Raw genomic sequence first — 164,762 nt, 5'->3', positions numbered from 1 at the left:
GTGGTGTCCACCTCCAAAGTGGACACTTCATGCCAAAACACGCTCAATGGAAAAAGGTGCAGAGAAATTCGCGCTTTCTCTCAAGTCAAGTTGAGCCACTACTCGACCAGATTGGCGGTCCGATCGGACAGTTTACTGCTGACGGCGCCTATGACGGAAAACCGACTTACGACGCAGTCATCGATCACAGCGCTGCCGCCGCAATCGTCATTCCGCCTCGTGCCAACGCGGTCGAATCATTCGACGATAGACCTCCCGGCCAAAGCGACCAGCATAATCGCCGCAATCGGCAGAGACGGCCGGATGAAATGGCAGGTCTCCAACGGTTATGGCAAACGCTCGCTGGTCGAGACCGCCATAGGGCGATAAAAGTCCACCATCGGGTGGCTTTGCGGGCCCGGTCGCTTCCCGTTCAGCAGACCGAAGTCGCCATCGGCTGCGCCGTCCTCAACCGCATGCTTGCCTGCGCACGCCCGAAATCCGCCCGCCGCAAGGCGGCCACGGCATAGTCTGCCGCTTCAAAGATCGACATCCGCTCAAGTCCGGACCCATGCACCAACGCCCCTGCGGAGGCCAATCAAAGCCGAGCATGCGAACCAGGACGCGCATGGTCGCGGTTAATAGTTATCTTTTGCGTTCAGGGAGCCACGGCGCCTGGGTCGGCTGATGAACACCGTCCGTTCGCGCATGTGAGGTCGAACTAATTGGCGGCGAAGGGGAGGCAGGCTCATCATCCAACAGTCGCCAGATTTCCGCTGGCTCGAATGCCATCATTGGTGGGGAGGCGGGTTCATCATCCAACAGCTGCCGGGGCTCCTCCTCGTGCGGCAAGCGCCTCATCAGCCGGTCTTGCAGCGCCTGCCGATCGGCGACGAGGTTGTCGAGGTGCAGCGGCTCGTGGTCCGGCCGCTGCCCGTCCACCAGTCGTTGAACCAGCGCCCGCGTGCCGTCCACCACAAAGACGCCGCAATCATAACGGTTCGGCTGTCTGGCCATGCGGGCTGGCGCCAAGGTGGCGTTCAGCAGCCCTGCGAGCTGTCTTGCAGGCGCGTCGTTGTATCCCTCTCGCTGGAGGGAGTCGTAGTGATAGGCGACCGGCCTTTCCCGGTTGCTGCGATCAACCAGCAGCAGCGACCAATGGGTGCCGAGGCTATGCTCAGTGGCATTGTTCACGGGCAGGAACAGGAAATCGGCTGTGTCGTTGCCATCCTGATCATAGACAATGCGGTGCAATGCGCATTCCCTATCGATTTCGCTGAAACCGCGCAAGCGCAGGGGACCATTGGCTATGAGGGGATCCACCAACTGCGTCTGGCCGGCGAGCCTCGGATCGATCCCCCGCAGCCGCTCCTCCAGCAAATCGTAATCCCTCTGGATATGGTCGGTGCTCAGCCACTCGTCGGCGCCAAGCACCGACCCCACGGGGACATTGGAAGAGGCTGTCGGATGCGACGCCCCGATCTGGGCATCGGAGGAGGTGGTGGTTGGCCTCGTCAGATCAACCACTGGAAGACCGCGGTAGGTTTCTGGCAGCCTAGCGGTTGCTGGCGAGACGGGTTGGGTAGTTCTTGCCAGTGGCGCTGCCGCTGGCGCAGCTTCACTCATCGGCGAAAGTTGCCCGCGATGGATGAGCTGAACGTCATCGGGCCCTCCCGGCCTGAAGACGGCGGCGGACCCTGTCCCTTGCATCATGGGCTGCCACTCCGTCTCGCGGAGCATCTGCCGCCGCTCCAACTCCTCGCTCAACCACGCCATAGCTTCGTCGTCCGAGGAGGCCGGCAGCGGAGAAAGCGCCAGCGGCGAGCCGGGCTGTCGAGCGCCCTGGTGATGACCCGGTACTGGCCCGGGCGGATTGGGATTAACCGCTGCCTCAAAATCGCCGTAGGCGTCTGAGCGAGCCCTGACATAGTGCACTGGCGCTGCTTCCGACGCTGGCCACATACTCCAATCAATGTTGAGCGGCATCTGCAGCGACCAGGTTGACGTGGACCTGGCAGGTTCCTGCCGTCCAGCTTGGATTATGTCCTGCGCCAGCTCAGGGGGAACCTCGGACCATGGTGGGCCGTCTTCAACCATCAGATCCTGATCGTAACCTTCCGGCCGGACCAATGGCCAAGTAGCAGGTCCCTGCTGCGCAGCGGCGTCCCCGACGGCCGTCGCGACCGCATGCGGCGCCGCGGCGTCTTCGTACCCGCTCCCCTGCATCATCGGCCGTGCCTCCCATGGAGATGCACCCAGTTGATGGGTGGGGCCCGGCGTCAGCAGGCGACCGCCTGAATTAGCGATCCCGTTCAGCGGCGGCTCTGCAGCAAGGCCTTGCGGAACGTCCAGGGTCCTCTGCCTCTTCGCTGGCCTCAACCCAGCTGTGTCATGCTCATCGTCGATGAAGGCCTCCTCGCTTGGCAGGAGGTTGCTCCAGGCAGGTGCACCCATCAGCTCGTTCCGGGACCGCTGGTGATTGGACTCTCCGGGATTCGGTGCCTGGTCATGGCGCGCGGCGGGCTCTAGAAATGACGACGGGCCAGGTGCGTCCATCAGCCCCAAACGCATATCCTGATCGTGCGCTTTCGCAGGAAGCTCTTTTGCCAAACTGCCAGCCCGGTGCGACGCGCTGTGCTGCGCAGCGGCGTCGCCGACCCGCCTCCGCTCCATCGGTGCCGCGTTTTCGGAGTTGATGAGCGTCACGTTCTGGGGGGGAGGATTCAGCTTAGCGCGGCCTGCGATCGGCACGACGCCCGTCGACCGCAAGGTCCGGAGATGACCTATTGCCGTAAGGAGTCTCGCGGGATCGCCCTTTCCGATGAACTCGAGCACCTCACCGCCATCGCTCAGCGACTTGCTGTCGATCCGAGCAACAATGCTCGATTTGTTGTTTGCGAAGAGCCAACCACCAAACCGGCGAAGAATACTAACATTGTTCTTGACGGTGAGTTCGGCGGCACCTCCATTGATGAGAGCCTCCTCAAGGCCCAAAATAAGGGAAGCATCCTGGGGATAGAGTGGCTGCTGTTTCCGAGGCTGCTGGATCCTGCGAAGCCGAGTTAATTGAGCCGGCCGCAGCGCTGAGGACGACGGGCCTTGTTCGTCCATCAGCCCCAAAAGCACATCCTGATTGTGGGCAGCCGCAGCAAGCTCCTTTGGCCAAGCGCCAGCTTCCTGCGACGCGCTGTGCTGCGCAATCGCCTCGCCGATCCGCCTCGGGTCCATCAGTGCCGCGTCCTCGGGATCAGGAACGGGGGGAATATGGCGCTCGAGCTCCATCGCTTTAGCGCCGGCGTCCGATTTTCGCAGATAATTCAGTGCGGAACCGATCCTTGGATCACCACCGGCGTCCTTCCTATAGCTCTTGACATCTCCATTCAACGCCTTGCCGGAAAGCCGACCAGCAATGCCCTTCTTATTGTTTTGACGCAGGTAGTCACTGAAGCTCCTGAGAGCAGTTGCATTCCTTTTGCCGGTCTGTATCGCTGCTTTGTCTCTGTACTCTTTGATGAGAGCGGCGATGAGAGCCGCGTCCTCCGGATGCGGAGTCAACTCAGCGCGGCCTGCGATCGGCGCGATTCCGCCCGTCGACTGCGAGGTCCGGAGATGATTTATTGCCGGAAGGAGTGTCTTGGGATTACGCTTTCCGATGAACTCGCGCGCATCCTCGGTCAGCGACCCGTGGTCGAGCCGATCCTTAATGGGATCTTTGTTGTTTGCGAAGAGCCAGCGGCCAAAGCTGAGAAGAGAACCTACATAGTCGTTGGCGGTGTGCTCGGAGGCGTTGCCCTTGATGAGGGCTTCCCTGAGGCCCGAAATAAGCGGAGCATCCTGGGGATAAAGAGGCTGGTTCCTTCGAAGCCGAGCTGACTGAGCCGGCTGCGGCCCCGAAGACGACGGGCCCTGTTCGTCCCTCAGCCCCAAACGCACATCCTCATCGTGGGCTGCCGCAGCAAGCCAACTGCCAGCTTCCTGCGACGCGCTGTGCTGCGCAATCGCCTCGCCGACCCGCCTCGGCTCCATCAGTGCCGCGTCCTCGGGATCAGGAACGAGGGGAATGTGGCGCTCGCGCTCCATCGCTTTAACGCCGGCCTCCGATTTTCGGAGATGATCCAGTGCGGCATCGATGATCCGATCACCATCGGCGTCCTCCTTATAGCCCTTGACATCTCCATCCAACGCCCCGCCGAAAAGCCGACCAGCAATGCCTTTCTTGTTGTTTTGACGCAGGTAGTCACTGAAGCTCCTAAGAGCAGTCGCATTCCTTTTGCCGGTCTGTATCGCTGCTTCGTCTCTGTACTTCCTGATGAGAGCCGCGTCCTCCGGATAAGGAGTCAACTCAGCGCGGCCTGGGATCGGCACGATTCCGCCCGTCGACTGCGCGGTCCGGAGATGACCTATCCCCGTAAGGAGTCTCGCGGGATCGCCCTTTCCGATGAACTCGCGCGCATCATCGGTCAGCGACCCGTGGTCGAGCCGATCCTCAATGGGATCTTTGTTGTTTGCGAAGACCCAGCGGCCAAAGCTGAGAAGAGAACGTACAGTATTCTTGGCGGTGTGCTTGGAGGCGTTGCCCTTGAGTAGGGCGTCCTTAAGCCCAAAAACAAGCGGAGCATCCTGAGGATAAAGAGGCTGGTTCCGAAGCCGAGTTGACTGAGCCGGCCGCAGCGCTGAGGACGACGGGCCCTGTTCGTCCATCAGCTCCAAAGGCACATCCTGATCGTGGGCTGCCGCAGCAAGCCAACTGCCAGCTTCCTGCGACGCGCTGTGCTGCGCAATCGCCTCGCCGATCCGCCTCGGGTCCATCAGTGCCGCGTCCTCGGGATCAGGAACGAGGGGAATATGGCGCTCGAGATTCATCGCTTTAACGCCGGCGTCCGATTTTCGAAGATGAGCCAGTGCGGAACTGATGGTCTGATCACCGGCGTCCTCCTTATAGCCCTTGACATCTCCATCCAAGGCCCCGCCGAAAAGCCGACCAGCAATGCCCTTCTTGTTGTTTTGACGCAGGTAGTCACTGAAGCTCCTAAGAGCAGTTGCATGCCTCCTGCCGCTATGTGTCGGGGTTTGGTTTCTATACTCTTCGATGAGAGCCGCGTCCTGAAGATACGGAGTCAACTTAACGCGGCCTGGGATCGGCACGACGCCCCCCGTCGACTGCGAGGTCCCGAGATGACCTATTGCCGTAAGGAGTCTCGCGGGATCGCCCTTTCCGATGAACTCGCGCGCATCCTCGGTCAGCGACTGCTTGTCGAGCCGATCCTTAATGGGATCTTTGTTGTTTGCGAAGAGCCAGCGGCCAAAGCTGAGAAGAGTACCTACATAGGTCCTGGCAGTGCCCTCGGCGGCGTTGCTCTTGATGAGGGCCTCCTCAAACCCCGAAATAAGCAGAGCATCCTCGGGATGAAGAGGGCGCTTGTTGAGCCTTCTGGATCGAGTTGACTGAGCCGTCTGCGGCGCCGAGCCGGCCGGCATTGCTCCACCACCTCCACCTGAATTGGCGATCTCGCTCAGTTGCCGCTCAAATGCCGCCGCACCTGCGGACGGAGCCGCACGTGAGCTCTCTTGCAGGCCGGCCCTGTTCGATTGTCCGTGCACCCGCTTGGTCGAGGTGAAATCCATCCGTTCTCACTTTCAGCAATACAAGCCCGTTTGAAGCTGGGCTTGGATCTGACATAGGGAAGCTGTCGAGAACCTGACGACAACGTGCCCGCCAAGACAGCATGGTGAGCGCGTCCTAGCCGCAGCTTTAGTATGGTCTCACAATGATCTCACTCTCTCTTCGAGGTTGATGAGTCTGCCGAGCGGAAGACTGGCAATGCCAGAACGGAGTCATTACGCGACGGCACTTGATATTGCAGTGCAGCAAGCGTAGAGGACCGCGCGCTTATCGGAGTGTCGTCCATGGCCCTTACCAATACTGGTAGTGAGGCAGAACCCGTCGAACAATCGAGCCATTCGGAAGTCGAGCAGCACAGCACCAAGGTTCTGATGCTGGGCGCGCTCGGTGTCGTCTATGGGGATATCGGTACCAGCCCGATCTACGCCTTTCGCGAGGCGCTGGTGGCGTCGTCGGGCGGCAATGTCGCCCAGCGCGGCGATATTCTCGGCGTTCTGTCGCTGATCATCTGGTCTCTGACGATCATCGTCACCATCAAATATATCATGTTCGTGCTGCGCGCCGACAACCGCGGCGAGGGCGGCGTGCTGTCGCTGATGGCGCTGGCGCAGGGCAGTTTTCCGAAGCGCTCGGCGCTGATGCTCGGCATCGGCATCGTCGGGGCATCGCTGTTTTTCGGTGACGCCGTCATCACGCCGGCGATTTCGGTGCTGTCGGCGGTCGAGGGCATGAATGTCGTCACGCCGACCTTCCAGCCTTATGTCGTGCCGCTGACGCTGGTCATCCTTGCCATGGTGTTTGCGGTGCAGCGCTTTGGCACCGGTGGGGTGGGCCTGGTATTCGGCCCGGTGACCGCAGTTTGGTTCCTGGCCATCGGCCTTTCCGGTCTCAACCACATCATCGCCGATCCGGAAATCCTGTGGGCGATCAGCCCGCACTACATCGTCGCCTTTCTGATCAATTCGCCCGACGTCGCTTTCGTCACCATCGGCGCTATCTTCCTCGCAGTCACCGGCGCCGAAGCGCTCTATGCCGATCTCGGCCATTTCGGCCGCAAGCCGATTGTGCTGGCCTGGCTGGCGATCGTGTTCCCTTGCCTGCTGCTCAACTATGCCGGACAGGGCGCATTCGTGCTGGCGCAAAATGGCGTGGTCGGCCACCCGTTCTTCGAGATGAACGAGGGCTGGACGCTGATCCCGATGGTCGTGCTGGCAACGGCCGCGACGGTGATCGCCAGCCAGGCGGTCATCTCTGGCGCCTTTTCGCTGACCAGGCAGGCGGTGCAGCTCAACATGCTGCCGCGCCTGGAAATCCTGCACACATCGGAAAGGCAGTCCGGCCAGATCTATATGCCGCGCGTCAACCTCTTGCTGGCGCTGGTGGTGATGATGCTGGTCGTCGGTTTCGGTGAGTCCAGCAAGCTGGCGTCGGCCTATGGTATTTCGGTTACCGGCAACATGCTGGTGACGACGGTGCTGCTCTATGTCGTCATGACGCGCATCTGGAAATGGCAGCTGTGGCTGGCAGTCTCGCTGACGGCGCTGTTCGGCTTCATCGATGTCGGCTTCTTTGCCTCCAACATCGTCAAGGTGTTCGAGGGCGGCTGGGCTTCGCTGGCCGCGGCCTTCACCATTGTGCTGGCTATGTGGACGTGGTTGAGGGGCAGCCGCTATCTGTTTGACAAGACCCGTCGCAACGAGATCCCGCTCGATTTCCTTGCCGGCAATCTCTTTAAGAAGAAGCCGCAGCTGGTGTCCGGCACCGCCGTGTTCCTGACCAGCGACCCGCTCAGTGCACCGACCGCGCTGATGCACAGCCTGAAGCACTACAAGGCGCTGCATGAGCAGAACGTCATCCTTTCGGTGGTGACGGCACCTCAGCCTGTCGTGCCCGACAGCGAGCGCGTCAAGATGGAAACGGTCAACGAGCTGTTCATGCGAGTGACGTTGACGTTCGGCTACATGGAGCAGCCCAACATCCCGCGCGCGCTGGCGATCTGCCGCAAGCAGGGCTGGAAGTTCGACATCATGACGACATCGTTCTTCCTGTCGCGGCGCTCGCTCAAGGCTTCGCCCAATTCCGGCATGCCGGTTTGGCAGGACAAGCTGTTCATCGGACTGGCGCGCACGGCGGCCGACGCAACGGAGTATTTTCAGATCCCGACCGGACGTGTCGTCGAGATCGGGACGCAGGTGGCGATTTAGGGCATGCTGCGGTTGAGCAGAATCAAATTGGAATTCACGAGGGTGTAAATGCTGGCGGGCGGAGGCCAGCATCGGATAGCGACACCTTATTCAAGATGATGGAATGGTGAGCGACTCAGACGAGGGATGGCCACCCTCCTGAACGGTCAGTGTCGGTGCCCATCATCAAGATTTTGATATCAACGTTAGCAGCAGCCGAGCCGGGATTGGCCCCTGGTGGTCCGAAATAGCGGAGGAGGCCTACAGCGCCAATGCCCTCTTGAGATCATCACGCATCAAGGCGCGCCCGCCTCGGGTTCATCTACCGATCGGGCGGCCACCGCCTTGGCAACATCGCCCCAGATCGCAGTCCCGTGGCGACATCCTTGATGATCGTTGGCGCCTGCGCGAGTGTGAGCGCGAAGAACTCGGACGCGCAAGAATTGGATCGTCACATCGCCGCACATATTCGGTCGGAGCGGGCAATGGCTTTGATATGCTCCGGTAGCTCGGCATTCCGGTCTATCAAGACTCGCCGCCAAGGGCGCAGGCTTCAATAAGGCGAAGATCGCGGTGGCGAGCAAGCTCGCCGTTATCCTCCACGCCATGTGGAAGACGAACGAGCCGTTCCGCCACTCTGCTGCTGCAGCCTGAGGAGGAGCTTTCGATTCCCTAACAACTCCAATTCCCGAGATGCGTCCTTGCCGGGACGCTGCACGGATGAGGTCGCTACCACGCATGCGGTCCAACGGAACCGCGAACACCACTTCGACCCACCCGTTCCAACGCAAACATGCGGCGATCCTTGCGATCGACCCCGGAGAGAACCCTGAGCCCGGCACGCGCTGCATCAACGAGTAGAAAGGAGCCCGTTGACAAAGGCGATTAGAGAACCTGATGGGACACGACCCGAGATGGAGTAGCCTGCCTGCTCATAGGGACCGGTCTGTTCAGGGTGTGTGTCGTCAGCAGGCTTGCTCGGGCGGTCGGATCCATATAGCTCGCGGCGACAGAGGTAGCGCCAGACGTTCAACCGTCGTCCGCCGCGACTTCCTGCGCAATTCGTGTCTAACAAGGAAGAAAGGCGTTGTCACGTTGTTTGAAATGTGGCCGCGTGAGGCCGATACCGCGCTTTTCAGGCAGGCCGTGCACTCACGGCTTCCCACGCGGCCATGGCTTGGCGTCGATGGATTCGAATTTGTGCTGCGGAGCGGTTGGTCTGGGATGGGACGAAGAGATTTCGGACGGCGGAGAAGATCGACACGAAATGCTGCAATGAGCCGACCGACCGGAAACCCTGTCGCGTTCGTGCCCGTTTTCGGAACGGCAGATGAGAATTCTCCGCCCGGTTGTTCAAGCCTTTATGCGAGCGGTGTTCCACGTTCGGCATGAGCTGAAGGATTTCGACGCATTGAGCGATCGATGCGGGATCCCTGGTGGCCACGAAGTGGAAGAAGCTGCGGATCGCGGCAAGCCGGCATTGGCGGGTCCTCTGTTGGTCGATTGACCCGCAGAGGTACCAAGAAAGAGGATTATCGGAATCCGGCGTTGGCCGTAGCTGCATGATTGAGGTGCAGAACGAAACAGCCTGACGTCGGTAAAGCGGGTGTGAGAAGGCGACGACCCGAATGGGCGCAACGATCGAACAGATCTGGATCTTGCCCGAGCTGGTCCGGGAAGAGTGTCGGGACCTCATCGACCAGATTGCCCAGAAGACGGAACGGATCGAGGCCAAGACGGGCCAGCTCAAGAAGCTGGCGTCACAGACCGGTACGGCGCGACGGCTGCAGACAATGCCGGGAGTCGGCCCGCTGACGGCGCTGGCGACCGAGAATTTTCGGACCCGATATGGCAAGCTTCAAACGTGGCCGTGACTTCGCAGCCTGGCTGGGCTTAGTCCCGCGGCAACATTCCTCAGGGGGCAAGGAGAGGCTCGGACGGGTTTCGAAGGAAGGACAAGCCGACATTCGCCAGTTGCTTCATCATCGGGGCGATGTCACGGCTGAACTGGCTAGGGCGCAAAGCGATCTCCAAGGGATCCTGGCTGGGGCAGATGCTGGCAAGGAAGCCACGTATGCTGGTGGCGATCGCCCTGGCGAACAAGATGGCCAGGACGATTTGGGCTATGCTCGGTGATCATACGCTTTGGCGGCAGACCCTGCTTCTTCAGAAGTCGCGTCAGCAGGCGCTTCATCCAGATGCCAGACATCATCTTTCGTTGGTGCCTTGCGGCGTATGCGGCGCGCATAATCAGGGCCGTGCTTTCGGCACCATCGGCGGATGGTCTCGTAGGAAACGACGATCCCGCGATCGAGCAGCATTTCCTCGACATCGCGCAGGCTCAGATTGAAGCGGAAGTAGAGCCAGACAGCACGGGCCACGATTTCGATCGGATAGCGGTGGTTCTTGTAGGTCGATGCACTCACGGTCATGGACGCGCTGCTACCTCAATTTCCTTACCCCTCAATCAATGTGACAGCACCCACGCGATGGATGGCCTGCAAGCCCGGCTTCTTCCTGCCGGTCCGAGTCGTGGTGCGCATCAACGGTCAGAAATGCTGGTTGTGGAGAGCGGTTGATCAGGACGGATATGTGCTCGACGAGATTGTCCAGACGCGTCGCAACACCAAGGCCGCCAGGCATCGGGATCAAGCGGCGGCTTTTTTAGCACCGCGACGAAGCCGAATTCGGTCGCGGGTCGCGGGTCGCGATGTCGCTGCGCATCTGCATCCACAGACGAATCCCAAGCGCTTCGAGGAAACGGGGCCGCTGATCGTTGCGCGCGGCGAGGGCATCCGCGTGTTCGACGATGCGGGCAAGCCGCACATCGATGCCATGGCCGGCCTGTGGTGCGTTCGCTGGCTTCAACAACCGGCGGCCGCGAGAGATGGCGGGCGAACACGAACTCCCATCGATGCGCTCCTTTGATCAGGCCGCGTCGGGACCTTCCGATGCGAGGAGCAGTGCGACTTCGACGCGGTTTCGGCCTTTATGCTTGGCCTTGTAAAGGGCGGTGTCGGCGGCGAGAAGCAGGCCTTCCGGCATCCTGATCGTCCCGCCCGATCGTGACAGTGCGGTTGCTGAACCAATGCTGACGGTGACGCGTCCGCCGCCGTCCGGATTGTCGCCATGAGGCAGGCCGAGGTTTTCGATTGCGAGCCTCAGCCGTTCCGCTATTTCAAGTGCTTCCTCGCCATCGGTATCAGGCAAGATGACGGCGAGTTCTTCCCCTCCGTATCGCGACGCCAGATCCCCGGGACGATGAAGCACGTCTCTTATAGCGGCAGCGACGGCACGAAGACAATCATCGCCTACCTGATGACCGTATCTGTCGTTAAAGCCTTTGAATCGATCGATATCGAGCAACAGCAAGGACATCTGTCCAGCGCTGCCAACGGTGCGTCGCCATTCCCTGTCCAAGGTCTCGTCGAAGGCTCGGCGGTTGCCCAGACCGGTCAGTCCGTCCGTCATCGCGAGCGAGCGGAGCTGTTCTTCTAGCCGTTTGCGTTCTGTTATATCTCTCATGATCAGGACGAAGTCGCCTGGAACGCCAGTTACCGGATCACGGACGATGCGCGCCTTGCTCTCCACCCAGACAGTTTCCCCATCCTTGCGCCGGATCTCGATCGCAAGCGGCTCGCCTTCATCTGCCCCGGCAAGCAAGAGTGCGGCGGCCGCAGCGATGTTTTGAAGATGCTCCGGCGGGACGAACGCCTCCGGACCATGCCCCACCATTTCCTCCGGCAGCCATCCCAGAAGTCGGGTGCATGACGGTGAAACGTAGCGTGCCTTCGTGTCCGGTCCGAGTTGCATGATGACGTCACCGCTGTTCTCAGTGAGCATCCGGAAATTCGTTTCCTCCGGAAGAATGTCCGAACGGATAGCCAGGCCTGCCGATGACTGCCCGGACCCGGGGCGACCGAAAGCCTTGCGAATAAGCTGTGACGCGGATGGCATGCGCATATTTGTCTCCTCTTCGGACACTTTTCTGCGGGGCGCCGCAGCATTCTGTATCGCCTGTTCAAGCCACCCCCAGGGAGGGATTTGTGTCAGGCGATCAGATCGATTGGGTTCGCTATCCCGCTCGCTACCCTAGTCTCCTCAGCCGGTGGTCGCCCGAACCGCTTCAGAAGGCCTTTCGCTATTTGACGTGGTACCGCTTGCGAAAACAGATACCCCTGACCGAGCTGGCACCCGATCTCCGCAAGTAAAACGGCCTGGGCTTCGTTCTCGATGCCTTCGGCGATGACCTGGATGTCGAGCTTGTGGGCGATGCCGACCAAGCCCTCGACGATCGCCAGGCTCGGATCCCCCTGGACAAGGCGGTCAATGAAGGATTTGTCGATCTTGATGATATCGACGGGCACCGTCAGCAGATGCGTGAGCGAAGCGAAGCCGGTTCCGAAATCATCGAGCGCGACGCGCAGGCCATGGGCCCGCAACGCCTTGATCTCTCGAGCCACGACCGGATCGCGCTGGCCGAGATAGACCGACTCCGTGACCTCCAAAATGATATGCTTCAACGGAACGTTCTCGCGGCCGAAGGCGGCTTCGAGACGCGCGTAAAGCGTGCCGCTATGAAAATCGGCTGAGGTAATGTTGATGCCGACATGCTGCAACGGAATACCTTGATCCAGCCACGAGCGCGCGTCCGCTGCGACGATCGCCATCATGCGTTCCGTCAGATGCGAGGCGACGCTGACATCGGAGGTTGCCTGGTGAAAAGCGGCGGCGGAAACGATCTCTCCATCCGGCTTGCGAAGGCGGCAGAGGGCCTCCATGCCGACGATCACGCGGGTGTCGAGCCGCAGGATCGGCTGATAGAACGCGTCGATCCGGCCTTCGCGCAAAGCCACGTCAACATCACGGATCACCTCGATCCGGGTCTTGATTGCGCTGCCGATTCCCGGCGAGTACAGCACGAAGCCGCCTCGCGAAGTTTCCTTCGCGTGGTAGAGCGCGAAATCGGCGTTTTGGCGCACGCTTTTCGCATCGACGTCCCCCGCCGACAGCACTGCGCCGCCGATGGTAGCCTGTGCCAGGATCATGTGCCCGTCGCAGTCGGCGGGCACAGCCAGAGTGTCGAGAATATGATGTGCCGTGCTCTCGATGCCGGCGGCCGCTCCGGCTCGCTGCAGGATCACGGCGAACTCGTCGCCGCCCATGCGGAACACACGGTCAGGCGCTACGCTTTCGGCGAGACGTGACGCCACCGCCTGTAGCAAAGCATCGCCGGCCGCATGGCCGAAAGTGTCGTTGATAGTCTTCAGGTTGTCGAGGTCGATGATCAGGACCGCCCAGGCGCTAGGTTGGCCAAAGGTCAGCCGCTCCAGGGCGACGTCCAAACTCGCCCGGTTCGGCAGGCTGGTGAGTGCATCGACATAGGCTCCATGCTCTCGCTCGACGACCCGCCGGTGACGCTCAAGCGCGATGGCGCACAGAGAGGTACACGAGGCGACGACCTCCTCCTCGCGCGGGGTGGGGCCGCGCTTCTCCGTAAAGTACAGGGCAAAGGTACCGAGCACCGCGCCCGCTGCGTCGCTGATCGGGCTCGACCAGCAGGCCTTCAGGCCCAGCCCCAGGACGGGCTCCTTGAAGTTGATCCAACGCGGGTCGGTCGCGATGTCCTTCGCAGCCACGGCTTTTCCGAGATAGGCCGCACTGCCGCAGGAGCCCACCAGCGGGCCGATCGTCAGGCCTTCGAGAAGAGCCATATATTCATTCGGGAAGCTGGAACCTGGGAGGGGATGCAACAAGCCATTACCGTCAACGCGCAGGACGGAACACCTGACGTCCGGCAACAGTTTCTCGATCTGGTGGCAAAGACGGTCCGTCGTCGCTTCGAGCGTTTCGCCCCTGGCGATCATTTCGAGAATATTGTTCTGGAGATGCAGCACGTTAACCGCCAATACGTGTGCCTAAATACCCTGTAGAATTCCTGGTGAAATCACCCTGATAAGGCGCAGCGCACAAGATGACAGTGTCAGGTAATTCTTTATAAGTGTTATCTTTCGCCACTAACAAACCGCCAGGAACCATTGATCAGAGGCAGAAGGCAGTTGGGATGCAGATGGCCGAGAAAGGCGGATGCAGGTCCACGGATTTTCAGGTAAGTACAAGGGCGAGGCTGTCGGTCCCCCCTCAGACTGGCAGCCAAGCAGCGGACTGCGTTCCCAATAGTTTCAGCGTGAAACCCGGCCGGCATTTCAACGCTCATGCGACCTGTTTCTCCCAGCTGGGAAACGGGTCAGGCAGATCGCGCCAGCGACCAGGCGTGAAGTCGAGTTCGGGCACAAGACAGGCATCGAGTTCGGCCCGCAGGGCCGCCTCGTTCATCGGATCGCAGCCGATGAAGACGATCTCCTGCCGGCGGTCGCCCCAGATCGGATCGAGATAGGGCTTAATCGCGGCCTTCCATTCGGGATGATCCGGCCATTGATCCTTTGGCACGGAAGCCCACCACAGCCCTCGCTTGCCGGTGCGGATGAGCGCGCCAGCCTGGCTGATCTCGCCGACATAGTGGGGCCGCGTGGCCAGCCAGAAGAAACCTTTCGTTCGCACGACGCCGGGCCACGATCTGTCGGTGAAGTCCTTGAGCTTCATCGGGTCGAAGGGCCGCCGCTCGCGGTAGACGAAGGAACGGATGCCGTATTCCTCCGTCTCGGGCACGTGGTCCCAGCGCGGATCATCGATGCAACGCGCCAGACGGTCGGCCACCCGCAGTCGTTTTTCCACCTCGGCCAGCACCAGAACGCCACAGTTGGAGGACAACATGCCGCCGTCGAAACGGGCGACGACGGACTTGCCGCCCACTGATGACAAACCGCTCAGCGGCAGGGTAAGATCATTCATGGCGGGTGTGGTCTCCGGGAAATGATTCGGATCGGCTTTAGCAACCAAATCCTACGTCATTTCAACGGCTTGCGCCACATCCGCCAACCACCCTGAATTTTTCGGGCTAGCAGGTAGCTCGAAGGCGGGCTATTCTACCGATGCCGCATCAATTGAGATTGGATCAGACGGAATAGCTCTGCCTGGTACTGTGCGTCATGTAGAGCATCATGATCTCCTTCCAAGCGAGGCCTTAAAGCCTTCGCGATTTTGCTCGATCGGGTGTCTGCCCAGTTGCAACCGGTCGCCCCCATATACATGGCCTTGATGTCGAGCGCTGTGAATCCGAACGGATTTCCTCCGCCAAAGCGATGGAAATAGTAGTTCACGAACGACCAATCGAAAGGGGCATTGAACCCAACAAAGACGACACTTCCGTCGACACCCCCCGCCATCGCCAGCCAGTCCGTGAAGCGTCGCATTGCCTCCGAGGGGTCCAGTCCTGCTCGGGCGAGTTCGTCCAAAGAAAGGCCCGACACCTCAAGAGCCTTAGGATCTGCATTGCGATTGATCGGCTTCAGTTCGCAAGCAAACGTGTTCGTTGGGGCGAACACCTCGCAGGCACCGATCGATAGAAGGCTGAACTCGCCGGGGATGGGGCCGGCCGTTTCCACATCGACCGAAACGAAGATTTCTCGCTTTCCACTCATGAGATCAGGGGCTCCGCCGGGACGAGGGAAGGACGGTTGCGGATGGACTGCCAATGCTCTCGGAACGCTCGCCGCCTGTCCTCCGCGCTTCCCGTGGTCTTCCAATGGAGACCTGAGAAAGTCGTAATATCGAACGGCAGGCTGGATCCTTCGCGTGCCATCACCATGGTTGGAAGACCACGGCCAAGAGCATAGCCAAGCTCAAGGAAGCAGTTCGGCCGTGTCCCGGTGATGTCAGCAAGAACGACGCTGCTGCGATGTAGCTTCGCGAATATCTCCTGATCAATCCGGGCATGCTCATAGGCTTGGCGACCGTCGATCACGACGAGGCGGTAGCCAAATTCGCCTTCGATTACGGGCTGAACCACCGTGTCGAAGAAGGTCTGCACATCGGCATAGTCGGGTAGATCTGGATTGAGCAGCCGCACGGCAAAGGCCTTTGGCCTCTCCAGCGCTTCCAAAAGTTCGACAAGCACGGAGACGCGATCGGGAATTGACTGTCGTGAAGGAAAACGAATCTTGTTGATCCAGTCATGAGCATCGCCATCGTCGGCGATCTGAAACAGCCGCCGGCTCTGGGTGCTGGTCAGCCCATAATTATGGAGTCGGCGCGCACCTGTCGTCTCGGGACAGAGCGGAAGGTTGAGCGGCACGATTGGTTTGCCTGCATCGTGATAGAGATTGGCGAGATAGAGCACGCCCTCAGTCCCGCCCAAGGCCACGAGAATATCTCCGAACCGCGCCTGCGCCTCCATGCGCTTGCTATTCATGTTCCAATGCGCGGCGTTTTCGATTCTCACCAAAGGCGAAGCGCGCAGCTCGTCCCAGAGGCCGGCATATTCCGCCGGAATTTGATCCTCACTCTTATGGTGCTGGACTGCCACCGCGAGTGATCCCGATGCATTCGCTGGACGCAGTGCCAGATTGTCCTTGATCGTCTTCCAGACCAGCCAATCGAAGCAGATCGGCAAGCTGTCGCTCTTGCGCACTGGGTCAGCGTCAACAGGGATAACGAAATTCGCGCCGCGCTTGACCAGCTCTTTTACCAGAGCGGAGACCAGTTCCCGCGCCTGATTCACATCACCAGCCGCCGCGACCGCAACATCTTCGACGATGCTGCCGGCGAGATGGATACGGCGGCCGAACAGCGGAGAGCGAGTCATCACTTATCCTCCATCACCGGCGACGCCTGCAGGGTGGCCGCCACAGATTTCAGATGTTCGAAGCGCAGCGGCTCCTGCGGATAGGCCTTCGCTAGCGCTGCCGGATATAGCCGAGTGCGAATGTCCGAATAGGTCCAGGTTGGATGACCAGCGCGCGCACCCGTCGCCGCGACAAGTTCGTCGAACTGTGTTGGCGCCAGGCCAAGACCGGCCAGGTCCATCGTGAGGAGCTGGCGACGTTCCTCATCGGAGGGGCGCTTGAACTCCTCGATGATTGCGGCACGCCGGCGAAGTGCCGCGTCCAGTGCCGAGAGACGGTTGGTGCAAAGGATCACAACGATGCGGCCGCCATATTGGCGCAGGTCATCAACGCCCTGGATCAGCGTGTTAACGGCCACCTTGTCCTCGTGATGACTGTGATCCTGCGCGCGCGAAGCGCCGAGGCTGTCGCCTTCGTCGATCACAAGGATCGCACGGCGATGTTTGCCAGCGGATTGAACGACCTTGCGAAACGCCTCGGCGATCAGTGTGCCCATCTCGCCGACCATGCCGCTGCCGCGAACGCGATTGGAGAGCTTGAAAAGAATGGAATCTTCGCTCTTAGCCTCCGCCACCAGCTTGTTGGCAATGCATTCGGCCATAGCCGTCTTTCCAGTCCCGACGTCACCGTAAAAGATCACCAGCGGATATTGTTCGGCGACAAGATCGCAGATGGCGAGCTTGCCGCCGTGATGTTTCCGGTTCCATTCACCGAGGCCGCCGACATTAAGCAGAAGGCGAAGTTGATCATGGACGTGGGCGTAGCGCGCCTCGAACCCCAACAGCGTCCTCTGGCGCATGGTGAGCGTATCACTGGGAAGCGGCGTTTCGCTGTCAAAGATGCTCGGCTGGCTCACGCTGCCCAATCCTTTCGTTGCATGCCATAGGCGTTGCTCGCGTAGCCGCGGCCACCTGCCGACATCAGGCTGGCATGGCTGGTGTCGTCGTAAGTCGGCACCCACCCGATTTTGAGCTTGCCCTTTGTCGCCTCGCGCGCCTCGCTCGTATAAGCATCCGTGTAGCTGAGCACGATACGCAGATGCGCACCCGACACCTTTGGCCAGAGGACGCCACCCGGCCGGCTCGACGTGAGTGAGCCTGCGTCGGTATCGACATCAAAGCGGACGGCTTTCACCTCGACGCCATTGCTGAGCAGCGTCACGTCAACCCATTTGAGATATCCAGCCTTGGCCAGCACCTCGATGTCATATGCATAGTTGGCAGCTTCCGCCGCGGTCCAGGCGCCGGTACTGTCGGCGATCATGGCGAGATCGGCTTTCACACGGCGGACGACATTTTCGATGTCGACGACCGTGTAGGTAGCAGTTGCTGTTCTGGTCTGGCTCATCTCAGTCTTCCGTGTTGAAGCGAGGACCGAAGATTTCCTTCCAGACCTCGTTGTCATTTTCGGCAGATGCGAAATTGGCGGTTTCCCAAGTCACCTCAGCCGACGCGACAATCTCCTTGCGCTCGGCCTCAGAGATCCGGCTGGTCACGTTGTTCAGACTGTAAACGGGATCGAGAATGATCACAGGGTCGGAGAACGTCGTGAAGGGCGCCGTGTTCTCAGGAAAACTGATTTGGTCCTTGAGGCCGGATTGAGCGATATAGAGAAGGAAGTTCCGAAAGCGCTGTTCGATGCTCCCCGAATTACCCTGCGTCGCCAGGACATGCGCCATGATCAGTTCGATGGCGAAGGATTTGAGCGGTTTGATCTCCGCTTGATTGCGCCATTTTTTTGCCATGCGCACCAGCGTGCGGAAATCGCTGTCCTCATTCTTGCGGTCCCGGACAAATTTGATCTGGCATGGCGCGCAGGTCTGGATCTTCGACCCATCATGGATGTCAAACTGCCAGCCATAGCCAGGTCGGTTCTCGTCCTCGATCACCGGGACGATGTCGACGCTCAGTCCGGTCCCCACGAAGGTGACCGTCGCGGCCTTGCGCTGGATCTCGAAATCTTCGACGGACTTGCTCGGATATTGCTTCATCAGCAGGTCATAGATCGTGTTGTTGAGGCTATCGAGCGTTTCCTTGTTCGCGTCGCGACCGGAAATGTAGAACACGATGTCGACGTCGACTGGATCGACGCTGGTTTTGTGCAGGATCGTAAATTTGGCGAACGACCCAGCCTTCACCACCTTGGTGATCTTGATCTCGGTCTTGTCGCGGACGCTCTTGCACAATTCGACGATCAAGCGGTCAACCTGTTCGTGATATTCCTTCCTCTTGTCCGACGGCAGGCGCAGGACATTACTGTCGTAGTAACGCAGTTCCGTATTGCTCAACGCCATCGTCCCGACCTTTCTCGCTCGGCGCCTGCCTATCACCCGCCTATGATCGGCGGGCCGTTTCAGTGGTGCGCTTCATCTGTTCGGTTTACAAAACTGGAAATCTTGGCAGTGCGACTATCAGATAGGAGCCAATTCACGCCTTTTCAAGGGATTTCAGTTTACAAAAATTCTCCTATATTCTATAGATGGAAACCGACGATCGCAAGGAGGCCGCCATGATCGGAAGCAAGCTCAAAGTGGCCCGGTCGGCGTCGGGCCTATCGCTGCGCGCCCTTGCCGATGCCATGGGCGGTATCGTCTCAGCCCAAGCCATCGGAAAATATGAGAGAGATGAGGACATGCCGAGTTCGCGCATCCTGATGGCAATGGCGGCCACCCTCAACGTCACGGAGGAGTATCTCCTCAGCGAAGACGAACTTGCCCTGGAAGGTGTGGATTTCCGCAAGAAGGCCGGCACCTCATCGCGCGAGGAGGCTGCGCTGGAGGCGCGAGCGATTCACATGCTCGAGCGCTACCTGACGATAGAAGACTTACTGCAAATGCGCAGCGTCGATTGGGAGCAGCCACGCAGCGCTCCCCACCCGGTCGCAGACATGCGTGATGCCGAGGACGCAGCCCGTTCAGTGCGCGAGGATTGGGGGCTCGGCAACGACCCCATTCCACAGCTCGCCGAATTGTTGGAGGAGCGCGGCATCAAGATCCTGTCGCTCGATCTCGACGATATTGATGGCCTTGCCGCGAAAGTGCGGCGCAAGGACCGCAATGCCGCGCGCGTCATCGTCATCAAACGCAGCACCTGGTCGGAGCGCAAGCGCTTCAACCTAGCGCATGAGCTTGGTCATATGGTGATCGCACCGTCTGGCGGCGTCGACGAGGAAAAAGCAGCGCACCGCTTTGCCGGCGCCTTCTTGATGCCCGCAGATGCCCTGCGCGCGGAGGTCGGTGCCAATCGCTCGTCGATCAGCCTCGGGGAACTTGTCGTCTTGAAGAAGCGCTTCGGCGTCAGCATTCAGGCTCTGACGTATCGCTGCAAGGATCTCGGCATCATCAATCAGGCGGCCTTTGGTCGCCTGTTCAAGATATTCGCCGAGCGAGGATGGAGAACAGCACCATTCGAGGAACCGGAAACGATGCTGCCGGAACTGGAGGAGCCTAAACGTTTCGAGCGATTGTGCTATCGGGCACTTGCCGAGCGTGTCATCGGTGAGGCGCGCGCTGCGGAGTTGCTGGGCATCTCCGTCCGCGAGCTCGATGCCAGGCTGGATCAGGTGGTGGCTTGATCCGTGCCGGTTCTCGTCTCAGACACGTCGGTTCTGATCGACCTGGAGCGAGGCCAGCTTCTGGAGGAGATGTTTCGTCTACCCTTCGAATTCGCCGTTCCCGACCTACTCTATGCAAGGGAACTCGCGGGACCGCTCGGCGAACAACTGGTGGCGTTGGGACTTCGCGTTGAAGTCCTGACGCCAACGGAACTGGCTCGGGCGACGATGGCGCGGCGGCAAAATGCCCGCCTGTCTACACCAGATACATTCGCTTTCGCCATTGCTAAATCTCGTCAATGGACACTTCTCACCGGTGATGCCGGCCTACGCGAACTTGCTCAGGCAGAGCGGATCAACATGCACGGCGTCCTGTGGTTGTTCGACCAACTTGCCGATGGAAACCACGTTGCCCTTGAACGGCTCCATCAAGGTCTGAACATCATTTTCACTCATCCAAGATGTCGGCTCCCCGCGCACGACGTGCGACGCAGATTGGTCCGCTTCGCTCAAGGAATTGGTTAGGCGTCAAAGATGGGCATCGAGTTGCCACTACCCTCCAGTTAAGTGCATTGGCAAGCAGTCATCGATCATAGCGCTGCCGCCGCAATCGTCATTCCGCCTCGCGTCAACGCGGTCGAACCATTCGACGATAGACCTCCCGGCCAAAGGAACCAGCATATCGCCGCAATCGGCAGAGACGGCCGGATGAAATGGCAGGTCTCCAACGGTTATGGCAAACGCTCGCTGGTCGAGACCGCCATAGGGCGATACAAGTCCACCATCGGGCGGCGTTTGCGGGCACGGTCGCTTCCCGTTCAGCAGACCGAAGTCGCCATCGGCTGCGCCGTCCTCAACCGCATGCTTGCCTGCGCACGCCCGAAATCCGCCCGCCGCAAGGCGGCCACGGCATAGTCTGCCGCTTCAAAGATCGACATCCGCTCAAGTCCGGACCCATGCACCAACGCCCATCTATGATAGATTTTATCGCAGAGACGCTTAGATATTCTCCGGCAGGTAGATGTCGAAGGGCAGGAAGGTCTGTCCCGGCGCGTTGGCGGCGCCGTCCTTGATGGTATGCGCCATGAGATCGACGAGATCGCTGCTCAGCCGCGCCAGCGGCGTTGCGAGCACCATGGTGACGATGTTGTTGGCGAGTGCAGCGCGCGACTCAGGCGTTATCTCGTTGCAGATCATGACCGGAGGCTGGGCAGGCATGGCCATTCTCACCGCCGTGATAGCTCCCTCCATGCCGCCCCCGGCTATGTAGCACCCGACGAGATCGGGATGCCTCTCGAGCAGGTCGAGCATTGCATCGTGAGTCAAATCGGCCGTCTCGAGATTGACCAGCGTCTCAAGTACTATGAAGTCCGGTGCGTGTTCCCGGAAGTAGGCGCGCACGCCGATCTCGCGCAACTCTTGGCCGTGAAAGCGGTGGCTGCCGACAAACACCGCGACCTTGCCGGGCCGCCTGGCGCACTTCGCGATCATCCACGCGGCGGTGCGTCCTACCTTGCGGTTGTCGAGGCCCACATAGCCCTCCCGTACGCCGGAGGCGCAATCGGACAGGAGCGAAAACACCGGAATACCGCGGGCCTTCAAGCTCTCCACGGCGACCGTGACCGTTGGATGATCGGGGCTGACCAATGCGACGGCGTTCGTCTTCGCTGCCAGTTTCTCCAGATGGACGACGATGTCCTCGGGAGCCTGGCTCGACCAGAAATCAATGACCGCAACGCCGCGGAACCGCGACGCATGGGTCGTCGCGGCCTCCAACTCGCGCGCGAACTCCTGATAGAAATGCTGCTCGGGCTTCTGCAGAAGAAAGCCCAGCCGGTATTCCGGGAGATCCTGGCGGATCCGCTGCTTGATCAGGGGCGCGGCGTGGTAGCCGATGACGGTCGCCGCCTCGTAGACCCGCTGCGCCGTCTCCTCGCGCACCGGAAGGCGGCTGTTCAAAACCCTGTCGACCGTCGCCACGCTGACCCCGGATGCCCGAGCCAAATCCGAAACCGTTGGTCGCTTGGCCAAGGCTAGCCTCCTTTTGAGGTTTCGAAGGAATGATAGTGGATGATAGAAAAATTGCAAGATCTGTTGAGGTAAATGATTGAATATGGTAGTTCTGTTGCATGACGGTTTGTCAGCCTTGGTCCTAGCCTGAAAAAGGAAGATCGTGATGAGCGCAACTGCCGCAGCCGACGACTATAGGCAGACGAAACGCGACTACAGTCTGATAGGGCGCTACGCGCAGCGCGCCGTCGAGCATATCAAGCCCCACAGGTTCCCGATGGTGCCGTACCACGCGCTGCTGAAGCTGAACGGTTTGGTCAAGCACGACCAGCCGTCGCCGTCGATCGCCGGCAACCGGCGAAATGATCCCGACCTTCCTGCGCCAGTTGCGCAACGAGGACTACTTCGTCAAGCGCGAGCTGCCGCCAACGGCGCGGCCGTATCGCGAAGAGTTCCACGCCGAAACCAAGGTTGCCGCGGAACAACAGCCTCCCAAGGCTACGGAGGCGGCGGCCCGCCGCCGCCTCCGACTTCCATCAGACAAGATCCACGGAGATGAAAGTGACGGATTGGATCGAGGCCTGCGGCGCCGGCCGCGGACAGACATCTGCTTTTGGCGAGCGGCATCGGTCCCGGCAACGCCGTGGCCCGCACATTCGCCTGGCCGACATGCTGATCGCGAGGCGGGCGCGGCGTGACCCTCGGAACTGATGTCGCCCGACGTGAAACTCAAGACGTTGCTGGCGTCATGATCGCGCAAAATGTGAGGTGCAGCCGATGAGCAGGAAGAGACCCACGGTAGCGGATATCCGCGCCTTGAAAGACAAGTATCAGTTCACGATGATCCGCGTGGAGACGCTGGACGAGTTGGAGGCTGCCGAGAGGGCCGGCGTCGACATGGTTTCGGTGCCGCCTGAGATCATGGTTCTTCCGCATTTCCGCGAGGTTGCGCCAAGCCTGTTTGCGGTGCCGGGCGTCAATTTCTTCGAGGTCGGCATGGCGGACGATTTTGTGCGCTGGGCTTTCGCGCTCTACAAGGCGAGCGCCGACGCCGTCTATTGCAGCGCCAGTCTGGCGACCGTGGAGCGGCTCTCCGACGAGGCCATTCCGGTGATCGGCCATGTCGGGTTGATCCCATCGCGGGCCACCTGGACGGATGGATAGCCGCAGACATGCGTTTCAAAGGGCTTGATCTGAACCTTCTCGTCGTGCTCGACGCCCTGCTGGCCGAGCGCAATCTCTCGGCGGCGGCACGACGCATCAACCTCAGTCAGCCGGCCATGAGTGCGGCCGTCGCCCGGCTGCGCGATTTTTTCGGCGATGAACTGTTCAGCATGAGCGGCCGAGAACGTATTCTGACATCACGTGCGGCAGCACTTGGCCCCGCAGTCCGCGAGACTCTCCTAAACATCCAGTCCTCGATTATGTCGTCGGATCCGTTTGACCCTGCTCGATCCGATCGCCGCTTCAGGATCATTATTTCCGATTTCGCCGCGCTCGTGTTTTTTGAAACGGTCGTGGAGCGTGTTGCCCGGGAAGCCCCCGCCGTCAGCTTCGAATTGATGCCTCTCGACGGCAGCCCCGATGAGGTCCTCCGGCGTGGTGAGGTCGATTTTTTGATCACTCCGGATGTGTTCATGTCGAACGCGCATCCAAGAGTGGCGCTTTTCCACGAGAGGCTCGTATGCGTAGGCTGTCCCACGAACAAGCAGCTGCCACGGCACCTTACATTCGAGAGATACATGTCGATGAGGCACGTCTGCGTCAGGTTCCGACGTTTGCTGAAGCCCTCCATCGAGGAAGGATTCTTGCTTGAGCATGGTCTTAAAAGACGTGTCGAAGTCGTCGTGCAGAGCTTCAGCATAATCCCGCCCATGGTGTCCGGCACAGCTAGTATAGCGACCGTGCCCCTCCGGCTGGTCAGGCATTTCGAAAACACGTTTCCCCTTCAGGTTGTCGAACTTCCGCTGCCGCTTCCCGGTTTCACCGAAGCCGCCCAGTGGCCGGCTCTCCACAATAGCGATCCGGCAAGCATCTGGATGCGAGAGATAATGATGCAGGAGGCATCTCGGCCAGAGCTATGACGGAATTTGGGTGACTGGGTTGATCAAGCGGCGCTTTGCGGCGTTGGTGCATGGGTCCGGACGGTGGTGTCACATTGATTGAGCCGTAAGGAAATTGAGGTAGCAGCGCGGGGCAGAAATGCTGCGGGATTAGCTACGTCTGATCGAAGGGGGCAATCCCGCCGCGGCAGGCGGGACATCGATCCCGAAGGCCGCAACCGTGCACGAAGCAGAAAAGACGCGATGCCAGTCGCCACTGCCGACGAAAATACAGAGCCTCGTCGTCGGCGAGGCAAAAAGGGGAATACTGAATCCAGGTCGAACGGTTGCGCTTGGCCCTTTCGCGCAGTGGCAGCAAGAGCGGTGGCAGAGCCCGACCAGCCATTGCCACCGCCAAGATTGTTTCCCGCGAAACGCCTGTCTGGCGGCCGAGCAGAGTTTTCGTCGAGGGCTTCGAGAGGCCTTTTGGTGAGGTGATCATTGTACGTTTTCCCTTTGGTTCCTCACGTCCTATTACTGCCCATGTGAGCTTCGACAGCTTGTTCGCGACGTGCTGGGAACGGCGGAGCGACCAGCGTTATTCAGCCGCGGTCAGCCTCGCCAAGGCCTGCTCCCGCCGACGGACGGCCGGATCGTTCATTAAATCCGTCCTCCTTCGAGGTTCGCTGCCCTCCGCGCCTGCTGATCTTTTCGCGGAACCAGTACCCGTCGGGAAGGCGTTAATCATACCTCTCCTTCCGCCCTGCTTTCACAAGGATATGCGCCCGCCATATCAAGATATTGCCGAAAACGTGACGACAAAGCAGGCGCCGCCGTCGGATGGTGATTCGTGGTGCACGGTTGCGCCGTGACGCAAGGCGATCTTGCGCACCAGCGACAGGCACCGAGGTCCCAGCCGGCGGCCGTCTCGCTGCGGCCCTGTGGCCGGAAGAAGGGCTCGAAGACGCGCTCACCGGTTCCTTCCGGCAGGCCCGGCCCGTGATCGCACACCTTGAGCACCACCGAGCCGCCTTCGATCCCCACATGCGCGCTAACCGGCGGGCAGCCATGTCTCTGCGCGTTCTGCATGAGATTGCGAACCACCGCGTGAGCAGCTTCGGGTCGCCCGACACGACGCCAGGTTCGCCTGAGACGTCGACGCCGGACCGTGCGCCTTCCTCGGCCGTGAGCGCCAGCAGATCCACCGGCTCCAGCTTCTCGATATGGTCGAGCCGGCCGGCAAGCAGGATTTCCTCCACCAGCGCATCGAGTTCGGCGAGGTTGCGCACGATCTCGTCGCGCATCGGGCCGCTTTGTTCGTTGGCTATGAGGTCGATCGCCATGCGCAGCCGCGCAAGCGGCGAGCGCAACTCGTGGCTGGCATTGGCAAGCAGCGAGCTATTCGCGGCAAGCAGCCGCTCGAACTGCTCGGCGGCGCGGTTGGAGCTCGCCGCCACCGCCGCCACCTCGTCGCTGCCGCGCACGGCGACGCGCTTGTCGAGAGCGCCTGCGCCCCAGCGATCGACGCCCTGGCGCATTGCTTCAAGGCGGTGTGTGAGATGACGCACGACTGGAAAGGCGGCAAGCCCTATCACCGCGGCGATCAGCGCGAGAAAGCCTGCCTGGCCGAGCGGCATTCTCAGCCGCGCCGCGATCACACTTCCGTCCAGCTGCCGGCTGATCAGCAGGTGATGCCCGCCGGGGAGGATCCTGCGCGGGGATCCGAACTTTTGCGGGGAGATCGGCCGGCCGATCTCTGCAACCAGCCCCCCTTGCGGGCCGAAGACGGAGATGTCGGCATTGAAGGCCGCCGAAACCCGCTCGGCCGTCGCCTGCAGCAGAGCGGGGTCGGAGTCCGCCGGCGGCATCGCCGCGAAGGCGTCGCACGCGGCATGGTCGCGTTCCCGGCTCATGTGCAGGAAGGAAGGTCGCGCTGGCGATCACCACTGCAGCGAAGCTGACGAGCACGGTGAGATAGATCTTGACGAAAAGGCTGTTGCGCATGGCTTATCTGTCACCGTCCTGGAAACGGGCAAAGAAATAGCCCGCGCCGCGTACCGTAATGATGCGGCGAGGATCTTTCGGATCGGTCTCGATCGCGGCGCGGATGCGCGAGACATGCACGTCGATCGACCGGTCGAACGCCAGTTCTTCGCCCTTGACCATGTCCATGAGCTGCACGCGCGACAGCGTACGCCCGGCATTTTCGGCGAGCACCACCAGCAGGTTGAACTGGTAGCTGGTCATCGGGCAGTCGCGCCCGTCGACGCGGGCCGAGCGCGACGAAGGGTCAATCTCCAGCCGTCCGAAGCGCAGGATGCGCGGGGAGCCGGCGTTGCGGCGGCGAAGGATCGCCTTCAACCGCGCCAGCAATTCGCGCGAATTGAAAGGCTTCGGCAGATAATCGTCGGCGCCTATTTCCAGCCCCACGATGCGGTCAGTCTCGTCGCCTCGCGCCGTCAGCATCAGAACCGGCACGTCGGAGTTCGCGCGGATGCGCTTGAGCGCCTCGAAGCCGTCCATGTCGGGCAGCATGACATCGAGAATCACGGCATCGGGCGACAGCCGCGCGATATCGGCAATGCCTGCGCCCGCTGTATCCGCCGTTCGCACACGAAACCGTTGCCCGTCAGATATTCCGCGAGCATGGCGGACAGGCGCCTGTCGTCGTCGACGATGAGAACCTGGTCCGCCATGCTCGTTTGTCTACTCCGATTCGAACCTGTGCCGGTACAGAGCTTACCAGCGTCGGTGCCAGCTGCGATCCTAGAAAAGTTCGACCAGCTCCGCCCGCTGCTCGGCCGTCAGCACCGCGGCGGCGTCGAGCAGCGCCGTCGTCAGCTTGCGCGAGACCTCGTCGACCGCCGCGATACGCTCGGCGCGCAGCTTCTCCACTGCCTCGCGGTCGATGGTTGCGGCGCCGAGCAGCTTGGCGACATCGTCTCGCGTATCGCGGAAGCCGCACTTGATCGGGCGGACATCGTCGCGGAACTTGTCCATGATCGCCTCCAGCTTATCTTCCTGCTCGGGTGTGGCGTCGACCTCCCCGAACATGCACTCAAAGTTATGCCCGCCGAACCCCATCCCGTCGCGGAAGTTGGCCTGCATGTGCATGTCGGGTCCGCCGTGGCCCCCGCCCATGCCGAGCGCTGCATGCGCCCGTAATCCTGGCTGAGCGCGCCAGGGACGCCGACGCCGGCAAGCGCCACTATCGCGATGCCGCCTATGGCGATTCGCTTGCCCCAGCTCTTCTTCTGCGCGGTGCCGGAGAGGCTGGCCGGTTCCTGATGGTTCGTTTCCATGATGGTCCTTTCGCTAATGCGGCATCTCTGCCGCGACTGGGCGAAACTACGAGCGTAATGTTTCGGCTGTTGCGGGCGAATGTAAAGTTGTGTGAAGCCGGCAAGGCGCTATTGCGGCGGGGAAGCGCGGGAGAGAGCTGGCTCGGGAAATTTGGACGGGGGTTATAAGTGGAATTTCTGCCTGAACACGGCGTTGATGGTGTAGACGCCCGCGACGACCGCAGTGTGTGGCAAAGTGGAGTTGTTTAAACCACCATTGGAGATGGGCATCATGAGCGAAGTTCGTACGATCGGTTTGGATTTAGCCAAGAACGTGTTTCAGGTCCACGGGGCTGACGAAACAGGTGCTGTTGTGTTTCGCAAGCAATTGCGGCGCGGGCAGGTTTTGAAATTCTTTGGTGGCCTGCCACGGTGCCTGGTTGCGATGGAAGCCTGCGGAAGCTCGCATTTCTGGGCGCGTGAGATAGGGCATTTGGGACACGAAGTCCGTATGATCCCACCGGCCTACGTGAAGCCCTTTTTGAAGCGGCAGAAGAACGACATGGCTGATGCTGAGGCGATCTGCGAGGCAGCGCAACGACCAACGATGCGCTTTGTTGCCGTGAAGAGCGAAGAAAGACAAGCCGCAGCAGTGGTGTTGCGCACCCGCGATCTGCTGATCCGGCAGCGCACGCAGACCATCAATGCGCTGCGCGGCCACCTTGCGGAATTTGGTGAAGTCGTGCCGCAGGGTTTAAGCTTCGCTTCGAAACTGATTGCGATGATTGAGGATCCGCAAACGGCTCTTCCAGAAACTGCGCGGACTGCTCTGCGGTTTCTGACAGCAAGCTTGTCCCAACTGAATGATCAGATTCGCGTGCTGGATGCACAGATTGTGCGCCGGGCTCGTGAAGATGAGACCGCACGCCGGTTGATGACAGTTCCCGGAATTGGCCCATTGATTGCCACCGCACTGGTGGCTCTGGCGCCATCGCCTGAAACCTTCAAACGTGGGCGGGACTTCGCCGCATGGCTTGGGCTTGTGCCGCGACAACATTCGACAGGCGGCAAACAGCGTCTCGGCTCCACGACGAAGATGGGGGATCGATCTCTGCGGCGGCTCCTGATCATAGGGGCCAATAGCGAGCTTGTGTGGCGCGCCCGCAAGGGTGCAACACCAGGCACGTGGCTGGCCAAGATGCTGGCGCATAAACCACCGATGCTGGTGAGGGTGGCGCTTGCCAACAAGATGGCGCGAATGATCTGGGCTATCATGGCCAAGGGAGGAATATACAGAGCTCCGGTTGCTGCGGTCTAAAGCCAACGTAACCGAGGGGACGTCGCAGCGAGAGAGGTCATCGGAAGTATGGCGCAACGGTCGTGAGACGGGATCAGGAAAACCAGTGTGCACCAAAGTGTCTCAAGAGCACGCGGCGTTGATTTGGACCTGACCTGCGAACACCATAAGGGCCCGCGGCATGTGTGAAAGCCGCATCACAGATCCCATGATTTGCGGCGCAGGCAGATTAGACTGCGCCATCTCAAACTCTGGAGGCCTGATCATGTTGCAATCATTCAACGGCGCAGAAGTTGTCCAATACGATCGTACGCTCGTGCTGGCTATCGAACTAAGCAACAAAAACTGGGTTTTGGCGGCCCAGGTGCCCGGCCTGCCGCAGACCAAGGCGAAGCGTGCCATTGAGCCAGATAAGCTTGCTCTTCAGTCCGCAATCGATGGCTATCGTGCTCGTGCTGCTGCTGCCGGCCACCCGGTAGATCGGGTGGTTGCGACCTACGAAGCTGGATGGTCCGGGTTCTGGCTTGCCAGATGGCTGATTGCCAAAGGCGTGGAGGTCCATGTCATCCAGCCTTCCAGCGTGCCCGTCGATCGTCGCATGCGTCGCGCAAAGTCGGACGGGATCGACGCCGAGTTACTCCTGCGTACGCTGCTGGCGTGGCTTCGCGGCGAACCGCGCGTCTGCTCCATGGTACCGATCCCTGACGAAGCCGATGAGGATGCACGGCGCTCTGTCCGCGAACGAACAGAGCTCGTGTCCGAACGCGTCAGCCTTGCCAACCGGATCGGTGCTGTCCTCGCGACGCTCGGCGTCGAGGACTACAACCCGCTCCTGAAAAACCGCCGGCGGCGTCTGGCCGACCTTCGTACCGCTCTGGGTGACCCAATGCCACCTCACGCCCTCGCCAAGATCGAACGGTTGCTGAGCCGGCTGGAGCTCGTTCTCGATCAGATCGCCACGCTGGAACACGACCGCGATGCGGTAGCGGAGGTGCCCGCTTCGGATGATGCCAGTCGGATGATCCAGCAGCTCTGCAGTCTGCGCGGTATAGGGGTGCAGAGTGCCACAATATTGGTCCGCGAGGCCTTCGTCCGTCGCTTCGCTAATGCCAAAGCGCTCGGATCTTATGCAGGTCTTACTGCGACGCCTTACAACAGTGGTGGGGTGGAACGCGAGCAAGGGATCGGAAAGGCCGGGAACCGGCGGCTTCGAACGGTGATGGTGGAGCTGGCCTGGCTCTGGCAACGCTACCAGCCTGGTGCTGCCCAGGTCGCCTGGTTCCGGGAACGCACCGGCTCTACTGGCCGCCGCGTCCGCAAGGTCATAGTGGTCGCCCTCGCTCGCAAGTTGCTGATCGCTCTGTGGCGCTTCGCCGTCGATGGTGTCGTACCCGAGGGAGCGACCATGAAGCCCGCCGTATAATAATTATCGAGATCGGGCAGCTCTGCGACGGCAAAGCAGCCCGGTGACCGAGGGAACGTCGCCGTTGTCCGGCGTGGTGCTCCAGTGCCGTCTTCACAGAGTGGTGCCGTTCCTTTGGAGCTCTCCCGTCCCGAATGCGGGACAGTGGTTGGGATATCATCCCGCCGGATGTGAGGTTAGCAGACAGGCCCTGCAGGAAGAGAGCTCACCTCGGATTACACCCATGGAAAAACATTGACTGGAGAATCATCATGTGAGGCCGGACACATGTCAGCACCCGACAACGCGCAATGCCAACTAAAGATTCCTCTTGCCAAACGGGCGTCTACACATGGTGCATGGGTCCGGACTTGAGCGGATGTCGATCTTTGAAGCGGCAGACTATGCCGTGGCCTCCTTGCGGCGGGCGGATTTCGGGCGCGCGCAGGCAAGCATGCGGTTGGCCATGCTATTCTGGCAGCGCGAAGCGCGTGATGCGTGTCCAAAACCTGACATCGTCAGAAAACATGTCAGGTTCAAACACATCTTGGGCACTGTGGAGGTTTTCCACGCGTAATCATGCGCATCCCGCGCGCGGAGCGCGCTGGCACGGCCTTTGCTGAATGAGATGCAGCGACATTGAGTGAGGGCTGACTGCACGCAGAAACTTCCCTTGAACCCGGCGCCTCGTCTCTAAGAGGTAAACAAGCTTGCGCATAAAGTCGCGCAACCTTTGGCAATAGCTTTGGAGCAATATGGTCTTGCAGATTGAGCCCCCGGCGTGGCGAGCCCCTCACAAACTTCCAGGCCTGGAATCGGCTCTGGAGTGAGGGAGCCCCAAAAATTGTAGGCTGGATGCGCATGTTTAACGAAAATTCACGTGAGAAGCACAAGCTGGACGGACGTCGGCTCACCGATGTAATCGCGGCTATCGATGAAATCGGGGCATCGTTTCCGGACAGAATCGCGATTACGCATGGCGCGGCGGAACTCACATATGGTGAGCTGCGAGTCATGTCGGCTAGAATCGCGAGCACTCTACGAGAGCGCTGCGCGGTGGGAACGATCGTGAGCTATTGTGGTGAACGAAATCCCAATTGGGCCGCTACAGTAATCGCAATTCTGAAGGGCGGCTCAACATATTTGCCGCTCGACCCATCTTTACCGGCCTCACGCACTTCATTCATGGTCGAGCAGAGTGGATGCACTCTGATTATCGGGCAAGAGCGGCCGGAAGCCCTTGGTCTGTTTCAAGAAAACAGCCACGGCACCCGAGAATTCATGACGGTGCAGACCGCGTTATTTGGGGACCGTGCCTCTTCTGCGATGCCCTCTTCGGCTGAGTGCGGTCTCGCTTACATCTTGTTTACGTCCGGTTCGACGGGGTGGCCCAAGGGTGTGATGGTCGAGCGTACCGGACTAAACAACCATTTGATAGCCAAGATCGATGCGCTCGAGCTGACCGAGAAGGACTGCATCGCTCAAACTGCATCGCATTGCTTTGACATCTCGCTGTGGCAGCTCTTGGCAGGGCTATGCGTTGGAAGCCGCGTCGCGATCATAGACGATGCCACGCTTAGATCTCCGATCGCTCTTCTTAAGGCGCTGCAGGGACAAGGCGTCACAATTGTCCAATTCGTCCCATCGGTGCTTGCCATATTTGTTGAGTATCTGCAGACACTCGCGGCAGACGAGCGCCCTCTCAGTGCCTTACGCATGATCTCCACGGTCGGCGAGCCGCTGACGCCTGCCCTGGCGCGCGCCTGGCTGGCACTGTATCCTCAAGTCCCAATTCTCAATCACTATGGCCCGACAGAATGTGCGGATGGGGTTACCCACCATGTGGTTTCTGTCCCGCCTAGTGCAGCTGACGCCTATGTACCGATCGGTCGGCCGATCTCCAATCTTGAAGTCTATGTCGCCGATGGATGGCGGCTGTGCAGGACGGGTGAAGTCGGCGAGATCTGTGTCAGCGGAGTCGGTGTCGCTGCTGGCTACATCAATGATAGCGCGCGTACCAAAGATGCTTTTTTTCCAAACCCGTTCTCCAACCATCCATCCCATCGGCGCCTCTACAAGACAGGCGATCGCGGACGCTTCAGAGCTGACGGCCTGCTGGAATGTCTTGGCAGGCGAGACCGTCAAGTCAAGATCCGGGGGCACCGGGTCGAGCTTGGAGAGATTGAGTCTCGGCTCTGCACCCATCCTTCGGTAAGTGGCGCCGTCGCCGTAGCACCCGTCAATGAAGGCGTGAAGCTCACAGCAAGAGACATAACCAAGGCCGACGGAGGGATCAGGCCAAGACGAATAGTGGCCTATGTATCGGCTCCTCCCGACGTCTTGGAAAGTGGACTCCGAAGCTTTGTTGCCGAAACGCTTCCTGCCTACATGGTCCCGGAGCGTATCATTCATGTCGATGGCATTCCAATTACCAGAAACGGGAAAGTAGACTTTGCAGCTTTGCCGGATCCGACGACCATTCGCCCTCAGATGCTGAATTCGTTCGAGGAACCAAAGACGGAGCTCGAAGGCAAGCTGCGAGGTATCTGGTCCAGCGTTCTTCGCATCAAAGATATCGGCGTGAACGACCAATTCATGGACCTTGGCGGGGACTCGCTCCGGGCGATGCTTATATTAGCCCAGCTGCAGAGGCAGCTCAGGGCGAAGGTGGATTTCAGGCTGGTGCTAAATGGGACCGTCAGGTCGCTGGCGGCATCGCTATCAAGCCAATCCGAGACGACACAGAACGTGCTTCCAGCGGGCCGGAAGCACGGACGATCATCGCTGACACGGGTGCAGGAACACCTTTGGTTCCTCTGGCAGCTCGATCCGGATGCGAAAAACTACGTCATTCAAGGTGGCCTGCGTATACGAGGAGCAATCGATCTGACTGCTTTCAATGAAGCTTGGATCAATGTCGTCAGGGCCCACGACGCGCTTGCGGCACGTTTCAGCGACGAAGATGGGCCGGTCCAGATTTTTGATGATCCGCATTACGCCAATTTAGAGTTGGTTGACACCACTCACCTTACGCAACAGGAGGCTGAGGAGCTTGTGGCGGAGATGCGGCAGACCGAGCTCAACGACGCCTTTGATCTCAGTCAGGGCCATTTGTTTCGTGCGCGCATGATCCGCCTTGCCGCGGATGACCATCTAATACTGATAACCGCACACGAAATTATCATAGATGCCTGGTCGATCTCCGTCTTGCTCAGAGACTTGCGAACGAGATACACCAATGCTGCCCCGTTCTCTCCAGAGCATCGTGTGTCACTCTCGGCCTATGCGCTCTGGGAAAGTGTACACGTTACACCGGACTTGCTGGTTGAGCAGCGGCGCTACTGGCGTGGGCAGATTGGCGACAATCCGCCCGCGCTTTTGCTAGCGAGTGATCGACCCCGGCCGAAAGGGAATTCCTACCGTGGGGCCTCGCATGCGGTTCCCCTTGGTGAAGAACTGTCCGATCAAGTGAGGGGTTTTGCACGTCGGCACAGGTGCACCACATCCACGATCCTGTTGGCATGCTTTAAGCTCCTGTTGCGGATGTATAGCGGCCAGGACGATGTCATCGTCGGTATACCGCACGTCGTGCGCGACCAAACAGGCACGGAGGAGATCGTTGGTTTTTTCCTCAATATGCTACCAATCCGAACCACTATCGATGTCAATAAGTCCTTTGTGGCTCACGTAACTCATGTGCAAGCCCTTGTCAGCGATGCCATCGCGAACTCGGCGTATCCATTCAGTTGGATGGTGAGGGACGCCCGATTGTACCGCGAAGCCGGTCGATCACCGATCTTCCAAGTCATGTTCAACATGTACTCCGAACCCCAGGAGCCACCGGCCGAACGCGATTTGGATCTGACGTTTCGTGAATATGACACAGGCTATGTGAAGTTCGACCTTACCCTGTATGCGCAAGACCAGGGCGATGAGATTGCGCTGCAATTGGCATATGCGGAAGACATTTTTTCAAGTCACGTGATCGCTCGCATGGCCGCCAATCTTCGCCATCTTATTGCTGCCTGTGTCGAGAGGCCGGCTGAGCCGATTGTCGCCCTGACTTGCCTGTGCCCCTCGGAGGTCGCCATGCTGGACGCGCTCAGGGGCGCTGAGCAGGTATATGAGAACGAACCTTCGCTCGTGGAAGCCTTCGATCAGGTCAGCGCAAAGAACGACCGGGTGGCGTATTTCGGCGAGTTCCGAGAAGTCACGTTCGGCCAACTGCGCGAACGCATGGCGGCGATCCAGTCCGCTCTGCGTACCGGCGAGGTAGGGCCGGGCGACATGGTCGCCATGCTGATCGACCGGTCACCTGAAGTGGCCACTACAACTTTGGCTATCCGGGCAATGCAGGCGACCGTCGTGCCTATATCGCCAGATTGCCCGAAGGAACGGATCAGCCACGTTGTAAGAGATAGCGGTGCAAAGCTCCTAATTCACGCCAGCGCGGACGAAGAGATCGATTTCGGTGTGCCGTCCGTTAGCTTGTCTTTCCTGCAGGCGAGATACTACCCCGCTCGGGCAATGCACTGCGAGGTCGAGCAGCCTGATAACAGCGCAGCCAGCCTGATCTACACCTCATCCTCAACGGGTAAGGCGAAAGGCGTTCTCATACCTGAGCCCGCAATACTCAATCGACTGAACTGGATGTGGCGATGCTTTCCGTTTGATGGCGCCGACGTGATCGTTGTTCAGAAGTCGGCGGGACTTGTTGCCGCAGCATGGGAGTATTTTGGAGGACTCCTGAAGGGGGTCCCAACGCTGATCCTGACCGATGACCAGTTGCTCGACCCCGACCTCTTGTTGAGTGCCTTGACTAGGCATCGCGTGACTCGGTTGTTCGCTTCCCCGCCCATTCTGTCCGGTCTGATCGCCTCTCAAAAACGACATGCGGAAACGACCAGCTTGCGCCTAGTCACAAGCAGTGCTGAACCGATGCCGCCATCGCTTCCTTCTCGTTGGCGACAGAGCTTTCCAGATGTGCCGCTATGGAATTTTTATGGCGCCACGGAATGCGCGTCTAATGCGGCAGTCTACGCAACATCGGAGGCGGACGATGGCTCTAAAGCTGTGCCGATCGGGCGCCCAATCGACAATGTGAAGATCTATGTGCTCAATGCACAGTTGGAGCGGGTTCCCGTCGGGGTAGCAGGCGAACTCTGCGTCGCGGGACGCTGCGTAAGCACGGGGTACTGGCGGGACCCAGAGCGAACGAAGCAAAGTTTCGTGCCCAATCCATATGATGACTGCCAATACGGCCTTCTTTATCGCAGTGGCGATATCGCCCGCGTCTCAGCCAAAGGTCTTCTGGAGATTTGCGGTCGATCAGACAACCAAATCAAGCTCCGGGGTTTCCGAATTGAGCTGGAGGAAATCGAAAACGCCCTTGAAGCGCATCCTGGAATTGCCAGGGCCACCGCAGTCGTTCGGGGAGTGGATGACAATCGCCGACTGGTGGCCATAGTGGTCCCAACTGACGATGGCCTTACCGCAGGAGACATTGTGAATCACCTACGGCAGGAATTGCCGCCCTACATGATTCCATCCGATTTTCGCATGGTGGACCGTATGCCACTGACGGCGAGCGGGAAGATAGATCGTCGTCGCCTCTCTTCTGTCCGATCCCGCGAGCTTCGGAATGCCCAATCTACTGAGCCGCGCACGGAGCGGGAGAGACTTCTTGCCGAGATCTGGCAAGAACTGTTGGGCGCCAAATCCATCGGGATCGATGACAGCTTCTTTGATATCGGCGGAAACTCTCTTCTGAGTGTGCGTTGCGTTACATTAGCGCGTAAAGCCGGACTGAGCTTGACCGTTGGCCAACTGTACAGAACATCGACCATTCGGGAATTGGCCAAGGAAATCGTATCGGCCACGACGATCTCTGCCTATGAGGCTCCCGATGGACCGTTGCTAGTGACTCCCGCCGTCTCATCTTGGAACAGCCTTGTCGGATTAGGCGAGCACTACAACCTTGGCGACCTTTTCTTCCTGCCCGCGGGTCTCTTGAATCTATCAATCCTTGAAGGCGCCCTTGCTCATGTCATTGGTCGGCACGAAGGACTGAAACTTCGAATAGTCCAAACCGAGAGCGGCCTATCTCAGGCAATCGGATCGGTACCCAATCCCCTCGTGGAAGAAATAGACCTGGTCGGCATGGCCACGGCAAAACAGCTGACGGTCATCGAAGGCGCCTGCGCAGAGCGTCAAACCAGGTTTCGGTTTGACGGTCAGACACCCCTCGTCAGGCTTTCAGCCTTCCGGACATCAGAGAGCGGCAACTACTATCTGCTTGTTTTGATGCATCACTTTGTAGCTGACGGGACTGGGTACCGACTGTTCCTAAATGCACTGGAAACAGCCTACAATACGCTAGCCGCAGGCGGGACCATTGCGGATCCAGAGACGACGCCTCTCTCTCAGTGGCTGGAGCGATTGGGCCATTACGCAGATAGCGAAGCGCCAACCGAACTCGAATATTGGGAGGGGGTTCGATATGATCTGCTCGATATGCATGTGAGCGATGCTGGCTCGGGTACAGCGGAATTTTTAGATGAAACTGCAAGAAGGCTCCATTATGCCCGCTTGGAGGGATTGGTAAATGAAGAATATTGCAGCCAACTTTGGGAAGATCAGGCCAAATATTGCGTAACGATCGGCGAGAAGGCGACGGCCAGACTTCTCAATGTCTCGGCGACGTCTGCGCAATGCGAGGATTTTGATATATTCCTTGCGGCTGTGTCAGGGGCGTTTGGCCGCGCTTTCGGGAATTACTCGCTCTGGATCGACAGCCTCACATCGACCAGAGGTGAGTTATTCGACGACATCGATCCGTCTCAGATCATCGGCTATGTCGGCGAGCTGGTTCCGCTTCCCTTATATCTGACTGGGAAGGAGTCTCGTCCGGATCGCGCTCGTTCGATATATCGGCAGCGCAACGCGCTGCCGCGCCGGGGGATCGGTTTTCGGGCGATGAAGTTCTTGAATCGGGATCCGGCAGTGCGGAAGCGGATCGATCATTTGCCGTTGCCTAGGATCGGACTGAACTATCGAGCACGACTGCAACGCCATTATCCACGGCGTCTGCTAGCCAGAGATCCGCACTCACTTTGGATCGGCGAAGATATGGAGCAGTCCGCCATGAACTACCTCTTCTGGTTTCGTGTCGGATACGAAGCTGGTGAGCTACAAATCGAAGTGAGATACGATCCAAGACAAGTTGGCTATGGAACGACCCGCAACCTCTGCACAATCTTGCGCCAGGAACTGCTCCAGATAATCAATACATCTGAAGATGTGTAGCCGACCTGTCAACCGACGATAAGTCCGGGGTAGGGGGTTGAGGAAGAGGGGGCAATCGGAAGCATGGCAGCACCGGAACAACACATTAATCTGTCGGACGAAAAACTTTCCCGCCTCATCATGCGACTCGCCATTCCTTCGATTATTGGCTTGTCGATCAATGCGCTTCAGCAGTTCGTGAATGCGATCTTTGTTGGCACGCTCGGGGCACAGGCTATCGCCGCCGTCAGCATGACTTTCCCGATCGTTGTCCTCCTCTTGGCAGTCGGACAGGGGCTCGGCGTAGGCACAGCATCATTCGTGTCTAGCAATCTTGGCGCTGACAACTCGCTTGAGGCGAGTCGCGGCGCGAGCTTGGCGCTCGCTCTCGCGGTTCCGATCGGAGTGGGTCTTACTGTCGGTCTGTTTCTGTCTTTGCGCAAGATTCTCGCTATGCTTGGCGCCAGTCCGACAATCATGCCGGCCGCGCTTGAGTACGCATCGACGCTCTTGTTCGGCTACACTCTCATGCTGCTGAACATTGTCAATGGGTTCATCGTAAGGGCCGAGGGCAATACACGATTCAGCATGTGGACCATGATTACGGCTTTCGCGCTGAATACCGTGCTCGATCCTATCTTCATTTTCTTGCTAGATCTGGGCGTTCGAGGAGCGGCGCTTGCGACGCTGTTGTCTCAGATCGCCGCTATCAGCGTCTACATCGCATATTTCCTAAAGAAGTGTGGGATTGTTCGTATCGGAACTTCTTACATTACCTTCAGGGTGGGCCGCATCAAACAGATCGCCGCCATTGGAGCGCCGGCAACTATCACCAGTATTTTGTCTGCCGTTGCATTCATGCTCTTCTACCGTGCTGCTGCACCATTCGGCGACGCTTCCGTTGCCGCTGTGGGTATAGCCGTGCGATTGTCAACGATCGGGGCACTCCCAATTATCGGCTTCTGCATAGGCTCTCAGGCGGTTCTCGGTTTCGGTTGGGGAGCACAGGATTTCGCCCGGGTAGAGAAGGCCGCGAAGTTCATGCTTTTCATAGCCGTCGCATTTTCAGTCAGCTTTTCCGCCGTGGTCCTGATTTTTGCTCGGCCAATGGTTTCGCTTTTCAGCGATAACGAGGATGTAATCGATCTCGCCGTCTCTGCCTGTATTGTTTTCCATCTTTTCTTCGGCCTCTTTGGTGTTCAGTACGTTGCGATCACCCTGCTTCAGTCATTGGGGAGAGTACGCCTCAGTGCCGTCGTTTCCCTTGCCAGGCAAGGCTACCTTTTCATACCCGCCATACTACTGTTTCCAGTCATTTGGGGCTTTAACGGACTGTTGGCCTGCCAGGCAGTTGCTGAGTTGGTGGCGGGGCTGATTGCTCTGTTTGTAATTCGCGGGCAGATCGGCGTTCTTAAAGGAATGCCCTCGCTGAGCTAGGGAATCGGGTCGACGCTGCTGACGTGAAAGGCGATCATTTCGGTTCTGCCCGCAGATCGTGGTTGAAGAGCCAGATCCAATACAGGACCCATCCGTGCATGCTTGACCGGGCGCACGAATGGTCAATCCGGCACGGCGAGGACAAAGGACGGGTGTTGGCCGCAGCGCGACCTGCATGAGCCGGCCAGCAGCGGATCGCGGTCGAGAGAGCGAGGACATTTGGATACGCTGTTCCCCCCAAACGTTGCTGTGCAAACCTGTCGAGCAAGAGATCTCAGCAGTGCCCTGGTGATGGCCGAAGAAGAGAGTGCAATCGCCACTGCGGCCGAGAGCAGAAGGCGTGAATTCTCGATCGGGCGTGCCTGTGCCAGAGCGGCATTGTCCAAGCTCGGCTTTTCTCCCTGCGCGATCCCAAGTGGACCTCACCGTGAGCCGCTTTGGCCACCTGGTGTGGTTGGCAGCATAACACATTGTGCTGGATTCTGTGCCGCCGCCGTCGCTCAGCATGGGGACTACGCTGCGCTTGGAATCGATGCAGAAGTCGACGAGGAGTTGCCATCCGGCGTATTGGAGCTCATTTCGGTTGACGAGGAACGGTATTGGCTGGCCAACGCACCCAGGCGCCTCAATTGGGACCGGTTGCTCTTCAGTGCTAAGGAAAGCATCTTTAAGGCATGGTTCCCGCTCACACGTGAATGGCTAGGCTTCGAGGACGCCGTGGTCACCATCATCCCCGACGATGGCACATTTCATGCTCGCCTCCCCCACACATTCCTGCCGGCCGAAGATCATGCGTGGGAGCTTCGCGGCCGGTTCATCATCTCCAATGGACTGATACTCACTGCAGTCTTCGTTACGGGGCCCCGATCAAAATGGGGCATCATCTTCGGCCGCGCTTGACTCGGCCGCAGCAGGGCTCGTCGGTGCGGTCAGCCGATAACGTCAGGCCTATAGTTCCAAGGCATGAGCATTTCGATTTCGGATGCCGGCCAGCCTTGAGCGATGCGGGTCAAGGTCTGCGAGAGCCAGTCGAGCGGATCGACGCTGTTCATTTTGCAGGTTTGCAGCAAGGTGGCTACCGTCGCCCAGGTTCGTCCACCGCCGTGGCTGCCGGCGAATAGACTATTCTTTCGCGTGATCGTCTGGGGCCTGATTGCACGCTCGACGATATTGGAGTCGATTTCGATGCGACCGTCCATCAGAAAGCGTTCCAGCGCCTCCCGCCCGGGTGAGCGCGTAGCGGATCGCCTCGGCGGTCTTGGATTTTCCGGAGACCTTGCCCAGTTCCGCTTCCCATAGTGCGCATTTCGCTGATCGTGGGCAGTGATTTCACGCGATCGTGGGCAGCAGAAGCCTGACCCACGGTTGCTATGAGTTCACTGGTTTTTAGTCGGCGTCAAGCGCTTGCTTGCCAGCTATTTTCCGCAAGCTTTCGCCGGTCATGTTGATGCGGTGACGGGAAAGCGAAGCGGTTCTTTCATGACGTATCCCAGTATGGCGGGGGTCCAGTGGCGCCGTCGAGGATTTCGATGATGATCATCTGTCCTTGACGACAGGCGGGGCATTGCCTGAGGGAATGACCGGTGAGATCCTCGTAGCGGTCGCGGTAATCCTTTGCGGGTCGACTGTCCGACGGCTCGGGAACCGGCATGCCGAGCAGGTCGCGGCAGTGGGCGAGCGTTTGCGCGCGGTAGCGATTGCCGAGAAAGCCGTAGTAACGGATGCGATGGAAGCCCTCGGGCAGGACGTGCAACAAGAAGCGGCGAATGAACTCGTCGGACGCAACGGTCTTGACCTTCTGCCGATTGCCGTGCCGGTAGTCCTTCCAGCGGAAACGCACGGCGCCGTCCTCGATGTCGATGACGCGGTTGTTGGAAATGGCAACGCGGTGCGTATAGCGCCGAGACCGGTAATTTCTCTGGGGTCAGGCGGCGCGTAGAAGAGGCGTTTTGGGCTTGAATATTGGAGGGACGTTCAGTTCTGGCTGTCGGAAAGGCGCCCGCAGCCGGTTGCGAAGTTCGCCATTGATCTCCGCCGCCCGGACCTGCATGAGCATATGCGCACCGTGAAGCGACCAGCGCATTTGCTGCTTCTTGACCATACGTTTCCCTACGACTGAGTTCACCGCCGACTCGGCGAGAGTGGTGGCGACGCGAAGCCCAGCCCGGTAGCGCTTTCCATAGTTGACGATCGCACCGCGGTTCGAACGGACATAGGTCAGGAGTTGCTCCCCGAGCCTGTGAAGCCGGTGCGATCGAGAACCAGCCTTCCTTCAGTCTTACTAGAAGTTGCTCCAGGTCGCGGATCGCGCGGCCGACCCGCCCATGCCACAGACGCCACTTCACGGCTCTGATGTCCCTGTCGATGGTTGGAAGCGCTTCAAAGGGGCCTGAGCGGGATCGTACGATGTGATCGGCGATCTGCCGCATGGGCTGGATCTTCATAGCAATATGAAACCAGTCGATGATGTGGGTCGTTGGTTTCGGCATGGCGCGGGGCAGCCGCTTTAGGATTTCGGCCCCGTCCGAGATCACCGTCACATCCCCAAAGCCGCGATACCCGACTTCCTGGAGAGAGTGAAGAGCACGATCGCGGATTGCCTGCTGGTCGGTGCAGCCGGTGACGAAATAGCGACCGCCCCTTTCGCCCCGCCCCCCGCGGCCGCATCTGGCCACGACGAGCTCGAAATTTCGCGCTGAATTGGTCTCGGCGCTGCGAACATAAGCAGTGTCGATGCTGATAACGAACTCTTTGCGCCGATCTCCGGGAAGCTGCATCTCAAGCTGGCATCGGTCATCCGTTTGGGCCCTCGCGCGCCAAGTTTCCTGCATGACCTGGTCGTCGAGCCGCTTGCCGATCCTGATGGTACGCTTGCGCACGGTCGCATGCGTCTCAGTCGGTTCAGTGGGCAGGAAATCGGCCAGCACCTTCGCCGCCTGCCGGTAGGGCAGCATGCTTCCTAGCCGCGCCGTCAGTTCCATCAGCTCCGGTGTCGCTCGATCGGGACAAATTTCCTTCAGCGGCGCGAAGGCACCGACCACCCCTGGATGGCATTCCCGGCACAGCATCCATCGGGGATTGCGAACCTCAACGGTGCCGAAGACGGTTCGGATCCGGCGTGACGTGTAGTCCTTGACCGGTCGGAACGTATGGCAATCCGGGCAAACCCGGCGAAGAAGGGCATAAGTCTCCGCCTCATGATTCACGACCGCGTTCTGCAGCGCTGCCATGATCTTCTTGCTATCGCCGATCGACAAGCCGAGGTCGCCGTCGAACAGGCTCTCCCAACTCTTGTCTATGCGGACCTCCTTCCGGCACGTGTCGCCGATTTCGTTCCGGCCCTCGATCGTAACCGTCCATTCCACCGCCATCGCTTTGTCTCCGATCAAAACAATGCTAATGGACTGCTCGAGCCTAACAACCCGTGTTTGACCCCAGCGAAGTTACCGGTCTCAGCACTAATCAGGAACAACTGTCGCGCCAAGACCAGTGCCACCCGACAATGGCCCGGATATGTTCGGTGATTGTCGTATCGGCAACGAGTCTCGGTGCCCTACAAGGATGGCAAGGGCAAGCTACGCTGGGACAAGAAGCGGCGCAACGAATTGTCTTTCGAAGATTCGGACGAGATTGTCGCACACTGGGAAGATTGCTCCGCCCGGCAGTCCCAGGATAGGGGAGATTTCGAGGGCATCGCCAAAAGGATCCGGCCGTATCGTGACCAGGCACGAACTGTTGGCGAAGCGCTTGAGATGGCCGCGCGCGACGGTCTATAGGCGTTAGCGAGGCTCATGACGGGCACTAAGTTTAGTCGCAGTGGGTACCTAATTTCGAAACTTCCGCGGCGCCTTCATTCGGAGATTCTCCTAACGTTGTCAGTTCCGACTAGGCCAGTCGGACGGTATGAGCTTCACGTCAGAGGCTTTTGTCCACCGACCATTACCCGCCGAATAGACGCGAGAAGAAGCCACGCTTCGCTGGTTTTTCTGTGACATGGGTCGCTTGGGCCTGCCTGTTTTGTTTAACAGGCTCCTGCCAGTCAACCGGTGGCGCGACAGCGGTCTTAGCCGGCGCCTGCTCCTCATACTTTGCTAGGAGTGCCGAAGCTGGAGGCGGCTCACCCTTGCTGCCCATGATCGGTATCTCGATCGCCTCCTTCGCGCGTGTAACGGCGACGTAGAAAAGCCTTAGTTCCGCAGCGTCCTCCTGCTCTTGTTTGGCCTTTTCCGCGGGAGTCCGTGCTTCGCGGGTCTTCAGGAAGTCGTCCATCAGTCGAACATTTTTCCATTCCCGACCCTTGGCCTTGTGTGCTGTGGAGATGATGATCTCAGCCTGCTCCTCGCTGACGGATTGGTTGATTGCCCACAGCAGGCGCTTCTCGCCCTTGCTCTGCACCAGGTTGACGAACATGGTCAGGTGCTCGCCCTCGGTGGTCTTGGAGAAGTCGACCACCGACTCCCAACTGGTGAAACCGAAGAAATCGGCGACATCGGTTGGACGCCCCTCCTTCAAGTCCCGCACTCCCCACAGCAGCTCCTTGAGGTCCCTGTTGTCGCCAACGAGATGCGGCTTGCGACCCTCATCGAGGCACTGGATTAGCGCCGTCATGACGTTCGCATTGGTCCTGGCAAGGATGGCATTGGGGTTGCAGCTACCGACCCGGCTCCGCATAGCGGGATTGCCGGTCAGCGGAACGCTCTCACCGAGCCGCTGCAGGATGCGGGATGCTTCGCCGGCGATCTCGGGACCGAACCGGAACGACTGGGTCAGGCTAACGATGGCATCAGTCTTGATCGCATCCATCGCGTTCACCGCGCCACGCCATTCGTATATCTGCTGGTAGCGGTCGCCAACGTAGACAAGCTGGGCGTTTTGCCGCCGCAGCACCTCGAGTACGACGGGATTGGTGTCCTGCGCTTCATCTAGAAGGATGTAGTCGGCTGCGATCTGCGGCTTGGATAGCCCCCAAAGCTTCAAGAACCCGTCAAAACCCAGCGGGATCGCATCCTTTGGGTCGCACATGCGGTGCCATACGTGCCTGGCATTGTTGCACGCAAACTCTTTCACTGCCTTGAGAGTATCTTCGCTGGCCGTAAGCAGCGATCCGTGCCGAGGCACGTGCGCGTCAGAGATTTCCTCGTCGCCGCTTTGAGCGAACCGTCTAACTGTTTGCTGGATCAAATAAGCTTGTGACACTGGCTGTAGAGAATGGTCACGGTCAACTCGCCAGGTCTTCTTGAATCCAAGTATCTCAGCGAGTTGCTTCGTGCCGACCTTGCCGGCGAACTTGTCCTTGGTTTTTTTGTAGTCTGAGTGCAGCGATTTCAGCGCTAGGCTGTGGGTGGTGGAGCAATTTACCGTCGGAGGAAATTTCTCACGGGCGTCTCCGACAATCGCCTTGTTAAAGGCGATGTACTGGCCGCGGCTGCGAGTGCCGTGGGCAAGGAACTGCAGCGTCGAGGTCTTGCCGGTGCCCGCATAAGCATTGATGCGGAGCGAGCCACCGGACAGGAAAGCGTCAATTGCCTGTTGCTGCTCCGTCGTGGGTTTACGACCCACGGGCTTCGCCGCCGCTTTCTTGTGCACCACGGCGGGCCGCTTCCTAGACGTCTGGGCGCTTCGGTCGAAGAGGTCGCTTGCTTGACGTTCAATGCGGATTTGGCGCGGACCAGAAGCCTCCCGGCCCGAGCTGTGGTCCTCACTGCAGCTTCACGCGCGATGACTTTGACAGCCTTGGTATCACCACTTGCCGTGGCTTTATCCAGTATCGCCTCAAGCTGGTCGATGCTCAACGAACTATAGGGTCGCTTCATTCCATTTCCCCCCACCCGGCGTGTAGTGCGGCAGACCCGGTCGCAGAAGCTATTGGGCTAGACTAAGAGAATCAGGTCTGGCAGCAGCAGAACCCCATGCGGCGAGGGTGGCGAAGAGAACCTGAACACGCCACCACTCCGGCTGGCCGACCGGTTCGCCGCCTTGAGAGGATGCCGCCGGAGCGGCGAAGCCGCAACGGCCGTTCGTATTACTGCCGGCCGTAACGGGGGAGGGCATATGGCATTGCCTGAATCTGCTATTTTTGGTCCCCTTTGCAAACGGCATTCCCTCGCCCATACTGAACCGGCGACATTTCCAATGTCCCGTTTCCGCTCCTCGTAGCGATCCCCCGGCACCCGCCTTCCGGCGTGACGGAGGGCCGACACAGGAGAATCCTCAATGTCTATTTCGTCTACCCCCGATAATCTCGACCTCTCCGGCCGCACGGACCTCGCCGCCATGCCGGACGGGCCGAAGGTCGGGACGACCTCTACCTCTTCGGTGGCACGGGCCTTATCGCTCTGCCCGACGGCTTGGATGTCGGCGGACAGATCGTCCGCGACTGATTACGATAAGCCCCCGGTTCACGCCAGGGGCTTATCGTTGCGTAATTCAAGAATGGCGGAAGCGCCCCAAAATCATCAATACGATTATACGATTCTGGCGTGACGGCCGGAATTTTGCTGGTGCAGCGACTTTACAGGGCCTGCGGCCACTGTTGGGCGGCGTGCATGACAGTCAGGATTTCGACAGTCTCGCCATTGACGTGATAGGGGATGATATAGGGTATATCAGTCAAAACGAGCTCCCGCGTCGTCTTGATGCGTCCGATGCGACCCATGGCCGGTTGCTCGGCCAGGTGCTCGGCCGCTGACACAATGCGCGCTACGACACGGCCGGCGGCATCGGAGCTGTCTTTCTCGATGTGGGCGCCGATTTCGTCAAGCCGCCGCAACGCCCGCTGGGTCCAGCGGATTCTTTTACGGCTCATGATTGGCGGGCGGACTTGACGTATTTTCCGACCACGGCAGCTACATCATGGTCACTTGCGAATTCGCCGCGCTGGGCCTCGGCCAACCCGGCCTCTATTTCAGCCAGCTGCCACTCTTCCCGGGCCACGAAGTCCTCAATGGCCTGTGCGGCCACATAGGAGCGTGAGCGGTCAAGCTTTTCGGCGAGTTGATCCAGCCTGTCTGCGGTTTCGTCCGGCACACGGACGGTGAAGGCGGTCATGGGGGTATAACTTTCGTTGGTTCACTATGATTATTGTTGAACCAAGCTGGTTCGTCAAGTCTGTGATTAGCTTGAATCTCGAACGATAATCAATTCCGTTGGCCTGCATCGAGCCCTTGGTATCGACGTGAAAACTGCCCGCATGTCGGTTTCCGGACCACCTCGGCGTGGGACGGCTTGTCGACTACTTAGCGAGCAGCATTTCCAAGCTGCTTGAGCCTTGAGACAAAAAAGCGCCCCTGCGCAACAAGACGATTCTCGGGGGACGAAACGCTTTCACACGGTAGGGGTCGTTCGAATCCTGTACCGCCCACCATATTTTTCAATAATTTACGCAATCCAATCTCGTTAAATTTCTTTCATGTAACTTTCATGTAGCCGAGACACGCCAGTCTACCAAAGTCGGTTGATCTACCGCGCCGCAGGGGCTTTGGTGGTGGTAGTATAAAGACTCAACGATATGATTATGTGAGAGGGTTCGGGTAATTGGGGCAGATCGCGTACAACGCGGCGATAGGGGACATGACCGAAGCGTTCTCGGCCTCGGATGCCGCTTGGCTGAGTATTTGCAATGCGCCGCTCGGGACATGGCGAATGCCGCGCACGGCCTGGCCGGCGGTGCCCAAAACGTCAATCCGGGGTCTACGATTCTTCGCGCACGCACCTGGATTTACAGGTCAGCTTCCCGGCCCGGAGAGCTACGCACACACCCGCCTGAAGATTGATGTGGTCAAGGCTGCGCGGGCAATGGGCTTTCGGGCGGAGCTTGAGGCCTGGGGGACAGACGGAGCAGGCGCCGAATGGATAGCAGACGTGCTGGTGTTTCTGGCTGACGGCAGGCGGGTCGCATTCGAGGTTCAACTCTCAAGCCAGCACTTGGACGATTTCCTAACCAGGACGGAGCGCTATCGGCGCTCTGGTGTCACGTGTTGTTGGATCATGTCTGAGAGGCCCGTCGCGTGGCGTCTGACAAAGGCCCTCAGTTACAAAAATAGCCAGTACCGCCGGGAGACTGGCGAGGTCTTATGCGATTGCGAGGAGTTAGTGCCATTTGCAATAGAACTCGCGGGAAAGGACGCTTACCCCGATGTTTTGCCACCGGTCAGATTCGGCAGAGGCCGGCACATAAAGCGGATGGCGCTGACGGAGGCCGTCGCCGGCATGCTGCACGGATTTCCTAGCTGGCAGCTGCCTGACTGGCATTGGAAAGCGTCTCAAGTATCGGTTGATTGATGCTCGGTCCATACCGAGGGACCTAGCCCGAGAAATTCAGGGTGGTTGGCGGATGTGGCGCAAGCCGTTGAAATGACGTAGGATTTGGTTGCTAAAGCCGATCCGAATCATTTCCCGGAGACCACACCCGCCATGAATGATCTACCTGCCGCTGAGCGGTTTGTCATCAGTGGGCGGCAAATCCGTCATCGCTCGTTTTGACGGCGGCATGCTGTCGTCGAACAGCGGTGTTCTGGCTCTGGCCGAGGTGGAAAAACGACTGCGGGTGGCCGACCGTCTGGCGCGTTGCATCGATGATCCGCGCTGCCCGGACCAGGTCGTCCACAGCCTGGCGGACATGATCGGCTTTCGCATGAAGATGATCGCCGCCATCACCGCAGAGGTGGCGATCCCGACGATCGGTATCGGCGCCTCGGCAGCCTGTGACGGACAGATTCTCGTCGTCGACGACATGTTGGGCACCTTCGGCGACTTCCGGCCCAAATTCGTCAAGCGCTGTGCCGAACTCGGTGAGATCGCCGGGGAGGCGATCGCGGCCTATGCGCAGGAAGTGCGCGACCGCCGCTTTCCGGGATCCGACCATGTCTTCGGCGATGCGCCAAGGTCCGTGAATGGAGAAGAAGCCGGATGATCATTCCGATCGCACGAACCGTCGCCGAGTTGCGCATGGCTGTGGCCGGATGGCGTCAGAAGGGCCTGAAGGTCGCTGTCGTGCCGACTATGGGTGCCTTGCATGAAGGCCATCTGAGCTTGGTGCGAACCGCGCTCGCCAAGGCCGACCGGGTTATCGTGACGCTCTTCGTCAACCCGAAACAGTTTAACAGCGCGGCCGATCTCGCGGCCTATCCGCGCACTGAGCATGACGATGCCGCCAAGCTTGCGCCGCTTGGCGCTCATCTGCTCTACGCGCCAAATGCAGCGGACGTGTATCCGGAAGGTTTCGCCACTACGATCTCGGTGAGTGGGGTGAGCAGGGGCCTGTGCGGCGCGTTCCGTCCCGGCCATTTCGACGGCGTGGCAACCGTCGTCGCCAAGCTCTTTCTCCAGACGCGTGCTGATCTCGCCTTCTTCGGCGAGAAGGATTTCCAGCAACTGCACGTGGTTCGCCGGCTCGTCCGCGATCTCGAGATTCCGATCGAGATTGTAGCATGTCCAACGGTACGTGAAGCCGACGGCTTGGCGATGTCGTCGCGCAATGTCAGGCTCTCGGCCGAACAGCGCTTGGCAGCGCCAAGGCTCGCCGAAGTCCTCTCCACCTCGGCCGGGCGATTGTCGGCGGGAGCGCCGGCGGAGCTTGTGCTTGCCGAGGCCAGGCAAGCGATCCGCGCTGCCGGTTACGACGAAGTCGAGTATCTCGAGCTGAGAGCAGCCCAGGACCTGTCGCCGCTTTCCGCCGCGGACCGACCGGCCCGCCTGATCGTCGCCGCCTGGCTCGGCGGGACGCGGCTTATCGATAACGTCGGCGTTCTGCCCGGGCAGCGCAAAGGCGAGCTGCTCGCGGCAGCTAATGCCGCATGATTGAGCAGCCGCAAGGCTTGGACAAACGTGCGTCGTCAAAATGACCCAGACAAATAGCGTAGCAGGGAGTGGATATGGTCTTTCGATTGAAGGAGCGCCTCGGCAGGAAGTTTGAAGAAGAAGTGCAATTCTTCAAGGGCTGGCAGAAGGACAGGAAGCGAGTGGGCGCGCTGATGCCAACGTCCGTTCATGCCGCGCGTCGTATGGCAAGCGTTATCAATCCGGCATCCGGATTGCCGGTTCTTGAACTTGGCGCAGGAACTGGCGTCATCACCAAGGCAATCCTGGAAAGGGGCATCAAGCCGCATCAGCTGGTTTCGGTCGAATATTCCAAGGATTTCTATCATCGTCTCACACGACGCTTTCCAGGGGTGGATTTTCGATTGGGCGATGCGTTCGCGCTGGAGGAAGTGCTGGCCGAGCGGAGCGGGGAGCAATTCGACTGTGTGATAAGTGCGGTGCCGTTGCTGAGTTTTCCGATGGAACAGCGCATTGCATTGCTTGAGGATTTGCTTGCCCGAATCCCTCGCGGGAGACCTGTCATTCAGATCACCTACGGACCTTTGTCGCCGGTGATCATGCCCGACCGCTACGTCGTGTCTCACTATGATTTCGTCGTCCGCAACATCCCGCCCGCACAGCTCTGGACTTACCGACGAGCAATCTGAGCCCGCAGCACGCGCGGAAAGTGGCGGCATTCTGCAAAATCCTGCTGAAGGACACGACGGTGGTCGTCACGAAATTCGCATCGATTGCGCTTTTGTAGCCGCCTCCGCTTGCGGAGGCGGCTATGCCTTTTAGCGCACACTCATTTGCTGCGGATTTCGCCCTGCGGACAATTGACAGCGAAGCCACCGCGACCGCGAAAATCTCGCGACGGCGCTTCGATGCCGGGACCGGCCTGCCATTTTTGAGAGGTGATCCGTGCAGGTGCCTGACGCAAACCATGCAATCCCGTCCCTGACCATATCATAGCCATCGCCCTCTTTCAGCTGCCCAGGCCTCCTGACAGCCGGATCAATGATGACGATCCCCCTGGAGAATATTCTTCTTTGAAGAGCGGACGGTCTGCGCCGTCCTATGCCTCAGCTTGTACGATGGCCTCCTGGCCTTCCGTGCCACGCCAGTGAGGTTCGGTCACTCTACCGTGCAATGGCGTTCGGAAATACGACAGGCGAACCACAATAGTCATGTTTAGGCTGAAGACTTCTCAGCGGACCGTGAAAAAAGGAAACGCGAGTTCTTCCGCTCCTTCAGAGGCCCCTCGAACTCGCTTTCTTTGGAGAAGGGAGATCGCTCGTCAGACGCTCCCATGTGGTGGTCGGCAAACCGCCGCAAAACGGTCACTCGCTGTTTTCGGCTGCATGTTTCCGGAGCTTCTCGAACACGAACAGCTTGCCTTCGCGCACGCTATCTTGAAGCGATCTCGCATTGGCCAGATGCGCCGCAATCGCGCTGGCAAGCATGCAACCCGTCCCGCGCATCGATGAGATCAGGCGCGGTGTGTCGAAGCGGATTGGTTCTTGATCGAAGCGCAACAGAACATCGGTTGATCGATGTCCCGATGCGTGGCCGCCCTTGATCAGCAGGGCCTGCGGCCCGGCGGCCAGCGGCGCGTTCACCCTGGAGATCGGATACCACCTGATTTCGGGCGAAGACTTTACGCTGCTTGCGGGCGTTGCTGAAGACGTAGACCGGTGCATTCTTGTCAGCCAAAGCGGCTCTTTACATATTTTCTCGCCGCTTCGGTCAGCGTCGAACGATTTTTGACCTGTCAATCGCCGCGTAGGATATTTGCTTCGCGCGCGGCCGCGACGAAGGCTCTTCGGGCGGCGGGTGGATGAGCCTTACCCCGTAGTGCCTTCAAACAGGCGTCCATCGCTGCCCTGCGCTTCTCCGTCTGACGACCAGAAACCTGCAGCAAGATGGCGGCCGCATCATTGACATCGAATACGGCACGTTCTGGGCTGTGGCGGCCAATCTGGACCACGACTTGCCTCTCAAATCTCACCAAACCGGTCATCTCGCTGTCCCCCAAGCTCTACCAACCCAAAGCCGGCGATCACAGCCGGAAGAAAAATCGCGTCGACTGATCCCGCCTGCGGGTTGCCACGGTCGGTCGTTCAATCGAGAGCTTGGTACGAGGCGGATTTGCCATGTTCAATTCGAGCAGATGTTGGTCCAACGCTTTGTCCGCCGCCGTGAGGCGATGGTTCAGGCGCAGATAGTCCATCCAGGTCGGCGTGCGGAAGGTTTCTGTCCAAAGCGAAGGATCTTGAAGATCGCGTTGGAGATTCCAGTGCCGAGCACCGACACGGCTTTGCACTCGCCGTCGTTCCTGCATCCGGTCCAGGAAAGCTTCGACGTTCGCCTCCGGTATTGAGTACTCGATCTTGACGACGATTGGCCCGCTTCTCGGCTTCAGGTCGAGAGCGAGCTGTGGCGTTTCGAAGCCAAAAGGATCCTGATCAGAGTCTTGCCATTGACGGATAGGCATCAGGAAGCCGGTGGCCGCGACCACTACGAGCGCGCCAGCGGAAACCTCGAGGGCTAAGGTAAGCGAATAGTTCTCAGCCACTGTGCCCCACAGCCAACTGCCGGCTGCGATACCGCCCGACGAAAGGGCATAGTAGATCGAGAGCGTGCGACCAACGACCCACCTTGGGCTTGCCAATTGGACACTCACGTCAAGCCCCGTCCAGGTGACGACCCAGCCCCCTCCGCCGAGCGCCAGCGCAATAGCCGCCACCGCCACTGAAGTAGTGAGAGCAAGAGATAGACAGCACGCCGCACAGGCAATGCATGCCAGTGTTGTAAGCCGCTCCTGGGACAGCGACCGCCTCAAGACATTGTTGCAAATGCCGACGCACAAGGCGCCCGTCCCGAAGCCGGCCATCAGGATACCATAAACGATTGGTCCTCCCCCTAGTTGATCGCGGGCAACGAGAGGCAGCAGCGCGAGTATGGAGATGCTGGTCAGGCCAAAAAGCGCTCCACGCGCGATTGCCGCCTTGATCTCCGCCGACAGGGCCGTGAAGCGCGCTCCGTCATGGATGGCGGTGGTCAAAGGCTCGCGCGGGAGAGGTGAGGTGCGAACATCCCATTTGCGGCGCCCTATGGTCCACAGCAGCGCTACATAGGTCAGTGTCGCCACAGCGAAAGCTGTCAGAGGTCCAAAGGAGGCAACGACGATGCCACCGAGCGCCGGGCCGACGCTTCGAATGGCGTTGTATCCAACCGAGATGAGCGTGACCGCGGCTGGGACTTCGCGTTTTCGTAAGATATCGCCCACCGACGCGTGCCAAGCAGGATCGGTGAAAGCGGCACCCGCTCCGGCCAAACAGCTGAATGCGAGAACCATCCATGGAATGAAAATCCCGAGGGCCGCAAGAACAGTCAGCATCGCCGAGGATAACGCTATCATGCACCAGCCAGCGAACATGAGATTGCGGCGGCTGTAATTGTCCGCCAGGGCCCCGGCGATGATCGACAGGACGAATATGGGGAGTGTCGTCGAAGCCTGAACCAAGGCGACCATCACGTCCGAAGTCGAGATGGTCGCCATCAGCCAACTGATGGCGACAGTTTGAATTAGCCAGCCAAGGCTGGCGACCTGGGTGCCAAGCCAGATCGATCGAAAGGTCGCATTCTCAAGCGGCGCAAATGTCGCCGACGAAGCTGGACTCGCATCTGCGCGCGGCACCCTGCTCATTGGGTTGAGCCCTCCCTCGGTCTATCGGTCGTTTTAGAGGTGCCCTCCCGGCGCACGTGCCCATGGAGGAATGGCACCATGAGCGCATTTTGTCGGGGCAGCGCAAGATATTTCTTTACCGCTGGCACTCTGGCGCAAGCGATTACTTCATCTGGAATTGCCACCAACGCGCTTTCATGATTGCTGGGTCTATGTCACGTCCTCGCGAAAAGAATTTCCCGGACTACGCATACCTGCCTGGCAAACATCCACATCCGGTTCGCGACCCCTTGGGTCACAGTTATCAAAGCGACCCGGTGACCGTTGTTGCGGTCGAGGAATCACTCGTGAGTCTTGGCCCTAAGCCTACAATCAGGCGTTCCCATATATGGCGCGACCGGCCCGCCCCATTCTGCAGCGAGCCAGGGCCATAGGGTTCTTTCACGACCTTCGGTAACGATGATCAAAGCGGATTTTCCGCTTAAGCGCTTTATTCAAGTTTTGGCCGTAGATTTCTCCCCAAGCGGGTGATCGTCCTGCGTGGGGGAAGAGCATGTTGAAAGTCTACACTTGCATTGCGACGCAGCATGATCTGCGTCTGGTCGCGCTAGCGGCCTTGATCTGCGCCCTGGCCTCCTTCACGGCCGTGAACCTCCTCCACCATGTCGGGCGCAGTGAAAGCGAAATGCGACGGATCTGGCTAGCCGTCGCCGCGGTCGCCACCGGCTTCGGCATCTGGGCGACGCATTTCATAGCCATGTTGGCCTTCCAGCCCGCCGTACCGAGCGGCTACAACATCGCTTTGACGATCATGTCGTTGCTGGCCGCGATCGCTTTGACCGGGACGGGTCTCACGATCAGTACCTCGCCACGCGTTCCACATGGACGCTGGATCGGCGGTGCGATCGTGGGAGGCGGCATCGCGGTGATGCACTACACTGGCATGGCCGCATTCGAGATGAGCTATGCTGCAATTTGGGTGACGAGGCTGATCAAGCGGCGCTCTGCGGCTTCAGTTCAATGACCTCGATTCCATCCTGGAACGTTGCACCTGCGATGAGTTTAGGCAACTGATTTTGTCCTTTCAGTCGTCGCCACGTCCTGGCCGCGGCCATGACCAGCTTGAAGACCATCAGCCTGGCGGTTTTCGAGGAGAGTGAGCCCTTGGTACGCACCGTGCGATGGCGAACGGTCGCAAAGACGCTCTCGATGGGATTGGACGTTCGCAGATGATCCCAATGTTCGGCGGGGAAATCGTAGAACGCCAGCAAGGCATTCTGATCTTTGGTCAGGCAGTCGACCGCCTTGCCGTATTTCGCATCATATTTCTCGACAAAGACGGCAATCGCCGTCTCGGCTGAGGCTCGGTTCGGGGCGGAAAAGATTTCGCGCAAGTCCGTCTTCATGGCGGCCTGCACCGATTTCGGCACCTTGTTGAGCACGTTGGCTGTCTTGTGCACCCAGCATCGCTGGTGCTTGGTGCCGGGAAGGAGCTCATCGAGCGCTTTCCAGAAGCCAAGCGCGCCGTCGCCGACGGCAAGATCGGGCGCGATCTGCAGGCCACGACGCTTGACGTCGACCAGCAGCTCGCGCCAGCTCTGTGCGCTCTCACGAATGCCGGTCTGGAAGCCGAGCAGCTCTTTCTTGCCCTCGGGCGTGGCGCCGATCAGGACCAGCATGCATTCGGCATGATCTTCCATCCGGGCCTGCAGGTAGACCCCGTCCGCCCACACATACACATAGCGGCGCGCCGAAAGATCGCGCTTTTGCCAACGATCGTATTCGATGCCCCACTCCGCCGTCAGTCGCGTGATCACCGAGGGTGAGAGGTTCGGCGCCTCCTTGCCCAACAGAGCTGCCAGAGCTTCCTGAAAGTCGCCCGTCGAAATGCCGCGCAGATAGAGAACGGGAAGAAGCGCATCCAGACTTCGTGTCCGACGCGCCCATTTCGGCAGGATCGATGAGGAAAAACGGATGCGCTCCGCTTCACCGTTCGCGCCGCGATCCCGGACCTTCACCCGGCTGACGGGCACCGCCCCGATCCCCGTCTGGATGCTCCGCTCCGGCCCGTGACCGTGCCGGACCAGCCGGTCACGTCCGTCCGGAAGCTTGAGATCCCGCATCTCGGCAAGAAACGCTTCGGCCTCCATCTCGATTCTCGATCGCCTGCGCCAGCAATTTGCGCGCGCCGGTGCGAAGCACATCCGTCAGGGGATCATCGATTTCGTCGGGCTGACGAAGGCGAACAATGTTGATAGTCTCGTTCATGGCGTATCGCTCTCCTTGAGAGGTTCTGGCAGGCTTCATCACCCGCCTCGATACGCCGCCCTTCTCAAACCGTCATCACCCAGTTTCAGCCATAGCTCATTCGAGATCGCGGGCCGCGTCGTCTGGGATGTGCCGCTCGTCGCCGCCTCAATCATTCTTGGTGGGCTGTTCGGCGCGGCCGCATTGCCGGTTGCCCTTCACGCCAACACGGTCAAGTGGAAGGCGCTCGGCGCCCTCGTGCTGACGGTAGCGATTTGCAGCCACCATTTCACGGCGATGGGCGCGGCCGCAATCATGCCAGACCCGCGCATTGTCATTTCCGCAACGGCGTTGCCCGCGGACTGGATGGCCGCTGGCGTAGCCCTCGTTTCGATCGTCATCATCCTTTTGGCCATCATCGGCCTCGCCCTCGATGTGCGCGATCTCCGTCGCGCCGGCGAAGCAGCGCGCATGCAGGAGCTGGCCGACGCGGCCGTCGAGGGGCTGATCGTGTGCAACGAAACCGAGATCGTGGCAGCCAATCGCAGTTTCGCCGCGCTTGCCTGCGTCGACGGCTCTCAGCCGGCCGGCCGCCCGCTCGCGTCCTTCTTTCCCACGGTTTCCCAAGGCGAGCTCTCGGGCACTACGCAAACGCCGCTGGAGGTGGGACTATGCGCGACGGACGGCAGCACGGTCCCGGTTGAGCTGATCCGGCCAGCATCCTCTATGCCGGCAAGCAACACCAGGTTCTTGCCGTGCGCGATATCCGCGGGCGCAAGCGGGCGGAGGAAGAGATTCATTTCCTTGCCCACCACGATCCCTTGACCAAGCTTCCAAACCGCACGAGCTTTAACGAAAAGCTGGAGGCCGAGTTTACGACGCATCGCGGCGCTGAGCGGTGCCTTGCCGTCCTCTTCCTCGACCTCGACCGCTTCAAGGAGATCAACGACCTCTTCGGCCATCTCGTCGGAGACGCCGTGCTGCAGTGTGTGGCCGAGAAGATCAGGGGCGTCCTTAAGCCAGGGCAGATGGTTGCGCGCTTGGGCGGCGACGAGTTCGCTGTGATTGTTCCCGGTCTGCCGAGCGCGGGCTATGCGACGCGCACTGCTGAAGCCATCCTGGACGCACTCAACGACACAGGCGCTAACCTGCCCGCCGGTGTCACCATCGGCACCAGCATAGGCATCGCTGTATTCCCGAACGATGCACCCGATCGGGAGACCCTTCTGAGCCATGCCGACGCTGCGCTTTATGAGGCCAAGATGCAGGGCCGTGGCCTTTATTGCGTTTTCGAGCCGTCCATGGGTGAGCACCTGCGCGATCGCCGCCAGTTCGAGCACGACATCCGTCACGCGATCTCGCGCAAGGAACTCCGCCTCGTCTATCAACCGCAGGCGGAACTCCTGTCCAACAAGGTCTTCGGTTTCGAAGCGCTGCTCCGGTGGGATCATCCGGAACGCGGCGCCGTTCCGCCGGCCGTGTTCATCCCGATCGCGGAAGAGTGTGGCGCCATTCTGAAGATCGGTGAATGGGTGCTGCGGACCGCCTGCGCCGAAGCGGCAAGCTGGCAACAACCGCTAGCAATCAGCGTCAACGTTTCGGCCATGCAACTCCACGGCGGGAATTTGCCCGAGCTGGTCGGGGCAGTGCTGAAAGAAACCGGTCTCGATCCGTTCCGCCTCGAGCTGGAGATTACCGAAACTTGCCTGATCAAGGATATCGGGCGGGCGCTCTCTGCCCTGCGTCAGCTCAAAAGCCTTGGGGTTCAAATCGCCATGGATGATTTTGGCACCGGATACTCGTCGCTATCGAATCTGCGGGCATTCCCGTTTGATAAGATCAAAGTCGATCAGTCTCTAGTCCGGGCGGTGGATACCAGTGATGAGGCGGCTGCCGTCATGCGTGCGGTCTTTGGCCTCGCTCGGGGCCTCAAGCTCCCGGTCCTGGCAGAGGGCGTCGAAACGGACGCGGAGCTGACCTTCCTGCGGCAAGAAGCCTGCGATGCGATCCAGGGTTACCTACTTGGCCGACCCTGCCCGATTTCCGACTTCGCTCAGCATACGAGCGGCAAAGGCCGGACGCCCGCTTCCCGACGGCTGAGCAACCACGAACTGCGCGTGGTCAAGAACAGCGCGGCCTAAGACCTGTTGAGATTCAGGATTGATCGGGATAGGGGGACGCCTCGCGACGCCGCCCCTCCCACACCACCGGGCATACGGGTCCGTACCACGGCGGTTCGATCGGATTAAGCTTGGGCAGAGACATGGAGGCGAGGGAGACCGAGAGAGTCGAAGTAATGGTTGCGCAGGGCCTGTTGGACCGCCGGGTGTCCTGACATGCGCCAGAATCCCGTCGGTGAACCGGCGGCAACCGCAGCTCCGAACTTTGGTACGCCATGACGACGCAGTTCCTTGAAGCGGTTGTGCCCGTTCCCCCATTGCCGCCAGAGATACATGCGTAGTCTCCGGCGGATCCACGCTTCCAGGTGTGTGAGTACTCGAGGCGTCTGGCAGAAGCCGAAGTAGCCGCGCCAACCGACGAGGTATGGCTTCAGCTCCTTGATCAGCTGCGGCAGACTGATGCCCAGGGTCCGGCGTGTCATGTCCCAGATCCGCGTCTTGAATTTGGCGAGAGCTTTTGGCGCGATGCGCCGCTCGCTCCCGTCATTCGAGATGCTGAACCCTAGGAACTTCCGCTCCTCCGGTCGCGCCACCGCGCTCTTCGCCTCGTTGACCTTCAGCCGCAGCTTCTTGGTCAGGAACCGGCTGACGGAAGCCATGACCCGTTCGCCGGCGCGGCGGCTGCGAACATAGATGTTGCAGTCGTCGGCGTAGCGGCAAAAACGGTGGCCACGTCGGGTCAGTTCCTTGTCGAGATCGTCGAGTAGGAGGTTGCTCAGGAGGGGCGAGAGCGGGCCGCCTTGCGGGGTCCCCTCGTCCACCGGACGGACCAGGCCGTCCTCCATCACCCCCGCATTGAGGAATGCACGGATGAGTTTGAGCGCACGCTTATCGGACACCCTGGCGGCGACGCGCGCCATCAGGCTATCATGATTAACCCGATCGAAAAATCTTTCGAGGTCGAGGTCAACCACGTAGCTGTAACCCTCGGCAATGTAGCATTGCGCTTGGGCTACTGCCTGATGGGCAGAGCGTCCCGGGCGGAAGCCGTAGCTGTGCTCCGAGAACGTCGGATCCCACTGCTCTTGCAGGACCTGCAGCAGGGCTTGCTGGATCAGTCTGTCGACGACGCAAGGTACGCCGAGTTTTCTGACCCCGCCGTCCGGCTTGGGGATTTCGACCCGCTTGACCGGCTGCGGCTGATAGGTTCCCTCGAGCAATCGAGACCGGATGCTTGGCCAGTGCTCACGCAGGTAGCCCTTGGCGTCCTCGATGGTCATCCCATCCACGCCTGGGCTACCCTTGTTGCTTCGAACGCGTTTCCACGCTGTTTCCAGATTCTCTCGGCTACATACCGTCTCCATTAGCTGTTCCGTCCAAGCCGGGCTTTCGGGTGCCGACTTCGCCATGAGTGGTTCGGCCCCTTGGTAACCGCTGACAGGGGCTTCACCCCGGTCCCTCGGTTCCAGGGCCAGTGAATACTGGGTCTTCTGCCGCTTTCCACTCATGAGTTGCCAGTCCTACTTGCCGCTTCCAATCGTTCGGGCCTTCGGTCATCGTTTCCGGCTCGGCCTATCCATTTGCTCCGCCTTTCGGCCTTGGAGTGCCTCACTAGCCTTGCCGACAGCATCACCTACTACGCCCTCTGCTGACTCCTGCATCACGGTCAGGTCACCTTGCGGTTCCCTCAGTTCCGAAGTCGGAACATGACGCAGGCCTCCCCAGGTAAGTTCAATCGCCTTCCCCGCGCACCTGCCGGATCTACAGCCCTGCCCCTTGATGGATATGGACTTCGCGACACGTTGCCCGCTCGTCCGGCCAGGGATGCCTCATATCCGGTTTCTGTTCGTCAGGTCGCGGTTTTGCTCCACGCTTCCTTCAGACACCACCTCGCGGTGATGCCCTTGCGCTTTGCTAAGCCTTCACCTCCATCAGGTTGGCTAGGGAACTTTCACCCCCAAGCGGTTGAACATGCTGGGCACACAACGAAGCCGCTGACGCGGCATTTGGCGGGTCGGTTTGCGGGTGAAGCTTCTGTTTTAGAGGATTGCGGCTGTTGAAGCGCAATCTTGAGAACAGGAGCAATAAAATGGCCGAGTTGAGCCCGCTTCGCCGGCGCATGATCGAGGATATGACGATCCGCAATCTGTCGCCGGCCACGCAGCGATCCTACGTGCATGCCGTGGCGAAGTTTTCGCGCTACTTTGGCCGTTCGCCGGACCGGCTCGGTCTGGAGGACGTCCGCGCCTTCCAAGTTCATCTGGTCTCGACCGGAATCTCGTGGCCAGCGCTGAACCAGACGGTGTGCGCGCTGCGGTTCTTCTACGGCGTGACGCTGGGCCATGCCGAGATTCCGGAGCGTATCGTCTATGCTCGCTCGCCACGCACGCTGCCGGTGGTGTTGAGCGCCGATGAGGTCGTCGCCTTCCTGGAGGCGGTGCCGAGCCTGAAGACCCGTACGGCCCTGACGACGGCCTACGCAGCAGGTCTTCGCGCCTCGGAGACTGTCGGGCTGAAGGTCGGCGACATCGACAGCGGTCGCGGGGTGATCCGTGTCGAGCATGGCAAGGGCGGCAAGGACCGCACCGTGATGCTGTCGGCGCAGCTGCTGCGTATCCTGCGGGTCTACTGGCGGCTGGCGAAGCCGCAGGGCTGGCTGTTTCCCGGGCGCGGCGTCGATCGCCCCATCGATGTGCAGGTTCTCTATTCGGCGTGCCGCTCGGCGCGTGCGGCTGCCGGCATCGACAAGCGCGTGACGGTGCATACGCTCAGGCACAGCTTCGCCACGCATTTGCTGGAGAACGGTACGGACATCCGCATCATTCAGGTGCTGCTCGGCCACAACAACCTGTCGAGCACGGCGCGCTACACGAAGGTCTCGAACGGTCTCATTCGGCGGACGGAAAGCCCGCTCGATCGGCTGACCATTGAGGTTGTGCCGCCGGGCTGACCGGTTCCGCCAATGTCGGCGAGACTGGAGGTGGCGGACATCTTCCGCCGCCACGGCGAGGCGTATCGGCAGGCCCATGACGGCCATCTCGGGCGCGTCGAGCGGCGCGTGATGAGCGCGATCGAGCTATGCCGGACCGCCGAACTGGGCGGCCATGTCGAGGGCTGCCGGTCCTGCGGGGCGATCCGCGTCGCCTACAATTCCTGCCGCAATCGGCATTGCCCGAAGTGCCAGGGACAGGCCTGCCGGGAATGGCTTGCCGCGCGGCAGGGCGAACTCCTGCCGGTTCCCTATTTCCACGTCGTCTTCACGCTGCCCGCGCAAATCGCGGCGATCGCCCTCCAGAACAAGGCGGCGGTCTACACGATCCTGTTCAAGGCGGTCGCCGAGACGCTACGCACCATCGCCGCCGATTCCAAACATCTGGGAGCCGAGATCGGCCTTGTCGGCGTCCTGCACAGTTGGGGTCAGAACCTCCATTATCATCCCCACATCCATTGCATCGTGCCGGGTGGTGGGCTGTCGCCCGATGGAACGCGCTGGATCTCTTGCAGGCCCGGCTTCTTCCTGCCGGTGCGGGTGCTGTCGCGCCTGTTCCGCCGGCTCTTTCTGGAGGAACTGCGGACAGCGTACGAAGCGGGCAAGTTGAGCTTCTTCGGCAATCTCGCCGACCTGGCGGAGCCCGCCGTGTTCAAACGCCAGGTTGGCGAAGTCCGCCGCCTCGACTGGGTTGTCTACGCCAAGCCGCCGTTCGGCGGGCCAGAGCAGGTGCTGGCTTATCTCGGCCGCTATACCCATCGCGTCGCCATCGCCAATTCCCGTCTGGTCAGCACGGCCAACGGCAAGGTCGCGTTCCGCTGGAGGGATTATCGGCATGGCGGCAAGGCAAAGCTCATGACGCTGGATGTGCACGAGTTCATCAGGCGCTTCCTGCTGCACACCTTGCCGGACGGCTTCCACCGCATCCGCCATTACGGATTCCTCGCCAACGGCCATCGCGCCGCAAAGCTCGACCTGTGTCGCAGGCTGCTGGCCAACCCGCAGCAGGACAATATCGAACCGCACGTCGAAAGCACGGCCGCGCCCCTCGCATCTGCGCATCGCTGCCCATGCTGTGGAGGATCGATGATCACGCTGGCCATCTGGCGCTGCGGACAAGCGCCGCCAGGTCCCTTGTGGGACGACACCTCATGATCGTACGCGGCAGGTCCACATCACCAGCTTTGGTATCCGTCGCCATCCGCGCCGGCATGCCGACCTTTGACTTTCCGCACAAGACCGCGAGCACTCGTGCCCGCGACAGAAGGCGTGCCGACCCAATCCGCGGTGACCGCCATCAACATTCGACCTTCCACCATGCCACCATCCCTTGGGGTCGCATCGCGGTTGCCCTTCATTCACCCGACGAAGACAATCCCGACCGCCCCTCCAGGCTACAATCCCCATAGCGCCAGACCAGCCCGCGGCTTCGCTCAATCCGGCTTGCAATGAGGCCCGACGTCGAGCCCGCGTGCCCCGCCTGTGCCACGGACCTCACAGAACCCTCCAGATTCCACTTTTGGCTTGTTTGTGATTCAAGCTTTGGATGGAACGATTTGTGCTGACTGATGCCCAATGGGCGAAGATGGAACCGCATTGCCTGGGTAAGCCGATCGACCCTGGTCGAAGCGGCAGCGACAACCGCCGCTTCATCGAGGCCGTGCTTTGGATCGTGCGCACGGGAAGCCCGTGGCGTGACCTTCCAGCCTTTTTCGGAGGTTGGAACACCGTCTTCAAGCGATACCGCGATTGGGTCAAAGCCGATGTTTTCCTTCGGCTTTTCGAGGCCTGTTCGGACCAGCCGGACATGGAGTTCGCCATGGTCGACGCAACCATCGTCAAGGTCCACCGCCACGGCCAGGGCGCAAAAGGGGGACTCAAAGCCAGGCCATAGGCCGCTCCAAGGGCGGCATGACTACCAAGATTCTTGCGCTCACCGATGCGCTCGGCAATCTCGTGCGCTTCGTTCTCCTGCCAGGACATCGCTTCGATACGGTGGGCGTCGCCCCGCTCATCGACGGCGTCGCCTTCGGCGGCCTGATCGCCGACAAGGCCTTCGACAGCAACACCATTATTGCCGATCTGAACGAACGCGGCGCCAAGATCGTCATCTCGCAGCATCCGAGGCGCGCCTTGCCGCTGCCTCTCGACTTCGAACTCTATAAATGGCGTCATCTCATCGAAAACTTCTTCTGCAAACTCAAGGAGTTCAAGCGTATCGCCATGCGAGCTGACAAAACCGACCAGAGCTTCAACGCAATCATCCATCTCGCAGCCGCCGTCATAAACTCACGATGAATCTCAACAGGCCTTAGTGCGGAAGCGGGTCGCACGTTCGTGGTAATACTCGCGAGCGTTCGTAGATGGTGCAGTGTTACGCAGGTCAACCGCTATGCCGAGATGGCGGCGCAATACGGCAGCGAGGTCCTAAGGGAGCATCGCGTTTCGCTATCTTCGAATTAGGGAGCCCTTGGCTTCCCAACTGAGCTGTCCAAATTTTGCGGTTGAAATTTACTTTTTTCCGAATTGTTCTGTGCTAGGGAACAAACACGCAGCTACTACTCTAGGGCGGGGGAGTGAAAGAGTGAGGCAGCGTCTCTCTGCCGCAAGGTTCGGTGACCTTCTGGCGGGAGACCTGCGAGTTTTTGGCGGGCCCTCGACAATCGAACCCCTTGCCAGCCGAATCAGGGCGGAGCAGGTCAGTCTCGTTCTTCGCAACACGCCTCTTGGCATGGTTGCGAACATACTCAATGCGGCCACTTTTGTTATGGCGCTTTGGGGCTCGCCCGACCAAACGAATGCCGTCCTCTGGGCGAGTGTTATCATCGTAGCCTCAGCTGTCGTAGGCTTAAGAGCGAGATCATCGTTTCAGTCAGTCAAACCAAGGTCAGTGTCTCGCCGGACAACGCAAAACCTGGTGCGCAACGCCTTCTTGTTCGGCACTTGGTGGGGAGCACTTCCCGTTCTGTTCTTCAGCGGGGCAACAAGCGCAGCCCAGGTCGTCATTACCTGCCTGAGTGCGGGGATGATCGCAGGCGGTGCCGCTTCTTTTTCCACAATTCCTATTGCGGCCGTCGCGTATACGCTACCGATCTTCGTCGGTTCGGCGGTGGCGATTGTGTGGGTGGGAGACGCCGTCAATCTGCCCGTCGCAATCCTGATAGTAAGCTACGCCATCACGCTATTTCGTGCAGTGCTTGCTCACGCGTTCGAATTTACCCAACGCTTCATTCTGCAAGCGGAAAGCGAAAATGCCATTCGCAGGGACATTCTAACGAGTTTGCCAAACCGGTTCAGCTTCAATGAGCGGCTGGACAGCGCGTTGGTGGACGCAAGGCAGTTTGACCAGCACTTTGCGCTACTTTTGTTCGATCTTAACAATTTCGACGAGGTGAACGATCGTTTTGGCCGAGCAATAGCGGATGTCCTTTTGGTCGAAGTGGCTGCGAGACTTCGGAAATCGACACGGGAGAGCGACGGCATTGCGAGATTGGAGGGCGACGAATTTGCAATAATCGCTACGCGCGATATCAGGCCAGATCAAATCGGGTCTTTAGCCAAACAGATCATAGATGCCGTGCGCGCGCCTTTCTTGATCGAAGGGCGCGAAATATATTGCAGGGCCTCTATTGGTATCGCTTTGGCGCCCACGGACGGTTTGGATGCCAACCAACTCTTGCGGTGCGTCGACACCGCGCTGTACAGGGCTAAGACGCTGGGGGCGGGCTCCATCCAGTTTTTCAGCGGAAGCGACGATGAAGCTGCTGCAAGGCGCCATGCCCTTGAACGCGATCTGGCATCTGCGCTGGCCAATGGCCAGCTTTCGCTCGCATTTCAACCCTTTCTCGACCTCAGCAGCGATCGCATCCGAGGTTTTGAAGCGCTTCTGCGGTGGCACCATCCGACCCTTGGCGCGATCCCACCGTCGGAGTTCATATCTATCGCTGAAGAAACGGGTTTGATTCACTCCATCGGACACTGGGTCGTCAAAACGGCTTGTTTGGCGGCTGCCCGTTGGCCGCACGACTTGCGGGTCTCCGTCAACTTGTCGGTAGTACAGCTTAAGAATAAAGCCTTACTGGATGGAATTGTGGTGGCCTTGGCTGAAGCCGGTTTGGAGCCCCGAAGACTGGAGGTCGAGATCACAGAAACTGTGCTGATTTCGAATTTTGAAGAAACGATTTCATTATTACAATCGTTAGGTTCTCTATCCGTAACAGTTGCTCTTGACGATTTTGGCACCGGCTATTCATCACTCACTTATCTTCGTAAATTGCCTCTTTCGCGGCTCAAGATCGACCGATCTTTCGTCCAGGATATGCTCACCGATGCGGACTGCGCCGCGATTGTAAGATCATTGGTTGAGTTGGCGCATGAGCTTCGAATTGAGGTAACGGCCGAAGGCGTAGAAACTCCCGAACAGCTCGACTATCTGCGCCGCGTCAGATGCGATGAAGCTCAAGGCTATTTAATCGGGAAACCTGTCGGGATCGGCGACATTCATGGCATTGCTGCGAAGCAGTTTGGTCAGGAGCTAGGTGTTTGAATAGCAGAACCGGCACTTTGGGGGCGATGGTCTGGTTGTCTCGTATTCCGACGGTGACGGCCGCCTTCCTGGGGTATGCTGAAGGCTGCAAGTCCTAGTGCAAGCACTGGGAGTAGCCCTGTGACGAAGCATCTGATCGAGGTGATCACGTCGGTCGAGCAGCGCCGAAGCTGGTCTCGGGAGGAGAGGGGGGCGGCTGGTCGCAGCAACGTTGAGGCCGGGGCCAGTGTTTGGTCGCGCGATCGACCGGCATTCATATGAGCCAGCTTTTGCGGAGAGGGCAGAGCCGCGGAGTCTATGCCAACAGGCAGCTCATTAGAGAAATTGCCGCTCTCAGGAGAGGGAATCCCTCGTACCCGGGCTTGAAAATGCCGCAACGCTTGTACAAACGTGCGTCGTCACGACCCAGACAAATAGTGGTAGCAGGGAGTGGATATGGTCTTTCGATTGAAGGAGCGGCTCGGCAGGAAGTTTGAAGAGGAAGTGCAATTCTTCAAGGGCTGGCAGAAGGACAAGAAACGAGTGGGCGCGCTGATGCCAACGTCCGTTCATGCCGCGCGCCGTATGGCAAGCGTTATCAATCCGGCATCCGGATTGCCGGTTCTTGAACTTGGCGCAGGAACTGGCGTCATCACCAAGGCAATCCTGGAAAGGGGCATCAAGCCGCATCAGCTGATTTCGGTCGAATATTCGAAAGATTTCTATCATCGCTTGACGCGAGGCTTTCCAGGCGTGGACTTTCGATTGGGCGATGCGTTCGCGCTGGGGGAAGTGCTTGCCGAGCGGAGCGGGGAGCAATTCGACTGTGTGATAAGTGCGGTGCCGATGTTGAGCTTTCCGATGGAACAGCGCATTGCCTTGCTCGAGGATTTGCTTGCCCGAATTCCTCGCGGGAGACCTGTCATTCAGATCACCTACGGACCTTTGTCGCCGGTGATCAAAATGCCCGACCGCTACGTCGTGTCTCACTATGATTTCGTGGTCCGCAATATCCCGCCCGCACAGCTCTGGACATATCGACGAGCAGTCTGACGGCGCCCGACGCGCGGGAGACCGCGGGCCTTCGCAAAATCATGCCGAAGGACAGGACGGTGGTCGTCATAGCTTCGCATCAAGGGCGCCTTTGTCACTGCCACCTGTTTTGAGGAGGCCCTATGCCCTTTAGCGGGGAGGTGCTCACTCCCGAAGAAATCGCGCTCCTCGGGCGCGTATTTGATCAAACTGGCGTTTCGAACGAAACCGAGGCGGATCGCGAGCAGCATGCATCCGAAATCATCTATCACTAGGGGGTTCGGCGTCACGGATCAGGGGGAGCTCGACAAGCTCGCTCGCAAGACGGTGGTCGCCGCACTACGCTTTCGGCATCGCTGCCAAACTCGGCAACCTCAGCCGATGTCTCTTAGAGAGCATGCACAGTTCGGTCGCATTGAGTCTCCGGGAGGTCCTCATCGGCTGCGCTTCGCCCTGCGGGCGACAGACAGCCACCCCGGCCGCGAAAATCCCGCGACGGTGCCCGGACCGGCCCCCATTTTTGGGAGGTGATCCGCGCAGGTACCTGGCGGAAACAATGCGATTCCGTTCCTGACCATATCATAGCCATCGCCCTCTTTCAGCCGTCCGAGCCTTCCGACAGCCGGATCAATGATGACAATCCCCTGGCGAATATTCTTGCTTGAAGAGCGTGACGGTCTACGCCGTCTTGCCATGCTTGGCATGGCATTCTGCCATTCCCTGCCCGCGCTCGCGGCGAAGCGCCGTCACTCTACCGTGCGATGGCCTTGGGAAATACGACAGGCGAACCACAATAGTCGTGTTTGAAGACTTTCCGCGGACCGCGAAAAAAGGAAACTGGAGCCCTTCCGGTTCTTGCAAAGCGCTTGAACTCGCTTTCGTTGGCGAAGGGAGGTCGCCAGCCCAGCCGTTGCGAGTGATCGGCAAACCACTGCAAAACGGTCATTCGCTGTCATATGGCTGCTTCGGGAGCTTCTCGAATACAAACAGCTGTCGCATTGCCTCAAGGAAAATGTTACCGCGCGGGTTCGTTGCCTCACCTAAAATGTTACTCGTGAAGGCGCATGTCGCCATGATGCCTTCACCATCAGGGAGGCACCATGAAGACGAAGATGACACATGCCATGCGCATGGAACTGGCCAATGCGGTCAGGGATCGCTATGCGGCCGCGACGACCAAGGATAAGCGCCGGATCTTGGAGGAGTTCATCGCCGCGACGGGGTATCACGAAAAGTCCGCAATCCGTGTCCTGAACAGCCACCCGAAGCCGAAGCATCGCCAGATCCGTCAACGCCTGTCGCTCTATGACGAGGCCGCGCGCGGCGCCTTGATCGTGCTGTGGGAAGCTTCAGATCGAGTCTGCGGCAAGCGCCTCAAGGCACTGCTGCCCATTCTATTGCCGGCGCTGGAACGCAATGGGCATTTGAAGCTCGAGGAGGAGATACACCACAAGGTCCTGTCGATGAGCGCCGCGACGATCGACCGCTTGCTCCAGATGCCAAGGCGCAACATGCGTACGAAAAAGCCGCCAAGGGTTGTGCCAGAGCCGCGGCGGCGCATCAAAATGCGCACCTTTGCCGACTGGAACGAGCCGCTTCCCGGCAGCATGGAAATGGACCTGGTTGCTCATTGCGGAGAGGCCAACCGCGGTAGCTACGTTCACAGCCTGGTTCTGACCGATATCGCGAGCGGATGGACGGAGGCCGCGCCCATCGTGGTCCGAGAAGGCACCCTCGTGGTCGAGACACTCGAGCGCATCCGCATGGGCTTGCCCTTTGCCCTGAGAGCGCTGGATGTGGATAATGGCAGCGAGTTCGTCAACAACAGGCTGATCGAATATTGCCTTGGTCACGGCATCGAACTCACTCGCTCGCGGCCTTACCGTAAGAACGACCAAGCGTGGATAGAGCAGAAAAATGGCGCCGTTGTACGGAAGCTCTTGGGTTATCGGCGCTTTGAAGGCTTGGCGGCGGCCAGGGCGATCACGCGCCTCTACGGGGCATCCAGGCTGTTCGTTAACTTCTTCCAGCCGTCGTTCAAACTGGCTGCCAAGCAGCGCGACGGCGCGAAGGTGGCCAAGCGCTATCATCCACCGCAGACGCCCTGCGAGCGTCTCCTGCAGGCGGAGGGTATCCCGATGGCCGCCAAGAGCAAGCTGCGCGAGATCGCCGCCGACCTCGATCCACTGAAGCTTCTGGAGGAGATGCGAGCCGTGCAGGCCTATCTCGCAGCCCTGGCTGACGGCGAAACACCACCACCGACGACATCCGAACCACCCGACCTGGCCGCGTTCGTAGCAAGCCTGTCGAGTGCCTGGCATGCGGGTGAAATCCGTCCGACGTTCTCCACCGAAGCCAAACCGCGTTACCTGCGCAGTCTACAAAAGGTCTCGACACAAACCCTTATTGCGGCTCCCACCGCCGCGCTCAAACCGGTGATCCCACCCACTCCTGCCGCGACAGCCGCGAAGATGCAGGAGAAGCCGAAGCCGGTCTACGCCGAGCCTGGCCAAGCCCGCGTCCAGGCGCTCCGCATGGTGTGGCCGATCGTTTGCCGCCGATTGGAGGAATTCCCCAACATCAACGCCGCGCAGCTCTTCGAGGAGCTGTGCGTCCAGTTTCCAGGTCGGTTTACCCGCAAGCAGTACAAAACACTCGTCCGCCGGGTCAATCTGTGGCGCCGAGCGGCTCGCGCGCGCGGTGTTGTCGTTGGGCCGAAGACGTATCGTCGGCTCAACGACAATCCGCGCGGCCGACGTCCCGACATCTTTAAGGACCATTGGGAAGAGATGGCACGGTGCCTTGAAGAGCGTCCAGATCAGACCGCACTTGAACTTCTCGTCGAGTTCCAGGTCCGTTATCCCGGACGATACAGCTTGCGCCAGCTTCACACGTTGCAGAAGCGAGTAAGGGCGTGGCGACAACAAGCCGTGCAGCGGCTCATCGGCGAGGTCAGCAGCCTAGCGCCATACCTCGCTTCAGATTCCACACGTCTGGCGAGCGGGTAACATTCTTGGTGAGGCAGCCGGTAACAAAATTACGTGAGGCAACACGACAACAGCTTGGCTTCGCGCATGGCGCAACGCGCCGGCAACCTCTCCGAATTTGAAGGCCCTGCCAGTTCGCCCGCGCCGCCATCATCGCACGCGCACTCCAGCACAGCCTATGCGAGTCAATAAATCGACTCGCCGGCACTATTGTTTCAGGTGAAATGAATCTAGTTTCAAAGGGTTCGACCGATAGGCTGGGCACAGCTGCGGCCATCACGGCCATTTGACATAAACGCGTCGCCCGATTGAGATTGTCTTGACGGTAGCGTAGTTCGCCATCCATGCCAGTCGAGATGATCATGGGCAATTATCGAGACCATCGCGAGCCACGCGGGCATCGCCATGACGATGACCCCGTTTCCTTTTCGGAACGGACCTCCGAGCCAAGCTACTTTCAGCGCCCGGCGACCGTGACCGTGCACCCCGTCGACGCCGAGGTATTGTGGTTCACAGTCAGCAAGGGTTTTGGCTTCGTCAAACTGTCGGACGGCACGGAGGCCTATCTGCACGTCCGAGTGTTGGAGGCGGCCCGAAGCCGAGATGTTGCCGAGGGCACGCTTCTGAAGGTCACGGTCGAAAAAAGTCCAAAAGGTCATCAAGTCGCGCAGGTGCTGGAGATCGGCGATGAGATCGCGAACACTCCGTCACATACGCGCGTCGCCGGAGGGACCATGGTCGAGACGGGTGCGCAGCTAGAGAGCGGGGGCACGGTCAAGTGGTACAAACCCGAAAAGGGTTTCGGCTTCCAAGCCCCTGACAACGGTGAGAAGGACGTCTTCGTTCATGCCAGCACCCTGACCCGCTCAGGGCTCAGCGTGCTGGTGGAGGGACAAAAGGTGTTTGTCGAATGCGGGCAAGGCAAGAAAGGCTTGGAAGTCCGGAGCATTCGCCCTAGACGGCGCATTGCCACGGCCCGTACGAAGATATTGCAATACACAATTTACGGGTTGGTCTCGACGCCAGACGCCCGCGAGCTGGTCGCAAAATCGCTCGAGGATGTGTCGCGCTGTGTTTCCAGATGTCCGCGGGCACCAATCTGCCTGTTGCCGATCCGAGAGACTGAGCTTCCGCGATCGCGCGCAGTGTCGCGACGGGATTGTCGTGGGCCCTGACCCATTTCGAGCACGTCGAGCGGTTATTGCTCTCGGTCGCCGGCAAGACGGTGCTTACGCGGAGGCGCGCCTGTTGTTGACTATAAAAAAGGCCGGGTAGGCGGCTGGTGTGTGGATAATCAGCGTTGGCGTCTTGCCGATTGCGCCAGCCGGCGCGCACTCTCGCAGCCATGGTGGCGGAGCATGTTGAATTGGCCCTGTTTGAGCAGTCACTCGGGAATATCGAGGGCCTCAATCGACCCTTCTGTGATCGTGTGGCTGACGCCGCAGAAAAAACCGCAGGGTCGGTTCTGTTCGATGTTCGCGTCGACGGCGATACCTGGGTCCAGCGGATGGCTGCGATTGGCTATGGCGAAACCGGCACGGCGATAATAGTGATGGAGAAGAACGGACACCTTAGATGCGCATCGATAAACGGAGACACCGCACTTCTGGTAGCAGAATTGGCCGCCTGGAATGCGTCTCCGCTGAGTGAGCAAGCGAGGCTTGATCACTCCGGAACGGCCAGCATCCTGCTAGCGAAGCTTCGTCGCTCAGGTCACTTCGGCCGTCTCTAGCCGGCCCGGCGCTGCTCTTACCTGGCGGCCAAATTCCTGCTCGACTCCTATAGGGCGCGATGGAGGTATATCGACCAAACTGCGACTTGATCTCCACGTGCGTGCCGCAAGTTTTTCGTGCTCGCTGACCATGTCACCGCTTCGATCTCGCAGCTTAAGCGCCAGGTGTTGATGGCTTTTCAAAAGCGCGGCTAAACGACGACAAGAGTTTGGTGCTTGTGGACGGAACAAAAAGGCGGCCTTCGCAGGCCGCCGAGTGTCGAGGATGTGTGCTTCAGAGCGAGGACGGGGCTTTTTCGATATCGCTGTGATTGGTCGGTGTTCGTTGCTGCTCCTGGATAAGTTCCTGGAGTTGGACGCCGTAGTGCGACCAGATGCTATCGGCGAGATCGTTGAGGAGCTCGAAGACAGCGAGCGCCTGTTCGGGTGTCCATTCGGGATTGATGAGGAAGTGGATTCCACGACTGAGGCCGGACGGTTGAGGATCTGGTTTCATGCCGCGGGCACCTTTTCGCCGGAGGAGCGGCTGGTGCGTTTTTCGCGCTGTGCCTTTGATCGCTCGGCCGCTTCCTTGAAGCGATAGGAATCGCCTTCGATGGAGATCACCTCGGATCGGTGCATGAGGCGGTCGACGAGGCTGACGACGCAGGCGGCATTGGGAAAGACCTCCGACCAATCAGCGAAGGGTCTGTTGGTGGTGATGATGGTTGAGCGTTTTTCGTAGCGCCGGCTGATGAGCTCGAACAGCAGGTCCGCATGACGGTTCGAGTAGGACAGATACCCGACCTCGTCGATCGCAAGAACGTCGGCGGCGGCGTAGTGGTGAAGCCGTCGGCGCAAGGCTGCATCGCTGTCGAGGGCGGCGAGTTCGCCGAGCATCTCGCTGGCGGTTCGGAAGAGGACGGTGTGACCGCAGATGAGCGCCTGGTGAGCGACATTGCGAGCAAGTGTCGATTTCCCGACGCCGTTGGGGCCGATAAAGACGATGTTGGCGGCATCGTTCATGAAGGACAGGGTCATCAGATCCTCGACGGCGGCGCGGTCGATGCGGCGCGGCCAGTGCCAGTCATAATCGGACAGTTGCTTGAAGTGGCCGAGCCTGGCGGCACGCATGCGTCGCCGCATCGAACGGTCGGAGCGCTCCTCTTCTTCCCATTGAAGGACGGCGGCCAGCCAGTCCGCGTCAGCGATTTCGTCCCAATGGGTGATCAGGCCATTGAGGCGCAACGCCTTGGCCCGGTTGAGCAGGATGTCGGGATTATTCATCATCTTTGCCTCCAAGGGTCAGTTGGTCGTAGCTGTCGAGGCGATGCGGGCGTACCGTCGTATCCTTGCGCCGCACGTGTTCGGGCAGGCTCGTTTCGACCGGCGGCGGAGCACCACGGGCGACCCGGCGGCGTTCCAGTACGTCGCGAACCGACCTCGAATGGGAGGCGCCGGCGTGCAAAACTTCCTCGACGGCGGCCTGCAGTTCCTGCGCGCCGTACAGGTCAAGCAGTTTCAGCATCGCGTTTGTGATCGCACCGATATTGGAGCCACGCTCGGCGGCCCGGATCATCAGGGTCTGGCAGGCCGGCACGGCGCGCGTCAGGCTGTTGAGGCCGCGATGCTGGCGCGCCTCGCGCTTGATTGCGACGAGAGCCTTGAGGTGCTGAGGGTCCTCGATCTGCTGGTCACGATCATAGCTGCGACGGTGACTGGCGATCATCTTTGCGCCGTCGAAGACGCGGACCAGGCCGAGATCGGCGCGCACGCTGAGCGTGCGCCGGACATGAGCATGCGGTACCGAGTAATCGTTGAGGTCGAAGCGCACATAGGGCGTTTTGCCAACCTTGGCGGCGACCTGCTCCTCGACGGGGTATGGGTTGGCGGGCAGCGGCAGAAGCAGTGGCTGCTCTTGCGCAAACGCCTGGCGGACCGTCATCGTCCGGTCCTCGGGGCATGGCCGGTCGGCTGCCTGGTTGCGGCACCACTGTTCGGCCTGGGCATTCAGATCGTCGAGATCGGTGAACCTGCGGGCGATGAAGAATGCTTCCCTTATATGCCGTATGGCGCGCTCGACGCGGCCTTTTTCGTTGCCCCGGGCAACCGCGACAGGACGTGGCTCGAACCGATAGAAGCCGGCGAAGGCAAGCAGCGTCGGATGGAAGCGGATCGCATCGCCCTGGCGCTCGAGCACCGCACTCTTGAGATTGTCATAGAGCAGGACCCTGGGCAGCCCGCACCATGTGTTGAACGCGCCGACGTGACCGCGCAGGAAGTTTTCCATGCGCGCGTCGAGGAAGAAGCGCAGGTAGATGTCGCGTGAGTAGGAAAGCACCATCACGAACGCCATGAGCGGCCGGCGGGCGTTGCCGATCTCGATGTGCCCGAAGTGGGCCCAGTCGACCTGTCCCTGCTCGCCCGGCAATGTGCGTAGCCGCAGGAACGCCTCGGCCGCTTGCGGGGACGGTGCAGGGCAACCAGGTGCCGAAAGTGCGTCGGCAAGCCCCGGTAGCCGCGCTCGCGCACCATCGCATAAAGGCGGCTGGCGGTCAGCGAGGGGAACTTTTCCAGCGTCTGCTCAATGAATGGAAGATACGGTTCAATGATTGAGGCTCTCTGCAGCGGCTTGTGCCGGGGCAATCCCGCCTGGGCCAGAACGCGATGCACCGTCGTGTGATGGACATGCAATTGCCTGGCGATTGTGCCGCAGCGCCACTTCTCGGCGTGATACAGGCGCAGGATCTGCGCTTCCAGTTCGGGGCTGATGGTCATGATGCGGGCTCTCCGTCTGCGTAGTCAGCTTCACGGGCATAACGAGGCCCCCGGCGACGCACGAAGCCGGTGCGAACGAACGGCGACAGTCGACAGTCGCAGCGCCGACAGCACGGCGTGGGCATGACCGATGTCGTCGCCCGCCCGACGACGTCAGCAAAAGCAGCGACGACATCGTTCGAGGGACTGACCAGTAGTGAACCGACAGGAGATGCAGGTGGAGAATGATGCGTCACTTTATTGTGCCGAGCCCGATATCGTCGGGCCCGGACCGCATGAGCCAGGCGTCCACGGCGGCTGCGCTGATAACGTCGCCCCGCCTCGCGCACACTCTCGCGGCGGGCAGCACGGGCGCAGTCCTGGCCGCAGTAGCGCTGTCCCCGGTCGCAACTGCGGCAGATCGTTACCTGCGAACGGCAGCGGCCGCACAGAAAGAAGCGGCCCGTGAGCATCCGCGACGGTCCTTTCGGAGCGCCGCTGGGAGTTCGGGGAAAAGGTCGACGGAATGCGCTGACAATGCGATAATGCAGGTCGCGCACCGTCAGTGGAGCGTGACACCGAGCCCGGACTTGCCAGTTGAGATCGGTGTTACGCCGGATTGTTTCTGCGGCGCTGATTACCCGCAGATACCACAAGGCAGGCGCATGGCGGGGTACGTCGAAAGCCGCCTCAGGGCGCCTGGAGACGTGCCCCGCGTCTACCGCCTTCTCAACCTCACGTAATCAGCACCGCGCCGCAAAGGCGGCCGCCCGCTACAGCGCTAGTTGAAGAGCGCGCGGGCGGCCGCCTTTGCTCTTTCCAGCGCTTCAGCTCTTGTCGTCGTTTGTCAGCGGTTTTCGACCGTCTTCGACACCGGAGGGGGCGCCGCGGGAGATAGGTCCTGTGGAACGGGCGTGCGCAGCTATCCCATCAGATTCCATGTGAATTGCCATCCACGTGGCTTTCATGATTGCTGGGTCTAGGTCACGTTCTCGCTTGCTGCCCGAAAAGAATTTCCCGAGCTACGCATACCTGCCTGGCAAACATCCGCATCCTGTGCGCGACCCGTTGGGTCACAGTACGAAAGCGACCCGGTGACCGTCGCCGTTGACGAAGCACTCAGCTCAAACGAGTTTCGATGGGGTATCGACCTTTTCAACGACGGTATTACTGGGAAGCTCACGAGGCTTGGGAGCCCATTTGGCACGCTGCGAAAAAAAGCGCTCAGATCGCCTGCTCTTCAAGGGATTGATTCTGTTAGCGCGGCCGGGGTGAAAATCCGCGAGGCAAAGCGGGTCGCTGCCGCGCGCCATGCGGCAAGGGCTGCAGCGCTTTTTCGCCAGGTGATGGATTTGCCGAACCGGGACTTTGAGGCCGCACTCAGAATGAAACCTGCCGCGCTTGCAGTATATGCCGAAGCGGCCATAACTTCCCCGGCTGTTTTGCGGGAGTCGATGCCTGGCCAGCCTGAGCCAGTTTTCGATTTCATTCTCGCACCAAAATCCCAGAGCGGCTGATAGGCAAACCCCTTCCGTACCCTTCAAGCCCTTCCTTATTTCATTGTAGCACTCGCGGCCTGTCATAGGCAGTTCGATAAAGGCAGCTTCAATCCTGACGCAGTCGATCCTGGCGCTAACGCCGGCGCTGGCGTAGCACCCATGGTAGGCGCCGCTTCCATCGTTCACCTCGCGGCAAAGGCACATCGTCCTGCCACCGCTTCTTCCTGCGGGTCTGTCTGTCTCCACCCGGTGCATTCGATGCCTCTGGAACCGGCGCTTCCTCAACCGTTGGCGGCTCGGGAAGCGCCGCGTCGGGCGTGATCACGTGCTTAACGTCGCTTTCTGCTTCACCGATGGCGAGCATGGGCTCAGAACGAACATCTTCACCAGGGAAAATCGGCTGCGGCGTCGCTTCAGCGATCGCATCTTCCGTCTTCGCTTCCGCGACTTCGCTCGAGATGGTGGCCAGGTCGATGCCGCCCCAGATCGACTGTGGCCGCTTCACGAGCCCACGCTTCTGTTTGATCTCGACGACAAAGGGTCGCTTCTGCTGCCTCATAGTGTTCTCGCGGATTTCAGGGAGTTGCGAACGTCGTCTAGGCCGATCGCTACGCCCTTGTCCACCCGCCGCCACGCATTTTCCAACGGTTTCGGAGACGTTTCCGCCGTCCAAGCCACGACTCAAGCGGGTCACCGCCGGCGCCCGGGCCCGCGCTCCCGATCTCTTGACCGGCTCTCAGCAAGATCGACGACGATCACACATCCAACTGCTGGCAAAACCGCAAGCCTGAGGGGCGTCTGGCGAAGGTTTTCATTTGGCACGGCACTTGCGACCGAGATGGCAGCAGCGCTCGACCGGGGCGCCGCGTGGGAGAAGCCTGGGAAGGGAGGAAGCGCCCGCCCCGACCCGGTCAGGGAGAGAGACAGTGTTAGCTCCAGAGATCCGCAGCGCGAACGCAGGCCCTCATAAACCCCATTTTGCGCGGCTTTACGTGCAGGTGCTTGCCGCAATCGCGCTTGGCGTCGCACTTGGCTATTTCTATCCGGAGATCGGCGAAAGCGTGAAGCCGCTCGGAGATGCATTCATCAAGCTCGTCAAGATGGTCATCGCGCCTGTCATCTTCCTGACAATTGCGACCGGCATCGCCGGCATGAACGATCTTCAGAAGTTGGGCCGGGTCGCCGGGAAGGCGATGTTCTATTTCCTAACCTTCTCGACGCTGGCACTGATCGTCGGCCTCATAGTTGCCAATGTCGTTCAACCCGGGGCCGGCCTCAACATCGATCCGGCCTCGCTCGATGCCCAGGCGGTGAGCACCTATGCCGCAAAGGCGCACCAGCAGTCGGTGATCGGCTTCCTGATGAACATCATCCCGTCAACGGTCGTCGGTGCCTTCGCGGAGGGCGACATCCTGCAGGTCCTGTTCTTCTCGGTTCTGTTCGGCATCGCCCTGGCAAAGGGTGGAGAGACGGGGAAGCCTGTGCTTTCTCTGCTCCAGGCGCTCATCGCGCCGGTGTTCAAGCTGGTCGGCATTCTGATGAAGGCCGCACCGATCGGGGCTTTCGGCGCGATGGCCTTCACCATCGGCAAATATGGAATCGGTTCGATGGTCAACCTCGCCATGCTGGTGGCGACGTTCTATCTCACCGCGTTCCTATTCGTGTTCGGGGTGCTCGGCGCGGTCTGCCGTTACAACGGCTTCTCCATCTTTTCTCTCATTCGCTACATCAAGGAAGAGCTGCTGCTTGTTCTGGCAACGTCCTCTTCGGAGGCCGCGCTCCCCTCGCTCATGGAGAAGATTGAGCGGGCTGGCGCCAAACGTTCTGTCGTGGGTCTCGTCATCCCGGCAGGATATTCATTCAATTTGGACGGCACCAATATTTATATGACGCTGGCCGCCCTCTTCATAGCACAAGCGACGAACACGGATCTGTCGATCGTCGATCAGGTGCTCCTGCTGCTCGTTGCGATGCTTTCCTCAAAGGGTTCTGCAGGCGTAACAGGTGCGGGCTTCATCACGCTTGCTGCTACGCTCGCCGTAGTACCCAGTGTCCCCGTCGCTGGCCTCGCTCTTATCCTTGGCGTCGACCGCTTTATGTCGGAGTGCCGAGCGCTGACGAACTTGGTCGGCAACGCGGTGGCAGCGCTCGTCATCGCCCGCTGGGAGGGCGAATTGGACAAAGCGCAGTTGGAAGCCGCCTTCTCCGGTCATCAGCTTGCGGAGACATTAAACCGGCCGATCGATCGTGCGCCCAGCGCGCCTGCTAAGTGGCCGGGCCCGTGACTAGATCTAACGATCGCCTCGCTGGCCTGAAAAAGCGCTTGGCCGCTAAATGCCATCAGGAGCGTTAAAAGCGGTGAGTGCATATTATAAGTGGCCTAAGCAAACCGAATCGTATTCTGATACGCGCTCGCAGTGCTGTCCATCGATAATGATGTCGACCACGGGCATGCCGAGCCCTTCACTTGCAGTCTGGGATCACCGCCCAGGCTGCTCGATCATAGAGCCACGCCGCTCATAACCACTCAGATTTGATAATGGCCAAACGTCCCACAATTGTCGATCTTGCCCGCGAAGCCGGGGTCAGTGTTGCAACGGTCGATCGGGTTCTGAACGCCCGCCTTCCTGTGCGCGAGGAGACTGCGCGGCGCGTCCACGAAGCAGCCCACGCGATCGGCTATCATAATGCCGGTCTCATCAAGCACCGCTTGAAGCGGCACCTGCCGCACTACCGGCTGGGCTTCATCTTGAGAAAACCGGCCCAGCATTTCTACCAAGAGTTCGCGCGCGAGGTCGAGGCCTCGGTAAGTTTGTCCCAATCCTTCCTCGGCATTCCGCTCATCGAATTTGCTCCGTCACATTTGCCCGGGGATCTGATCCCGCTCCTTAAGAGCCTTGGGAACCGCTGCGATGCGATCGCCATGGTGGCGCCGGACCACCCGAAGATCACGGCAGCGGTCGAGGAGCTCAAGGCGAAAGGCATCCCGGTGTTCTCGCTGCTTTCTGACTTCGCCTGCGGGGTGCGCGAGGGTTACATCGGTCTTAATAATCGCAAAGTCGGGCGGACGGCCGCTTGGATGTTTTCCAAGGCCGCCAAGCGGCCTGGGAAGGTGGCCGTGTTTGCTGGCAGCCACCGTTTCCAGGGGCATGAGCTCCGGGAGGCCGCCTTTCGTTCCTATTTCCGTGAGAGCGCACCTACCTTCGAAGTGCTCGATACGCTCGTGAACGTGGAAGAGGGGCAGATCACTTACGAAGCCATGCTGGATCTCATTCAGCGGGAACCTGAGCTCGTGGGCTTCTATATGGTCGGCGGGGGCATGGAGGGCGCTATCTCCGCGCTGCGCGAAGAGGGCAAAGGTGTGGATCTTGTCGCGATCGTGAATGAAATCACGCCCGAGTCGCGGGCAGCGCTCGCAGATGAAATCGTCACCATGGCCGTCGCCACTCCACTGCGTCGGCTTTGCCAGGAGCTGATGTTACTCATAGACCGAGGCATCAAGACCGGCACCGCGGAAATGCCGGGCCAGACATTTCTGCCGTTCGACATCTATGTCCCGGAAAACATCTGACATTGATGTGTTTCTATCACGGAGCCCAAATTCCTTTCATAAATGCAAGGAACGCTCGATTGACTGGCTTGCTTCAATCAGGCTTGTGCATAGGCCTGCGCTGGGGGGCGCGGCGTAAGCCAGACAGGCAAACTGGCGGCCGCACTTCTGAAAGGAAAGCCAAGCCATGCGCCAGGTATCTCCCCGCTTTGCGGTCAACCACATGGCAGCGCCCCCTCTTGACGTCAGTGCATTTTTCGCGCTTGCGCGTGACCACGGCCTAACCGATGTTCAAATCCGTGACCTTCATTTCAGCAATCCTGTTGCATGCGCCATTCCTGCTGCGGACGTCCGGTCTGCCGCCACCGAAGCTGGCGTAACCATAATCTCGGTCAACGCCTTGCAGCGCTTCAACGACTGGACTCCCACGCGTCAGTCGGCGGCGATCAAGCTCGCCGACTATGCGGCGGCCTGCGGGGCCAAGACGGTCGTGCTGGAACCGGTCAACGACGGCTCGTGGGCGTGCAATGGCGAGCGCCATGACAGTCTGCGCGTCGCTCTAAAAGCGCTCAAGCCGATCCTCCAGCCGCGCGGTCTGATAGGTCTCATCGAGCCGTTGGGCTTTCGCACCTGCTCGCTTCGATCAAAGAAGCAAGCGGCCGAGGCCATTGCCGCGGTTGATGGCCAGTCAGTGTTCCGCCTCGTGCACGACACGTTCCACCACACCCTGGCCGGGGAGACGTTCTTGTTCTCCGAGCTTACCGGCCTGGTGCACATTTCAGGTGTGAATGACCCGACGTTCTGGATTTACCCGGATCGCTTCCTTGGAGGTTCTGACAATGGCAGCCAGATCCAGGCGCTGCTTGATGGCGGCTATGAGGGACCCTTCTCGTTCGAGCTGATCGAGGTGGTCCGCACGCTGGACGATCTTGCAGGCGCACTTGCTGCCAGCATTGATTTCATTCAGCGCCGGCTATTGACGCCAGATTAAGGAGTGGCAGGGATAGCAAATGTAAGTTCGCCTGGAAGCCTCCCGTGGTTTGACAGCGGAGGAGCCATCCGAGATGCCTCCTGCATCATGATCTCCCGCATCCAGATGCTTGCCGGATCGCTGTTGTGGAGTGACGGCCATTGGAGGGTCTCGGTGAATGCGGGAAGCGGCAGCGGAAGTTCGACGATCTGCAGGGGGAACGATTTTTCGAAATGCCTGACCAGCCGGGAGGGGATGGTCGCGATACGGGCCGTGCCGGACACCATCGGCGGGACCATGCTGAAGCCCTGCACGGCGACCTCGACACGTCTCTTGAGGCCATGTTCAAGCAAGAACCATTCCTCGATGGAGGGCTTCAGCATACGCCCGAACCTGACCGAGACGTGCCTCATCGACATGTATCTCTCGAACGTAAGCTGCCGTGGCAACTGCTTGTTGGTGGGACAGCCTACGCATACGAGTCTCTCTTCAAACAGTGCCACGCTTGAATGCGCGCTCGACGTGAACAAATCCGGAAGAATTAGAAAATCGACGTCACCGCGCTGGAGAAGCTCATCGGGGCCGTCGTCGAGAGGTAGCAATTCGAAGCTGACGGCGGGGGCTTCGCGCGCAACACGCTCAACGACTTTCTCAAAAAACACGAGCGTGGCGTAATCGGAAAGAATGATCCTGAAACGGCGGTCGGATTGAGCTGGGTGAAACGTATCCGAGGAAATAATCGAGCACTGGATCTGCAGGAGAGCGTCGCGAACCGCGGGGGCAAGTGCTGCCGCACGCGGGGTCAGAAAACGTTCGCGGCCGCTCGTCGTAAACAGTTCATCGCCGAAATAATCGCGCAGCCGGGCGACGGCCGCACTCATGGCCGGCTGGCTGAGGTTGATGCGGCGGGCCGCCGCCGAGAGATTGCGCTCCACCAGCAGCGCGTCGAGCACAACGAGGAGATTTAGGTCAAGCCCTTTGAAACGCATGTCTTTAGCTATCCATAGCGTGGATGCCGTTGATCGAAACAAACCATTTTATCACTTTTCCGAAATCTCGCATGGACAAAACACCTGACGCACCGATCCCCCGCTGCTCTATCGCGCGACCTGTGCCTTATGAACAGCTCGAAAGAGAAAAATTTTCTATTTACTCTGAAGTGGGGTGGGGTTGTGCGGGGAGAATGGCTTGCAACTGGCTAAGCATGTCGAATCCGCCCTTTTCCAAAAAGCCTGCGCAGGCGCGAGCGCGGAGGTTCACGCAATTGGCCACGCAATTGGCAGCGACTCACGTCCCTCATCATCGGAGCCTCCGCCGTAGCCCGGCCGGAACTCACTGCGGCTTCTATGATTGCTGGGCTCGGTCCGTCGGACAAGCTTGAGGCGAATTTTCGCGACGCGACGGTCTTCAGGAAAGGGGCGCTCCGACCCGCGGATCAGCGTCCGTCGTCTCTTCACTCCTGACAAGGACGTGAGAGTGGGTGGCGTGACGCTGAGTAAATCCAGGAGCGCCTGGAGCCTCCCTTGGTTTCACAGCGGAGCAGCCATCCGAGATGCCTCCTGCATCATGATCTCCCGCATCCAGATGCTTGCCGGATCGCTGCTGTGGTGAGCCGGCCATTGGACGGCTTCGGTGAACGCGGGAAGCGGCAGCGGAAGTTCGACGATCCGCAAGGGGAACGTTTTTTTGAAATGCCTGACCAGCCGCAAGGGCATGGTCGCGATACGGGCCGTGCCGGACACCATCGGCGGGATCATGCTGAAGCCATGCACGACGATCTCGACACGTCTTTTAATACCATGCTCAAGCAAAAACCATTCCTCAAAAGCCGGCTTCAGCATACGCCCGAACCTGACCGAGACGTGCCTCATCGACATGTATCTCTCGAATGTAAGCTGCCGTGGCAACTGCTTGTTGGTGGGACAGCCTACGCATACGAGTGTCTCATCGAACAGCGCCACGCTTGGATGGGGGCTCGACATGAAGAAATCCGGAAGAATTAGAAAGTCCACGTCACCGCGCTGGAGAAGCTCGTCGGGGTTGTCGTCGAGAGGTAGCAATTCGAAGCTGACGGCGGGGGCTTCGCGTGCAACATGCTCCACGACTTTTTCTAAAAACACGAGCGTGGCGAAATCGGAAATAATGATCCTGAAGCGGCGATCGGATTGAGCTGGGTTAAACGGATCCGAGGAAATAATCGAGCACTGGATGTGCAGGAGAGCGTCGCGGACGGCGGGGGCAAGTGCTGTCGCACGCGGGGTCAGAAAACGTTCGCGGCCGCTTGTCGTAAACAGTTCATCGCCGAAATAATCGCGCAGCCGGGCGACGGCCGCACTCATGGCCGGCTGACTGAGGTTGATGCGGCGGGCCGCCGCCGTGAGGCCGCGCTCCGCCAGCAGCGCGTCGAGCACAACGAGGAGATTTAGGTCAAGCCCTTTGAAACGCATGTCTTCCGTTATCCACATGGCGGATATATTTCGGCGAAACAATCACAGTTTTGCAGAACGTCGCAAGCGCAACTTTCAAAAGCGCCCTAAACAAAACTTGATGTCTGCGTTGGCTGCGAGCACATTTATCTGACGTATGCCTTCCGGTTTAGGCCGAACAGCCGGGTCGCACGTCGGTTCCTGCTAAGCCCCTCGCTGATCTGCGCAAGCTACATCGCGTCAGCTCGATGTGTGCTTAGGCGCCTACTCAAGGAAATACGAAAAGTTACGAGGTCTTTCCATGCGCAGGGAGTGCGGTGGACGTTGTGCTTATCGTCAGCCTGCGCCTTCTACGAAGCCATTCGAAGCGGCCGTAGTGGGCCCGCGCGAGGCCGCAGGTCCGTAGCCTTGGCAGCGACGAGCACGGCCGTTACATCCACCTGCCCGAAAATTACATGATGGGATTCCCTCATGGGCGTCGAGTTTGCTTTCACAAATAAAAGAAAGCTCGGTTGACTAGCCTCCCTCCTTCCCGTCTGTAGACCAAAGTATGGTTGCGCTCGGGAGGAGCCTGAAACGCGCCACGCCACTTGACGGGAGCGTCTACGCGCTGCGGCGTTGCAGGCTCATATTGCGCGAGTGTTGCTTTCGCCGCCCGAGATCGAGGATGACATGCTAGACCTGAAAAATAATCGGGAATCCGAACCGACTGCTGAGCAGACGCCGTCATGCTGCACATCGCTGGGCGCGAAAACGGACGACTCCAAATCCGCGACGATCAACGCGGTCGCTGTGGTGCCGTCGCAAGAGAGCGCGCTTTCGGGCATCTCCGAAATATCGCAAGCACTCACCGCCGACTCTCGGCTCGAAGTCGCGTTGGCCAAGGTCGTAGGTCTCCTGCGGTCGTTTGTGCAGATGCGGCACGGCATGATCTCTCTCTTCGACGGTGATGGCGAACTGGAAACCACCGTTGGCGCCAGCTGCAACGAGAGCTGCAATGAGCGCGGCCGGATGTACATGCCGCGGAAGGCAATCGACCAGATTCTGACGACGGCTATGCCCCTGATGGCCGAGAACATTGCGGTTCATTCGGCCTTCACCACCGCCGACTTGGATGCGCTCGGGGTCTCGGACAATATACCAGTGTCGTTCATCGGCGTTCCCATTCGCGTCGATGCAAATGTCGTGGGTACGCTGACCATTGACCGCGTAGTGGACAGTGGCTCAAGATTTTGGCTCGATTACAACCTCCATCTGCTCCCCCTAATCGCCAACCTAGTGGGACAAGCAGTGAAGTTGCATCGCTCCTACTTGGGCGACCGCGTGCATCCGATCTCAGAGAAGGACCGGCAGCAAAAGCGGTTCTCCGAGCTCCAGCACCCGGCGCGGGAGCCTAACCAGATTCACGTCAAGGGGATGATTGGCGACAGTTCGGCGCTGCGCGGTCTGCGTCAGAAGGTCACGGTCGTAGCCAAGGCAAAGATTACGGTTCTGTTGCGGGGCGAATCCGGTACCGGGAAGGAGCTGGTCGCCAAGGCCATTCACGAGTTGTCGCCGCGTGCCAAGCGGCCCTTCATCAAGCTCAATTGCGCGGCGCTGTCCGAGACAGTCCTGGAGTCCGAATTGTTCGGTCATGAGAAGGGTGCATTCACAAGCGCTTTCAATTCGCGCAAGGGGCGTTTTGAGCTCGCCGACAAGGGGACGTTGTTCCTGGACGAGATCGGCGAGATCTCGGCCTCGTTCCAGGCAAAGCTCTTGCGCGTGCTGCAGGAGCAGGAATTTGAGCGCGTCGGCGGCAACCAGACCATTAAAGTTGATGTTCGCGTGATTGCAGCCACGAACAAGGACCTGGAAGAGGCAGTTGCAAGAAACGAGTTCCGCGCCGACCTCTATTACCGCCTCAGTGTGGTTCCCTTACTGGTGCCGGCGCTACGCGAAAGGCGCAGTGATATTCCGCTCCTCGCGGCTGAGTTTCTCAAGAATTTTAATGATGAGAACGGCCGCATGCTGACCTTCGATCCGAGTGCGATAGAGGTACTGATAAACTGCGATTTTCCCGGCAACATTCGCGAGCTCGAAAACTGCGTGTATCGGACAGCGGTCCTGGCGGCGGGACCATCAATCGGAAGAGACGACTTTGCCTGCCGCCAGGGCCAATGCTTCGCTGCGGCGCTGCGTAAATCCAGATCTGGCAACGTCGCGATGCAACCCGGGCCGATCGTGCCGCTGCCGGTGATTCCGGCGATACCGCCGGCTGCGGCCGCTAGTTCTGCCGCCGTCGCAGTCCCACCTGAAACCATAGGGCAGCCGCTGCGAGGGCCTGCCGGCGCAGTCCACTTCAATGCTACGACAATGACCGATGCCGAGCGTGTCATTGCGGCCATGGAAACATGTGGCTGGGTCCAGGCAAAGGCGGCACGCCTGCTTGGACTGACGCCACGCCAGATCGGCTACGTGCTGAGGAAATACGGCATCGAGATCAAGCGTCTGTGAAAGGACGGCTAAGCCAATAACCAAGACAATTCATGCGCTGGTGTTTCAGTGGGGGCCATGCGCCAAATGGAAGAGGCAGGCGCCAACTAGACCAGGAAATTCGCTTGGAGATCAATTGGCGTCACAGCGCAGAAGTTTGCATTAGGTCGAAGAGGAGGCTTGCACCCCCGTATCGGATTTCTTTTCGGGAATGTCGTCGAAGGATGAGTAGTTGAGATTGTATAGCTTGGAATAGAGCCCACCCAGGGCCGTTAGTTGGTCGTGGTTTCCGGTCTCAAGGACTTGGCCGTTCTGAAGCACGATGATGCGATCGGCACTGCGGATCGTGGCGAGCCGGTGGGCGATGATGAGGCCAGTGCGGCCTTTAAGCAGTTTTGAAAGAGCCTTCTGGATCAGCATTTCCGTGTAGCTGTCGATATTGGCGGTGGCCTCGTCAAGAACGAGAATCTTGGCGTCGGCAACGAGAGCACGCGCGAAACTGACAAGCTGGCGCTGGCCGAGAGAAAGGTTGCCGCCGCGTTCGCCGAGCTGGGTATCGTATCCGTCTGCAAGGCTCATAATGAAGTCATGGGCGCCGACTGCCTTGGCGGCCTCGATCACGTTGTGCCACGTGGCCTCCTTCTTGTGGTAGCGAATGTTTTCGAAGACCGTCCCGGTGAACAGGAACGGCTCCTGCAGCACCATGGCGACCTCTCGGCCGAGCGATTCCTGGGTGAGATCTCGCACATCGTATCCGCCGACCAGCACTTGGCCCTGCTGAACATCATAGAAGCGGTGGACGAGGGCCATCGCGCTCGATTTACCAGAACCGGTCGGCCCGACCAAAGCGACCGTCTCGCTAGGCATGACCCTGAAGGAAACGTTTTTCAGCACCGGATGGCCGGATTTGTAGCCGAACGTGACGTTCCTGAACTCGACCGAGCCATCCATTTCCGGCGAAAGCACTCTGGCATTCGGTTTGTCCTGAACCTCGATCCTAACGTCCAGCACATCGGTCAGCCGCTTGCCGGATGCCATGGCGCGCTGCATGACCGAATACTGGAGGGTAAGGGAGCGAATTGGGTCAAAGAAGCGCTGGATATAGAATAGGTAGGCGACCAAAACGCCCACGTCGATGCGACCATTCATGATCATGGAGCCGCCGGCCACGATGACGATAGCCATGGCGAGCCCGGTGAGGCCATCGACGATCGGCACCATCACCTGTGCATACTTGGCAGCGGTCAGGTGAGCACTGAGGTCGGCATGCGCCTTGTCGTCATAAAGCATGAAATTTATCTGCTGGCGGTCCATGCACTGGACGGTGCGCACGCCGTGAATGGCTTCCGCCAGCGCGCCATTGACGACCGAATTGGTTTCGTGTGCCGCCATGAAGGCTTCGCGGGCACGCGGCAGCCATACGATGCGGATGATCAACAGGGCCGGCAAGACCGAGAGTGTCAGGAAGCCGAGGCGGAAGTCGAGGCACAGCATCACGAAAACGATGCCGAAGAGAAGAGCAATGTCTCCTACGGAATAGACTGAGGTCTCGACGAATTCGTGGATCGAGCTAACGTCGCCTTGAAGGCGGGACATCAGGCGTCCCACCTCGGTCTTGTCCATGAAGGAGAGCGAAACTTTCTGCAGATGGGCAAACATTGCGCGGCGGATATCGAAGAGGACGTTGTCAGCCATTTTTCCGACTACGGTTTCCTGCGCGTAGGCGGCGCCGAAATTAACCAGAATAGCGAGCGCAAACGCTCCGGCGGCCCTGAGCAGGGCGGAGCGATCAACGCCTGCCGGAGTTATGGCGTGATCGATCGCGCGGCGGATGATCAGGGGGATGAGAAGCTGCATGCCGACGAAGATCAGCAATGCGGCACTCGAGATGACTACCCTAGCACGGTAGGGACGAACGAAAGCCCAGATGCGTCGAACGATGCTCTTGTCGAAAGCCCTGCCGAACATCTCCTCATTGATGCGGTGGGAGCCGACCACCGCGTGCGGGGGGCGTCCGCCGCCGTCATTAGGTTCGATTTCAAGTTCGGCGGCGTGCCCCTTGGTCATCAGGGCGCGCCTCTGTGCGTGATCGCACTGTCATCTTCCGGGCGCAACTGGAGATCATAAAGGGCCTTATAGCGTCCTCGCTTAGCCAACAGCTCTTGATGGGTGCCGCGTTCCACGATCTCGCCATTGTCAATAAACAGGATCCGGTCGGCGTGCCTGAGCGAACTCAGCCGGTTGGCAATGATGATCGTCACCCTATCCTTGGCGAATCGCCGTATCGCCGCGCGGATGCGCTGCTCAGTGGCGGCGTCGATCGCGGCCGTTGAGTCGTCGAAAATGACGATTGATGGGCGCAGCATCATTGTGCGAGCTATCGTGAGACGCTGGCGCTGGCCGCCCGAGAGGGAGGCGCCGCGTTCGCCAACGACCGTCTTGTAGCCTGCGGGGAGGCTGAGGATGTAATCGTGCAACTGGGCGGATTCGCTGGCGCGCTTGATTCGCTGTTCTTTCGCCCAGGGATCGCCATAAGCGATGTTGTTCTCGATCGTGGTAGTGAACAGGAATGCATCCTGCTGTACGACTGCGACTTCCTTGCGAAGTGTGGCAAGGGTGACCGCGCGGATGTCCTGCCCGTCAAGCGTGATGGTGCCCCCGGTGACGTCATAAAAGCGGGCGATCAGGTGAGCGATTGTCGATTTGCCCGAACCCGGCGGACCGACGATAGCGATCGTTTCGCCTCTACGGGCGCAAAAGCTGATATTCTTCAGAATGGGGCGGCTTCCGGTGCCGGGATATACAAACGAGACATTATGGAAGCTCAGAGTGCCTTCACTGATCTCGAGCGGTTTGGCGCCGGAAGCATCCCTGATCGTGATGTCCTGGTCGAGCAGACCGAAGAGGCGCGAGCCGCAAGTGTAAGCGCGGGCGAAGCCATTGACCATTAGGCCGATCTGCCGGACGGGCATTTGCAGAATGGTCATAAACGCAAGGAACGTGGCGAGCGTTCCGACGCTGATTTGGCCCGCGATGAGCTTGTTGCAACCGATCCAGAGGACCAACCCCATGGCCAAAAAGAATGACAGCGTCATCGCCGACGTGTTGGGCACGTAGACGTCAACCTGCTCGTGGGCGCGGGCGAGCGCGTTCTTCGAGGCGCGGTCGAACTTCACCATCTCATAGGCCTGTGCCGAAAACGCGCGGACAACGCGGATGCCTGCGAGATTCTCCTCCATCACGCGGCCTAGAATCGAAAGCCGCTCCTGCAGGTCGAGCCAGGTGGCGCGTAGCTTTAGCTGTGTGACCGACGAGCGCCAGGCTACGAAAGGGACGAAACTCAGCGCGATCACCCCGAGCATCGGGTCGGTTGATATCATCGTGTAGGCGCCGATGCCCATCAGCATGGTGAGCAGAAGCATACGAACCAGGGCGGTGGAAAAATACATCCGCACGCCGTCGAGATCGAGCATGCCGAGGGTGATTAGATCGCCTGAATGAACCCGGTCGTGAAAAGAAAAGCTGAGACGTTGGATCTTGTCGTAGCAAGCAAGTCGCAGTTCGTACGCGACGTGATGCCCGACGGCCTCCGCAAAATAGTTCTGCGCCATCGTGAACAGGCCGCGTAGCGTACTCGCGGCGAGCAGCAGGAGAGCCGAAGTCCAGAGCGCTTGTTCTGCGGCGATCGCCGCAATACCGCCCCCAATCGCTATCTGAGTCAGGTCGACAGCCCGGCCGAGAAGCTGGGGAATGAGCAGCTGGAGGATTGCCGCTACGATCGTCGATCCGAAAGCGAAGGCGACCTGCCACCGGTTCCGCAAATTCATGCGGGTAATGCGCAGCAGCGTGCTGAAGCCACGGCCCCACCCGGCCGCTTGCTCATGCTTGGACGAATTCAGAGGCTTCGTCGCGCCGCCAATTGCATCAGTACCCACGTGTATGTTCCAGACTGAATTCCGACGCTTCCTGAGGCAAGCGAGAGACCCACAACTAACGACGCCCGTTAACGAAAATCTTGGCCACCATCTACAGCAGTGCCCGATCCGACGAGGCGAGCAGCGGCTTCACCTAAGGGCATATCGATGACCGTAATTGCGCTTGCCGCAAGGAAACGGCGTTCGTTCTTGGTCAGTATTGCCGCGTCCATCACCGCATAGTGTGGACCTTTGGAGCGCTTCATTATCTGTCGGGCGAAGGTGCGCAGCATCTGATCGTTGAAACGGCAACCGACGAAGAAAAGGCCTCGATAGGTGCGCCGTTCCTTCACCACATCAGGAATCGGCGTCTGGAGATCGATCTCGGTGAGCACTTCGACATAATCGGAATCCGCGACCAGAAAGTTTGCGGCCGGCCTAATGCTGCCGTGAGGCGTATAGAGAACCGTCTTTGCGGCTGATCCGGGTTCGAGTTCGGTCCCAGACAAGTCGTAGGCTTTCGTCCAAATGTCACCGAATTCGTTCGCCCGCGTGACGCCTTGTATCTCAACGACGTCCGTTCGGCCGGCCTCTGCGAGGGTCGTGCGCATGGCACTGTCGTACCAGCTATCGATGATCAGGGAGAGCGGCAGCCTCGCGAGCCAGGTGTGGAGAACAGTCGGCGCCGCCGGCGCTGCGAATATCTCGGCCATCCATGCCTGAAGCGTCCGGCGATGCCGGCGCTGTTCGATGAACTGCGCGACGGACCACATATTGGTGCGAATCTTTGAAGGGGCTGGCGCCCGGCTATTTAGCGCCGCGGCGACGGCTTCCGGCGTGCACGGTACCGACGGTTCAGCGGAACTGAGGCGGAGAAGGCCCGGACCGAGATATGGGATCATCTCATCGGCCCCGAGCGCGTTGCGCGCAAGGTCAAGCAGCTTTTCGGCAAAACTGCCCTGGATGACGACGAGGTGGCCCAAGTTCAGGATCGTGTTCATGCTCATTCCTCTCGCACCCTCTTCCACCCGCAACATCAGTCCTCGTCGGAGATCTTTCTTGCCTCGACGGTGATCGGCAAACGCGTATCGGGCGGAAGGTCGGGTAGGACGAACTGCCAGCCGTTCCTGAGTGTTATGGCCCCGCCCCACAAATGTTCGTTCTCCAGCTTGATGATGGCCTCTTCGCAATCCTTCTTTGGGAGATACGCCGACAAGCCAGCACCGGTCCTGCGGATCATGACTTTCATCGAGCCGTTCCCTCACGGGCACTGCTTTCGGCACTGCAAGGAGCCTCCGCTTTGTCGAGGCTCATCAGTTCACGCGCTCGCATGCCGACCACCGTGCCGCGATCGATCCATTCGACCGCATAGATGAAGAACTGCTGGAGAAAGGTGCCAATGTCGCGCACATAACCTTCGTCGCCCTTCCGCACGAGGTTTTCGCCGATCTCCCTGCCAGGATAGGTGCCGTCATTCTTTATGTGTCGTGTGGCACGCACCCGCTCACCCGGCGTAAATCGCGGCGGCTTGCGGATTTCGATGTCCTGTTCGCGTCCGAGCCACATGCGATTCATTCCTTTCGAGTTAGAGCCTCCTTCTGAGGCGACGCGGTCGCGGCGAAGCCGAAACGGAGTCAAGCAGGAACGCAGGTCTTCGGCACCGGACATACCGATACGCATTGCTGCGTGTCGGCGGCCTCCTTGCATTCGGTGCATTTGTTCGGATCGATCACATAGGCCTCGCCCTTGAATTTGATCGCTACAGAGGGACATTCGAACTCGCAGGCGCCGCATTGGGTGCATTGGGACGCGATGATCTTGAAAGCCATTTTAACTCCTGGTGGATTGGAATGGGGCGGCTAGGCCGTTGCAGCCAGTGGTCCGATCGCAAACGCGGTGGCGTAAACTGCGCTAATTGCGGTTTCGATGTAGTCATGACCATAAGCGTCCGTTGCTCGGATTCCCGCTTCCGCGAGCTGATCCTTCGGGCAATTTCCGATCTTGGCGCAGAGCACGATGTCTATGCCTTCCAGCGCAGCGATGACGCCGTCGAGGGTGGCTTTTTCGCCCCAGCCGCCGACGCAATACTGCTCGACCTTGCGATGCCCGACAATTCTGATCCCTTTCGGCGAGGCTTCAAAAAGTTGGAATTCCCTTGCATGGCCGAAGTGTTCATTGACACGGCCACCCCCCTTAGTCGCCACCGCGACGAGAAGGGACTTGCCGGAGCCTGCTGCCTTGACCATTCCGATCGCCGCGCTCCTGGCCGCCACATGATCACGGCGCTCGTGCGCGACCACCTGTCGATAGGCCTCGCGCTTGCTGGAGTCGTAGGTGTCCTTGCCGGCAATCCGGTCGAGCGTGAATTCCTGGCCACGATCCCCGCCGAGCAGGCCGACGGCATCGGCCCGGCACTGCCGGCAGTGGCGCATCAACTTGGCGCCGCCGTCGAGACGATCCTGAAGCGCCTTCAACTCTGTTGCATTTGGACCGCGCTGCCCAGTCAGGCCGTAGTGCGTACCGTGCGCCGGGTCGGAAATCAGCGGCATGACGTTATGCAGGAACGCGCCACGCTCCTTGACCAATTTGTTCACGTCGATCAGATGCTCGTCGTTGACGCCGGGAATCATCACCGAATTGATTTTCGTGAGGATGCCGCGCGCGGTGAGCATCTCCAGGCCCAACATCTGCCGCTCGTGCAGGATTCGGGCGGCCTCGATGCCGGCGTAGCGGCGATGATCGTAAAAGATCCAAGGATAGATCTTTGCGCCGACTTCCGGGTCGACCATGTTGATGGTGATAGTCACGTGATCAACGTTCATGTCGGCGAGCTCGGCGACATGGTCAGGCAGCGCGAGCCCATTGGTTGAGACGCAAAGCTTGATGTCGGGGATCTCTCTGGCGACGCTTTCGAAGGTTGCCCTTGTCTTTTTCCAGTCGTAACAGGCATCGCCCGGTCCGGCGATCCCGAGTACGGAAAGCTGCGGCACCTCGTTGGCGACCGCGATCACCTTGCGCAGCGCCTGGTCGGGTGTCAGTTTTTCCGAAACGACGCCAGGCCGACTTTCGTTGGCGCAGTCATATTTGCGATTGCAGTAGTTGCACTGGACATTGCAGGCCGGTGCGACCGCGACGTGCATGCGCGCGAAAAAGTGATGCGCTTCTTCCGAAAAGCACGGGTGATCCTTGATCTTGTCCCAGACAGCCGGATCCATGTCCTCCGGCTTTCCCGCCACGCCGCAGGTTGAAGATGCGCAGCCACCGGATCTCGCGGTCGCCAGCAACTCGTCGAAGCCTGTCGTGCTGGTCAGGCCCTCAAGCGAAATTGTCGGTGCGGACATCAAACGGCTCCGTTGCTGGTAACGTCGCAGTTCAAGGCGCAAGAGTTATGCCGGCTCAAAGAGCGGTTCTAGTTCCCGATTGGCTCTGAGTGTCGCATTCTGTCGGTTTGCTCCGGCACAATTTTGTCCGGCTTGTGACAGTGCACAAGCCAATCGGGTCGAGGAGGCACCGCGTCCTGGGCATGCACAGCGTGAGGAAGACACTCCGAACTGACGTTTGAAGTCGCCAGCACGCCTGGCTAGAATTTCTTCACCTCGATACCATACCGGCGCAGAGCGTAGCCGACCTGCCGCGGCGTGAGGCCCAGGACACGAGCCGCCTTGGCCTGAACCCAACCGGCCTTCTGCATCGCGTCGGTCAGCCGCTCGCGTTCCGTCAGGTGCCGGCCCTTTGCTGGGCAAGCGGGATCATTGGGATCGCAGGCCTTCACGGGCGAGAACCCTTCCGGGGCCTCGATGCGCCGGATCGGCATCTTCGAGAGCTCGTCCGTGGCATTGCCGCCATGCGAAGGGCCGGCACCTTTCCAGAGAAGCGAAGAAAGGCATTGGTTGTTCTGGCAAGCGAAATCCGATGGAGTGATCGTCGTCGAACGCGCAAGTGTAGCTGTCCTTTGAACGCAGTTTTCCAACTCGCGGACATTGCCAGGGAAATAGCATTGCGAGATCAGGTCAAGCGCCAGCGGCGCGAAGGCGAGCTCGCGATGGTTTTCCTTGTTGAACCGCTCGAGGAACGCGTTCGCAAGGCGTGGAATATCGCCGGCGCGCTCTCTGAGCGGGGGTAGGATGATTGGCACGACATTGATGCGGTAATAAAGGTCGGCCCTGAACTCCCCATTTAAGACAGCCCTCTCAAGATCCTTGTTGGTGGCGCATATGAGCCGGACATCGACCTGAAGCGTTCTCGTGCCGCCGACTCGCTCTAGTTCGCCTTCCTGCAGGACGCGCAACAGCTTGGCTTGAAAAGCAGGCGAAATCTCGCCGATTTCATCAAGTAGCAGCGTTCCGCCATTTGCCAGTTCGAAGCGGCCGGCGCGCTGCGAGATAGCCCCGGTGAAGGAGCCCTTTTCGTGCCCAAACAACTCTGATTCCAGAACGCTTTCAGACAGTGCTGCGCAGTTTAATTTGACGAAAGCCTTCTTCCCCCGGGCTGAAAGCTTGTGGATGGCTTGGGCAAAGAATTCCTTGCCAGTGCCGCTTTCGCCCCGCAGAAGCACTGTGGAATTGGTTCTCGCCACGACCGAGACGGTTTCGAGTACCCGCTTGAGTGCGAGACTTTCCCCGATGATCCCGTCGATTTTGATATGCCGATGCCGGGCTGCGTCGGCCCTGTTCTCGTCGAACGACTTCTCCGGTCGCCCTTGCTCCTCAATGTATCGCTGGCCATCCATACTCAGCATACGATGGAGACGAATGGTGCGGCCGACAAGGTTGGCCACCATGGTCAGGAACCGTACGTCCTCGTCGCCGGAAGAGATGCTCTCGCCCTCACCGACGCGGTCGATCGACAATGTTCCAAGGATCTCGTGCTCAGCTACTAGCGGGATTCCGATGAAGGTAATTGGGATCGTGCCGCCACTCGAAGACGGCTGAACCTCAGCCTGAAATAGTTCGGACTTGCCAACGTCCTGTATTATGAGCGGCGCCTCCGTAGCGACGATCCGGTCTATCGCGGCTTGCGGTATGACGCGGCCAATTTCTGATTGAGATGGGTGGGAACTGCCGACGATTGCGGTAATCCCCGGCGCTGCTTCGGCGTCCAGGACGACGATGGCTCCATGGCGCAATTGCACAAATGAAGAAAGGGTATTCACGACATTGGCGATCGTAATCTCAAGCCGGGTGGGGGCAGTCAGGACCTGCGATATTTCGTAGAATCCCCTGGGGGAGATGTCCGGTTCGTGGATGGAGTTGATCCGTGGTTCAGGCAGGGTGTTCGAAGGTCCTTCTTCTTCGAGCCTATCGCTCGGCATGAGAGCCATGGAAACACCTCAGGGGTCTTCCAGAGTGCTCCTTCCATGCGCCATTTTGGATTCTGAAATTCGAAAGCACAGAATTCATGAGCTCCTCTCAAACTGCGAGATCGGTCTAAAAAATGGTTTGGCGTTTGCTTGCATTTCAGGTGCAGCCGAAACGGTGCGATCGCCGATCACCCGAATTTGAAGAGGACACCGAAGCCGCCGCGCGGGTAGTTCCACTCGATCTCGCCATTGCTCTCGCACAATATCCGGCAAGTGCCGCACTCCATGCAGCCGTCGGCGGTGATCTCCACTTGACCCTTGTCGTTCAACTCATAGCATTTCGCCGGGCAGATGTGGGTAAGCGCGCGCAAGTTCGCGCTCGGGCTCTCGTGCGGTCGCACTTTGATATGCGGCCGGCCAGGATCGACCAGATAGCGGTTCTGGTAAAGCTTGTCCTCGACGCGTAAATTCGTCACTGCGATCGTCATCCTGTCTTCCCTCAGCGCCAGGCCAATGCCAGGCGGACCGCGTCGCTGACCAGCCCCCAGCGAGAACGCACGTTGATAAAGGCGCGCGTGGTGGCCTTTTCCTTTTCAATCTTCGGTGTGCCGTCGACACGCATCAAGTTCTGCGCGGCCAGGGATATCAAGCGCGGATAGGTCGTGAAGAAGTTGCTGGAATTCGTGTGGATCAAGGCCGGCATGTCTTTGTATTTCCGAAGGTCTTTGACCACGAAGGAGTTGTCCAGCATGGTCTTGTAGATGGTGAGGTTTCGTCTGGTCATCGGATTGTTGCGGCGCTTGACCCCGACGATTGCCTCAGCCGCGATCCGGCCGGAGGTCATGGCGAGGTTCGAACCTTCGCGGTGAATCGCGTTGTTTAATTGGGCGGCATCACCGACCACGACCCAGCCGTCGCCAAAGAGCTGCGGAATCGCCTTGTGGCCGCCTTCGGGAATGAGATGCGCGGCATATTCCTTCACCTCAGAGCCGGCGATCAGCGGCCGGATCGATGGGTGGTTTTTGAACGCATCGAGAAGGACGTAAGGGCTCTCCATCGTCGCGGCGAAATCGGAGACGAGGCAGCCTATGCCCAATGAGATTGACTCCTTGTTGGTGTAGAGGAAGCCGAGCCCAGCCATGCTGCGGGAGATCGTCCCCACCGCCTCGATGACACAGCCTTCATCGCCCTTGACGCCGAACCGCTGCTCAATGACCTCTTCGGGCAGGAAATGCATTTCCTTTACGGCGAGCGCCACGGTTTCTGGTTTCGGCATCTTGCGCAGGCCGGCGCGCGTGCCAAGCAGTCCCGAGACACCTTCTGCGAGAACGACCACGTCCGAGAAGATCGGCCCGCCGGCCCGGTCCGTGCGGACGCCGACCACCTTGTCCTGGGCATCACGGACGAGTTCCGTTACGGTCGTCTCGCACAGAACCGTCGCCCCGGCCTCGCGCACCTTGCGCGAAAACCATTTGTCGAACTGGGCGCGTATGATCGTGTAGCGGTTGGGCTTTACCTCGTTGAAGTCATCCGACCGATAGTGAATCCCGGTGTGGGAGGTCTCGTCCATCACCCAAAGCCGCTGTTCAACCAGATGCCGCTCAAGAGGCGCATCATCCCGGAAATCGGGGATGATCTTCTCCAGCATGTTCGCGTACATGATGGCGCCCTGAACGTTCTTGGAGCCCGGATATTCACCGCGCTCCAATTGCAGCACGTTCAGGCCGTTGCTTGCCATGATGTAAGCAGCTGCGTTCCCGGACATGCCGGCCCCGACGACGATGGCGTCGAATTTCTCCTCGATCATATCCTCTTCCTTAGCTTGCAAGCTTGTCGCGACTGTGCGGAGACAGCCGCCGGGTAAAGGCTTCCGTAAGTGCGGGCAGGAAGCGGATGGCATCGGTCACGATCCCGAGGTGGGCAAAATCGAAAATCGGCGCGGTCGGGTCGGTGTTGATGGCCACGATGAGATCGGCGCCCTCAACTCCAACCCGGTGCTGAATGGCGCCGGAAATCCCCGCCGCAATGTAAAGCTTCGGCCGGATGGTCTTGCCAGTTTGGCCGATCTGTCGATCAGCCGGCATCCAGCCTTTCTGGACCAGCGGGCGCGAACAGCCATGTTCGGCGCCAATTGCTCGAGCGAGATTCTTCACAAGCTGCAGGTTCTCCGCCGCGCCGAGGCCAAGGCCTCCCGCAACCACGACGTCGGCATAGGCGAGATTTGCCTTTGCCGACTGGCTATCAGGCAGGAAGCCGAGGACTTTGGTCACGATCTCGTCCTCGGCCAGAGATACCTTGTGCTGGATGATACGCCCGACGGGCTTATCCGTGCGCTGCGGCATGGGCATGACCCTCGCTCGCACTGTCGCCATCTGCGGCCGGTAGTTGAGCGTGTAGATCGTGCATAACAAGGAACCGCCGAAAGTCGGACGGGTAGCCGCGAGCGAACCGTCGGTATCCACGTCAAGTTCGGTGCAGTCGGCCGTGAGCCCGGTCTGCAAGGTCGTCGCCACGGACCCGGCAAGATCCCTGCCGAGCGTGGTCGCTCCGAGAAGAAGGATCTCGGGTTTGTGGGTATCGACCAGATCCGTCATCACCTTGGTAAACGGCTCATTTCGATAATCGGCGAGCAGCGGTGCCTCGGCGATGTAGACAAGGTCGGCGCCATAAGCGAACGCCTCGGCAACGGCATACCAGGTGGCTTCTCCTGGCGGTCCGAGCACGACGCCCGCAAGCTGGACGCCAAGCTTGTCGGCCAGCTTGCGGCCTTCGCCGAGCAGTTCGAAAGACACGGGATGGACTTGGCCACGTTCGAGTTCGATGAAGACCCAGACGTGCCGGTAGTCCTTGAAACGGTCAGGCAGTTCTTTCTTTATGCCGGCACGGCCGGCGGCAGGGCGAGCGGGTTCTCGATTCGCTGTCGACATTGTCTACTCCTGGCCGTCACGCGCCGTTGTTGAAGGCGAGTTCATGTTCCAGCGGCGGCTGACGGGTGAAGATTGCGGCGATGAGTTCGTCAGCGGCATCGCGCAAGGTCTTCTCCGCGGTCTCGATTTGCTCCGCTTTTTCCGCCCGCGCAGTCGGGGCAAAAACGCGCTTGACGACCGTCGGCGAGCCGCGCAGCCCACATCTGGTAAGGTCCTCAATGCCAGCGGCGACCGCAGTCCACTTGACGATCTGACTGCGCGCGGCGCACAGCGCGTCCTCGAACGAGCCCCGCCGGATCTCGTTTGTGCCTTCCAGCACGGTGATGAGGCAAGGCAGCCTGCTCTTCAGCATCTGCGTGCCGCCTTCGCAGCGGCGCTCGACCTCGATCTCGCGGGCAGCAAGATCAATGGAGCCGATTTTCGCGACGTAGGTGAGTTGTTGGAGGTCGAGGCGCTTGGCTATGCCAGGCCCGACCTGGGCGGTGTCGCCATCGATCGTCTGCTTGCCGGTGAACACGATGTCGGGCGGGCCAAACGTTTCGCCAACCTTCGCTATTGCTTGGGAAAGAGCGAAGGAGGTCGCCAGCGTGTCCGAGCCGGCAAAATAACGGTCGGTCAAGAGCACCGCCCGATCGGCTCCGTAACCGAGCGCCTTGCGTAGCGAGTCCTCTGCCATGGGCGGACCCATGCTGAGCACGGTGACCTCGCCACCATAAGCGTCGCGCAGTCTGAGTGCTTCTTCCAGGGCAAACAAGTCATAAGGGTTGATGATGGTCGGAACACCCTGGCGCATGATCGTGTTCGTCACCGGATGGACCCGTATTTGTGCCGAGTCCGGCACCTGCTTGATGCAGATTACGATGTGCATTGGCGGTTTCTCTAGGCTCCTATCGGGATACGGACTTGGCAGTTCATCTTCTCCCCCGCATCATTCGTGCCAATTGTTTTGCGTGCCCATATTCCTGGAAGTTCGGTTGGTTGCGCTGAGGGCGGCGTCGTGATGACCGGATTTGTCGGCTTCTCGACAATGTCGCGTCGCAATCGTGTCGCGCTCATTCCTTTTCGAACCGCTTCAATGCGGCGTCGAACGGGACGAAGGTGCGGCCCGGCATGGCAGGTTTGTTCGGATCGTGGTCCTTAAGCACCTTAAAGACACGGTGCGTGAGCGGCGAGGAAGCAGCGAAGTCCTCGTAGGCGCGTTCCAGCTTGGTGCGCACCCGCGCGGCGATCACCTGGTCAGGCAGACCGGAGAAATCTTCTTCGGCAAGGTATTCCCCCACGCGCTTCATAATATGGAGCCGTGAGACGTCGAGCACCTTCGGGTCATAGGAAGCGCCAAGGACCGCGAAGAACTCCTCCGCAGCCGAAAGGCCCTTCAGTCGCGCGAGAATGTCCGTCACGTCGACGGTATGGCCATCAGCAGAACAAGTCATTGCACTCTCCCTTGGGTCGGAAACCGTGGTGTCAGGTGCGTTCGTCGCACCGGCTAATCTGCAGTCGCGAATGGGATGCCGTCATCGGGCAGGTGACGTCGAGATCGAAGCGGCCATTCAGGAACGCGGCAACGCCGACCAGCGTCACGCGAGGCGGGACGTTCTCCATCAGCGCATGGGCGCCGACCCGGCGGTCGCGCGCCTTCACATCGGCAATGACCTTATGGACCATCAGGGCTAGCCGAGCGGCTTTACGCCGCCCCGCGCGGCTACCAATCCGGAGGAAATGGTCGAGGATAAATGACATCGCCACCTACTCCTTTCCAAGGTCTCGGCCGGCTGCCTCGCTGCGCAGTGTGTCGTAGAGCTCGACCAGTTGAGTTGCGGTGACGGTGGATTTGGTCTCGGTCGCCTTGCGGCGGACGCGGGCAACCATCGCGGCTGCCAGATCCGGGTCGAGATCGCGGCCACTATCGCCCAGCACATAGGCGATCGCGGTCGCACCGGAATGCTTGCCAATGACGATTCGCCGGCAACGGCCCACGAGAGCCGGATCGAGCCCCTGATAGGTACGCGGGTCCTTCAGCAGCCCCGCGACGTGAATGCCGGACTCGTGGCTGAAAACATCGGCGCCGACGATCGGCTTCATGGCCGCGGTCTGCCGGCAGGCGGCCCAAGCCACCTGGGCCGCGAGGTCCGGCAATGCGGTCAGCTCGATCCCTGTATCCGCGCCGTCGAGAACGGCCATCGCGGTGGCCACCTCTTCCAGCGCGGCATTGCCCGCCCGCTCTCCGAGCCCCAGGACGGTGACGGAGGCATGGCGGGCGCCGGCGCGGATTGCTGCCAGCGTGTTGGCGACCGCAAGGCCGAGATCGTTGTGTGCATGGAATTCGAGGTCGATGGGAGACAGCGCCGCGAGCTGAGCGACAATCTCGAAGGTCGAAAAAGGGTCGAGAACGCCGACCGTATCGGCCAGCCTGACGCGGCTTGCGCCGGCTCGCGCGGCCGTCTCAATGACGCGGGCCAGATGATCCCGATCGGCTCGCGAGGCATCCTCGCAGCCGACGGCAACGAAAAAGCCGTGGGCGGCTGCGCGCCCGACCATCTGCGCGATGATCTGGAGCGCTGCCCCCTGATCGAGGCCGAGTTTGGCGGCCAATTGGATGTCCGATGCAGGCAGCGACAGATTGACGGCGGTGACGCCGCTCTCGATCGCCGCCTCGAGATCCCGCGACGTCATCCGGCACCAGGCCGTGAGCCGCACCGGGAGACTCCTGGCGACCGCGGCGCGAATTGTTTCGATCTCGTCGCCGCCCATGCTCGGCGTGCCGATCTCGATCTCTGGGATGCCGGCTGCCGCGAGAGACTCGGCGAGCTCCAGCTTTTCCGCAATGGTGAAGGAAACGCCGGGTGCCTGCTCGCCATCGCGCAAGGTGGTATCGTTGAGGAAGACACCACGGTTCATGAAAGGAAGTCTATTCTGCTGCCGCTCTGGCCTAGACCCGATTGATGATCTTCATTACCTCGCCTCGCCGGACCAGGACTGGGTAAGCCACGCACCTTCTCCACGATCGGCGGCAAGACCTCGAGCACTCGGTCGATGTCCGCTTCGCCGTTGTCGCGCGCGAGGGAGAAGCGGACTGCGCCGTGCGGCGTTTTCATCGCCCTCAGAACGTGGCTCGATTCCAATGAGCCGGAGGTGCATGCGGAGCCGGAGGAACACGCAATTCCGGCGCGGCTGAGGAGAAGTGGGATTCCATCGCCTTCGACATGTGCAAAGCCAATGTTTGCGGTGTTTGGCAACCGCTCCAGCGGATCGCCATTGACGAAGGTGTTTGGGACGCGCTCGAGTATCCCGTCTTCAAGGCGGTCGCGCAGCGACTTTACCCGTGTGGTCGCGTCTTCCACGAATTTCAAGGCGAGTTGGGCCGCCATGCCCAGCCCGGCTATGCCAGGCGTATTCTCGGTGCCCCCACGCCGATCGTGCTCTTGGTGCCCGCCTTTGATCATCGAGCGGAAGGGCACGCCACGTTTTACAAAAAGCGCTCCAATCCCTTTCGGGCCATGCAGCTTGTGGCCGGACAGCGACAGCATGTCGATTGCGGTCGATTTCAGGTCCATCGGAACTTTGCCGACCGCCTGCACAGCATCAGTATGGAAGAGGGCGCCGGCTTCCTTGGCCAACTCAGCAAGCTCGCCAACAGGGAAGATCGTGCCGGTCTCGTTGTTTGCCCACATGATCGAGACGATTGCCACGCGTGGGCTCAGGGCGGCCCTGTAGGCGTCGAGGTCGAGCCGGCCCTGGCGATCCACCGGGATCCTGTGCACCGTGACGGCCCGCGTCTTCTCAAGATGCGTGCAGAGTGTCAGCACCGCAGGATGCTCGACCGCCGAAATCAGGATCTCTGTCCGGCTGGGCAACACCTCCAGCGCCGAAAGAATCGCTGCATTGTCGCTTTCCGTCCCGCCCGATGTGAAGATGATCTCATGGTCGAGCTCGGCGCCGATCAGCGCTTGCAGCTGCAGGCGCGCCTTATTCACCGCCGCAAAGGCCGAGGCGCCGAAATCATGCGTCGACGAAGGGTTGCCGAATCGATCCCTAAAGAACGGCAACATCGTTTGAACGACCTCAGGATCGACCCGTGTCGTGGCGTTGTTGTCGAGATAGACAGGTCTCATGCTGTGATCCCTCAGTTGACCAGAACGAAGCGACGCGGGAGATCGGTCGCATGGAGCTCTGGCGCAGGCCCTTGGTGGGTGGTGGAGACTGGCGGCCGGTGCAGGCGTCCGAAAGTCTGACGTCGACATGGTCGCCGTCGATATCGTCAAGTTCGCCTCCCCGGCGAGGGCCTCCGGTTAACGCCCGACAGCGTCTACTATCAGTCGAGTTTGCTGCAGCGCCGTCACTGGGCGGCCGGCAACTTCGGGCCCTCCAGGAGCTGAACTGTTTCGGGCGGGGACGTTCCGCGCATCCCACCTGAAGCGATCGCCGGTCCCGAGACGGGCTTCGACCTTGCCTCCTTATTGAGGGCGCGGGCGTCTGTTTTGGCGGGCGTCTAGACCTGCTCTGCCGCAATAGACCCCGCCGCGGGCATTTCTCCCTGGACCAGTACAAGCACTTCCACGATGGCTGCGAGGCAGTCGCGGGCAGCCTTTGTGTAGCAACTGATCTGCTCCATGGCGGTTTGCCGATGGTGAGTTCGATAGCCGCCGACAATGAGGCGACCGCGGCGCGGCCGCTGAAGGTCCGGCGCTCGGCGGCAGTGATCCTTGACGTCCCCCGGTCGATGCCGATGAGAGATTCAAACATGTCGCCGTAGCGGATGGTCCCGAGCTTACCTCCTGAATTGGCTGTTTCCAGAACGTCGGCATGCGTCCGGCTGAAGTGTTCCTTGGCCTTCCCGCTAAAGTTCCACATGCGGCTTCTCGGGCGATCAGCCGAAGGACTTGCCGCAAGCGCACTTCTCCCGCGCGTTGGGATTATCGAAGACGAAGCCGGAGGACTCCAACCCCGTGACAAAGTCGACGGTCATGCCTGCTACATGGGGCTGAGACCCTACGTCCACGAATACCTTGACCCCATCTGCCTCAATGATCGCATCGCCCTCGCGCAAGACGCTCTCGGGGCCCATCGAGTATTTGAAGCCGGCGCAGCCGCCGGTCTGGACCATGATACGAAAGCCTTCCGCCGGCTCGCTGGCGCGGGAAAGGACGGTCTTGACGGCAGCAACTGCGGTGTGGGTGAGCGTAATCATGGCTCGAATTTCTCCTCAATCCGTTACGCATTTGCGGACGACAGTGCACGTGCCATGCCAAAGTAAACCGGTTTTAAAACAAAAGCTTGGCCCTTCAGCCCTGTGTCGGATGTGCGACATTGTCGGAAGTGCGCACGTCGCTCGTCACGTGAATTGCGCCGTAGCAATCCCGTCCTCGTTCCTGGAAGACGGCTGGGCGACACAACCCGCGACACAGTGGTCTCGGCGTGGGTCGTGCCACTCCTGCCTAAACCCTCGACCCGTATGCGAACGTCTTTCCGAGGTCGCTTCTGCGCAATTGGCACGACTTTTGAAGCCCCGCTTTGGAAGGCGGCACAACTGCCGACCGACACTGATTCGCGGGTGGCCTCGCGATCAGTGGAACGATGTAAGGGAAGCAAGATGTCAGGTTTTGACCAGATCCGCTTTCTGAAGGAAAGCAGCCCCGCCCGTCCACCCCCAAACGCGGGATCGGTCGGTTGGCGTCGACCTCTACAATCGCTCGCTACCGGCCAGTCGCCGGCGACCGCTTGATGGGAGACCGACATCTCACTGTCAGTCTCGTTGCGCCGTCGTACAGCAGCCAGCGCTTTTCGAGCCGGTGGTCCTGGCCGAGCAAAAGATCGGCATCGAGCACACGGGCGGGCTCGATTGGAACAGGACCGCTGATCCTCAACAATTATGTGGAAGCAGGGTAAGACATGGACCAGCGCGAGAAACCCTCTCCGGACCAAATCCGGCGGGCACAGGAAGACAGTCCGAAAATCCGCGAGCATGATCTCGCCGCCAAATTGAGCATTTCGGAAGCGGAGCTGGTCGCGGCGCATTGCGGTTCCGGCGCGGCGCGCATCGAGCCGCGCGTCAATGATCTGCTGATAGGCCTCGAAGCCGTGGGCGAGGTGAGGGCGGTGACCCGAAATCAAAGTGCCGTGCACGAGAAGATTGGCTTGTACAACAAGGTCGTAACCGGCAACCACCATGCCATGGTTCTCGGCGACGCCATCAACCTGCGCATCTTCCCGAAGGGTTGGGCGCATGGCTTTGCCGTTGAAAAGCGCGACGACGGCAACATCCGCCGCAGCCTGCAATTCTTCGACGCTGCCGGCGCAGCAGTGCATCAGGTGGATGTCAGGCCGGCCTCCAACCTCTACGCCTATCAAAAGCTGGTGGCGGAGCTCGCATCCTCGAACCAGGAGCCGATCTTGTGGGTCAAGGCAAACGGAGCCGACTCTGACGCAGAGGTTCCGGACCAAGCCGCCATGGTCACGGAGCTGCGCGAGCACTGGAGCCGGCTGACCGACGTGCATCAGTTCTTCGACATGCTGAAGACGCTGAAGCTCAGTCGCTGCCGGGCGCTGCGCATGGTTGGCCAGGATTACGCCTGGCAACTCGACAATGCCGCCGTTGGCGCCATGTTCCAATGCGCGAGCGAAGACGAGATGCCGATCATGTGCTTCGTCGGCAATCGTGGCTGCATCCAGATCCATTCCGGCCCGATCAAGTCGGTCAAGCCCATCGGGCCGCGGATCAATGTGCTGGACGAAACCTTCCGCCTGCATCTCACAACCCACCACATCCGCGAGGTTTGGGCCGTGCGCAAGCCGACCAGGGACGGTCACCTCACCTCACTCGAAGCCTATGGCGCCGACGGCAGAATGATCATCCAGTTCTTCGGCGAACGCCCCGAAGGCGAATGCGAGCGCGGCGACTGGCGGCTCCTGGCCGAGACCCTGCCGCGTATTCCAACCCCGACGGACCGCGTGAGGTAAGACCGATGCATGGTGATTTCCGTTTTCGCTCGGTGCCCGCGCCGGTAATGTGGGTTCTGCTGGCTACCGCTCTGCCTGCCGCTGCCACCGAGGGCGCAGCTGTCTTTTCGGATCCGCCGCGGATCGCCTCGATTGGAGGTTCCATCGCCGAGATTGCCTATGCCGTTGGAGAGTTTGGTCATCATAGCTCCCGTTTCGACGACCCGAACGCCGCGCTGAAGCTATGGCTCAGCTGCCCCGCGCAGGGGGGTCTGTCGCTCCAGGGTCCAACATTCTGGCCTTGCTCGACGGAGGGCAAGTGATGGACGTGAAATCGATTGGTCCCATTATCACTGTGCCAGAGCACGGCCTCCACAAAGGCATACTCGAAAGATCCGCGTCGCCGGCAAGGCGCGGTCGACGCCAGGGCCAGGAAGTCCGGTGCCGACAGGGCATAGGCCGAAAAGCAGACGGCCTCGATCAAAGGACGCGGACGCTTGGTCTATGCAGCCGCACGCAAGGTATTCATTGCGCCATTCCTTGCTTGTGACCTGTACAACCTCTGGAGGCGCAACATCTACTACGGATAAAATCCAGTGTTTTCAGCATTGATGGTAGTGCTGGATGTACAGCAGGTCGGCATGCCTTGGGCGGCCGGGCCAGTTGCCGGATAGAGGCCCGGGGTTGGCGGGACCAGATGAGCTGGAGGCGATCAAGCCGTCCGAAACTGGCAACCAGAATAACGCGATCCGGGGAGACGTCGCTCCTCGAGCGTGTCGCCGCCATTGCGAGAGACCGGAAACGGGTCGACGCTTCTAGAACCGCGCCTGGTCACCATCAGCTGCCAAGCGCGATCCGCGCTCGCCCGGGCTGCGTAACCCTGACCAAGTCCGCCCGGGCGAACGCTGACCGCTCCCCGTAGGCGCGGAGGTGGGCCGGTGAGGGCGCTGGCGCTTGTCCATGCCCGATCTGAAGCCGACGTTGAAGTGAGAGTAGCCGCGATCCAGGCGGCTGATGCGATTGCATCTCTCAGCGCGCTGAGCTGAAGGCATTGCCTGTCGGGCGGTCTAGGTTGCGCGCTTCGGGCCAAGCAGGAAAACTGTGAGGGCGGCGAGGAACGTGGCAACCGCGCTGTAGGCAAAGACACTGTGAACGCCGGCATATTTCACCAGTAGTCCGCCGAAAATCGCGCCGGCCGCGATGGCCACTTGGAACGTTGCGGCCATCAGCACACCAGCGCTTTCGGCCTGCCCGGGAACGGCGCGCAGCACCATCCACGTCTGTAATCCCACCGGCACCGCACCGAAGGCAAAGCTCCATACGGCAATTGCTACCACCGAGGCGGAGGCCGATGCTCCCACCATCAGCAGCGAGGTAGCGGCTATTGCTATGAGCAAGGGTGGCAGGGCCGCGACTGCCTTGAGGCTATGTTTGGCCAGGAATGCGCCGGTTAAATTCCCGAAGAAGCCGCCTATGCCGGAAGCGAGCAATACCAGCGGGATTGTCTTGCTATCGAGCGCGGGAATCCTCTCAAGGAAGGCGAGGATGTAGGTGAAGCTGGCGAAGTGCCCAGAAGCGACCAGCAGGACGACCAAAAGCGCCATCTTGATCATCGGCTTATTGGCCAAATCCAGCAGACTGCGGAATCCAGCTATTTCCACCGGAGGCAGCATCGGGATCGTTACGAATTGCATCAGCAGTGTAACGGCATTAACGACTGCGGCGATCGTGAAGGCGGCTCGCCATCCCCAGATGTCGCCGACATAGGCGCCCATTGGAGGCGCGCAAACGATAGCGACGGAAACGCCGGTGAGGATGATTGACATGGCACGCGGCAGGAGGTGATTTGGAACGAGCCGCATTGCCACCGATGCCGAAATCGACCAGAAGCCTCCGAGCGCGATGCCGAGCACGACGCGCGCCGCCAGGAAAACCGGCAGCGACCACGCGACTTCCGCTAGAACGTTGGACAGGATCTGCAGCAGCGTCATCGCCCACAGTACGATCCTGCGGTCCAGGCGCTTTGTGATGATGGCCATCGTCGGCGCCGAGATCGCCCCAGCAATCGCGGTCGCTGTCATCGTCTGTCCAGCCGCACCCTCGGTGATACCGAGATCGTGCGCGAGCGGCGTCAGCACGCTGGCCGGCAGAAACTCTGCCGTCACCAGCCCGAAGGTGCCCAAGGCAAGCGAAATGACCGCACCCCATGCGGGACGCGACCGTTCATGTGGCTTTTTTGGGTCGTGCGGAACAGCCTCCAGGAAGCCTGTCGCGGATTCGGTCATCGATAAGCTCGCCAGTTTGGATGCTGCAAAATGGATTGGCTGCGTTGACGCATTAAAGCCAGAAGCGCCGCTGTTCCCGGCGTTTCACGGAAGATGTTCATCGCTGCCGGACATGTTGTGATAGTGCCGCGTGCAATATCGGTGCCGGCTTCTCTGAGCTGGACGAGGGTGTCATTGTCGGAAGGCACTCCATCGGGCGATTCTATGGCGACCATCACCTTCGGTCTCGGGCCGGCCATGCGCAAAGCAGCTAGCGAGGACGGAAGTCTGAAGGAAACGATGTCCCGCGGCGGGAACGGGGGCACGCTCTCCTCAGCGCTCCTACAGAGCTTCGTGTCTCGGCCATGGTTCTGCTTGTAGCTTTCTTCGTGCCATGATGGGCTTTAACGATGAGAGCAAGCGCCATACCGTTTTACTGGAGGCACCCGATCGATTTTTTGCAGCGACCCTTTTTGGCTTTAGCAGGAGCCCTTCGCCGAGACCGAGCACGCCGCACATTTGCCGGAACGAATGACTGCTCAGCAATCTGAGCGAGCTTCCGAGTGACAAAGCAGCTCCCACCTGTTATGTTCGACAAAACACACGCCTTGGCTAACAGCATCGGAGATGGCGATATGACGAAGACGCTGGGAATGCGGTCGTTATCGACTGCTCCGCAACAGCGCCTCGTTGCGAAAAAGAAGCGCAAGCGGAGTCTGATCCGTAAGGACGCCAACAAGGACATGCCGGGCGAGCAGAAGTTTGTCGTTCGGCAGACGCTTCGTGCTGCCATTCGCAAAGGCCTGATCGGCTCTAAAGACGAGCGCATCACAGCACGTTTGAGCCATGCCCTCATTGAGCAGGCTAAGCGCCAGACGGGCATTAAGGGTGACACCGAGCTGCTTGAATTCGCTCTTGCGAATGTCGCGCTCGAGGACAATTTCCCCGCGACCATGGACAAGCTCGCGGGAACCATCGATCCAGACATCAAGCTCGGCTTCTGATTGAGGTTTGAGTGTCAGAATTTGATGTTGAAGCAGCCCTTCGCTCGCTTCGTGGCTTTCCAACCAAAACACTTGCTCGCCGACCTGATGATCAGCTGCCCTTCGTGAACGAGGGCGAGCTCGGCGGGCAAGCGCTATTGCTCGACACCTGTGTGTACATCGACAGGCTCCAAGGCAAAGCGCCTGCGTTGGTGAAGCAGATTATGGACGGTCGGCACAACAACCATTCAGCCATCTGCATCCAGGAGTTGGCCCACACGCTTGGTGTCCTGAAGCCCGACGATCCCCGCACCGGGGGCGTGCATAAGGCTGTGTCCGAGGTAATCCGATCCATACCCGGACACCGGATCCTAACGCCCGATGCCGACGTCCTCGGCCGCGCTGCTGTTCTGAATGGCGTGCTATGTCGCCTGCAGGGCTACCAGGATGACCAGAAGCTGCGCTGCCTGCATGACTGCACTCTGTATCTGCAGGCATCGAAATCGGGGCTTGTCCTGTTGACTCGGAACATCGCCGACTACGACTTCTGCCGACAACTCATTCCTGGGGGCAAAGTGCTTTTCTACAGGTAGCGCCACTCTCAATGGGATTGAAGAGGAAGGTTTATTCTTTGACACCGACATGCCTATCAAAACAATCCGCACGTCGGGAAGCACGTCTTAGACAGCACCAAAATCGGTCGGTGGCGACGGTTCAGAAATGCCGCAGCTGTTCCGCACGGCTGCGTCAAGCCTCCGTCCGCCACCCTCGGAGACGTTGAAAATAGTCACTCGCTATCAACGGGTTGAATAATGATCGGTGGCTTTTGCTACCTCATGCCGCACATTCGCTTGGTCACCCGGACCGAGCAATGGTGCTGTATGGTTAGGCTAAATCTGCACTTCCGCACCGGCTCGGGAAAGAGGTAAGCCGTTCCGGACGGGCCGGCCGATGCATTGTCGCACACTGGCTGGCACTGTGTGTCGACCGCGTAAGGAGCGCTGTCTCTAGATCCAGCGCGTTCTTGCGTGCGCAGTCACGGCGGTCTGCGAATACACGCTGTGGCAGCATCCACGACGCGCACTGTTGCTATACCCGCTCTGTCGAGGGGGCTTTGACATCCTCCAGCTCTCAGCAAGCGCGCCACTCGGGAAGTGGAGAGGACCAAATTCGGCTCGGGTCGCGGCGTTCGCATGCTTGAGGGTCCTTTCATTTGCTCCTTCGTGTGTCCGAAGCTGAACAAGAATGTCGCCATCCGACCAAAAGGCCGCCAAGACCGGGCCACCGGTTCGGGCCAACTGGTGCAACGCAAACGGTGCGCTAATCGGCACGCAACTTGCCCCGACAAGTTTAGTCAGGGGACGTCAGCACTGCTTGATGGAGTTCAGCGGTGACGGCCAATCTTTACGGCGCCTGAGCCAGGACGTGCCGAACGCTGGTAATCGACGTGTGACCAGCCGTGGGATCCCGATCGAGCGCCAGAACGCCTGACATTGAGGAGAAGCCAAATGGCGATTAACTGGGTTCCAGATCACATCCCGCCCGAAATGGTGAGGGACTTCAGCCTGTTTAAGTCGCCAGGCATGCTGCCGGCGCCCAACGGGGACCCGCACGCAGCGGTCGCTTGCGTCCATGCCGGGCCGCCGATCTTCTATTCTCCCTACAACACGCGCGATGGCCGCGGCACCTGGGTCATCACTCGCGCCAGCGACCAGCGCCGGGTGCTGCAGGACGCTGAAACCTTTTCGAGCCATCGCAGCATCTTCGCATCCGCGCTGGGCGAAAACTGGCCGATGATCCCGCTCGAACTTGACCCACCGGCCCATGGCATTTTTCGCTCACTGCTCAATCCGCTGCTTTCGCCAAAGCGGGCCATGGTATTGGAGCCGGCTATCCGCGAGCGAGCGGTCGCGCTGATCGATAGGATTGCCGCAGCGGGCACAAGCTGCGACGTCATGAAGGAGTTCGCCTTTCCTTTCACGGTCAACATCTTCCTTCGCTTTCTAGGGTTGCCGGATCACCGGCTCGATACATTTGTCGGCTGGGCGAAAGATCTCATCCACGGCAACCATCTGAAACGACCGGCCGCTGCCCAGACAATTGTTGCCTTTATCGACGAACTTGCGACCAAGCGCCGCAAGGACCCGGTCGACGATTTTATGACCTTCATCGTGCAGGCACAGGTTGAGGGCCGCCAGCTAAGCGACGCGGAAGTCCGTGGCATCGGCGTGCTTGTGTTCGTCGCGGGGCTCGACACGGTGGCAGCTGCTATAGGCTTTGACTTGGCGTATCTCGCCCGCAACCTCAAAGATCAGGAACTGCTGCGGAGCGAACCGGACCGGATCGCGCTCGCAGTTGAAGAATTGCTGCGCGCCTATCCGACCGTTCAGATGATCCGAGTGGCAACCAAGGACATCGACTTCGAAGGCGCGCCGATCCGTAAGGGGGATTACGTTTCCTGCGCCACGATGATTGCCAATCGTGACCCGGCAGAATTTGAATGCCCCAACACGATCGATCTGGCGCGAGAGAACAACCGCCACGCCGCCTTTGGCTATGGTCCCCACCGCTGTCTTGGCTCACACCTTGCCCGGCGAGAGATTGTCATTGGCCTGGAGGAGTGGCTGGCGCGCATTCCGGCCTTCCGGATCAAGAAAGGTACGGCACCCATCACCTCTGGCGGCCATGTATTCGGGATCAAAAATCTGATCCTGCACTGGTCCTGATGAAGCCCAGCCCCGAGCGGGCACGGAAATTGAAGGTAGCGGTATGCGCATCATCGTCCATAAACACAAATGCCAGGGTCACGCGCGATGCTCGGCGCAAGCGCCCGATATCTTCAAGCTCGATGACGAGGGCTACATCCTGCCTGGTGACATTGAGGTTGCGGAGGGGAAGCACCTACTTGCGTCACGAGGCACGCGATCTTGCCCCGAACGTGCACTGGAACTCGACGCTACACCCGCTGCGCGGGCTGAATCGGATGTCATTCAACCGAGAGGCCGGCGGGTTTGATTGCGGGTCGACCATGTGGCCGAACACTGGAAAGAACGGCATGCGGCGCGCCGCCGTCCTGGGCCAACGGTGCAGGGGCATCTCCGGAAACGAGGTGCTCCCATGGTGTGAAAAAACTTGGGCGGCTTAGCGAACCTCTTCCGATCACAGGATTTGCGACAAAGACGATGGACCAGGGAAAAATTACCGAACTACTCGACCGTGAAGCGATCCGCGACTGCCTCTATCGGTACTGCCGCGGGATAGATCGCGCGGACGAGGCGGCGTTGCGCAGCGCGTACTGGCTCGATGCGCATGACAATCACGGCGCCTATTGCGGCTCGGCAGAGGGCTTCATCCGGTTTGCGCTCGGGGTCTTCCAGACCGGGCCTCGCAACATCCATCAGATCACGAACATCCTGATCGAATTCATCACCCCGACAGAAGCCGCGGTCGAGAGCTATTTCACCGCGCTGCAACGCGGACCGGACAAACACGGAGAAGTACGCCAGACGCTCCTCTGCGGGCGCTACTGCGATCTGTTTCAGAAAAGGGAAGGGGAGTGGCGGATTGCCGAACGGACGGTGGTCTACGATTGGCTCGAGGAGCAGATCCCAGCAGCGATCCCTGAGGCAGAACGGTTCGGGTCGCGGCAGCCTATCGGCGCACCTCATCCGGATGACCCAGTCTACGCGCTTGAGAAGCATCGCATCCTCCTCGCCATCAGGCCTGCAGAGGTTCCGAACGGAGACAAAAGCTATGATGATTTTGCAATGGCACAGCGATCCGGGTGAGAGCCTGCCCGGTAAAGACGTAGCCGAGAGGATTGTCTTTCTGCCCCGTAGCGGCGTGACCGCAACAGCGGTCTGCTCTGTCGCTGATAAATTTGCTGACGCAAGAACGGGACTCGGTTGCGCGGCAGTCTCCGACCCCAAGCTCAGACCGGAGGACCGGTTCGCAGAGGCAAGTGGCTTACCTGGATCCAGATCGCCTCTCATCAAAGGGTCCGTCGCCAGCTTCGCCGGCCAACTGGCCATCACCAGGACGTGCTGCTTTGCCGCAACGGATCATTTGGCCGCCCAATATTGATGGGGTGACATCGCTGAGGCTCGGCGCGGAGAAGTTCTTATGAAGCGGGCAGGACGCATCGTCATCATTACAGGCGCCGCGGGCGGGATCGGCCGGGCCCTGGTCGATATCCTTGCCCGGGGTGGAGACACTGTTGTTGCGGTGGACCTTCCGGGCAGCGGCGTGGTTGAACTGGCCCGTGGCCTCGGCGACCCGCATCTTGGTCTCGAATGCGACGTCTCGCGAGACGTGGAAGTCCTCGCCCTTTATGGCCGGGTCGAAGCGCAGTTCGCTCAGATCGACGTTCTCATCAACAACGCGGCCATCGGACCGACCATGACTGCGACTGTCGACACGGCAGCCGATGCCTTCCGGCGCGGCTTGGCAGTAAACCTGATTGGGCCGTTTGCCATGGCCCGCGAAGCGGCGGGGCGGATGAAGCCGGACGGCGCCATCGTCAACGTCGCTTCGCTTTCGGGGATGGTCGGCAGTCCCAGGCGCAATGCCTACGCAGCCTCGAAAGCGGGCCTGATCTCGTTGACGAAGTCGCTTGCATGCGAATGGGCTTCGCGCGGCATACGCGTGACGGCGGTTGCGCCAGGCTATGTGCGCACGCCGATGGTCGCAGAACTGGAACGCGCGGGTAAAATGGACCTTGCGGCGGTACGCCGCCGCGTGCCGATGGGGCGCATGGCTCGACCCGACGAGATCGCCCGGGCCGTGCGTTTTCTGACCAGCGTTGAGGCGCGCTACATCACCGGATCGGTGCTGGTGGTCGACGGCGGCTGGACGTCATTCAACCAGCCGGGGGACGCGCACCCGGCGGTGGAGGGGACGCCCAGATCCGAGCTCTCTTCTGAGAGCGAACGAACCGATGCGCGAATCGTGCTCGTCACGGGTGGCGCGAACGGCATAGGCGCCGCCATAGTTCGCCGTTTTGCAACGACCGGCGATACCGTCGTGATTGCTGATAAAGATCGCGCTGCCGCTACTGTACTCGCTGGATCGCTCGGCGGAAAGAACCTGGCGAAATTCGTGGATGTGGCCATCGAGAGCGAGGTGGTGGCGCTGTTCGAGGAGATGAGGGGACGCTTCGGGCGCATCGACATCCTCGTCTACGGTGCTGCTATTGCCGACACCTTTGTGGCGGGCATCGAACAAATGCCGGCAGAAATCGACCCGGTCCTAGATGTCAATCTCACCGGCGCCTTCACTTGCGCGCGTGAGGCGGCCAAAGCGATGCGCCCCGGCGGCGTGATCCTCAATCTCGGATCGATCAACAGCTTTCTGCCCTTTGCGCCGCGCCATGCCTACGGCGCCTCGAAAGCGGGGATGGACATGCTGACCCGATGCATGGCGGCCGAACTCGGGCCGGTCGGCATTCGGACAGCCACCGTCGCTCCCGGTTACATCCGCACGCCTGCACTTGCTCAGTTGGTGAAGGCCGGCCGCATCGACTCAACAGCGATCGCACGACGAATTCCGATGGGCATGATGGGACGGCCGGAAGACGTCGCAGACGCGGCGTTTTTCCTCGCTTCGTCGGACGCCTCATACATCAACGGCTCGATCCTCTATGTGGACGGCGGCTGGACCTCGTTCGGCGATGCGGAAACGCCAGCGAATTCTATGCCGAATATTTTGCGGAGGACGCGGGTTGATTATCGCCATTCGCCAGGCGACGGCTGCGGCTCGTCGAAGCCGACGACATCCAAGGCTTCAATCTCCGCCCGCGCCGCGCCCGCAGCGCTGTCTACGATCGAAGATGTTCGGCGGCGACGAACACGTCCGCATCGCGGTCGAAGCAGTTCCAACCGCTCGCGGGCGCGCGTGCAACCGCAGAATGCGAGCGGTTTGCCGCAAGACTATGCCGCCGCCAAGCATCGGATCCACACCGTGGCCAACGCCTTCTGTGCGCATGCCGATCGCATCCCCTGATCTACCAATTCCCTCTGGAGACATGAAAGACCATGGAATTCGCAACCTTCATCCTGGCCGCCCAGCGCGGCTATCATCAATCTTCCGACAGCGTCATCCGCAACTCAATCGAACAAGCCGTTCTTTCGGAGCAGGCTGGCTTCAACACCGCCTGGTTCGCCGAGCACCACTTCAACAATTACAGCCTTGTTCCGTCGCCCTTGATGATGGTGGCGCACTGCGCCGGCCTGACAAGCACCATTCGCCTCGGCACTGCCGTCTGCGTGTTGCCGCTCTATCACCCGCAGCGACTGCTTTCCGAGATCGGCTTCGCCGACGTCGTGGCGAACGGCCGTCTCGAGCTCGGAGTCGGCGTGGGATACCAGCAATTCGAGTTCGAACGCTTCGGCGTCAACATCGATGAGGCGCCGGCCATCTTTTCGGAATATCTGGACATCCTTCTGAAGGGCCTCAACCAAAATATCTTCGAGCACGATGGCCGGTATGAGAAGATACCCCCGACGGCGATTTCGGTGCCCACCGTCCAGAAGCCGACCCCGCCGATCTGGATCGCCGGCGGTCCCCCGCGCATGAGCCGGGCCTATCGCGAGGGACACAATTTCTTTGTCACAGCATTCCACAACGGCTTAGAGACTTTGAGCACGCTGCGCGAATCGATCGAGGAGGCGGCGGCTTCCGAAGGTAAGAATGTCACGGACGCCAAGATATCGCTGCTGCGTTGCTGCTATGCCAGCGACGACCAGGCAGAGATAAACAGCTATCTCGACAATGCCCGCTTCCAGCGCCGGCTGTCTGAAGCACTGCATCAGCGCCGCCAGCAGAGCCTGGAGGGCTATTTGCTGCAGGAAACGCCGACGCAGCAGGATCTGTCATTGGAGACTATGCGCGAGAACCTGCCGATCGGCAGCGTGAATCGCGTGATTGATCGCCTACTGGAAGAGATTGATATCCTGAAACCGGACCAGATCGCAATTCAGACCCAATTGGGGGATTTCGACCAAAAGACAATGCTGCGCCAGATCGAGCTCTGGGGAGACAAGATCATCCCGGCGGTCAACAAGTCCCTCCCTCAGGCGAGGGTTTGAAATCCGCAACGGCTTGAGCTTCCACCTCATCTGCTTGTCGTCTCGAAAGGGCAGAAGCGCGCGGACAAGGTAGGACGGAATCTCCAGGTCGCTTGTCGCGATGGGGTTGGGGGTAACCTATGTCGAGGATCAGTCAAACCAGTGCCTTGCCAGGCTATCCATCGCTGTGGCTCTGGTCTGCGGCCCGGAAGCGGTGTCACTATGCCGCTCGCATAGTGAGGATGCAGCTTCCGCATGTCCGCGGTACCCCGGGCGCTCAGCAGCTGCAAGAAAGCTCCATGCATTGGGGAACTCCCGATGAGCGCTTTCGTCACCCGCGACGCCTCCAGATGGGTGCCGCGATATCTGACCACTCTCGACGGCACGACCTGCATCGGCTTCGGCCGCTGCTTCAAGGTCTGCTCGCGCGCGCGGTGCACCTCCATAGCGTCGATCAGCGAGTGAATCCTCGGCGCCGGCGAGAGCGAACACCTCGACGCCGAGCTCAACCGCATGATCATGCTCGTCGACCAGGCCGGCCGCTGCATTGGCTGCGGAGCCCGCATTTACCCAAAGAACTGCCAGACGCATGTTGCGGCCGACAAGGTCGCGGCAGACGACCAGGAGAACGGCACCATGTTCGCTCATCACTATGGTTGGCTCTGCGCCCGCCAATGGCCGCGGATCGAGTTGAAGAGGGGGTTCGATCAGCATGTGCTTGCCTGTGTGCTTTCGTGTGCGCTCGAGGAGGTCGAGGCCGGCGAGGCGACGGCGACGGAGTCGACCGGCCTTTCGCGCGCAGAGCTGCGCGACGTGCTGACCCACAGTTTCCCCGCTACCGCGATAAACGCCTTCGCCTTGGACGAGCTATGCGACCCCAAGCCGGAAATGGAAGAAGAACTTCTGCACAGCCTGCTGCTGGCGCATGCCCGGCCGGGCGATCCGGCGAGCGCCTGCTTCGCTAAGATCGTCGCCCGGCGTGCCATGCGCAACAACCATCTCTGGCAGGATCTTGGCCTTCTCAATCGGGCCGAGCTCAGCCGCCTGCTTGCCACGCATTTTCCGACCTTGGCAGCCGGCAATACCCAAAACATGAAATGGAAGAAGTACTTCTACCGCAAACTCTGCGAGGCCGAAGGTTTTTCGCTATGCACCGCGCCCACTTGCCGGGAATGCAATGATTTCGAAAGCTGCTTCGGCCCCGAGCAAGGCGAAAGCCGCCTCGCACACATCAAGAACGGGATCGCTTTGGATTAAGCGCCGCTTTCGTCAGCGCTGCTAGCCGCCTTGATGCACGGCGATCGGCTTTCGGCGGCCTGCATCGGCGATCTGGCCGCCCTCGGGGTGCATTTTGATAAGCCTCGTCGGGCGCCGGCGATGATCCGTCGTGATGGCAGGCGGGGTTTGCAGGTTGCGGTCGGCGGGTTCGTTTCGGGGCGCCTGCGCCCCATCGTTATGTCGCGAGTTGGGGGATGCGATCGAGGACGATGCGCAGAATACGCTGGTCGGGGCAGGATGTCGGCAGGTGCAGGCGGATTTGCGTTTTCATCTCGACCACCCGCGCGGCGATTTTGATGAGGCGCAATCGCAGCGTGTCGAATTGGGCGACGGCAAAGCTCGAGCGTTTCGACATCGCAGCGCGCAGGCCCCACATCAGCCAGTAGGCGCCGGCATGCAGGAAGAGCCGGAACTGGTTGGCCGTCGCTCTTGTGCAGGATGTGCGGTCGGCACAAGATGCGTCTTCCAGGACTTGATGTGGTTCTCGGCCGCGCCGCGCCGGCAGTAGAGGTCCTCGTAGAGCGCCTTGGCCTTGCCACTGGCCAGATTGGTGACGATGAAGCGGGTGTCGGCTCCTTTGGCGCCGACCTCGACCCGCGCGATGATGCGCTCGACGCGGCTCCAACTGGCGGCGCCGTCAAAGAACTCCTTGAAGCGGCGGACCTTGTTCGATTTCGCCGACGCCTCAAAACGCGCCAGCGTGGTGGCTTCCAGATGCGCGACATGCTCGCGCAGCGTCGTGGTGGGCGCCACGCCGAGGATGAAGTCTACACCGTTGGCGCGGCACCAGCCAATGACCTGCGGACCGCAATAATGGCTGTCGGCCCGGATCAGGATCCGTGTGTTCGGCCAATTGCTCCGGATCGCCCGCACCAGGCGGCGCAGGTGGGGGCAGATCTCAGCCCCGCTCGCCCGCCTGGCCGGTCGCAGGATCGCGCTGACGAACCGGCCCGCACCGTCGAACACCACGATCGGCTGGAAGCCGTATTCGTCGTAATGCGCGTTGAACAGGCGCAATTGCTGGCCGCCATGTACGGCGTCAAACGTGTCGTCGATGTCGAGCACAATCCGCTTCGGCACCTGCCGGAAGGAAGCGCAATAGAGATCGACCATCGCCCGCCCCATCGCGACCAGCTCCCGCACGCCGGGCAGATTCTCCAGCCGGCACAGCGTCGATTGCGAGGCCAGATCCCGACCCGACGGCAGCGCATCCTGGGCCATCTTGAAGACCGGATCGGAGCGCAGCCGGTTGGCGTCGTTGCCATCCTCGTAGCCGGCGGCGATCATCTTCATGCGAAAGCCGATTATGTCGGCCAAGCTGTGGGCGGTCTGGTCCGGGCAGCGCGGATCATCGATGCAACGCGCCAGACGGTCGGCCACCCGCAGTCGTTTTTCCACCTCGGCCAGCGCCAGAACGCCGCTGTTGGACGACAGCATGCCGCCGTCGAAACGGGCGACGACGGACTTGCCGCCCACTGATGACAAACCGCTCAGCGGCAGGGTAAGATCATTCATGGCGGGTGTGGTCTCCGGGAAATGATTCGGATCGGCTTTAGCAACCAAATCCTACGTCATTTCAACGGCTTGCGCCACATCCGCCAACCACCCTGAATTTTTCGGGCTAGGCCGCGGAGCCTTGATCGCCCTCTAGCCATAAGCGCTTTTCCCGTCGCCGTTGCACAGAGGAGGGGATGTTCATCGCTTCGCGATATTTTGTGACGGTGCGGCGTGCAACATCGATGCCGGTTTCCTTGAGCCGGACAGCGATATCATCGTCGGAAAGCACGTCAGCAAGCGATTCTCCGGCGATTATCGCTTTGATCCGATGGCGCACAGCTTCGGCGGAGTGCGCGTCGCCCCCTTCGCAGGAGGCGATCGCGACAGTGAAAAAGTACTTCAGCTCGAAAACACCGCGTGGGGTAAGCATGTACTTGTTGGATGTCACCCGGCTTACCGTCGACTCGTGCACGTTGATCGCTTCAGCGACAGTCCTGAGATTGAGAGGCTTCAGGTGGGAGACGCCATGTTCCAAAAAGGCCTCCTGCTGGCGCACGATTTCAGTCGCAACCTTAAGAATCGTGTTGGCGCGCTGATCGAGGCTGCGGATTAACCAGTTCGCGTTTTGCAAGCATTCGTGGAGAAATGCTTGATCTTTCGAATTTTGGACGGCCGCGCGCGAGACTTCGGCGAAGTAGGTATGGTTGATCAGCAGCTTGGGTAGCGTGTTCGGATCAAGTTCGATTTGCCACCCACCGCCAGGCGAGGGCATGACCCAGACTTCAGGCATGACGCATTCCGGCCCTCCGGTGTGGAACTGATTTCCAGGCTTGGGGTCGAGAGCACGGATTTCATGCAACATGTCGAGAAGGTCTTCTTCATCGACGCCGCAATGCTGCTTCAATGCCTGAAAATCGCGTCGCGCAAGCATCTCAAGGTTGGCAACCAACGCTGCCATCGCCGGGTCGAACCGGTCTCGTTGGCGCAACTGGATCTCAAGGCATTCGCTGAGAGTTCGCGCAAAAAGTCCCGGTGGATCAAAGTGCTGCAAGATTCCGAGCACCCGTTCCACATCGTCCGCCCGGACGTTTAGGCTGCTGGCCAGTTCCACAAGGCTTACCTGAAGATAGCCAGTATCTTCCAGGTGAGCGGCAAGCTGGCCAGCAATCAGCCTCTCCTGCGATGTGAACGCAGTGAGGGCGATCTGACGCGCGACGTGGTCGTGCAATGTTTCGGCGGAGACGGAAAACTTGTCGACTGCATTGCCCGCGCCCGGCGGGGCGTTGGCTGTGTTGCCGGTCGATTTCGATTGCATGAACCTTTCCGGGGCCTCGGCACTGGTCGGCTTGTCAAAGTCCTTTTCACGTGCGCCGATGTCGGGATCCTCTCCCGGAATCGACCAATCATCTCCAGACGGCCCTTCCTCGCTTGGCGCCAACTCCAAAAGCGGGTTCTTTGCGATTTCCTGCCCCACGTACTGATGCAGCTCGGTATGCGCCAGTTGCAGCAATCGGATCGACTCAATCAGTTGAGGCGACGCAATCATAGATTGCTTCTGACGCTGAAGCAGGCTTGCTGAGGATTGCATGGTGGGCGCGACTCCTGTCGAGCGTGGCTCTGGCGGTGGCCAATGGGATCTGCGAGGCTTTGACGCCGCTAGGTCATGCGGCAGCCTTGAGGGTTTCAAGAACGTTCTGCGGGGATGATACGCCATAGGGGTCGGCCTCGCAGTTGTCGGAGAAACCATCCTCCTCAAACCACTGCTCCACCACGCCATTGTTGATAAGGGCGGCGTAGCGCCAAGAGCGCATACCGAAGCCGAGATTGTCCTTGGCAACCAGCATGCCCATTTTGCGCGTAAACTCGCCCGATCCATCCGGGATGAGCCGCACCTTCTGCAGGCCCAAGGATTTCCCCCACGCATTCATGACGAAGGCATCGTTGACGGAAAGGCAGTAGATGGCTTCAATTCCCTCCTTCTCAAACTCGTCATAGAGGGCTTCGAATTTGGGCAGTTGGTAGGTCGAGCAGGTCGGCGTGAAGGCGCCAGGTAGCGAGAACAGGATGACGCGCTTGCCGGCAAAGTAGTCGTCGGATGTCTTTTCTTCCCAGCGATATGGATTGGGCCCCTGAACTGACTCATCGCGCACACGCGTGAGAAAGGTGACGAAGGGAACCCTCTTGTGGACCGTCATCCGCTTGCTCCTTTAAATGAAAACTTGTGCACGCCTTCTGGGCGTGCCGACATTTGTCGGCCTCGGCGCCCCAGGCACGAGATAAGGCCTTGCGGTTCCCGACCCGCTTTGATTCTCGTGGGATGGGAGCATCTTGGCTTCTGGTCTTCATCACCCGAACGACGTCGACATAGGTGATCTTGGTGGCATCGGGCGGCGCCGACAGCCTTTTGCGGCGATCGCCTGAAGGGGACATCGACGACCCGCTGCTCGTCATCGAGGAAACAGGCGTGGTGATCAGAAGGGGCAGTTTCGAAATAGGGCTGTGACGCGCCAACTGTTGGGTTGCGAGAGAGCCCCGATTTCGGAGTACCGAAGGTGGTTGGCAGTGACGCGCCGACGTCAGCTTGGGCATCCCTTTTTGGGAGTTCTTTGACACTCACACATTGATCAGGACCGGCCAGCAATTGGGGGAGCGCCATGAATTGGCGCGTCGGTCCCAGAACAGCCATGCGCAAGACAGCTACCGAGCACGGAGGTCTGGAAGGGATGATACGTCGATGTATAGCCGGAATGGGCATAGTTTCCTCAGGCGCTTGCATGCAGCTTCGCGTGTAGGCCATGGTTCGTTCGTGGCTTTCATATGTGCTGGATGCGTTCTAGGGACTACATCGCAAGCGCCATGCCATTTGACTTGAAGCAGGGGTTCACTGCTTCGCAGGCAACCGTTCGGCGCGAGCAGGAGCGGGGCGGGCCTTTAGTCGCTTACTCGCCCCTCAGCAAAGGTACTGAGCTCGACCAGGTCACCGTATCAGCGTTCCCTGGATCGAAGTGGTATCGATCGGCTATGTCGTAAAGCTCGGAAATCCGCGGGCTCGCAAGACAGGCAGTTTGCGGTGGGCGTCCAATCACACCCCGAAGGTCGCACTACGGGCGCGTACTGTCAGGCGGTCACAACTTCCGCTCTGGCTCAGGTGGCTGCCGCGTTCGTTCAGGGCAGGTCGGTCAGTTTGCGCGACTGAGGTGGGGGTGAGGTGAGGTATCCACCAGCAAACCATGTTGTGTCTGAGACTGCACGAGAATGTCGAAAGCCCGACGAAATCGTGACCTGGCCGGGCCGCGCGCACGGAGAAGTGGTGCAGCATCATCGGCGCAAGTCCGGCACGCAACTTGCTTCGATAATTCTGCCTGTCGGCCGTGCGTCGCGGAGGGCCCAAGCTGCTTGAATTCGCGACCGATCTCATCTGCGCTCGTGGCGGGTGGACTGCCCCCGCAACAGCCGCCTCCGGCGGGACTGTACAACTACTGGTAACCGCGACTGTGTGATCAGCAGTGCGATCTCAATCCGGTGCATGAACACTGACCTCCGAGATAAACCAGATGGCGACCAGACCGGTTTCAGACCATGTTGGGTTCGAAGTAGCGATGGACCCCAACCTGTTTATGTCGCCCGGCATGCCACAGACGCGCAGAAACGCAACTGGTCGCCGGCGTCCCTGCCCGCCGCCGCCCGTCGCCTTTTTTGTTCGCCGTATAACACGCGATAACACGCGCCATGGTCGGGGTGACTAGATCATCACTTGCTCCAAAGAGACCGCGCGGGGTGCTGCAGAACACCGAAACCCATCTTCGCCTCCGCATCCGCCGGATCCTCGCTGCTCATCCGCCGCTGCCGCGGCATTGGTAAGCAGAAAGGCGAACGCGACATCAAGATATCCATCCCGTAAATGTGCGCCATCCAACCAATCGATTTTCCAAAGCTCCGCTGAGAAATATATGAAGGCGCTTGGTTTTGGTGGGCCGTATCACAAGTAGTATTTGGGATAACAATGGGTATTCGGGTAGCTCAAGTTCCCGAAACCCTCGGCAGCGAGGGTCACGACGTGCTCTTGGATTTCAAGGCAATGTCTGGAACGACGTTAGTCGAGGCGATGACGCCACCTTGGCTTGCGAGGGCAAGGATCAACCGGTCGCGAACAAGGCTGGGACGCACTCTCCCGTGACAACGGCCGCGACAAACCGCGTAGTTTCTGTGAGGAGAATGAGAAGTTCTACGATCCCGGCGAAAAAGTCCCCTACGCTGGTGACGGCTGCCGTGGGCGCTGTGTTCCAGTTCCACGATCGAATGTCGAAGCACTTTTGCCTCTGCCGCCGCGAATAGCGAGAACAATTCGCAAGATTGTACGCAACCCTAGATGGGGTACCGCCGCGAGTGTTATTGGTGTGCCACCACGTTCAGGTCTGCTCAATGTCAACCTGTAATCAGTTAGCCTAAAATCAGCGCGGTTGCGGAGTCGAAGCCGCCAGTCTGCTTCATGGACGGAAGCCAAGGCTTGCGCCAGGCGTCGCCCCGCACTTGACCACATGCGTCGCCCTATTGGCGATCAGGGGCCTGCTAGGACAGCGGCAATCGGAAACATCAGTTTGCATTAAGGAGCAAAAACAATATGCATCGTCGTAATCTGATTAAAGGGTTCGTCGCACTCGGAGCATGCCCGGTTTGCGTTCAAGCCGCGCATGCGGCCAGCACTCATTGGGGATATACAGGCCCGGACGGACCGGAGCACTGGGCCGATTTGGACAAGAAAAATTTCGCCTGCTCGGCAGGCACGCAGCAATCACCGATCAATATCAAGAGCGCAGTCAAGGCCGAGATTCCACATATCGCCATCGGTTGGGGAAAAGGCGGCGGCAACATGGTGAACAACGGTCACACCATCCAAATCAATATGCCGGAAGGCAGCACGCTGACTCGCGGGGATCGTGTCTACGAACTGGTACAGTTCCATTTTCATGCGCCGAGCGAACACCAGGTGGCGGGCAAGACCTTCCCGATGGAAGCGCATTTCGTTCATAAGGACACACAGAGCGGTGGTCTGGGTGTGCTGGGCGTCTTTTTGAGGCCGGGCGCGACAAATGTCAGCTTTGCCGGCCTTGCCGCGGCCTTTCCCGGAAAGTCAGGCGAGGAGATCGCGGTCGACGAGGTCGATCCCAACGGGCTCTTGCCGGCGTCGCTTGGCTACTGGACCTACGAGGGGTCATTGACGACACCGCCATGCACCGAAAACGTCGAGTGGATGGTGGCAATGGAGCCGGTCGACGTCGACCCCGCAGACATCGAGCGATTTACCTCACTCTACCCGTTGAACGCGCGGCCTATCCATTCACCTAATCGGCGCTTCATTCTAGGCCTCGGTTGAGTCGGCTCTGTTGCGGTTCCAACCAGCAAAGCTCAGCTAATGGCACGAGCTTTGAAACTTAAGTGCGAGTCGGCGAGAGCTGCCGACCCGCATCACTTCCAACCAGGAGAACGGCCTTGCCCTTTGGAACTTTTTATCGCGTCTGACGCGTCACTGGTCCTATGCAGTAACGCTCTAATTGTCTCGTCCAGCATTCCATCCGCAACAGTCTGCACAACGCTGCGGTTGTCTCAGTTTGCAATTTGAATGGCGGCAGTTTCGGGCGGCGCATATTCAGCTGGTCGTTTAGCCACCTTCACCGTTCACGATTATGACCGCACCCTCAAACTGGCAGGCTTCAATAGTCGCTTTCTCGATTGACCGGATATCGTGAACGTGAGGCAAAATCTCTTTTGCTGTGAGATCGGCCCGGCGGGCAGCACTAATGATCTGCTTATCGGGGAATCGTTCTCTAAACATTTTGGCCGTTGCAACTTGGTCTGAGTCTGCCGTGAGCAGATACCCGACCCGATCACAAACCTGCTGCCCGTTGGTTTGACATAATTTCCTTCTGGCACGTTCGATGCAGGGATATTCAGCCTTGACGGTCACCAAGCCGGTCGAAGGTCGGCGCATCATGGCCAAGGCGGGCGACTGCGCCGATTAAATACGGGAGGCTTGGAAGCATGTCGCTGACGGCGACGTGGCGGACATACGACAATCCGCCCAATCGCCACATGTCGCCGGCATGAGTTGTTGATCTTATCACTGGGCGGGATCCACGGGCTTCACACCCGACAACACGAACGCGAGGACAAACTGCTGCAAATCCAGCGGCACCAAGGTCGAGAATCACTGCTGGAGGGTAAGCCCAACAGCTATGGCCGATACTTGCCGCGAACATCCCTTACTGGGAAACGCTATAGGAGCAAGACAAGTGGAGCACTCTTGCATTGGGGTCGGTGCTGGCCCGTCTAATTTGAGCCTTGCGTGTCAGTTACACGAGGAAATCGGGCAAGGGGCACTGTTCCTGGATCGGCAAGTCGACTTCCGCTGGCATCCAGGCAGCGCATTCGATTCCTCGGAGCTCCAGGTCAGCCACTTCAAGGATCTGGTCACGCTGGTGAATCCGCGATCGGCCTACACTTTCGTAAACTACCTGCACGAGAACGGGCGTCTGTACCACTTCCTGAACGCACAGTTCGAGGCCGTGCTCAGAGCTGAGTTCGAGCAGTACCTGAACTGGGCTTTCCAAAAAAATCCGCTTGTCCGCGGCGGAGAGACGGTGCGCGAAATCCGCTTTGACGGCGAGTTTCAGGTGCGGACGGACGACGCGGTTCTTGGCGCCAGAAACGTGGTGGTCGGCATTGGCAAGCAGGCGCAAATTCCGCCTCAGTTTCAGGGCTGGACTGGGGCCAACCTGTTCCACTCATCTGATGTACTGCACATCCATCCAGAAGTGCGGAAAAAGGATGTCTGCGTGGTTGGCGGGGGACAGTCGGGAGCCGAGGTGCTGTTGCATCTTGTCAGCCGGCCGAACGAACAGCGGCCTGCCTCGATCACTTGGGTCTCACAGCGCGAAAACTACCTGCCCATCGACAACAGCCCGTTCACAAACGAGTTGTTCATGCCCTGCTTTTCGGATCGTTTCGCGGCGATGAGCGAGTCGCAGCGCAAGCTCTTCCTTCGGCGTTTTGTGCTTGCCTCGGACGGCATTTCGGAAAGCACGCTGCGCGCTGTGTATCAGGCGCTGTACCGCCACGAATTTCTCGAGCCAAACCAATGCGACATCGCACTGTGGCCGGGTTGCAACGTCTCGCGCTGCATCAACGCCGGCGCGGGTCACAGGCTGACCCTGCAGCGCGGCAATGACGATATCGAAGAAGTCACGGCCGACATCGTCATCCTGGCCACCGGTTACGAGAACGCGGTGCCAGGCTTCTTGGAACCGATCGCGGACCGGCTGGAACAGATCGACAAAGAGATGGTTATTGGCGAGGACTTTTCGGTGTCCTGGGACGGACCGCGTGACAGACGCATCTTCGTACAGAACGCGAACCTCGGGCAGCGCGGGCTGGCCGATCCGAATCTTAGGCTGCTGGCCTGGCGCGCACGTCGCATCCTCAACAGCCTTCTTGGGCGCTCGCCATACGCGAACCCCGAGCATCCTGGATTCATCAGCCGTACCTCCCTCGAGAGCTTGTGCGACACCGCAGGCGAAGAAATGGGCAGCGGGATATGACGCGTCGACTCTTGATCATTGGCGGTGGCATCCAAGGAATGATGTCCGCCGCCGTTGCGGCCAAGGCCGGCGCCTGCTCAAAAATGACCGTGACGGAACGAGGCCTTGGACCCATCGGCGCATCGCACTGTTCCGGGAGGGTGTATTTCTCGCGGGTTCAACCCGCTCGCCTCGAACCGGATCTGGCGCTTGACCGAATCGACATGGTTTACCCCCCGGACCACGTACTCACCTCGGGTGATCTGGCTCTTGAGCGCGCCCGTCCGTCCGGCGAACAGGTACAGGTGCTCGTGCCCGTCGCGCTCGGACACCCAGATGATCTCCTTCCCGTCATCGACATCGTGACGAAAGGTTTTTCCGGTACCTTCCTGATCCCGCCGCCAGCGGCCGGTAATCGACGGAGGTCTCACTGGTTTCATCGATCAGGCAGCGCGCGCGGCAGTGGCGGCGTCTACCTCGACGAGCCTATAGAGCTGATGCCCGCGCTGGTTATATTCGAAAGTGAAGCTGCGGCCCGTCCTCCCACCATTGGAGAGAGGAAAGTTCGAAGGGATTCGAGAACAGGGCGTTGTCAATCGCGACCTGGCGCCGGCTGGCAATGTCGAACAGGTCCGGCTGGGGCAGCGGAAGGACATGCCCGGCTTGGGATAGACCATCGTTGAATATTCGCGCTGCAACTGGTCCGTCGACGAATTGAGGTAGGGGATCTCCCGCTTGTAGCCGGGGCGAACGCGGTAAGCCGCGAGGTGGCGCGAGTCCGGCGACCAGCTCAGTGTCGAAAAGACGTAGTAATTGCCCTCGGATCCGTCCCGGCTCAGCGCAACATCCTGCAATCGATAGAGGCGATCCATTTGCCGTCGGGCGAGACGCTCCTCTGGTCGGGGTTATTCTCAGCCGGTGGCGTGTAGTCATGGCTGAGCTGCGTGTCCGGGGCCTCCACATCCCACGTTGTGCTGGTGCAGGCATAGGTCGCATATCCGACAGCTCGGACAACCTGGGTTGACGGCTGGTTGACAAAAGTGGACCGGCGGGCCGACGGCAAAAGGGCGCACGAGGCGCCCTTAATGTCAGATCGGCTGTCGGAGAGCCACCTTCGCCTTCCGTATCAGAAGCGGTAAGTGACACCTGCGCCTATCAACAATGGATCGAGCTCGGCCTTGCCCGTCAGTTTCGCCCCGGCCACGGTGACGTCGAAGTCTGGCTTCAGGAAAAGCTTCTTCACGTCGAAGTTGACGCCCCAGTGCTGATCCACCATGTAGTCGAACCCGACCTGCAGCGCGGTGCCGAACGTGTTCTTGACCTTGAGAGCATCGGCGCTGCCGGCATCCTGGTTATAGAAGATCGTGTAGTTCACGCCGGCACCGACATAGGGCTTGAAAGCGCCGAAATCGGTAAAATGATACTGCAATGTGAGCGTGGGCGGCAGCAGCCGAACCTTGCCGATGTTGCCCAGCCCGCTGATCGTTCCTTGGCCCGCGATGTCGGCATAGGTGGTGCCGAGGATAAGCTCGGCGGCGATGTTGTCCGTGAAGAAATAGGTGATATCGAGTTCCGGGATCACGGTGTCCGAATAGGAAAGACCGGAGCCGGGCACCGCATTGACGTAGCCCGAATCTTTAGTGATGACCCCCAACCCACGCAGGCGGATCTGCCAAGGGCTTGGCGCTTCCGTGACCAAGACCCCTGCCTGCGGGACGCTCGCGGCTTGCACAAGGTCCGCCGCGACGGCCTGCTGTCCCACCACGATGAAGACGACGGCCGCTGTTATTCCCCGCGCCACGCCCATTCGCTTTCTCGCCATGATATTCTCTCCTTTACCTTCAGAAATGATGAACTGCACTACTAAAGTCTCCTCGGATTAATTTATATTGACGGATTCTCAGGCTCATTTTGCATGAGACTGCGCCGACATTATTTGCGCGTTCCCGCAATCATCGACCTGTGCTCATTTTATTTGAAACGTTGCCTTTGCATGGGTTGCTCCTACCTATCGAAGCGATCGGCTTGCCAGCCGATCGCACTGCGAAGGAAATTGTTCCCCAGGGCAATGAATGCTGCCCGCTCCCGGTTGTCCTTGCCGTGGCTGTGCCCACCCGCGCTGGGCTCGTAAAAGTAAGCCGGATAGCCAAGAGCCTGCAGCTTTGCGGCCATCTTACGCGCGTGGCCCGGGTGGACGCGGTCGTCCCGCTTCGTGGTGGCGAGCAGGATAGGCGGATAGGGCTGTCCCGGCGTCGCGGCGTGATAGGCGGAGATTTCCTTGAGGAAAGTCCAATCGTCCGGCTTGTCGGGATCGCCATATTCGTCAATCCAGCTCGCGCCCGCCAAAAGCTTGGTGTAGCGGCGCATGTCGACAAGCGGGATTGTGCAGAACAGCGCGCCGAAACGCTCAGGATAGCGGGTTAGCATATTGGCGATCAGGAGGCCGCCATTTGAGCCGCCCTCGGCGGCAATCAGCCTCGGCTGCGTAATGCCCCTTCGCACGAGGTCGGCGGCAACGGCGGCGAAATCGTCATGGGCGAGACGCTTGCCCTCTCTGCGTCCCGCCTCGTGCCAACGGGTGCCGAACTCGCCGCCTCCCCGAATGTTCGCCACCACCCACGTGCCGCCGCGTTCGAGCCACAGCTTGCCGATCGAGGAGTTGTAGTAGGGCAGGAGCGATATGCCGAACCCGCCGTAGGCGGTGAGGTGAACCGGGGCATCCCCGTTCCCGTTCGCCGGACCGACCTGCGTATAGGGGACCATCTCACCATCGATCGAGACTGCCTCGTGGCGCGTGACCACGAGCCCGGATGCGTCGAAATTTTCCGGGTTGCGCTTCAGGATTACTGAAGCGCTGAGAGGCGGCGCGGTATTGAGGTCAAATAGGAGAAGCTGCGGCGGCGTGATCGGATCCTGAGCCCAAACCAGGACCTCTCCATTGGTCTCGTGAAGTTGCGCATCGAGTGACCAAAGGTGAACAGTCCCGTGGCCGGGCACGGTGTCCACGGCTCGGCGCGTGCATTCCTGCCGGCGTGGAGTGAACGTCTCGAAACGCGGAACGAGGTTCACCAGGTAGGAGATGATGAGCTCCCCGTTGTTCCAGAAAAATGACTGCAGGGAGCGCCTCTCGCCTGGCTCAAACAGGGTGACAAAGCCGCGCTCGCCGGCCATGAAAGAGGAAAGCGAGATGCCGATCAGCGCGTCGGCGGCATAGGTAGTCCCTCCAACCGTCCAGGGATTGCGCGGCTTTGCCGCCAGCCAGTCATCGAAGCCATTCCACCAGGCGTCCCGAGGAAGGTCGATCTCAACCTTCGGCCCGCTTCTATCGCCAATGCGGACTATCTTCTCGAAGTAGGCCGGCTTTTCGATAAACCAAAGGCGCTCGCTATCGGCGGTGCGGTCCAGATGGCCAGACACGCCGAGGGTTTCGGAAACGGTCTCGAAGATTACCGGCGCGGTGAGCGGATCCGCGCCACGCTTCCACAGCCGGACGGTGCGCGCGTAGCCGGAGCGGGTGGCCATGCCATCACCAAGCGCACTGGAAAGCAGAAGCGTGTCAGGGTCGAGCCAATCAATGCCGCCCTTGGCTTCCGGGAGATTGAAACCGTCGGCGACTAAGCTCAGAGTCCCTAGATCGAATTCGCGATGCACGACCGCATCGCTGCCGCCGCGCGACAGGCGCAGAACCGCTTTTTCCCGTCTCTCCGGCTCGATCGACGCGCCGCCCCAGATCCAGTCTTCTCCGTCACTAACGGCGAGGGCGTCCAGATCGAGCAGTACTTCCCATTGGGGATCCGCCTTCATGTAGGCGGCAAGGGTGGTCCGGCGCCACAGTCCGTGCGGGTTACGGGCATCTTGCCAGAAATTGTAGAGGTACTGACCGCGGCGCGTGATCAGGGAATCTTGTCGGGACGGTCGAAAATCGCTGTCAGGGCCGCGCGGTCGCGCTCGAACTGCGTTCCACCGAAGTTCTCCAGGGTCCTTGCCGACTGGCTGGCGGTCCAGTCAAGTGCCGGTTCGCCTTCTATATCTTCAAGCCAAAGATAATAGGGATCATCGTCGGGAGCATTCAGAGTTGGACGGACATCGAATGCGGTCATGTCCGGACAACCCTAGGAATGAAAGCGCAAAGGCTTCCGTCGGCTCGGGAACGCTCAGTGTTCGCGGCGGCGACCGCATGTTCGAAAAGCGTGATCATGGTATGAGTTCTTCTCAGTCGGCGCGGCGCGGCAGTACGTTTGCGGATAGGACTGCATGTGTCGTGCCAACTAGGAAAATCGTTTCAGAACAATGCGATCACGCTGATAGCGTTGTGTCTCATGTCCGACATCGTCGGAAATCCGACAACGAGTGGGTAACGCCTGATCGGTCTCCTGCGCGAGCTCGTTGGGCATTGCGGAAGACTCAAGCAGTAAGGCTCATCGTCAACTGCATTGCCCACGCCGTCATCCCCGCCGGCATGGCTGGTGGACCGCTGACACCGCCAGCGTACCATCCAGAACTCCAGCACGATCGCCTGGCGCGGCTCGTCGGCTGCCGCTCCTGTCTCAAACCTTGATTATGAGCTACCTATGCTCTGCGCTGCCCTATTCAGCCGCACGGCGATCCAGGTTTGGCGCCGGAGATCGTCGCGAGTTCATTGAGCCCGATCCGCTTGCCATTACCTTTGATCCGGCAATCGGGTCATGCTGGTTCCCCCCGGACAACCACACCTTGATCAAGCCATCGCTTTGTCCGGGCAGTATATCGGCACGGCCGTCATGCGCGTCCCTGCCACGCGGTATTCGGATGGGGTAGGTGCTTCCTTGGAGCTGAAGCCCGACCTGGCGGACGCCTGCGCCAACATCCGTATGGCCTAGAGCTTTCGGCAAGGCTACGGCATCAACACAGATGGTACGGCAATACTATCGATGAGGCCTCGACGGGAAAAGACGGCGGAGGGAGCAACGAGACGATGATAGGCAGCCGTTGCGGTCGACATGCGCGGCGAATTCTTGAAGGGGGCGCCGAGATCTGTCTCGTACGATCCGCTTATGAGGGAGTCATGCGCAGCACTTGCCCATTTGAGACCCGCGGCCGAGAAGGCGCAAAGGGCTAAGGCGGGCTAGCTGAAGGGCGTAGCGCCGAGACGCAGCTATCTCGCGAACTGCCATGTGTCGGTCCTAACTATTCAAAAAGGAAGAACAGGTCGACCGCGAGGGATCGGTGCGCGATTTCTGCGGGTGTTTTAAACCACCCGGCCAGAATCTGGCACGGCGGTGCCAAAGGAGAACTGAAGGACGGCTCCGGCGCCAAGGTTTCGCTTTGCCAAGCAGCAACTCTCTGCCTAAATCCGATTGAGACGAGGCTTGGCTCTGCCGCCGCGAAGACAAGATGGAACCCAGATATTATCCCTCTGCTGATCTGGACGCAGACGGAAAGCCGCCGCCTATCGGGGATCGTGGGGTTTTCAATTTACCAGCGGTCCCTGGACAGCCTTCTCAACGGGCAGGCGAGAGCCAGCGGTTGGAACGTGCGGATGGACGAGTCCGGCCTGCTCAGCCTCGTGGCGCAAATTCTGCCGAGGCCTTGGGCCGATCTGCTGGATCACCAATCCGGCCGCCAGTGAGCCAAGATCGCCGCAGCTCTTGAGGTCGCGGCCTTGCGTGTAGCCATGCAGGAAACCGGCAGCGTAGAGATCGCCGGCGCCCGTCGTGTCGACCAGTTCCTTGATCGCGGTCGCCTGGATGACCACGGTCTCGTCGCCACGCACGATGACCGAGCCTTTTTCCGAGCGGGTGACGGCGGCTATTCTGCAGTCCTTGCGGATCTGCGCCAGCGCCTCGTCGAAGGAGGTTGTCTGGTAGAGCGATTTGATCTCGTGGCTGTTGGCAAAGACGATGTCGACGGTACCCGAGCGCATCAGGTCGAGGAACTCGTCACGGTAGCGATCGACGCAGAACGAATCCGACAAGGTCATCGACACTTCGCGCCCGGCAGCATGCGCCAGCCTGGCCGTCTGCCGGATCGCTTCCTTGGCGCGCGGCGGGTCCCACAGATAGCCTTCGAAATAGGTAACCTTGGCGCCCGACGCCTTGTCGGCCTCGACATCCTCCGGCCCGAGCTCGACGCAGGCGCCGAGATAGGTGTTCATCGAACGCTCGCCGTCCGGGGTGACGAAGATCATCGAGCGCGCCGTCGGCGGCAGGCCCTTGAGCGGCCTGGTGTCGAAGGCGACGCCTTGCGCATGGATGTCGTGGGCGTAGATTTCGCCGAGCGGATCGTTCGACACCTTGCCGAAGAAGGCTGCGCGACCGCCGAAGCTGGCGACGCCGGCCGCCGTGTTGCCGGCGCTGCCGCCGGACGCCTCGATCGCTGGGCCCATGCGGCTGTAGAGCAATTCGGCGCGCTGGGTATCGATGAGGTTCATCGCGCCCTTGATGATGCCATTGGTCTCGAGGAATTCCTCGTCGCACTGGGCGATGATGTCGACAATGGCATTGCCGATGCAAAGCACGTCATAATCCGGCATCAAAGTCTCCGCTCAACGGTCCGCTAGCCTTCTGCCATCCCGGGGGGCGCGGGTCTCGGGAGTTGGAATGGGTTGCCGCATGTAGCTGGATCCAACATCGGCGCCTCACGCAGCTGCCGGTCCTGCCTCACGCAGCAAGTCGTCAGCTCTGTCCGTCTTCTCCCATGTGAACTCAGGGTCTTCACGGCCGAAGTGTCCGTATGTCGCGGTCTTGCGGTAAATCGGGCGCAAGAGATCAAGCATCTTGATGATGCCTTTCGGTCGGAGATCGAAAAGGTCGAGAATAAGGCGCTCGATCTTTTTTTCCTCGATCTTTGCGGTCCCGAAAGTGTTGACGAGGATAGACACCGGGGCAGCCACGCCGATTGCGTAGGCAAGCTGAACCTCGCAGACCTCCGCAAGGCCGCTGGCAACGACATTTTTTGCGACGTACCGCGCGGCATAGGCGGCCGAGCGGTCAACCTTGGACGGGTCCTTGCCCGAAAAGGCGCCGCCGCCGTGACGACCCATCCCACCGTAGGAATCGACGATGATCTTGCGTCCGGTGAGCCCGCAGTCGCCGCGTGGCCCACCGACCACGAACCGGCCGGTTGGATTGACCAGGAACCTGATCCCCGTCGTGTCCAAGTTGGGAGGCAGGACCGGCTTTATGATCTCCTCGATGACGCCTTCGCGGACTGTTTCTTGTGAGACTTCCTCCGCATGCTGCGTCGACAGGACTATGGTATCCAGCGCCACCGGGCGCAAACCTTCATAGCGGACGGACACTTGAGATTTTACGTCCGGGCGCAGCCAGCCAAGCTGTCCCGCCTTCCGCACCTCCGCCTGCCTTTTCGTCAGACTGTGGGCGAGTTGGATCGGCAAAGGCATAAGTGTATCGGTCTCGCTGCATGCGAAGCCAAACATGAGGCCCTGGTCCCCCGCTCCCTGGTCGAGATCCTGGCCTCGTCCCTCGTCAACGCCCTGGCTAATGTCGGGCGACTGCTCGGTGAGAGCCAGAACGACGGCGCAACGGCGACCATCAAAGCCGATGGCATCGTCATCGTATCCAATATCGAGTATCGTGTCGCGGGCAACTTGGCTGTAATCGACCTGCGCATCGCTAGTGATCTCGCCAGCCAGAACGACCATCCCTGTTTTCACCAACGCTTCGCACGCGACGCGCGCCTTCGGATCGGTGCGGAGGATCGCATCCAGGATGGCATCCGAGATGTTGTCGGCCATCTTATCCGGGTGTCCCGCGCCGACGGATTCGGAAGAGAATACGAACTGCCTAGTCATTGAATGTCCTCGCTTCAGATGTTGGAGTTAGGTGGCAACCTTCGATTTGCCCGCCTTACCTGTCGGTGATGCCAGGGACCTCGAACGCAGCGCAGAAGTCGGCGACCTCTCTCCGCACGCAGGCATGGACATCCGGATCATTGGGCTGGCGGCAGACCAGGTCGATGAAGGCGGCAATCTGCACCATTTCCGCCTCGCGCATGCCCATGGACGTCACTGCTGGCGACCCCAGGCGAATTCCGCTTGTGACCGCCGGATGGCGCGGGTCGCCCGGCACCATGTTAAAATTCGTAATGATGCCTGCCTTTGCCAATCGCTCCGCATAGGCTTTGCCTGACAGTGGTCGATCGCGCATATCCAGGATCAGCATGTGATTGTCAGTCCCCCCGGTGACCAGGTCATACCCTCGCTTCAGAAGCGCCTGGGCCAGCGCCTTGGCATTCTTGACGATCTGCTGACCATAGACACGGAAGGACGGGTTCGCGGCTTCCTGCAAAGTGACAGCTAGAGCGGCGATGATATTCATATGCGGTCCGCCCTGCAGGAGAGGGAACACCACACGGTCTATACGTTTGGCGAGATTGTGTTTGCTTTTCGGATGATAGAGCGCCTGGTAGCGATCTTCATTCCTTGACAAAATGAAGCCCCCGCGGGGACCGCGGATTGACTTGTGAGACGTGCTGCTGACGACGTCGCAATGGCCGACGGGGTTCGGGTGCGCTCCTGCGACAATCAGGCCACTGATGTGTGCGATGTCGGCCACCAGATAGGAGTTCACCTCCGAAGCGATTTCGGCCATTGCCGCATAGTCAAAAACACGCGGATAAGCCGTTCCGCCGACCCAAATGAGTTTCGGCCGTTCCCGCTTGGCCGTCTCGCGCAAGCGGTGATAGTCAATCTGCTGCGTCTTTTCGTGCAGCCCATAGGGGACGCGTTTGTAATCAGCGCCGGAGAAGTTGACGGCCCATCCATGTGTCAGATGACCCCCACCGGGGAGAGACAAGCCCATCACCTTGTCTCCCGGGCTCAAAAGCGCGCGATAGACAGCCTGATTGGCCGGCGAGCCGGAATAAGGCTGGACGTTGGCGTGTTCGCTGCCAAATAGTGTTTTCAAGCGCTCAATGGCGAGGTTCTCAAGCTCATCGACGATCTCGTTTCCCGCGTAGTAGCGCGCACCGGGGTATCCCTCGGCGTACTTGTTCGTGAAAATCGAGCCGGTCGCTTCCAGCACGGCCGAAGAGGCGAAGTTCTCAGAAGCGATCAGTTTGAGCGTCGTGCGCTCCTGCCGCTCCTGTCTTATAAGCAGTTCGTGAACGCGGCAATCGACCGCGGCCAAGGGAGACCGTCCGTAGGTGTCGGGCTGCGCGATGGCGCCGTCGGCGGAGTTGTCCATGATAGTTTCGCGCTCCGCTTTTTTGGGTTGGTCTGTCTCGACGATTAAGCAGGAGGTCCCCTTCGCCCGAGCGTCTTGCATCGTCGCTTCGAGGCGTTGTAGGTCTCGTTTATGATGGCCATCGTTGGGGGGCAGGAGATCGACCAAGAATTGAACCAGCCCGCCGTCCTTGCCTCCTGCTTTCAGATAGTAGGACCGACGTTGATCGTCGCACCAAAGAAAATCGGCTCTGGCGAGCAGCCTAAGGTGTCGCAGAACGTGCTCGCGACGCAGACCCATAATCTCGGCCAGCTCGCAGACAGTTAGGTCTGCATGCGCGCAAAGGCCCAGGATTCGAAGGCGATCAAGATGCGCTGCCGTCCGCAGACGTCTGACCAGTGTCATCATCGGTCAGCACCAATCCGGGTAGCATAAGCAAACATTGCCACTCCATCTCCTTCAACCAGGATGAGATCTCTTCTTGGCATTCGCTCAATCGAAGACTAAATGCTGCGCGGCGGCCGGACATATGAAACAAGTCAGGGTTTTGCCGCCAGGGACTTGGATGTTGTGGCGAGCGTATCATTGCCGACAATTTTTTGCGCTAAGTCTCTGTGAATTTCGTTGAAGGATATATTTCAACCCCAGAAAATGGACATTGCGATATGCTGGTCAGGCAGTGAGGCCGGCGAACTGCTTGGCCAGGCAGGTATGCGGACTCAAACGTCTACCTCGTCTGTCGTTTTTGCACGACTGGATCAGTGTTTTTGGAAGCGCCGGCCGGTAAACCTTTCGACGCCGTCCTTAGCCCGGCCAGTAGGGGGCGCCGCGCTGTTTGCGAAACGTCCTGTCACGTTGAGGGAGTGTCTGTTGGGATTAGTGACAATGTGACACGATTTCGCCACAATTTAGCCGCGCCGATGCCCCAATGTTTGACGAGATACGCGGCGTTGCCTGAGACGGTTCGGTCCGGCACCGGCTCGTAGCCCCCCGCCCACGGGTCAGCGTCGGATCGAACCTCGGCTTTCCTGGAACATGTATCTGTGCATATCTTGAAGGCCCTCATCCGGGGCCGACCGAGCGGCCGCAGGCGTGACGGCTAGCGCCGCTAACTATTCGTCGAGACGGCGCGAAATGCAAGGCCGATGCGGCTCCAGGAGGAGAATGCGCTCAAGCTCGCCACAGGCGAGCGTAGGCGCCTTCAGCTGTCAGCAGATCAGCATGTGTTCCCTCCGCAACAACCCGCCCCTTGTCCAAGACCACGATCTTGTCGGCCCCACAGATGGTGCTGAGCCGATGAGAGATGACGATGATAGTCTTGCCGGCTCGACGCAGTTCTTCAACCAGCTTTAGCACAAACGCTTCTGCCAAAGAGTCGAGAGAGGAGGTCGCCTCGTCGAGGATGAGGATCTCCGGATCCCGGTACAGAGCCCGAGCCAACGCAAGACGCTGCCTTTCCCCGCCGGATAGGCGTAGGCCGTTCTCGCCCAGATTGGCGTGGAAGCCACCGGGCCAGCGCTCGATCGACTCCCGCAGCCCTATTTGATCGCAGATTCGAATGATTTTCTCGATGTCCGGCTCGAACTCGCCGAGGGCGATATTCTCGATCACCGAGCCCGAGAACACGTCGATCGATTGCGGCACCGCAGCGACAACCTTGCGCAGGGATACGGTCGAGAGGTCCTGGAGGGCAAAACGGCCTATCCGGATGTGTCCACCCTCGAGCTGGTAGACATTCTGCAGCAGCGCCGCAAGGGTGCTCTTGCCCGAGCCGCTTTCCCCCACCACCGCGGTCATTTCCCCCCGGCGGAAGGTGACGCTAAGATCCTGGAAAAGCTCGATCTGGCTACCATAGCGGAACGTGACCTTCTCCAGGTGGATGTCGCCAATGTCGGATTTGGTGGCATCGATGCCGCCGCCGCTTGCCGGCTCCAAGTCGAAGATGTCGAACAGGCGATCCGCCGCGATCAGTGCATCCTGAACGATCCGGTTGGTCTGGATCAGGCTGTCAACTGGCCGGGTGACATAGCCGAGCAGCGTATAACAGGACAGTAATTCACCGGGCGTAATGGATTGATCGAGGGTGAGCGACGTTCCGAACCACATCAGCACAATGGTGAATAGGGCAGCGAGGAAGGTCGAGGCACTGTCTCCGAAGATCGAAATGAGACCGGAACTGTAGACGGAGTGGAGCATCTTGATGAAGCGGGCCTCCACCTTTAAGCTGGCGAAGCTCTCTAGGCCGGACGTCTTGATCGTGGAGACAGTTCCGAGTGATTCCACCAGTTGCGCCTCCAGATCGGCGGCATTCTCCATAATGGCGCGCTGGCGCTTTCTATTCAGCCGGTTGATGATCCAATAGACCGAGAGGTACAACGGGATGGAGACCGCCACGACCAAGGCGATCTTCCAAGAATAGATGAACATCATCCCTAGCGAGGACAGGATCATTAGGGCGTCGACGAACATATTGATCGAGACGTCGTTCAGGAAGTTCCTGATCTTCACCGCGTCGTTCATGCGGGATATAATTTCGCCCAAGCGCATGCTGTCGAAAAAGTTCTGGGGAAGGCTTAGGATATGATTATAGTAGCCGAGGATTAACTGGACATCAATCTTCTGCCCGGTTTGCAAGACGAGCCGGTTTCTGAGGAGATTGATCAGGACCTGCACAACCAAGATCAGCAGCATGGCGACGCTCATCAGGTTGAGCAGGTTGCGGTTGCCAGCTGTAATCACATGATCGACGATCTTCTGGACGTAAATGGCCGTCGAGAGGCCGAGGATCGTCGTCACCAGCGCCCCGACAAGAGCCTGCGCCATCACCGCCCTGTGTGGCGCAAGCAGACGCGCGAAGCGAGCTAGGGGTGAGGTGGTCTCGTCGCGGGGCTTGAAGGCGTCTGCCGGAACCAGGAGCACCAGGACGCCAGTCCACTGGGTTTTGAATTCCTCGTGCGACAGCTTGCGGACTTCGCCATAGGCTGGGTCCATGACGGTGACCCACCTAGCGTCGACCGCCTGGATTACGACGAAGTGGTGCAGGACGTCCTTGACGATTACGTGGGCGATAGCGGGCTTGGGGATCTTGTATAGGCTGTCGAAGCCACCCTTCACCCCCTTGGCAATAAAGCCCAGCTTGCGGGCCGCTTCCATGAGGCCCAGCACAGTGGTGCCGGAGCGGTCGGTCGAGGCATACTGGCGGATCCGCGACAATGGCAGCTTGTGGCCATAGAAGGCCGCGACAGAGGCAAGGCTGGCGGCCCCGCAATCGGTGATGTCGCGCTGTTTGAAGTTGATGATCTTGCTCGACATCGGCTCGCTGACTGTTTGGAAAATGAGGATCAGTGGCCCGCCAGGAGCGGATTTAGCCAACCGTCGGCCTCATTGTAGAGGAGTTGCAGGAGAGTTCGCTCCCCCAGGAGGAAGCGGGCCGTCACGGTCATGCCTTTCTTCAGGTGACCGATGACCCCGTTCTCGAGCGCGAGACGGCTACGAAGGAGCGCGCAGCGGACCTTGAAGACCGGGCTCCGGTCATGGAGAGTGAAGTCCTGCGCGACGTCGAGCACTGTCGCGTCAATGACACCCCATTGATTGTAGTTGAAGGCATCCACTTGCAGACGAACCGACTGGCCCGGTCGCACAAAGCCGATATCGCTGGGGGAAACGTAGATTTCCGCCACCAGTTCGGCGTCCGGCGAGACCCAAGCCACGGTTTGCCCGGCCTGGACGTAGCTGCCGGGGGTGAGGCCTGAGAATTGCTCGAGAGAGCCTGATACGGGGGCTCGAATGCGGGTCAGATCCCGTTCGTTCTCGAGCTCATGCAAGGTGGCCGTGAGTTCGCTGAGGCGCAGCTTAACGTCTAAGAGCTGCTGGTTCCATTCGGCGGATTTGCGCCGGGCGAGAATATCACCCTGAACCTCAATTGTCTGGAGGGCGAAAGCCCTTTCCTCAACTGCCGTTTCGGGCGCTGCAGCAGCGGAGAACAGTCGCTTAGCGCGGTCGAGTTCCGCGGCGGCATTACGGCGGGCATATCGGTTCTCCCGCAGCAGGTTGAGGAAATGCGCCCGCTCGGCCGTAGCGGACTCGGTCAAGAGGTGGATCGGGTCCTTGGCTTGCGTGCCGGAGGAGATTAGGGTTTCGAGGTCACGGGCAAGATCGCTCTTTACGCGAATATCGCCTGTAAGCGCCCTGAGCTTTTCCTCAACCACCTCATCATCCAGGGCGAGGACCTCCTGCCGCTCGGCAACCAGATCGTTCTCAACGGCGAGGATGCGGGAGATGCGTCCGGAGACGGGCGCGACCAGGGGCGTCTTCTCGACGGTGGGGCGAATGATACCGGCACTTTGGACAGACACGGATATGGTGATGAGTGGCAGCGACACCAATGCCGCAACCACAGAGAGCACAACCACCTTGTAGATGACCAAAGCTCGCCCTGATCGCCGGGCGAGGATGCTCTCTGCGGTGTAGCAGGCTATTTCAGGCGGAAGTAAGATATTGTTCACGCATTGGCTAGTTATCGCCTAATTACTTATGATGCCTCATGGCGTCTGCAAGAAAAATACTCGCAGTGATTATTGCCCCCGAGAGTCCGGCAGCAACAGCGCCCAAAACTAGCCAAAAAAACCACCCTCCGGAGGTTGCAGATGCTTCTTCACGGGTTATCTCGGTCACACCATAAGCTGACATATCCGCCTTCATTGTTGTCTCCTTTCCTACAGCTCAAATAAAACGATAAATCCGTGATGCCGGTCGGCGGCGTGCGCCGCCGCAAAATGAGAACCTCAAGAGTCATGCCACTCGCGCGAAGCGCCTCAGAACAACCGTTCCGCATGTTTAAGCTTAACTGAGGTACGGCGGCACGCCGACCGAACATCACCTTGTTTGGAACGCGCCAACTATAGATTACGAAAGATCGTCCTGATCGTTGCAAGAGTATGCTTGCTGCGGTGGAGCTGTCTGTTTCAGAAAAAATGGAACTTCGGATATATACAGTATGAAGCGTATTTAAATTGTTCTATCCGTGTCTATCACGCACTGCCCCTTCGGCTATCGTGGCAGCTACAAACGCTAGGAACGTAACAGCTGCCCAAACTACTCCCCAGAATAGCCCTCCCGAAATTGCAGAGGCTTCTTCTGGAGATAATTCGGTCAAACCGTAAGCTGACATATCCGCCCTCATTGTTGTCTCCTTTCTAGAGCTCAAATAGGACGATGAATCCGTGATGCCGGTCCGCGGCAGGTGCCGCAGCACAATGAGAACCTCAAGAGTCATGCCAACCCGCGCAGGAAGCGCCTCAGAACAACCGTTCCGAATGTCTACTCAATGGCTTAACCGAGAGTGCGGCGGCATGCCGACTGAAACATCACCCTGTTTGGGACGCGACAAACCCGACAACACGGAGCGCGAGGTGCGAGAACGGCAACGAGTAAATTGTGCAATCGGGCGAGCCGCTGACGCTTGTGCTGAACCGCGCGGCCCGCGAAGTCAGTCTATCGTCCGGATGCTCGACCGCAGTCGCCCCCGCCCAGAGGGCCAAATCACCGCGGCCCTCATTGGCCTTCGACGGCCTTCGACTCGTCGACTTCTCGAAAGCGCCAGTTGTCAGAGCAATGTGGAAATTCATGGCAGGGTTGCAATTTGCGAGCCTTGATCAACCAGAGGGGCCATAAACAGTGTCGGCTGTGAGTCCTGCCGGAACGCACACGCCAGACAGTGACCCACGCAGGGCTGCCGGATACGCTCCCCCGGAGTGCGCCACCGAACCGGTGGATCTCGGTTCCGGCGGCGACAGGCGTGCCGATCTCGACGGCCGCCACCTCGTTGGCCTCAAGCCCCCCATCTGACCTGCTCCCACCACGTGACAAGCGCCCCCGCCATGGAAGAGATCGTCTCGACATCAGGTGCAGTTCCGGCATCCCGCTCGAGCACATGCGGTGCTCGCCTCAGCGCCATCGCTTCTCGCGTGCACGCCTCGTGAGGCTAGCAAAGGGATGGAATGTGCCCGACGGCTCGGCCGCAGCATGCAGGATCAGGAACGACCATGGCCGCCGCGCCCGCGATCGTGCCAGTGCACTCCGCTCGACTTCCCGGAGTGCAACGTCTCTGTTTCGAGAGCTTGCCAAGATAGCGCTTGTGCCGCGCCATGTCGCATCATAGATGCGCCCCGCATAACCACCAGGCCGGGGACGCCGCAGCAGATTGCCGCTTCGCTGCAAGAGCCGCCGCCCCGCGCTGCAATACCGTCTCAAATACTTTGTCGATCATCGCCTGCTCGGTCGTCGAATGTACTCGATCCGGAACTTCCTGACCCAACGACGGATTGTATCGTAGGGGACCACAATGCCGCGCTCCAGCAGCATTTCGTCAACCAGACCCAAGCTCAGCGGAAATCGGAATAAAGCCGGACCGCGTGAGCAATGACCTCGGGCGGCGGTGGCGATTGTAGCTAACGGGCGAACCGTTCATACCGTCGCCCTATGCTCCAAAAGCTGACCGCCAGTTAACGTAACACCGCCTACATACCTGCTGTGTCTGCTTGTGTAGGTCCAATGCCGTCACAGCTCGCGTACAGCGCTCCCGCTATGCCTCTATCGCGATGGTGCCAACGCACTCCGTTTGGACTTCCCGTCAAACGCTAGCGACAGGTTGAGATTATGGTGCAACATCTGATTCTCTGGCTCTGCTTCGAGAGCTTGGCGGTATAGCGCTTGTGCCGCGTCATGCCGCCCCTCGTTATCCAAGACAACTCCCTTCGCATTCAATGCACGCAAATTTCCTGGGACGGCAACTAAGACGCTGTCGAGTACCTGAAGCGCCTCATGCGCGCGTTCCTGCGCCAGCAAGGCCTTCGTAAGACGGATTGCCGCATCGACATTGTCCGGATGCTGCTTCAGATCATCCCGCAAAGCCTGCACTTGAGAATCCTGACTGACTGCGCGCCAAATGCGTTCGCGCATAGCCGGATCGATGTTATTGGCGCCCAGCAACTCTGGTGGCGATGTCTCCTTCACTGAAAGACCCGGCTTATTCCAGCTAGCGCAACCCGCGAGAGGCAGAATGGCGAGCACTGCGAAGAGAACTGAGTACGGCGCAGCGACTGCATTCTCATGTGAATTCATGCTTGGTTTTCCCTATCATCGAGCGCTTTGGCTGTCAGTTGGCGGCAACGCCGATATTGCGCGGTTTCCGTGACGTTCCAATATTGGTTCCAGTCGGAGCTTGATCGATCCGGCGGGCTGAATCGTGAAGTCGGAGGCGAGGTCCTGATAAGACAGAACAGCAAGATCGATCCCGTTTCGGCTTAGAAAACCGCGGACGAAACGTCGGACATCCATTGAAGTCAATACGACAGGGAGGGTCTGACCCGGTGCTGCGCTGGAAAGGATCTGACGCATCTGCGACAGCAGCGCTTCGCTTTGCCGATCCTCTAACACGAGATATGGGCCTGCAGCCGAATCCCGAACGGCGCTGCGCATGAAATCCTCAGTCTCACGTTCGATAACGAAGGCGGGCACGATTCCGTGTGTGGCATAGCGGTGACAGATCTGCCGCTTCATGCCAGAACGAACGTATTCCGTGAGCAGTGCGACGTTTTGCTCACGTTCGCTCCATTCGGCCAATGCCTCCAAGACGAGTCGGGTATTGCGGATGGGGATACCTTCATCCAGCAGGCGGCGCAGCACATCGGCAATCCGAGGGATCGGCGTGGTGCGCAGCACCTCCTTCACCAGATCAGCGTATTCCTGCTCCATGCGACCCAGCAAATGGCGGGTTTCTTGGATGCCCACCAAGCGCGGTGCATAGCGGGTCAAGGTCGCATGGATACGCAACGCGAGGCGTTCGCTGGGACGGTGATGCCCGATGCCGGCGGCATTGAGAGCCGGCGCATGGCTTTGTTCGACCCAGATTTTGTCCATTTCTGGATCATGCCGAAATGGGATGCCGCTCGATTCAATGCTCGCCAGATCGTCTGTGAGGGTGAGCTGTGTCGGATTAATCAAATCCTGTTCGACTGGCACGCCCTCGACATCTATCCTGAATTGCGACTCGGGCAGCTGCTGGTCGACCGCGACCGGGATGCGCGGAACGACAATGCCGAGATCGGCTGAGACTAGTTGCGAAACGCGTGCAATGTGCTGTTGTAATTCAACTTGGTCGATCGCATGCGTAAGGCTCGGCGCAAGGAAGAAGGCGATCGGACATGCCTCTGCACGGACGGTTTCCTTCTCTACTGGCGCTGCAGTTGCAGCATCGACCTTGCCGGCGCCCGGCACATCACCCTTGACAATGCTTGCCGCGGCGAAGACTGCGGCCAAGATCAGAAAGACGGGCAGGGGGAAACCAGGAACGAACCCCATCACAACCAAGACGCAGGCCGCCAGCCGCAATGCTCGCTTACTGGCGGTGAGTTGCTTGACTATGTCCGTACCAAGGTTGGAACTTGCAGCCCCAGTTACGCGAGTGACGATGGTCGCCGCCGTAATTGAGAGCAGCAGGGCCGGAATCTGCGAGATCAACGCATCACCTATCGTCAGCAGAGTATAGTGATGCAGCACCTCGCCGAACGACATGCCCTTCGAGAGCAGGCCGATCGAAATCCCACCCAGCATGTTGATGAAGATAACCACCAGCCCGGCAATGGCGTCGCCCTTCACAAATTTCATCGCGCCATCCATCGCGCCATAAAGTTGGCTTTCCCTCTCCAATGTGGCGCGCCGCCTGCGCGATTCGTTGGCATCGATATGGCCGTTGCGTAACTCTGCGTCGACCGCCATTTGCTTGCCCGGCAGAGCGTCGAGCGTGAAGCGCGCCGCCACTTCTGCGACACGTTCGGCGCCCTTCGCGAGGACCATGAATTGCACCATGGTCACGACCAGAAATATGACAAAACCTACGACGATATTGCCTGAGATTACGAAATCGCCGAAGGTGTGGATGATGCTACCTGCCTCCCCCTCGGCCAGGATCAGTCGCGTCGTTGCGATGGTGAGCGCCAGACGGAATACCGTGGATATCAAAATGACGCCGGGCAACGACGAAAAATCGAGTGGCGTGCTGACATACAGGGCGACCAATAGCAGCAGTATGGCCAATCCCATATTGAATCCGATCAGCGTGTCGATCACCATGATCGGGATTGGCATGACCATCATAGCTACGGCTAGAAGCAGCATCAACGCGACCATTAAGTCCGGGTTGGCCGGCGCACGCTCGATGAAGTTACGCAAAACGTTGGCCATCCGAGGCCCCTCTATGATGGTTTGAGAATTGCTCTGCTGCTACGCAGCTTTCGAAGACCCATCAGAGGGCATCGCTTGCGCTTGAGAACGAGAGGCAGGCACGAGGACGGCTTGCCAGGAGGTACCCAGTCTGTCCAGAACCGTAAGGGCATCACCGCTGATAACCTTCGAGATGAACGCATACGCGAAAAGCCGCAGCAGCTGTATATCCCGAAAACTACCGTGGGCAGCGAGCCGCAACCGGAGCAGCTAGCCTTTGATCAAGCTGCTCCGGTTCTGCCGGAGCAGCACAATTCGCCGTAACTCGTCCCGCGGGACGACGATGCCTTCACGCACCGCACGATAGCGAGGCAACAGGATAGATGGGGCAGCTTGACCATGGCGTTCTCCTTAATATGGCCTGCGAACTTGGAAATCATTAATACGAGAGAGCAGCAAGGCGGCCATTTCGGCTGAGCAGCACACGACGGTCCTCGATCCGATCGACCATCCACCCATCATCCAAAATGGCGCCGACAAAATACTTCTCACCAGCGATTACGACATACGGCAGGGGCCCGCGCCAAACAGCTTCAACGGCGATTGCGGATGGCGCCTTCTCCTCTTTGATGACCACTCCATTGACCAGTGTTAGAGCGCCCTTCGTGCGATGATCGAACCACTGCTGAACCTTCTGCCAACCAATGACCGATGCAGACGTGACGGTCCCTTCAGCGGTCACAACACCCTTTGCGGAGCCGATCTTAATATCGAGCAGGCCCGCTTTGTCGACTTCCTGTTGCAGGTCTTTGGCCGCTGCCACGTTAGTCTGATCGTCAGCGCGGTTACTGCTCAGCTTGGACTCAAGGTCGGCACCAGGTGAATTGGCGCTCAATGCACCAGCGTTGCCGTAGTAGGAGAAAATGGCCGAGAGCGCGCCCATCCCGAGAGAGCCGAGTAACACCAAGGCAAGCACGGAGATGGAAAGACGTGGTATGCCGATCGCACTGGCTGGCGCAGCATCCTGCACTGACCAGAGAATGGACATCGCGCCTGCATGAATGACGACCGGAAGGGGCACCACAACGCACTCCCCTGCCGCAATATTCCTGTTGTCTTCCATCCTGAGGCCGGCTGCAAGCGCCTCGACCTCGATCGAATTGCCAAGAAGAGTCATACGAAAATGATGCGGCGCGAGTCCTTGCTCGACGAAGATTATATCCGCATCGAGGCCACTGCCGATCAAGCCCGTTTCTAGAGCCGCCTTACCGGTCAGTCCGCAATAGAGCCCCGACAGAACTTCGAAATGAAGGGAAACGGCGTCATTCAAGGATGATCTCCCGAACAAGAAGAGAAGCCGCACGGCAATTGCCATGCGGCTCATCTTGGTTCCACATCGCGCCACCTGGGGGGCACGTTCGGGGCTACTCTAGAGCCCCGCTTCCGACACTACTGAACGCGTTCGTCGGCCGCCTTCTTGATTGTGTTGAGGTTGGTCGTAAGAGTGCGCAGCTGGATACTCCTAGCCGTAGCCTCCAAGCTAACCGCCGTTAGCTCCGCGAGTTGCGCCTGGAACGCGGCAGCCCCAGCAGCTTTGGTAGCTACGTCTACAGCACCTGAAGCGGCAGTACCAGCCGCACTCGTAGCAGTACCTACTTTACTCATGTTGTTTTCCTTTCTGTTCAAACTGTGCCGTCACCAACAGCACGCACCTCCTGACGCGGACCATCCGACGTCAGGCATCCTCTTCAGTTTCTGCCATAGCATCCTCCGCTTCATCCATGGCATCGCTTGCAATTTGCAGCGCAACCGCACGAAGAGTGCTTTCGAACTCGCTTTGAACTGCAGCTTGGTCAGAAATGGTTGGACGATCCGCCGGTTCGCTCCCGCCAACCGGCCTGCTCTGACCAGAAGACCCGGTGGATCCTTGATGCGGCTGTCCATCCGAATGTCCATGGCCCTTTTGGGCCAAGGAAACACCGATGTTGCCACCTCCACTACCAATTGCTGCGACCATCAGTTACTCCGGCATCTGTTTCCATTGGCGGCGACGCGTAACAAGCTCAATCTCCTCAAGCTATGAGCGTGAGCTTTCGAGAAGCTGACGAGTCTCAACAAAATGCGGCGCTACCGCAAAATAAATGGTCGTGCACGATCTGGCCTTCGTGCGCGGCAAGGTCATGATGTGGACAGTCGGTTCTAGCGCGGCAGTTGTAGTGACGCGAATGATGTTGTCGCCTTAAGATGGCGCAAAGAAAGCCAGGACATGTCAGGCCGTGACTGAGCGCCCACCGTCGGTGCGGTCCTCCTCACAGGTGACGCCGGTTGCCGCCTGCCATCAGGCTGTGCTGTGGCCGTACTCCTGCTCTCCGCTCTCTCTTAGTCACCGATTGCACGCACGCGACGCCTGTTTGTGCCGGTATTAAACGTCTGCGATCCGCGCGTCGGCCGCCCAACCTACGGCGCTACTGCGTGCGCATCACCTGGATATCCATTCGGTCGTCCTACGCTTCCGGCGCGTCCAGGCTGCGCCACTGCGCTATCAATAGCAGCTGCCGGTCAGTGACCCGCCGGCCTGAGCGCGTCTGTGCTCCCCGCCTTCGATGCGAAGTTTTTTCAGCGGGCCACCAACGCAGCTTCGGGGAACTAAACGCGGTGTCCACTGGATCATTGCCATCCTTCTTGCGCGAGAGCGTTGACATCAAGCAGCGCGCCACGCCGGAATAGAGTAAGCGCGAATTTCTCTGCACCTTTTTCCATTGAGCGTGTTTTGGCATGAAGTGTCCACTTAACGGAGGTGGACACCAAGTGATTGAGGACGATGAACAGAAACTGCTGGTGAGGCGGATTTTGCGCAACGGCCGCCGGCGGTACGACCCGGCGTCGAAAGAGCGGCTCGTTGCGGCCTGCCTTGAGCCTGGCGTGTCGGTATCGCGACTTGCGCTTGAACATGGGATCAATGCCAACCTTCTTCGGAAATGGATAAAGACGACCAAAGACGCCGGTGCTTTGCCGCCACCTGCACCGTCTGCGTTCATTCCAGTTCAAGTCACCGCTGCGGACCACAGCCTGCCTATGCAGAGCAATTCGGTGGACAGGCCTGCTGCGCGTGGTGAAGAGCGGCTGTCGAAGTCGGAAAGCATGGGCTCATCGCCACTCCCAGCCAAGGTGAGCGCGTCTTTGCCGAACGGCGTGAAGCTGGTGCTGGAATGCGGTGATGTAGACGCGTTGACGGCGATCATTGGAGCTCTGGGCCATGTTCAGACTGGGCGCTGATCTCAACGTCTACCTGCACCGCGAGCCGATCGATTTTAGGGCCGGCATCAACAGCCTTGCGGTCCTGGTTCAGGAGGTGATGGAGCTTGACCCATTTGCGCCTGCGGTCTTTGCCTTTTGCAATCGCCGTCGCGACCGGATGAAACTCTTGTTCTTCGACCGGTCCGGCTTCGTGCTGGTTCTGAAGCGGCTGACCGAAGACAGGTTCCGATGGCCACGCCGGGAGACGGCGGTGGTTACGCTGACGACCCGAGCAGCTCCATTGGATTCTCGACGGCATCGACATCGATGCAATGGTGCGCCATCCGGTGCGGCAATATCAGGTTGCGGGCTGACGGCTGCGCATTTCGCTGATTGTGAGCAGCCGTTTCAGGCGATGGTGAGCGCTCGTTTCATTTGATCGTGAGCAGGTATTTCGCGCGATCATGAGCGGCCGTTTCGACCGACGTGTTCATTGATTCAGGTGTTTGAGGCGCCGTCAAGAGGGCGGGCGCGGGCATTGTGTTTTCGCATGCTTTCTCCGGTGAGTTGAAGGCGGTGAGCGTTGTGAACGAGGCGATCCAGAATCGCGTCACCGAGGGTGGGATCGCCTATGACGTCGTGCCAGAGTTCCACGGGAATTTGGCTCGTGACGATGGTCGATGCGCGACCGTGGCGATCGTCGAGGATCTCCAGCAGGTCTCGCCGTTCGGACGCGTTGAGAACAGACAGGCCCCAGTCGTCGAGAAGGAGGACTTGAACGCGCCCGAGCGTCTTGAGCAGGCGACCATAGCGTCCGTCACCTCGAGCCAGCGCGAGCGCCTCGAAGAGGCGCGGGACGCGATGATAGAGCACCGATCGATTGTCGCGGCAGGCTTTGTGGCCGAGCGCGCAGGCAATCCAACTCTTTCCCAAGCCGGTTGCGCCGGTGACCAACAGATTCTCATGGCGATCGATCCAGTCGCCGGCGACGAGCCGGGCGAAGACGGCGCGGTCGATGCCGCGCGGGGTGCGCAAATCGACATCTTCCACGCACGCGCTCTGGCGCAGCGCGGCGAATTTGAGGCGTGTGGTGAGCCGTTTGGTGTCGCGCTCGGCGGCTTCGCGATCGACAAGAAGCCCGATTCGCTCCTCGAACGACAGGGCATCGAGATCCGGTGATCGTCGCTGCTCCTCGAAGGCCTTGGCCATTCCGGTCAAGCCGAGTGCGATCAGCCGTTCATGGGTGGGATGGGCGAGCATTGAGAACTCCATGGTTCAGTGGAAATAGCCCTGACCGCGGATGTTGCCGTGATGCAGGGGTTGGTGGTCGGGCGTCTCGTCGAGGAAGGCCCGATCAAGGCCGTTCTTGAGGATCGAACGGATCGAGGCGACGGAGCGTGCCTTGATTAGGATGCCGCGTTGGCAGGCTGCATCGACGCGCGTGTTGCCGTAGCTCTTGGTCAGCGCCAGAATGCCGAGACAGGTGCGAAAGCCCTGTTCGGGATGCGGCCGGTCAGCGATGACAGCCTGGAAGAAGGCGGCGGTGGCGGGACCGATCTTCTCGCCGGCCGCGATCAGTCCCCCCGGCGTCCACTTGCCGTAGCGGCGATGCGCGCTCGGCATGTGATCGGCAACGGTGGTGTGGCCGCGCCGGTTGGGCGCACGGGCGTGGCTGGCGATGCGCTGCCCCTTGTGGAACATCTCGACGGTGTTGTCGGCGATGCGCACATCGACGAGCTCGCGGATGAGGCGGTAGGGCGTGGAATACCAGTGCCCGTCGACCTCGACGTGATAGTCGGGCGCGACGCGGCAACGCTTCCAGCGCGCAAAGACGTATGGCTGGTCCGGCAGTTCTCCCAGCTTCGGCCTGTCGATCTCGGCGAAGAGCTCGGCGCGGCTAGAGCCGAAGCCGCGCATCTGGCGGGCGTTGAGTTCGGCGACGAGCAGGCGGATGGCGGCGTTCAGCTCCGCCAGGGAAAAGAAGCGCTGGTTGCGCAGCCGCGCCAGGACCCAGCGTTGGGCAATTTGCACGGCGACCTCGACTTTTGCCTTATCCTTCGGGCGTCTCGGCCTGGCTGCGAGAACTGCGGTGCCGTAATGGCTCGCCATCTCCGCATAGGTCCGGTTGAGACCGGGGTCGTAGCGGTCGGGGTTGGTGACGGCAGCCCTGAGATTATCGCAGACCACGAACTTCGGCACGCCATCTAGAAACCGGAACAGGTTGTTGTGAAGGCCGATCCAGTCGGGCAGGGTCTCGCTCGGGCACGCCTCGGCATAGGTATAGTTCGAGGCGCCCATCGCTGCGACGAACAGCTTCATGGGACGCGCTTCGCCGGTGATGGGGTCGAAGATGTCGATGGTATCGCCAGCGAAATCGACGAACACCTTCTCGCCGCCCAGGTGCGTCTGGCGCATCGTCGGGCGCGCGCGCCCTTTCCAGGCCTCGAAGGTCGTGCAAAACCAGGTATAGCCAAAGCCGTCTGGATTGGCGGCACGATACTCTTCCCACAGCAGCACCCGCGTGACGCTGCGGCGGCGCAACTCCTTCCACATAGTTCCAGTCGGGAACGGACCGCCGAGGGCTTTGCGACGCCGCCTTCGGTGCCGGAAAGAGAAGGAGCTCAAGGCCTTCGTCATCCATCCCTTCAGGCAGCGGCCAGCTCAGCCCCGCAAGACGGGCACGCCGCAGGTAACCATGCACGACGCCATTGCTCACCCCGAGCGTGCGCGCGATGACGCGTTCGGTCAGGCCCTGGACATGCCTTAGACGTAGAACTTCTCTGATCCGGCGCATCGACAATCTCTGGGTTGGCATCAGGCTTCCTCGTTGCATTGACGAGGCAACCTGTAGCCCGGTTGAGATGTCGGCCGAAGCGTCCACAACCTTCGAGGAGGCCGCTCACGATCGTCTGAAATCGCTGCTCACGATCCCGTGAAATGCGTGCTCACGATCGACTGAAATCCGTGCTCACGATCGACTGAAATACGCAGACGGCTCCCGAATTGTGCGGTTGACGCGTCGGTGCGGTTCAGATTCAAAACTACGATGAATCGACCTGGCGAACCGACTGTTGAGGAGTTGATGGCGCGCATTGCTGTGCTGCAGGCGGAGAACCGTCAGTTCGCAGAACGCGTGGTTAAGCTCGAGGAAGAGTTGGCGCTGGCGCGCTCACATCGTTTTGCGCCCAAGAGCGAAAAGCACGTTGATCGCCTCTTCAATGAAGCCGAACAGGTTGCCGATGAAGACGACGCGGGCAGCGAAGATGGCAATGTCATCGACCTGCCGGACACCGGCTTTCCGTCCACCGAAAAGCCGGAGGCAAAGAAGCGTGGCCGCAAGGCCCTCCCGGAACACCTGCCGCGCGAGCGCGTCGAGTATGACCTTCCCGAAGATCAGAAGGCCTGTCCTTGCTGTCGTCACCGGATGCACCACATGGGCGAGGCCATTACCGAGCAGCTTCATATCGAGGTGAAGGCGAAGGTCCTGCAGAATGTGCGCTTCAAGTATGCCTGCCGCCATTGCGACCGCACCGGCATCAATACGCCGGTCGTGATCGCGCCGATGCCCGCGCAGCCCTTGCCGGGCAGCATCGCCACGGCCTCGACACTGGCATTTGCTCTTGTTCACAAGTACGTCGACGGCACGCCGCTCTACCGCTTGAGCCAGGCATTCGAGCGAGCCGGCGTGCCCGTCAGCCGCGGCGCTCTGGGGCATTGGGTGATCGGATCGAGCGAGAAGCATCTCTCCCGCATCTATGACGCACTGAAGCTGCGGCTCAGGTCTCAAGCACTCATCCATGGCGACGAGACCACCGTCCAGGTCCTGAAGGAAAAGGACAGGGAGGCCACCAGCACATCATTTATGTGGGCATACCGGAGCGGCGAAGAGAGTAACGAGCCGATCGTGCTGCTCGATTATCAACCGGGTCGCGGCCAGATTTATCCGCAGGCCTTCCTCGGCGATTACCGCGGCATACTGATGAGCGATGGCTATACCGCATGGCGCACGCTGGCAGGGGCCACCCATGTGGGATGCATGGCCCATTCCAGACGTCGCTTCGTCGATGCCCTCAAGGCAAGAAAGAAGGGGGGCGGTCCGCCGGAGCAGGCGCTCAAGTTCTTCGAGCAGCTCTACCGGGTTGAAGGCCAAGCGCGGAACGAAAAGCCGGACAAGGGCGAAACACAAGCCGATTGCATTCGCCGCTTTCGCCAGCAACACAGCGTTCCCATCCTCAATGCTCTCAAGATATGGCTCGACGACATCGCGCCGAAGGTCTTGCCCGATAGCAAGATCGGCGACGCCGTGTCCTACACTCTGAACCAGTGGGAGTACCTGACGCGATACACAGAAGACGGCAGGATGCCGATCGACAACAACCTCCTCGAACGCGATATCAGAATCTTTGCCACCGGCAGAAAATCCTGGCTGTTCAGCGATACCGTGGATGGAGCCAGGGCCAGCGCCGTCATATACAGCCTGATGCTGACCTGCCGCGCCTGTGGCGTCGAGCCCTTGGCCTACTTGCGCCACGTCCTCAGCGAATTGCCGCAGCGCGCCACAGACGCCGACATCACCGACCTGCTGCCCTTCAACTTCGCCAAAACCGCCGCTGCATGATCCGATGCAGCCGTCTGACAGCGACCCCGTCAAACGGGCCGCGTCAACGCGCATGGAAATGAGCGCTTACGGAATAGACGTGGCACGAAGAGAAGCGGCGGTTGCGTTCATTTGGGCCAGGCAGCGCTCGACGACCAAGCGTCTGAGGATCACCGACAACGCTGAACGTATCTCCCCTGCATCGGAGCTAGACCATGACTGGTATTGGCCGAACCGGGAAATCGCCCATTTGGGAACCTGCAGCCGACCGCATCAGGGGAGGGCACGGCTCTCGCGCTGATCTTGTGAGGAGGCGCTGGGGTAGACGCACGTTCATGGGTTGTGGCGGGCTGTCGAGCAAGACTGATATGTTCTCGACGGGAACGTCCAGGATCGCCGCAGTACCAAGGTTGCTAGGCGCCTGCTCATCGTCTGCTGAAGAACAGGCCTGGCACCAACGCGCATCATTACCGACAACTGCGTTCCTACAGAGCGACGAAACGGCAGGTCATCCCGGATGTCGAGCACCGCGCGCACAGGGGCCCTAACATTGGGCCAAGAATTCCCACGAGCCGCTGCGAAAGCGCACGAGCAAGGCTTCCGTTCGCTGGAAAACCTGCAGCACTTCTTCGATCTTCTCGACCTTCCGTAATCTGTTCGCGCAGCCGGCTCAAAGCGCTCCATCGCGTCAACGCTATCGCGGAATGGAAGTTATGGCCCGAGCCCTCGCCTGACATTTCCGTCTGCGCTCCCTTCACGTCCAACTAAGATACCCCAATCGCTAACGCATGAGCCAGGTCGGTTTTTGCGTCCCGAGGAGCCCTTCGTCAGCTAATCGTCAGCTAGGCGGTCTAGACCTGCCACGCCAAGCCAGCCTGAACTCAATGCGAAACATAGGAGTGCGAAGCGTCATGTATGGTCAATTGGTGGCTCGTCCGATGTGCACTACCCCCACTTTGGCTAAGCTGACCTTGGTAACCGCCCGGCGATCGGACGCAGAAGCCAAAGGTTTGCGGACATGGCTGCCCGGATGCGCTTAGCCGGAGCAGGTTCCAGCGGCAGCTCATTTTCGGCGTAAGTGGGCGAACAACCGTGCCGGTGAAGGCAGCAAGCAAGCCCACACTAGTCTCTGCTGAGGACAGAGAGCAGTGGTACAGGGCGCACCAAGCTCCCGCAGGTCAGGGGCCAGATCCACTACGGCTGAGCGACATCAGACCCAACACAATGGGCGCATTCTTGCCAATATCGGAGACATAATATGACGGGCATTGGTCGATCTGGCAGATCGCGCATAGGGAATGCTGGAGCCGACAGCACGTTGGGGGCGAGCAGTTCGCGCTCGCAATCCAGTGTTGCTCCTGGGGAAGGCAGTCAATTGTTCGGATCCGTTGTCGAGCGGATCCGCTCTGGGGCTCAAGATAGAGGGACGTCCTCCGCGCGCGGTGCCGATGATGCCCTGGGCGACGGGTCTTCCGGCCACTCCGTTGGCGCACATCGAACCCTGACTGCTGCGCCACGTGAAGCCGCTGCCCCACCTGCAGCGATTGCGCGGCAACGCGATTTTCCCTCAGTCTCGGAGGGTGGAGCCACGGCGTCCGAGGGCGGAGCTACGGCGCCGGTCGCCAGCCAGCCTCCAAGCTCGAGTGTGGCAGTTCCCATTTCCTTGACAGGCGAAGAAATCAACGCGGCAAAGCTACGAATGCTCGGCCTGCTTAACGAGCTTGACGGTTGCCGTAATGCGGCCCTGCGCGGACACGACTCGTGGGAGGAGGCGCAAGATCAGATGGATCGGTTCATCAATGCAGGCTCGACAGTTCTGAACTACTACGCAAGCCTGCCCCCGGCAGTGGCGCGTAGCATTCTGTCCGACGATCGGGCGCGTGAATTCCGCGACGAAACGCTCAATCGGGCGCAGCACTGCAACATGTTGGCCACCAATATACTCTACGCCTTGCGCGAAAAAAGGGAGGCTGCGGACGCGGTACTCCACAAGTTGCGCGCATCCAACACTCCCCGCGACCCGCTGAGCCGAGCAGTTTCCAGTGTGGCGAAGCACTATGTGGCCCTCATGGAGTGGTGGGAAAAGAAGCTGCGGCGCTGCGAACGGATGCGGTCCGTCTGCGCCGCCACTGCCAACTTACCGAGCGCAACGGCCGAGATGCGAGAGGGCGAACAGGCCGCACTGCGCCTGCACACCGGCTGGGCAGCGAATTTGAAGGTCATGGTGCTGCAATCGCGGGTCGCTCTCGCGCAGATCAAGATTGAGCCGCTGGCGAGCACGTTCGAAGCAGCCGTGAGGGAAATCCTCATAGGTGAGGACCGGAAGGTGCGTCTGCTGGGGACCTTCATCAGCGACGTTTTTCCGGCATTCCACTCGACCGGCGACGCTGTGTTGTCCAGCGAAGGGCGCCCACTCGACGCAGAGCACTGCGCCGTGCTGGAAGGAGTCATGGAGCGGCTTTCGGAATTTGGATTGGCGTTGCACGACATGCTTGCCAAGTTAGGCGATGACCGAACAGGTGCCGGCCTCCCATTGGAACTGTTGGGCCAGATCGTGGACGACGCATGGATCACTGCGCACGAGGTCATGCACTTCCTGGAACTGCAGCCGAAGTCGCCAGCCATCATTGCATCGCCGGCAGCCGCTGGTGCTGCAAAACCGGCCGGCACTGCCGGCACGGCTACAATCGCCGAAACCTTGGCACAACAACTGCAGACCAAAGCCATCATTGGAACGCCGGCCGACGCTCGCGCTGCGATACCGGCCGACACTGCCAGCGAGGCTGCAGGGGCCCAAGGCACTGCAGTGGGCAAGAAACGGAAAGCGAACGGGAAAGGGAAAGGGAAAGACAGGCAGGCCGCCGGTGCTAGCTCTTCGGCCGCCGGCCAGCCGGAGCCGCAAGTCGCTGCAAACGACGGCGACCCGGCGCCAGCAGCCAAGGTTGTCGTGCTTTCCGATCTAGGTACGAAAAAGCTCGTGAGTGCGGAGGAGGCGCCGGATGCGAGTGCGTCGGCGGCGGCACGCTTGGCGATCTGGCAGGCCCCGGCTTCGGAGCAGATGCTGGCACGGTTGGCCGAACTCCTGAAGTTCGATCTGGCTGGTCAGCAAAAGGCCGTCTCGCAAGCGCGCAAGATGAAACCCGAGAACGCCGAACACGTCGTGGACACCGTGGTCGAGCGTCTGCAGACCCAGGCCGCCGAGATGCAGGCCTGTCTGGCCGCGTTTAAGCAGCATGCTAGTCTCCTCCGACTCTCGCCTTCGCAAGTACCCAAAGTGCACGAAGACACACAACAGCTCAAGAAAATGTTGGGCCAGGCGCAGGGACTGGCAAAGGCTTTGAAAGAGCAAAAGGCCACGATTACGATCGAATGCATGAAGACCTACGCATTTCCGTCGCAGAAGTACCTTGAACACTTGCGACAGGCCAAGGAGTTGACGCCTGCGGATCCACCGCAGCCGTTGAGGGGGGAGTCAGGGACGCTGTTCGAGATCCGGCTGCAGCCCAAGGCGCTGCGCAATGGTGCAAAGCCGAAACCGATGTGGGTGCACATCCATACGAAGGAGTCGGTACATGCGGGGCAGTTGGCGACGCTGAATGACGCCGACTTCGTCGCTTGCCACGTCAAATCCAATGAACAGCGCGGCCACAATCGCCAGTGGCAGGACGCCCGGGCTGCGATCGGTCACGAGAACGTCGTAATCCACCGCGGCAAGCTCACCCCTGCGTTCTGCAAGTCCCTGTTGACCGGAGGGCTCAGCGGCCACCCACGCCATCCGCTTGCCGCGGTGGAGCACCGGTCGACACCGGCTGCTCGACACGCGATATAGTCGGGGGCTCGCAGTAAAGTGCCGCTTGTGGTGACACCATGAGTCATACCTCCGAAATCTGGAGGCCAGCGGGTCATTGGTCCAGATGCTGGCAGTTGAGCCTCTCTGGTCTTGAGCCAAACAGCGTATGCCGCGAACTGCACGGGTTGCCGGCCCCGCACCTCAACTATCGCAAAAAGGGCGAGCGGCGCTGGTGCGCGGAACACTCCGGCCAAAACTTGCCTGAAGCGGACGCCCGATTTGAGCTGTCGCGTCGAAGGAATTGCAGATGACGCTTCATGACATTGCGCTCGACGACAAATTCGACCTTTCCAAGGAGCGCATCTTCCTGTCGGGCGCGCAGGCGGTCGTGCGTATGCTCCTCATGCAGCGCGAGCGCGATCGCCGCGCGGGGCTTAACACCGCCGGCTTCGTTTCGGGCTATCGCGGCTCGCCGCTCGGCGGTCTCGACCTCCAGCTCTGGAAAGCCAAACGGCAGCTTGCCGACGCCAGCATCGTTTTCCAGCCCGGGCTGAACGAGGAACTGGCCGCTACGGCCTGCTGGGGTACGCAGCAGACGGAACTGCTCGGCGAAGGCAAATATGACGGCGTTTTTTCGATCTGGTACGGCAAGGGTCCGGGCGTCGACCGCTCCGGCGACGTTTTTCGCCACGCCAATCTCGCCGGATCGTCCAGGTATGGCGGTGTGCTCGCCCTGATGGGCGACGACCACATGGCGGAATCATCCAGCAACGCGCACGCCACCGAGTTCGTGTTCGTCGATACCATGATCCCAATCCTCAATCCGGCGGGCGTGCAGGAACTGATCGAATACGGCCTTTACGGCTACGCCATGTCGCGCTTCGCCGGCACCTGGGCGGCGATCAAATGCGTCAAGGACAATATCGAATCGACGGCTTCGGTGGATGCGTCGCTCGACCGGCTGAACATCATCATCCCCGAGTTCGACATGCCGCCCAGCGGTTTGAATATCCGCCACGAGCTCGACCAGCTCGGCCAGGAAGCGCGTCTGCACGAACACAAGCGTGCCGCAGCGGCGGCCTTCATCAAGGCCAATGATCTCAATCGAATCGTCTATTCGGGCGGCCGAAATCCGAAGATCGGCATCATCACCATCGGCAAGAGCTATCTTGACGTACGCCAGGCGCTGGAGGATATCGGCGTCGACGAAGCCCGCGCCAACCAGCTCGGCGTGCGGCTGTTCAAGATAGGCTGCCCGTGGCCGCTCGACTTCGAGCACATTGCGGATTTCGTGCGTGGCCTGGAGAAGGTGATCGTCGTCGAGGAGAAGCGCTCGCTGATCGAAGTCCAGCTGCGCGAGAGCCTCTACAACACGGCCATGCAGCCCATGGTGATTGGCAAGAAGGACGAGCGCGGCGGCTGGCTTTTCCCGGCCAAGGGTTCCCTCGACCCTAATGATATCGCGATCGCGCTCGGCGAGCGCATCGTCGAGACGATCGGACCGTCGGAGGAGATTTCTGCACGGGTCGCTCGGCTAAAGCAGTTCCAGGCGATGCTTGCCGACAAGAAGGACATTGGCGCGCGCACGCCATTCTTCTGCTCCGGCTGCCCGCACAATTCCTCGACCAAAGTGCCGGAAGGCTCGATCGCCACCGCCGGCATCGGCTGCCACTTCATGGCGCTGTGGATGGACCGCTCCACGGTCGGCTTCACCGCGATGGGCGGGGAGGGCGCGCAATGGGTCGGCCAGGCGCCGTTCTCGACGCGCGAGCACATCTTCCAGAACCTCGGCGACGGCACCTATAACCATTCCGGCTCGCTGGCGCTGCGCTTCGCGCTCGCCTCGGGCGCGAACATCACCTATAAGATCCTCTACAACGACGCCGTCGCTATGACTGGTGGCCAGCCGATCGAAGGCAATCTGACCGTCGACATGATCGCGAGCCAGGTGCACGCCGAGGGCGTCGAGCGCATCGCCATCGTCACCGACGAACCCCGCAAGTATGCCGCCGCCGGGATAGGGTTTCCCGCCGGTTCCACCATCCACCATCGCGATGATCTCGACCTGGTGCAGCGGCAGTTGCGCGAGGTGAAGGGCGTGTCCGTGCTGCTTTATGACCAGACCTGCGCGGCCGAAAAGCGCCGCCGCCGCAAGCGCGGAACCTTTCCGGACCCCGACAAGCGCGTCATCATCAATGAGCTCGTCTGCGAAGGCTGCGGCGATTGCGGCGTCCAATCCAACTGCGCCTCGATCCAACCCGTCGAAACTGAGTTCGGCCGCAAGCGCCGCATTGACCAGTCGAGCTGCAATAAGGATTTCTCCTGCGTCAACGGCTTTTGCCCATCCTTCGTCACCGTGCATGGCGCGAAGATTCGCAAGGCCGAAGGCATGGCAGGAAAATCCGATCCGCTCGAAGGCGTGCTGGAGCCACAGCTTTTTGCGCTCAATGGCGACGGCTGGTCGTCGATCATCGACGGCGTCGGCGGCACCGGCGTCGTCACAGTCGGCGCCATCCTCGGCATGGCGGCGCATCTGGAGGGCAAGGGCTGCGGCATGATCGACATGGCGGGCCTGGCGCAGAAGGGCGGGGCGGTCTTTTCACATGTCCGCATCGCAAAAACCCCTGAGGATATCCACGCCATCCGCGTCTCGGCGGGCAAGGCCGACCTCGTTCTCGGCTGCGACCTGGTCGTGTCGGGCAACAAGAAGGTGCTGGCGGCGGTGCGCGAGGGCCATACGATCTTCGTCGCCAACACCGCCGAGATCATGCCGGGCGACTTCGCGCGCTCGGCCGATTTTTCGCTGCCCGTGGAGCGGTTGAAGGAGGCCATTCGCGAGGCTGCCGGCGAAAAGGCGCATTTCTTCGACGCCACGCGCACTGCGTCAGCGCTGTTCGGCAATTCGCTCGGGGCCAACATGTTCATGCTGGGCTTTGCCTACCAGCATGGCGGGCTGCCGCTGCCGGCGGACGCGATCGAACGCGCCATCGAACTCAATGGCGAGTCGGTCGCCATGAATATCGCAGCTTTCCGCTGGGGACGGCGCGCGGCGCATCAGCCGGATTTCGTCAAAGGAATGCTCGGCCGGCCTGGCCAGGCGGCGGAGCCCGGTATCGCACAGACGCTTGACGAGATCGTCGCGCGTCGAGTGGAGTTCCTGACCGCCTATCAGAACGCCGCCTATGCGAAGCGTTACGCCGATCGTGTCGCGGCCGTCCGCAAGGCCGAGCAGGCAGTCTTGCCGGGCTCCGCCCCGGTCGCCGAGGCCGTGGCGAAAAACCTCTTCAAACTGATGGCTATCAAGGACGAGTATGAAGTCGCCCGCCTCTACACGGACGGATCGTTCCAGCGCCAACTGGCGGCGCAATTCCAAGAATACGACCGGCTGGAATTCCACCTCGCGCCCCCGATCATGGGACGGCGCGGCGCGGACGGAAAGCCAAAGAAATCAAGTTTCGGGCCGGGGATGATGAAGGCATTCAGCCTGCTTGCGTCGCTGAAGGGCCTGCGCGGATCAGCGCTCGATCTGTTCGGCTATTCCGCCGAGCGGCGGACGGAGCGCGGCCTGCTCGCAAGCTACGAGGCCGATGTCGACCGCATCGCCCGCATCCTGACGCCAGCGAAGTTAGAGGCGGCTGCTGCCTTGGCGTCAGTCCCGGCTCTCATTCGCGGCTACGGCCACGTCAAGCAGGCAAGCGTGGAAAAGGCTGCGGGAGAGCGGGCCCGGCTTCTGGCGCGCCTTGAAAGCGCAGAGGCGAAACCGGAGCCGGAACGGCAGAACAAGCCGCTTTCTGTGGCCAGTATATCCCTCTACAATCCGACCTTAACGTAAGATTGCCCCGGTACGCGGATGATCCTCTTTTAGGCGATTGTGGCAAAGCTTGGCTCCCGGCGAGCTCGAACAATTTGCGGCGCGCATGCGCAACCTGCTTCGAGTACCGGCCCCGGCGATCGTAGCGTTCGCCATAGCCGCCATAGGCGTCGGCCTGCAGATCCCGGACCAGGTGCCAAGATGGGCCCGTGGATGTTCGGCACGCCGGTAGCGCGAATAATGAAACAGCTCGGCGGGCGGATCGACACCGCCGAACGCTGACATAGACCCGCAGCCTGCCATTATCGGCCTTGCCCTTGGCGAGGACCGGCACGTTTGTATCGCCGCCGTGCCAGCGGTCGGCGAGGAGGACATGAGGCTCGATCGACGATGGATGGGCACGAGCGCGAATGTGGCCGCGCCAACCTGGTCGGCGAGCGTCGGCAGGCTCAGCGGCACTCCTTCACGCGCAAAACACCCGGTCCTGGCGGTCTAATGGCCAAGGTCTCTCAAGTCGCCGCGATCGAGGTCGATCCGGTGATACGCCCTCCTGCATCCGTCTGCCCGGTGGCACTACGCGTGCAGGGATATCGGACGAGCCACCAATTCGACCATACGAGGCGGTCGCCTACTAGGCCGGCTTCGGCTACAAGGCGAAAGCCTTCGCGAGGATTGCCGCATCCTTGGGCTCAAGCCCATCCGCATCAAACCTACACGCCAAGACCAACGCAAGGCCGGGCGCTTCATCAAGCGTGGTCTTGGGGAGCCTATGCCGTCCCATGCCCGACTTCCCAGCGCCGTCGAGCCGCCTGCCTGGCTTAATGGCTAGTGGAACAGTCCCGCAGCCTAAACCCACAACGCCAATCAGCAGACTCGGCCTCACCGAGGACAGCCTGTTGAGGCGCCACATCTAGGCTAAGCCTGCGGCGAAGAGTGCTCTCGCGACGGGCTCGAAATGTTGCCTGGGAACGGCGTTGCCCAGTTTCGTCGCGCTGATGAGCTGATGCGCTAGGACATGATCATCAAAAATAGTGAGATGTAGGGCCTGCGCCTCACAGAACATGTGCGAAGCGGCCTCGCCCTCGGCGCGGCAAACTAGGACCGGCACCCCGGTCTCACCACGAATGTAGCGAAGACCGACCAGTATCGCCTTTCCTCTGAAGATCAACGTGGCGCGATTCAACCCAAGCGGAGGCTCCCCCGCCGTCTCGTCGCGGATGCGACGCCGTTCACTCTTCAACTCTGGCGTCCCCTGCTGTTCCTTCAACTCGCGCGTCACTTCGGTCTTGGTCATGCGCATTTCGCGCAGAAACAACGAACGCTGCAACAGGAGATCGATCAGCCCGCCCACCAGAAGTGCACCGGCGCCAATCCCCATCAGCAGTTTCGCCTCCGTAAAGACCAAGCCGAGACAGCCCATGCCGCAGACTGGCAGATAGATCACCGTCTTCCACATGCCGAAAAGCAAGATAAGAAAGGTGGTGCTGAGGACCACTACCTTAAACAGTGTCTTCCCAAGCTCGACTGCTGAACGCGCAGACACCATGCGTTTCAGCCCTTGAAAAGGGTCAATCTTCTCAAACTTGGGCTTCATAGGCTCGAGAGAGAAGACAAATCCACCATTGGCTATCAATCCCGCCGAAATTACCGCGGCGACGAGAGCTCCAAGCAGCGGGCCAACGGCCCCCAGGGTGAGTTCGATCAGCAGGACCAATGCCTGCCGGACCGCGATATCGAAAGGAAGGTTCTGCAGCTTGTCGACCAATAATAGCGCTTCCTGGCATTTGTCTTCGATCACGCTCCCTCTCAGCCAAAGGTAGCCGAACCCAGCGCAAGTGCCGGCCGCGCGGACGAAATCGGCGCTGCGCGGTATCTGCCCGTTTTTGCGCGCTTCCCTTAGCTTCGTCGGGGTGGCGGCGTGATTCTTTTCTTCACTCGTGTCGCTCATTTCAGCAACTTGCCGAACCACTCAAGCGCGCCATTCGCTTGTGCAATCTCCAGTTTCATGCCCTCGACCAGATAGGCGGTGTAGGTGACCATGATAATCGGAAAGCCGATATTCTTGAGCGTCGGGGACAGTTGGCTCGACTTGAATTGCGGCGCAAAGCGACGAAGTATCATCATTGATACATCCACCAGCAGCAGGAAGATCACTACGGGGCCGGAGACCAATAATGTCGTGCGCATAATGTGGTCGAGGAGCCCTAATAGCTCCATTGCTCCTTGCGGGCTCAATGTGGGGTGAAAACGAAAAACGGGCCAGATCAGGTAGCTGCCATAAAGAGCACTGATGACAGCCTCCATACCTCCTGATGCGACGAAGATCGTAATTGCAGTGATCCCGAGAAAAACGCCCATAGCGGAAGCCTGGCTGTTCGTCGCGGGGTCGGTCGGAGCGGACGGGCTGGAGATGCCACGTTGGTTATCGATAAACTCACCAGCCGCCTGAAGGCCCCATAGGGGGATGCCGAGCAAAGTGCCAAGTAGCACGCCGACAAAAACCTCCTTCAAACCGAGCAGAGTTACATGGATTAGAACCGTTTCAGGATCCAGCGCGCGCAGCCCGTCGCTCACCTGTGCCAAGCACGGCAGTCCGAAGGCAACAGCCAGGCAGCTGCGGATCAGCCCACCGACCTGAGATCGTGTAAATACAGGAAGTACCAGCATAATGCCTATCGCGCGGGCTGCGCCAAGACTGGCCGCAACGACGAGCTCGAGAGCCGCATGGATCAGGATTTGAATCTCGCCCGATGACGCATACATGGCGGAGGCTAGTAGCTTGGTGTCATTGCGGGAAACTCAGTAAAGATCTGGTCGGCTAGCTCTATGAGCGGAGCGCTCAGCACAGGGGCAAACAGGCCAATTACCGCGACAACGACCAGAAGCTTCACCGTGAGCGGCAAGCTTTCATCCTGAATCTGCGTTGCCGCCTGGATGATGCCAATGCCCAGGCCAACAACCACCGATGCAATGAGCGGCGGCAGAACCCAGATCATGAAAACCATCAAAGATTGGCTCATAAGTGTGACAATAGTCGATTCAGTAATAGTTAACCTCCCGGTATCGTGTAACTCAACACAAGTCCGTGCATCAATCTCGACCAGCCATCAATAGCGACAAACAAAAATAGTTTGAAAGGTACAGATATAACCGTAGGGGATACCATTGACATGCCCATCGCCATCAAGATTGTCGTTACGATAAGATCGATGACGATAAAGGGCAGATAAAGGAGAAAGCCGATTTCGAATGCACGCTTGAGTTCTGAAATTAGAAAAGATGGTACGAGAATGGCAAAATCATCAGGTGTGGCTTTTGGCGCGCATTTCCTCTGGCCAGACTTTTTCAGTCGAGGAAAGGAAAAATCGCCGCTGCTCTTCGTTCGTGAACTTCTTGAGATGATCGCGCAAGGGTTCACTTCCTTCTTGAGCGGCGCTTATCCAGTCATCGATCGTCTGATAACGCAGTTTCGGATCTGTGAGGCGATCATAGGTCTGTTCAATAACAGGCGCGCTAACGAACATGGTGAGGATCAATGCCGCGGCGTATAGTACCACGTTCGGTGGTATCGTCTGGGTCCCGAGCGCATTGCGGACGAGGAATAGAACAACCGATACCTTTACGAACGCCGTCGTCGTGGCGACTGCTAAAACCAGCAGCCCGAGTCCGGCGGTAACCGCAAGAAGCGTCAGGACGGCCGGCTGAATCTCAGTCATTGCATGCCAATCTGCCGCAGAGTCTGATGCCCAGCTCATCTCCGATGCGCACAATGTCGCCACGCCCGATACGCCGACCATTAGCAACTATGTCGACTGGACCATCGATCGGCCGACCAAGTTCGAAAACATGCCCTTCGCCGGCACTCCTCAATTCTCCTAGAGGGATAGGCCAGCGGCCGCATTCAAAGACAAGCACGATCTCGATTTCGTCGAGATCGGCTTCCGACGGCCCTAGTTGAGATTCGGGTTGTTTCATATGCGCATTCTCCAACGGGCACGATCGCGGGCGGAAAGGCGCCCGCAGGATTAGGTGGTCGCCCTCAAGATCTGCCTCGGTCCATAACTGCCCCACTGATAGGGTGATCTGGCCACGGCCGAACGGCGCTATGTCTGGTATCAGAGCATCACCGGCACATGCTCTTCGAAGAAGCGCCGCCGGAACGCGAAGCGTGCCGATCTCTCCTGCAACTATGACCGGAAGCTCTGTGGAAAGCCCGCGCGGCTGTCGCGGCAACTGCCCAATCAGTACGCCCAAAGCGCGGAACGCAGACGGCACCAAGCCATCAAGAGGCGAGAACAGGGACAGACGACCCTTGCCACTGACGGGACCGAAGACGATATCCAGCTCGAGATAAGGTGCCGGTGTCATGGCTTCACGCACGCAAAGGAGGTGCACGCTCCGCTGTGTCCTGTGCTCCAGGCGAGCTATCAGCGGCTCGAGTGCAAGTTCGAGAATGAGCGAAGCAGTTGGCTCGGAAGGGAAAGCAAGGCCACTCTGCACGGTCGAGACGAGCGCCTCTACAAGCGGTCGGGACAGCGACAAGACGACCGTTTCACCTCCCACCCGCCAAATGCAGTCAAGCATCGGAATGGCAGTAGGTTCCTGCTGCCACACAACTCCGCCCATCCGCAGCGATAGCGACTTGTCGCCCATCCGGCTCTGAAACGGCGTGCGGGAAGTCGCTATATCATTGAGCCACGAGGCGACCTCGTGGGACAGTGTTAGCGCTGGTTCGAGTATAGCGGGTCTGACCACAGTGGTTACCAAAGCGGCTCTAAACTGCACGAGCGCGTCATTCACAGAACCTGCGGTTATCGGATCTGGCTGCGCGACATCTGGGCGAGAGAAACCCTCCCATACCGAAGCAACATTTCATCGTCGGCCTCTATCTCGCCTGCGGCATCCGACTGAATATCGACGGCGCGCCTGACGTCATCGTCGATTTGTTGCCATTTGTGCGTTGCCGCCGAACATCTGACCCATAGCTCCCTCTTCTCAGATGCCGCTATCTCGGCCTTTTCTTGAGCAAGGCGTGCATCATCAAGCATCTGGCGTTTGAAAGCGATCTCAGCCGCAAGCCGCTCAATACAAAGGTCGTGACGGTCGAGTGCTGCGCTGGACAAGCTGTCGAGCGTCATCAGCTCTTGGTAGAGCGCTGCTTCGGCCGAAGCGCAATGTTGCTGTGCGATTGCAAGCCCCTGCGAGGCATTGTGTACGGCTAAGGTGGCCATATGGCGCTCGGTTTCCTTCCTGGACAGCTCCCTACGGGCACCACGCTCTTGCATTTCCTTCAGGAGCCGTAATCTCGAAGCCTGAACACGATTCACGCGGTCAGACGCGACATCCATGCGACCGTCTCCTCGAAATGCGATGCCTCGCCTTCGGTCTGGCACAAAAATTCCCTCAGCTCGCCAATCGACGCGACAGCCCGGTCAGTTAGGGGGTCGCCGCCTTGCTTGTATTCGCCGACATTGATCAAAAACTCGTTCTCGGCATAGCGCGACAGGAGATCGCGGAAGAAGGATGCTGCCTTGCGATGTGTCCCAGAAACGACCGCATCCATCACGCGGCTGCGACTCTGCAGCACATCGATAGCGGGGAAATGCGATCGCGCCGCGATAGCGCGTGAGAGGACGACATGGCCATCGAGAATGCCGCGCGATTCCTCGGCGATTGGATCACCTGTGCCATCACCTTCGACAAGCACAGTGTAGAAGGCCGTGATCGAGCCGCGCTCACCCATGCCGGCCCGCTCCAGCAGGCCTGGCAGCATGCCAAAGACGGAAGGAGGAAAGCCCCGTCGGGTCGGCGGCTCACCAGCAGCGAGGCCTATTTCTCGCATGGCGCGGCAGAAGCGCGTCAGCGAGTCCATCATGAGAGCGACGCGTAGTCCCTGTTCGCGAAAATATTCGGCGAGCGCAGTCGCCATAGGAGCACATTGCGCCCGCTCCACTGCTGAGCGGTCGGACGTTTCAACGACAACGACCGTACGGCGCAGGCCGGCCTCCCCAAGATGCCGCTCGATGAATTCACGAACTTCACGTCCGCGTTCGCCTATGAGGGCGACTATGACAACGTCAGCGGCGGCACCTTTTACGATCTGCGACAATAACGTCGACTTGCCACAACCAGGCTCGCCATAGATCCCGATTCGCTGGCCCTCGCCGCATGTCAGGAGACCATCCAGGGCACGGACTCCGAGCGGGAATGGCCGCTCAACAATGCGCCTTGTCATCGGATTGGGTGCCCTGCCGCGCAGCGGACGAGTTTCGGCCGTTTTAACTTCGCCTTTGCCGTCAAGTGGACGGCAACGGCTGTCAATCACGCGGCCGAGCAAATCGGGGCCGACTGGCACTTCACGCATTCGTCCGGTGGCCACGACTTCTGTGCGGCTGGACAGGCCGACCAAGTCGCCGATCGGCGTAAGCAACACCCCATCATCCAACAGGCCGATCACCTCGGCTTCCAGCGACAGACCGGTTCGCGGATCCTGTAGGAGACAAAGTTCCCCAATACGAGTGTCCGGCAAGACAGCGTGGACCAGTGTACCGATAGCCCGCGTGATCCGTCCGCGCACCACACGCGTGTCGATTTGCTTTGCTGCAGACCTCAAAGACGAGATCGCCGGATCGGGAGCCCGGATGCCGGCGAAATTATTATGCTCTGGTACCGGCGTGGTCACGGTTCGCCTTCCTCAGAGAGCAACCCGAAGCCGAGACGCAGCGCGCGCATCTGTGCGTCAAGTCCCAGATCGACATTGCCATACTCGCTCCACAGCACGCACTGTTGAAGCGACAACGTCGGATCCGGATCGATCCGAACCCTCGGCCGACCCTCCCTTCCGTCGCATCCAGCAAACTCGCGCGCGAGCATATCGACTTGCATGGGGCATACATGAAGGCAAACTTCCGCGCCGCTGTATTTGCGCTCAATGGCGTGACGAACAGCCCTCACCAACAGCTCACCCGGGTCGAAAGCGCCCAGAATATCGCTTAGGACCTCCATCACGAGCTGTGGCAGTTCCTGCTCCAGAACCGCCTTTCGTTGCGCCACTTCGGAGACTGTCCCCGCAATCAGCCGTGCCAATTCCTCCGCGCCTGCATTCAAACCCTCGATTTGGCCGCGCGCCCGCTCACGCTGATAAGCGGCGCGTGCCCAACTGCGAACCCGCTGCTGATGCCGTTCTGCCGCAGCGCGCGCTTCTGCGGCGCACTGCCAGATTTCGAGCTCACTTGCCGGGATCAGTGGCCCAACTGGGCGCATTTGCGGTGCGACGGGCGCCGCGGAAACATCGGCTGTCATAGCGCCGGGATCTCCGTCTCAAAATGGGCTAGCACGAGCGAAAACAACTGGCCTGAGGCATTGCCGTGCTCGGGCGCTGGATTCTCGGCGGCTGTCCCGAGGGGCAACCGTAGAAGCACGCGGTTACGCTCAAGCACTGGACTCTGATCGAGCCAAGCACCAAGGCAGGCATGTCCATCGTGTTCAATTTTGAGCGCGAGTTTTTTCGGATCAGCGATCAAACTGCCTGTGATCGCATACGCCAGATGTCGGATGCCAAAAGCGTGCGCATCAGCGCCGATATGTTCAACTAGCA

General features: G+C 59.9%; 114 protein-coding genes and 27 pseudogenes (1 of these 141 running past the window's edge). 58 read left to right on the top strand and 83 right to left on the bottom strand.

The window, feature by feature from the left end; all coding sequences use genetic code 11:
* Positions 1-80: 80 nt before the first annotated feature.
* Positions 81-509, top strand: a pseudogene (locus tag BPNPMPFG_RS41070) (transposase); the annotation flags it as partial.
* 115 nt (positions 510-624) lie between these two features.
* Here the strand turns inward: BPNPMPFG_RS41070 and BPNPMPFG_RS41065 are convergent.
* The gene (locus tag BPNPMPFG_RS41065; protein ID WP_258598634.1) at positions 625-5,604 is read right to left on the bottom strand and encodes a C48 family peptidase; all 4,980 of its coding nucleotides are present in this window, start codon (positions 5,602-5,604) and stop codon (positions 625-627) included.
* Positions 5,605-5,886: 282 nt separating this feature from the next.
* On the opposite strand from BPNPMPFG_RS41065, the gene BPNPMPFG_RS41060 reads away from it, so the two are divergent.
* Positions 5,887-7,806, top strand: coding sequence for a potassium transporter Kup (locus BPNPMPFG_RS41060; protein ID WP_258598633.1), 1,920 nt, complete (start codon positions 5,887-5,889; stop codon positions 7,804-7,806).
* A 1,114-nt stretch (positions 7,807-8,920) separates the two neighbouring features.
* Here BPNPMPFG_RS41060 and BPNPMPFG_RS41055 read toward each other — a convergent pair.
* Positions 8,921-9,181: pseudogene (locus tag BPNPMPFG_RS41055) on the bottom strand (DDE-type integrase/transposase/recombinase); the annotation flags it as partial.
* A gap of 262 nt (positions 9,182-9,443) precedes the next feature.
* Here BPNPMPFG_RS41055 and BPNPMPFG_RS41050 point away from each other — a divergent pair.
* Positions 9,444-9,916, top strand: a pseudogene (locus BPNPMPFG_RS41050) (transposase); the annotation flags it as partial.
* Here BPNPMPFG_RS41050 and BPNPMPFG_RS41045 read toward each other — a convergent pair.
* Positions 9,914-10,217 (bottom strand): annotated as a pseudogene (locus tag BPNPMPFG_RS41045) (transposase family protein); the annotation flags it as partial. The pseudogenes BPNPMPFG_RS41050 and BPNPMPFG_RS41045 sit on opposite strands and share 3 nt — an antisense overlap.
* A gap of 97 nt (positions 10,218-10,314) precedes the next feature.
* Here BPNPMPFG_RS41045 and BPNPMPFG_RS41040 point away from each other — a divergent pair.
* Positions 10,315-10,425: pseudogene (locus tag BPNPMPFG_RS41040) on the top strand (DDE-type integrase/transposase/recombinase); the annotation flags it as partial.
* 288 nt (positions 10,426-10,713) lie between these two features.
* Here BPNPMPFG_RS41040 and BPNPMPFG_RS41030 read toward each other — a convergent pair.
* From BPNPMPFG_RS41030 to BPNPMPFG_RS40990, 9 genes and pseudogenes are all read right to left on the bottom strand, one after another.
* Positions 10,714-11,748, bottom strand: coding sequence for a sensor domain-containing diguanylate cyclase (locus tag BPNPMPFG_RS41030; protein ID WP_258598631.1), 1,035 nt, complete (start codon positions 11,746-11,748; stop codon positions 10,714-10,716).
* An 86-nt stretch (positions 11,749-11,834) separates the two neighbouring features.
* Complete coding sequence (locus tag BPNPMPFG_RS41025; RefSeq protein ID WP_258599141.1) at positions 11,835-13,652, bottom strand: sensor domain-containing phosphodiesterase; 1,818 nt, start codon at positions 13,650-13,652, stop codon at positions 11,835-11,837.
* Between the two features lie 346 nt (positions 13,653-13,998).
* Positions 13,999-14,454: a GTP-binding protein gene (locus BPNPMPFG_RS41020; protein ID WP_413776977.1), complete on the bottom strand. Its 456-nt coding sequence runs from the start codon at positions 14,452-14,454 to the stop codon at positions 13,999-14,001.
* A gap of 9 nt (positions 14,455-14,463) precedes the next feature.
* Positions 14,464-14,637: pseudogene (locus tag BPNPMPFG_RS41015) on the bottom strand (transposase); the annotation flags it as partial.
* A gap of 134 nt (positions 14,638-14,771) precedes the next feature.
* Positions 14,772-15,326 carry a 3'-5' exonuclease gene (locus tag BPNPMPFG_RS41010; RefSeq protein WP_258598629.1) on the bottom strand — a complete coding sequence of 185 codons (555 nt, stop codon included), beginning with the start codon at positions 15,324-15,326 and terminating at the stop codon, positions 14,772-14,774.
* On the bottom strand, positions 15,323-16,489 hold the full coding sequence (locus BPNPMPFG_RS41005; protein WP_258598628.1) for a hypothetical protein: 1,167 nt from the start codon (positions 16,487-16,489) through the stop codon (positions 15,323-15,325). Before BPNPMPFG_RS41005 ends, BPNPMPFG_RS41010 begins: the two co-directional genes overlap by 4 nt.
* Complete coding sequence (locus BPNPMPFG_RS41000) at positions 16,489-17,385, bottom strand: AAA family ATPase (RefSeq protein WP_258598627.1); 897 nt, start codon at positions 17,383-17,385, stop codon at positions 16,489-16,491. The genes BPNPMPFG_RS41005 and BPNPMPFG_RS41000 overlap by 1 nt, the downstream gene beginning before the upstream one ends.
* Positions 17,382-17,876 (bottom strand): HORMA-1 domain-containing protein, encoded by a 495-nt coding sequence (locus BPNPMPFG_RS40995; protein WP_258598626.1) that lies wholly within the window; start codon positions 17,874-17,876, stop codon positions 17,382-17,384. The genes BPNPMPFG_RS41000 and BPNPMPFG_RS40995 overlap by 4 nt, the downstream gene beginning before the upstream one ends.
* A gap of 1 nt (position 17,877) precedes the next feature.
* On the bottom strand, positions 17,878-18,822 hold the full coding sequence (locus BPNPMPFG_RS40990; protein ID WP_258598625.1) for a CBASS oligonucleotide cyclase: 945 nt from the start codon (positions 18,820-18,822) through the stop codon (positions 17,878-17,880).
* Between the two features lie 215 nt (positions 18,823-19,037).
* Here BPNPMPFG_RS40990 and BPNPMPFG_RS40985 point away from each other — a divergent pair, with 215 nt between their 5' ends.
* The 3 genes and pseudogenes from BPNPMPFG_RS40985 to BPNPMPFG_RS40975 form a co-directional block, all read left to right on the top strand.
* Positions 19,038-20,102, top strand: coding sequence for a helix-turn-helix domain-containing protein (locus tag BPNPMPFG_RS40985; RefSeq protein ID WP_183455325.1), 1,065 nt, complete (start codon positions 19,038-19,040; stop codon positions 20,100-20,102).
* A gap of 3 nt (positions 20,103-20,105) precedes the next feature.
* Positions 20,106-20,606, top strand: a complete 501-nt coding sequence (locus BPNPMPFG_RS40980; protein WP_258598624.1) for a PIN domain-containing protein — start codon at positions 20,106-20,108, stop codon at positions 20,604-20,606.
* A gap of 48 nt (positions 20,607-20,654) precedes the next feature.
* A pseudogene (locus BPNPMPFG_RS40975) lies at positions 20,655-20,996 on the top strand (IS5/IS1182 family transposase); the annotation flags it as partial.
* A gap of 84 nt (positions 20,997-21,080) precedes the next feature.
* Here the strand turns inward: BPNPMPFG_RS40975 and BPNPMPFG_RS40970 are convergent.
* A complete protein-coding gene (locus BPNPMPFG_RS40970; RefSeq protein ID WP_258598623.1) occupies positions 21,081-22,112 on the bottom strand; it encodes a LacI family DNA-binding transcriptional regulator in 1,032 nt (343 codons plus the stop codon).
* Positions 22,113-22,344: 232 nt separating this feature from the next.
* Between BPNPMPFG_RS40970 and BPNPMPFG_RS40965 the strand changes: the two are divergent.
* The 4 genes and pseudogenes from BPNPMPFG_RS40965 to BPNPMPFG_RS40955 form a co-directional block, all read left to right on the top strand.
* A pseudogene (locus BPNPMPFG_RS40965) lies at positions 22,345-22,573 on the top strand (fatty acid desaturase); the annotation flags it as partial.
* A 113-nt stretch (positions 22,574-22,686) separates the two neighbouring features.
* Positions 22,687-22,843: pseudogene (locus BPNPMPFG_RS43555) on the top strand (ferredoxin reductase); the annotation flags it as partial.
* Positions 22,844-22,868: 25 nt separating this feature from the next.
* Complete coding sequence (locus BPNPMPFG_RS40960; RefSeq protein ID WP_258598621.1) at positions 22,869-23,255, top strand: hypothetical protein; 387 nt, start codon at positions 22,869-22,871, stop codon at positions 23,253-23,255.
* An 8-nt stretch (positions 23,256-23,263) separates the two neighbouring features.
* Positions 23,264-24,175: a LysR family transcriptional regulator gene (locus BPNPMPFG_RS40955; RefSeq protein WP_258598620.1), complete on the top strand. Its 912-nt coding sequence runs from the start codon at positions 23,264-23,266 to the stop codon at positions 24,173-24,175.
* A gap of 133 nt (positions 24,176-24,308) precedes the next feature.
* Here BPNPMPFG_RS40955 and BPNPMPFG_RS40950 read toward each other — a convergent pair whose 3' ends face one another.
* The 5 genes and pseudogenes from BPNPMPFG_RS40950 to BPNPMPFG_RS40935 all read right to left on the bottom strand — a co-directional run bounded on the left by BPNPMPFG_RS40950 (position 24,309) and on the right by BPNPMPFG_RS40935 (position 27,247).
* On the bottom strand, positions 24,309-24,635 hold the full coding sequence (locus BPNPMPFG_RS40950) for a TniQ family protein (RefSeq protein WP_258598619.1): 327 nt from the start codon (positions 24,633-24,635) through the stop codon (positions 24,309-24,311).
* Between the two features lie 242 nt (positions 24,636-24,877).
* Positions 24,878-25,222, bottom strand: coding sequence for an ATP-binding protein (locus tag BPNPMPFG_RS43550; RefSeq protein WP_413776975.1), 345 nt, complete (start codon positions 25,220-25,222; stop codon positions 24,878-24,880).
* 194 nt (positions 25,223-25,416) lie between these two features.
* Positions 25,417-25,476 (bottom strand): annotated as a pseudogene (locus BPNPMPFG_RS43545) (hypothetical protein); the annotation flags it as partial.
* A gap of 664 nt (positions 25,477-26,140) precedes the next feature.
* Positions 26,141-26,829: pseudogene (locus tag BPNPMPFG_RS40940) on the bottom strand (response regulator).
* A 70-nt stretch (positions 26,830-26,899) separates the two neighbouring features.
* Positions 26,900-27,247, bottom strand: coding sequence for a Spy/CpxP family protein refolding chaperone (locus BPNPMPFG_RS40935; protein WP_258598617.1), 348 nt, complete (start codon positions 27,245-27,247; stop codon positions 26,900-26,902).
* A gap of 459 nt (positions 27,248-27,706) precedes the next feature.
* On the opposite strand from BPNPMPFG_RS40935, the gene BPNPMPFG_RS40930 reads away from it, so the two are divergent.
* The 6 genes from BPNPMPFG_RS40930 to BPNPMPFG_RS40905 all read left to right on the top strand — a co-directional run bounded on the left by BPNPMPFG_RS40930 (position 27,707) and on the right by BPNPMPFG_RS40905 (position 39,734).
* Positions 27,707-28,732, top strand: a complete 1,026-nt coding sequence (locus BPNPMPFG_RS40930) for an IS110 family RNA-guided transposase (RefSeq protein WP_258597186.1) — start codon at positions 27,707-27,709, stop codon at positions 28,730-28,732.
* A 244-nt stretch (positions 28,733-28,976) separates the two neighbouring features.
* A complete protein-coding gene (locus BPNPMPFG_RS40925) occupies positions 28,977-30,134 on the top strand; it encodes an IS110 family RNA-guided transposase (protein WP_258598616.1) in 1,158 nt (385 codons plus the stop codon).
* A 358-nt stretch (positions 30,135-30,492) separates the two neighbouring features.
* A complete protein-coding gene (locus BPNPMPFG_RS40920; protein WP_258598615.1) occupies positions 30,493-30,690 on the top strand; it encodes a hypothetical protein in 198 nt (65 codons plus the stop codon).
* A 284-nt stretch (positions 30,691-30,974) separates the two neighbouring features.
* Positions 30,975-37,418 carry a non-ribosomal peptide synthetase gene (locus BPNPMPFG_RS40915; RefSeq protein WP_258598614.1) on the top strand — a complete coding sequence of 2,148 codons (6,444 nt, stop codon included), beginning with the start codon at positions 30,975-30,977 and terminating at the stop codon, positions 37,416-37,418.
* Between the two features lie 63 nt (positions 37,419-37,481).
* The gene (locus BPNPMPFG_RS40910; RefSeq protein ID WP_258598612.1) at positions 37,482-38,834 is read left to right on the top strand and encodes an MATE family efflux transporter; all 1,353 of its coding nucleotides are present in this window, start codon (positions 37,482-37,484) and stop codon (positions 38,832-38,834) included.
* A 291-nt stretch (positions 38,835-39,125) separates the two neighbouring features.
* On the top strand, positions 39,126-39,734 hold the full coding sequence (locus BPNPMPFG_RS40905) for a 4'-phosphopantetheinyl transferase family protein (protein WP_258598610.1): 609 nt from the start codon (positions 39,126-39,128) through the stop codon (positions 39,732-39,734).
* A gap of 29 nt (positions 39,735-39,763) precedes the next feature.
* Here the strand turns inward: BPNPMPFG_RS40905 and BPNPMPFG_RS40900 are convergent.
* The 3 pseudogenes from BPNPMPFG_RS40900 to BPNPMPFG_RS40890 form a co-directional block, all read right to left on the bottom strand.
* Positions 39,764-40,133: pseudogene (locus BPNPMPFG_RS40900) on the bottom strand (IS66 family transposase); the annotation flags it as partial.
* A 178-nt stretch (positions 40,134-40,311) separates the two neighbouring features.
* Positions 40,312-40,734: pseudogene (locus BPNPMPFG_RS40895) on the bottom strand (transposase); the annotation flags it as partial.
* Between the two features lie 24 nt (positions 40,735-40,758).
* Positions 40,759-42,205 (bottom strand): annotated as a pseudogene (locus BPNPMPFG_RS40890) (ISKra4 family transposase).
* Positions 42,206-42,382: 177 nt separating this feature from the next.
* Between BPNPMPFG_RS40890 and BPNPMPFG_RS40885 the strand changes: the two are divergent.
* Positions 42,383-42,610, top strand: a complete 228-nt coding sequence (locus BPNPMPFG_RS40885) for a hypothetical protein (RefSeq protein ID WP_258598609.1) — start codon at positions 42,383-42,385, stop codon at positions 42,608-42,610.
* Between the two features lie 163 nt (positions 42,611-42,773).
* Here the strand turns inward: BPNPMPFG_RS40885 and BPNPMPFG_RS40880 are convergent, their stop codons facing one another.
* From BPNPMPFG_RS40880 to BPNPMPFG_RS40870, 3 genes are all read right to left on the bottom strand, one after another.
* A complete protein-coding gene (locus BPNPMPFG_RS40880) occupies positions 42,774-44,423 on the bottom strand; it encodes a UvrD-helicase domain-containing protein (protein ID WP_258598607.1) in 1,650 nt (549 codons plus the stop codon).
* Between the two features lie 922 nt (positions 44,424-45,345).
* A complete protein-coding gene (locus tag BPNPMPFG_RS40875) occupies positions 45,346-45,639 on the bottom strand; it encodes a type II toxin-antitoxin system RelE/ParE family toxin (protein WP_258598605.1) in 294 nt (97 codons plus the stop codon).
* A complete protein-coding gene (locus BPNPMPFG_RS40870; protein WP_111545633.1) occupies positions 45,636-45,881 on the bottom strand; it encodes a CopG family ribbon-helix-helix protein in 246 nt (81 codons plus the stop codon). Before BPNPMPFG_RS40870 ends, BPNPMPFG_RS40875 begins: the two co-directional genes overlap by 4 nt.
* Before the next feature lie 522 nt (positions 45,882-46,403).
* On the opposite strand from BPNPMPFG_RS40870, the gene BPNPMPFG_RS40865 reads away from it, so the two are divergent.
* From BPNPMPFG_RS40865 to pmtA (BPNPMPFG_RS40845), 5 genes and pseudogenes are all read left to right on the top strand, one after another.
* A complete protein-coding gene (locus tag BPNPMPFG_RS40865; RefSeq protein WP_183455317.1) occupies positions 46,404-47,114 on the top strand; it encodes a competence protein CoiA family protein in 711 nt (236 codons plus the stop codon).
* Between the two features lie 132 nt (positions 47,115-47,246).
* A pseudogene (locus BPNPMPFG_RS40860) lies at positions 47,247-47,484 on the top strand (transposase); the annotation flags it as partial.
* Positions 47,467-47,745: a 3-methyl-2-oxobutanoate hydroxymethyltransferase gene (locus tag BPNPMPFG_RS40855; protein WP_413776974.1), complete on the top strand. Its 279-nt coding sequence runs from the start codon at positions 47,467-47,469 to the stop codon at positions 47,743-47,745. The pseudogene BPNPMPFG_RS40860 and the gene BPNPMPFG_RS40855, both read left to right, overlap by 18 nt.
* Positions 47,742-48,632 carry a pantoate--beta-alanine ligase gene (gene panC / locus BPNPMPFG_RS40850; RefSeq protein WP_258598603.1) on the top strand — a complete coding sequence of 297 codons (891 nt, stop codon included), beginning with the start codon at positions 47,742-47,744 and terminating at the stop codon, positions 48,630-48,632. Before BPNPMPFG_RS40855 ends, panC begins: the two co-directional genes overlap by 4 nt.
* A gap of 74 nt (positions 48,633-48,706) precedes the next feature.
* A complete protein-coding gene (gene pmtA, locus BPNPMPFG_RS40845; RefSeq protein ID WP_258598601.1) occupies positions 48,707-49,300 on the top strand; it encodes a phospholipid N-methyltransferase PmtA in 594 nt (197 codons plus the stop codon).
* 675 nt (positions 49,301-49,975) lie between these two features.
* Here pmtA (BPNPMPFG_RS40845) and BPNPMPFG_RS40840 read toward each other — a convergent pair.
* From BPNPMPFG_RS40840 to BPNPMPFG_RS40830, 3 genes are all read right to left on the bottom strand, one after another.
* A complete protein-coding gene (locus BPNPMPFG_RS40840) occupies positions 49,976-50,254 on the bottom strand; it encodes a bifunctional hydroxymethylpyrimidine kinase/phosphomethylpyrimidine kinase (protein WP_258598600.1) in 279 nt (92 codons plus the stop codon).
* 152 nt (positions 50,255-50,406) lie between these two features.
* Complete coding sequence (locus tag BPNPMPFG_RS40835) at positions 50,407-50,655, bottom strand: DUF982 domain-containing protein (protein ID WP_183455314.1); 249 nt, start codon at positions 50,653-50,655, stop codon at positions 50,407-50,409.
* A gap of 39 nt (positions 50,656-50,694) precedes the next feature.
* Positions 50,695-52,344 (bottom strand): MFS transporter, encoded by a 1,650-nt coding sequence (locus BPNPMPFG_RS40830; RefSeq protein ID WP_258598598.1) that lies wholly within the window; start codon positions 52,342-52,344, stop codon positions 50,695-50,697.
* Positions 52,345-52,876: 532 nt separating this feature from the next.
* Here BPNPMPFG_RS40830 and BPNPMPFG_RS40825 point away from each other — a divergent pair.
* Positions 52,877-53,347 (top strand): MHYT domain-containing protein, encoded by a 471-nt coding sequence (locus BPNPMPFG_RS40825; RefSeq protein ID WP_319946045.1) that lies wholly within the window; start codon positions 52,877-52,879, stop codon positions 53,345-53,347.
* On the opposite strand, the pseudogene BPNPMPFG_RS40820 reads toward BPNPMPFG_RS40825, so the two are convergent.
* Positions 53,316-54,591 (bottom strand): annotated as a pseudogene (locus BPNPMPFG_RS40820) (IS256 family transposase). The gene BPNPMPFG_RS40825 and the pseudogene BPNPMPFG_RS40820 sit on opposite strands and share 32 nt — an antisense overlap.
* A 129-nt stretch (positions 54,592-54,720) precedes the next feature.
* On the opposite strand from BPNPMPFG_RS40820, the gene BPNPMPFG_RS40815 reads away from it, so the two are divergent.
* Both BPNPMPFG_RS40815 and BPNPMPFG_RS40810 read left to right on the top strand, forming a co-directional pair.
* Positions 54,721-55,395 (top strand): MHYT domain-containing protein, encoded by a 675-nt coding sequence (locus tag BPNPMPFG_RS40815; RefSeq protein WP_258598596.1) that lies wholly within the window; start codon positions 54,721-54,723, stop codon positions 55,393-55,395.
* Entirely contained in the window at positions 55,326-56,711 is a 1,386-nt protein-coding gene (locus BPNPMPFG_RS40810; protein ID WP_258598595.1) for a putative bifunctional diguanylate cyclase/phosphodiesterase, read from the top strand. Before BPNPMPFG_RS40815 ends, BPNPMPFG_RS40810 begins: the two co-directional genes overlap by 70 nt.
* A 104-nt stretch (positions 56,712-56,815) precedes the next feature.
* Here BPNPMPFG_RS40810 and ltrA read toward each other — a convergent pair whose 3' ends face one another.
* The gene (gene ltrA / locus BPNPMPFG_RS40805) at positions 56,816-58,198 is read right to left on the bottom strand and encodes a group II intron reverse transcriptase/maturase (RefSeq protein WP_413776925.1); all 1,383 of its coding nucleotides are present in this window, start codon (positions 58,196-58,198) and stop codon (positions 56,816-56,818) included.
* A gap of 581 nt (positions 58,199-58,779) precedes the next feature.
* Between ltrA and BPNPMPFG_RS40800 the strand changes: the two genes are divergently transcribed.
* The 8 genes from BPNPMPFG_RS40800 (at position 58,780) to BPNPMPFG_RS40760 (ending at position 69,955) form a co-directional block, all read left to right on the top strand.
* Positions 58,780-59,640: a site-specific integrase gene (locus tag BPNPMPFG_RS40800; protein WP_258598594.1), complete on the top strand. Its 861-nt coding sequence runs from the start codon at positions 58,780-58,782 to the stop codon at positions 59,638-59,640.
* 12 nt (positions 59,641-59,652) lie between these two features.
* On the top strand, positions 59,653-60,834 hold the full coding sequence (locus tag BPNPMPFG_RS40795; RefSeq protein ID WP_258598593.1) for an IS91 family transposase: 1,182 nt from the start codon (positions 59,653-59,655) through the stop codon (positions 60,832-60,834).
* Between the two features lie 391 nt (positions 60,835-61,225).
* Positions 61,226-61,977 (top strand): IS5 family transposase gene (locus tag BPNPMPFG_RS40790; RefSeq protein WP_258598592.1). Its coding sequence is split into 2 segments (ribosomal slippage): positions 61,226-61,556 and positions 61,556-61,977, totalling 753 coding nucleotides; the frame shifts between segments, so codons are not numbered across the junction.
* A gap of 619 nt (positions 61,978-62,596) precedes the next feature.
* The gene (locus BPNPMPFG_RS40785) at positions 62,597-64,225 is read left to right on the top strand and encodes a putative bifunctional diguanylate cyclase/phosphodiesterase (protein ID WP_258598591.1); all 1,629 of its coding nucleotides are present in this window, start codon (positions 62,597-62,599) and stop codon (positions 64,223-64,225) included.
* A gap of 435 nt (positions 64,226-64,660) precedes the next feature.
* Positions 64,661-65,257, top strand: coding sequence for a phospholipid N-methyltransferase PmtA (gene pmtA, locus BPNPMPFG_RS40780; RefSeq protein ID WP_258598590.1), 597 nt, complete (start codon positions 64,661-64,663; stop codon positions 65,255-65,257).
* 1,079 nt (positions 65,258-66,336) lie between these two features.
* Positions 66,337-68,244: a transposase family protein gene (locus BPNPMPFG_RS40775; RefSeq protein ID WP_258598589.1), complete on the top strand. Its 1,908-nt coding sequence runs from the start codon at positions 66,337-66,339 to the stop codon at positions 68,242-68,244.
* A 341-nt stretch (positions 68,245-68,585) separates the two neighbouring features.
* Positions 68,586-69,398, top strand: a complete 813-nt coding sequence (locus tag BPNPMPFG_RS43055; RefSeq protein ID WP_319946044.1) for a cold-shock protein — start codon at positions 68,586-68,588, stop codon at positions 69,396-69,398.
* A 170-nt stretch (positions 69,399-69,568) separates the two neighbouring features.
* Complete coding sequence (locus tag BPNPMPFG_RS40760; protein ID WP_183455455.1) at positions 69,569-69,955, top strand: hypothetical protein; 387 nt, start codon at positions 69,569-69,571, stop codon at positions 69,953-69,955.
* Positions 69,956-70,229: 274 nt separating this feature from the next.
* Here BPNPMPFG_RS40760 and BPNPMPFG_RS40755 read toward each other — a convergent pair whose 3' ends face one another.
* From BPNPMPFG_RS40755 to istA (BPNPMPFG_RS40745), 3 genes and pseudogenes are all read right to left on the bottom strand, one after another.
* Positions 70,230-70,451 carry a hypothetical protein gene (locus tag BPNPMPFG_RS40755; RefSeq protein ID WP_183459435.1) on the bottom strand — a complete coding sequence of 74 codons (222 nt, stop codon included), beginning with the start codon at positions 70,449-70,451 and terminating at the stop codon, positions 70,230-70,232.
* Complete coding sequence (gene istB / locus BPNPMPFG_RS40750; protein ID WP_183465277.1) at positions 70,448-71,221, bottom strand: IS21-like element helper ATPase IstB; 774 nt, start codon at positions 71,219-71,221, stop codon at positions 70,448-70,450. The genes BPNPMPFG_RS40755 and istB (BPNPMPFG_RS40750) overlap by 4 nt, the downstream gene beginning before the upstream one ends.
* Positions 71,214-72,712, bottom strand: a pseudogene (gene istA / locus BPNPMPFG_RS40745) (IS21 family transposase). The gene istB (BPNPMPFG_RS40750) and the pseudogene istA (BPNPMPFG_RS40745) overlap by 8 nt, the downstream one beginning before the upstream one ends.
* A 1,073-nt stretch (positions 72,713-73,785) precedes the next feature.
* Here istA (BPNPMPFG_RS40745) and BPNPMPFG_RS43680 point away from each other — a divergent pair.
* The gene (locus tag BPNPMPFG_RS43680) at positions 73,786-74,208 is read left to right on the top strand and encodes a DUF309 domain-containing protein (RefSeq protein ID WP_495885012.1); all 423 of its coding nucleotides are present in this window, start codon (positions 73,786-73,788) and stop codon (positions 74,206-74,208) included.
* A 115-nt stretch (positions 74,209-74,323) separates the two neighbouring features.
* Here BPNPMPFG_RS43680 and BPNPMPFG_RS40730 read toward each other — a convergent pair whose 3' ends face one another.
* On the bottom strand, positions 74,324-74,749 hold the full coding sequence (locus BPNPMPFG_RS40730) for a hypothetical protein (RefSeq protein WP_183465753.1): 426 nt from the start codon (positions 74,747-74,749) through the stop codon (positions 74,324-74,326).
* Between the two features lie 367 nt (positions 74,750-75,116).
* Between BPNPMPFG_RS40730 and BPNPMPFG_RS40725 the strand changes: the two genes are divergently transcribed.
* From BPNPMPFG_RS40725 to BPNPMPFG_RS40715, 3 genes are all read left to right on the top strand, one after another.
* Entirely contained in the window at positions 75,117-76,475 is a 1,359-nt protein-coding gene (locus BPNPMPFG_RS40725) for a dicarboxylate/amino acid:cation symporter (RefSeq protein ID WP_183455305.1), read from the top strand.
* A 254-nt stretch (positions 76,476-76,729) separates the two neighbouring features.
* Positions 76,730-77,761 carry a LacI family DNA-binding transcriptional regulator gene (locus BPNPMPFG_RS40720; protein ID WP_258598582.1) on the top strand — a complete coding sequence of 344 codons (1,032 nt, stop codon included), beginning with the start codon at positions 76,730-76,732 and terminating at the stop codon, positions 77,759-77,761.
* A gap of 166 nt (positions 77,762-77,927) precedes the next feature.
* The gene (locus BPNPMPFG_RS40715; protein ID WP_258598581.1) at positions 77,928-78,731 is read left to right on the top strand and encodes a TIM barrel protein; all 804 of its coding nucleotides are present in this window, start codon (positions 77,928-77,930) and stop codon (positions 78,729-78,731) included.
* Here the strand turns inward: BPNPMPFG_RS40715 and BPNPMPFG_RS40710 are convergent.
* Both BPNPMPFG_RS40710 and BPNPMPFG_RS40705 read right to left on the bottom strand, forming a co-directional pair.
* Entirely contained in the window at positions 78,728-79,699 is a 972-nt protein-coding gene (locus BPNPMPFG_RS40710; RefSeq protein ID WP_258598580.1) for a LysR family transcriptional regulator, read from the bottom strand. The genes BPNPMPFG_RS40715 and BPNPMPFG_RS40710 overlap by 4 nt on opposite strands.
* A 540-nt stretch (positions 79,700-80,239) precedes the next feature.
* Complete coding sequence (locus BPNPMPFG_RS40705; RefSeq protein ID WP_258598579.1) at positions 80,240-81,157, bottom strand: LysR family transcriptional regulator; 918 nt, start codon at positions 81,155-81,157, stop codon at positions 80,240-80,242.
* A gap of 651 nt (positions 81,158-81,808) precedes the next feature.
* Between BPNPMPFG_RS40705 and nifA (BPNPMPFG_RS40700) the strand changes: the two genes are divergently transcribed.
* Positions 81,809-83,629: a nif-specific transcriptional activator NifA gene (nifA, locus tag BPNPMPFG_RS40700; protein ID WP_258598578.1), complete on the top strand. Its 1,821-nt coding sequence runs from the start codon at positions 81,809-81,811 to the stop codon at positions 83,627-83,629.
* Positions 83,630-83,770: 141 nt separating this feature from the next.
* Here the strand turns inward: nifA (BPNPMPFG_RS40700) and BPNPMPFG_RS40695 are convergent, their stop codons facing one another.
* The 17 genes from BPNPMPFG_RS40695 to BPNPMPFG_RS40615 all read right to left on the bottom strand — a co-directional run bounded on the left by BPNPMPFG_RS40695 (position 83,771) and on the right by BPNPMPFG_RS40615 (position 100,936).
* Positions 83,771-85,675 carry an ABC transporter ATP-binding protein gene (locus tag BPNPMPFG_RS40695; RefSeq protein ID WP_258598576.1) on the bottom strand — a complete coding sequence of 635 codons (1,905 nt, stop codon included), beginning with the start codon at positions 85,673-85,675 and terminating at the stop codon, positions 83,771-83,773.
* Positions 85,675-87,543, bottom strand: coding sequence for an ABC transporter ATP-binding protein (locus tag BPNPMPFG_RS40690; protein WP_258598575.1), 1,869 nt, complete (start codon positions 87,541-87,543; stop codon positions 85,675-85,677). The genes BPNPMPFG_RS40695 and BPNPMPFG_RS40690 overlap by 1 nt, the downstream gene beginning before the upstream one ends.
* A 68-nt stretch (positions 87,544-87,611) precedes the next feature.
* Positions 87,612-88,523: an SIR2 family NAD-dependent protein deacylase gene (locus BPNPMPFG_RS40685; protein ID WP_183455293.1), complete on the bottom strand. Its 912-nt coding sequence runs from the start codon at positions 88,521-88,523 to the stop codon at positions 87,612-87,614.
* A gap of 35 nt (positions 88,524-88,558) precedes the next feature.
* Complete coding sequence (nifT, locus tag BPNPMPFG_RS40680; protein ID WP_183455292.1) at positions 88,559-88,771, bottom strand: putative nitrogen fixation protein NifT; 213 nt, start codon at positions 88,769-88,771, stop codon at positions 88,559-88,561.
* Positions 88,768-89,088, bottom strand: a complete 321-nt coding sequence (locus tag BPNPMPFG_RS40675) for a nitrogen fixation protein NifZ (protein WP_183455454.1) — start codon at positions 89,086-89,088, stop codon at positions 88,768-88,770. The genes nifT and BPNPMPFG_RS40675 overlap by 4 nt, the downstream gene beginning before the upstream one ends.
* A gap of 68 nt (positions 89,089-89,156) precedes the next feature.
* The gene (locus tag BPNPMPFG_RS40670; protein ID WP_183455291.1) at positions 89,157-89,351 is read right to left on the bottom strand and encodes a 4Fe-4S binding protein; all 195 of its coding nucleotides are present in this window, start codon (positions 89,349-89,351) and stop codon (positions 89,157-89,159) included.
* Positions 89,352-89,381: 30 nt separating this feature from the next.
* The gene (gene nifB, locus BPNPMPFG_RS40665; RefSeq protein WP_258598573.1) at positions 89,382-90,863 is read right to left on the bottom strand and encodes a nitrogenase cofactor biosynthesis protein NifB; all 1,482 of its coding nucleotides are present in this window, start codon (positions 90,861-90,863) and stop codon (positions 89,382-89,384) included.
* Between the two features lie 239 nt (positions 90,864-91,102).
* Positions 91,103-92,842: a nif-specific transcriptional activator NifA gene (gene nifA, locus BPNPMPFG_RS40660; protein ID WP_258598571.1), complete on the bottom strand. Its 1,740-nt coding sequence runs from the start codon at positions 92,840-92,842 to the stop codon at positions 91,103-91,105.
* A gap of 167 nt (positions 92,843-93,009) precedes the next feature.
* Positions 93,010-93,309, bottom strand: a complete 300-nt coding sequence (locus BPNPMPFG_RS40655) for a ferredoxin family protein (protein WP_183455289.1) — start codon at positions 93,307-93,309, stop codon at positions 93,010-93,012.
* An 11-nt stretch (positions 93,310-93,320) separates the two neighbouring features.
* A complete protein-coding gene (locus tag BPNPMPFG_RS40650) occupies positions 93,321-94,628 on the bottom strand; it encodes an FAD-dependent oxidoreductase (protein ID WP_258598570.1) in 1,308 nt (435 codons plus the stop codon).
* 10 nt (positions 94,629-94,638) lie between these two features.
* Positions 94,639-95,748: an electron transfer flavoprotein subunit alpha/FixB family protein gene (locus BPNPMPFG_RS40645; RefSeq protein ID WP_183455287.1), complete on the bottom strand. Its 1,110-nt coding sequence runs from the start codon at positions 95,746-95,748 to the stop codon at positions 94,639-94,641.
* Between the two features lie 16 nt (positions 95,749-95,764).
* Positions 95,765-96,616, bottom strand: coding sequence for an electron transfer flavoprotein subunit beta/FixA family protein (locus BPNPMPFG_RS40640; RefSeq protein WP_183465743.1), 852 nt, complete (start codon positions 96,614-96,616; stop codon positions 95,765-95,767).
* A gap of 184 nt (positions 96,617-96,800) precedes the next feature.
* Positions 96,801-97,181, bottom strand: a complete 381-nt coding sequence (gene nifW, locus BPNPMPFG_RS40635) for a nitrogenase stabilizing/protective protein NifW (protein ID WP_183465742.1) — start codon at positions 97,179-97,181, stop codon at positions 96,801-96,803.
* A gap of 31 nt (positions 97,182-97,212) precedes the next feature.
* A complete protein-coding gene (locus tag BPNPMPFG_RS40630) occupies positions 97,213-97,488 on the bottom strand; it encodes a hypothetical protein (protein ID WP_183455284.1) in 276 nt (91 codons plus the stop codon).
* 6 nt (positions 97,489-97,494) lie between these two features.
* Complete coding sequence (gene nifV, locus BPNPMPFG_RS40625; protein ID WP_183455283.1) at positions 97,495-98,646, bottom strand: homocitrate synthase; 1,152 nt, start codon at positions 98,644-98,646, stop codon at positions 97,495-97,497.
* Entirely contained in the window at positions 98,643-99,860 is a 1,218-nt protein-coding gene (gene nifS / locus BPNPMPFG_RS40620) for a cysteine desulfurase NifS (RefSeq protein ID WP_258599136.1), read from the bottom strand. The genes nifV and nifS overlap by 4 nt, the downstream gene beginning before the upstream one ends.
* 755 nt (positions 99,861-100,615) lie before the next feature.
* Positions 100,616-100,936 (bottom strand): iron-sulfur cluster assembly accessory protein, encoded by a 321-nt coding sequence (locus tag BPNPMPFG_RS40615; RefSeq protein WP_183455281.1) that lies wholly within the window; start codon positions 100,934-100,936, stop codon positions 100,616-100,618.
* Positions 100,937-101,637: 701 nt separating this feature from the next.
* Between BPNPMPFG_RS40615 and BPNPMPFG_RS40610 the strand changes: the two genes are divergently transcribed.
* Positions 101,638-102,705: a hemin-degrading factor gene (locus BPNPMPFG_RS40610; RefSeq protein ID WP_258598568.1), complete on the top strand. Its 1,068-nt coding sequence runs from the start codon at positions 101,638-101,640 to the stop codon at positions 102,703-102,705.
* A gap of 1,046 nt (positions 102,706-103,751) precedes the next feature.
* Here the strand turns inward: BPNPMPFG_RS40610 and BPNPMPFG_RS40605 are convergent.
* Entirely contained in the window at positions 103,752-104,969 is a 1,218-nt protein-coding gene (locus tag BPNPMPFG_RS40605; RefSeq protein WP_258598566.1) for an MFS transporter, read from the bottom strand.
* Complete coding sequence (locus tag BPNPMPFG_RS40600) at positions 104,966-105,184, bottom strand: hypothetical protein (RefSeq protein ID WP_258598564.1); 219 nt, start codon at positions 105,182-105,184, stop codon at positions 104,966-104,968. The genes BPNPMPFG_RS40605 and BPNPMPFG_RS40600 overlap by 4 nt, the downstream gene beginning before the upstream one ends.
* A 399-nt stretch (positions 105,185-105,583) precedes the next feature.
* On the opposite strand from BPNPMPFG_RS40600, the gene BPNPMPFG_RS40595 reads away from it, so the two are divergent.
* The 9 genes and pseudogenes from BPNPMPFG_RS40595 (at position 105,584) to BPNPMPFG_RS40555 (ending at position 114,252) form a co-directional block, all read left to right on the top strand.
* Positions 105,584-105,952 carry a hypothetical protein gene (locus tag BPNPMPFG_RS40595; protein WP_244662172.1) on the top strand — a complete coding sequence of 123 codons (369 nt, stop codon included), beginning with the start codon at positions 105,584-105,586 and terminating at the stop codon, positions 105,950-105,952.
* An 11-nt stretch (positions 105,953-105,963) separates the two neighbouring features.
* Positions 105,964-106,524 (top strand): type II toxin-antitoxin system VapC family toxin, encoded by a 561-nt coding sequence (locus BPNPMPFG_RS40590; RefSeq protein ID WP_183465738.1) that lies wholly within the window; start codon positions 105,964-105,966, stop codon positions 106,522-106,524.
* Positions 106,525-107,439: 915 nt separating this feature from the next.
* Positions 107,440-108,657 (top strand): cytochrome P450, encoded by a 1,218-nt coding sequence (locus BPNPMPFG_RS40585; protein WP_258598563.1) that lies wholly within the window; start codon positions 107,440-107,442, stop codon positions 108,655-108,657.
* 43 nt (positions 108,658-108,700) lie between these two features.
* Entirely contained in the window at positions 108,701-108,946 is a 246-nt protein-coding gene (locus BPNPMPFG_RS40580) for a ferredoxin (RefSeq protein WP_183455276.1), read from the top strand.
* Positions 108,947-109,113: 167 nt separating this feature from the next.
* The gene (locus BPNPMPFG_RS40575; RefSeq protein WP_258598562.1) at positions 109,114-109,719 is read left to right on the top strand and encodes a nuclear transport factor 2 family protein; all 606 of its coding nucleotides are present in this window, start codon (positions 109,114-109,116) and stop codon (positions 109,717-109,719) included.
* 334 nt (positions 109,720-110,053) lie between these two features.
* Entirely contained in the window at positions 110,054-111,931 is a 1,878-nt protein-coding gene (locus BPNPMPFG_RS40570) for an SDR family oxidoreductase (protein ID WP_258598561.1), read from the top strand.
* 32 nt (positions 111,932-111,963) lie between these two features.
* Positions 111,964-113,016: an LLM class flavin-dependent oxidoreductase gene (locus BPNPMPFG_RS40565; protein WP_258598560.1), complete on the top strand. Its 1,053-nt coding sequence runs from the start codon at positions 111,964-111,966 to the stop codon at positions 113,014-113,016.
* Between the two features lie 297 nt (positions 113,017-113,313).
* Positions 113,314-113,610: pseudogene (gene fdxB / locus BPNPMPFG_RS40560) on the top strand (ferredoxin III, nif-specific); the annotation flags it as partial.
* A 21-nt stretch (positions 113,611-113,631) separates the two neighbouring features.
* Positions 113,632-114,252: a nitrogen fixation protein NifQ gene (locus tag BPNPMPFG_RS40555; protein ID WP_183455451.1), complete on the top strand. Its 621-nt coding sequence runs from the start codon at positions 113,632-113,634 to the stop codon at positions 114,250-114,252.
* 196 nt (positions 114,253-114,448) lie between these two features.
* Here BPNPMPFG_RS40555 and BPNPMPFG_RS40550 read toward each other — a convergent pair.
* The 3 genes and pseudogenes from BPNPMPFG_RS40550 to BPNPMPFG_RS40540 all read right to left on the bottom strand — a co-directional run bounded on the left by BPNPMPFG_RS40550 (position 114,449) and on the right by BPNPMPFG_RS40540 (position 117,965).
* Positions 114,449-115,788, bottom strand: a pseudogene (locus BPNPMPFG_RS40550) (IS1380 family transposase).
* A 106-nt stretch (positions 115,789-115,894) separates the two neighbouring features.
* Complete coding sequence (gene rpoN, locus BPNPMPFG_RS40545) at positions 115,895-117,358, bottom strand: RNA polymerase factor sigma-54 (protein WP_258598559.1); 1,464 nt, start codon at positions 117,356-117,358, stop codon at positions 115,895-115,897.
* Positions 117,359-117,431: 73 nt separating this feature from the next.
* Positions 117,432-117,965 (bottom strand): peroxiredoxin, encoded by a 534-nt coding sequence (locus BPNPMPFG_RS40540; RefSeq protein ID WP_183455271.1) that lies wholly within the window; start codon positions 117,963-117,965, stop codon positions 117,432-117,434.
* Positions 117,966-118,147: 182 nt separating this feature from the next.
* Here BPNPMPFG_RS40540 and BPNPMPFG_RS40535 point away from each other — a divergent pair, with 182 nt between their 5' ends.
* Both BPNPMPFG_RS40535 and BPNPMPFG_RS40530 read left to right on the top strand, forming a co-directional pair.
* Positions 118,148-118,273: a hypothetical protein gene (locus BPNPMPFG_RS40535; RefSeq protein WP_258598557.1), complete on the top strand. Its 126-nt coding sequence runs from the start codon at positions 118,148-118,150 to the stop codon at positions 118,271-118,273.
* Between the two features lie 2,118 nt (positions 118,274-120,391).
* Positions 120,392-121,144, top strand: a complete 753-nt coding sequence (locus BPNPMPFG_RS40530) for a carbonic anhydrase (RefSeq protein WP_258598555.1) — start codon at positions 120,392-120,394, stop codon at positions 121,142-121,144.
* A 285-nt stretch (positions 121,145-121,429) separates the two neighbouring features.
* Here the strand turns inward: BPNPMPFG_RS40530 and BPNPMPFG_RS40525 are convergent, their stop codons facing one another.
* Positions 121,430-121,768, bottom strand: coding sequence for a hypothetical protein (locus BPNPMPFG_RS40525; protein ID WP_258598554.1), 339 nt, complete (start codon positions 121,766-121,768; stop codon positions 121,430-121,432).
* Between the two features lie 235 nt (positions 121,769-122,003).
* Here BPNPMPFG_RS40525 and BPNPMPFG_RS40520 point away from each other — a divergent pair, with 235 nt between their 5' ends.
* Positions 122,004-123,365, top strand: coding sequence for a lysine N(6)-hydroxylase/L-ornithine N(5)-oxygenase family protein (locus tag BPNPMPFG_RS40520; RefSeq protein ID WP_413776934.1), 1,362 nt, complete (start codon positions 122,004-122,006; stop codon positions 123,363-123,365).
* A gap of 146 nt (positions 123,366-123,511) precedes the next feature.
* Here the strand turns inward: BPNPMPFG_RS40520 and BPNPMPFG_RS40515 are convergent.
* The 3 genes and pseudogenes from BPNPMPFG_RS40515 to BPNPMPFG_RS40505 all read right to left on the bottom strand — a co-directional run.
* Positions 123,512-124,338: pseudogene (locus BPNPMPFG_RS40515) on the bottom strand (DPP IV N-terminal domain-containing protein); the annotation flags it as partial.
* A 132-nt stretch (positions 124,339-124,470) separates the two neighbouring features.
* Positions 124,471-125,166, bottom strand: a complete 696-nt coding sequence (locus BPNPMPFG_RS40510; protein ID WP_258599134.1) for an OmpW/AlkL family protein — start codon at positions 125,164-125,166, stop codon at positions 124,471-124,473.
* Positions 125,167-125,348: 182 nt separating this feature from the next.
* Positions 125,349-127,444 (bottom strand): annotated as a pseudogene (locus BPNPMPFG_RS40505) (prolyl oligopeptidase family serine peptidase).
* A gap of 582 nt (positions 127,445-128,026) precedes the next feature.
* On the opposite strand from BPNPMPFG_RS40505, the pseudogene BPNPMPFG_RS40500 reads away from it, so the two are divergent.
* A pseudogene (locus BPNPMPFG_RS40500) lies at positions 128,027-128,203 on the top strand (conjugal transfer protein TraH); the annotation flags it as partial.
* A gap of 662 nt (positions 128,204-128,865) precedes the next feature.
* On the opposite strand, the pseudogene BPNPMPFG_RS40495 reads toward BPNPMPFG_RS40500, so the two are convergent.
* The 10 genes and pseudogenes from BPNPMPFG_RS40495 to BPNPMPFG_RS40450 form a co-directional block, all read right to left on the bottom strand.
* Positions 128,866-129,855 (bottom strand): annotated as a pseudogene (locus tag BPNPMPFG_RS40495) (adenosine kinase); the annotation flags it as partial.
* A gap of 105 nt (positions 129,856-129,960) precedes the next feature.
* Positions 129,961-131,136 (bottom strand): methionine adenosyltransferase, encoded by a 1,176-nt coding sequence (gene metK / locus BPNPMPFG_RS40490; protein ID WP_258598552.1) that lies wholly within the window; start codon positions 131,134-131,136, stop codon positions 129,961-129,963.
* Positions 131,137-131,191: 55 nt separating this feature from the next.
* On the bottom strand, positions 131,192-132,529 hold the full coding sequence (gene glyA / locus BPNPMPFG_RS40485; RefSeq protein WP_258599132.1) for a serine hydroxymethyltransferase: 1,338 nt from the start codon (positions 132,527-132,529) through the stop codon (positions 131,192-131,194).
* Between the two features lie 1,149 nt (positions 132,530-133,678).
* Positions 133,679-135,820: a peptidase domain-containing ABC transporter gene (locus BPNPMPFG_RS40480; protein ID WP_183465878.1), complete on the bottom strand. Its 2,142-nt coding sequence runs from the start codon at positions 135,818-135,820 to the stop codon at positions 133,679-133,681.
* A 29-nt stretch (positions 135,821-135,849) separates the two neighbouring features.
* Positions 135,850-136,935, bottom strand: coding sequence for an HlyD family secretion protein (locus tag BPNPMPFG_RS40475; RefSeq protein WP_258598551.1), 1,086 nt, complete (start codon positions 136,933-136,935; stop codon positions 135,850-135,852).
* Between the two features lie 1,840 nt (positions 136,936-138,775).
* Positions 138,776-138,930, bottom strand: a pseudogene (locus BPNPMPFG_RS40470) (IS6 family transposase); the annotation flags it as partial.
* Between the two features lie 169 nt (positions 138,931-139,099).
* Entirely contained in the window at positions 139,100-139,630 is a 531-nt protein-coding gene (locus tag BPNPMPFG_RS40465; protein WP_258598550.1) for a tetratricopeptide repeat protein, read from the bottom strand.
* Positions 139,631-139,645: 15 nt separating this feature from the next.
* Positions 139,646-141,751: a type III secretion system export apparatus subunit SctV gene (gene sctV, locus BPNPMPFG_RS40460; protein ID WP_258598549.1), complete on the bottom strand. Its 2,106-nt coding sequence runs from the start codon at positions 141,749-141,751 to the stop codon at positions 139,646-139,648.
* Positions 141,752-142,169: 418 nt separating this feature from the next.
* Positions 142,170-143,060, bottom strand: coding sequence for a SctD/MshK family protein (locus BPNPMPFG_RS40455; protein WP_258598548.1), 891 nt, complete (start codon positions 143,058-143,060; stop codon positions 142,170-142,172).
* A 405-nt stretch (positions 143,061-143,465) separates the two neighbouring features.
* Entirely contained in the window at positions 143,466-143,747 is a 282-nt protein-coding gene (locus BPNPMPFG_RS40450) for a nodulation protein NopC (protein ID WP_258598547.1), read from the bottom strand.
* Positions 143,748-144,541: 794 nt separating this feature from the next.
* Between BPNPMPFG_RS40450 and tnpA the strand changes: the two genes are divergently transcribed.
* Together tnpA and tnpB are read left to right on the top strand one after the other, a co-directional pair.
* Positions 144,542-145,006: an IS66-like element accessory protein TnpA gene (gene tnpA, locus BPNPMPFG_RS40445; RefSeq protein ID WP_258599064.1), complete on the top strand. Its 465-nt coding sequence runs from the start codon at positions 144,542-144,544 to the stop codon at positions 145,004-145,006.
* Entirely contained in the window at positions 144,987-145,406 is a 420-nt protein-coding gene (gene tnpB, locus BPNPMPFG_RS40440) for an IS66 family insertion sequence element accessory protein TnpB (RefSeq protein ID WP_258598546.1), read from the top strand. Before tnpA ends, tnpB begins: the two co-directional genes overlap by 20 nt.
* 59 nt (positions 145,407-145,465) lie before the next feature.
* On the opposite strand, the gene istB (BPNPMPFG_RS40435) is transcribed toward tnpB, so the two are convergent.
* Positions 145,466-146,227: an IS21-like element helper ATPase IstB gene (istB, locus tag BPNPMPFG_RS40435; protein ID WP_258598545.1), complete on the bottom strand. Its 762-nt coding sequence runs from the start codon at positions 146,225-146,227 to the stop codon at positions 145,466-145,468.
* Between the two features lie 15 nt (positions 146,228-146,242).
* A pseudogene (istA, locus tag BPNPMPFG_RS40430) lies at positions 146,243-147,782 on the bottom strand (IS21 family transposase).
* 231 nt (positions 147,783-148,013) lie between these two features.
* Here istA (BPNPMPFG_RS40430) and tnpC point away from each other — a divergent pair.
* The 3 genes from tnpC to BPNPMPFG_RS40415 all read left to right on the top strand — a co-directional run bounded on the left by tnpC (position 148,014) and on the right by BPNPMPFG_RS40415 (position 157,186).
* Positions 148,014-149,585 (top strand): IS66 family transposase, encoded by a 1,572-nt coding sequence (gene tnpC / locus BPNPMPFG_RS40425; protein ID WP_258598544.1) that lies wholly within the window; start codon positions 148,014-148,016, stop codon positions 149,583-149,585.
* 1,642 nt (positions 149,586-151,227) lie between these two features.
* Complete coding sequence (locus BPNPMPFG_RS40420) at positions 151,228-153,393, top strand: T3SS effector XopP-like protein (RefSeq protein WP_319946043.1); 2,166 nt, start codon at positions 151,228-151,230, stop codon at positions 153,391-153,393.
* A 262-nt stretch (positions 153,394-153,655) separates the two neighbouring features.
* Positions 153,656-157,186 carry an indolepyruvate ferredoxin oxidoreductase family protein gene (locus tag BPNPMPFG_RS40415; RefSeq protein ID WP_413776933.1) on the top strand — a complete coding sequence of 1,177 codons (3,531 nt, stop codon included), beginning with the start codon at positions 153,656-153,658 and terminating at the stop codon, positions 157,184-157,186.
* 109 nt (positions 157,187-157,295) lie between these two features.
* Here BPNPMPFG_RS40415 and BPNPMPFG_RS43540 read toward each other — a convergent pair.
* The 10 genes and pseudogenes from BPNPMPFG_RS43540 to BPNPMPFG_RS40365 all read right to left on the bottom strand — a co-directional run.
* Positions 157,296-157,499: pseudogene (locus tag BPNPMPFG_RS43540) on the bottom strand (IS66 family transposase); the annotation flags it as partial.
* Positions 157,500-158,075: 576 nt separating this feature from the next.
* Entirely contained in the window at positions 158,076-159,113 is a 1,038-nt protein-coding gene (locus tag BPNPMPFG_RS40405) for an EscU/YscU/HrcU family type III secretion system export apparatus switch protein (protein ID WP_258598542.1), read from the bottom strand.
* A complete protein-coding gene (gene sctT, locus BPNPMPFG_RS40400) occupies positions 159,110-159,928 on the bottom strand; it encodes a type III secretion system export apparatus subunit SctT (RefSeq protein ID WP_258598541.1) in 819 nt (272 codons plus the stop codon). The genes BPNPMPFG_RS40405 and sctT overlap by 4 nt, the downstream gene beginning before the upstream one ends.
* Before the next feature lie 8 nt (positions 159,929-159,936).
* The gene (locus BPNPMPFG_RS40395; RefSeq protein ID WP_413776932.1) at positions 159,937-160,185 is read right to left on the bottom strand and encodes an EscS/YscS/HrcS family type III secretion system export apparatus protein; all 249 of its coding nucleotides are present in this window, start codon (positions 160,183-160,185) and stop codon (positions 159,937-159,939) included.
* A gap of 29 nt (positions 160,186-160,214) precedes the next feature.
* A pseudogene (gene sctR / locus BPNPMPFG_RS40390) lies at positions 160,215-160,881 on the bottom strand (type III secretion system export apparatus subunit SctR).
* Complete coding sequence (gene sctQ / locus BPNPMPFG_RS40385) at positions 160,874-161,950, bottom strand: type III secretion system cytoplasmic ring protein SctQ (RefSeq protein WP_413776973.1); 1,077 nt, start codon at positions 161,948-161,950, stop codon at positions 160,874-160,876. Before sctQ ends, sctR begins: the two are co-directional and overlap by 8 nt.
* 26 nt (positions 161,951-161,976) lie before the next feature.
* Entirely contained in the window at positions 161,977-162,513 is a 537-nt protein-coding gene (locus BPNPMPFG_RS40380) for a hypothetical protein (RefSeq protein WP_183465591.1), read from the bottom strand.
* Positions 162,489-163,847 (bottom strand): type III secretion system ATPase SctN, encoded by a 1,359-nt coding sequence (sctN, locus tag BPNPMPFG_RS40375; RefSeq protein WP_280515985.1) that lies wholly within the window; start codon positions 163,845-163,847, stop codon positions 162,489-162,491. Before sctN ends, BPNPMPFG_RS40380 begins: the two co-directional genes overlap by 25 nt.
* The gene (gene sctL, locus BPNPMPFG_RS40370; RefSeq protein WP_183455251.1) at positions 163,844-164,467 is read right to left on the bottom strand and encodes a type III secretion system stator protein SctL; all 624 of its coding nucleotides are present in this window, start codon (positions 164,465-164,467) and stop codon (positions 163,844-163,846) included. The genes sctN and sctL overlap by 4 nt, the downstream gene beginning before the upstream one ends.
* Positions 164,464-164,762 carry the end of a nodulation protein NolU gene (locus BPNPMPFG_RS40365; RefSeq protein WP_319946042.1) on the bottom strand. 334 nt of this gene lie beyond the right edge of the window, so 299 of the gene's 633 nt are visible here — the last part of the coding sequence; its start codon lies off the right edge, out of view; the stop codon is at positions 164,464-164,466. Before BPNPMPFG_RS40365 ends, sctL begins: the two co-directional genes overlap by 4 nt.

Origin of the sequence: Mesorhizobium sp. AR07 (assembly GCF_024746815.1) — a bacterium.
Lineage (GTDB): Bacteria > Pseudomonadota > Alphaproteobacteria > Rhizobiales > Rhizobiaceae > Mesorhizobium.
Note: the sequence above shows the minus strand (reverse complement) of the source record. Positions and strands in the feature narration are given on the sequence as shown.

Excerpts from the sequence above, each read along its gene's own strand:
- BPNPMPFG_RS41010 (WP_258598629.1), bottom strand. The coding sequence starts at position 15,326 with ATGAGTGGAAAGCGAGAAATCTTCGTTTCGGTCGATGTGGAAACGGCC.
- BPNPMPFG_RS40825 (WP_319946045.1), top strand. The coding sequence starts at position 52,877 with ATGTTGAAAGTCTACACTTGCATTGCGACGCAGCATGATCTGCGTCTG.
- BPNPMPFG_RS40655 (WP_183455289.1), bottom strand. The coding sequence starts at position 93,309 with ATGACGATCGCAGTGACGAATTTACGCGTCGAGGACAAGCTTTACCAG.
- BPNPMPFG_RS40480 (WP_183465878.1), bottom strand. The coding sequence starts at position 135,820 with ATGTCGAGCAAGATCATCAACTTCAAACAGCGCGACATCACCGATTGC.
- sctT (WP_258598541.1), bottom strand. The coding sequence starts at position 159,928 with ATGTATGCGTCATCGGGCGAGATTCAAATCCTGATCCATGCGGCTCTC.
- BPNPMPFG_RS40510 (WP_258599134.1), bottom strand. The coding sequence starts at position 125,166 with ATGGCGAGAAAGCGAATGGGCGTGGCGCGGGGAATAACAGCGGCCGTC.
- BPNPMPFG_RS40960 (WP_258598621.1), top strand. The coding sequence starts at position 22,869 with ATGAGCAGGAAGAGACCCACGGTAGCGGATATCCGCGCCTTGAAAGAC.
- BPNPMPFG_RS40715 (WP_258598581.1), top strand. The coding sequence starts at position 77,928 with ATGCGCCAGGTATCTCCCCGCTTTGCGGTCAACCACATGGCAGCGCCC.
- glyA (WP_258599132.1), bottom strand. The coding sequence starts at position 132,529 with ATGGACAACTCCGCCGACGGCGCCATCGCGCAGCCCGACACCTACGGA.
- nifW (WP_183465742.1), bottom strand. The coding sequence starts at position 97,181 with ATGACTTGTTCTGCTGATGGCCATACCGTCGACGTGACGGACATTCTC.
- BPNPMPFG_RS40950 (WP_258598619.1), bottom strand. The coding sequence starts at position 24,635 with ATGATCACCTCACCAAAAGGCCTCTCGAAGCCCTCGACGAAAACTCTG.
- BPNPMPFG_RS40705 (WP_258598579.1), bottom strand. The coding sequence starts at position 81,157 with ATGCGTTTCAAAGGGCTTGACCTAAATCTCCTCGTTGTGCTCGACGCG.
- nifS (WP_258599136.1), bottom strand. The coding sequence starts at position 99,860 with ATGAGACCTGTCTATCTCGACAACAACGCCACGACACGGGTCGATCCT.
- BPNPMPFG_RS41005 (WP_258598628.1), bottom strand. The coding sequence starts at position 16,489 with ATGACTCGCTCTCCGCTGTTCGGCCGCCGTATCCATCTCGCCGGCAGC.
- tnpB (WP_258598546.1), top strand. The coding sequence starts at position 144,987 with ATGTTCAGACTGGGCGCTGATCTCAACGTCTACCTGCACCGCGAGCCG.
- BPNPMPFG_RS40905 (WP_258598610.1), top strand. The coding sequence starts at position 39,126 with ATGGCCGAAGAAGAGAGTGCAATCGCCACTGCGGCCGAGAGCAGAAGG.
- rpoN (WP_258598559.1), bottom strand. The coding sequence starts at position 117,358 with ATGCAATCCTCAGCAAGCCTGCTTCAGCGTCAGAAGCAATCTATGATT.
- BPNPMPFG_RS40760 (WP_183455455.1), top strand. The coding sequence starts at position 69,569 with ATGGTGGCGGAGCATGTTGAATTGGCCCTGTTTGAGCAGTCACTCGGG.
- BPNPMPFG_RS40605 (WP_258598566.1), bottom strand. The coding sequence starts at position 104,969 with ATGACCGAATCCGCGACAGGCTTCCTGGAGGCTGTTCCGCACGACCCA.
- BPNPMPFG_RS40695 (WP_258598576.1), bottom strand. The coding sequence starts at position 85,675 with ATGACCAAGGGGCACGCCGCCGAACTTGAAATCGAACCTAATGACGGC.
- BPNPMPFG_RS40775 (WP_258598589.1), top strand. The coding sequence starts at position 66,337 with ATGAAGACGAAGATGACACATGCCATGCGCATGGAACTGGCCAATGCG.
- BPNPMPFG_RS40670 (WP_183455291.1), bottom strand. The coding sequence starts at position 89,351 with ATGGCTTTCAAGATCATCGCGTCCCAATGCACCCAATGCGGCGCCTGC.
- sctV (WP_258598549.1), bottom strand. The coding sequence starts at position 141,751 with ATGGCCAACGTTTTGCGTAACTTCATCGAGCGTGCGCCGGCCAACCCG.
- tnpC (WP_258598544.1), top strand. The coding sequence starts at position 148,014 with ATGAATCGACCTGGCGAACCGACTGTTGAGGAGTTGATGGCGCGCATT.
- nifA (WP_258598571.1), bottom strand. The coding sequence starts at position 92,842 with ATGGCTCTCATGCCGAGCGATAGGCTCGAAGAAGAAGGACCTTCGAAC.
- BPNPMPFG_RS41065 (WP_258598634.1), bottom strand. The coding sequence starts at position 5,604 with ATGGATTTCACCTCGACCAAGCGGGTGCACGGACAATCGAACAGGGCC.
- BPNPMPFG_RS40915 (WP_258598614.1), top strand. The coding sequence starts at position 30,975 with ATGTTTAACGAAAATTCACGTGAGAAGCACAAGCTGGACGGACGTCGG.
- BPNPMPFG_RS41030 (WP_258598631.1), bottom strand. The coding sequence starts at position 11,748 with ATGCGCATGCCATCCGCGTCACAGCTTATTCGCAAGGCTTTCGGTCGC.
- BPNPMPFG_RS40710 (WP_258598580.1), bottom strand. The coding sequence starts at position 79,699 with ATGCGTTTCAAAGGGCTTGACCTAAATCTCCTCGTTGTGCTCGACGCG.
- ltrA (WP_413776925.1), bottom strand. The coding sequence starts at position 58,198 with ATGAGTGGAAAGCGGCAGAAGACCCAGTATTCACTGGCCCTGGAACCG.
- BPNPMPFG_RS40985 (WP_183455325.1), top strand. The coding sequence starts at position 19,038 with ATGATCGGAAGCAAGCTCAAAGTGGCCCGGTCGGCGTCGGGCCTATCG.
- BPNPMPFG_RS40540 (WP_183455271.1), bottom strand. The coding sequence starts at position 117,965 with ATGACGGTCCACAAGAGGGTTCCCTTCGTCACCTTTCTCACGCGTGTG.
- BPNPMPFG_RS41060 (WP_258598633.1), top strand. The coding sequence starts at position 5,887 with ATGGCCCTTACCAATACTGGTAGTGAGGCAGAACCCGTCGAACAATCG.
- nifV (WP_183455283.1), bottom strand. The coding sequence starts at position 98,646 with ATGAACCGTGGTGTCTTCCTCAACGATACCACCTTGCGCGATGGCGAG.
- BPNPMPFG_RS40555 (WP_183455451.1), top strand. The coding sequence starts at position 113,632 with ATGTTCGCTCATCACTATGGTTGGCTCTGCGCCCGCCAATGGCCGCGG.
- metK (WP_258598552.1), bottom strand. The coding sequence starts at position 131,136 with ATGACTAGGCAGTTCGTATTCTCTTCCGAATCCGTCGGCGCGGGACAC.
- BPNPMPFG_RS40870 (WP_111545633.1), bottom strand. The coding sequence starts at position 45,881 with ATGACCGCCTTCACCGTCCGTGTGCCGGACGAAACCGCAGACAGGCTG.
- BPNPMPFG_RS40405 (WP_258598542.1), bottom strand. The coding sequence starts at position 159,113 with ATGAGCGACACGAGTGAAGAAAAGAATCACGCCGCCACCCCGACGAAG.
- BPNPMPFG_RS40720 (WP_258598582.1), top strand. The coding sequence starts at position 76,730 with ATGGCCAAACGTCCCACAATTGTCGATCTTGCCCGCGAAGCCGGGGTC.
- BPNPMPFG_RS40600 (WP_258598564.1), bottom strand. The coding sequence starts at position 105,184 with ATGGTCGCCATAGAATCGCCCGATGGAGTGCCTTCCGACAATGACACC.
- BPNPMPFG_RS40795 (WP_258598593.1), top strand. The coding sequence starts at position 59,653 with ATGTCGGCGAGACTGGAGGTGGCGGACATCTTCCGCCGCCACGGCGAG.
- BPNPMPFG_RS40380 (WP_183465591.1), bottom strand. The coding sequence starts at position 162,513 with ATGGATGTCGCGTCTGACCGCGTGAATCGTGTTCAGGCTTCGAGATTA.
- BPNPMPFG_RS40855 (WP_413776974.1), top strand. The coding sequence starts at position 47,467 with ATGAAGATGATCGCCGCCATCACCGCAGAGGTGGCGATCCCGACGATC.
- pmtA (WP_258598590.1), top strand. The coding sequence starts at position 64,661 with ATGGTCTTTCGATTGAAGGAGCGGCTCGGCAGGAAGTTTGAAGAGGAA.
- BPNPMPFG_RS40465 (WP_258598550.1), bottom strand. The coding sequence starts at position 139,630 with ATGAATTCACATGAGAATGCAGTCGCTGCGCCGTACTCAGTTCTCTTC.
- BPNPMPFG_RS40575 (WP_258598562.1), top strand. The coding sequence starts at position 109,114 with ATGGACCAGGGAAAAATTACCGAACTACTCGACCGTGAAGCGATCCGC.
- BPNPMPFG_RS40520 (WP_413776934.1), top strand. The coding sequence starts at position 122,004 with ATGGCCGATACTTGCCGCGAACATCCCTTACTGGGAAACGCTATAGGA.
- BPNPMPFG_RS40755 (WP_183459435.1), bottom strand. The coding sequence starts at position 70,451 with ATGAAACCAGATCCTCAACCGTCCGGCCTCAGTCGTGGAATCCACTTC.
- BPNPMPFG_RS40910 (WP_258598612.1), top strand. The coding sequence starts at position 37,482 with ATGGCAGCACCGGAACAACACATTAATCTGTCGGACGAAAAACTTTCC.
- BPNPMPFG_RS43055 (WP_319946044.1), top strand. The coding sequence starts at position 68,586 with ATGGGCAATTATCGAGACCATCGCGAGCCACGCGGGCATCGCCATGAC.
- BPNPMPFG_RS40865 (WP_183455317.1), top strand. The coding sequence starts at position 46,404 with ATGACCGAAGCGTTCTCGGCCTCGGATGCCGCTTGGCTGAGTATTTGC.
- nifA (WP_258598578.1), top strand. The coding sequence starts at position 81,809 with ATGCTAGACCTGAAAAATAATCGGGAATCCGAACCGACTGCTGAGCAG.
- BPNPMPFG_RS40610 (WP_258598568.1), top strand. The coding sequence starts at position 101,638 with ATGGACCAGCGCGAGAAACCCTCTCCGGACCAAATCCGGCGGGCACAG.
- panC (WP_258598603.1), top strand. The coding sequence starts at position 47,742 with ATGATCATTCCGATCGCACGAACCGTCGCCGAGTTGCGCATGGCTGTG.
- BPNPMPFG_RS40675 (WP_183455454.1), bottom strand. The coding sequence starts at position 89,088 with ATGTGGCTCGGACGCGAACAGGACATCGAAATCCGCAAGCCGCCGCGA.
- BPNPMPFG_RS43550 (WP_413776975.1), bottom strand. The coding sequence starts at position 25,222 with ATGCAGAACGCGCAGAGACATGGCTGCCCGCCGGTTAGCGCGCATGTG.
- BPNPMPFG_RS40530 (WP_258598555.1), top strand. The coding sequence starts at position 120,392 with ATGCATCGTCGTAATCTGATTAAAGGGTTCGTCGCACTCGGAGCATGC.
- BPNPMPFG_RS40630 (WP_183455284.1), bottom strand. The coding sequence starts at position 97,488 with ATGTCATTTATCCTCGACCATTTCCTCCGGATTGGTAGCCGCGCGGGG.
- BPNPMPFG_RS41025 (WP_258599141.1), bottom strand. The coding sequence starts at position 13,652 with ATGATCGCCAGGGGCGAAACGCTCGAAGCGACGACGGACCGTCTTTGC.
- BPNPMPFG_RS40595 (WP_244662172.1), top strand. The coding sequence starts at position 105,584 with ATGACGAAGACGCTGGGAATGCGGTCGTTATCGACTGCTCCGCAACAG.
- BPNPMPFG_RS40930 (WP_258597186.1), top strand. The coding sequence starts at position 27,707 with ATGAGCGAAGTTCGTACGATCGGTTTGGATTTAGCCAAGAACGTGTTT.
- istB (WP_258598545.1), bottom strand. The coding sequence starts at position 146,227 with ATGCTCGCCCATCCCACCCATGAACGGCTGATCGCACTCGGCTTGACC.
- BPNPMPFG_RS40800 (WP_258598594.1), top strand. The coding sequence starts at position 58,780 with ATGGCCGAGTTGAGCCCGCTTCGCCGGCGCATGATCGAGGATATGACG.
- BPNPMPFG_RS40835 (WP_183455314.1), bottom strand. The coding sequence starts at position 50,655 with ATGACCGGTTTGGTGAGATTTGAGAGGCAAGTCGTGGTCCAGATTGGC.
- BPNPMPFG_RS40640 (WP_183465743.1), bottom strand. The coding sequence starts at position 96,616 with ATGCACATCGTAATCTGCATCAAGCAGGTGCCGGACTCGGCACAAATA.
- BPNPMPFG_RS40650 (WP_258598570.1), bottom strand. The coding sequence starts at position 94,628 with ATGATCGAGGAGAAATTCGACGCCATCGTCGTCGGGGCCGGCATGTCC.
- BPNPMPFG_RS40935 (WP_258598617.1), bottom strand. The coding sequence starts at position 27,247 with ATGCACATGCAGGCCAACTTCCGCGACGGGATGGGGTTCGGCGGGCAT.
- nifB (WP_258598573.1), bottom strand. The coding sequence starts at position 90,863 with ATGTCCGCACCGACAATTTCGCTTGAGGGCCTGACCAGCACGACAGGC.
- BPNPMPFG_RS40565 (WP_258598560.1), top strand. The coding sequence starts at position 111,964 with ATGGAATTCGCAACCTTCATCCTGGCCGCCCAGCGCGGCTATCATCAA.
- pmtA (WP_258598601.1), top strand. The coding sequence starts at position 48,707 with ATGGTCTTTCGATTGAAGGAGCGCCTCGGCAGGAAGTTTGAAGAAGAA.
- BPNPMPFG_RS40615 (WP_183455281.1), bottom strand. The coding sequence starts at position 100,936 with ATGATTACGCTCACCCACACCGCAGTTGCTGCCGTCAAGACCGTCCTT.
- BPNPMPFG_RS40395 (WP_413776932.1), bottom strand. The coding sequence starts at position 160,185 with ATGAGCCAATCTTTGATGGTTTTCATGATCTGGGTTCTGCCGCCGCTC.
- BPNPMPFG_RS40990 (WP_258598625.1), bottom strand. The coding sequence starts at position 18,822 with ATGGCGTTGAGCAATACGGAACTGCGTTACTACGACAGTAATGTCCTG.
- BPNPMPFG_RS40570 (WP_258598561.1), top strand. The coding sequence starts at position 110,054 with ATGAAGCGGGCAGGACGCATCGTCATCATTACAGGCGCCGCGGGCGGG.
- BPNPMPFG_RS40685 (WP_183455293.1), bottom strand. The coding sequence starts at position 88,523 with ATGAACACGATCCTGAACTTGGGCCACCTCGTCGTCATCCAGGGCAGT.
- BPNPMPFG_RS40925 (WP_258598616.1), top strand. The coding sequence starts at position 28,977 with ATGTTGCAATCATTCAACGGCGCAGAAGTTGTCCAATACGATCGTACG.
- BPNPMPFG_RS40730 (WP_183465753.1), bottom strand. The coding sequence starts at position 74,749 with ATGAGGCAGCAGAAGCGACCCTTTGTCGTCGAGATCAAACAGAAGCGT.
- BPNPMPFG_RS40875 (WP_258598605.1), bottom strand. The coding sequence starts at position 45,639 with ATGAGCCGTAAAAGAATCCGCTGGACCCAGCGGGCGTTGCGGCGGCTT.
- BPNPMPFG_RS40645 (WP_183455287.1), bottom strand. The coding sequence starts at position 95,748 with ATGTCGACAGCGAATCGAGAACCCGCTCGCCCTGCCGCCGGCCGTGCC.
- BPNPMPFG_RS40585 (WP_258598563.1), top strand. The coding sequence starts at position 107,440 with ATGGCGATTAACTGGGTTCCAGATCACATCCCGCCCGAAATGGTGAGG.
- BPNPMPFG_RS40830 (WP_258598598.1), bottom strand. The coding sequence starts at position 52,344 with ATGAGCAGGGTGCCGCGCGCAGATGCGAGTCCAGCTTCGTCGGCGACA.
- nifT (WP_183455292.1), bottom strand. The coding sequence starts at position 88,771 with ATGAAAGTCATGATCCGCAGGACCGGTGCTGGCTTGTCGGCGTATCTC.
- BPNPMPFG_RS40580 (WP_183455276.1), top strand. The coding sequence starts at position 108,701 with ATGCGCATCATCGTCCATAAACACAAATGCCAGGGTCACGCGCGATGC.
- BPNPMPFG_RS40995 (WP_258598626.1), bottom strand. The coding sequence starts at position 17,876 with ATGAGCCAGACCAGAACAGCAACTGCTACCTACACGGTCGTCGACATC.
- BPNPMPFG_RS40450 (WP_258598547.1), bottom strand. The coding sequence starts at position 143,747 with ATGGTCGCAGCAATTGGTAGTGGAGGTGGCAACATCGGTGTTTCCTTG.
- istB (WP_183465277.1), bottom strand. The coding sequence starts at position 71,221 with ATGAATAATCCCGACATCCTGCTCAACCGGGCCAAGGCGTTGCGCCTC.
- BPNPMPFG_RS40955 (WP_258598620.1), top strand. The coding sequence starts at position 23,264 with ATGCGTTTCAAAGGGCTTGATCTGAACCTTCTCGTCGTGCTCGACGCC.
- sctL (WP_183455251.1), bottom strand. The coding sequence starts at position 164,467 with ATGACAGCCGATGTTTCCGCGGCGCCCGTCGCACCGCAAATGCGCCCA.
- BPNPMPFG_RS40920 (WP_258598615.1), top strand. The coding sequence starts at position 30,493 with ATGTCGATCTTTGAAGCGGCAGACTATGCCGTGGCCTCCTTGCGGCGG.